The organism is Gracilibacillus sp. D59 (assembly GCF_052246695.1).
GTDB lineage: Bacteria > Bacillota > Bacilli > Bacillales > Amphibacillaceae > Gracilibacillus.
In genome coordinates this window covers 1-230,686 of sequence record NZ_JBQQCK010000007.1, presented here as the reverse complement: position 1 = coordinate 230,686, position 230,686 = coordinate 1, and the positions used below count along the sequence as shown (strand labels likewise).

The 230,686-nt window shown below is 36.8% G+C and carries 220 protein-coding genes, 3 pseudogenes and 3 riboswitches (1 of these 226 cut by a window edge); of the genes and pseudogenes, 56 read left to right on the top strand and 167 right to left on the bottom strand.

The features are described 5' to 3' along the window. The 7 genes from esaA to ACTWP4_RS13855 form a co-directional block, all read right to left on the bottom strand. A protein-coding gene (gene esaA / locus ACTWP4_RS13885) for a type VII secretion protein EsaA (RefSeq protein WP_443129367.1) crosses the window boundary here: on the bottom strand, positions 1-2,979 show its 5' portion. The gene continues 642 nt to the left of window position 1, outside the view; the window shows 2,979 of its 3,621 coding nt (coding positions 1-2,979); the start codon lies at positions 2,977-2,979; its stop codon lies off the left edge, out of view. Positions 2,980-3,218: 239 nt separating this feature from the next. Next, positions 3,219-3,515 carry a WXG100 family type VII secretion target gene (locus ACTWP4_RS13880; RefSeq protein WP_443129366.1) on the bottom strand — a complete coding sequence of 99 codons (297 nt, stop codon included), beginning with the start codon at positions 3,513-3,515 and terminating at the stop codon, positions 3,219-3,221. A 583-nt stretch (positions 3,516-4,098) separates the two neighbouring features. After that, positions 4,099-4,935 (bottom strand): aminoglycoside 6-adenylyltransferase, encoded by an 837-nt coding sequence (locus ACTWP4_RS13875; RefSeq protein ID WP_443129365.1) that lies wholly within the window; start codon positions 4,933-4,935, stop codon positions 4,099-4,101. Positions 4,936-5,014: 79 nt separating this feature from the next. Continuing rightward, a complete protein-coding gene (locus tag ACTWP4_RS13870) occupies positions 5,015-5,476 on the bottom strand; it encodes a GNAT family N-acetyltransferase (protein WP_443129364.1) in 462 nt (153 codons plus the stop codon). Further along, entirely contained in the window at positions 5,458-5,865 is a 408-nt protein-coding gene (locus ACTWP4_RS13865; RefSeq protein ID WP_443129363.1) for a hypothetical protein, read from the bottom strand. Before ACTWP4_RS13865 ends, ACTWP4_RS13870 begins: the two co-directional genes overlap by 19 nt. A gap of 57 nt (positions 5,866-5,922) precedes the next feature. Further along, positions 5,923-6,447: an NUDIX domain-containing protein gene (locus ACTWP4_RS13860; RefSeq protein ID WP_443129362.1), complete on the bottom strand. Its 525-nt coding sequence runs from the start codon at positions 6,445-6,447 to the stop codon at positions 5,923-5,925. 33 nt (positions 6,448-6,480) lie between these two features. Beyond that, on the bottom strand, positions 6,481-7,056 hold the full coding sequence (locus ACTWP4_RS13855) for a histidine phosphatase family protein (RefSeq protein WP_443129361.1): 576 nt from the start codon (positions 7,054-7,056) through the stop codon (positions 6,481-6,483). 221 nt (positions 7,057-7,277) lie between these two features. On the opposite strand from ACTWP4_RS13855, the gene ACTWP4_RS13850 reads away from it, so the two are divergent. Next, positions 7,278-8,429: an AI-2E family transporter gene (locus ACTWP4_RS13850; RefSeq protein WP_443129360.1), complete on the top strand. Its 1,152-nt coding sequence runs from the start codon at positions 7,278-7,280 to the stop codon at positions 8,427-8,429. A 49-nt stretch (positions 8,430-8,478) separates the two neighbouring features. On the opposite strand, the gene ACTWP4_RS13845 is transcribed toward ACTWP4_RS13850, so the two are convergent. The 9 genes from ACTWP4_RS13845 to ACTWP4_RS13805 all read right to left on the bottom strand — a co-directional run bounded on the left by ACTWP4_RS13845 (position 8,479) and on the right by ACTWP4_RS13805 (position 15,210). Then, positions 8,479-9,036: an isochorismatase family protein gene (locus ACTWP4_RS13845; protein WP_443129359.1), complete on the bottom strand. Its 558-nt coding sequence runs from the start codon at positions 9,034-9,036 to the stop codon at positions 8,479-8,481. A gap of 283 nt (positions 9,037-9,319) precedes the next feature. Beyond that, complete coding sequence (locus ACTWP4_RS13840) at positions 9,320-9,793, bottom strand: GNAT family N-acetyltransferase (RefSeq protein ID WP_443129358.1); 474 nt, start codon at positions 9,791-9,793, stop codon at positions 9,320-9,322. 101 nt (positions 9,794-9,894) lie between these two features. Further along, positions 9,895-10,404, bottom strand: a complete 510-nt coding sequence (locus ACTWP4_RS13835; RefSeq protein ID WP_443129357.1) for a hypothetical protein — start codon at positions 10,402-10,404, stop codon at positions 9,895-9,897. Between the two features lie 208 nt (positions 10,405-10,612). Beyond that, a complete protein-coding gene (locus tag ACTWP4_RS13830) occupies positions 10,613-11,554 on the bottom strand; it encodes a glycoside hydrolase family 43 protein (RefSeq protein ID WP_443129356.1) in 942 nt (313 codons plus the stop codon). 33 nt (positions 11,555-11,587) lie between these two features. After that, a complete protein-coding gene (locus ACTWP4_RS13825) occupies positions 11,588-12,061 on the bottom strand; it encodes a hypothetical protein (RefSeq protein ID WP_443129355.1) in 474 nt (157 codons plus the stop codon). 67 nt (positions 12,062-12,128) lie between these two features. Further along, entirely contained in the window at positions 12,129-12,725 is a 597-nt protein-coding gene (locus ACTWP4_RS13820; RefSeq protein ID WP_443129354.1) for an AAA family ATPase, read from the bottom strand. A gap of 49 nt (positions 12,726-12,774) precedes the next feature. Continuing rightward, on the bottom strand, positions 12,775-13,446 hold the full coding sequence (locus tag ACTWP4_RS13815) for an HAD family hydrolase (protein ID WP_443129353.1): 672 nt from the start codon (positions 13,444-13,446) through the stop codon (positions 12,775-12,777). 154 nt (positions 13,447-13,600) lie between these two features. After that, entirely contained in the window at positions 13,601-13,876 is a 276-nt protein-coding gene (locus ACTWP4_RS13810) for an HXXEE domain-containing protein (RefSeq protein WP_443129352.1), read from the bottom strand. 311 nt (positions 13,877-14,187) lie between these two features. After that, positions 14,188-15,210, bottom strand: coding sequence for a DUF2332 domain-containing protein (locus ACTWP4_RS13805; protein WP_443129351.1), 1,023 nt, complete (start codon positions 15,208-15,210; stop codon positions 14,188-14,190). A gap of 586 nt (positions 15,211-15,796) precedes the next feature. Here ACTWP4_RS13805 and ACTWP4_RS13800 point away from each other — a divergent pair. From ACTWP4_RS13800 to ACTWP4_RS13780, 5 genes and pseudogenes are all read left to right on the top strand, one after another. Then, positions 15,797-16,045 (top strand): SMI1/KNR4 family protein, encoded by a 249-nt coding sequence (locus tag ACTWP4_RS13800; RefSeq protein WP_443129407.1) that lies wholly within the window; start codon positions 15,797-15,799, stop codon positions 16,043-16,045. Further along, a complete protein-coding gene (locus ACTWP4_RS13795) occupies positions 16,046-16,552 on the top strand; it encodes a GNAT family N-acetyltransferase (protein ID WP_443129350.1) in 507 nt (168 codons plus the stop codon). An 854-nt stretch (positions 16,553-17,406) separates the two neighbouring features. Continuing rightward, a pseudogene (locus ACTWP4_RS13790) lies at positions 17,407-19,305 on the top strand (rhamnogalacturonan lyase); the annotation flags it as partial. Continuing rightward, positions 19,282-20,724 carry a cohesin domain-containing protein gene (locus ACTWP4_RS13785; RefSeq protein WP_443129406.1) on the top strand — a complete coding sequence of 481 codons (1,443 nt, stop codon included), beginning with the start codon at positions 19,282-19,284 and terminating at the stop codon, positions 20,722-20,724. The pseudogene ACTWP4_RS13790 and the gene ACTWP4_RS13785, both read left to right, overlap by 24 nt. A gap of 603 nt (positions 20,725-21,327) precedes the next feature. Beyond that, positions 21,328-21,630, top strand: a complete 303-nt coding sequence (locus tag ACTWP4_RS13780; protein WP_443129349.1) for a hypothetical protein — start codon at positions 21,328-21,330, stop codon at positions 21,628-21,630. A gap of 154 nt (positions 21,631-21,784) precedes the next feature. Here ACTWP4_RS13780 and ACTWP4_RS13775 read toward each other — a convergent pair whose 3' ends face one another. From ACTWP4_RS13775 to ACTWP4_RS13765, 3 genes are all read right to left on the bottom strand, one after another. Continuing rightward, the gene (locus tag ACTWP4_RS13775) at positions 21,785-22,219 is read right to left on the bottom strand and encodes a hypothetical protein (RefSeq protein WP_443129348.1); all 435 of its coding nucleotides are present in this window, start codon (positions 22,217-22,219) and stop codon (positions 21,785-21,787) included. A gap of 61 nt (positions 22,220-22,280) precedes the next feature. After that, positions 22,281-24,161, bottom strand: coding sequence for a ribosomal protection-like ABC-F family protein (abc-f, locus tag ACTWP4_RS13770; RefSeq protein ID WP_443129347.1), 1,881 nt, complete (start codon positions 24,159-24,161; stop codon positions 22,281-22,283). Positions 24,162-24,410: 249 nt separating this feature from the next. Then, positions 24,411-24,539, bottom strand: a complete 129-nt coding sequence (locus tag ACTWP4_RS13765) for an RAxF-45 family protein (protein WP_443129346.1) — start codon at positions 24,537-24,539, stop codon at positions 24,411-24,413. A gap of 168 nt (positions 24,540-24,707) precedes the next feature. On the opposite strand from ACTWP4_RS13765, the gene ACTWP4_RS13760 reads away from it, so the two are divergent. After that, positions 24,708-25,604 carry a PhzF family phenazine biosynthesis isomerase gene (locus tag ACTWP4_RS13760; RefSeq protein WP_443129345.1) on the top strand — a complete coding sequence of 299 codons (897 nt, stop codon included), beginning with the start codon at positions 24,708-24,710 and terminating at the stop codon, positions 25,602-25,604. 47 nt (positions 25,605-25,651) lie between these two features. On the opposite strand, the gene ACTWP4_RS13755 is transcribed toward ACTWP4_RS13760, so the two are convergent. Continuing rightward, on the bottom strand, positions 25,652-26,413 hold the full coding sequence (locus tag ACTWP4_RS13755; protein WP_443129344.1) for an MBL fold metallo-hydrolase: 762 nt from the start codon (positions 26,411-26,413) through the stop codon (positions 25,652-25,654). Between the two features lie 116 nt (positions 26,414-26,529). Here ACTWP4_RS13755 and ACTWP4_RS13750 point away from each other — a divergent pair, with 116 nt between their 5' ends. Beyond that, a complete protein-coding gene (locus ACTWP4_RS13750) occupies positions 26,530-26,940 on the top strand; it encodes an Lrp/AsnC family transcriptional regulator (RefSeq protein ID WP_443129343.1) in 411 nt (136 codons plus the stop codon). 134 nt (positions 26,941-27,074) lie between these two features. Here the strand turns inward: ACTWP4_RS13750 and ACTWP4_RS13745 are convergent, their stop codons facing one another. The 6 genes from ACTWP4_RS13745 to ACTWP4_RS13720 form a co-directional block, all read right to left on the bottom strand. Continuing rightward, complete coding sequence (locus ACTWP4_RS13745) at positions 27,075-27,791, bottom strand: nucleotidyltransferase domain-containing protein (RefSeq protein ID WP_443129342.1); 717 nt, start codon at positions 27,789-27,791, stop codon at positions 27,075-27,077. Between the two features lie 214 nt (positions 27,792-28,005). Continuing rightward, complete coding sequence (locus ACTWP4_RS13740; RefSeq protein WP_443129341.1) at positions 28,006-29,145, bottom strand: mannitol-1-phosphate 5-dehydrogenase; 1,140 nt, start codon at positions 29,143-29,145, stop codon at positions 28,006-28,008. Positions 29,146-29,150: 5 nt separating this feature from the next. Next, positions 29,151-31,223 carry a BglG family transcription antiterminator gene (locus ACTWP4_RS13735; protein WP_443129340.1) on the bottom strand — a complete coding sequence of 691 codons (2,073 nt, stop codon included), beginning with the start codon at positions 31,221-31,223 and terminating at the stop codon, positions 29,151-29,153. Between the two features lie 141 nt (positions 31,224-31,364). Beyond that, positions 31,365-33,275: a PTS mannitol transporter subunit IICBA gene (locus tag ACTWP4_RS13730; RefSeq protein WP_443129339.1), complete on the bottom strand. Its 1,911-nt coding sequence runs from the start codon at positions 33,273-33,275 to the stop codon at positions 31,365-31,367. A 557-nt stretch (positions 33,276-33,832) separates the two neighbouring features. After that, on the bottom strand, positions 33,833-34,801 hold the full coding sequence (locus ACTWP4_RS13725) for a DMT family transporter (protein WP_443129405.1): 969 nt from the start codon (positions 34,799-34,801) through the stop codon (positions 33,833-33,835). Between the two features lie 274 nt (positions 34,802-35,075). Next, positions 35,076-35,783 carry a DNA alkylation repair protein gene (locus tag ACTWP4_RS13720; protein WP_443129338.1) on the bottom strand — a complete coding sequence of 236 codons (708 nt, stop codon included), beginning with the start codon at positions 35,781-35,783 and terminating at the stop codon, positions 35,076-35,078. A 325-nt stretch (positions 35,784-36,108) separates the two neighbouring features. Between ACTWP4_RS13720 and ACTWP4_RS13715 the strand changes: the two genes are divergently transcribed. Further along, positions 36,109-36,558, top strand: coding sequence for a DUF1569 domain-containing protein (locus ACTWP4_RS13715; protein ID WP_443129337.1), 450 nt, complete (start codon positions 36,109-36,111; stop codon positions 36,556-36,558). A 168-nt stretch (positions 36,559-36,726) separates the two neighbouring features. On the opposite strand, the gene ACTWP4_RS13710 is transcribed toward ACTWP4_RS13715, so the two are convergent. Continuing rightward, positions 36,727-37,014, bottom strand: a complete 288-nt coding sequence (locus ACTWP4_RS13710) for a TIGR04104 family putative zinc finger protein (RefSeq protein WP_443129336.1) — start codon at positions 37,012-37,014, stop codon at positions 36,727-36,729. A 481-nt stretch (positions 37,015-37,495) separates the two neighbouring features. On the opposite strand from ACTWP4_RS13710, the gene ACTWP4_RS13705 reads away from it, so the two are divergent. Both ACTWP4_RS13705 and ACTWP4_RS13700 read left to right on the top strand, forming a co-directional pair. Beyond that, positions 37,496-37,738, top strand: coding sequence for a DNA alkylation repair protein (locus tag ACTWP4_RS13705; protein ID WP_443129335.1), 243 nt, complete (start codon positions 37,496-37,498; stop codon positions 37,736-37,738). 23 nt (positions 37,739-37,761) lie between these two features. Next, on the top strand, positions 37,762-37,914 hold the full coding sequence (locus tag ACTWP4_RS13700) for a small acid-soluble spore protein P (protein WP_443129334.1): 153 nt from the start codon (positions 37,762-37,764) through the stop codon (positions 37,912-37,914). 290 nt (positions 37,915-38,204) lie between these two features. Here the strand turns inward: ACTWP4_RS13700 and ACTWP4_RS13695 are convergent, their stop codons facing one another. Together ACTWP4_RS13695 and ACTWP4_RS13690 are read right to left on the bottom strand one after the other, a co-directional pair. Further along, positions 38,205-38,489, bottom strand: coding sequence for a hypothetical protein (locus ACTWP4_RS13695; RefSeq protein WP_443129333.1), 285 nt, complete (start codon positions 38,487-38,489; stop codon positions 38,205-38,207). 95 nt (positions 38,490-38,584) lie between these two features. Then, positions 38,585-39,052 (bottom strand): CBO0543 family protein, encoded by a 468-nt coding sequence (locus ACTWP4_RS13690; protein ID WP_443129332.1) that lies wholly within the window; start codon positions 39,050-39,052, stop codon positions 38,585-38,587. 209 nt (positions 39,053-39,261) lie between these two features. Here ACTWP4_RS13690 and ACTWP4_RS13685 point away from each other — a divergent pair, with 209 nt between their 5' ends. After that, complete coding sequence (locus ACTWP4_RS13685) at positions 39,262-39,420, top strand: hypothetical protein (protein WP_443129331.1); 159 nt, start codon at positions 39,262-39,264, stop codon at positions 39,418-39,420. 107 nt (positions 39,421-39,527) lie between these two features. On the opposite strand, the gene ACTWP4_RS13680 is transcribed toward ACTWP4_RS13685, so the two are convergent. Next, a complete protein-coding gene (locus tag ACTWP4_RS13680; protein WP_443129330.1) occupies positions 39,528-40,115 on the bottom strand; it encodes a hypothetical protein in 588 nt (195 codons plus the stop codon). 514 nt (positions 40,116-40,629) lie between these two features. On the opposite strand from ACTWP4_RS13680, the gene ACTWP4_RS13675 reads away from it, so the two are divergent. Together ACTWP4_RS13675 and ACTWP4_RS13670 are read left to right on the top strand one after the other, a co-directional pair. After that, positions 40,630-41,079, top strand: coding sequence for a helix-turn-helix transcriptional regulator (locus ACTWP4_RS13675; protein WP_443129329.1), 450 nt, complete (start codon positions 40,630-40,632; stop codon positions 41,077-41,079). After that, a complete protein-coding gene (locus ACTWP4_RS13670) occupies positions 41,060-41,500 on the top strand; it encodes a hypothetical protein (protein ID WP_443129328.1) in 441 nt (146 codons plus the stop codon). The genes ACTWP4_RS13675 and ACTWP4_RS13670 overlap by 20 nt, the downstream gene beginning before the upstream one ends. Positions 41,501-41,749: 249 nt before the next feature. Here the strand turns inward: ACTWP4_RS13670 and ACTWP4_RS13665 are convergent, their stop codons facing one another. The 8 genes from ACTWP4_RS13665 to ACTWP4_RS13630 all read right to left on the bottom strand — a co-directional run bounded on the left by ACTWP4_RS13665 (position 41,750) and on the right by ACTWP4_RS13630 (position 48,857). Next, positions 41,750-42,319 (bottom strand): histidine phosphatase family protein, encoded by a 570-nt coding sequence (locus tag ACTWP4_RS13665; RefSeq protein WP_443129327.1) that lies wholly within the window; start codon positions 42,317-42,319, stop codon positions 41,750-41,752. Positions 42,320-42,343: 24 nt separating this feature from the next. Next, complete coding sequence (locus tag ACTWP4_RS13660; RefSeq protein WP_443129326.1) at positions 42,344-43,393, bottom strand: serine hydrolase domain-containing protein; 1,050 nt, start codon at positions 43,391-43,393, stop codon at positions 42,344-42,346. Between the two features lie 246 nt (positions 43,394-43,639). Next, positions 43,640-44,347: a deoxynucleoside kinase gene (locus ACTWP4_RS13655; protein WP_443129325.1), complete on the bottom strand. Its 708-nt coding sequence runs from the start codon at positions 44,345-44,347 to the stop codon at positions 43,640-43,642. Positions 44,348-44,704: 357 nt separating this feature from the next. Beyond that, complete coding sequence (locus ACTWP4_RS13650; protein ID WP_443129324.1) at positions 44,705-46,147, bottom strand: DEAD/DEAH box helicase; 1,443 nt, start codon at positions 46,145-46,147, stop codon at positions 44,705-44,707. Between the two features lie 336 nt (positions 46,148-46,483). Beyond that, on the bottom strand, positions 46,484-46,684 hold the full coding sequence (locus ACTWP4_RS13645) for a cold-shock protein (RefSeq protein ID WP_443129323.1): 201 nt from the start codon (positions 46,682-46,684) through the stop codon (positions 46,484-46,486). A 263-nt stretch (positions 46,685-46,947) separates the two neighbouring features. Next, a complete protein-coding gene (locus tag ACTWP4_RS13640) occupies positions 46,948-47,805 on the bottom strand; it encodes an alpha/beta fold hydrolase (protein ID WP_443129322.1) in 858 nt (285 codons plus the stop codon). Between the two features lie 119 nt (positions 47,806-47,924). Then, on the bottom strand, positions 47,925-48,548 hold the full coding sequence (locus ACTWP4_RS13635) for a TetR/AcrR family transcriptional regulator (RefSeq protein ID WP_443129321.1): 624 nt from the start codon (positions 48,546-48,548) through the stop codon (positions 47,925-47,927). A gap of 126 nt (positions 48,549-48,674) precedes the next feature. Continuing rightward, positions 48,675-48,857: a BCCT family transporter gene (locus ACTWP4_RS13630; protein WP_443129404.1), complete on the bottom strand. Its 183-nt coding sequence runs from the start codon at positions 48,855-48,857 to the stop codon at positions 48,675-48,677. Between the two features lie 49 nt (positions 48,858-48,906). Between ACTWP4_RS13630 and ACTWP4_RS13625 the strand changes: the two genes are divergently transcribed. From ACTWP4_RS13625 to ACTWP4_RS13615, 3 genes are read left to right on the top strand one after another with little or no spacing between them, the layout of a single operon-like run. Beyond that, positions 48,907-49,695 carry a hypothetical protein gene (locus ACTWP4_RS13625; RefSeq protein ID WP_443129320.1) on the top strand — a complete coding sequence of 263 codons (789 nt, stop codon included), beginning with the start codon at positions 48,907-48,909 and terminating at the stop codon, positions 49,693-49,695. Positions 49,696-49,700: 5 nt separating this feature from the next. Beyond that, a complete protein-coding gene (locus tag ACTWP4_RS13620) occupies positions 49,701-50,177 on the top strand; it encodes a hypothetical protein (RefSeq protein WP_443129319.1) in 477 nt (158 codons plus the stop codon). A 2-nt stretch (positions 50,178-50,179) separates the two neighbouring features. Next, on the top strand, positions 50,180-50,635 hold the full coding sequence (locus tag ACTWP4_RS13615; protein WP_443129318.1) for a CBO0543 family protein: 456 nt from the start codon (positions 50,180-50,182) through the stop codon (positions 50,633-50,635). 495 nt (positions 50,636-51,130) lie between these two features. Here the strand turns inward: ACTWP4_RS13615 and ACTWP4_RS13610 are convergent, their stop codons facing one another. Then, positions 51,131-53,863: a GTP-binding protein gene (locus tag ACTWP4_RS13610; RefSeq protein ID WP_443129317.1), complete on the bottom strand. Its 2,733-nt coding sequence runs from the start codon at positions 53,861-53,863 to the stop codon at positions 51,131-51,133. Positions 53,864-54,393: 530 nt separating this feature from the next. On the opposite strand from ACTWP4_RS13610, the gene ACTWP4_RS13605 reads away from it, so the two are divergent. Further along, positions 54,394-55,287: a glycine betaine ABC transporter substrate-binding protein gene (locus ACTWP4_RS13605; RefSeq protein ID WP_443129316.1), complete on the top strand. Its 894-nt coding sequence runs from the start codon at positions 54,394-54,396 to the stop codon at positions 55,285-55,287. A gap of 339 nt (positions 55,288-55,626) precedes the next feature. Here the strand turns inward: ACTWP4_RS13605 and betA are convergent, their stop codons facing one another. Both betA and betB read right to left on the bottom strand, forming a co-directional pair. Next, positions 55,627-57,312 (bottom strand): choline dehydrogenase, encoded by a 1,686-nt coding sequence (gene betA, locus ACTWP4_RS13600; protein WP_443129315.1) that lies wholly within the window; start codon positions 57,310-57,312, stop codon positions 55,627-55,629. A gap of 141 nt (positions 57,313-57,453) precedes the next feature. Beyond that, the gene (gene betB, locus ACTWP4_RS13595; protein WP_443129314.1) at positions 57,454-58,920 is read right to left on the bottom strand and encodes a betaine-aldehyde dehydrogenase; all 1,467 of its coding nucleotides are present in this window, start codon (positions 58,918-58,920) and stop codon (positions 57,454-57,456) included. A gap of 233 nt (positions 58,921-59,153) precedes the next feature. On the opposite strand from betB, the gene cudC reads away from it, so the two are divergent. Together cudC and ACTWP4_RS13585 are read left to right on the top strand one after the other, a co-directional pair. Continuing rightward, entirely contained in the window at positions 59,154-59,744 is a 591-nt protein-coding gene (cudC, locus tag ACTWP4_RS13590) for a choline uptake/conversion transcriptional regulator CudC (protein WP_443129313.1), read from the top strand. A gap of 454 nt (positions 59,745-60,198) precedes the next feature. Continuing rightward, entirely contained in the window at positions 60,199-60,636 is a 438-nt protein-coding gene (locus ACTWP4_RS13585) for a VOC family protein (protein WP_443129312.1), read from the top strand. A 711-nt stretch (positions 60,637-61,347) separates the two neighbouring features. Here ACTWP4_RS13585 and ACTWP4_RS13580 read toward each other — a convergent pair. The 14 genes and pseudogenes from ACTWP4_RS13580 to ACTWP4_RS13515 all read right to left on the bottom strand — a co-directional run. Then, positions 61,348-62,424: an alanine/ornithine racemase family PLP-dependent enzyme gene (locus ACTWP4_RS13580; RefSeq protein WP_443129311.1), complete on the bottom strand. Its 1,077-nt coding sequence runs from the start codon at positions 62,422-62,424 to the stop codon at positions 61,348-61,350. After that, positions 62,421-63,509 carry a DUF1611 domain-containing protein gene (locus tag ACTWP4_RS13575; RefSeq protein WP_443129310.1) on the bottom strand — a complete coding sequence of 363 codons (1,089 nt, stop codon included), beginning with the start codon at positions 63,507-63,509 and terminating at the stop codon, positions 62,421-62,423. Before ACTWP4_RS13575 ends, ACTWP4_RS13580 begins: the two co-directional genes overlap by 4 nt. Before the next feature lie 525 nt (positions 63,510-64,034). Next, the gene (locus ACTWP4_RS13570; RefSeq protein WP_443129309.1) at positions 64,035-64,907 is read right to left on the bottom strand and encodes an AraC family transcriptional regulator; all 873 of its coding nucleotides are present in this window, start codon (positions 64,905-64,907) and stop codon (positions 64,035-64,037) included. 241 nt (positions 64,908-65,148) lie between these two features. Beyond that, positions 65,149-65,667: a DUF1456 family protein gene (locus ACTWP4_RS13565; protein ID WP_443129308.1), complete on the bottom strand. Its 519-nt coding sequence runs from the start codon at positions 65,665-65,667 to the stop codon at positions 65,149-65,151. Between the two features lie 90 nt (positions 65,668-65,757). Next, positions 65,758-67,134: a 23S rRNA (uracil(1939)-C(5))-methyltransferase RlmD gene (gene rlmD / locus ACTWP4_RS13560; protein ID WP_443129403.1), complete on the bottom strand. Its 1,377-nt coding sequence runs from the start codon at positions 67,132-67,134 to the stop codon at positions 65,758-65,760. A gap of 194 nt (positions 67,135-67,328) precedes the next feature. Beyond that, positions 67,329-68,267, bottom strand: a complete 939-nt coding sequence (locus tag ACTWP4_RS13555; RefSeq protein ID WP_443129307.1) for a diacylglycerol kinase — start codon at positions 68,265-68,267, stop codon at positions 67,329-67,331. Between the two features lie 197 nt (positions 68,268-68,464). Then, positions 68,465-69,898: an Asp-tRNA(Asn)/Glu-tRNA(Gln) amidotransferase subunit GatB gene (gene gatB / locus ACTWP4_RS13550; protein ID WP_443129306.1), complete on the bottom strand. Its 1,434-nt coding sequence runs from the start codon at positions 69,896-69,898 to the stop codon at positions 68,465-68,467. Continuing rightward, positions 69,898-71,367 (bottom strand): Asp-tRNA(Asn)/Glu-tRNA(Gln) amidotransferase subunit GatA, encoded by a 1,470-nt coding sequence (gatA, locus tag ACTWP4_RS13545; protein WP_443129305.1) that lies wholly within the window; start codon positions 71,365-71,367, stop codon positions 69,898-69,900. The genes gatB and gatA overlap by 1 nt, the downstream gene beginning before the upstream one ends. Positions 71,368-71,379: 12 nt before the next feature. Further along, on the bottom strand, positions 71,380-71,670 hold the full coding sequence (gatC, locus tag ACTWP4_RS13540) for an Asp-tRNA(Asn)/Glu-tRNA(Gln) amidotransferase subunit GatC (RefSeq protein ID WP_443129304.1): 291 nt from the start codon (positions 71,668-71,670) through the stop codon (positions 71,380-71,382). Positions 71,671-71,931: 261 nt separating this feature from the next. After that, on the bottom strand, positions 71,932-73,089 hold the full coding sequence (locus ACTWP4_RS13535; protein WP_443129303.1) for a CamS family sex pheromone protein: 1,158 nt from the start codon (positions 73,087-73,089) through the stop codon (positions 71,932-71,934). Then, positions 73,089-75,101 carry an NAD-dependent DNA ligase LigA gene (gene ligA / locus ACTWP4_RS13530; RefSeq protein ID WP_443129302.1) on the bottom strand — a complete coding sequence of 671 codons (2,013 nt, stop codon included), beginning with the start codon at positions 75,099-75,101 and terminating at the stop codon, positions 73,089-73,091. The genes ACTWP4_RS13535 and ligA overlap by 1 nt, the downstream gene beginning before the upstream one ends. Positions 75,102-75,120: 19 nt before the next feature. Then, a complete protein-coding gene (gene pcrA / locus ACTWP4_RS13525) occupies positions 75,121-77,367 on the bottom strand; it encodes a DNA helicase PcrA (protein WP_443129301.1) in 2,247 nt (748 codons plus the stop codon). Between the two features lie 15 nt (positions 77,368-77,382). Beyond that, on the bottom strand, positions 77,383-78,063 hold the full coding sequence (locus ACTWP4_RS13520; RefSeq protein ID WP_443129300.1) for a heptaprenylglyceryl phosphate synthase: 681 nt from the start codon (positions 78,061-78,063) through the stop codon (positions 77,383-77,385). A 160-nt stretch (positions 78,064-78,223) separates the two neighbouring features. Next, positions 78,224-78,971 (bottom strand): annotated as a pseudogene (locus tag ACTWP4_RS13515) (MFS transporter); the annotation flags it as partial. 296 nt (positions 78,972-79,267) lie between these two features. On the opposite strand from ACTWP4_RS13515, the gene ahpC reads away from it, so the two are divergent. Both ahpC and ahpF read left to right on the top strand, forming a co-directional pair. Further along, complete coding sequence (ahpC, locus tag ACTWP4_RS13510; RefSeq protein ID WP_443129299.1) at positions 79,268-79,831, top strand: alkyl hydroperoxide reductase subunit C; 564 nt, start codon at positions 79,268-79,270, stop codon at positions 79,829-79,831. A gap of 142 nt (positions 79,832-79,973) precedes the next feature. Further along, positions 79,974-81,500 carry an alkyl hydroperoxide reductase subunit F gene (gene ahpF, locus ACTWP4_RS13505; RefSeq protein ID WP_443129298.1) on the top strand — a complete coding sequence of 509 codons (1,527 nt, stop codon included), beginning with the start codon at positions 79,974-79,976 and terminating at the stop codon, positions 81,498-81,500. A gap of 142 nt (positions 81,501-81,642) precedes the next feature. Here the strand turns inward: ahpF and ACTWP4_RS13500 are convergent, their stop codons facing one another. The 7 genes from ACTWP4_RS13500 to modA form a co-directional block, all read right to left on the bottom strand. Beyond that, complete coding sequence (locus ACTWP4_RS13500) at positions 81,643-81,978, bottom strand: hypothetical protein (RefSeq protein WP_443129297.1); 336 nt, start codon at positions 81,976-81,978, stop codon at positions 81,643-81,645. 117 nt (positions 81,979-82,095) lie between these two features. Next, on the bottom strand, positions 82,096-83,082 hold the full coding sequence (locus ACTWP4_RS13495) for a Gfo/Idh/MocA family protein (RefSeq protein WP_443129296.1): 987 nt from the start codon (positions 83,080-83,082) through the stop codon (positions 82,096-82,098). A gap of 73 nt (positions 83,083-83,155) precedes the next feature. Further along, positions 83,156-83,452, bottom strand: coding sequence for a YerC/YecD family TrpR-related protein (locus tag ACTWP4_RS13490; protein WP_443129295.1), 297 nt, complete (start codon positions 83,450-83,452; stop codon positions 83,156-83,158). Between the two features lie 18 nt (positions 83,453-83,470). After that, positions 83,471-84,517: a DUF3048 domain-containing protein gene (locus tag ACTWP4_RS13485; RefSeq protein ID WP_443129294.1), complete on the bottom strand. Its 1,047-nt coding sequence runs from the start codon at positions 84,515-84,517 to the stop codon at positions 83,471-83,473. A 215-nt stretch (positions 84,518-84,732) separates the two neighbouring features. Further along, positions 84,733-86,475 (bottom strand): adenine deaminase C-terminal domain-containing protein, encoded by a 1,743-nt coding sequence (locus ACTWP4_RS13480; protein WP_443129293.1) that lies wholly within the window; start codon positions 86,473-86,475, stop codon positions 84,733-84,735. Between the two features lie 94 nt (positions 86,476-86,569). Next, positions 86,570-87,220, bottom strand: a complete 651-nt coding sequence (gene modB, locus ACTWP4_RS13475) for a molybdate ABC transporter permease subunit (protein ID WP_443129292.1) — start codon at positions 87,218-87,220, stop codon at positions 86,570-86,572. After that, entirely contained in the window at positions 87,195-87,956 is a 762-nt protein-coding gene (gene modA, locus ACTWP4_RS13470) for a molybdate ABC transporter substrate-binding protein (protein WP_443129291.1), read from the bottom strand. Before modA ends, modB begins: the two co-directional genes overlap by 26 nt. 83 nt (positions 87,957-88,039) lie before the next feature. Between modA and moaC the strand changes: the two genes are divergently transcribed. Beyond that, complete coding sequence (moaC, locus tag ACTWP4_RS13465) at positions 88,040-88,525, top strand: cyclic pyranopterin monophosphate synthase MoaC (RefSeq protein ID WP_443129290.1); 486 nt, start codon at positions 88,040-88,042, stop codon at positions 88,523-88,525. 222 nt (positions 88,526-88,747) lie between these two features. Here the strand turns inward: moaC and ACTWP4_RS13460 are convergent, their stop codons facing one another. From ACTWP4_RS13460 to ACTWP4_RS13365, 20 genes and pseudogenes are all read right to left on the bottom strand, one after another. After that, positions 88,748-89,257 (bottom strand): MogA/MoaB family molybdenum cofactor biosynthesis protein, encoded by a 510-nt coding sequence (locus ACTWP4_RS13460; protein WP_443129289.1) that lies wholly within the window; start codon positions 89,255-89,257, stop codon positions 88,748-88,750. A gap of 46 nt (positions 89,258-89,303) precedes the next feature. Next, positions 89,304-90,554: pseudogene (locus tag ACTWP4_RS13455) on the bottom strand (DUF2252 domain-containing protein). Positions 90,555-90,690: 136 nt separating this feature from the next. Next, complete coding sequence (locus ACTWP4_RS13450) at positions 90,691-91,551, bottom strand: hypothetical protein (RefSeq protein ID WP_443129288.1); 861 nt, start codon at positions 91,549-91,551, stop codon at positions 90,691-90,693. Beyond that, a complete protein-coding gene (locus ACTWP4_RS13445) occupies positions 91,544-92,464 on the bottom strand; it encodes a WD40/YVTN/BNR-like repeat-containing protein (protein WP_443129287.1) in 921 nt (306 codons plus the stop codon). Before ACTWP4_RS13445 ends, ACTWP4_RS13450 begins: the two co-directional genes overlap by 8 nt. A 187-nt stretch (positions 92,465-92,651) precedes the next feature. Beyond that, entirely contained in the window at positions 92,652-93,500 is an 849-nt protein-coding gene (locus ACTWP4_RS13440) for a VOC family protein (RefSeq protein WP_443129286.1), read from the bottom strand. A gap of 108 nt (positions 93,501-93,608) precedes the next feature. Next, positions 93,609-94,865 carry a phosphoribosylamine--glycine ligase gene (gene purD, locus ACTWP4_RS13435; protein ID WP_443129285.1) on the bottom strand — a complete coding sequence of 419 codons (1,257 nt, stop codon included), beginning with the start codon at positions 94,863-94,865 and terminating at the stop codon, positions 93,609-93,611. A 341-nt stretch (positions 94,866-95,206) separates the two neighbouring features. Next, a complete protein-coding gene (gene purH, locus ACTWP4_RS13430) occupies positions 95,207-96,742 on the bottom strand; it encodes a bifunctional phosphoribosylaminoimidazolecarboxamide formyltransferase/IMP cyclohydrolase (RefSeq protein ID WP_443129284.1) in 1,536 nt (511 codons plus the stop codon). Between the two features lie 2 nt (positions 96,743-96,744). Next, on the bottom strand, positions 96,745-97,317 hold the full coding sequence (gene purN / locus ACTWP4_RS13425) for a phosphoribosylglycinamide formyltransferase (RefSeq protein WP_443129283.1): 573 nt from the start codon (positions 97,315-97,317) through the stop codon (positions 96,745-96,747). Next, complete coding sequence (purM, locus tag ACTWP4_RS13420) at positions 97,310-98,338, bottom strand: phosphoribosylformylglycinamidine cyclo-ligase (protein WP_443129282.1); 1,029 nt, start codon at positions 98,336-98,338, stop codon at positions 97,310-97,312. Before purM ends, purN begins: the two co-directional genes overlap by 8 nt. A gap of 96 nt (positions 98,339-98,434) precedes the next feature. Further along, complete coding sequence (gene purF / locus ACTWP4_RS13415) at positions 98,435-99,847, bottom strand: amidophosphoribosyltransferase (protein WP_443129281.1); 1,413 nt, start codon at positions 99,845-99,847, stop codon at positions 98,435-98,437. Continuing rightward, a complete protein-coding gene (gene purL / locus ACTWP4_RS13410) occupies positions 99,823-102,051 on the bottom strand; it encodes a phosphoribosylformylglycinamidine synthase subunit PurL (protein WP_443129280.1) in 2,229 nt (742 codons plus the stop codon). The genes purF and purL overlap by 25 nt, the downstream gene beginning before the upstream one ends. After that, positions 102,035-102,718: a phosphoribosylformylglycinamidine synthase subunit PurQ gene (purQ, locus tag ACTWP4_RS13405; protein WP_443129279.1), complete on the bottom strand. Its 684-nt coding sequence runs from the start codon at positions 102,716-102,718 to the stop codon at positions 102,035-102,037. The genes purL and purQ overlap by 17 nt, the downstream gene beginning before the upstream one ends. After that, entirely contained in the window at positions 102,715-102,966 is a 252-nt protein-coding gene (purS, locus tag ACTWP4_RS13400; protein WP_018932346.1) for a phosphoribosylformylglycinamidine synthase subunit PurS, read from the bottom strand. Before purS ends, purQ begins: the two co-directional genes overlap by 4 nt. Beyond that, positions 102,963-103,676, bottom strand: coding sequence for a phosphoribosylaminoimidazolesuccinocarboxamide synthase (gene purC / locus ACTWP4_RS13395; protein ID WP_443129278.1), 714 nt, complete (start codon positions 103,674-103,676; stop codon positions 102,963-102,965). The genes purS and purC overlap by 4 nt, the downstream gene beginning before the upstream one ends. A gap of 13 nt (positions 103,677-103,689) precedes the next feature. Continuing rightward, a complete protein-coding gene (gene purB, locus ACTWP4_RS13390) occupies positions 103,690-104,985 on the bottom strand; it encodes an adenylosuccinate lyase (protein WP_443129277.1) in 1,296 nt (431 codons plus the stop codon). Positions 104,986-104,998: 13 nt separating this feature from the next. Then, positions 104,999-106,126: a 5-(carboxyamino)imidazole ribonucleotide synthase gene (gene purK, locus ACTWP4_RS13385; RefSeq protein WP_443129276.1), complete on the bottom strand. Its 1,128-nt coding sequence runs from the start codon at positions 106,124-106,126 to the stop codon at positions 104,999-105,001. Continuing rightward, on the bottom strand, positions 106,113-106,604 hold the full coding sequence (gene purE, locus ACTWP4_RS13380) for a 5-(carboxyamino)imidazole ribonucleotide mutase (protein ID WP_443129402.1): 492 nt from the start codon (positions 106,602-106,604) through the stop codon (positions 106,113-106,115). The genes purK and purE overlap by 14 nt, the downstream gene beginning before the upstream one ends. Before the next feature lie 160 nt (positions 106,605-106,764). Then, a riboswitch (purine riboswitch) is annotated at positions 106,765-106,863 on the bottom strand. Positions 106,864-107,061: 198 nt separating this feature from the next. Continuing rightward, entirely contained in the window at positions 107,062-107,754 is a 693-nt protein-coding gene (locus ACTWP4_RS13375) for a hypothetical protein (RefSeq protein WP_443129275.1), read from the bottom strand. Between the two features lie 123 nt (positions 107,755-107,877). Next, positions 107,878-108,042, bottom strand: coding sequence for an NETI motif-containing protein (locus ACTWP4_RS13370; RefSeq protein ID WP_443129274.1), 165 nt, complete (start codon positions 108,040-108,042; stop codon positions 107,878-107,880). Further along, the gene (locus ACTWP4_RS13365) at positions 108,032-108,643 is read right to left on the bottom strand and encodes a DUF2179 domain-containing protein (RefSeq protein WP_443129273.1); all 612 of its coding nucleotides are present in this window, start codon (positions 108,641-108,643) and stop codon (positions 108,032-108,034) included. The genes ACTWP4_RS13370 and ACTWP4_RS13365 overlap by 11 nt, the downstream gene beginning before the upstream one ends. 102 nt (positions 108,644-108,745) lie before the next feature. Here ACTWP4_RS13365 and ACTWP4_RS13360 point away from each other — a divergent pair, with 102 nt between their 5' ends. Further along, entirely contained in the window at positions 108,746-109,177 is a 432-nt protein-coding gene (locus ACTWP4_RS13360) for an Hsp20/alpha crystallin family protein (protein WP_443129272.1), read from the top strand. Between the two features lie 134 nt (positions 109,178-109,311). After that, complete coding sequence (locus tag ACTWP4_RS13355) at positions 109,312-109,551, top strand: hypothetical protein (RefSeq protein WP_443129271.1); 240 nt, start codon at positions 109,312-109,314, stop codon at positions 109,549-109,551. 25 nt (positions 109,552-109,576) lie between these two features. Here the strand turns inward: ACTWP4_RS13355 and ACTWP4_RS13350 are convergent, their stop codons facing one another. The 10 genes from ACTWP4_RS13350 to ACTWP4_RS13305 all read right to left on the bottom strand — a co-directional run bounded on the left by ACTWP4_RS13350 (position 109,577) and on the right by ACTWP4_RS13305 (position 120,098). Next, the gene (locus ACTWP4_RS13350; protein WP_443129270.1) at positions 109,577-110,200 is read right to left on the bottom strand and encodes a YesL family protein; all 624 of its coding nucleotides are present in this window, start codon (positions 110,198-110,200) and stop codon (positions 109,577-109,579) included. Positions 110,201-110,256: 56 nt separating this feature from the next. Beyond that, positions 110,257-111,120: a sugar phosphate isomerase/epimerase family protein gene (locus ACTWP4_RS13345; protein ID WP_443129269.1), complete on the bottom strand. Its 864-nt coding sequence runs from the start codon at positions 111,118-111,120 to the stop codon at positions 110,257-110,259. Continuing rightward, entirely contained in the window at positions 111,113-111,979 is an 867-nt protein-coding gene (locus ACTWP4_RS13340) for a sugar phosphate isomerase/epimerase family protein (protein WP_443129268.1), read from the bottom strand. The genes ACTWP4_RS13345 and ACTWP4_RS13340 overlap by 8 nt, the downstream gene beginning before the upstream one ends. After that, positions 111,976-113,061: a Gfo/Idh/MocA family protein gene (locus ACTWP4_RS13335; RefSeq protein WP_443129267.1), complete on the bottom strand. Its 1,086-nt coding sequence runs from the start codon at positions 113,059-113,061 to the stop codon at positions 111,976-111,978. Before ACTWP4_RS13335 ends, ACTWP4_RS13340 begins: the two co-directional genes overlap by 4 nt. Beyond that, the gene (locus tag ACTWP4_RS13330) at positions 113,054-113,533 is read right to left on the bottom strand and encodes a GNAT family N-acetyltransferase (protein ID WP_443129266.1); all 480 of its coding nucleotides are present in this window, start codon (positions 113,531-113,533) and stop codon (positions 113,054-113,056) included. Before ACTWP4_RS13330 ends, ACTWP4_RS13335 begins: the two co-directional genes overlap by 8 nt. Positions 113,534-113,602: 69 nt before the next feature. After that, complete coding sequence (locus tag ACTWP4_RS13325; protein WP_443129265.1) at positions 113,603-114,478, bottom strand: carbohydrate ABC transporter permease; 876 nt, start codon at positions 114,476-114,478, stop codon at positions 113,603-113,605. Continuing rightward, entirely contained in the window at positions 114,478-115,368 is an 891-nt protein-coding gene (locus ACTWP4_RS13320; RefSeq protein ID WP_443129264.1) for a carbohydrate ABC transporter permease, read from the bottom strand. The genes ACTWP4_RS13325 and ACTWP4_RS13320 overlap by 1 nt, the downstream gene beginning before the upstream one ends. A 24-nt stretch (positions 115,369-115,392) precedes the next feature. Further along, positions 115,393-116,715, bottom strand: coding sequence for an extracellular solute-binding protein (locus ACTWP4_RS13315; protein WP_443129263.1), 1,323 nt, complete (start codon positions 116,713-116,715; stop codon positions 115,393-115,395). Positions 116,716-116,838: 123 nt separating this feature from the next. Then, positions 116,839-118,356 carry a response regulator transcription factor gene (locus tag ACTWP4_RS13310; RefSeq protein ID WP_443129262.1) on the bottom strand — a complete coding sequence of 506 codons (1,518 nt, stop codon included), beginning with the start codon at positions 118,354-118,356 and terminating at the stop codon, positions 116,839-116,841. Positions 118,357-118,361: 5 nt separating this feature from the next. Continuing rightward, a complete protein-coding gene (locus ACTWP4_RS13305) occupies positions 118,362-120,098 on the bottom strand; it encodes a sensor histidine kinase (RefSeq protein WP_443129261.1) in 1,737 nt (578 codons plus the stop codon). Between the two features lie 560 nt (positions 120,099-120,658). Between ACTWP4_RS13305 and ACTWP4_RS13300 the strand changes: the two genes are divergently transcribed. From ACTWP4_RS13300 to ACTWP4_RS13280, 5 genes are read left to right on the top strand one after another with little or no spacing between them, the layout of a single operon-like run. Then, positions 120,659-121,771, top strand: a complete 1,113-nt coding sequence (locus ACTWP4_RS13300) for an amidohydrolase/deacetylase family metallohydrolase (protein ID WP_443129260.1) — start codon at positions 120,659-120,661, stop codon at positions 121,769-121,771. Continuing rightward, positions 121,737-122,858, top strand: a complete 1,122-nt coding sequence (locus tag ACTWP4_RS13295) for a DgaE family pyridoxal phosphate-dependent ammonia lyase (RefSeq protein WP_443129259.1) — start codon at positions 121,737-121,739, stop codon at positions 122,856-122,858. Before ACTWP4_RS13300 ends, ACTWP4_RS13295 begins: the two co-directional genes overlap by 35 nt. Then, positions 122,842-123,597 (top strand): 2-dehydro-3-deoxy-phosphogluconate aldolase, encoded by a 756-nt coding sequence (dagF, locus tag ACTWP4_RS13290; protein WP_443129258.1) that lies wholly within the window; start codon positions 122,842-122,844, stop codon positions 123,595-123,597. The genes ACTWP4_RS13295 and dagF overlap by 17 nt, the downstream gene beginning before the upstream one ends. Then, complete coding sequence (locus tag ACTWP4_RS13285; RefSeq protein WP_443129257.1) at positions 123,590-124,606, top strand: sugar kinase; 1,017 nt, start codon at positions 123,590-123,592, stop codon at positions 124,604-124,606. The genes dagF and ACTWP4_RS13285 overlap by 8 nt, the downstream gene beginning before the upstream one ends. Positions 124,607-124,616: 10 nt before the next feature. Further along, positions 124,617-125,330: a GntR family transcriptional regulator gene (locus tag ACTWP4_RS13280; RefSeq protein ID WP_443129256.1), complete on the top strand. Its 714-nt coding sequence runs from the start codon at positions 124,617-124,619 to the stop codon at positions 125,328-125,330. Positions 125,331-125,588: 258 nt separating this feature from the next. Here the strand turns inward: ACTWP4_RS13280 and ACTWP4_RS13275 are convergent, their stop codons facing one another. The 8 genes from ACTWP4_RS13275 to ACTWP4_RS13240 all read right to left on the bottom strand — a co-directional run bounded on the left by ACTWP4_RS13275 (position 125,589) and on the right by ACTWP4_RS13240 (position 134,542). Then, positions 125,589-126,722: a Gfo/Idh/MocA family protein gene (locus tag ACTWP4_RS13275; protein WP_443129401.1), complete on the bottom strand. Its 1,134-nt coding sequence runs from the start codon at positions 126,720-126,722 to the stop codon at positions 125,589-125,591. Between the two features lie 20 nt (positions 126,723-126,742). After that, complete coding sequence (locus ACTWP4_RS13270; RefSeq protein ID WP_443129255.1) at positions 126,743-127,711, bottom strand: sugar phosphate isomerase/epimerase family protein; 969 nt, start codon at positions 127,709-127,711, stop codon at positions 126,743-126,745. Between the two features lie 265 nt (positions 127,712-127,976). Then, the gene (locus ACTWP4_RS13265) at positions 127,977-129,095 is read right to left on the bottom strand and encodes a Gfo/Idh/MocA family protein (protein ID WP_443129254.1); all 1,119 of its coding nucleotides are present in this window, start codon (positions 129,093-129,095) and stop codon (positions 127,977-127,979) included. 14 nt (positions 129,096-129,109) lie between these two features. Continuing rightward, complete coding sequence (locus ACTWP4_RS13260) at positions 129,110-129,760, bottom strand: ThuA domain-containing protein (RefSeq protein ID WP_443129253.1); 651 nt, start codon at positions 129,758-129,760, stop codon at positions 129,110-129,112. Positions 129,761-129,773: 13 nt separating this feature from the next. Continuing rightward, the gene (locus ACTWP4_RS13255; RefSeq protein WP_443129252.1) at positions 129,774-131,357 is read right to left on the bottom strand and encodes a glycoside hydrolase family 43 protein; all 1,584 of its coding nucleotides are present in this window, start codon (positions 131,355-131,357) and stop codon (positions 129,774-129,776) included. A gap of 12 nt (positions 131,358-131,369) precedes the next feature. Next, positions 131,370-132,191, bottom strand: a complete 822-nt coding sequence (locus ACTWP4_RS13250; RefSeq protein WP_443129251.1) for a carbohydrate ABC transporter permease — start codon at positions 132,189-132,191, stop codon at positions 131,370-131,372. Further along, positions 132,191-133,123, bottom strand: a complete 933-nt coding sequence (locus ACTWP4_RS13245) for a carbohydrate ABC transporter permease (RefSeq protein WP_443129250.1) — start codon at positions 133,121-133,123, stop codon at positions 132,191-132,193. The genes ACTWP4_RS13250 and ACTWP4_RS13245 overlap by 1 nt, the downstream gene beginning before the upstream one ends. Before the next feature lie 72 nt (positions 133,124-133,195). Then, positions 133,196-134,542, bottom strand: coding sequence for an extracellular solute-binding protein (locus tag ACTWP4_RS13240; RefSeq protein ID WP_443129249.1), 1,347 nt, complete (start codon positions 134,540-134,542; stop codon positions 133,196-133,198). A gap of 345 nt (positions 134,543-134,887) precedes the next feature. Between ACTWP4_RS13240 and ACTWP4_RS13235 the strand changes: the two genes are divergently transcribed. After that, entirely contained in the window at positions 134,888-136,879 is a 1,992-nt protein-coding gene (locus tag ACTWP4_RS13235) for a YjhG/YagF family D-xylonate dehydratase (RefSeq protein WP_443129248.1), read from the top strand. Between the two features lie 109 nt (positions 136,880-136,988). Here the strand turns inward: ACTWP4_RS13235 and ACTWP4_RS13230 are convergent, their stop codons facing one another. The 24 genes from ACTWP4_RS13230 to ACTWP4_RS13115 form a co-directional block, all read right to left on the bottom strand. Then, complete coding sequence (locus ACTWP4_RS13230; RefSeq protein ID WP_443129247.1) at positions 136,989-137,606, bottom strand: hypothetical protein; 618 nt, start codon at positions 137,604-137,606, stop codon at positions 136,989-136,991. Positions 137,607-137,630: 24 nt separating this feature from the next. Then, positions 137,631-138,572: a UxaA family hydrolase gene (locus ACTWP4_RS13225; RefSeq protein WP_443129246.1), complete on the bottom strand. Its 942-nt coding sequence runs from the start codon at positions 138,570-138,572 to the stop codon at positions 137,631-137,633. A gap of 22 nt (positions 138,573-138,594) precedes the next feature. Beyond that, positions 138,595-139,746: a UxaA family hydrolase gene (locus ACTWP4_RS13220; RefSeq protein WP_443129245.1), complete on the bottom strand. Its 1,152-nt coding sequence runs from the start codon at positions 139,744-139,746 to the stop codon at positions 138,595-138,597. Beyond that, positions 139,736-140,047, bottom strand: a complete 312-nt coding sequence (locus ACTWP4_RS13215; protein WP_443129244.1) for a UxaA family hydrolase — start codon at positions 140,045-140,047, stop codon at positions 139,736-139,738. The genes ACTWP4_RS13220 and ACTWP4_RS13215 overlap by 11 nt, the downstream gene beginning before the upstream one ends. Positions 140,048-140,074: 27 nt before the next feature. Further along, complete coding sequence (locus ACTWP4_RS13210; RefSeq protein ID WP_443129243.1) at positions 140,075-141,241, bottom strand: iron-containing alcohol dehydrogenase; 1,167 nt, start codon at positions 141,239-141,241, stop codon at positions 140,075-140,077. Positions 141,242-141,343: 102 nt separating this feature from the next. Beyond that, positions 141,344-142,069, bottom strand: a complete 726-nt coding sequence (locus ACTWP4_RS13205; protein ID WP_443129242.1) for a FadR/GntR family transcriptional regulator — start codon at positions 142,067-142,069, stop codon at positions 141,344-141,346. Positions 142,070-142,237: 168 nt separating this feature from the next. Next, the gene (locus ACTWP4_RS13200; RefSeq protein ID WP_443129241.1) at positions 142,238-142,945 is read right to left on the bottom strand and encodes an RraA family protein; all 708 of its coding nucleotides are present in this window, start codon (positions 142,943-142,945) and stop codon (positions 142,238-142,240) included. A 48-nt stretch (positions 142,946-142,993) separates the two neighbouring features. After that, positions 142,994-143,434: a PPC domain-containing DNA-binding protein gene (locus ACTWP4_RS13195; RefSeq protein ID WP_443129240.1), complete on the bottom strand. Its 441-nt coding sequence runs from the start codon at positions 143,432-143,434 to the stop codon at positions 142,994-142,996. A gap of 32 nt (positions 143,435-143,466) precedes the next feature. Further along, complete coding sequence (locus ACTWP4_RS13190; RefSeq protein WP_443129239.1) at positions 143,467-144,210, bottom strand: SDR family NAD(P)-dependent oxidoreductase; 744 nt, start codon at positions 144,208-144,210, stop codon at positions 143,467-143,469. A gap of 40 nt (positions 144,211-144,250) precedes the next feature. Next, a complete protein-coding gene (locus ACTWP4_RS13185) occupies positions 144,251-145,147 on the bottom strand; it encodes a carbohydrate ABC transporter permease (protein WP_443129238.1) in 897 nt (298 codons plus the stop codon). A 13-nt stretch (positions 145,148-145,160) separates the two neighbouring features. After that, positions 145,161-146,048 (bottom strand): carbohydrate ABC transporter permease, encoded by an 888-nt coding sequence (locus tag ACTWP4_RS13180; RefSeq protein ID WP_443129237.1) that lies wholly within the window; start codon positions 146,046-146,048, stop codon positions 145,161-145,163. A 77-nt stretch (positions 146,049-146,125) separates the two neighbouring features. Next, complete coding sequence (locus ACTWP4_RS13175) at positions 146,126-147,487, bottom strand: ABC transporter substrate-binding protein (RefSeq protein ID WP_443129236.1); 1,362 nt, start codon at positions 147,485-147,487, stop codon at positions 146,126-146,128. A 221-nt stretch (positions 147,488-147,708) separates the two neighbouring features. Continuing rightward, complete coding sequence (locus ACTWP4_RS13170; RefSeq protein WP_443129235.1) at positions 147,709-148,890, bottom strand: NAD(P)-dependent malic enzyme; 1,182 nt, start codon at positions 148,888-148,890, stop codon at positions 147,709-147,711. A gap of 129 nt (positions 148,891-149,019) precedes the next feature. Further along, positions 149,020-150,474 (bottom strand): alpha-ketoglutaric semialdehyde dehydrogenase GucD, encoded by a 1,455-nt coding sequence (gucD, locus tag ACTWP4_RS13165; RefSeq protein ID WP_443129234.1) that lies wholly within the window; start codon positions 150,472-150,474, stop codon positions 149,020-149,022. Next, positions 150,467-151,369, bottom strand: a complete 903-nt coding sequence (locus ACTWP4_RS13160; protein ID WP_443129233.1) for a fumarylacetoacetate hydrolase family protein — start codon at positions 151,367-151,369, stop codon at positions 150,467-150,469. Before ACTWP4_RS13160 ends, gucD begins: the two co-directional genes overlap by 8 nt. A 105-nt stretch (positions 151,370-151,474) precedes the next feature. Beyond that, positions 151,475-152,239 carry an IclR family transcriptional regulator gene (locus tag ACTWP4_RS13155; RefSeq protein WP_443129232.1) on the bottom strand — a complete coding sequence of 255 codons (765 nt, stop codon included), beginning with the start codon at positions 152,237-152,239 and terminating at the stop codon, positions 151,475-151,477. Positions 152,240-152,557: 318 nt separating this feature from the next. Beyond that, positions 152,558-153,859: an NCS2 family permease gene (locus ACTWP4_RS13150; protein ID WP_443129231.1), complete on the bottom strand. Its 1,302-nt coding sequence runs from the start codon at positions 153,857-153,859 to the stop codon at positions 152,558-152,560. Between the two features lie 103 nt (positions 153,860-153,962). Beyond that, a riboswitch (purine riboswitch) is annotated at positions 153,963-154,065 on the bottom strand. Between the two features lie 71 nt (positions 154,066-154,136). After that, positions 154,137-154,697, bottom strand: a complete 561-nt coding sequence (locus ACTWP4_RS13145) for a DUF3267 domain-containing protein (protein WP_443129230.1) — start codon at positions 154,695-154,697, stop codon at positions 154,137-154,139. A 284-nt stretch (positions 154,698-154,981) separates the two neighbouring features. Further along, entirely contained in the window at positions 154,982-156,502 is a 1,521-nt protein-coding gene (gene guaA, locus ACTWP4_RS13140) for a glutamine-hydrolyzing GMP synthase (RefSeq protein ID WP_443129400.1), read from the bottom strand. Between the two features lie 180 nt (positions 156,503-156,682). Then, positions 156,683-156,784: riboswitch (purine riboswitch) on the bottom strand. Between the two features lie 168 nt (positions 156,785-156,952). Further along, positions 156,953-159,169 (bottom strand): transglutaminase domain-containing protein, encoded by a 2,217-nt coding sequence (locus tag ACTWP4_RS13135; RefSeq protein WP_443129229.1) that lies wholly within the window; start codon positions 159,167-159,169, stop codon positions 156,953-156,955. Then, positions 159,166-160,434: a DUF58 domain-containing protein gene (locus ACTWP4_RS13130; protein WP_443129228.1), complete on the bottom strand. Its 1,269-nt coding sequence runs from the start codon at positions 160,432-160,434 to the stop codon at positions 159,166-159,168. Before ACTWP4_RS13130 ends, ACTWP4_RS13135 begins: the two co-directional genes overlap by 4 nt. After that, positions 160,431-161,381: an AAA family ATPase gene (locus ACTWP4_RS13125; protein WP_443129227.1), complete on the bottom strand. Its 951-nt coding sequence runs from the start codon at positions 161,379-161,381 to the stop codon at positions 160,431-160,433. Before ACTWP4_RS13125 ends, ACTWP4_RS13130 begins: the two co-directional genes overlap by 4 nt. 763 nt (positions 161,382-162,144) lie before the next feature. Next, entirely contained in the window at positions 162,145-163,503 is a 1,359-nt protein-coding gene (locus tag ACTWP4_RS13120; protein ID WP_443129226.1) for a TrkH family potassium uptake protein, read from the bottom strand. Between the two features lie 54 nt (positions 163,504-163,557). Then, positions 163,558-164,928, bottom strand: coding sequence for a TrkH family potassium uptake protein (locus tag ACTWP4_RS13115; protein ID WP_443129225.1), 1,371 nt, complete (start codon positions 164,926-164,928; stop codon positions 163,558-163,560). Between the two features lie 256 nt (positions 164,929-165,184). Between ACTWP4_RS13115 and ACTWP4_RS13110 the strand changes: the two genes are divergently transcribed. Beyond that, positions 165,185-165,964, top strand: a complete 780-nt coding sequence (locus ACTWP4_RS13110; protein WP_443129224.1) for an ion transporter — start codon at positions 165,185-165,187, stop codon at positions 165,962-165,964. Positions 165,965-166,664: 700 nt separating this feature from the next. Here ACTWP4_RS13110 and ACTWP4_RS13105 read toward each other — a convergent pair. The 4 genes from ACTWP4_RS13105 to ACTWP4_RS13090 all read right to left on the bottom strand — a co-directional run bounded on the left by ACTWP4_RS13105 (position 166,665) and on the right by ACTWP4_RS13090 (position 169,611). Next, entirely contained in the window at positions 166,665-167,333 is a 669-nt protein-coding gene (locus tag ACTWP4_RS13105) for a uracil-DNA glycosylase (protein WP_443129399.1), read from the bottom strand. 11 nt (positions 167,334-167,344) lie between these two features. After that, positions 167,345-168,214 (bottom strand): ribokinase, encoded by an 870-nt coding sequence (gene rbsK / locus ACTWP4_RS13100; protein ID WP_443129223.1) that lies wholly within the window; start codon positions 168,212-168,214, stop codon positions 167,345-167,347. A 15-nt stretch (positions 168,215-168,229) separates the two neighbouring features. Beyond that, positions 168,230-169,162, bottom strand: a complete 933-nt coding sequence (locus ACTWP4_RS13095) for a nucleoside hydrolase (protein WP_443129222.1) — start codon at positions 169,160-169,162, stop codon at positions 168,230-168,232. A 119-nt stretch (positions 169,163-169,281) separates the two neighbouring features. Further along, the gene (locus ACTWP4_RS13090; protein ID WP_443129221.1) at positions 169,282-169,611 is read right to left on the bottom strand and encodes a winged helix-turn-helix transcriptional regulator; all 330 of its coding nucleotides are present in this window, start codon (positions 169,609-169,611) and stop codon (positions 169,282-169,284) included. A 137-nt stretch (positions 169,612-169,748) separates the two neighbouring features. Between ACTWP4_RS13090 and ACTWP4_RS13085 the strand changes: the two genes are divergently transcribed. Next, entirely contained in the window at positions 169,749-170,279 is a 531-nt protein-coding gene (locus ACTWP4_RS13085; RefSeq protein ID WP_443129220.1) for a YceI family protein, read from the top strand. A 90-nt stretch (positions 170,280-170,369) separates the two neighbouring features. Here the strand turns inward: ACTWP4_RS13085 and ACTWP4_RS13080 are convergent, their stop codons facing one another. Then, positions 170,370-171,326, bottom strand: coding sequence for a LacI family DNA-binding transcriptional regulator (locus ACTWP4_RS13080; RefSeq protein ID WP_443129219.1), 957 nt, complete (start codon positions 171,324-171,326; stop codon positions 170,370-170,372). A 79-nt stretch (positions 171,327-171,405) separates the two neighbouring features. Here ACTWP4_RS13080 and ACTWP4_RS13075 point away from each other — a divergent pair, with 79 nt between their 5' ends. Beyond that, a complete protein-coding gene (locus ACTWP4_RS13075) occupies positions 171,406-171,576 on the top strand; it encodes a hypothetical protein (RefSeq protein WP_443129218.1) in 171 nt (56 codons plus the stop codon). 8 nt (positions 171,577-171,584) lie between these two features. On the opposite strand, the gene ACTWP4_RS13070 is transcribed toward ACTWP4_RS13075, so the two are convergent. From ACTWP4_RS13070 to ACTWP4_RS13050, 5 genes are all read right to left on the bottom strand, one after another. After that, on the bottom strand, positions 171,585-172,346 hold the full coding sequence (locus ACTWP4_RS13070) for a DUF817 domain-containing protein (protein ID WP_443129217.1): 762 nt from the start codon (positions 172,344-172,346) through the stop codon (positions 171,585-171,587). 2 nt (positions 172,347-172,348) lie between these two features. Next, positions 172,349-172,708 carry a nuclear transport factor 2 family protein gene (locus ACTWP4_RS13065; RefSeq protein WP_443129216.1) on the bottom strand — a complete coding sequence of 120 codons (360 nt, stop codon included), beginning with the start codon at positions 172,706-172,708 and terminating at the stop codon, positions 172,349-172,351. Between the two features lie 73 nt (positions 172,709-172,781). Further along, on the bottom strand, positions 172,782-173,579 hold the full coding sequence (locus ACTWP4_RS13060) for an alpha/beta hydrolase (RefSeq protein WP_443129215.1): 798 nt from the start codon (positions 173,577-173,579) through the stop codon (positions 172,782-172,784). A 3-nt stretch (positions 173,580-173,582) separates the two neighbouring features. Continuing rightward, positions 173,583-174,350 (bottom strand): alpha/beta hydrolase, encoded by a 768-nt coding sequence (locus tag ACTWP4_RS13055; RefSeq protein WP_443129214.1) that lies wholly within the window; start codon positions 174,348-174,350, stop codon positions 173,583-173,585. A gap of 168 nt (positions 174,351-174,518) precedes the next feature. Further along, positions 174,519-175,124: a DUF421 domain-containing protein gene (locus ACTWP4_RS13050; RefSeq protein WP_443129213.1), complete on the bottom strand. Its 606-nt coding sequence runs from the start codon at positions 175,122-175,124 to the stop codon at positions 174,519-174,521. A gap of 213 nt (positions 175,125-175,337) precedes the next feature. On the opposite strand from ACTWP4_RS13050, the gene ACTWP4_RS13045 reads away from it, so the two are divergent. Beyond that, positions 175,338-176,894, top strand: coding sequence for a BCCT family transporter (locus tag ACTWP4_RS13045; protein ID WP_443129212.1), 1,557 nt, complete (start codon positions 175,338-175,340; stop codon positions 176,892-176,894). A 305-nt stretch (positions 176,895-177,199) separates the two neighbouring features. On the opposite strand, the gene ACTWP4_RS13040 is transcribed toward ACTWP4_RS13045, so the two are convergent. The 7 genes from ACTWP4_RS13040 to ACTWP4_RS13010 form a co-directional block, all read right to left on the bottom strand. Beyond that, a complete protein-coding gene (locus tag ACTWP4_RS13040) occupies positions 177,200-179,257 on the bottom strand; it encodes a CocE/NonD family hydrolase (RefSeq protein WP_443129211.1) in 2,058 nt (685 codons plus the stop codon). 29 nt (positions 179,258-179,286) lie between these two features. Continuing rightward, positions 179,287-179,934, bottom strand: a complete 648-nt coding sequence (locus tag ACTWP4_RS13035) for an ABC transporter permease (protein WP_443129210.1) — start codon at positions 179,932-179,934, stop codon at positions 179,287-179,289. A gap of 13 nt (positions 179,935-179,947) precedes the next feature. Beyond that, positions 179,948-180,859: an ABC transporter substrate-binding protein gene (locus tag ACTWP4_RS13030; protein ID WP_443129209.1), complete on the bottom strand. Its 912-nt coding sequence runs from the start codon at positions 180,857-180,859 to the stop codon at positions 179,948-179,950. Positions 180,860-180,873: 14 nt separating this feature from the next. After that, entirely contained in the window at positions 180,874-181,515 is a 642-nt protein-coding gene (locus tag ACTWP4_RS13025) for an ABC transporter permease (RefSeq protein ID WP_443129208.1), read from the bottom strand. Beyond that, on the bottom strand, positions 181,515-182,630 hold the full coding sequence (locus ACTWP4_RS13020) for a betaine/proline/choline family ABC transporter ATP-binding protein (RefSeq protein WP_443129207.1): 1,116 nt from the start codon (positions 182,628-182,630) through the stop codon (positions 181,515-181,517). The genes ACTWP4_RS13025 and ACTWP4_RS13020 overlap by 1 nt, the downstream gene beginning before the upstream one ends. A 75-nt stretch (positions 182,631-182,705) precedes the next feature. Beyond that, entirely contained in the window at positions 182,706-183,413 is a 708-nt protein-coding gene (locus tag ACTWP4_RS13015; RefSeq protein WP_443129206.1) for a TetR/AcrR family transcriptional regulator, read from the bottom strand. A gap of 183 nt (positions 183,414-183,596) precedes the next feature. Further along, positions 183,597-183,908 carry a VTC domain-containing protein gene (locus ACTWP4_RS13010; protein ID WP_443129205.1) on the bottom strand — a complete coding sequence of 104 codons (312 nt, stop codon included), beginning with the start codon at positions 183,906-183,908 and terminating at the stop codon, positions 183,597-183,599. A gap of 301 nt (positions 183,909-184,209) precedes the next feature. Here ACTWP4_RS13010 and ACTWP4_RS13005 point away from each other — a divergent pair, with 301 nt between their 5' ends. The 5 genes from ACTWP4_RS13005 to ACTWP4_RS12985 all read left to right on the top strand — a co-directional run bounded on the left by ACTWP4_RS13005 (position 184,210) and on the right by ACTWP4_RS12985 (position 188,304). Next, positions 184,210-184,473, top strand: coding sequence for a CD3324 family protein (locus ACTWP4_RS13005; protein WP_443129204.1), 264 nt, complete (start codon positions 184,210-184,212; stop codon positions 184,471-184,473). Positions 184,474-184,565: 92 nt separating this feature from the next. After that, positions 184,566-185,204 (top strand): FusB/FusC family EF-G-binding protein, encoded by a 639-nt coding sequence (locus tag ACTWP4_RS13000; protein WP_443129203.1) that lies wholly within the window; start codon positions 184,566-184,568, stop codon positions 185,202-185,204. A gap of 169 nt (positions 185,205-185,373) precedes the next feature. Then, positions 185,374-186,138 (top strand): ABC transporter ATP-binding protein, encoded by a 765-nt coding sequence (locus ACTWP4_RS12995; RefSeq protein WP_443129202.1) that lies wholly within the window; start codon positions 185,374-185,376, stop codon positions 186,136-186,138. A gap of 16 nt (positions 186,139-186,154) precedes the next feature. Beyond that, on the top strand, positions 186,155-188,011 hold the full coding sequence (locus ACTWP4_RS12990; protein WP_443129201.1) for an ABC transporter permease: 1,857 nt from the start codon (positions 186,155-186,157) through the stop codon (positions 188,009-188,011). A gap of 83 nt (positions 188,012-188,094) precedes the next feature. After that, complete coding sequence (locus ACTWP4_RS12985) at positions 188,095-188,304, top strand: DUF3951 domain-containing protein (RefSeq protein WP_443129200.1); 210 nt, start codon at positions 188,095-188,097, stop codon at positions 188,302-188,304. Here ACTWP4_RS12985 and ACTWP4_RS12980 read toward each other — a convergent pair. The 5 genes from ACTWP4_RS12980 to ACTWP4_RS12960 form a co-directional block, all read right to left on the bottom strand. Then, positions 188,301-188,480: a hypothetical protein gene (locus tag ACTWP4_RS12980; protein ID WP_443129199.1), complete on the bottom strand. Its 180-nt coding sequence runs from the start codon at positions 188,478-188,480 to the stop codon at positions 188,301-188,303. The genes ACTWP4_RS12985 and ACTWP4_RS12980 overlap by 4 nt on opposite strands. A 14-nt stretch (positions 188,481-188,494) precedes the next feature. Beyond that, complete coding sequence (locus ACTWP4_RS12975) at positions 188,495-188,878, bottom strand: hypothetical protein (RefSeq protein WP_443129198.1); 384 nt, start codon at positions 188,876-188,878, stop codon at positions 188,495-188,497. Between the two features lie 14 nt (positions 188,879-188,892). Next, entirely contained in the window at positions 188,893-189,099 is a 207-nt protein-coding gene (locus ACTWP4_RS12970) for a helix-turn-helix transcriptional regulator (protein WP_443129197.1), read from the bottom strand. A gap of 534 nt (positions 189,100-189,633) precedes the next feature. After that, a complete protein-coding gene (locus tag ACTWP4_RS12965; protein WP_443129196.1) occupies positions 189,634-190,317 on the bottom strand; it encodes a hypothetical protein in 684 nt (227 codons plus the stop codon). 55 nt (positions 190,318-190,372) lie between these two features. Beyond that, entirely contained in the window at positions 190,373-191,035 is a 663-nt protein-coding gene (locus ACTWP4_RS12960; RefSeq protein ID WP_443129195.1) for a reverse transcriptase-like protein, read from the bottom strand. 91 nt (positions 191,036-191,126) lie between these two features. Here ACTWP4_RS12960 and ACTWP4_RS12955 point away from each other — a divergent pair, with 91 nt between their 5' ends. The 3 genes from ACTWP4_RS12955 (at position 191,127) to ACTWP4_RS12945 (ending at position 193,783) form a co-directional block, all read left to right on the top strand. Further along, positions 191,127-191,744 carry a LysE family transporter gene (locus tag ACTWP4_RS12955; RefSeq protein ID WP_443129194.1) on the top strand — a complete coding sequence of 206 codons (618 nt, stop codon included), beginning with the start codon at positions 191,127-191,129 and terminating at the stop codon, positions 191,742-191,744. Between the two features lie 57 nt (positions 191,745-191,801). Continuing rightward, positions 191,802-193,133, top strand: coding sequence for an amino acid permease (locus tag ACTWP4_RS12950; RefSeq protein WP_443129193.1), 1,332 nt, complete (start codon positions 191,802-191,804; stop codon positions 193,131-193,133). Positions 193,134-193,270: 137 nt separating this feature from the next. Beyond that, the gene (locus ACTWP4_RS12945; RefSeq protein ID WP_443129192.1) at positions 193,271-193,783 is read left to right on the top strand and encodes a cupin domain-containing protein; all 513 of its coding nucleotides are present in this window, start codon (positions 193,271-193,273) and stop codon (positions 193,781-193,783) included. Between the two features lie 102 nt (positions 193,784-193,885). On the opposite strand, the gene ACTWP4_RS12940 is transcribed toward ACTWP4_RS12945, so the two are convergent. Then, positions 193,886-194,803 (bottom strand): SDR family oxidoreductase, encoded by a 918-nt coding sequence (locus ACTWP4_RS12940; protein WP_443129191.1) that lies wholly within the window; start codon positions 194,801-194,803, stop codon positions 193,886-193,888. Between the two features lie 134 nt (positions 194,804-194,937). Between ACTWP4_RS12940 and ACTWP4_RS12935 the strand changes: the two genes are divergently transcribed. The 5 genes from ACTWP4_RS12935 (at position 194,938) to ACTWP4_RS12915 (ending at position 200,052) form a co-directional block, all read left to right on the top strand. Continuing rightward, positions 194,938-195,108: a hypothetical protein gene (locus ACTWP4_RS12935; protein WP_443129190.1), complete on the top strand. Its 171-nt coding sequence runs from the start codon at positions 194,938-194,940 to the stop codon at positions 195,106-195,108. Between the two features lie 233 nt (positions 195,109-195,341). Then, positions 195,342-196,889, top strand: coding sequence for a spore germination protein (locus ACTWP4_RS12930; RefSeq protein ID WP_443129398.1), 1,548 nt, complete (start codon positions 195,342-195,344; stop codon positions 196,887-196,889). Continuing rightward, entirely contained in the window at positions 196,889-197,986 is a 1,098-nt protein-coding gene (locus ACTWP4_RS12925; protein WP_443129189.1) for a GerAB/ArcD/ProY family transporter, read from the top strand. Before ACTWP4_RS12930 ends, ACTWP4_RS12925 begins: the two co-directional genes overlap by 1 nt. A gap of 1 nt (position 197,987) precedes the next feature. After that, entirely contained in the window at positions 197,988-199,166 is a 1,179-nt protein-coding gene (locus ACTWP4_RS12920) for a Ger(x)C family spore germination protein (RefSeq protein WP_443129188.1), read from the top strand. Positions 199,167-199,590: 424 nt separating this feature from the next. After that, a complete protein-coding gene (locus tag ACTWP4_RS12915; RefSeq protein WP_443129187.1) occupies positions 199,591-200,052 on the top strand; it encodes a hypothetical protein in 462 nt (153 codons plus the stop codon). 120 nt (positions 200,053-200,172) lie between these two features. On the opposite strand, the gene ACTWP4_RS12910 is transcribed toward ACTWP4_RS12915, so the two are convergent. The 9 genes from ACTWP4_RS12910 to ACTWP4_RS12870 form a co-directional block, all read right to left on the bottom strand. After that, positions 200,173-201,198 carry a DUF3231 family protein gene (locus ACTWP4_RS12910; protein ID WP_443129186.1) on the bottom strand — a complete coding sequence of 342 codons (1,026 nt, stop codon included), beginning with the start codon at positions 201,196-201,198 and terminating at the stop codon, positions 200,173-200,175. Positions 201,199-201,315: 117 nt separating this feature from the next. Further along, complete coding sequence (locus ACTWP4_RS12905) at positions 201,316-202,176, bottom strand: DMT family transporter (protein ID WP_443129185.1); 861 nt, start codon at positions 202,174-202,176, stop codon at positions 201,316-201,318. 351 nt (positions 202,177-202,527) lie between these two features. Next, the gene (locus ACTWP4_RS12900) at positions 202,528-202,977 is read right to left on the bottom strand and encodes a hypothetical protein (RefSeq protein ID WP_443129184.1); all 450 of its coding nucleotides are present in this window, start codon (positions 202,975-202,977) and stop codon (positions 202,528-202,530) included. Between the two features lie 38 nt (positions 202,978-203,015). Further along, positions 203,016-204,689: a sodium:solute symporter family protein gene (locus ACTWP4_RS12895; RefSeq protein ID WP_443129183.1), complete on the bottom strand. Its 1,674-nt coding sequence runs from the start codon at positions 204,687-204,689 to the stop codon at positions 203,016-203,018. Positions 204,690-204,721: 32 nt separating this feature from the next. Further along, a complete protein-coding gene (locus tag ACTWP4_RS12890) occupies positions 204,722-204,997 on the bottom strand; it encodes a DUF4212 domain-containing protein (protein WP_443129182.1) in 276 nt (91 codons plus the stop codon). Positions 204,998-205,248: 251 nt separating this feature from the next. Further along, a complete protein-coding gene (locus ACTWP4_RS12885; RefSeq protein WP_443129181.1) occupies positions 205,249-205,983 on the bottom strand; it encodes a LytR/AlgR family response regulator transcription factor in 735 nt (244 codons plus the stop codon). After that, positions 205,980-207,734 carry a LytS/YhcK type 5TM receptor domain-containing protein gene (locus tag ACTWP4_RS12880; protein WP_443129180.1) on the bottom strand — a complete coding sequence of 585 codons (1,755 nt, stop codon included), beginning with the start codon at positions 207,732-207,734 and terminating at the stop codon, positions 205,980-205,982. The genes ACTWP4_RS12885 and ACTWP4_RS12880 overlap by 4 nt, the downstream gene beginning before the upstream one ends. Further along, complete coding sequence (locus ACTWP4_RS12875; protein WP_443129179.1) at positions 207,727-209,232, bottom strand: solute symporter family protein; 1,506 nt, start codon at positions 209,230-209,232, stop codon at positions 207,727-207,729. The genes ACTWP4_RS12880 and ACTWP4_RS12875 overlap by 8 nt, the downstream gene beginning before the upstream one ends. 11 nt (positions 209,233-209,243) lie before the next feature. After that, the gene (locus ACTWP4_RS12870) at positions 209,244-209,528 is read right to left on the bottom strand and encodes a hypothetical protein (RefSeq protein WP_443129178.1); all 285 of its coding nucleotides are present in this window, start codon (positions 209,526-209,528) and stop codon (positions 209,244-209,246) included. 259 nt (positions 209,529-209,787) lie between these two features. Here ACTWP4_RS12870 and ACTWP4_RS12865 point away from each other — a divergent pair, with 259 nt between their 5' ends. Continuing rightward, entirely contained in the window at positions 209,788-210,396 is a 609-nt protein-coding gene (locus ACTWP4_RS12865; RefSeq protein ID WP_443129177.1) for a biotin transporter BioY, read from the top strand. Position 210,397: 1 nt separating this feature from the next. Beyond that, positions 210,398-211,408 (top strand): biotin synthase BioB, encoded by a 1,011-nt coding sequence (bioB, locus tag ACTWP4_RS12860; protein ID WP_443129176.1) that lies wholly within the window; start codon positions 210,398-210,400, stop codon positions 211,406-211,408. A 125-nt stretch (positions 211,409-211,533) separates the two neighbouring features. Here bioB and ACTWP4_RS12855 read toward each other — a convergent pair whose 3' ends face one another. Beyond that, entirely contained in the window at positions 211,534-212,388 is an 855-nt protein-coding gene (locus tag ACTWP4_RS12855) for a MurR/RpiR family transcriptional regulator (RefSeq protein ID WP_443129175.1), read from the bottom strand. Positions 212,389-212,532: 144 nt separating this feature from the next. Between ACTWP4_RS12855 and gnd the strand changes: the two genes are divergently transcribed. After that, positions 212,533-213,429 carry a phosphogluconate dehydrogenase (NAD(+)-dependent, decarboxylating) gene (gene gnd, locus ACTWP4_RS12850; protein WP_443129397.1) on the top strand — a complete coding sequence of 299 codons (897 nt, stop codon included), beginning with the start codon at positions 212,533-212,535 and terminating at the stop codon, positions 213,427-213,429. A gap of 31 nt (positions 213,430-213,460) precedes the next feature. Next, positions 213,461-214,807 (top strand): GntP family permease, encoded by a 1,347-nt coding sequence (locus tag ACTWP4_RS12845; RefSeq protein ID WP_443129174.1) that lies wholly within the window; start codon positions 213,461-213,463, stop codon positions 214,805-214,807. A gap of 234 nt (positions 214,808-215,041) precedes the next feature. On the opposite strand, the gene ACTWP4_RS12840 is transcribed toward ACTWP4_RS12845, so the two are convergent. The 6 genes from ACTWP4_RS12840 to ACTWP4_RS12815 form a co-directional block, all read right to left on the bottom strand. After that, entirely contained in the window at positions 215,042-216,061 is a 1,020-nt protein-coding gene (locus ACTWP4_RS12840) for an NADP-dependent oxidoreductase (RefSeq protein WP_443129173.1), read from the bottom strand. 115 nt (positions 216,062-216,176) lie between these two features. Continuing rightward, positions 216,177-217,010: a hypothetical protein gene (locus ACTWP4_RS12835; protein ID WP_443129172.1), complete on the bottom strand. Its 834-nt coding sequence runs from the start codon at positions 217,008-217,010 to the stop codon at positions 216,177-216,179. Positions 217,011-217,153: 143 nt separating this feature from the next. Beyond that, the gene (locus tag ACTWP4_RS12830; protein ID WP_443129171.1) at positions 217,154-217,621 is read right to left on the bottom strand and encodes a hypothetical protein; all 468 of its coding nucleotides are present in this window, start codon (positions 217,619-217,621) and stop codon (positions 217,154-217,156) included. 13 nt (positions 217,622-217,634) lie between these two features. Next, positions 217,635-218,675 carry a DUF3231 family protein gene (locus ACTWP4_RS12825; RefSeq protein WP_443129170.1) on the bottom strand — a complete coding sequence of 347 codons (1,041 nt, stop codon included), beginning with the start codon at positions 218,673-218,675 and terminating at the stop codon, positions 217,635-217,637. A gap of 186 nt (positions 218,676-218,861) precedes the next feature. Continuing rightward, positions 218,862-219,641: a sugar phosphate isomerase/epimerase family protein gene (locus ACTWP4_RS12820; RefSeq protein ID WP_443129169.1), complete on the bottom strand. Its 780-nt coding sequence runs from the start codon at positions 219,639-219,641 to the stop codon at positions 218,862-218,864. A 204-nt stretch (positions 219,642-219,845) separates the two neighbouring features. After that, a complete protein-coding gene (locus ACTWP4_RS12815; protein WP_443129168.1) occupies positions 219,846-220,691 on the bottom strand; it encodes an AraC family transcriptional regulator in 846 nt (281 codons plus the stop codon). A 508-nt stretch (positions 220,692-221,199) separates the two neighbouring features. On the opposite strand from ACTWP4_RS12815, the gene ACTWP4_RS12810 reads away from it, so the two are divergent. The 4 genes from ACTWP4_RS12810 to ACTWP4_RS12795 all read left to right on the top strand — a co-directional run bounded on the left by ACTWP4_RS12810 (position 221,200) and on the right by ACTWP4_RS12795 (position 227,372). Then, positions 221,200-222,702 (top strand): right-handed parallel beta-helix repeat-containing protein, encoded by a 1,503-nt coding sequence (locus ACTWP4_RS12810; protein WP_443129167.1) that lies wholly within the window; start codon positions 221,200-221,202, stop codon positions 222,700-222,702. Between the two features lie 979 nt (positions 222,703-223,681). After that, a complete protein-coding gene (locus tag ACTWP4_RS12805; protein WP_443129166.1) occupies positions 223,682-225,178 on the top strand; it encodes a spore germination protein in 1,497 nt (498 codons plus the stop codon). Positions 225,179-225,207: 29 nt separating this feature from the next. Next, positions 225,208-226,275 carry a Ger(x)C family spore germination protein gene (locus ACTWP4_RS12800; protein ID WP_443129165.1) on the top strand — a complete coding sequence of 356 codons (1,068 nt, stop codon included), beginning with the start codon at positions 225,208-225,210 and terminating at the stop codon, positions 226,273-226,275. Beyond that, positions 226,275-227,372, top strand: coding sequence for a GerAB/ArcD/ProY family transporter (locus tag ACTWP4_RS12795; RefSeq protein WP_443129164.1), 1,098 nt, complete (start codon positions 226,275-226,277; stop codon positions 227,370-227,372). Before ACTWP4_RS12800 ends, ACTWP4_RS12795 begins: the two co-directional genes overlap by 1 nt. 124 nt (positions 227,373-227,496) lie before the next feature. On the opposite strand, the gene ACTWP4_RS12790 is transcribed toward ACTWP4_RS12795, so the two are convergent. From ACTWP4_RS12790 to ACTWP4_RS12775, 4 genes are all read right to left on the bottom strand, one after another. Beyond that, entirely contained in the window at positions 227,497-227,841 is a 345-nt protein-coding gene (locus tag ACTWP4_RS12790; protein ID WP_443129163.1) for a hypothetical protein, read from the bottom strand. 357 nt (positions 227,842-228,198) lie between these two features. Further along, complete coding sequence (gene groL, locus ACTWP4_RS12785) at positions 228,199-229,839, bottom strand: chaperonin GroEL (protein WP_443129162.1); 1,641 nt, start codon at positions 229,837-229,839, stop codon at positions 228,199-228,201. Positions 229,840-229,904: 65 nt separating this feature from the next. Continuing rightward, positions 229,905-230,189: a co-chaperone GroES gene (gene groES, locus ACTWP4_RS12780; RefSeq protein WP_443129161.1), complete on the bottom strand. Its 285-nt coding sequence runs from the start codon at positions 230,187-230,189 to the stop codon at positions 229,905-229,907. A 415-nt stretch (positions 230,190-230,604) separates the two neighbouring features. Next, entirely contained in the window at positions 230,605-230,685 is an 81-nt protein-coding gene (locus tag ACTWP4_RS12775) for an IS3 family transposase (RefSeq protein WP_443127340.1), read from the bottom strand. Between the last annotated feature and the right edge of the window lies 1 nt (position 230,686).

Genomic DNA, 230,686 nt, shown 5'->3' with positions numbered 1-230,686 from the left:
GTCATATAACTCCTCATTCTGTCTACCACCGATTTGACTGTTTGCCATAACGTCAGTGAAATTATCGACGAATTTCTTGTCACTCATTAATTTATCGGTCATATTTGCGGCAAGGTCTTCCGCCTCACTAATCAAATTTGTTCCACTTTGCTGAATGTTATTTGCTTGTTCATCAATGTTGTCAAATGTTTGATAAACTGTTTCTGCTTGCTCCAAGTTACTTGAAGCTTGATCTGCAAGAGATTGACTTTGACTAAGTAGCGGTTGGAATCCTTCACTAAGTGACATAACCATCGTCTGCTCTAGCTCATTAACATTTTGAATTTCTGACTGATTTTCGACCAAACTTAAACTTTGCTCACGCCATTTGGTAATATCCTCTAGCATCCGCTGTAAATTATCATTTAAAGTACGTGCAGCTTCCCGTGTATTGACTACCGTAGCCGCTAACTCATCTGCTTGATTGATCGTTTCTTGAATATAACTACGGTAATTTTCTATTTGTTTTTCATAATTAGCTAAAGGCTCTTTTATTTCTTCGGTTACATCGTCTATTACTTGATTTGCAATATGCTTGGTTAGTAATTCTGCAACATCTTTATTAAATAGTGCATATAAAGATTCATCAGACGCCATTTCTGTTAAGCTATCTTCTTCGTCATTTAAGGTAGCACAATCCTTAGAATCAACGTCATTACATGTCAAATTCAAACCGAAGTATGCTTCATAGGTTGACAATAATTTTTGATACGGTGCAATCGTATTTTCAACAGCATGGATTAAGCCTTCTGTAGAGTCAGCAATTACCGGTTCTTTGACCGTATGACGAATATAATGGTGATCTATTTCCACTATTTCGATTGGGTTTGGATCATCTTCATTATCATCAGGATTTTCTGTTGGGTCATCTGTACCACCTGTTGAATCTTCACTTTCATCTGGGATCTCTTCACCATTATCGGCTCCATCAGAGCTGCCACCGGTATTCTCATCTGTAGTATCTTGATTTTCGTCATTTGTTGTTGAATCGTTCGTACCATCTTGATTATTAGTCGTATCATCACTAGTGTTACCACTAGAATCAGAACCACTTGCTCCATCATTGGTTGGGTCTGTCGTCGTTTCATCTTGAGTACTGGTCGTATCATCACTACCGGTATCACTAGAGTCAGTCCCACTTCCTCCATCAGTGGTGGAATCTGGGTTCGATTCATCTTGATTGGTTGTATCATCTTCAGTTGTATTTGCTTGTTCCGTACCATTTTCCGCTTTTACGGCTGTATAACTAGCAACCATTGGTGTAGGATCGTCGCTTGCTTGAGGTGGATCATCTGGGTTCAATAATTCGGCATCTTCTTCGTCTATTTGGTATAACTCCCATTTCCATTGCTTAATTCCGAACACATCTATCGGTTTATCAAGATAATCATCTTTTAATTGAAGTGTTAAAGAAATCGTGAATTCACCATTTTGGTAGGTAGGTAATTCAATCTCTTTATTTTCCTGATAATCATAAAATGTGAGTTCTTCCTCTTTCGGAATTTGAACAGTCAATTGTTTAATGGCAAAGCCTTCAGGTATATCGGTTATCTTAAATTTCCTTAGTGGCTTTTTCGATTCTGGTAATATTACTGTATCTGTTAAGGTTACATCTTCATTTAATTCCTCTTTCAATGCTTGAATATGTTCGGGTAAAATCAACGCTCCATCATTTATAACGACATCGTTAAACTCATCCTTGTATTTCTTTGTCACCTTCATAACATTTTGTATTTCTCTAATCATTGTAGGAGCAAGATCTGTTTCGTCCAATGCCCCTTCATCTAGCGAAGGCAATTGAGAGATCTGGTCTTCAATCTTTTCTAACAATCTATCTTGTTGTGAAGCTAACAAAGTTGTTAATTGGTCTTCACCATCAAATGCTTCACCGATAATTGCTGCTAAACGTTTTTGAATGTTGCTATTTATCGTCTCTATATCAAAGCTTTCTTGTTCTTGCTCAATTTCCTGCAATGCTATGTTAAGGCGATTTTGCAATCCTTTAGTGTGAAAAGCAAGATTCTCTACTGGATTCTCTTCATTTTTATCATTTAATTGCAATTGAGTATTAATGTATTCATTTGCATCTTGAAGATTTTGAAGCTGATTGTTGACATCTCCTTCAACCAACCTCTTCTGAAAATTGTTTAATTGCTCAGTAAAATCATTATGTATAACACTGTTGGATTGTTGCGTTTCTTCTACGTCCTGAATGTTAGATTGATAGTCTTTATAGCTTTCCAATTGTTCAACTAAGTTTTCTTCATACGAATTCAATTTATTTTCAAAGCTAGTAAAAGAATCCTTCGACAATTCCGTATTATCTTTTATCCTAGAGAACTGATTGGTATAGCTTGCTAGTGGGTTATTAACTGAATTATTGTAGGTATATGTAAGTGCTTCGTATTCTTCTACAATATTTGCAACATTATCCTGTGCATCCTGTAAATTACCGATTACACTGGCAAAATAAACATCTATAATTCGACGGTTAAAATCATTTAAAATTTTACTAGCTGTTTCTTCTGCTTGTGCCCGAACTGCTTCACTATCCGAAGCATTGATTTTATAATTCAACAACACCTGCTCCGGAGATTCTGAGTCAATGGATAGTGCTTTTTGGGTAAAGTCTTTCGGAATTACAATCATCATGTCATATGTTTTTCGCTCTAACCCACTTTCTGCGACTCCTCTACTAACTACAAACCAATCATGGTTTCCATTCTGGTCTATGCTTTGCACAAAGGCATCACCGAAATCCAATTCCACATCATCAAAAGTTGCTCCATCATCTTCATTGACTAGAGCAATAGACATCCTATCTTCTTTAGGATCTACATTCTGAGAAGTATTACGATCCAATGATACATAAGACAGACCTAAAATTAATGTTAAAATAAGCAACAAAAAAATGGGAAGCTGTATAGTATTTTTCTTCATGTTTACATCTCCTACCTATTGTTTCGATTAAACTTCAATGATTGAGGTGCCCAGCTTTAATTAAAGGAGGTTTAAATGTTGGCACCGTAAATATATAAATAAATGGAATTATTGCATAGGGGATAAGCTTGAAATGGGCAGCATGAACATGAGCTACACAATAGCAATTATCGTGTAGCTCATGACATCATTCTTAAAGCAAAAGTTGGCTCGTCTTGTTCCCTGGACTAACACAATCCTTATCGTAGACCAAAATTTTGAGAAAGTGCTTCGTCTTGTTCTTGTACTGCCTGAGCTGTGCTTTTCAATTGTGTTTGTATCTCTAATAAAAGTTGTGAGAAGTTTTCAACTTTAGGTGCTAGCTCAAGAAATTGTTCGTCGAATCGTTCAAATGAACGACCTTCCCATTCTCCTCGTAATTGTTCTTGTAAATTTCTCAATTTACTCAACACTTCGTTAATTTGATCTGAACCTTGACCATATACTTCTGCTCTTGATTTTAGTTCCTCTGGGGTCATGCGAATTTGTCCTGCCATTTTTCTTCATCTCCCTTTTAAAAGATTTAGATAGGTGAAAGCTAGGTACTTTCTGTGTATTAGATTAGAAGATTTTAACATTCAAAGTCAACCATTAATACCATAATATTACAAAAACAGAGCAATGTACCTAATGCATGAATTAGATGGTAATATTTCGATAGATTTCGTTAAAAAAGTAGTATATTTGACAAAATAATACAAAATGTTTTCATTTTCGCTCCTTTTTATATTACAATTTATGGAATTTATTAATCTGATTGCTTTACAATATTTTGAATTAAGGATATTTTTACTAGATATTTAAACCTATTTTTTCCGCCGATACTCCATTTCAAAAAAGAATGAATCGAAGGGAAGTTGTTCATGAATAGATACATAGTGTTAGCGCAACCATTATTTCAATTTTGTGCTACGTTAATTTTCATTTAAATTTTACTAGATAAATAAGGGCTAATAGTTCGAAATTTTTCCCAGAGGTGATCAATATATAGGAGAATATCACCTCCATTTTTTATTCATGTTTAGTAATTCTACTCATTAACAAAAAAAATGCGATACTTAGAAAAGTATCGCACCATAATCATAATACCATTGATATTATTCTCTTACACCAGTCCTCCCTTTCGTCTAAACCAGTCTTTTTACAAAGTTGTTTGTTTAACCGAAAGAATTCTGGTGTTATACTAGCCATCGTTTTCATAACATCATTAGAATCACGGCTACAATCCCAGCTTTCTAACAATGATAATTGCCATTCTTTTAAATGACTTCTTTTTCCTTCTAATTTCGACCATATACCGTAAGGACCATCGACTCGTTGCCCCATTTCCATATACCAACCAGAAACGATAAGCCACCGAATCTTATCTAAATTTGCCAGAGCATAGTAGTTTTCACGTCGCATTACAGCACGATAAGTTTCATGATAAAAAGCAAATACCTTCCCCCGCCAAAATTCAACTTCGTCCATAGTAGGGCTATATTTGATTGCAGCTGATTGTTCCAGCACTTTTGTAACCATACCTTGAGGATCATAGAGCGCCTTAAGTCCGTTTAGCCAAACAGAAGGTTGCAATTCACTTGGTTCTTTATAGAATGTATCTATTTTTACAAAACATTCAAAGTGTGTCACTACTACAGGACTGTTTTTAACACCTTCAAAAAATAAGACATTCCCCCATTTTTTCGGGCGTTCAAATTTTCCACGAATAAATTCAGCCTTTGTCTCTGGAGTTACAATAATATGCAAATCGATATCAGAATAATTGTCATCATTTCCTTTTGCTAATGAACCACTTTGATATACGGCTAAAACATTGGAGTCGTTCGTTAGATCCTTTAATGCTTGTTCTAATAACTTGTCGCGATGCTTCGGTAAATGATAATCTCTTTCTTGAAATTTACTTACAAATCCCACACATTCATAAGCACTCCTTTTTATTTTTTTATAAGAATAGGTTTATATCAACCTAGATTTTGATCACCATCAGTAAATGCTAAATTTCGGGTATCAGTTGAGCATTACAAACTCTTTCATAAAATTCTATTGGTCCTGCTTGATCTATTACAATATATTCATAACCGATGGTCGCCATTTCAGTAAAACACCTATGTAGCAATTCCTTTCCTATAGAGTTTAATCGTTCTTCTTTGGAAGTTCCCATTGGACCAAATAAGCCTTTTTTGTTTCTAACTGTATCATAGCAAGCAAATCCTATTATTTTTTCATTTTTGACAGCAATAAATATAGGCAAAGTATCGTTTTGTATATTATCTATATGTTCCAACCACCTTTCTCCAAACTCTGATAGTATAAATTCCTTGAGTTGATAAAGGTCTGAATGTTTCACTCTTCGAATTTCGTTTTGATAGCTAACAGATACGTTGGAATGATAAGCAGTTAAATGAACAATTAAATCTCTAGGTGTACATGTTATATTTATAATTTCTTCCACCATTTCATGGTAAAAGCCAGTTTTAATTCTTTATCTATTTCAAATATACTTTGAAGCACATGCCCTTCATTGATCATTATCTGATTGTATTTTTCTCTCTTTTTGCTAGCAGCATAAAAAATATCACATGTTGCTTTAGCTAAATGCCATTCTTTATAACAAGTATGGGGCATATCTTGATTTAGATGTAATCGACTTTTGATTAGATTAATATAATCCGCCCCTAGCTTTTTATACAAATATAAGTGAAGTTCTCCACAAACCCCAGTTGCCTCTCGACAAATAGCAAAAAATATATCACTTGGAAATATAACACTTTGCTCACTAAGTTGTGAGGAAAGTTTGATTATTCTCTTCATTCTATTTGTAAAAACCAACTCATGGCATTTCATAACACATCTCCAATACCTGCTTTCTCATAGACTAGATCACTCCTTTTATGTTACCGCTTACTCAATGATTAGATTACACAATTCCCAATCCTCTAAAACAGACCAGGTAATCCCAGGTTCTCCTTTTAAAGATTTCATCGAACCAACATATACCTCATCCGATGCGCTCTTTTTTTGCCTATAGTGTTTAATAATTTCTTTTGTTGTAGCTGAAACATTTTGATTAATGATCTCTTCATAATCTATCCACGATAATGAACCTTCATCACTTTCCTTTATTTCAGATAGATGTAACACTTTTCCAAAATAAACGTATTGGATGCGAATTTCATTATTATTCTTCATTCTAAGTATAATGTACTGAAGTGTTATATTTTTTATATTATTTGTTCTTAATCCCGTTTCTTCTTCAATCTCTCTAACACACGCTCTAAATAGACTATCGATTTCGTCACCATTTAGATGTCCACCTATCGGAACCATCAGACCAGGAAGAAATTTACTATTTGAATTTTTTTGAAGAAATAAAATCTGATTACTGTCATTAAAAAGAAAAGCAACCGACATTTGACGAAGTTTCATAAATTACCTCCATAGATTGAGCATTTGCTAATATTATTCATTCCATAATCTCTTAACTTCTATCAAACTATTATTATCATCAAAAGTTAATTGATAAATATCAGGTTTGGTTGTACTTTTCCAAAAATCATACCTATAACGATCATCAAAGTAGTTCATCATAATCGTCATGATGTTTCCATGTGTTCCTATCACTATTTTCTTTCCATTGTATTCGCTTAACAATTGCTTAATAATTGGAATAGCACGCTTCTGAGCCTGAATGGTAGATTCCCCACCTTCTAAGCAGTATTCCTTACCTTCAAAAGAGTGCTCTATTGCTTTTAATAGTTCTTGTGTTGAAAGTCTATATTCCAGTCCCTTAATTGGTCTTTCTTTTAGTTCTTCATACTCTTCAATGGTTAATCCTTTATAAAGTGCAAGTCCCTGAACAGTTTGAATGGCCCTTCTATATGGACTTGAAACAATTACAGCAATATCCTTATCCTTTAATATTTCTGTTACTCTCTTAGCAGCTATTTCGCCTTCTTGAGATAACCCCCGAACTCTCTCTTCTCCCAGCTTAAACGGAGATTCTGCATGCCGTACCATATATATAACTGTAGCCAAACATATCCACCCCAATCATTCTTTAAACTGACCTTTTCTAAATAATACCATATTATTACTGTTTGGTTCATGTATGGTAAGTTTTAGATTTTGGCATTATGACAATAAGATGATAATATTTGGTATATAATTATTGCTATAACTAACTATTTAATACTATTATACAGTTAAGACTTGTAATACAAAAAATGTAAAATAGAGATAAAAGGAGATGCAGAATAATGGAATCATCAAACCGATTCTTAAAGTTTATCGGCGGTAAAAATTTATTTTATATATTAGCTTTCTTCATCTTAATTGGGATTACAATATTTATCTATACGAAGATCTCTTTCATTTTTCATCCATTTAAGGTTATCTTTTCAACATTAGCTCCTCCAATGATATTGGCCTTTATTGCTTACTATTTATTGAATCCTATCGTAGATATTTTAGAAAGATTACGTATACGGAGAATATGGGGCATCCTCTTACTAATTCTTGGTATTAGTGGAGCATTAACAGGCATTATTCTGTTAACAGCACCGGCTATTGAAGCACAGGTTAAAGAATTAGTACAGAACTTCCCTAACTACTTAAGTCAACTGGGGAACGAGATGACAACATGGATTCAAAATTCCTTCTTAGCACCATATTATGATGATGGTTATCAATGGCTAATGGATAGGCTGGGAGAAATTCCACAATTAATTGGAAGTTATATATCTACTGGCTTCCAAGGAATTCAAAATATTGCAAGTACCATTACGAGTACCGTTGTATCAATCATTACTTTTCCAATTATTCTATTTTTTCTATTAAAGGATGGAAAAAAATTCCAGAGATTTACCATTAAATTATTTCCGCCAAAGTTTCGTGACGATATCAATCAAATCTTAGCTAACATGGATACCCAAGTTGGTTCCTACATCCAGGGGCAAATCATCGTCGCAACCGTTATTGGAATCCTACTATTTATTGGTTATTTGATTATTGGGCTCGATTATGCATTTACGTTAGCTATTGTTGCAGCAATTACGAGCGTTGTTCCTTATTTAGGTCCGACCATCGCCATTATTCCAGCTGCAATCATTGCTATTGTCGATTCACCATTTATGTTATTAAAGTTAGTAATTGTATGGATTGCAGTACAATTTTTAGAAGGTAATTTCGTTTCTCCAAATATTATGGGAAGAACCATGCAGATTCATCCATTAACGATTATTCTCGTTTTACTTATTGCTGGGAATCTATTCGGTGTACTTGGGGTAATTCTTGGTATTCCAGGGTATGCCATTGTGAAGGTTTTGGGTGCTTATCTATTCTACAAATTTAAGAAACGATACAACAAATACTTTGGAGAAGATCGTGGAAATTATGAAATGGAAGAATGATAAAAGCATCTGTTAGTAAGCAGATGCTTTAAATCTTTACGTATAGCTGTTATCGGTAGCTATTATGAATGGGACTAAACAAATCTTCATTACTATTTCTAACTATGGAAAAATTGTCTACATTATAATGACCGTGAAGAGTTTCATTGTGGTGAAGAATGATTTGTTGAGCAGTTAAATTTTCAGAATCAGATGTAGAATGACCATCTCCAACTAGGGTTACATCAAAATTACTGATTGTTGCCGTTCTAACAGCTGTATCAATACAATGCTCCGTCTTACATCCCATTATGACAAGATGTTCTATGTTGAAATTATTTAAGTGTTCTCTTAAAGGGGTGCCATAAAACGAATTGGTAGCTTCCTTATCAAATACTACCGCAGTGGATGGTACCCTTATATCCTTATGTATCTGGAATCCTGTCCCTTCCCCATTGGAAACTTCTAAATCTCTCACAAAAACAATAGGAACATTCTCAGCTATTGCTTTTTGAATGACTGTGTTAATGTTATTGATGATTTTTTCTTTATCAACAACACCCTGTTCTTCAGGACTACCTTCCATTAAGTCTTGTTGAGCATCAATTATCAGTAGAGTTTGCTTCAATATTTCTCCTCCTTTATTTTATCAAGCTGAGGTAAACGGCCTATCAGGGGAAAAATAGAAATTAACACACCTTAAATTTTAATAAAAATAGGTTATTGTTGAATTTTCTTAATTTACTTTCTTATTATTTTTATCCCTTATTATGATTTCATATGGAATTTCTTTAAAGAGGTGTATGGCCACTTTTCTACAGTATTCCTTAAACTTATTGTAGTAAACTATCACGTTAGAACAATAAAAAATTGTTAATTCCCTATTCGCATTTGTTGTTGAACAAGCTTAATTAATTTTCTTTAATCATTGTCATGAACTCTGCATAATCAGTAATGAACTTGTCTTTCTTTACAAACCCTAGTTTTTCATATAAATGAATAGCTCTTTTATTAAATGTTGCGACTGATAATCTTAAAGGGATTTCCACATGGTTTTCTCTTATGTAGTTAATTATAAATATACAAAATTCATACCCATAACCTTTTCCCACATAATCAGGGTTCATACCAAGACCTAAATCTATATTCTTATCAGTATACACACCATATGTATGCCCAACTGGTATTTGAGCAGTTTCACCTATACATAATAAACCAAACAACTCACCATTATCAGCAATTATAGCTTTATAAGAACCATCGAGTCGTTCATTCATCTCTTCTTCACTAACATCAGTATTATAAAAATCATATGGTTTTTCATATCTCCAACTAAGTGACTTTCTAGCTGAGTTCTCATCCATATTTTTGATGGTTAAATTCATATTATCCCTCATTTCTTTAGTGTGTAAAATCAAGTTTTCTACACAGTCCTACCTTTACTGAAAAAAAAAAGAAACTTCCTGTTGCTCGTTACTTGAATATATTACTCGTTTTCGTCTCCAATTTTTCTTGTTATGTCATGGACCAATTCTCCATCTCTCCAATAATACCATCCTATATACTTAGTGGTATCGTTATCAATGGTATAACCAACTGCAATGTAGTTTTCTTTGTACTCCATTTTATCAATAAATTCTATTGAAAAAGCTTCCCTTCCAACTTGCTCCTCTACTACTTCATTAACGGCATTTTCCAATTTGTTTTCATTAAAGTTTAAAAATAACACCCATGTTGTAGCAACAAGACAGATTATCACTCCTATTTTTTCTGTTACATGTGTTTTGATATCCTTCTTCTTGTTATACCACAATATTTTTATTATTGACGTAACCAATACAATCGATAGCACAAACAAAGATACAACTACTAGGGAAACTTGAAAGATAATAGATATATATAAGACTATAAACCCAAAAAAAATCTGAAGAACAAGCTTCTCGACTTTATATTTCTTATTGTTAAATAGGAACTCAATAACATTTTCCTTTATCAAAATTCCACTCCTTTATTACATTAAACTTCTAGTAGGACAAGAAGTTACTATTCTTGTTGAATAATTGCCTCCTCTGAGTCTAACAAAATTATCCTAATTTGATTTCTTCCTTTTTGTCACCGTATTTAATAGCAATCGTTATATCTTCTCCCCAAAAGATAATTCCTAACAACATTAGCATTAATTACGCCCCTAGCTTTCATAACATCTAAACACTTGTTTTTCCATATGCTTGAATCAATGCATGGTACTCATCCATCGTTATTGGTAATACACCACCATGCTTGGAGTTTACAGGAATGTCCATATCCTGATCACTTTTGGTAAATTGAGCAGTTTTTAAATCCGATGTATAGTAAGGAATATATTTCTTTTCTACCAAATAATGATCCAGTAATAAGCACCACCTGTCTTCACCCTTTAATTTAAAACAGGCCGGCCCCTCAACACCTTTGATCTCACTTAAATTAGTCTCTAGAGGTGTGAACTCTCCTAATAATTTATCTGAAACTTCTACGGTTATGCTTTTAACTGTCTCATCCTTTGAGAATCGATAATATAGGCCTTCGTCTTCTATAATAGTGGTATCAATAACATGGTTTTCTCTTTCGATATATAGGTTAGGCTCAGTAAACACTTTAAAATCTTTGGTTTTCGAGTAGTATATTTTCTGTTTCTCAGCACCAAAGTTCTCTCTCGAAGCCCAGAATACCAGGAAATCCTCCGCTTCTTTATCATAAATAGCTTCAGGTGCCCACACGCAGCCTGCCGTTTCCGGACCAACCTTCACTAACCGCTGATTTGACCAATTAACCAAATCGTCAGACTCCCACACTGCAATATGCTGACTTCCTGATTTTTGTACTTCTTCCCAATCCTTGCGATAATGAATGGATAAATCCGTTCCTATTATGTAAAATTTATTTTCTTTTGGTGAACGGATCAGAAATGGATCTCTTACCCCTAATTCACCTAATTTCGATTTTAATAACGGTTGCTTTTCATTTAACGTTTCCCACTTTAAGCCATCCTTACTTACTGAAAAATAAACCTGTTCTAAATTCTCATTGCTCTCCTCTTCATGAATAAAATGCACAAATAAATAGGCATCATATGCTCCTTGATCTTCTTTCAGATTAGTTGTATACATTTATTTATCCCCTTTCGGAATTTAGCATTGATTTTAGTGGCTTTGTAAATGCTCCTTTAATATCTGAATCTTGCTTTGATCTTTATTATTATTTTTTGTTCTTCGATATCCATCCAGTACAGATCTATTATACACTTTCAGATACTCGCCAATCGAAAGTGTATAGTACATTGCCCCACTGCAATCGTGCTTTTTTAAATTTTTGTAATCTATATCTGCAAAGTTCTTTAAATCCTCGTAATAAGAAATTCCGATTTTAACATTATCTCTTTCAAACTCATGTTCATGTAAATCTATTAATTCATATCCTAAACCTTCTATAGTTTTCTTCAATAGATCCCATTTCTCGTTCAAAAAGACTAAAGGAATTAAAATATCAATGTCTTGAGGATCAAATTCTAATCCCGTCGCTTTTTCAAGCCCTAATGAACCATAACATACCGGAACAATATCTAATTCATTATTCATTGTTCGTGCAATCTCGATAAATTCATCAAATAAATCCATTAGTGTTCTCCTTTTCCTCCAAATATATGATGTGGTACTGAAACATTAGCATATGTGTGCTCTGCAACTAATTCATAAAACGAATATGTTTTATTTGTGTTTTAATTCTGTCCAACCTTTGTCTAAACTTATTTCTGTTGTCAGGGAGTAAATCAATGTTTGATGTAGATGCAATTGATTCTGCAACGCTTTCAATCAACATATTATCAGTATCTATTCGATGTTGAAATATATCATTTGATAAGCCTTGCATACATCTATCTATTTGCTGTTCAGCCCATGAATTTTTACTTTCACCCCTTTTTCGTAATCTCTTTTTCAATGTTTCCTTAGATGCCGATAGCACAAAATCATTTACTATGATTCCGTCTTCTCTTAGCTTGCCAACAAGCTCTTCAAAATACTGAGGATCCACTATGGTCATCGGAACGATAATAACTCCGTCATATTCACTATCTATGTATTTTAATATAGTATAGTTGGACTCTCGCCACATACTGTAATCTTGAAAATCTGCTTTCCGCGTTTCTTTAGGGATATTTTTATTAATGAAATATCCTACATTTTCTGGGTCATACACAAATGAATGTGGGATTCTTCTATGTAATTCATAGGAAGTCTGGGTTTTTCCAGAACCAAATGCTCCGTTAAGCCATATAATCATTTAAATCACCTATTTCTTTTTAGTATTATGAATGACATGAGTATTCTTTTTAAACACTTCTATTTTTGATTGTTATAAATTCCAAAACTTCATCTAACTTCTTATCTTTCATAGAGTTCAATCGTAATGCCACTCTTTCATCAAACAGAAGAGATTTAGTTGTCTTATTAGGTACAATGACACAAGGTATATCTGCACGGATAGAAGCTAAGGATCCATTTGGAGAGTCTTCAAATACAACAGCTTCTCTAGGATTTATTTCAAAATTGCTTAAAACTTTTTTATACAGGTCTGGCTCTGGTTTAACATTTTCAACATCATCAGAGGTACAAATAAAATCAAAATATGATATAATTCCTAGTTTATTTAAATAGTAGTTAATCCAACTTCGTGTTGAACTTGATGCAAGAGCTATTTTAATACCACGTTGTTTAGCTGTTCGTAAATAATCAACAACTCCTTCTCGAGGAGATTCACCTTCCAAGAATTCTTGATATAACTTCCGCCGTTCGGTTCTGAAATTATCTTTACTAATTGCAGGGAATTTCATTACTAACGGTTCATAAGGGTCAAACATTAGAGAACTACCTATAGCATTCAACCACTCATCAATTGGAAAATCTAACTTATACTTTCCATACAATTTCTGAAAAGCTTCAAGTTCAAATGTTTCAGTGTCAAAGACTAACCCATCAAAATCAAATATTATTACTTTAATCATTTATTTCCTCCAAATGAATGAATATTAATAACAAATCTATGATTAAATAACTGGTTTCAATCTTTTATAAAAATAAAGTATTAAATCGTCATCATTTGCACATGTAGCTTATTGTTCCAGTTGATGGCCTTTCCCTTTTGGTATCCATTTGTCTTCAAAATAAAAGCTTTACACTATAAAGTGCAACAAATGCAAGAAGGGCTTGTAAAACGAAACCAATCAATAGAAAGATGAGGAACCTTTTTATTGTTAATAACCCTTCTGTGATAAGAAATTTAGTTGTAAAAAAAGAATAAGGAAATATAATCAAGATAGATGTAAGTAATCCTGGAACATAGCTTGTAAAGAAAGTGAATTGTAGAATGTGACCAATCCCGTTCGCTAACAAAATTCCAGGTACTAAAACAGAAAGATATGTAGTTGGATTCATCCCGATGAATGTTTTGTTGTTAAAGGCTTTTAAGCAACCAATTGAACTTATAATTCATAATAAAATAAAATAAAAGCAAATGAAAATTCTATGTTAGAGTTTCCTGACAGAAACTTCTCTACGGTTATAATCTCTTCTATATCATGAATAAAATATAAGAAAGGAAAAAGGAAAATTAGTTTTTTGAATTTTGATAAATAAAATTTTTTTACTATTTTCATGATTCTCTTCCCCTGAACTGAAACTTATGTATTGGATAATTGTTTAAAATGGAGCTTTTTTAATAGGTTAAATTAATACATAAACCATTTTTATAACTCCCATGAAAACCATCGCCCATGACCTTCCGTCTTAGCAATTTTATTAGTATATTCTTTTCCGTCCATGTAATAATCAAGGTGGAGATCTCTATCTTGGATGTTATTATAAATGTGGAATATTTCTCTGTCTGTTCCAATAGATTTTACTTGTTCTAGCAATCTCTTTTTTACTTTTGAAGGCATTTGGTTAGCAACATGCGTATGAAATACACAAATAGAATGATCTTTCGAAATTTGCTTCGACAGGTCTGAAAGTAATTCAACTCCATCTCCCTCAATTAAAGTCAATTGATTCTTTCTAACATATTCCGCAGCATTATGAAATAAATCTCTTCGATTGTGATGATTAGGCCAAATAAGTGCTTGCAGCCAAAGATAATCTTCATCATTCGTTATATCTATTATATTAAGATCTATTCCAACCCTTGATGCAACTGGCGGAATATTTTCTTGTAAGAACTGAGGATTTTCTCCTTTTACCTCTGAAGTTATATAAACACTTGAATTTTTATCTCCATAAATCTCATTGGTTCCATAGGAATAACTATATTTGTCCCATAAAAGTTGTAAACCTGCACTTGTTCCGATTTCTATCAAAGCTAAAGGCTTCTGTACGATATTAGAAATATAACAAAAAGTCGGGTAGAGATATGAGCAACGCCTAACTTCATTGGTCTGTACTATTTTATTTTTTAATATTAGAATAATTTCATCCTTGAATTGACTACAAAAATCCTTAAAATAATCGAATGACTCTTCTACACTTCTTGGATTTTGAACTACACTTGGATAGAATTCTTTAAGTTTATGATCCGTACCTTTTAGCAACAAGTAATGAACAGCACCAAAAAGTAAATTAGGGACAGGCTGTCCTTTCCTTGTATGCATTGTTAATTCTAATAGATTCTTATCTTCAGCAAGTTTGAAAGATAAATATTCATACATTCGACTAGAACCTTTGCATTCTGTGATTGCGAAACATTTAAATTTTTCAGATAAAAGGTTAATATTCATAGTTTCCCCCATACTCTTTTTATGGTGTTATTGTTTCACAGAAGCTAGTATCTAATATCATTTTATTAATATTTTAACATATAATTCCATTATAGTTTGCGAAGCTTTAACGCAAGGACATTTATTCCGTTATATCTAATGAAAACAATGGTATTGGGATGTTCGTGGACATCTATTCCGTTATTTCGCAAAATAGAAGGTGATTTCTTATAAATTTCAAGAAATAACGAACTAGATGTCCTCTTACACCTTAAAAGTAGCTATTTTAATACAAATAACGAATCAAATGTCCGAAAGTAGTAGATCGCCTATCCATGTGAGATACATAGAGAAAAAAGGGTTTTTATAAATAGAAATTGAATATAAAGTATATTAATCTAAAATCCAGGAGGTAATGAGATGTGGAAAGAATTTCTCAATTCCATTTCAAAGGAACATTACTTTAAAGAACCAGCAACAAAATTTGAGATTTCTCAAATTCAAAAGAATTAAATGTTGAGTTACCAGAAGAATTAGCACCTTATTTAATGAAACAAATGGTGTGTTCGATACATGAAATTGTCCTTTAGTTTGGTCAACTTCCCGAATTATTAAGGACAATCTATTTTATCGAAATTTTGAAAAATATCGAGATATTTATATGAAATTTGATAATCTATTCTTTTTCTCAGATGCAGGTAATGGCGATGTATTTTGTTATGCCATACTTAAAAACGGGACCATTGAAAAAAACGATATTTTTGTTTGGAATCACGAGGATGATGGTCGAACCTTGGTTGCAGATTCATTAAAACATTTTATTGAAGGTTGGATAACTGGTAAGATTTATATTTAGTTGGATGAAAAAATAGTAAATCTATATGATGATAAGGAGGAAAGTACGATAAAAATCGAAAGAGTTACATCGCTCGAACAGTATAAGTTGGATTTACTCATAGACGATAGTTTATCGGAAGGATATAAATTTATAAAGAGATTAGTGGATGAATATACCGTAGGGAGTAACCAATTTGATAAAAAAGGTGAATCACTATATGTTGCAAAAGTAGATGACGAGGTTATTGGAATTGGGGGTCTAAATATTGACCCATATCTTAACCTTCCCGATGTAGGACGAGTAAGGCACCTTTATGTTTTGCGCAAGAATAGAGGTGCTGGTATAGGAAAGAAACTTCTAAACACAATAATTGATGAAGCAAGGGGGAATTTTCGAATAATAAGGTTATCATCTACTGATAATCCGGCTGCTGTTAATTTATATATAGAATGTGGTTTCTCAAAAGTAGAAGGAATTTATAAAGCTAGTCATATATTAGAAATATCAAAAGCTGATAATGAGTGATTGATGTTAAACAAACAGTGGATTCCTACAATAAAACAGGAAGGCCTTTTCTTAGTAAAAATGCGTATCTCGTTCCTTATCATAAAATTCATATAATGCTCTTATTTTTTTGTTTCCAGGGATGAATTCATCTAATCATGACTATTTAATTATTTTTTCAATATAAAGGTACAAACTTTTGTTTAGAGTTGAAAATAATGGAAATCAAAATTATAATAACTCATATGTTTAGTTCTATGGAGGTGAGATAAATCGTAGGATAAACGAAAACGAAATTGGAAAAGTAACAATGTAGGCATTTTGAATAAAAGAGAGTTTATTTGCATAATGCTTCTAATTAAATAGAAGCTGATAAGACAGAGGCTATATCAACTAGAAAAAGAAAGTAATAGACTAACAATAAACCTATGGTAATTTCCTAAACGATACTAACAACTAAATGAAAATACTTATTTTGATAATACTAGTTATACCATTTTATACTGTGCCTTTAAGGACTTTATTTTTTAAATCAAGAAGAATTTATCCTCTATTGTTTTTGAACAAGTAAGCATAAAATAAGCTTCTACATCAACAGACTTCACATTTATCTATTTATACTTCACATGATTAACAGGTTTAGACAAGAATGACCCCTCACAAAAAGACTAACAAATCTCAACACATTACTATAAAATTAAAATCTTATTATAGGGTTTTATGAATAATGACCTATTGTAATATTCTAGCAGTTTTTCCCCTGAAAGGAGGTGAAACATTGAATGTTGGTGTTCATACATATACGAGACACCTAGCTACATGTTGTAAAAAGAAAGCAATCATATTATTAATCTATATTTTAGGAGGATTAATTAATGTTAGAACCTTTAAAGAAACAATTGAAAAAGAATGCAGTTGTTTTTAGTGCAGCCATAATGGCAGTGTCAATTGCTAGCACAGCTAACCTTCCATCTGCAAGTGCTGCTGAAGAAGTGGTAACAACGCCATATCAACTGGAATATTTGGAGCGTGGTGTCGTTGCTGTTAAAACAGATAAAGGTATTTTTGTAAGTTGGCGTCTATTAGGAACAGACTCGAAAGATATTGCTTTTAACCTTTACAGGGATGGCAAAAAGGTCAATAAAGAGTTAATTAAATCAAGTACTAATTATTTGGATAAAGAAGGAACAGTCGATTCAACTTATAGTGTCAGAGCTGTCCTAGATGGTGAAGATGTAGACGAATCAACTGAAGTCAATGTATGGAGTAAACCGTATGAGTCTATACCGCTCCAAAAACCAGAGGGAGTTACCAGCCCAGACGGTGAAGCTTATACTTATCATGCAAATGATGCCAGTGTCGGTGACTTGGATGGTGACGGCGAACTAGAATTCGTGTTGAAATGGTTACCAAATAATTCTACCGGGCAAATCTACCACGCTTATGAATTCGACGGCACCTTAATGTGGCAGATTGAATTGGGTGAAAATGTCATGATTAATAACCATGCAAACAATCAGTTGATGGTCTATGATCTAGATGGAGACGGGGCTGCCGAGGTTGCATTAAAAACATCAGACGGCACAATAGACGGATTAGGTAACGTTATTGGTGATCCAAATGCAGAGCATCCGTTTAATTATGAAGGCGGATACATTATATCTGGTCCAGAATATATAACGATTTTTGATGGAAAAACAGGAGAGGCGCTTGATTCGACGACATTCCCTGATCGCGGCGATATATGTGACTGGGGAGACTGTTACGGTAATCGAGTCAATCGTTATCTTGCGGCTATTGCCTATCTGGATGGAGAACGTCCTAGCCTAATTGAATCCAGAGGTCTTTATGGAAAAACTGTCATTGTTGCATATAATTGGAGAGACGGCAAGCTAACGAAGCAGTGGTCATTTGATAGTGACGATCCTGGTAATGAAGAATATGCAGGTCAAGGCAACCATAACTTAAGTATTGCTGATGTTGATAGCGATGGTAAAGATGAAATTATCTATGGTGCCATGGCTATTGATGATGATGGGACAGGTCTACATTCAACTACGTGGGGACATGGAGATGCGATGCATGTGAGTGATTTTGATCCTAATCGACCAGGTATGGAAGTTTTTCAAGTTCATGAAAGTACAGCTTCACCATACGGTTTATCGTTCCGAGATGGTGAAACAGGCGATATCATCTGGGGTGTGCATACAGGAACAGATACTGGAAGAGGCGTAGCATCAGATGTTGATCCCCGCTATCCAGGTGCAGAGGCATGGGCTGTTGGTGGCCCATGGGACGATCGTAAAGGCGGACTCTATTCGGCCACAGGAGAAAAAATAAGTGATGACATTCCGACAGCAAACTTTGCTATCTGGTGGGATGGCGATTTATCTCGTGAGCTTCTAGACCATGACTGGACCAATTACGATATCGGAATCGGAACACCTAGAATCGACAAATGGGATTATGAAAACAATGAGCTTGTCAATCTTTTAAAGATAGAAGGAACATCTTCCAACAACGGTACGAAAGGAAACCCTACACTACAAGCTGATATCATCGGCGACTGGCGTGAAGAAATCATTGTTAGAGATATTGACAGTACTGAACTTCGTCTATATACGACAACGGATATAACTGAACATAGAATCTATACCTTAATGCATGACCCAGTTTATCGATTAGGAATAGCGTGGCAAAATGTAGGCTACAACCAACCACCGCACACCAGCTACTTCCTAGGGAGTGGTATGGAGGAAGCACCACAACCAAATGCTGACTTTATTGTTCCGTCCACTGTCGATGTGAATCCTGATACGTTGACTGGAAAAATAAAAGGGGATCTGACAATTAATGTTCAAGTTCCCGCTAATGCGGCTGAATTTTCGAATAGCTCAGTTAAACTTACCATAAATGGGCAAACCGTTAGTGCCGACGTGTCAACCGTTAACAAAGGTTATCAAGTGAAAATGGATCGTAGAGAATTTATTCGTGCACTTGATAGACAAACTGGGGACGTTGACGTAAAAGTGAGTATCACTTCAAAAACTGGTGAGATCTTTGTTGGAACGGATACGGTGAATGTTCAAATGTTAGAACCTGCTTTATCTGTAAAAGAGGCTGATTCTGTAAAAGTAGGTGATTCATTTAGTCTTACCTATGCAGTTAATGGTACGGGGGATAACGTCAGCTCTTTTGAAATAAACCTTAATTATGACTCGGAGCTTGTTGAATTTGTTTCAGTAGAACCTTTAGTTAAAAAGTTAAACATAACTCACACGTCTAAACAACCAGGTCAGGTCAGCCTTGTTGTAAAAGGAACACCAAATCACTTCTTTAATCAGTCAGACTTGTTTAATGTGAATATGAAAGCAAAAGAAACGGAAGCATCTTCAACGGACATTACTCTAACTGATATTTCATATTCAACTACCAGTAAGGAAGTTATTTCAGTGGCTGACGTTATTCAGTCTATTGATTTATATAATGATGTTGCAAAGATTACTGTGAGTGGAGAAGATGGAGGACAATCTATCGATACGAATCGTGGAACATTGCAGCTACTCTCACAGGTATTGCCTGTAAATGCAATGCAAACAGTGGAATGGTCTGTTACTGATTTAGATGGATCAGATACAGATATTGCTTCCATTAATTCTGATGGATTGTTATCAGGAAATACGGAAGGATTGAATGGAAAGGTAAAGGTTATTGCAGAGGCAATGGACGGATCCGGTACTGTAGGGGAATTGATTGTTGATATTTCCAACCAGTTAAAATTAGTGACAGGTACTCCTTTTGGCAAAAACCCACCATGGTCACCAGGCTCAGAATTTGATAAAGCATTGGATGGGGACATAGATACCTTTTATGACTTTAGTGAAGCAGCTGGTGGATATACAGGAATAGATGTTGGTGAAGGGAATGGTGTAGTTCTTACTCAAGTTAGATACTATCCACGAAAAGGTTTTACCCAAAGAATAACTGGAGGAAAAATTCAGGGATCCAATGTCTCGCCAACTGAAGGGTTTGTTGATTTATACACGATAACTTCGGAACCGGATTCTGGATGGAATGCAATTGCAATAACAAGTGAGGAATCATATCGTTATATACGATACTTAAGTCCAGATGGTGGTTATGGAAATATTGCTGAATTGGAATTCTACTCTGCGGAAAGCTTGATACAATAGCACCAGAATTTACATTAATTGGTTCTGGCTTCAGATCAACAGGCCCTAGCTCATTCTTTTTAAGTTATCAGTAAATGAAGAGATTGGGCAACTGTGACGGTAAACGGAACTGTAGTTTCAAAGTTGTCGGCTGGTGTCTATGACATTTTTTAGAAGCGATAAATATACGATTGTATTTAAAGCCTTTGATAAGATTGGAAATGAAATAATAGAGGAATTAAAATGGCTTCAATGTTTTAGATCTAACCAAAATAGAAGCCTGATTATTTCGAGATTGTTAATTGGCATGAGTTCGAAATGTATTTTCGGACTTATGCCTTTTTGATTGAAAGAATTGTTTACATATGAAGATAAAATAACATTGTTAGTAACAAATAGTCTATTTATTACTGTTTAGGAACACTTGGGGAATTTGTAAATGCGTTTGAGTGGATAGCGCTAAATCTGAATTAACTTTACGTTTAGAAAGAGTAGAATTAGCTTATTGGTTCGGAGTTCTTCCTTAAATAAAGGAATTGCAACCTTGATCAACTATATGGCAGAATACTTGAAGATGAAATGGAGAAATTATTAAGCAAAAAGCTTGTTTGGAGGAAATTTGAATTGAGAACTGATGCAATTATTTTTGTAACATCTTGCTTTGTAATCTTTGGAGTAATTACGTTATTCTCGCTTAAATATATTAAAAATAAAGATTTTGCTGTTAACAAAAGTGTTTTAATAATCCCAAGCATAACCTTTGCAGTAGCGATTGGCATTGTTATAAGTATTATGGCAAACGGTACATTTTTGGAGTCTTTAGTTGTTATTGGAGTATTAGCCGCTGTTTCTTTAGGACATTCATTATCACTAATTAGAATGAGAAAAGCATACCAATCTTTCCGTAAAAAAGATGATAGAAAATAGTTTGATTAGGTTCCTATAATGCAATTTCTTATTAAAGTAACAGGTAGTTTTAGTTGATCAATACAATATAAATGAAACAAAGGAAAACGCTTGGATACGGGGGTTCCAAACGTTTTGCGTGTTATCAATATTGACTTTCTCCAAGACTGTTTATTTAATGATACCTAAACCAAACAAACCATTCATCATCTTTACTTTTCGCTAAAAAGATTTGACCTTCTAAAGCACTGGCACTTATTCCTTCCCATTTAGGAAAATATAATCTTACTAACCAGGATTTATCCGCAATTTCTTTTCCACAAAAATTCTTAGCCATTCCATAATACGCTTCATCAATTTCTTTTCCGACAGTTTTTGGGAATGGCAGTGCAGTTCTGACCTCCCATTCAGAGTACAGTTCTCCATTCTCGCCTTTTTGGTAGATATCAGGAACAATCTCCTTTAATGCTTTCAGTAGATCATCCTTATCTTTAATTGTTGTATTCTCAAGTTTTTTTAAATTCGGACATTCTACATCTGGTTGTGCATAAATTTGGCTCGGCACCAGGATGAATATAAGTAGAGATATCAGTACACCTGTTTTTTTCATTAACTTCACCTCTGTACTAGTTTCCCGATATTTTCTTTTGATATTCGATCCTTTCTAGAACTTAATGATCCTCCAACTGATCACATAGTTCTTCCCATTTATGCTCCAAAGCCTTTTTTTCTTGATATAACTGTTGTAAAAGCTCCAGGTCTTCATATTCCAGCAGTTTTTTATCTATATCGATAATCCTTTCCTCCAATGACGCTACATCTTTTTCAAGATTTTTATTATTCCCATGCTTACCATTTAATGAAGGATCTTTTTGCACCGGAGTTTCCTTCTTTTTCTCCATACGTTCCGGAACTACCTTATCCCTTAATTCAGCCATTTTCTCTTTAGCCCAATTATAGTCTCCCTCAAAGCAATAGAGATTCTGTGCTTCAATCCAATAAATCTTGCCAAATAGCTTGTTAAGAAAATACCGATCATGGGAAACAGCTAATATGGTACCCTGAAAACCTTCAAGTGTTTCCTCCAACACTTCTCTAGAATCAATATCTAAATGGTTGGTAGGTTCATCGAGAATAAGCAAATTGATATCTTGGTACATCATTTGCGCTAACCTTAAACGCATCCTCTCTCCTCCACTGAGCTGGGCAACTTTTTTAAAAACATCATATCCGTAAAACATAAACCTTGCTAAAATATGTCTTGCTTCTCCTTCTGATACTTTCACTACATCTCTAAATGTCTCGATAACCGTTTCATCTGTCACGTTAAAGAAAATATGTTGAGATAAGTATCCGACTTTGATATTACTGCCTAATCGCGCCTCTCCTTTATCCGGATCAAGTTGTTGAAGGATTAATTTGATTAACGTTGTTTTCCCTGATCCATTTTCTCCAATAACTGCAACGCGTTCCTGATAGGTTACATGCATATTTACATGGTGAAATAACTGCTTTTCATTGAACCTTTTCGAAACATCTTTAAGCATAATGACATCATTGCCGCTTCGATCTGCTCCCTCCATTTTAAGACTCATTTTTTGGCGATTTAATGTTGGACGTTGTAATTTTTCCATCCTTTCTAACGCTCTTTCCATATTTCTAGCTCGTCTGTGCAGATCTGCATTCGGTGGATTTGCTCTATTTGCCCAATCTCTTAATCGTTTAATCGCTTCTTTCATCTTCTTTATTTTCTTTTGCTGCTCCTCATAAGCTTGAAATTCTCTTAGAAGTTTTGCTTCCTTTTCTTTAACAAATTCTGAAAAGTTAGTATGATATGCAGTTAATTCTCCATCTTCTAGATCAATAATCTTGTTCACCACCTCATCAAGGAAATAACGGTCGTGTGAAATGATCAGAACTGTTCCACTATACTCTTGCAAAAAGTTACCGAGCCATTCGACTGCCATTAAATCTAAATGATTAGTTGGTTCATCTAGCAACAATAAGTCGGGGCGTTGAAGCAACATTAAACCTAAGCCGACTTTTGTTTTTTCTCCCCCACTTAGTTGTAAGAAAGGTTGATCAATTAATGACGGAATATTTAAACCGTTTACGATTCCTTCTATCTGAGATTCTATTTCATATCCACCATTAATCGTGAACTGGTCTTGTAAGTTGCCATACTCAACGACTAGTTTTTCCAACTTTTCAGCGTTCGTCTCTGTACTCATTTCGTTCTCTAACTTTTTCATCCTTTCCTCAGTCTGAAGTAAAGAGGAAAAGGCCGATCTTAAAACATCCTTCACTGTTGTCTCATCATGATAATTTGGAATTTGTTCAAGGTAACCTATCTTAGCTCCTTTCTTCCAATGTATTTGTCCTGAATCAGTTTTTTCCTCACCAGCTAACAAACGAATTAAAGTAGTTTTTCCACTGCCGTTTGGACCAACTAAACCGACACGTTCTTTTTCTTTTATTTCAAAAGACATATCTTCAAAAATAGGATTGCCTCCGTACATCTTCGCAATTTTATTAACACTACATACAATCATTATTCTTTCCTCCTAAAATAGTATAAAAATATCGACCAAAAGGGCTTCCCACTTAGCAGAGCTTTGTTAGATTAACGAAAAAAAGCTATAGGAAGACATATCTTCCCATAGCTTCGTGTTGGACTAATCCTAGAACTGACAATCATTTTAAAGATTCCGTTCTATGTCATTAAAAAAGAAGAGCACGAAAAATGCTCTCCCGACAAACCGTCCTAATATATGTGGGGTAAGAGATGTTTTTTCACTGTTTTAGCTTGCTATCAAGTTGTTAAAAAAGGGCACACGTATCCCGTTAACAACTTCAATCGCAAATTTTGCACGGTTAAAATAAAGAAATTCAGTCCAGTAACCGTACACTAAAACAGCTTGATTCAACATCTTACCACCACCTCCGTTCATTAAAGATACTTATATTTTATTACTTGCAGGAACTTTTTTCAAGGGGAACTTCTTTATGAAAGTCAAATGACTTTTGCTAACGTAAGCAAACAATTTAAAGTATAATTAAATGTAAAGTCTCTATTGTGAACATTGGAGGGATATATAGTGAAGTCGATAAAGGTTTATCATTATGATGCGTTTAGTAAAAAGCCCAATAAAGGAAATCCGGCTGGAGTAGTATTTAATGGTGATCAATTGACAGATGCAGAAATGCAAGAAATAGCTTTTAAAGTTGGATTTAATGAAACTGCTTTTCCAGTTAAATCGGAAATAGCTGACTTAAAAATTCGTTTTTTCACTCCTGGTCATGAAATGAATTTATGTGGTCACGCCACAATGGCAACCGTCTATGCTTTAAAAGCCAACGGCCTACTAAAGGATAAATCAAATCTTACCATTGAAACAAAAGCAGGAATCCTACCTGTTACTATTACTTCTAGCGATGACGAAATATCTATCACCATGAAACAGGCTCCACCAAAGTTTAAAGAATTCAAAGGTTCTAAACAAGATTTAGCGAACTCAATAGGATTAAAAGAATCTGATCTTCATGATGATTTACCCATTTTATATGGAAGTACAGGTACTTGGACGTTATTAGTACCAATAAAGGAGTTAAACGGTTTAAAGAAAATGAAACCTAATAATAAAGAGTTCCCTTCCATATTAAAGGAAATGCCAAAAGCGTCTGTTCATCCATTTTGTATGGAAACTTATGATATTCATGCTGATATGTATGCACGGCACTTTTCTTCACCCTATTCAGGTACTGTCGAGGACGCAGTAACTGGAACTGCTTCTGGTGTAATGGGTGCTTATTACGCCAAATACATAGATAACAATTTTCAAGAACCGTTAAACCTGATCATTGAGCAAGGTCACGCAATCGAAAAAGATGGTCAGGTTTTAGTTCAGGTATCAACGAATAATAACTCATTTGATATTGAAATTACAGGGAATGCGGTTTATGTTAAAGATATTCACGTTTTGTTAGGAAATTAAAGGATGCGTCAAGAAAAAAAGCAGAAAGAGAATTTCTTCTTTCTGCTTTAAAATGAATATGATTCTCCGTCCTCTGGAACCAATACATTGGAGGATATACCTTTTTCATCAACAAAGTTTCTTAATTCTTCTCTAGATAATGTCCAATGATTGACAGCTTCCATATGACTAGCAATAATTTTAGCATTTGGAGCAGCTTGATTCACTTGATAAACATCTTCTTTCCCCATTACTAGAGAACCGCCTTCAAGGAATTGATTATCTCCTGCGTTTACGACAATGATTTCTGGTTGGTGTGTTTTGATTTCTTGCTGAACTCCATCATACCAAACCGTATCCCCTGCTATATATAATGTTTTCTCATGTACGTGTTTAAAGATCACACCACATACTAGACCGGCAAATTTTAATATTTCTCCTCTCCCGTGCTCCCCCTTTGTTTTCACTAACTGAATATCTTCAAAGACGGTATCTGCTTGTAAAACTTCCACATTGGTAAAACCAGTACTTCTAATATCTGTTGCATCTTCTTCATTTTGTGCAAACAATTTGATATCTTTTGGAAGTACCTCTTTGGCGGTATCATCCCAATGATCTAAATGTAAATGTGTAACAATAACTGCATCAATATCTTCAATAATGTGATCAACCGATGTTGGTAAGTCAACTAAAGGGTTCTTTTGATCTTGTCTTGCAGAGTCTGGTAAGGGTGGGTAAGTACCCTTATCAGCTAAAAATGGATCTACTAAAAATTTCTTTCCTGCATAATTCACTACTAGTGTTGCATTACGAATTTGTTGTATTTGCATGAGTAAAACTCCTTTGCTTTTATTTACATCTATTTTATATTATGATCGATACATAAATACATGGATATAATCAAGACTTTTTGCTATTTAACTTGATAAATGAAAGGATTTGAAAAATGTTAGATAGTACAGATATGCGTATCTTAGAAGAACTGTCCAATAACAGTCGTATAACCATGAAAGAATTGGGAGAGAAAAGCCATTTGACTGGACAAGCTGCTGCAGATAGAGTCGCTAAGCTAGAAGATAATGGTGTAGTCGAGGGCTATACAATAAAAGTTAATCAAGTCAAATTAGGATATTTTGTACATGCTTTTATTACTGTCATCACAGAAAGCATTAGTCACCAACCTTATCTTTCTTTTATAAAAACACAGGAGCAATACATGATCAATAACTATAAAATTAGCGGAGAAGGCTGTTACCTTCTAGAATGTAAATTTCCATCGCATGAAGTACTGGATAGATTTTTGGAAGATTTAAATAAGCATGCGAATTATAAATTATCTATTGTAATTAAAAAATAGTGGGTCCTATGCTTATTACATGGTATTTCAACAACCAAATAAGCCATAATAATAGATCTTTTATTCAAAATTATATTTTTTATGGCTTATTCAATAGTATTTCGAGAACCTGCAAATTCCGCAAAATTATGAAACTACTTCCCTAAGGAAAAGCCATCAAAAAAACGCCCACCATAAGGATTTAATACTTCATCAACAAGGATTATTATCTTGTCTATTTTATTAGTTTGATAAAAAGTATCAAACGCATCAATAAACCTTACCGTAAACCCTTTGTCATAATTCTTCAATGAACGAATAACCCATTTAGAATCACCAACCCACCTATTATTGGTTCTAAGCACAAATTCACCTAGTTGTTCAGCGAGAGTATTTACTATAAAAATAGATTCAGCTCGGTCATCACTTCCGATTAGATCATCTAAAGCATCAGTAATAAAATACCTTTTCGTATTCACTGTCTCTGTAGACCATTTGGCCGGACCTTTATCAAGTAATTCCTTTGCTTCATTTTTAATGGATGTTATTATTCCTTTATCTATAATAACTTCGCCTTCCATAACCATTCGAGGCATTGACGGTCTAGCCCTTTCGCAATCACTTGCGAAAAAATCTTTATATGAAGTTAAATTATGAACAAAGACTTCAATATTCCAGCCTAACTCAAAAAGAGATTCTCTATAAGATGATTGAATATTACGATCAAATATAACGATATCTAAATCTGACGTTTTGGTCGCTTCTCCTCTAACAACACTTCCAGCTAAAAGAGCGCCTTCACAATTTTCATAATGACGTTGTATAAATTTAGCTGCTGTGTCCACTGGAGATAACCTGTCATATCTACCCATACAAATCACCACTTTTTAAGATTATTTAACTGCTCATTGTTTAGATTTAGCATATATGAACGAATAGAAACTTTGCAATAGATTCGACAAAAAACATAAAGTGAGACTTCCACCAGTGGGGGTTTTACGGGCGATTAGCACCGTGAAAAAGGTCCAGTTACCCTCAGTAGACATTCGTCCATTGAAAGTACTGAACCGTATTGGTAACCTGTTTTTATTTCAATAACTCATATTGTTTGATAACTTCTTCTGTAATCTCACTATCTTCAGGAAGGTTACTTACTTCCTGCAAAACTTTCGCAATTCCTTTATCATCGATCATCGCTTGAAGTTTTACTGCTTCTTCATCCTCTTGGTGATCAAATAATAATGCAGCAGCTATAGCTTTAGCTAAGTTAGTAAATGCTAATCCTGCCTTTTGTGCTTCTGTTGCTGGGCGAACTAAGCGATCTTCTGGTCCAAGTTTACGAATTGGAGCGCGTCCTACTCTTGTTACACCATCATTTAAGTATGGATTTTTGAATCGTTCTATAATTTTTTGGATGTAGCTAAAGTGTTCTGCTTCGTTTAAGCCATATTGTTTAACTAAGTAATTGCCGGTCTCTTGTAATGTTGCTTCCACTTGTTCCGCTATTTTTTCATCCGCTAATGTTTGATCTATTGTTGATTTTCCATTTAAATAACCAAAATAAGCGATAACGGCATGTCCTGTATTAACCGTAAATAGCTTCCTCTCGATAAAAGGAGCAAGCTCAGCAACAATAGTCATTCCTTCAACTGTTGGAATATTTTCTTCTGTTTCAACAACCCATTCATAATATGGCTCCACTAATACATCAAGTGATTCATTATCTTCTTGGATTGGTACAATACGATCAACGGCAGAATTAAAGAACTGCACTCGTCCTGCTAATCTTTCTTTTGTATCTTCATCAAGATTGTCTAAAATGTGTTGCTTCAAAATATCTGTTGCGCCGATCTGATTTTCACAGGCAATAACATACAACTGCTCGTCTGTTTGGTACACTCGTTCAGAAATACCACGAGCAATAAGTGGGGCAATTCTCGGTAAAATGTTAGGACCGATAGCAGTCGTTACATACGTTGCGTTCGTAATGGTCTCGATAACCTCATTTTCCTGTGTCATATTGTTTAGTCCTGATACATTATTGATTGTAGTCGTTTCCTGTTTATCTGTCGCTAACTTCACTTGATAGCTCTTTTGTTCATTTATTTGATTGATGATATGATCAGCAATATCCACAAATGTTACATGATATCCTGACTCGGAAAATAAAGCACCGATAAATCCTCTACCAATATTTCCTGCTCCAAAATGAACTGTTTGTTTCATTACAATCATTCCTTTATCCATTTATTTTGAAGGTATTCTGAAAACAAATCCTCTAACTTACCTTTAATCATTGCTTCACTTGAAGACGAATAAATCATCATTGCATTGTTATTTTCAATCAGACTGGTGCTTATAAGACTTAGTATTTCCTGCTCTTTTAAACTAGGCTTTTCAGGGGATAACATTAAAAGTACATTTTTCAGTTTTATATCTTTATTATCCATCCCTTTAATGACACATGGCTGTTCTAAATGACATATTTGAAAAATAAGCTCATGAATGCTACTGTCCCGACAGTGATACAGCCCCATATTTGTTTCCGGAATGCCCAGTCCACCCATTTTTTCTCTGGCCTCTAACTTTTGTAAAACTCTTGATGCATCTGTGACTAATGTTCTTTGCTCAAGTTCTTCTATCATCTCTTTCAGTGCTTGTCTATAATCTGTATTAGACTTTCGATATACACGCAAATTATCTATGATAGCTTCGATGCTTGTTTGTACATCTTTCATTTCCTGTAAAATTTCTTGAAGATTTGAAGGTTCACGCCTCATCTCTTTGCCACTATCATATTCATGTTTAGCTGTTACTTCTTGAATATTACTCTGAAGATAGCTATGAATCATTTGAATGTCTTCATCACTTAATAAAGGAGACACTAAAATATAGTGAACATCATCAAAAGGAAGCCTGACGGTGGAAATAACAATATCAAACTCATCTAAATTCGACTTCTCTATATCTTTCATTGATTTAATTTCCACAGAATTAATCTCGGTGAATTCTTTCTGGATACGACTTGCCAGCATCTTGGAGGTTCCTATTCCTGTTGGACAAACGATGACAGCATGTATGGTAGTCTTCTCCTCATTCATTAGTAATGTTGATCCAAAATGAAGAACAATAAAGGCAATTTCGTCGTCCGGGAAGGTAATATCAGGAAATTCTTTCTCCAAACTATTCCGAACAGCCTTAAATAACACAGGATATTTCTTTTTAATTTGCCCTGTTAAAGGATTAAATAATCCCATTTGATGCCTTAACCGGAAGATGGAAGGTTCCATGTGTGCTAGCAACCCTTGAAATAACGAAAAATCCCTCGATAAATCAACATGTAATTGGCTTGAAACATTCTGAATAATATTCTTAATAATCTGCCCAAGCATGATACTGTCATAGTCTACCGTCTCAGAATCTTGTAATTTTGATCCTTTTAAAATAACTGCTAAATAATGAATATCTCTTTTAGTTAGTGGGATCGATAATTCAGCTTTTAATTCCTCACATAACTGGCTAATCTGTTGAAATTCTCTAGCAGATTCATCATTCACCATTTCTTCCTCTGCTTCCAACAGAAAGTTATTCTCTACCCGATGAACAGTGATAGCAATGTGAACGATAAGGCCCAAGTAATCATTGTCCGCTAATCGAGTTTGCCCACGATCAAACAAATGATGAACCAAATCATCAATTATTAAAAGATGACCCGGTGAAAAATAGCTGAGTACGGGGCCTTCTAATGTATTATTTTTCTGTAATATATATAAACTTTCTAATAGTTCTTCATGAAAATGAAACAAAAAATAAGTAGCTAATGATTTACGCATATTTGCTTCTTCACCAGCTATACCAATACCGACACCTCTTTTTCGTGTCAATTCTATCGAAAATTTCTCTAGCCAATCTGTTAGATCATCCAAATAAGACGCAAGCGTTGTAACACTTACTCCTAGTTCTTTTGCTAGCACCTGCGTTTTAAAAAATGATCCTTCGTGTAGTAATTTAATGAGTAATTGCAGTTTCTTCTCTTCTGGTGTTTCATCAGTGGGGTGTACATGGGATAACTGCTGCATCAGTTTAAATATCTGTTCATTTTTTCCATCAATCATTAAACCGTCATTAGTAGTGCGATTCAGTTGTAATTCAAAAGGCTTTAATATGTTTTCAACAGCCTTTAAATCACGTTGAATTGTTCTCACACTTACATTTAAATAACTGGCAAGTGAATGTGGCGTGTGCTTACCAGAGGTCTTCATTACTAAATCAATGATCGATTTTTCCCTTGAGGTAATAAACATTTTTACCCACTCATTTCTTTAAAATAATCACCGCAAGAATAAAACAGAATAGAAAGACGGTACACCACCATCTTTCTACTCTTTTGTAAAATAGCTCTAGCGACTAGTGAAGCCAACTGATGAATCAGAGGCTTCGCTAAATTACTTACTATTGATAATATCCAGTAATTCTTTTGCTGTTTTAGCTTGTACCATTTGTTCAATATTTTCTTCTTCTGCACAAATTACTGCGATACCTGAAAGAATTTCAAGGTGTGTGCCATCTTTGCCAGCAATACCAAAGATTAATTTCGCTTCTTGACCATCAAAATCAACGCCATTTGGAACTTGCAGAACCGTAAACCCTGAACGTAGTACAGCTTTTTTCGCTTCTTCCGTACCATGTGGAATAGCTACATTATTACCCATGTATGTTGACGTCATATTATCACGTTCAATCATCGCATCGATATAGCTTTCTTCCGCATAACCATTTTTAACAAGTACTTCCCCAGCAAAAATAATTGCTTCTTCCTTAGAAGAAAATTCTTGGTTAATGAAAATATTTTCTTCTAGCAACAAGTCGTCATTATCGTGGCCATGATCTGCCCCTGTTACATCTGCTTCTGTTTCTTCCACTACCTCAGATAATTCTTCTGAGACGCCATTTTGCAAACTGTCAATTAACTTATCGTATTCCGGACTTGATAAGAAATTATCGACGGAAATGTGGTAAGCATCAGGTAACTTACTTTTCGCACGCGGTGTTAATTCTTCTTGTGTAATAACAACCTGTGCATCATTTGGTAAGTTACTAATGGCTGTATTTGTAACAGAAACGTCTAAATCTGCTGCTTTCACTTTTTTGCGGAGTAATGATGCTCCCATTGCACTCGATCCCATGCCAGCGTCACATGCAAAAACAACTTTGTTCACGTCTTCAGGTAATGTTCCTGGATTGGATTGAAGTGCTCCAGCAACAGAGCTTTTCTTACCTTTCATTTCTTGCATTTTTTGTGTTGCTTCTTCAATATTTTCATCTTCTTGATTACTTGATTTTAACACAAGTCCAGAAATAACAAATGAAACAATCGTTGCTACTAGTACTGCGGCAAAGTTAGCGATATAAACACTTGCTTCCCCCGGTGTAACCGCAGCGATCGCAAATATACTACCTGGTGATGCAGGAGCCACTAGCCCTCCACCTAGTAGTACTAATGTGAAAATTCCACTCATACCACCTAGTATTACGGCAAAGAACAACATTGGACGCATTAATACATATGGGAAGTAAATTTCATGAATACCTCCTAAGAAATGAATGATTCCCGCCCCCGGAGCTGATTGCTTTGCTGATCCTTTTCCAAAAAGCATAAATGCTAATAATACACCAAGACCTGGTCCTGGGTTTGCTTCTAATAAGAAAAGAATAGACTGCCCTGTACTTCTTGCTTGTTCTAAACCAATTGGAGATAATATCCCATGATTGATCGCGTTATTTAAGAACAATATTTTTCCAGGTTCAATAAAGATACTTGTTAACGGTAATAAACCTGCTCCAATTAACCAATCTACACCTGCAACAAGTAGTTGGGTAAAACCGTTTACAGCCGGTCCGATAGCTAAGAATGATAAGATTGCAAGTAAACCACCTAAAATACCAGCTGAAAAGTTATTGACAAGCATTTCAAAACCAGATCTAATTTTCCCTTCAATTGCTTGGTCAAACTTTTTAATGATATAACCACCTAGTGGCCCCATAATCATTGCACCTAAAAACATCGGTGTCTCTGGTGCACCGACAATAACCCCCATTGTAGCAATCGCACCTACAACACCACCACGTTGGTCATGAAAAAGCTTACCACCTGTGTAACCGATTAATAATGGTAATAAGTAATAGACCATTGGATCAACTAATTTTGCAAGGTTTTCATTTGGAAAAAAACCATCTGCAATAAATAAAGCAGTAATAAGTCCCCATGCGATAAATGCACCTATATTCGGCAGCACCATAGAACTAAGGAAGTTACCAAACTGCTGGACTTTTACCTTTATATTTGACTGAGCCATTATTTATCTCCCTTTCAACATAGTTTTTATACCTCAATTTTAATCATATGCCACGATTATCCTAGCTTCAAGATACTTGAAAACTATCTTTGTCGCAGGCTTTATGACAAACCTATTTTTTCTCCATGGTATAGGATTTATGCACTGAGTTTAGGGACATAATGGGTTCTAAATTTTACTTAATAGAATTGTTCATCCTTATTGGTTTTGTCGATTATGTTAGTTTATTCAACAAATCTTTGGAAAGAAATTACTTTTCCGCACTACATAAAGATGAATGGAAGTTACGTCTAGGTTTATGGATATTTTGTGGATTCCTCTACTTCCTAAGAAAAGCGCAGTGCCCCTTTTAGAAACATAGCGAATTCAGAATCAACTGAGAAAAGGTATCACGGTGAGCTTGTGAGTCGATGATGACTAGATTATAGGACGGTTCGTGAAGTCGCCTATTATCTAGGCGTTCGGAGCTAGATCCGCGCAAATTTTCTTGTTTAATAAAAAATCGCCATATTATAATGGCGACTGGGTATATTTCATGAACTTGTTGTCACAAAGCATTAGGAATCAATCATTACTACTTTTTCTATATTTTCTTCTGGTTTTTGTTTTTTTAATCCATTAAATGTGGCTATAAATACTCCAGTAATCACCATTCCCATACCTAACAGTTGTTGCCATCCTATGCTCTCTCCATACAAGAGCACAGCAATCCAAGCTGCATTAATAGGGACAAGATTCATATAGATACTTGATTTACTAGCACCAATCTGTTGAATCCCCTTATTCCAAAGAAAAAAACCAATGACGGTCGCAAAAACAACCATGTAGACCATCTCTATCCATGACTGACCGGACATAGCTAGCACATCTTCCCACTCTCCATCAAAGAAAGATCCTATCGCAAGAAAGATAGAGCCAATCAAAGTGGTCACAGTCGTTGTAAATAATGGAGATACACCTTGCATCACAACTTTTCCAATTAATCCGTGGATCACCCAACTAAATAAAGCTGCAATAAACAATAAGTCACCATTGTTAAAGGAAAGGGAAATTAAAGTTTGAAAAGACCCTTGAATAATGACAAGAAATACTCCGGTTAATGACAAAAATAATCCCATTCCTAAGCGTTTATTCCATGTCTCGTGGAGAAATAATATAGCTCCTACTGTAACGAACACAGGAGTGGTTGACATAATTAAAGAGCCATTTACCGCACTTGTATATTTTAAAGCCACAAAGAAAAAAGCATTATAACTAAATATTCCGGTAATAGCCATAAGAAATAGTCCGAGCCAACGTTTTCTTAATACTTCCCAATTCCATTCTCCGCGAACTAAAATAATAGTAAGTAATATCAATCCAGCGGAACCAAATCGTAGGGTTGCTGCTATAAGCGGTGAAATTTCTGTAATAACATGTTGAGCTGTACCAAAAGCTCCTCCCCAAAAAAGCGGAACTAACAGTAACAGAAGATAAATTTTTTTACTACTTTTACCCACTTTTCTTACTTCCTTCCTAACTAACATCTTTGTATTATCATCTAGTTTTTGAAAAAGCATTTTGTTTTTCACAATTAGCGAAAGCTTCCCTAATGCACTTTTTTATTGTAACATGTTGTGCTAATTAGTACGTGTTGCAACCATAGATATGTAATGCGCTTAGATTAAAAAGTAGGCTATTCAACCTAAGTAACTCCGATACTGTAGAGGAAATGTTAAATAACAAAACGCTATTAGTCAGTAACTTTAACAAAAAGAGCGTCAATCCTCCTTGGATCAACACCCTTATACGAAACTAATTTTAACATCTTACATATTTACGTTTAAATCCTAGCCTTCCTTTATCCATTTCTTTTTGAATACTTTCGTAAGCATTTAGGAAACTGCTTTTTTTCTTTTCCCGTTTAACTTCTACTGTACCTACTTCCGCTGCGGTCTCAATCGCCTTTTCATTTAGTGGTAAATATGAAATCCCCACGGTGTATAGAAAATTATTCATAGCAGATTTCGTTCGTTCTGGCGAATCATGAATCCCATTTTTCACGATATCGAGCATATTAGAAATCTTGCATTCAGAAAATTCATTGTCAGGGCGATTTCCTAAAAGCCAACAGTAACAACTCCACCCTGCTGACATTCTCAACTCCTGATCACTTGCTATCCATTTATCGGCAACCTCTTGTGCAATATCTGACTCAGATAATGTTACTGCTACGACATAGTCGGATAGCATATAAAAATATGCTGCATCCATCCAACGATCAAAATCCGACTCAGTCATAGCTTTTGGGTCTGCAATAATACCGGCAAAGTACATTGCATCATAGTTCCCTGTATCATAAAGCTCTTCAGCTAAACGTTGATTTATTTTTATTTTCTTTGCGATTGGTTTCATAGCACCTGTAGCCACGCCAAAAAGCGGCTCGTGTGCACCATTGGATATGTACATTTTTTTCATTCGTTCCTTGCCTAACGCTTCAAGCTCCCGCATAACTGTTTCGAAATCCATAGTTTTGTACTTCCTTCCTTAATATGAATATCCACTTAATTGTAAGATTCTTATTCAAGTCTTCTATACTTTTCAATTTTACCATAATCTTATACTACTATTCTGGTTCGTAGTACAAGAAGCTATTGCTCTCTCTTCAACAATCTCATCCGTTTAAGAAGAAAGTATGAACGTTAACTATTTCCAGACATCATAACTAAGTCATACAAATTCTTAATAAACTCACCATTAGTCAAAGAAGGATAATATAACGTTGACGTTGAATTATATATTAAATAATCAAGGGCATTTATTGGTTAAAATCAAAAACTAAAGGAGTATTATAATGAATAATATTTTTGAGATAAAGTATACAGATGAAATTTTAAATCGTATCGAAAACTTAAACATAAATTCACAACCAAAATGGGGCAAAATGGATGTCGCTCAAATGCTAGCTCATTGCTCATCTTTCCAAGATATCGCAATGGGAAATTCTTTACCCCCAAGAGGTTGGTTAGGGTTAATAGTAGGTAGATTTGCAAAACCCATTTTTTATAATGACAAACCTTTAGCCCACAATATGTCTACTATTCCAACCATTTTAATTACATGTAAAAAAGATTTTGAAATAGAAAGAACAAAACTGAAACAAAAAATTATAACATTTCAAAAGGATGGGTCAGAGGCTTGTACAAGTCATCCACATCCATTTTTCGGAAAATTTACTCCCGAACAATGGGGGAAAGGAATCTACAAGCATCTTGACCACCATTTAAAACAATTTGGTGTTTAGGGCAGGAGTTTAACTATACCGTATTATCTTTAAGTAACCAGACCTTTAGGATAAGAAGGAGTTGCCACAATGATAACTCCTGTTATTCCGTTCAAGCTTTGTATTTTTTGTTTTTTTATTTTAGTTCAACAATCCTGCCATTTAATTCAATAATAAAGTAATAGTCATTCACAAAGATTCTTTATAAGTAACAACAAAAGGTGTCAACAATGAACCTAAAATTAATATACAAAGTCCTACTCCAAGTGTCGTAAAAATGTTGCTAATAGGTGTGAGAATATAACTGCATATCATCATTGGTAAGATGGTTAAAGAGACAACTGTAAATCTACCAATAATTGTTATATTATGAATGGTTTTACATTCGCTACATTTAATAGGCTTATAATTCAACCAGAACGTTTTATAAATTTTGTTCCATCTAAATTGTGCATTACAGTTTTTACATTTTTGCAAAATAAAGCACCACCCTCTTTTTAATTAACCTGCCCAGTTCAATATCTTGCAATTTAATTTTAACATAATATTCCAACAATTCATCGACAAATAGAAAAGACCACCAAAGTAATGATAGCCTTGTTCAACTCTTGCCACCGAATAGTTGAAGAACGGTCTCATTTCAGTTTTTCTAAAATTAAATAATCCTTAGTCTTAAATATAGAAATATTGTATTTATTAGCATAATCATTTAAATCATCATAAATTTTCTCTGGATAGAAATTAATAATTCGCAAATTTAACCCTTTAATTGTTTGTTTAACTACACATTTCCTTCCCCAACCAACACGTTTGAACTTCGATGGATCATAAAAACAAGCTTTATACCTTTTATCAAAAAGGTTAAAGCCTTCGTATAATTTAACAGGAATCAGAGAAAATAAAAGGTAAGTATCGTTCAAACTTTGTAAGTAACAAAGTAACCATGGAGGTGTTTTACTTGAATCAGCCTTACCGGTGCCCTAAATGTAAAACAAACCGTTCACGTTTTAATGTAATTGAGCAAGTTGCCAAACCAGTAAAATTAAACACAGATACTGGAGAAGTGATCAATAATTACGAGCAGGAACCATTAGAAGCTTTTCATGTCGCCTACAACGGCCCTACCAGGAGAATACAATGCGGTGTATGTGGCTTAATTGAAGATGAAAACACCTTTATTAAGTATGCTCAAACACCATAAATAAATCATGGAGGATGATAAATATGACCAAAAATCGTAAAGGACCGAAACAGCAGGAACAACCTAATTTACCCAAAAGCGTCCAACAGCCCTACGGTGAACCATTAGCAGGATCGCATAAAGTAAAAAATAAAAACCATTCTCGACAAAAACATGGTGCATCACATGACATGTGAGAGCTCTAATCAATACAAGGTACTGTAGGTGGGGGTTATTTACAATCTGGACCAATTACGAAATAACAAATAATTCATATCAATACAATTTTTAATCAAATTTTTCACAACTTATCTTGAAAAGTAGTGTTTAAAAGAAATCATCTAAAGTCCTTGTGTCAGAAGGGATTTAGATGATTTACCTTTATTATTCTACTATGATTAAATGGTATTCAACGCAAATTCAAGTCAGATTTTATTGGTCCGCAACTTTTAAAACTTCTATATGACCACCAAGTATTTAACTTATTTTATGAATACTCAATAATTGACACAATAGCTATAATGGAAAATAATATAACTCCTAACGAAATCCACCAATACTTTTTCGAATATGTTTCTTTTCTCAGTAATAGGTAATTGTATCCAAGAAAAATAATAGTGCTAATACATAAAGTTATAAGTGTCTCGACGGAGAAAAAGCGAAACGGATCTCCCCAACTAAAGAGCATCCAAAAATATAAATAAGAATAATAAGAAATAATTCCAATGAATATATTACCTATATAAAAAAATATTCTTCTCATGTTAGACATCAGTATCCCTCCTGAATTTTTGTTTCACCAAACTGCTTCGTAAAGAAATAGCCTTACCCTTTGTTGAAGTTATGCTGTCAGTTAGTTTAACCATCCTAAATAGGCCGTTTAACCAACCATTTAAAGAACTTATAATGTAAAACGAGAAAGTAAATTAGAAATGGGTAACACAAAGCTGAATACCAAATTTTCCACTCATTATATTTGATAAATCCAAATTTAAAAGAAATAAACTCAAAGGCAACAGCAAGCAAAGCAAAACATAAAATGTAAACTACTTTCCATTTTATCGACTTATCAAAAGGGAAAAAATTCAGTAATATGATACTTGTAGCAGAATATAAAATAACCTGCCCTATTAATGGAGGTAGTTGTATTCCTGACTTATCAAGTACATATAGTTTGTATTTTACCGCCAATACTGTATCAACAAGAAGACCAAATGTTGTTGCGAATAATGATGTTGCATAAATTTCATATAGTTTCATTTTTTTAGGAATTATATAAGCACATAATGCTAAAATCAAGCTTGCTATATACACAAAAATTGTTTGTGGTTCCAATTTAAAACCCCCCAAAAAAATCACTTATTCCTCGTTATTATGTAAGTATTGTATATAAACTATTCTGCGCTTTACTTCAATAAGAATAGGGCAATGTCCTTTTTGAACTCTTTTCCCTTTTACTTGAAGTAAATTCACTCACATACTCTGGGTATACCGTGCTTTCTTTTGTAAATAATAAGAATGGTAAACATTAAAGGAGGACTTATATGCAACAAGATAAAAAAGCTAAAGAGAATTCGGGTTCTATTATGGAACCGGAATATGCCAAAACTGATGCACGAAAAGTAAAACAAGAAATTCAAAAAGATGTCAGTAACGGGCAAGGAGCAATAACTTCCCGAGAGGCAGGAGCAATGCACGATTAAAAAAAACATTTATGTTTAAATATAGAAATCCTGTATCTTAGATTACCAAGTAATCATTGATACAGGATTTAATCATTTTGTTCACAATAACCTAAATAATTGGTTGTTTAATCAAAGGATATAATTTTTCCATCACGATTAATCCCTCGAAAACGAAAACTACCTACATCTCCATGTGGTAATTCACTGTAATGAACTGCAAATCCATCTCTTACATCCAATTCAATAAAAACAGTTGATTGCTCTTTAACAATATTTAATGGTGTGCTTTTTTTATCATCTTGTTCATTACTAATAATTACTTTCTCAATATCCTTATCCAATATCTCAGCAGCAAATATTACCTGATAAAATCCATCTTTGATTTCGGATCCAGACCAAGTAACTTTCATTTTTCCATCATTTGTTTGTCCGCTAATTGAACTTACATTGGTGGCTCGTTTAAAAATGCCTAAAGGTTTTTCAATTAACTTAACATAATTGACTTTACCTGTATCCCAAATAACTATTTTTTTATCTGCTATTTCTTGTTCGAAGACTACTTCACCCTCTTGGTTGGGTATTGTATAACGAATTGCAGAATGCTCAGTTATAGCATAACCCCCAAGCACTGAAGGACCAAAATATACCCCTATTAATAGTAATACACAAAATATTATTATATAGCGTTTCTTGAATTTTTTATTTGATTGCAATCTGCCTCCCCCTCTCTGTTGTAAAATCGCTAAAGTACTGTAGCTTGTTCAATTACTTACTTTATTAGATTCTGCTTAATAAATCCTTTGACAGTTAACCAAACTCATTTCATACCGCTCACAGGTAATGTAATGGAACCTTTTGCCGTAGAGAAAGGTTCTACTACACAAAACTTTTCTAATAAACTTGCTTTGAATACTAAATTGGCTAAAATCATTCAGAATAATGGGGACTATACGTGTTCTATAAAATAAATAACTATACATGCACGTATTTAAGGCTAACATAAAATTGGGACCTAACATAGCAGTCCAACGATGAAAGCTTGAAACATAAAACCTAGAACTTGGAGATTTTGGTCATCTACTAAACTGCCTTCTTCATAAGATATACTAAGATGCAATAAAACCCATTTAAACAAAATAATTAGAATACCTAAACTTATTCCATTCATTGAAATAATGAACCTATGGTATACTAATTACAAAAATATGGAATAAAAGAGGAGTTATTATGGACCATTACAAAGTAATAGAACATGCTTTGGTAAATATTGAAGATAATATTCAAGAACCTTTGTCATTAGAGTCTATCGCTAAGACCTTTAACATGTCCAAATACTATTTTCATAGACTTTTTTCTGCCATGATGGGTTGTTCATTAAACAATTACATACTGTCCAGAAGATTGAATGCTTCCCTACAGTTAATACAACATGAAAACCTCTCTCTAACAGATATTGCTTATCAGCTAAATTTCGGTACTCAATCTTCTTTTACCCGAGCCTTCAAACGTCAATATGGTGTAGCTCCAAGCTCTCTTAGAGGAAAAGATAAGAACATTCCTCAAGAACCAATCCCTCAAATAGTGAAAAGACCCATTAAAAATATCAATGGTGATATTGTCACCGATTTTACCTTAACCCGAATTTCAAACGATTCAGTTGAACGGTATTGCCTTTGAGGTTGATCTGGCAAATGATGATTACAAGTCGAAAATCCGCTCCCATTCAAAATTGCTATTAGATAACATCGATGAAGCGATAAATGGTTCCTGCTATGTCATCTATTCAGACTGTCAACCAAATTCAACCCGCTTCAAGGTTCTTTTCGGGATTTCACAAGATATACAGATTGATCATCCCTATTTTTTTACCGTTACAATACCACAACTCTTTTGTGCTAAGTTCAAATATTTTGGTGATTTACTTGATATAGGAGATGTCTTCAAAACCGATTATGCAAGATTTTTAAAAATCTCAAAACAGGAAACAGAGAGTTCAGATATCGAGCTCATTCAAGCATTTGATAACATTCACGATCTTGGTTCGACCTACCACATATATGCTCCTATCAAAAAACTAGCTATTGATTCAGATTTATAAAATCGCCTAACGGACTCTTTTCTTTTTCAAATATTCACTTTGCATATAGATAAAATAACGAAAAAGAATTTTTAATTAGACTTTCTAAATCTTGCTGTAAAAGTATGTATGATCACATGATTGTTCTTGCAACAAAAAAGGATCCTAAATTCGCAAAAGAAGAAAGGATGAGAATTTGTTAAGCAGTAGTTTTTTACCAAGTTATAACAGAACTTCACAAGGGCACCGGCTACTTTAATTTGAATATTTTTAAATCATTACTTTATACCACCCTGTATCTCCCAGGAATTGTTCACGAGTCACAGATTCACCTAAATATTGTCGGTAAGAAGTAATAGTTCCATCATGAGAAACAATAAAAACCTTATCTTTATTTAAGCTTTTACACCAATCTATAAACATTTTAGCTACATGAGTGAACTTATACTCAGAGATTGTATTTATACCTTTATTCCAGTAGTTTACTTCTATATTTGCCGTGGCAAGCTTTGGGAATTCCTTTTCAATACTCTCTTTCGATAATGTTTGGTCACAATCATAAGCCTTATCTGGAGATAATAAAGGAAACATACGAGGACCGACTAGTGGATTAACTATCTTTTGACAATACACATCATTTGTCCATATCAAAGTTGTTTGAATCGTGCGTCTAGTGGGACTTATGATGAATAAATCCTCATTTGAAACTGGAAAGGTTTCTTTAAGTTTTTCTGCTTGATATTCTCCAACTTCTGTAAGGGAAGGGTCTTTCATGTGTAAACTTTGTGGCGTGCTCAAAACATGTTGCCCCTGTGCGTGACGGAAAAAATAAATCTCCATTACACTCATCCTCCTAATATTTACTTATTCACTTAAATCTGACATAAGAGAATTATATATTTCCCCTATAATTCCTTTCATTTGATGAACTCCTAATTCTGCATTCGTCATAATTACCGCACCTTTCCCTAAATTCGGAAGTGCTACCATCATACATTGGAAACCAACTCCCCAACCGAGAGATGTAATTTCTAGTTCTTTTTCAGTGCCTTCAAGAAACACACCTAATCCAGTCCAACTTTTTCCACATTGTGGGGTTATCATTTCTCTTGCCAAACTTTCCGAAATGCCAACCTTGCTTTCTCCTTTTACTGCGTTCATTAGCTCAAGGACTGATTCAGCCAAATCCAATGAAGTTGACCATAGCCCAGAAGATGCTGGATAAGGATATATAGGATATTTCCCTTCTACTAATTCACCATTTCTATTATGACCACAAGCATAATTTTCTCTTTCCGTTTCCATCATTTTTATTTTAAAATAGCTATTTTCCATTCCGATCGGTACAAATATGTATTCATTCATAACTTGTTGAAACGGTTTTTTAGTAACATCTTCTATCAGTTGCTGAATAATACAAAAACCTGCATCCGAATAGTGAAATTTACTATCTGGCTGACATTTTACTTCAATTGGAACTTTACAATAAGGAGTATCCCCTTTCAATAATTCAATCATCGAAGGATACCCATTTTTCGAATTTAATTCAGCAAAACTGCCTTCAGGGTCTTTAATTCCAGAATGATGACTAAGCAAATTTCTCAATGTAACTTTTTTGCTTTTCGTATATTTATTATCTGGTACTATCCAGGATACTAACCTTTGATTTACATTGTCATCTAAATCAAGATATCCTTCCTCTACTAACTTCATAGCGAGCATTGCTGTTAAGAACTTACTAATGGAACACGCACTAAAAATGGAATTTTCGTTTACTTTTCTAGAACTTACTTCTTCTAATATACCGAAATTTTCTATTCCACTAATTTGTCCGTTCTCGAGTAATGAGATGCTTAAACCTGGTACATTATAATCTTTCATTCGCTTTTCAATGTTAATACTATTTATATTCATACTTCACCCACAATCAGTTATCTTAACTTAATTTTATCACGAATGTATGTTCTTGTGTGTGGATTTGGAAAAAATTATATATTTTTTTGTCCAGTTTAGTTAATTGCAACTAAAAAAACTGCGCAATAAGAGTTGCACACACTCCTACTGACACAGTTTCTTTTACACTTTCGTGGCATTTACTATCTTCTTCTTGAAAATTAGCTCTAGATATTTTTTTATTCACTCTTGATTTAATTCAGGCTTTCACTTTGAAGTTATCTGACTCATAGGTTTAGCGTCTCTGACATTTAGTGCTTGTAATTCTTTTTTGATTAGAGCTATTACATATTCACGATCTGATGGGTTATTCTCAAAATCTAGTTGATCAACATTAATTTTTAAAACAGGTGAAGCGTTGTATGCCTCAAAATATTCACGATACTCTTTGTTTAATCTTTCCCAATACGCATTTTCTGTATCTACTTCATAACTTCTTCCACGTTTATTAATTCGACGAACAGCTTCTTCCGTTGATATTTCAAGGTATATCATTAATGCTGGGGGCTGACAATGTTCAATCATATTTTTGAATAAGTCTAAATAAATGTTAAATTCTTCTTCAGACATTTCTCCGTTATCTTTTAACATTTTAGCAAAAATGACATCTCCATAAATAGAACGATCAAGTACTGCCTTGTTTAGCTTACTAGCATTTTTTATATGTTTGAAACGTTCATTCAAGAAGAATACTTGTAAGGGAAAACTGTATCGTTCTCGGTCATAATAAAATTTATCTAAAATCGGATTATTAACAACGGGTTCTTCAAATGGTGTATATCCTAACTCCCGTACAACCATATCCATTAATGTAGTCTTTCCAACACCTACTACACCATCTATCGTAATCATTTTCCATCCATCTCCTTCTGTCCTTTTTAACCTTTTTAAACAATCGATATAAAAGTCTTTCATACTATTTAGCTCTCCCTTAAATATTCTAGAACCCGCATTTTTATTTCCTTTAACGTTCAAGAACAACTGTCTATAATCAAAATAGAAACCTAATATCTTATGTACCTTTTATTGTACAATCCATTTAGAAAAAGAATTCCATGTTCAAATTTGTTCTTCCTTTTTATTGACATGCGTATAGTTCATACTCTGAAAAGCAACTTGTATATTATACCACACTCACTCACAACACAAAACACACTATATAGTTATTTTTTGACGTTTTAACACTACATATTGATCAATCATTTAAATAACAAATAAAACCGGCCAGAGTCAAAATAACCCTAGCCGGCATAACTACTCCGTTACATATTTCTATTTCATCGCTTTACTCACTTTCAACTTTTTACCTTTAACTTTTGTATGTTCCATTGCTTCTAAGACTAAAGAACCTTTACCATTCAAAATATCTACATAGGACCAATTATCTTTAATCGTAATAATCCCAATATCATCTGCTGTTACATTTGGGATATTTGAAATGGTACCAACAAGATCCACCGCCCGAATCTTCTTCTTTTTGCCTCCATTAAAATGTAGCTTCATAATATCTTGATTGATTCTCGCTGTTTTATTATTTTTTACTATGCGTTGTTCCGTCATTTTTTTATCGAAGGCTTCTTTTGCTCCCTTTACCTCCTCTTTCGAAGGTATTTCCCGTTTATGGAGCTCAAAACCGATATAATTTTCAATTGATCTCAAGTATCTTTCTTCAAAACTGTCTACAAATGTGATTGCTTTCCCTTTATTACCTGCACGACCTGTTCTTCCAGTTCGATGTACATAGCTTTCCTTTTCCATTGGAACATCAAAATTAATCACGAGAGATACATTATCGACATCAATGCCTCTTGCAGCTACATCTGTTGCTACTAGATAACGAAATTTCCCCAATTTAAAGCCTTCCATTACATCAAATCGCTTTTCTTGCTCTAAACCACCATGAATCTGTTCACAAGAGTAATGAGACTGTTCCAATTCGGTCCATACTTCGTTTACTTGATCTTGTGTATTGCAAAAAATGATACAGCTATCTGGGTTTTCAACCACAGTCACATCTTTAAGTAGTGCCATTTTTGAGCCTTTTTTTACTTCGAATAAACTGTGATCAATACTATCAGTAGAAACCTCTGTTGTGATTTCGACATTTATAGGGTTTTGCATATATTTATGGCAAAGCTTTTCAATTTCTTTTGGTAAGGTTGCAGAATACAACATCGTAACTCTGTTTGATGGTACCTTTTTGATGATAGCTTCTACTTCATCTATAAAGCCCATCCTAAGCATTTCATCTGCTTCATCAATAACAAGATACTTTATTTGCTCTAAGTCTATTGTCTCTTTTTCAATATGATCCATTAGTCGACCAGGTGTACCAACAACTACATGTGTTTTTTGTTTCAGTTCATCCTTTTGAATAGCAAATGGTTCTTTTCCATATACCGCCAATGCTTTAATTCGTTTAAATCTGCCGATATTGGTTATATCTTCACGGACTTGAGTCGCCAGCTCTCTTGTCGGGGTTAGCACTAATGCTTGCGCTTTATTTTCTTCCCAGACCAATTTTTCACAGATAGGAATGGCAAAAGCAGCAGTCTTCCCGCTTCCAGTTTGCGATTTTACGATTAGGTCTTGGTTTTCCAATACTCTTGGAATGACTTCACTTTGTACCTTTGTTGGCTCATTATACTTTAATACATCTAGTGCTTTTTTTAATTCATCACTTAATGGATAGTTTTCAAAATCTCTTTCCTTCATTTGTTACCCTCATTTATTTTAGATTTATTTATACTATTTGCGCAGTTACTCGATCATATACCACCGCGAATCTATCTTTAACTTTCGTTATACCCTGGCTAAACAGCTTGTCGTTTAGCCAAATGATAAAAGCTTTAATTTGTTGTACATAGGCAATCGAGGTAAGTTTTATTTTTACTATAAGAAACGTTTAGAAACGTAGCGACTTCCAGAATCAACTGAGATAAAGCGAAACTTATCCGGGTGTTAGCTTCTGTTATCCCCCCACTTAGCTTGCTTGGCTTTCTTTACTATAAAAAAAGAAAAAGGACTCTATATTTAGAGCCCTTTAGTAAATTATGCTTTATTAACGTTGGTAGCTTGAAGTCCGCGTTGACCTTCTTCAGTATCAAACGTAACTGCTTGACCTTCTTCTAGAGTTTTAAATCCTTCACCTTGAATAGCTGAGAAATGAACGAATAAATCCTCGCCACCTTCTACTTCGATAAAACCGAAACCTTTATCCGCATTGAACCATTTAACTGTACCTTGTTGCATATTAATTTCCTCCTGTGTGGATCATTTCCACCATTTGATACTATCATTGCTCAACTTAGATAAAAGGTAAAAAGTGCAATATTTACTCTTTCCTCTCAGACCGAGACCGAACAAAAATAATTCTTATTCAGTATAGCAGATAATGTTTGGAATAGCAACTAATATTTGGTTATAAATTTTATTTGGAGTTCACCGTACCATGTCGAGATAATAATATAGTAACCCTGTTAAGCCAAGAATATCAATTTAAAAGAAATTAAGTTTCAATTACTTCCTGAATTGTCTACAATATCGAGTAAATCCCATACTGCTCCGACCACCTCGCCTGGACAATCAGTATGGATCGTGGTATGTCCGGCATTTTTGAGTAGACGATGCTCCCCACGGGGAACTGAATTTGCTAAGTTTGAATATGTCATATTTTTAACTTTATTGAATGGATCAATAGTATCACGGAGAAATGATTTACTCGTGATCGGAGTTAAGAATGGGTCGATTCCCATCGCTGTAAACACAATTAAAGGGATATCCGGTATTTCTCCTCCTTTACGGAATTCGTTATAGAGTTCGCTGTTCAAGTTTTTCCTTTCCTTAATCGTTTTCAATAATGTCCTGAGATGATATTTAATTAGCGGTTCACGTATTGAATCTGGCCAACTTGCTAGCATCTGATCAAATAAACCTCGAAAGGTCTGTTTGTATGTTAGGAGTGTACGAAGGATAGGAAAAATCTGCTGAAGTAAGTAGCGTTTCTTTAACTTTGGTGTATTGGTGAGAAAGTCTTCGTGAGGCGGTTCTAGTAGAAGCATCCCTGCTACCTCATCCGGAAATCGTTGGGCGTAATGGTGTGCGTATATTCCACCTAACGAGTGGCCAACGAATAGATAGGGAGCTGGTATGCCAGCTGTATGCAAAAGACTTCGCAATTCATTAGTGACATTAAGGGCATTTCGAGGTAGTTTGACCTGATCGCTCCAGCCCGTTCCCGCTCGATCATAGATCACTGATGTTGTACGCTGACTAATTTTGTTATGAATATTTAGATAATCAAGCCCAACCATACCTGCTGCCGGTAAAAATACTACTGTTGGACTCCCGGTCCCAGAACAAGCGAGTAACAAGCGTCGTCCCTCCACGTTGTAGAAACTTCCAACCGGAGTTTCACTACCAAGGAACTTAGCAGTTTGACGAGTATTTGTATTATCTTTCATCGCTGTATCACCCCTCCCATAGTTAATTTCTATTTATAATAGATTTTCCTAAGTTCATTTAGATAACCATCAAGTTCTGCAAGTATATTGTCATAATCCAATTCAGTGACTTCTGAGTTCCTAATATCCTCTAATATTTGATTTGTAAAACCAATATTTGACCAAAAAATAAGCAGTTTGCACTTTTCAACGTCCAGCCCTTCTCTGAATTTAGATTCATCAACGACATCAAACATTGTCTCATGGCATAATGATTGTTTCCCGCCAATTCTTTTTTTCAACTCCTTATTAATTTCATCAGACTTAGTAATAGCATTAATTTTAATAAATTCGAAAATCCAAGGGTGCTTTTGCAATAACTCAATCTGGAGAAGATATGATTGCCGCAGTTTTTCAAAAATATCTTTTTCGTTAAAGTTCATTAAATTAAGATATTCTTTGTTAATCATGTCAGAGCAGTAATCATAAAGGAATAGAAAAAGATCCTTTTTACTATTTACATAGTGGAACATTAACCCTTTTGAAATTCCAGACTCCTTTGCAATAACATTTGTCGAGGCGTCATCAAATCCCTTCATAGCAAATTCCTTTAATGCTGCATTTAAAATAACATCCCTTCTTTTGGACTCTAGATTCAAAATTTTCGGAAGCATGATAACCACCTTTATATATTTTATATTTACCTTATAGGTCAACAACATTATATCGCTATTTACCTGATTGGTCAATGAGTTAATGGTAAGAAGACAAAAGATACCTCTTCTTTAACAAATGAATTGCTAAGGAAGGATGGAATAAGGGGTAACCAATTCTTGTCTTTTAGAGGAATACTCTGAAATTCTTGCGATGGAAATGCCAACAAACAGTCTCTTAGAAATCCACCATTCCAAAAAGAAGATCGTCCAACTGTCAATCCAAGCCTGATCTTTCTCGAAAGCACATCTTAACAATGTATATATCATGTAATTAATGTAAATCATTGTAAAGATAACTTTTTTAGGTGGATGAAAAATGCAGAACTACAATAATGACAATACAGCAAGACGATACACGGCTCACGTAAGTATATTTGGAACAACTCAAATTCATCTAAGAAATCCATATATTATTGCTTGGTGGAGTGCGGCATTCCCTGGAATCGGACATTTATTGCTCTCCAAATATTTAAGGGGTTACTTATTGTTTATATGGGAAGTTATAGTTAATGTCCAAACTAATCTTAACCTTGCAATGATTTATTCGTTTCAAGGGAATATTGACATGGCTAAAGAAGTATTAGATACACGATGGCTTCTTCTTTATATCCCTGTTTACCTTTTTGCCATTTGGGATAGCTATCGAACGACAGTAGACTTGAATAAAGTTTACATATTGGCAGATAGGGAAAACCACAGTTTCAATACGTTTGTTTTATCACCATTAGAAATAAACTACTTAGATAAGAGAAATCCTCTATTAGCATTTATATGGTCGTTATTTATGCCAGGTCTAGGACATCTTTATATCCATCGAACTTTAACGGCAGCTTTTATTGTCATCTGGGCTGTTATCTTTTTTTATCAATCTCATGCTCTTGAGGCAGTGACATTTTTGTTTTTAGGAGAAATCCAAAGTGCAACCACTATCTTGAATCCAGAATGGTTTATGTTTTTCCCGTCTCTATATGGTTTCGCTGCTTTTGATTCCTATTCAGCAACAGTTGAAAACAACAAGCTCTATGAGAAAGAACAAAGAACATATTTAAAAGACCATTATCAAGACGCTAACTTTCAGATTCTAAAAGGACAAAAAGTGGAGTGATTAAAATGCAACTATTTTCAACCTTTGAAAATAATGCCTTTCTGGAAATAGCCATTTCCACGCTAGAGAAAAAAGGGATTATTAAAGAAAATATATATGCTGTTCCACTTGATAATCGAGAAGAAGAACGTAAATTATTTGATACACTACATCGTTCAGACGGTACAACCCTAATTGATATTGGCTTAGCACTTGCAACAGCCTTCTCTGTAATTGGAGCTAGTATAGGTTTTGAACTAGCATTAGGTCCGGTATATTTGGGGTTAATTGGTGCATTCATAGGCTTTGTAACCGGAGTTATCATTCGCTTTTTTTATGAACTGGTTGTTAAAAAGAAAAAAAGGTTATTAAAAGGAAAACATTCAGAAGTTATTTTAATAATTGAGTGTAACGAAACACAAGCAGAATTAGTAGAAAATATACTTTGGAGCCACTTTGCTATTGGGGTAGCAAAAGTAACCTCCATACAGAAAGGAATATAAATATGTGGATACTCATATTTGTTGTTTTTCTCCTTTTTAACTTAATTGCATTTTTTGTTCCGAAAAGGCTAAGTAAAATAGAGATTTATGCCACATCTGTCTTTGGTTTTATATATGGACTGTTAACTGATATAATACTTAACCTGCATTATCATTTGTATGGTTATTTTCAAGAAGGATTTGATTGGCTTGGGTTGCTAGGAATATTATTGTACTTTCCTTCCATTAGTTTTTTATTCCTAAACTTTTATCCTTCTAATCAAAAGTTGGGCAATAAAGTCCTCTATATCTTGCTTTGGTCTGCATTTGCAATTGTGTTTGAATGGTTTTCTTTGCAGACAGAGTTTTTCTACTACGCTAGTTGGAAGCTTTGGTATTCAGCACTATTATATCCATTCATCTTTCTAACCCTTATCATTCATTGGAAATTTATTCGAAGGCTGAACTATTCAAAATAAGAAAAACTAAGCAAAGCCCGTCCCGTCCGTCTGCTTATCAAAAATTGAATTATAGATAAAGCAATTAAAAGTAATGAATTTGTTCATCCTTATTGGATTTGCCGATTATATGGGTTTATTCAACAAATCTTTGCTTACCCTTCTTGGATTTGTCGTTTATCTCGGTTTATTCAACAAATCTTCGCTCACCCTTCTTGGATTTGTCGTTTATCTCGGTTTATTCAACAAATCTTTGTTGAATCTACCTTTCACCTCCAATATTACGTGATGAGGCAAAGTGGCCTAGTTTCTGGACTTCGACGTTAGACAACCGTTCAATCTATACTTTCTGGTCTTATAACAAAGGACTGAAAATCCATGAATATATTCATGAACTCTCAATCCATTGTGATAAAAAACATTATTATACCTAAAAGTCTCTTTTGGCCAAACTCGAATCATCTGCACGACTGCATTCACGTATGTTCCCGGTTACCTGATAAGAAATTACTTCCTTTATGGGTTACTATTTTCATAGATTCGGTCACCATCAGTAGTCATCCATTCATATTGACGAAGCTTTATTTCAAACAAAGTAATTGGATCGCGGTATAATTCAGGTTTTTTACGCATATCGCTTAATACACCTTTATTATCTTCAATCACATCATATGTTTCTACTAAGATTTCATCTAACACTTTATATGGATCCGTAAAAAATATCTTAATATCCCGTTCCAACGATTTCTCAAATAACTCGAATTGTTGCATAAATTCATCAATAATTGTTTCAACTGTTTTACTGTAGTCTTTCCCTTCCATGTAGTGTTTATATTTATAATGAAGTGTTTCATTATTTTTGGCTAATGCACCGATAAGCTTCCCAGCGCTTTTCCATAAAAATTGCGACATGGTATGCTGACTCATGAAAGAGACCTTTGTCAACTGTATATTACCCCTTGTCATCCGCTCCATATCACGCTTCCAGTCATCCAACACCTTACTGTCGCACTCGAAATATATCTTTTCTTCACCATATAGATCATTAAAACTCTCGCACATTTCATCTAAGTACGCCTGCCTGTCATTCAACTCCCTTTGACTATTCTCAATCCATTCTTGGAGTTCTACAGATAAATCTGGTAAAACCGTTTCTTCAATATAATGATTGATTCGCTTATTTATTTCATCGTTGAGCTCAATATGAATTTTTCCAAAATCACTATCTTCATTAATCACTTCAGAACTTTTTCGAATCAATTCCGGTATCTTTACCGTCAAATCCTGTTTCCAGTCCTCTATAATGTTGCTATATGACTTTTTAATAACTTGAACCGTATTCTCTTCTATGTCACTTAACTGATTTTGAGCACCTTTAAGTTTTGTGACTATCTCTTCATTCCATTTAATGTTATCAACTAATGAATCTTCCACTTCTTCTCTTTTTACAAGCAATAACTTGATCGATTTCTTAATATAATAAAGAAGCTTAGACGTACGCTCCTCTGCTATGCTGCGTGCATCCAACAGTGACCTAGTAAAAGTAGAAAAATCATTTAATTGATTTTTTCTTTCTTCATAAGTGGAAAATGCGAAAACTTTTGCATTTGGGAAATAGGAATCAATCCTTGATACTATTTTCTCAGTCCGTTCCATCACTTCCTGACTATCAGTATTTCGGTCCATTTTGCATAATAGAAAATGAATAGGTAGATCTGGTGCCTGCTCCTTGATTCTCACAGCCATATCAAGTTCATTACCTGTCAGATTAGAATCTGCATTTAAAACAAATAGCAGGCTATCCGCTAAATACAGATAATGATTGCCATTATTCGTTAATGTACCTTGTGGAGCATCAATTAGGGTAAGCTTATTTTCATTTAAAAACGATACCGGCATCCTACAAGAAATAAGTGTCTGCTCATCTTTTGCTGCTTCTTTAAAATCTTGTCGTTCAGCTATGCTTCTTTCCGTTTCATTCGTAATGGCATGAATTTTCGCATTATCTGCATCTTTATAAAGGACAGTAGCATTTGCTGGATCTTTTGATAGCTCTTCATCAAGCAGCGTGTTCACAAATGAAGACTTTCCACTCGTCTCTGCCCCTGTAATCATTAGATGGTATTCATTTAAATCTTGTAACTCATCAACGATCCATTCAAAACGTTTATCCAATTGCAAGCTTTCACCAGCTGCCCATTTCATGATGGACTTGAAAAGTTTTAATGCATCTTCTATACCATCCTGATAACGATCAGACTGACCTAACAGATTTTCCGCTTCCCTAATTATAGAATCTTCCATATTAGATGAATAAATTTCGTTCCACGCTAGTACCGCAGACGAGGCTATTAAAGCATCTGAAGCAGTAGATAGTTTCATCCAATTGGTTAAATGACTCGGCATTAAATACGAAAATTCTTTTATTAAATACTTTCCATTCATTAATTCAAAGTATGTTACTCTATACTGATTAGAAAGCTTGCTCCATACGTAGGAACGTTCTGGTTCAATGCTAAGTAGTAGGTTGTTTAACTCTTCAAGCCATGGGAAATATAAATCAGTTTGTTTATAACTATTCCATAGAGCTGTTGCAAGACATTCAAAGCGATTCAGATCAATGTTATATAGAGTCATTAATACTTCACTAAAATATTTTGGTTTTATTTTAGCAGTATGACCTAGCTCTACATACTCTTCTAAAACTACAAACCATGATAATGATTCTGTTCGCATTGCCTCATTGACTGCAAGCTCAATAGCATTGTCCCAATCTTGTTGGTCTTCAAAGAAAACTCGTGCCACATCGGTTACATCAGGATAGTCTGGATTTATATTAACTGCATTCTTAATAGATTCGACTGCTTTTGTATGCTTGCCGAGCTGTATGTAAAGTGAAAATAGCTGTAGAAGAACTTCTGTTTTTAAAACCACAGAATCTGTCTCAACTGCATTATAGTAGTCTTCAGCAATGGCAAGTAAATTCATTTTAGTATGCGCATCTGCTATATTTTTCTGTGCCCAAGGCTTTAATTCATTAGAAACGTTTTCCCATTTAAAAATGGCCGCTTCAAAATCTTGATATAGAAAATAAACCTCTCCCTGAGCAAAGCGGATAGACGATAGATCAGGCATTTCATTTTGTTGTTCATCTATATATAATTCACCTAAAACCTTGATTGGATCCACATCTTTAATACCTTCGATAAATGTACGATAGTAGGACTTGTTAATTAATTGTTTTTCCATTGTGTCTTGTTCCCCCATATTGCCTTATTTAAAAACGAAATGTAGCAAAATATAAATCTCCATCCTACATTCTAACAAACATAAACCTGCACAATGTTTCATTTTTATATCATTTATAATACAATTTTGTATCTCCCCTCGTGTAAATATGATGTGAATCCGTATTAGTCCTTAACTGAAGAATATGACCGAATCTAACACTCCAACCACAAAATCAATATTTACTAGAATGGCTATGACGTCATATTTTTTGATACGGAATTGACTAAAATCATGTTGTACCTCTTGACATTCAATCTGAAAACGTTAAGATAAAACTATAAAGAACGTTTTAAAAAAATTTAATAAACTTTATATTATTACAAGGGGATGTTATGATTTAATTAATAGAAATAGCTCACTATATGAATATATGCCTTATCTCTTCTGAATAGGAGATGAGTTTTTATTTTGTGTTATTATTAAAATATTTCTAAACAAATTTTATATTTGAAATATTTTAAATATATATAGAAAGGAAGTTTTCAACAATGAACAAATGTAGAAAAGAACTTAGTATTATTTTAGTACTGTTAATGATTGCTGTACTGACAGCCTGTGGAGGTACCAAAGATGCGTCGAACAGTGAAGAAACAGAGTCAGAAATAAATGGTGAAGAAATAACAATTGGGCAAATTAATTGGGCTGAAAATATCGCCGTAACAAATATGTGGAAAGCAATTTTAGAAGATAAAGGTTATAATGTTAAGTTAAATGTATTGGACATGGGTGTGATGATGCAAGCTTTAGAGAGTGGTGATCTGGATGCTCATTTAGAAATATGGTTACCAGTTCAAGATGCTAATTATTTTAAAGAATATCAAGATACGGTTAATTTTTCAGAAGCTACTTGGTTTGATAATGCCAAAGTTGGACTTGCTGTTCCAACCTATTTAGAAGAAGTAAATAGTATAGAGGACTTAAATGAACATAAAGAACTGTTTGGTGGGGAAATCATTGGTTTTGACCCTGGCGCAGGTACAATGGATGTTACGAAAGAAGTAATTGAAGATTATAATCTTGAGTTTGAGCTGTTAACAAGCTCTGAAGCTACGATGTTAGTTCAGATTGGAGAAGCAGTAGAAAGTGAAGAACCAATCGTGGCACCTCTTTGGACGCCACACTGGATATTCTCCAAATATGATTTGAAATTCCTAAAAGATCCGCAAAACACTTACGGTGGAGTAGAAAAAATTCATCATGCTACTAGAGATGGATTTAGTGAGGATTATCCAAAAGTTAGCGAATGGTTTAAAAATTGGAAGATGAATGATGAACAAATCGGTAAACTAATCGACTATGTAGAAGATGCTGAAGAACCACTTGATGGGGCTAAGAAATGGATCGATGAGAATCAAGAATTGGTTAATAAATGGGTAAAATAAGACAAGGTAAATTAGAAGCTAACCTCTCATTTTGAGGTTAGCTTCTTTTTGCATTTATGTAGTCTTTTCGAGTTCTTATCACTCTATACTAAATGTGGTGGTGCTTATTGATCTGATGATGCTTACCAAAAAGAAAAAAGACACTCCTATTCCCTCTTTTTGTTACTTTATAGTCGCGAATGTAAAGATAAAGTGAGTAGGGTATTACGGATGGAATAGCACCGAGATAAAAAAAAAGCATTAAATTGCTTTTTTTTTGCAATTTAATGCTCTAACTATATTTCTAAAAGGGGGTAATACATTCAGAATGAGTCCTTCTCATCGAAAACGTTATTTGGTTTATCTAGTTACTGTCCCTGCGTCAGCCGGATCCACGCCATGACGATAATAGTCGGCATAAATAGGCTTAAGAGGATCTTTTCCAAGAATTAAGTCTGCAGCCTTTTCTGCTAGCATTAACACCGGTGCATGAATATTACCGTTGGTGACGTAAGGCATAGCAGATGCATCAGCTACTCGTAAATTGTCAAGTCCATGGACTTTCATCGTATTCGGATCTACGACAGCCATAGGGTCTGAGTCTGGCCCCATTTTTGCCGTGCACGACGGATGTAGTGCAGTCTCTGCATCATTTGCCACCCATTCCAAAATCTCATCATCAGTTTGAACAGAGCGACCTGGTGATATTTCTCCTGAATTGTAAGGTGCCATCGCTTGTTGTGACATAATTTCTCTTGAAACTCGAATTGCTTCCACCCACTCACGGCGATCCTGTTCGGTGGAAAGGTAGTTGTAGACCATACTTGGATGTTCTTTTGGATCTTTTGAACGAATCTTTAAAGATCCTCGAGCATCAGAGTACATAGGTCCAACGTGTACCTGGAATCCATGATCAGTGTCCGCTTTTTGTCCATCATATCTGACCGCTACCGGAAGGAAATGGAACATTAAATTTGGATAGTCAACATCATCGTTCGAACGGACAAAACCGCCACCTTCAAAATGGTTGGTAGCTGCTGGACCTTTACGACCAAGTAACCACTGTAAACCGATCCAAGGCATCCGCAATTTATTTAAGTTAGGCTGTTCGGATACCGGTTTTGGACATGCGTATTGGATATAAACTTCTAGGTGATCCTGAAGGTTTTCACCAACACCAGGAAGATCAACTTTCGGTTTAACTCCAACTGAGCGTAGATGTTTTGCATCACCCACACCTGATAGTTGTAGTAGTTGTGGCGTGTTAATTGCACCACCTGCAAGTATCACTTCACCTGCCTTGACATAATGCATCTTTCCATTGCGTTTATATGTGACACCTTCTGCTTTGTCACCGTTTATATCGATATTGGTCACGAAAGCACGTGTTCTTATAGTGAGATTCTTACGGTTCTTAAACGGATGTAAATAAGCACGTGAAGCGGACATTCGTCTACCTTTATAAACATGCTTGTCAAATGGACCGAATCCTTCTTGACGATAACCATTCACATCAGGTGTTCGAGAATACCCAGCCTCAACAGCTGCATCAAAAAAGGCTTGGAATAAAGGATTTTTTGCTGGTCCACGTTCCAGTTTGATAGGACCATTGTGGCCACGAAGTTCATCATCTGGATCTGCTGCTATAGCATTTTCCAAGCGTTTAAAATACGGAAGACAGTGTGCAAAATCCCATGTTTCCATACCTTGATCTTTTCCCCAACGTTCATAATCCTTTGGATTGCCGCGCTGGTAAATCATGCCGTTGATCGAACTTGAACCACCAAGCACCTTGCCACGAGCATGTTTAATTCGTCGACCACCCATATAAGGTTCAGGGTCAGATTCATATTTCCAGTCGTATAAACTTTTTCCAGCAGGGAACGGTAAAGCTGCTGGCATTTGAATTAATAGATCCCATGGATAGTCACTACGTCCTGCCTCTAATAGGAGAACACTGTGTTTTCCATCTTCACTAAGGCGGTTACCAAGTACAGAACCTGCACTACCACCACCGATGATTACATAGTCAAATGTTTCACTCATTTTATAACCTCCTTAAATTTCGAATGTAGAAATAAAAAATTCATCAAAAACGTCATTCAGTTATTGGAACAACATAATCGTTTGTAAAATAACCACTTCAAGCCTAGATATATCGAAGAAACTACTGATGATAGTTATTAGTTACTTAAACCAATTAAGAGGTTCTGGTTTTAGATTGCGATAAATATGTTTCGTTTCTGTGTATTCTTCTAATCCAGTTTTGCCTAACTCGCGTCCAATTCCAGACTGTTTATATCCACCCCATGGAGCCTGTGCAAAATATGGGTGAAAGTCGTTGATCCACACTGTACCCATCCGCAATTCAGATGCAACACGTTCCGCCTTATCAACATCAGTTGACCATACTGCACCGGCAAGACCATAGATCGTGTCATTAGCCAGACGCACTGCTCCTTCTTCATCTTTAAAACGTTCGATCGTTAAAACAGGACCGAATACTTCCTCTTGCACTATCCGCATATCAGAATGACAGTCAGTAAATATAGTAGGTAAATAAAAGAAGCCGTTTTGCAGCTCAGGATCTTCAGGACGAGAGCCACCAATCAATACGTTAGCACCTTCTTGTTTTCCGATTTCCACGTATTTTTCCACTTTTTCTCGATGCTCTGCTGAAATTAATGGACCAGATTGCGTTTCTTCATCAAATCCATTGCCTAATTTAATGCGCTTGGCTCTTTCAGCAAGTGCCTCGACAAAACGGTCGTGAATGGAATCTTCAATAAGTAACCTAGCCCCTGCTGAACAAACCTGACCAGCATGGAAGAAAACAGCATTCAATGCCTGATCAAGTGCCGTATCAAAATCAGCATCAGCAAAGACAATATTAGGATTTTTTCCCCCAAGTTCTAACGCAATTTTTTTCACATTTCCGCTTGCTGCTTGCATAATCTTTTTACCTGTCGCAATGCCTCCCGTGAAAGATATGAGATCGACATCATGACTCACAGCTAGTTCGTTACCAACCGTCGCACCTTTACCAAGAACAAGATTGACTACGCCGTTCGGAAAACCTACTTCTTCCATTAATTCCGTCACTTTAATAGTGGTTAACGGTGTGATTTCACTAGGTTTCATTACAATTGTATTTCCAGTCGCAAGTGCGGGAGCAATTTTCCAAGCTGCTTGTAAAAGTGGGTAATTCCAAGGTGTAATTTGACCACAAACTCCTACCGGTTCACGAACAACTTTACTTTGGCTATTCGGAATAGGTGGTTCAATCATTTCTCCACCATCTTTATCAGCTAAACCGGCAAAATAACGAAAAACCTCTGCAATATCGTCCATATCTGCACGGCTTTCAACGATTGTTTTTCCTGTATCAAGAGATTCTAGTTCTGCTAGTTCTTCCTTGTCTCTTTCAATTAATTCAGCGATCTGGAGTACTTTTTTACCTCGTTCACTCGCAGGTGTATGCTTCCATGCTCCATGATCAAAAGCTTCACGAGCTGAAGAGATAGCTAGTTTCGTATCTTCTGCGTCCCCTTCAGCGACTGTTGCAATAATTTCCTGATTGAACGGGTTGATGATACTTCTGCTATCTCCGGAGTGGGCCTCAATCCATTGCCCGTTGATGAACATTTTTTTCATAATAGTTCACTCCCTATATTAATTTTGTTAAATTTTTATTTAACGTTTTTAACAATTTAAATTTATACTATCACAGTAGCATTTTTTTGTAAACCAGCTTCTATTTTCGATTAAATAATTTTTGACATCCTCGTAAGATAAGGTATAGTTAAAATTAAAGTAGTTAAATATATATTTAACCATTTAAATTCTAATAATATGCCAAACATAATATGATGAAGAGAGGGATAACATTGGATGATAAAAAAGATAAAAAACAACAGAAAGCCGAAGAATTGCTTGAGGATGCAGAACGTGTAGTCATTAACTCCATTGCCGAAACAATGGATCTTTACGGCGTCACACCATCAATCGGAAGATTATACGCAACCATGTATTTCAAGCACAATCCATTGACTCTTGATGATATGAAAGATGATCTTGGAATGAGTAAGCCGAGCATGAGCACTGCGGTCCGAAAGTTACAAGATATCAATATTGTAAAGAAAGTCTGGAAAAAAGGCTCTCGTAGGGATTTATTTATCGCCGAGAAGAATTTCTTCCAATATTTTTCCCACTTCTTTGGGGATAGGTGGGAAAGGGAAGCGAAAATAAATCTCTTGTCCATCAATGATGCTATAGAGAAACTAGAACAAGTATTAAATGATGAGGAAATTAATGAAGAAATGAAACAACGAGCTGAGCAAGATTTACAGCAACTCGAGGAATATAAGAACTATTGCCACTGGTTGGAGCGACTTGCTCAATCCATTGAATCTGGTGAGATATTTAAATTCTTACCAATTGAAGATAATCCAGAAGATCACAATCACGATGAAGATTAACCAAATATGTTAGTGAAGAAATGGAAAACAGCCTCTCGCTATGCGGAAAGGCTGTTTTTTTATCATGCCACGGTAACAACCGCAATTATATAGATATAAGGGGGAATTACGAAAGGGACAAACTAAGCAAAGGGAAGTTTTTGTCACGGTAATTCCTTCTAAAGCAAACGGTAGCTTTTACTTTTAACAAGTTACTTAACTAGATTTATAATAACCTCGCTACGAATACTAACGTATACTTGCGAGATTAATTAGTAATAAAAGATTATTATTCTAAAAGATCCCGCAGCAAAAATATATAAAAGATAAAGCGAAGGTAACAGAACTATTATTTGTGGCTTGCTGCATTACTACGGTAAACAAAGCTTATACAAAAGCGGGGTAGACAAGCAATCGAGAAGAAATATTTAGAATACATATGTGATAAACTTTAGGAATATAGGAGGGATGAGATATGAAAATCCATAGAATAGATCATGTGGGTGTTATCGTAAAAGATCTTCCTGCCGCTAAGGTCTTTTTTCTTGACCTTGGACTTGAAATGCTAGGGGAAACAGAAGTCAAAGGAGAGTGGGTGGAACAAATAATCGGCCTTAATGACGTTAGAGAGACGGTAGTAATGTTTGGGATGCCAGACGGCCAGGCAACTTTGGAGCTGGTCAAATTCCATACGCCGTCAGATGAAAAAGGTATTCAGGAATCTTTTGCAAATACCTTGGGTATCCAGCATATTGCATTTGCTGTTGAAGATATTGAAGCCGTTGTTGGCAAGTTGAAAAAGAAAGGCGCAGAACTTTTCGGTGAGATACAAAACTACAAAAACATTTATAAATTATGCTACGTTCGTGGGCCAGAAGGGATTATTTTAGAGTTTGCGGAGAAAATCAAATAAATATTGAGGGAAACTTTTGTTAAGCAAAAGGGCGCAATTATGGAAGCTTCATCTAACGCCAAAGAACAAAAAGAATAGATCTGCGAATAAATCAGATCTATTCTTTTTATGTAAGTTGTTTTCTTTCTGTTTATCCATGGTTGTGAGACTATAACTATCGATAACTCTATCCCACATCCAACAATTATGTTATATCACGGTGCTAACCGTCTGTAAGCCCCCTTCAAGCTTCAAGTAACACAAGGATAAGTTTCGCTAATGATCAGCGGGGGTCAAAACCCCCGCTGATCATAGTCTCACTTTATCTGTCAACCTTCAAGCAATTTTTCTACCCAAACGTCGAAAACGTTCACTTGTGTAAGGATATTTATTCGATAAACGTTTACAACTTAATTGGGATGGGGGTGTTTATAATGTAAAAGACAAAGAAGGTACCATTTACACAGCTGCATACGATGAAGAATAAGGATACAACAAAAAAACGTTTAAAAGAGTCAAAGAAACGGAAAATCTATCGTTCCTCTCAATACTTTCAAAACGCCTGGATAAAAGATTATTTTTATGGAAATCGGTTTTTACCCTATGGTTATTGTAAAATGGTGAGAGTGTAGTTTAAATCTACACCTTTAAAACAATTTGTACACAACACTCCACATGGCTTTGATGGTGATCGCAGATAAAAAGATAGTATCAAGATCCTGTACTGATTGCCTAAATGGTATTGATGTATTTTTTAAATACATATGGGGATGTCATTATAGAAAGAAGTGCACCATAGTTAAGATTGAAAGTTACTTCATCTCCTACCAATAAGTTATTTTTTTTGGCATCGATGACAGTATGGTCACTGCTGGAACCAAGAATTTCAATATCCAACATTGGTATTAGTCCAGCCACCAGTACATCTTGGCTTCCTACTCCAAGAATAACTCTACTTATCTGTCCACGATCTTCAAATTGCTGAACGTCCCCAAAAGCATTCTGACCTATTTCTCCATAAGGTATAGATGGTTTTGTTTTCGATTCAATAATTTCTGTAACGAAAGTAAACGCGTCAGTATATAAATCTGGAATTGCCTTTCGGTTTAAAGTTTCACGTCCTAAATAAATTGATTCACCTAACCTTAAGTTGTTAACCTTCCCAACACTATCTGTTGTCATAAACCAATTATAATTGGCCGAGTTTCCACCTGATACATATGTAAGAGGAAGAGAAAATTTCCTTTCAACTTCGCTAGTCAGTTTAGATAAATCGTTCATTTTTTGGTCGTTTGGTTTGACTCCTCCAAAACACGCAAAGTTTACACTAATACCAACCATTTTAACCCCTTTAAACACCAAGACCTCTTGAATAAAATACTCAAGATTTTCGGGCATAATCCCTTCTCTTAAATCTCCCATTTCGATCATTAGAATAATTTTATGCACGATATTATTTCCTAAAGCAGCTTCAGATAATTTTTTAATAACAGAAAGTTCAGTGTTAATGCTAATATCTGCATTTTTTATAACTGAATCAATTTCACTTAAAGCTGGTATTCTTAATAAAACAAAATTTGCCTTAACTCCTGCATCACGCATTTTTTTTAAATTTACCAATTTGGAATCTGCGAGCATGTGAATACCCTGATCCAATAATGTTTTTGCTATTTCAGGAGCACCACATACTGTTTTTGTAACGCCCATTAGCTCGATGTTTTCAGAGCCGTATATTTCAACTAGCTTCGCTGCATTATGTGCAATTTTCGCAAGGTTAATTTCGATTCGCGGTAAAATAGACTGATTCAATTAAACAATACTTTTTTCTGTTTGCTAATCAATTTTGGGTAAGCATCAAAAATACTTTTGATCAGTTTGTCGCAACCTAATTTAAGAGCATCTGTCGTCGGAAGTTTAAGATCCTCTTCATATTCTGAAATGGTTGCCATCAGTTCTTCATTAGACATGTTTTCATGGTTGATAGTCACCGCAATTACTTCTGCCTTTGAGAAGTTTTCAATGAGATCGATTTCACTTTTTACCGTGGGCATTTCTATATAACTGAAATCACCTAAGTGTGGTCGTTTAGGTGCGTGTTGAATAATAACCGCTCCAGGTCTCGATCCTCTTATAATGCCACACGAACTTATATATGCAGGATGACTTAATGCCCCTTGGCCTTCAACAATAATAATATCAGGATTATCGTTTTCATAAGCTTTCATGATTTGGTTTTCAATTTCGCCTGTCATAAACTGAGAAGGAATGGCATCTATAGCAACACCGTATTTCGCGCCTTGTATTAGCCCTGTTTGTCCAGTAGCAATAAAAGCAACATTTAGACCCCTTTTAAGTAAGGCATCTTCGAGCAGCACCGACGTTGTTCGCTTACCTATTGCGCTATCCGTACCAAGTACGGCTACTACGGGTGTATCGATGTTTAATATCCGTCCAGAAAAAAGATGCATATCTTTTTTTGGTACAGGCTTTCTTACGTCAAGGATCGTAACATCACACTGTTTTGCTACCTTTATAAATTCCTCATCATCTGTGAAAAATTCATGAAGAGGGTTAACAATATTCATCCCTAGTTCCATCGCGCTAAAAAGAAGATTTCTCTCCTCTATTTTCAAAAATGCCTCAGACGGAGCTATTCCGTAAATGAATTGATCAGGGATAATCTGTAAGTTGTCAATTGCATGTATAAGACTTTTGAATATAGGAATTCCATTCTGTTCTCCCACAAGGCATTCGCCTGCATCCATTCCAACCTTTGTACTGTCGATTACTCCGACGATATCAAATTTCCTTGAGTTTCTAACCAGTCCATTAGCTGTCTTTCCATCCATTGTTCCAAAATTATTTTCACAGTATACTATTGCTGTTTCTTTCATAAGGCTTTTCCTCCTAAAATCTATTTTGACCCAGATCTCTGCGCAAAAGAGATTTTACATCTTTGTTCAAGGAAATAACACCTATCCCATATAGAAATAGCCTATAAGTTAAAAATGTAGTTTTTGTCAGAATATTAAAATATTCATGCGTCATATAAGTATAGCACAGTTAACGATAAGTATTTGTTTTATTTTTCAATGCATGGTGTTAAAAACCAAAAGGAATAGAAAAAGGAAGATTCGGCCTGGTTATATATTATGTTGATATAATGTTTGACTGGAGAGTAGAATGGGAAAACGGTAGTATTTTTTAGTTCTTTTTAATTAAAGAGGTAACGATCCAAATGTAATATGTCTAGACATTCTTTAATTCAATTCTTATTTTAGGCATCGCATTTTTTCGGGAGTATTATGACAACAATCTGGTACATAGATATTTTATTTTAAACAGGACTAATATTAAAAATTGAATTCTTAATATTAGCCCTCCAGGTTGCACCATATCACTTAATGATGTGTCTACTTCTAATTTTCACCTTTCTTCTTAACAGCGACCCAAATTTCACTATAAACATTATTTCTATCAGACAAATCTCCCGTAAACGAAATCCCAGGAGCTTCTACTAATTCATAATCTGAAGAAGGGAGCCACTCTGAAACTATTTTCCCCATAGTCTCTTGCATGATTTTGGGAAATGCACCTTCAGATGAAAATATTGCCCAAGTTAAATCAGGAACTTCAACTATATCAAACTCATCAAAATCTGACTCTTTTGTAGTTAAGAAACCAATCATATGATCGAGACTGCCTTTTTCCTCCATAAATCCATCATCGAAATTATAAGATACATTCACTACTTGATTTGGTTCGATGTTTGCATAGTTGTGCAGTTTTTTTCTTTGTTCCGGTGTGATACTCTTAGCTAACTTTATTATTTCTTGATTTTCTCCTTCAAATTGAATTGGAACCCTCTTTTTCACCCCAACAATTTTAAATGGCCCTTTTTTTTCGATTCTATACTCCATATTTATTCCTCCTTGAATCGTTAATTGAAAGGAGAGCTTTGGAAATGCTTTAAGCTTATTTTTCTTTTTGACCTCTGATGGACTATTTCCCGACCATTCTCGAAAAGCACGTGAAAATCCATCAACTGATTCATAACCATACTTGAATGCTGTTTCAGTTACACTCATTCCTTCATGCAACAAGTCAAAAGTTGCGTTAGATAGTTTTCTATTACGTATATATTCACCTAATGACATACCAGAAAGAAATGAAAACATTCTGCGAAAATGATAAACAGAGGTTCCTGTAATTCTCTCCAATTCGTTATCATCAATCTCGTCATATAATCGTGATTCAATATAATCTAACGCCTCGTTCATACTTTTTAGCACCACTTTTCCCTCCTACATGTATTAATTATAATAACGATCTTAAAATAATACCCGATAAAGAAGAAACGGTTATTGTCGGATATAGAATTGCATATAAAAATCTCGGGTTCTTATTAAAAAAACCCGAGAAATTATTGGAGTAGACACTGAAATCGGAAATGTTTATTGTAAGTGGGAAATTTACTATTTAATTTTACAGCCACGTTTTATCGCACTACTGATGAATTATTTCCCTATACCTTCATCCCCTATACCTAACAGTCAAACCCTTTAAGAAATTTCGTGCATATTTATCTCCACATTCTTTGAAATTCTTATGTCCTTTTTTCCTCAATAAGGCTCCTAATTCACTTTTGGTAATAGTGATGCCTACCTCTTCTAATATTTCCATAATATCCTCACTAGTTAAAGTTAGTGCTATTTTTAATTTTTTTAGAAGAATGTTATTTGCAGGTTCATTGGACAGTGGTGGTCTTTCAGGCTGTCCCGGTTTTGGCTCTTGTTTTCCTCTTTTAAAAATGATTAAGCCGTTTAAAAATAACTCTAAAGTCTTATTATTTACATTTATACTCTCTTCATCATCAGCTGGATCAAAATCATCTTCAGCATCATAATCGTAAACGTCTTTTGGTTTTGTGAGCATTTTTTGCACTTCTTCTATTGTCATTTCAATGCCACCAAGTTTAAAAATCTCTACCATATCTTTATCTTTAATATCTAATGCGTACCTTAGTCTAATTAATATATCGTTATTAGTCATCAATAAACCTCCTATGAAGGGGACAGAATGACCGACTGTTCCCTTTTTCACTAAAAAGTGCACCCTGTATAAAATTATATTTGTTTGTTTCTATTGTCTCTCCAACCAACAAACATTCTCAATGTGCGTCGTCTGAGGAAACATATCTACCGGCTGGACTTCTTTTGTCTCATAACCGCCATCCTCTAATATCCGCAAATCTCTTGCTAAAGTAGATGGATTACAAGATACGTAAACAATTCGTTTTGGATTCATCTCTAGCATCGCTTCCAGTAATGCTTCGTCACAACCTTTTCTTGGCGGATCTACTACAATTACATCTGGTTGCAGGCCTTGTGCTCGCCACCATGGCATTACCTTTTCTGCTTGTCCTACAAAAAATTCTACATTGTCAATATGATTTAGTTTTGCGTTTTCTTTGGCGTCACTTACTGCTTCTGGTACGATTTCCACACCGTATACCTTTTTCGCCTGTTGTGCCAGAAATAGCGAGATTGTCCCAATACCACAGTAGGCATCAATCACTGTTTCATTTCCTGAAAGATTTGCGTATTCTAATGCTTTTTCATATAACTTTTTCGTTTGAGGAGGGTTTACTTGATAAAATGATTTGGCAGAAATCGCAAACCGGATATCTCCAATCTGATCATAAATATATTCTTCTCCCCATATTACTTTCGTTTTCTTACCAAGAATCACGTTCGTGCGATCAGGGTTAATATTTTGAACGATCGATTTAACATGAGGATTCGTTTCGGTAATTTCTTGGATGAGTGTATCTAAACCGTGCACTTTTTCTTTTTTTGTAACTAATACGACCATCGTTTGCTTCGTTTCTTGACCAGATCTCACCATGATATGGCGTAATATACCACGGTGGCTTTTCTCATCATAATGAGGGATGCCTAATCGATTAGCCGTTTCACGAACTGCTTCTACCATGCGGTCATTGACTTCATCTGTAATGATGCAACGGGCCATATCATCAATGATTTCATGACTCTTTTTTCGATAAAAACCAGTAATTAATTCTCCATTTTTCGATCCTACTGGTATCTGAACTTTATTCCGATATCGCCAAGGATCTTCCATCCCGATTGTTGGATGAATCGGGACATCTTCAATGTGGCCGATCTTTCTTAAAGAGCTTTCGACTTGATTTCGTTTCATTTCGAGCTGCATCTCATAACTCATGTGCTGCAACTGACAACCTCCACATTTATAATACACATTACATGGTGGTTTGACACGATCTTCACTTTCCTCTGTCACTTCGATTAATCGACCAAATCCGAAATTCTTTTTGACCTTTATTACTTTCACTTCAGCAGTTTCACCAGGTAAACCATATGGAACAAAAAGTGGGTAGCCGTCTATCTTGCCGACTCCAGCACCTTCATGTGTAATATCTTCAAATGTTAATTCGATTGTTTGATTTTTCTTCACAGGCGGGGCTGTTTTTGTCATAATATCAACGTCCTTTTTCTCAGGTAAAATGCCTTCTTTCGTCAAGTCGACATTCTCTCTTATCATATGTTGTCCAAATTTTATCACAGCTAATGACAAATAGAAAATACTGTGTCTAATTTGATCATTTCCTGGGAAATAATCCTATTATTTTATCGAAAAATAAAGGTACATTCTCCGACAGAATGTACCTTTTATTCTAAGCGGGCACTCTCCGCTTCTTCGATTTTTGCTTGTTTTTCGATAAATTCCTCGGAAACAAAAAATTCGATATGCTGATAGAGGTTTTCAAATTCACCTGGTAACAGGCCACCGTATTCTCCATCTAAATTAAGCTGCATTTTTTCATCCGTATGGACTTTAATTCGATTTGCTCTCGTGTAAAAGATATGTTTATCTTCTAGGTGTGCACCTTTTGTCGCAAGGCTAGCAATACGGACAAATTCGGCAAGATTTATCTTACGCAGAATGACTAGATCAAAATAACCATCATCCATTCTAGCTTCAGGCGCAATTTTCTCAAACCCTCCTACAGAGTTCGTATTCGAGACGAGGAAAAGCATGATTTCATCGTCAAACCATTTACCATCGTACTCGATTTGAACCTTCGTTGGTTTCAATGATGGAAGCATTTCAATCCCTTTTAAATAATAGGCGAGCTGACCTAGCATCGTTTTTAATTTACTGGGGACTTCGTAAGTTAATTCTGTTAACTTTCCGCCACCTGCTATATTCATAAAATAATGATCATTTACTTTACCAATATCAAGCTTGCGAGTATAATGCTCAAGGATTACACTAACTGCTCTTTGGATTTCTCGAGGAATCCCTAATGCTCTTGCGAAGTCATTGGTTGTCCCAACTGGAATAATTGCTAATTGTGGTCGATATTCCTGCTCTGCCATACCATGTATGACTTCATTAATGGTGCCATCTCCACCTGCAGCAATTATCAAATCAAATTTGCGTTCTACCGCAATTTTTGCAGCATTTATCGCATCACCTTCAGATGTAGTCGCATGGGCAGATGTTTCATACCCTGCTTCTTCAAAGCGCCTTAAAACTTCTGGCAGCTCTTTTTTGAAAGCCTCACGACCTGACGTTGGATTATAGATAATGCGTGCACGTTTCATACTCATTCTCCTCTTAACGTAACTTCCTATCTTACATCATAATTGTTTTGCCTAATTTTGTAAATGGAAACTACCCTTATTATCTCACAAACCTTCAATTGATTCGTCGCGAGATAAGTATTTCCCTTCACTAGGTACAAGGATATACCTCGTGAAGAAAGGACTGTGCTTTGTATTGCACAGCCCTTCAAGCTTTTTTATCGCTTTTGCATTTCTTCTTTGATGATTTTGTTTACCATCGGTGGGTTAGCTTGTCCTTTTGTTGCTTTCATTGTTTGACCAACGAGGAAGCCAAGTGCCTTATCTTTACCATTTTTGAAATCGATAATCGATTGTTCGTTTTCGTCAAGGATTCCAGTAATGATCTCGCGAAGTTGACCTTCATCAGAGATTTGTACAAGTCCTTTTTCTTTGACGATTTTTTCTGGGTCTCCACCTTTTTCCACTAGTTCTGCAAAGACTTTTTTCGCCATCTTAGAGGAGATAGTGCCATCCTCAATAAGCTGAATCATTTTCGCCAGTGCTGCTGGTGTCATCTTCAAGTCTTGGATTTCAACTTGTTGTTTATTCATATAAGCTGAAACTTCACCCATTAGCCAGTTGGACGCTTGCTTAACATCTGCACCTGCTTCAATAGCCTCTTCAAAGAAGTCAGACATTTCTTTTGTACTTGTTAATACACCCGCGTCATATGCTGGCAGGTCTAACTCTTTGACATAACGCTCGCGGCGTGCATCTGGTAATTCCGGAATTTCGGCACGAATGCGTTCTTTCCATGCATCATCAATATACAGTGGAACTAGATCTGGTTCTGGGAAATAACGATAATCGTCAGAACCTTCTTTGACACGCATAAGAATTGTTTCTTTCTTTTGCTCATCGTAACGACGAGTTTCCTGAAGGATCTCACCACCGTTTAGTAATACTTCACGTTGGCGTTTTTCTTCGAATTCCAACCCTTTTTGAACAAAAGAGAAAGAGTTTAAGTTTTTCAATTCTGTTTTGGTACCAAATTCTTTTTGCCCTACTGGACGAATGGAAATATTGGCGTCACATCGAAGTGAACCTTCTTCCATCTTACAGTCTGATACACCAGTATATTGGATAATATTCTTTAGTTTTTCCAAGTAAGCATATGCTTCTTCTGGTGTACGAATATCCGGTTCTGATACGATTTCGACAAGTGGTGTACCTTGGCGGTTATAGTCCACTAAAGAATAGCCATCATCACCGTGTGTTAATTTCCCTGCATCTTCTTCTAAATGAAGTCGTGTGATTCCGATTTTTTTCTTCTCACCATTTACTTCGATTTCAATCCAGCCATTTTCCCCAATTGGTTGATCAAATTGTGAAATTTGGTAAGCTTTCGGGTTGTCTGGATAGAAATAATTTTTACGGTCAAATTTAGTATTTGTTGCAATATCACAGTTGATCGCCATTGATGCTTTCATCGCATAATTGACAGCTTCTTCATTTAATACAGGTAATACACCTGGATATCCTAAGTCGATCGGGTTTACGTTAGCGTTTGGCTCTGAACCAAAAGCATTAGGACTTGGACTGAAAATTTTCGACGCCGTTTTTAATTCAACGTGTACCTCTAAACCAATAACTGTTTCAAAATTTGTCATTATTGGTCACCTCCTAAATTAGGACGTTTCTTATGATGATCTGTTGCTTGCTCGTAAGCATATGCCGTACGATAGATCATTGATTCATCGAAGTGTCTACCAATGATTTGCAGTCCGATAGGTAAACCGTCACTTGAGAAACCACATGGTATTGATATACCCGGAAGTCCTGCAAGGTTTACTGGCGTTGTTAAGACATCATCAGTATACATTGTTAATGGATCATCAATTTTTTCACCGACTTTGTATGCTGGTGTTGGTGTTGTTGGACCAACTACTACATCATACTCATCGAAGATTTTTTCGAAGTCATTTTTAATAAGTGTACGTACTTTTTGTGCTTTTTTATAGTATGCATCGTAATAACCGGAGCTTAATGCAAATGTTCCTAACATGATACGACGTTTTACTTCATCACCAAAGCCTTCTGCACGAGACTCTTTGAACATATCAATCATGTCGACGTTTTTCTCTGTACGTTTACCATAACGAACGCCATCAAAGCGAGCTAAGTTGGCACTTGCTTCTGATGATGCTAGTAAGTAATAGGCTGCAACTGCATATTTAGAGTGTGGTAAAGAAACTTCTTCCCATGTTGCACCTAATTCTTCATACTGTTTTAAAGCAGCTAGAACTGCCTCTTTTACTTCCGGGTTAACCCCTTCTTGTAAGTATTCTTTCGGTACAGCAATACGTAAACCTTTCACATCTTCTTTGAATGCATCACTATAGTTTGGAATATCTACATTGGCAGAAGTAGAATCCATATTGTCATGGCCAACAATTGCCTGTAGTAAGTGTGCATTGTCTTCTACAGTTCTTGTAATTGGTCCAATTTGATCAAGTGAGGATGCAAACGCAACAAGTCCAAAACGAGATACAAGACCATATGTAGGTTTCATTCCAACTACACCACAGAATGCTGCTGGTTGACGGATCGAACCACCTGTGTCAGATCCTAGTGAGAATAATACTTCTCCTGCTGCTACAGCTGCCGCAGAACCACCACTGGAACCACCAGGAACATAGTCTGTATTCCATGGATTTCGGGTATTTTCATAGCTAGAGTTTTCTGTTGAAGAACCCATCGCGAACTCGTCCATGTTTAATTTTCCAATGTTGATCGTCTTTTCTTTGTTTAACTTTTGGATGACGGTTGCATCATATAAAGGATCGTTCAAGTTATCAAGGATTTGACTTGCACAAGTTGTCCGTAATCCCTTCGTTACGATATTATCTTTAATTCCGATTGGCATACCATATAAAATGGAGGCATCAGAACCTAGTTTTTCGTCTAATTCTTTTGCTTGTTTTTTTGCTTCTTCTTCGTTTAATGTCAAAAATGCTTTGACTTGATCATCCACTTCATTTATACGGTTATATGAAGTTTCGACAAGATCACTAACAGTAATTTCTTTATTATGTAGCTTTTCTTGTAATTCTTTTAATGTATAATCAAAAAGTGACAAAAGAAACCCTCCTTATTCAAGAATTGATGGTACACGGAATTGACCATCTTTTTGATCTGGCGCATTCTTCAATGCATCTTCTTTCCTAATCCATTCTTTTGGCTCATCTTTACGCATCACATTTTTCAAATCTAATACGTGGGTTGTTGGCTTGACGTCATCGGTATCCAACTCATTTAACAACTCTGCGTAATTAATGATATCTCCTAATTGTTGAGTGAATGTTTCTACTTCTTCATCTTTTAAAGCTAGACGTGCTAGATTTGCGACGTGCTTTACTTGTTCTTTTGAGATTTCTGCCATGTTAATTCACCTCCATATATATTGGAAACTAACTATTATATGTTGAAAAACTTGGCTTATCGCCGCTAAAGAATGCCTTGTGCGCTTTGGCTACATGTTCTTCCGGCGAAAACCTTAGTTTTACTTATACCTTGTACTAACAACATTTTACCTTCGTCGATTAATACTTGCTAAAATTATATATTTATCTAGCATGCAAATAAAATCCATAACGTTTATTTTACCATTAATCCTATCTTTGCAAAACTTTTTTGAACAGAATTATCGGTATATATGAACAAATCCTTCTTCTTGTCCTGCATCTCTTACAATTAAGGCCTCTTGTCTCTCACCCGATGTGATATTGATTTCTAATTGATAGTCATTAGGAAATCCTGATAAAACAAGTCCATAGACATATTGTGTAAAACCAATTAATTCTGCCTTCCCATAAAAAGATACCGGGATTTCTACTGTTAATTTACGCAACTCACCATTTTGAAAAAAGCCCTTTCCAATCACACTTACATAGTTCGGAAAATAAGAGGCTATATCTGTTTCGAAGTCGTCTAATGTACCCCATACATCAGGATAGGTATTCTCTCCATAATTAGATGGAAATAACACATTTTCTTCATTTACTTCTTGCCATTCCCCGACTGATGCACTGTCAGCAGCGATATTAGTCTTAGCGACAAAATTTCCTGGTACAAGTGAATTTTGCGATTCTTCACGGAAGATCGCTAACATAATAGGCACGTTCTTCAGACCTTCCATTTGACGAATTCTTTGTACGACCTTACCTGCTATCTTATTAGCTTCACTCATCATTTTACTTTCTGAAATGTCCTTATAGTAATAAGGACCACCTATTTCTGTCTGGAATCGGTAAACAGATTTCATTGCAATACCAATGGAAATTCCCGCTAATTCAACAGCATCTTCTTTTGATTTCGTTAGGTAGTTTTGTTCTAAAATATGGGAAAGGTATTTGGGATTGTTTTCTTCTGCTTCCTTGTCTGTTTCATTCTCACCTTTTTTCAATTCTGGATTAAGTCCTAATGGTTCTTTGTCTTTATCAAACCGTTCCAACCAGTTATATAATATATCTTCTGTTAAATATTGACCCTCCTGAAAATAGTATTTCTCAGGATCATATACTTCTTTTGAATGACGACGTAATCCTTCCTCTAATTCATCAATATCCAGGCGATTGGCCACTTGGTTGGTAATAACCCCTCTTGCCTTGCTTAAATTAGAGTCAATTAATACGCGATAATTTTCTTCGTCCAAATTATATTTCGGAATCACCGCTGTTTCTTGTAAAGTTTTATCTGTACTTTCATCGACAACTGTATCTTCCTGTTCACCACTAAAATCTGGTGCGCATCCGGCTAAAACTAATACGACAATGAAGAGGCTAATTACAGTCTTCTTCACTATGCTTCCTCCTCTAATACTTCCTGCAATTTTGACTCATCCCAAACTTCAACATCTAATTTGTTCGCTTTAGCTAATTTAGATCCAGCATCTTCCCCGGCAATCAGCAAGTCTGTCTTTTTACTTACACTACCTGTTACGTTACCACCAAGTGCTTCGATTTGCTGCTTTGCCTCTTGTCTGGTATAAATCGCTAATTTCCCTGTTAAGACAACTGTTTTGCCAGCAAATGGACTATCTTCTACAACTTCACTTACTTTCGGTCCATTGTAAGTGAGATTTAAGCCTAAATCTTTTAATTCAGAGATAAGCTGTTTCACTTTATCATCTTCAAAATAATGAACAATTGAATCTGCCATTTTATCGCCAATTTCATCAACCGCTACTAAGTCTTCAAAACTAGCTTGCTGTAGGCGGTCAATGGTTTCAAAGTGAGTTGCTAATGTTTTTGCTGCCTTCGAACCGACATAGCGAATACCAAGGCCAAATAGTACACGTTCCAGTGAGTTTTCCTTGGAATCTTCAATAGCTGTTAACAAGTTTTCTACCGATTTTTCGCCCATGCGTTCTAGTTTTAATAATTCTTCACGCTCTAATCGGTAAAGGTCAGCAATCGTGTGAATATATTCAGCTTGGAAAAGTTGTTCGATTACTTTTTCACCAAGTCCATCAATATTCATCGCCAGTCTTGATACAAAGTGAATCAGACCTTCTTTTAACTGAGCTGGGCAGTTTGGATTAATACAACGCAAAGCAACTTCCTCTTCTAAGCGGACAAGCTCGTCTCCACAAGATGGACATGTTTCTGGCATTGCGAAAGGCAGCTGCTCCTCTGTTCGCATATCTTCAACAACTCGAACCACTTCAGGAATGATATCACCCGCTTTCTTGATCACAACTGTATCGCCAATACGGATATCTTTTTCCTGGATTAAGTCTTCATTGTGAAGTGATGCTCGTTGTACAGTAGTACCAGCCACTTTAACCGGCTCAAGTATAGCTGTTGGTGTGATAACACCTGTTCTTCCAACACTTAACTCAATATCAGTTAGTTTCGTCACCGCTTCTTCTGCTGGGAATTTATAGGCGATCGCCCAGCGCGGACTTTTCGCAGTGAAGCCCAGCTGTTCCTGTGCTTCAAGATTATCAACCTTTATAACAATGCCATCGATATCATAGGAAAGAGTCGCTCTTTTTTCCACCCACTCTTCAACATATTGGATCACTTCGTCGATACCATTACATTTTCGCCACTCGGGATTGGTTTTGAAACCTAGTTCTTGCAGATAAGTTAGACGTTCACTATGGGTTTCTAAAGAACCAGATTCCCATTCACCTACCGCATATAAGAAAATATCTAAATGACGTTTTGCCGCGATTTTCGGATCAAGCTGACGTAAAGATCCTGCCGCTGCATTACGCGGGTTCGCAAATGGTTCTTCTCCGTTTTCTTCACGGGCTTCATTTAATGAGACAAATGCACTCTGTGGCATAAAGGCTTCACCACGAACTTCAATCGGGGAGCCGTCCTTAATTCTTAATGGAATACTTCTTATCGTTTTCAGGTTACTGGTAATATCCTCACCTGTCGTCCCGTCCCCACGTGTCGCCCCTTGCACGAAAAGACCATCCTGATAACGTAATGAAATAGCAAGACCATCGATTTTCAGTTCGCAAACATAAGTAACGTTGTCGGTTTCTAACCCTTCACGAACACGTCGATCGAAATCTTTTAACTCTTCTTCATTAAAAGCATTGCCTAAACTCAACATCGGTACACGATGAGTGACTTTCTCAAATTGATCTAATGGCTCTCCACCTACGCGTTGTGAAGGTGAGTCAGGTGTAATTAGACCAGGAAATTCAGCCTCAATTGCTTTCAGTTCCTTCATTTTTGCATCATATTCAGCATCCGGTACGCTCGGGTTATCTAACACATGGTATTGATAGTTATATTTCGTTAATTCTTCTCTTAACGTTGCTAATTTCTGACGTGCTTCTTGTTCTGTCATTTAGTGAGCACCTCCTTTTTTACACCTTTGTAATTGGGGCAAATTTTGCGAGTAGTCGTTTAATTCCTGTTGGAGCTGGGAAAGCAATGTCTAATTCCATCGCATCACCTGAACCATCTACTTTCACAACTGTTCCTTGCCCCCATTTTTTATGGTTTGCTTTGTCGCCTACATTCCAACCTTCTTTTTCTCCGCCAGTTGTTTGATTAACATGACGTATTGGTTTACGTTTTGGTTTTTCTGGCTGTTTTTCAAATGGTAAGTCCTGATCTTGAATGGCCATTCGCCCAAGCGGTGAGCCAAACATTGATTCCTGTAGTTCTTCTTTTCCTTCTAATAAGTCATCTGGAATTTCGTCAATAAAACGGCTTATTGGGTTCATGTTCGTTCGACCAAATAATGTCCGCATTTTCGCATGGGAGACGTGCAACATCTCTTCTGCTCTAGTAATCCCTACGTAGGCGAGGCGTCGCTCCTCTTGCATTTGATCCTCATCCATCAATGAACGGCTATGCGGAAAAACACTTTCTTCCATACCGATCAGAAAGACTACGGGAAATTCCAACCCTTTTGCCGCATGTAATGTCATCATCGTCACACTGTCATCTGCGGTTGGATCATCGTCCATACGGTCAATATCTGAGACCAATGCTAAATCAGTAAGGAAGTTTACTAATGTTTTATCTTCATTTGTCTCCTCAAAATGTTTCGTAACGGTTTTGAATTCTTCAATGTTTTCTAGACGTGTTTCTGCTTCAATACTTCGTTCATTATGGAGCATTTCTTCGTAGCCGGTTTTTGCAATGACTTCTTCGACCATATCAGTGGCAGAAAGGAATTCCTGTTGTTGCTCCCAATTTTTAATCATCTGGCCAAACTCCATTAAGGATTTAGCCGCTTTAGCACTGACACCGACAAAATCTATTTCCTGCACTGCTGTGTATAAAGAAATATCGTGTGCCGTAGCATAAGCTTGGAGCTTGTCTATCGTTGTTTTTCCGATACCACGTTTTGGTACATTTACGACACGGACAAAGCTGATATCATCATCTGGGTTGACGATTAAACGTAAATAAGCGAGTAAATCTTTAATTTCTTTACGATCGTAGAACTTGGTGCCCCCGACCATTTGATACGGAATATTTGCTTTCACAAAAGTTTCCTCAATAGCACGTGACTGCGCATTGGTACGGTAAAGAATTGCAATATCTTTGTGCTTATATTTATTTTCTTGGATTAATTGTTCGATCCGCTCGGCAACAAATAATCCTTCTTCGCGTTCGGTTGACGCTTGGAAATAGCGAATTTTATTTCCATCTTGATTGTCAGTCCACAAATTTTTCGGTTTTCTACCCATATTGTTTTCAATCACCTGGTTGGCAGCTTGAAGAATCGACTTTGTGGAACGATAATTTTGTTCCAACATGACAACACGTGCAGAAGGATAATCTTTTTCAAAAGAAAGAATATTAGTAATATCCGCTCCACGCCATGCATAGATCGATTGATCAGAGTCCCCAACAACACAGAGATTTTGAAAACGTGCTGCCAGTTGTTTAACTAATGAATACTGCGCATGGTTGGTATCCTGGTACTCATCGACATGAATGTATTGAAAACGGCGCTGATAGTATTCTAATACTTCCGGCACTCGTTTAAACAAGTGAATCGTCTGCATAATTAAATCATCAAAATCTAGTGCTTGATTTTTACGCAAACGACGCTGATATTCGTTATATACTTCGGAAACTTGCCGATCAAAAAAGTTGTTTACTGATTCCGCAAACTTTTCAGCAGTAATAAGTTCGTTTTTAGCACTACTGATCACACCGAGTATCGCTCTCGGCTCAAACTTCTTAGCATCAATATTTTTATCTTTTACGATATTTTTGATGACCGTAAGCTGATCACTACTGTCTATAATTGAAAAATTACGACTGTATCCGATCCTGTCGATATCTCTTCTCAGGATTCGTACACACATCGAGTGGAAGGTGGATACCCATATATCAGCTCCAGCCGGTCCAACAAGGCCTGCTATTCTTTCTTTCATTTCACGTGCCGCTTTATTAGTAAAGGTAATCGCTAATATGTTTCGCGGTGAAACTTCCTTTTCATCTAACAAATAAGCAATACGGTGGGTCAGTACGCGGGTCTTCCCACTTCCTGCCCCCGCCATAATTAGTAAGGCACCATCTGTATGTTGTACAGCTTCGCGCTGCTCTTTATTTAATCCTTTTAACAAGTCGTGCATCATCCGACTCATCGTAACACCGTCCTTTTACTTTGTTGCTTTTACCGTTTTTAACGCTTCCTTCGGGTTATCGTATAGTGCATTACCGACCACTATGATATCGGCATATTCACTTATCTCAGCGGCTTGTTCTTTCTTTTCAATACCACCGCCATAAATGAATTTTGTATGTTTGAGTTCTTGACTGATTGATTTCACAAGGCCCGGATCCCCGTATGTACCACTGTATTCTAAATAGAAAAAAGGTAAACGGAATAAATGCTCTGCCATTCTTGCATAGGCAATCGCTTCGTCTTGTGTTGGGAGCTTGCAATTAGCATGCTGAAAAACTTTTGACTGATCATTCATAATACAATACCCTTCGGCAAACATTTCGTCCCAATTAATAATGTCGCCATATTCAAGTACCGCTTGATGTTGGATATCCATCATCCATTTTTTATCTTGACTGTTTAACACCATTGGCACGAAATAATAATCATAACCTGGTGTGACTGATTCGATAGTAGATATTTCTAAAATAACAGGCACTGTGTGACGGCGGATTCTACTTAACAATTGCAATACACCATCTAATGTTACATCGTCTGTACCACCGACCATAATGGCATCTGTTCCTGATTCACATATTTTATCTATCAATTCTTCAGAGATCTCTTTTGCAGGATCTAACTTGAAGATATGTTTCCATTCGTCGATATTATACACAATCTAAGCCTCCAATGACGATTCTATATCCATTATTTCATTATAGCAAAAATATACACCTTTTTAGAATGATATCATGTTGAAATTATTTAATTTATGTTTATATATTTTTTTGACACAGATTGTTCACAGACTATTATTTGATTATCTATATTCGCATACCGCCTAATCCGCCCATCGTAGCGACAATTCTATTGACAATCCCTGGTTGGTTAGAGAAATATAATGGAACTAATTTAAAAATCGTACCATTTCCAATACCAGCAAACAGTGCTACTAACAAGCTGCCAATCGTGTAAAAAACATAGTTTATTATTTTTATAGACACCTAAAACCTGTTGTTTTAACGAAGTTTGTACTCTTGGTTCATCACGATCACCCATTAAGAAATTAAGTAACACAAACAATAATAAGAGGATAATTAATGTAAAAACTGCCATTCGCCAGCCAACCATACCAGCGATGATTGGTGCACCAAATGAAGTAATCGCACTCCCGATATTACCTACACCATAGATACCGTTCACGAAACCATGTTTTTCTTCTGAATAATATTTTGCTAAGGACGTAACCCCAACGGAGAAAATTGCTCCACCAATCCCTAGGAATAATCCGTATATGAATAAATCGGAAAATGTATTGGCGATTCCCAAATAGCCTACTGGGAGAAAAGGAGGAAACTTAAAACAAATAACCCCCGCGCCCCAAAACAATTGGCGTAAAAATCTAGTGGAACTCGTAAAATAGAACCTAAAATAACAGGAACTGCAGTGATAAAGAATATTTGCTCCGTCGTTAAACTTATATCCTGTTTAGTAAAACTCATTAAAGATGAAAGTAAAACCAAACATAAAGCCGACTACAAGGCTAAGATTTTGTAAAGGTAGTTGAAGCTTTTTTACATTCATCATGTCGGTACATCCTTTCCTACTTTGTTTTGTTATTGCAATCATACCGACTCATTTCAGAAACATGTGTGATCTTTTTCACATCTATATACAATAATGTTTCAATTGTGAATAAATAATGAATTTTACGTTCAAAATAATAGAATGAAGAGAATTATCGTTACGAATTTATGAACTATAATTATATCATTACACATATAAGGTCATTTATTTTATAATAATGGTTGGTGTGTAATGAATACTTTTTTCAAGTTAGTATTCAAAAAATAAAAAAACACATAAGGAGGACAATCATTATGTCATTAATCGGAAAAGAAGTACTACCATTTCAAGCATCTGCATTCCGTCAAGGGGAATTCGTAGATGTAACAGAAGAAACTTTCAAAGGAACATGGAGCATTGTTTGTTTCTATCCAGCAGATTTCACATTCGTGTGTCCTACAGAATTAGAAGATTTACAGAACCAATATGCAGAATTACAAAAATTAGGTGTAGAAGTATATTCTGTTTCTACAGATACTCACTTTACACATAAGGCATGGCATGAAAGCTCAGATGCCATCGGTAAAATCGAATATACTATGATCGGTGACCCTTCTCACGTCATTTCTCAAAACTTTGATGTACTACGTGAAGACGCAGGTCTAGCTGATCGCGGAACTTTCATTATTGATCCTGATGGTGTAATCCAAGCAGCAGAAATTAATGCTGAAGGTATTGGCCGTGACGCTAGTACACTAGTTAATAAAATTAAAGCTGCACAATATGTACGTAGCAATCCTGGTGAAGTATGCCCAGCTAAATGGGAAGAAGGCGGCGAAACACTTAGACCAAGTATTGATCTAGTAGGGAAAATATAAGGAAAGCTCAGGAGCGCCCTTTAGAAACATAGCGATTGGACTGATTCAAGAATCACCTTGTCGGGAAATCGTAGTTTCTGGGCGTTCGGAGCTAAATATTTCCATATATTCTTTCTAAGTAATATAAGAAAAGAGGGTCAAAATGCTTGATCAAGAAATAAAATCACAGCTTAATGAATATTTGAAACTGTTAGAAAAGGATATTGTCATTAAGGCAAGTACTGGTTCTGACGATGTTTCAAAAGAAGTAGACGAACTAGTAAATGAAATTGCAAGCATGTCGGATAAAATCACAGTAGAGAAAGGCTCTTTTGACCGTACTCCTAGCTTTAGCATTAATCGTGCTGGCGAGGACACTGGCGTTATTTTCGCAGGTGTCCCACTTGGTCATGAGTTTACTTCTCTTGTGTTGGCATTATTACAAGTAAGTGGACGTCCACCGAAAGTGGATGATTCTATTATTGAACAAATCAAAAAACTAGAAGGTCCACTACATTTCGAAACATATGTAAGCTTATCATGCCAAAAATGTCCTGATGTCGTTCAAGCACTCAACATTATGAGTGTCGTACATCCTGAAATCACCCATACAATGGTTGAAGGTTCTGCTTTTAAAGAGGAAGTAGATCGTAAAGACATCATGGCTGTTCCTTCTGTTTACTTGAATGGAGAACAATTTGTTGATGGTAGACAAACAATTGAAAGCATTCTAGAAGCATTAGGAAGCAGTGCTGACATTTCTGAGCTAAATGATAAAGAGCCTTATGATGTATTAGTAGTTGGTGGAGGCCCTGCTGGTTCTAGTGCTGCCATTTATGCTGCTCGTAAAGGAATCCGCACCGGTATCGTTGCTGAACGTTTTGGTGGACAAGTTCAAGATACACTTGGTATCGAAAACTTTATTACAACGAAATATACAGAAGGTCCGAAATTAGTTGCTAACATGGAAGAGCATGTTCGTGATTATAATGTAGACATTATGAACTCACTGCGTGCCAAATCTCTTGAGAAAAAAGAGCTTTTTGAATTGGAACTAGAAAATGGTGCAACACTTAAAAGTAAAACCATTGTACTTTCAACTGGTGCTCGCTGGCGTAATATCGGCGTTCCTGGTGAAGCAGAATTCAAAAATAAAGGTGTTGCATACTGTCCACACTGTGATGGTCCCATCTTTGAAGGAAAAGATGTAGCCGTAATTGGTGGTGGAAACTCTGGTGTCGAAGCAGCAATTGACTTAGCTGGTATTGTTAAACATGTTACCGTACTTGAATTTTTACCAGAGTTAAAGGCTGATCAGGTATTACAAGAACGTCTACACAGCCTACCAAATGTTACCGTACTTACAAATGCAAGAACTTCTGAAATCTACGGATCTGAAAAAGTAGAAGGTTTACGTTATGTAGACCGTGAGACAGAAGAAGAAAAAAGCATTGAGCTTGCTGGTGTCTTCATTCAAATTGGACTTGTTCCAAACACAGAATGGCTAAAAGATACATTAGAGTTAAATAAGTTCGGCGAGATTGTAGTAGATGAGCGTGGTACAACAAGTATCCCTGGTGTGTTTGCGGCAGGTGACTGTACAAACAGTGCGTATAAGCAAATCATTATTTCAATGGGATCTGGTGCTACTGCGGCATTGGGCGCATTTGATCATTTAATACGGAATTAATTTTAAAGAGGTTGTCACCTTTTGCTAGAGTGACAACCTCTTTAAGTTTTACATATACTTTTTTGTAATTAATAATTCATGAAACATTAATTTTCTCTCATAAAAAAGCATTATGAACTGTATAATTGAGATTCACTCGCTTTTATTCAGTGTGAATACCTTTAAAATGCTTATAATCGGGATTCACTCCCTTTTTTTCAGCGCGAATACCTGTAAAATACATATAATCGGGATTCACTCCCTTTTTTTCAGCGCGAATACCTGTAAAATACATATAATCGGGATTCACTCCCTTTTTTTCAGTGTGAATACCTGTAAAATACATATAATCGGGATTCACTCCCTTTTTTTCGGTGTGAATACCTTTAAAATACATATAATCGGGATTCACTCCCTTTTTTTCGGTGTGAATACCTTTAAAATGCTTATAATCAGGATTCACTCCCTTTTTTTCAGCGCGAATACCTTTTAAATGCATATAATCGAGTTTTACTCACTACTTCAGTAATTAGACATATTGCGTGTACATGTTAACTAAACCCTTATCCGATTAAATGAACGTTAACGAATAAGGGTTAGGTCTCATAGAAAAGTATTACTTTTTATCAGCTGGAAATACAACTCCTACTTCTTTTCTAGCCTGATCTAGGACTCTAATAGTTTCCAGGGAATTATTCCATGTATTTACTTTATTTTCGATTTCATTATTTTCAATCGATTCGATAAATGATTTTGCTTCATAATACATCGTGTTGTCTTCTTGCCCGGCGTCTAAAACCTCTTCAGAACCATCTTTGTACACAATTTTCACTTCAGTCATATCGGAAAATTTCCCGATAACAATAGAACCTTTTTCCCCTTGAATTTCTGAAGGGATAGAGGAGTTAGTGATTTTAGAAAACATGCAGACACCATTTAAGGAAGGGTAATCCACTGTCACCGTTCCTTCGCCGTCAACACCAGATTCTAGTATAAAGGCTGTTGCTTTCACACGATCTGGTCTGCCGAATAACGCGACCATCGGATAAATACAATAGACACCGATATCCATTAAAGACCCATTTGATAATTCTGGCTTAAATGCGTTTAACACCATTCCTTCTTTGTACTTATCATAGCGGGAGGAATATTGACAAAAGTTCGCAACATAACGGCGAACAGGTCCAATTTTATCCAAACTTTCTTGAATGAGCTTGAAATTGGGAACATGTGTCGTTTTCATAGCTTCCATAAGGGTAACGTTAGTTTGTTTTGCTGTGTCGATCATCGCTTGTACTTCCTGCTCATTGGATGCAAAAGGTTTTTCTACAATAACGTGTTTACCGCCTTTCATACAAGCGATTGCATGTTCACTGTGTAATGCGGTAGGCGAAGCAATATAAACGGCATCAATGCTATCACTACTAGCGAATTCATGTACATCTGTATATGTATGCTCGATATGATACTTACTCGCAAACTCTGTTGCTTTTTCTTCTGTTCTTGAATAAACAGCATTTAATTGAAAATCACCTAGTTTACTTGCTCCATCGATAAATCGATCGGTAATCCAATTCGTTCCTATAACTCCAAAGCGAATCATTATATTATACCTCCATGTTTTTGTCATTGAGCATCGAAAAAGAGTCCCTCTGTCGCAAGAGGCACTCCTTATTTTACTCTTTTTCCTTTAATCGATCCAACACGATACGGTAGCCATCAGTACCATATGCCAAGCATCTCTTGACCCGAGAGATCGTTGTCGTGGATGCGCTTGATTCTTCTACTATCGCTGTATATGTTCTGCCTTCATCAAGCATTTTGGCTACGTGTAAGCGTTGTGCCAGAGATTGAATTTCGTTCATTGTTGCAATATCATCAAAAAAGCGGTAGCATTCTTCCCGGTCTTCCAGCGATAAAATAGCATCAAATAACTGATCTAATTGTTTGCCACGCAATTTATCGATTTGCATGGTACACATCTCTCCTTTTTATTCCGTCTCGCTTGATAGTTCCACACCATCAATGCCAGGGCTTGTAGGAATCACATTGACCCATGTTTGTCCTGGAACAAACGGAACAGGCTCTCCATTCTTCGTTGGGATTATTCTACCATCAATTCGTTCCCATTGCACGTTTTGTACTTTACCTTGCTGTAGTAATAAAGCACTTCCACCAGATTCTAAGTCGATTTCGCGACGTCCTTGATCATCTATTACCTGATGAGCAGTTTCGAGAATTAATACATTATCCAATTCAATTGGCGTACTGTCTGCATATTCTACAGTTTGGACTCCATCACTATATCTCAGATACTTTTGTGATGCCTCATCATATTGGTATCTGACACTATAGTTGCCATAATTAAAGCGAATATCGGTAGCCGTTTCCCCTTCTATAGCTTGATCTTTTTCTAAAAAAGGCATTGGCTGGTATTCCGCTTCAAGCGCATACCCTTCTTCCTCTGCACGCTGATAGATTCCGTCAAATAATGTATACGAGTTATGTGGCGGATTGCGATCAGACGATCTTTCAAACAACACTTTATCATTATCGTAGTACATGCCATTTAATCCCTGTACAGCACCAGATTTAATCATATTTTCTATAAAATCTGCTGCACCATGATATACATATATAGCATTATAATCGTTTGCTAAATTAAAATAGTATGGTCTTGCACTTCTGACAGGACCTACACGTTCAGGAATATCACCATGAAAAAGTGCCATCAACCGAGTAATATTACCTTCCGCCAAAATTTCAAAAACTATATCTGCTTGAGAAAGCCCAGTTTGTGGTCTTGCTTTTGGATGATTGTTAACCATAATTGCCACCGCTCGGTCTGTCAATTCTTCTTCAGCTTCAAGACCAGTAAAAGGGGACACAAACTCTGGTTCCTTAGGCTCTGCTGGTTTCTCTTCTACGATTTCTTCTGGTTCTTCCTGCTCTTGCTTTTTTACTGCTTCTTCTTCATTATTAGAGCATGCTACTAATGAACATAATACAATAATAAGAAGTAAACTTAATTTCTTCATCAAAAAGGCCACCTTTTCATCTGTAAAATAATAGAAAGCGAGAGTGTTAGCGTCCGTGGGTTTTACGGACAGTTAGCACCTTGATAAAACGGAATATCGGCATGCCTATTCATCGCATGCCGATAGATCTAATTCTATTATAGAGGAAATTTGACGAATCGCCAACCTCTTTTCATATCGTTTGGAAAAGATGTCTAGCTAACTAGGAACCTTTCTTATCTCATAATCGCCGGGAAGAGGATATCCTTTTTCTTTACATCGATAATACCTAACGGTGTGATTCGGACAAAAGGTAAGTGCATCGATGATAAGAATAATAAACTGTATGGTGGGTCCTCATATTGATAGCCGTGATCGATGAGAAGCTCTTTTAATTTTTTGTCTTCTTTTATCAGTTTTGGCATTTCGCCTTTGTACATCATTCCAGCAATTTGTAGCGGTAATTCAAAAATCACTTTTCCTTGATGTACAAGGACAATACCTCCGCCAATTTCTTTCATCCTCGAAAACGCAAGCAACAAATCTGATTTACTCTTTCCAATTAATACAATATCACCTGTCAAGGAATAAGAACTAGCTAATCCTCCTAACGTTTCCGTGAATCCTTTAATAATCGTATTTACTCGCCACTCTCCATGACGATCGATTAACATTAAGAAAGATTCATCCGTTGAATTAGTAATTTCTTCTGTATTTGCGTCAATGGTAATCGGATATGGTTTCATGATGACATCATTGACCATTTTCAATCCGACCGGCATCGAGAATTGCAAGTCTTTTTCTGTTAACTGCCAGTCTAAATTGAGTGCTCCTAATCCATATTTATCCCAATCGATTTCGATATGTTGATCAACCAACTGTCCATCTTTCTTCAACCACTTTCCTTTGGCAATAACAGACTCAGGTGTTGCATTATTAGCTTCTGATAAAATATTAAGGTGTGCTACTCGACCTGGAGCAATACCACCGAGGCGTTCCTCTAAATGAAATTGCTCTGCTGCGTTATACGTACCCATCATATATGCTTCAATCTCGGGAACACCATTATCTATTGCAATTTGAATACATTGATTAATTAAACCATTCTCATAAAAAGCAGGTGTCGAACCATCTGTTGTCATCGTTAAGAAATCATAGGAATTGATACCAAGATCCTGCAGTTCTTTTAACAACTTTTTCAAATCAGGTCGTATCGAAGAATTACGCAACCCTACGCGATACCCCATAGATAAACGGTTATAAACCTCTTCACCTGATAATGCCTCATGATCTGAGCTGGCACCTAGCAGCTTTAGCTTTACCAATGTGTGTTCAGAAGCACCTGGGAAGTGCCCTTCAACTGGCTTGCGAAGTCTTTTCGCTTCCTGCATCCAGTAAAGAATGCGGTCATCATCACGCAACACTTGTGGCCATGCTGTTAATTCCCCACCTTGGACAACGGCTTCATGCTGCAACCATGCTTGAACTTCTTCGTCCCTAAAAATCTCCTGTTCTTCATTGATTTCTGACTGTGAATCGAATCTTGCCCACCAATACATTGATACAGGAATTCTCATGAAATCCTCCATTAATGTAAACGCTTTCTCTCTGTTAGTTAAATAAAGCCATGATAAGTTGTCATTCATCAATGTTGTTGTTCCTGTTTGCCCGGCATACATAGCTAGTTCATAAGAGTTATAAAGTTGAAATGGATGTGCATGTGGTTCAATATATCCTGGTACCACGAATTTACCTGTACAATCGACTACTTCGATGTCTGTCAATGAATCAGGTAATTTCGAGCCCACATATACAATCCGATCATGATAGATCCAGATATGTGCCTCCAACCATTTTCTTAGGAAAACATTTAAATAATAAGCGTTTTTCAAAATAAGTGTCGCTGACTCTTTACCATCGATCACTGCTACTTGCTTACGAATTTCTTTATTACGCCATCTATATAAATGATCATTCATCATAATCTCCTCAATCTCTTTATGATTTCCTCCTATTTTATCACGTATTGGCAGCGTTTGCATTGTGTGATTTTTACAAATTTATGACTATTTTTTAGGCAGATTTACGTATAAAAATTAGCATAACAAATGAAACGACAATGATAGACAAAACCCACGCCCATGCAAGTGTCATTCTGTTTGATTCAAAGGCTACATAAATTGCCATCGGTACGGTCTGGGTACGCCCCGGAATGTTCCCAGCAAACATTAATGTAGCTCCAAACTCCCCTAATGCACGGGCAAAGCTTAGTACGACTCCTGAAAGAATCGATTTTTGAATTAATGGGAAGGTGATATACCGAAAAACGTTCCACTCATTGGATCCATCTACTCTTGCTGCATCTTCAATATGACGATCCACAAATGTTAGTCCCGTTTTAACAGATTGATACATTAACGGAAAAGCAACCACTACCGCCGCAATAACAGCTGCCCATATGGTAAACATTAATGATTGATTAAACAGAAAATTTGTTAATTTACCCAATATTCCATTTTGACCAAATAACATAATTAAAATAAACCCAATGACAGTTGGGGGTAAAACAATTGGTAATAATAATATCGTTTCAATCAAAACTTTTCCTTTAAACTTCCTCCTTGCCATCAGCCATGCTGCTGAGATCCCCAGGAAAAAGACGATTATTAATGCTAAACTCGAAACAATTAATGATAATTTAATCGGTTGAAAAAATGCTTCCATCTATGTCACCATCAATTTCTTGAAATCCGTATTGTTTAAATATATCGAGCGCTTCTTCTGATTGCAAATATTGATAAAAAGTTTCTGCCGCTTGAGTTTTTTTGATCATACCAACTGGATATATGATATCATCGTACTCACCTATTGGCAGTGTTTCGTTTAGTTGAACTTTATCAGAAATCATCGCATCTGTACGATATACCATTCCAGCGTCTACATTGCCACTTTCCACATATTGTACGACTTGTCTTACATCTTTGGTGAAAACTAGTTTTTTTTCTATATCATTATAAATTCCTTGTGCTGTTAACGCTTGTTTTGCATAATTACCAGCAGGAACCGTTTCCGGCGTTCCTATCGCAATTTTATTAAAATGATCAATCGATGTGACTAGCTGATCATCTTTTGGTTGAACCCATACGAGCTCGTTTGTTAATAATGCTCTTGCTTGTCCGTCTTCGATTAATCCTGCTTGTAAAATACGGTCAAAATGATCTAAAGAAGCAGAGAAAAAGATATCTGCAGGTGCTCCTTGCATAATTTGCTGACTTAATGCTCCTGAACCACCGAGATTAATGGCAACTTTTATATGAGGGTGTTCCTTTTCAAATTGTTGCACAGCTTCATTTATTGCATCTGTTAAGGATGCTGCTGCAGAAATCGTTATTTCCTCTTCCTCTGGTTGGCATGCGGTTAATAAGCTGATCGCTAATAATATGTAAATAACCCTCTTCATGTTAATCTGTACCTTTCCTGTCATGATCCTTCTATTATAACACGTTTTTTTATAGTATAATGATTGAGAAGGTTGGTGATAAAATGGCTGAGTTTTCTCATATAAATGAACAAGGCAGAGCGAAAATGGTGGACATAACCGATAAACAAATAACGAACAGAACCGCCATTGCCTGCTCCAGCATTTCTGTTAACCAAGAAATCTATACAAAAATCGTTGATCAAACGATTGGCAAAGGGGATGTCCTTTCGGTTGCACAAGTCGCTGGCATTATGGCAGCAAAGCAAACATCTACAATTATTCCGATGTGTCATCCATTGTCATTAAGTGGGGTTAATATTCAGTTTGATTGGCAAAACGAAGAAGATAATTATGAGTTAGTGATAACAGTGGAAGCAAAAACAAAGGGAAGTACTGGCGTTGAGATGGAAGCCTTAACTGCTGCCTCTGTTACCGCACTAACAATTTATGATATGTGTAAAGCGGTTGATAAAGGGATGGTGATTGGCCAGACTTATTTAGTTGAAAAAACTGGCGGGAAAAGCGGGGTATATCGGAGAGAGGAGTAATCACTCAATAATTGGGTGATTTTTTTATCTTTATAAAGCTGTCAATAAGCACCTGCAAATTCTTTCCTATAACGGGCTAGTGAGGAAGACATTGGTTGAATTAAAAGATTGGCCCGTTTTTTGGACAATATTGGGATAAAAAGTTATTGAAGAAGATAACAACTAATATTAATGAGAACCGATAACGTTAAATTTATAACATTATCGGTTACCTTTGTTCAATTATAAGTCTTTGTTAATCTCCCTCATGACATGTCCTAACTCCGGAATAATCAACTTTTCCATAGCCAATTTTACGGCACCAGACGAACCTGGTGTTGCAAAAACTACTTTATCCTGAACCACACCTGCTATTGCTCGGGAAAGGATCGCTGCTGAACCGATATCCTCCAGGTAACTGAGCATACGGAAAATTTCTCCGAATCCAGGTATTTCTTTGTCCAACATACTCTTAACTGCTTCAATTGTCACATCTCGTTTAGCAATCCCTGTTCCACCATTAATTAAGATCGCATCAATATTAGCCTGTTGTAATCCTTTTTCTATAGCTTGCTGGATTTCAGCTTGCTCATCTTTTACAATATCATAGGCGTTCACTTGGTGATTGTTTTCTTCTAAATATTGTTGCATCAACCTACCACTTTTATCAGTCTCTTTCGTTCGTGTATCGCTGACGGTAATGATTTTACATCTTACGGTATCTGGTGCTTCCGCTTTGTGCGCTAGTGACATAATTAAGCTCCTTTTTTTACAAAACTCGCATGTACTGGTCTATCCTTTAACTTTTATAGAAATTCGTTTCTAGCCAATCAAGGAACAATTCATAATCTTGGTCAACTTGTCGTTTATAAAATCGCGACCATAACACCATTTCGTGAATAAACGCTTCTTTATCTCCTTCTATCGCTTGATAAATAACATCCTCACTATGATAGTCCAATAATTCTTTGTGAATATCCTGATCTGCTCGCGAATGAATTTTTGCTGCAATTTTGCCCATGATTTTGACTGATTGCTTGATCGGTTTAAATTCCGATAAATGTTTCGGTGATATATCCTTATCATACGCACTACGCTCTCTCACATAAAATTCACGATTCCCGATCGTAAATTGACCTAAATAACTATCTGCTTTATGGTGCATCGCTTTTTGAGTGGCTACTACACGTTCTCCTTGGTGATTATAATAGGCCCAAAATGTTCCATTATACGGCATAAAATAAGCTGGAATCGCTGGTCGTGCTTCTTTAACTTCTAAAATGATATCATCGTCTTTAACATCTTGAGTTCCTTCAATTAAGACATAATATCTTTTTAGTCCCGTGGATCCCACACCTGCTCCATTTTTTCTGACAATGTCCTTGATTTGATAATGATCGTTACCTTTAAATAAAGACGGCTCAATCGAATCTAAGTAGTAATGCCAGTTCTCTTTTATTTCTTTATATTCTTTCGATGAGACCTTCTCGAGTTTTTCTTTTTCAATGTTAAAGACGCGCTCGCCTTCACCATTTAAGGTGGTCTGTTTATGCAGTTCGTGTGTAGCTTGACGTTCTTCTAATTTTTTCAACACCTTCTTGATTGGGCCTTTCGTATTATCAACTGTGAAATGTAAGGCTTTCGGGTCCTCTTCTCGTTTGGCAAACTTCCTTATCTGCTTACGATATGATTTTAAAAAGGAGGTGACTAACTCATCTCGAGTTTCTTCATCAGTAATGCCTTGCTGTTCTGCTAGCAAACGGATGCTGACCACCATTCTTTATACATCATATAAATAAGATCCCAGATAACCCTCATCAAAATCATCGACATCAAATACTAGGTTCCCTTCTTCATCCTGGAAGCTGCTGAAATTATCAAAATGCATATCACCCATGATCCAGGTCGGCTTATGTTCTGGTGTATGGAAACTGAATGGTATTTTTGTTACATCATAATAGAAAAGATATGCACTGCCACGGTAAAAGCTGTAAGGATTCTGTTTCATCTTATGATATTTTTTACGTCTATCTTTTTTCGAAAGCTCCATGACATAACCATCAAGCTGTTCTAATATGGTATGTAGAGCATTTTTTCGTAATAATAGACTGGTTTCACGGACTTTTGTTTGAATGCTGTGTACCATCGAAATCCCCTCTCCATACTTTTTATTTTATCTTAGAATGTTAGAAAGCTGATGCTTCCACTTTGTATTGTAGCGAGACGGCTTTTGTATTCACTAGTGATGCTTCGTATAAGATAATCTCACCAGTAGGAGGTGCAGTTGTATTCTCATCAAAGAAGAAATCCTCCCCTAATGCAATCGTCCATTTCGCTTCATTATTGTACTCTAAAACGATAGCCAATGTTCCATATTGTTGGATCTGATCCCAAGCAAACAATTGGAGATAGTCTTTACGGTTAATTGTAATACCTTCCTGATTAACAGATATTGCTGTATTCTCTCCTTCCCATTGTCCATGCATTTGAGCTCCAACATAATAATAGGATAACCCGTCTTTACGATCTCCATATGTACCGACAAATTGATGAAGATTTTCCTGTTTGTCCATGTAAGTGAAAACAGCAATATCATCTGTTAACCACTTTACATCTCCTTCTGTATCAATAGGGGCTTTTAATGCTTCTTTTGGGCGACCTAATATCCGATAATAACTACGATAATACGTCGCCTCACCAGTATTCGTATTTTTCTTCAGGGAGAAAATTTGCTTAGTATCTGGTGAGATACTTATGATATTTTTAATATTTTGATTTGTTTGGTACAACAAATAACTGTTTACTACAATAGCCAAAAACGCTATAGTAACAAGGATAACATTTCCCATTTTTTTAAGCGAAAGAAGTGATAAGAGACTTATTCCTAAGCTAATTATCATGATAATATTAAATACATAAAATAAACGGTTATCAATATATTCCGCCTGATAGTGCGATTGAACGATTAGACTACCTATCTGCAATATAAAAAAACCAACAGCAATCAGAAAAAAGATAATCCCGATCCATTTAGCCCACTTATTCATTTTTCGGTTCTACCTCCTCAGAAAATTCCCATGTGTATCCATTATCAGTTGAAGTGAATTTTGCTCTAATCGATCCGTTTTTATAGTAGTCACCATTAGGGCTTTGATCCATAATTAAAGCTAAGTGATCCTCTTCTTTAAATGGCGCTCTAGCAATGACGAAGACTCTATCATATTTAGGTGGCATATGAAATACCGCCTGTTCCCACGTTTCGCCTTGATCATTTGTCACATATAAATCCGGCTCCTGTGGATTAATTGTACCGTACGACATGAAACCTGTCTTTTCATCTATAAATCCGCCATCAGCTATTAGTCTAGTTGTATCTGGCACATTAATAGATTGCCAACTTTCACCTTGATTCGTAGATATGTATATAAACGATCCTTCCGATGACATGGTTCTTCCTGCAGTTAAAATAACATACCAGAATGGATCATCAAGGAATTCTACTTTTCGGAATCTGATGGAAGGCAATTGATCATCTACAACCGTTTCATCCCATGTTTTCCCCTGATTCTCTGAATAAATCACTTTTATTGCTCCTTCAGAATAAAGAAAAGCAGCATTACTCTCAGTAAGAATAAAACTATTATCTATTAATTCTGTTTTATTCCCTTGGTATTCACCTGCAAAAAGCTTATCTTTTTCAACTGGAACCAAAGTCCATGAATTTCCATTATCATAGGTGATCTGCAGTTCATCATTTTCAAGGCTATAACCTAAACTATCCTTGATATTAATCGGAACTAACGTGGCTTTTTCGGCTGTAGTATTTTCTCTTACTTGTTGATTTTGTTCGACCACAGATGAGGGTAAAGGAATTGGCTCACGCATTTGATAATAAAACGTTATCAATATAATCGCCACACTAAGCATACAACTAAGAACTATTACTAATTTTCGCCCCATGAAATCCTCCTTATCTTCATTATACGATAATAGGAGCTGTTATTTATAATCTATTAGAAAATAAAGAAAAGGCTGGGTTTAAGATCCAGCCTTTTCCTTATCAAATTGAGATGCCTTACTTGAGATGATGGACACTTTTTTGATTTTTCCTCTGTTTTTGTCCTTAAAAACCGTGTAATTCTCTTTCCTAATAAGTAAGAATAACTTTATTACCAGAAGGATCTCTCGTTATAACTTGACCTTTTTCCTCTTTCACTGAAGCACCAATTGCCTCTAAATTCTGAATGGTATGATTAACAGCTTCTTTTGTTGGATAAGTGATCGTATAAGATTGTAAGCCTACGCTCTTTTCGGATGGCTTAGGAGCTCCGACTCCATTCCACGTGTTCAAGCCTATGTGATGATGGTATTTCCCCGTTGAAATAAATAATGCCTGATCACCGAATTGGCAGACTGTTTCAAACCCGAGTCCTTTTTCATAAAAGTGCTTGGTATTCTCCATTTCTGAAACATGAAGGTGAATATGCCCCATAACAGTCTCTTGTGGCAGTCCTTGCCATGCACCTTTTTTGCCTTCTTTTAAAAGGTCTTCAAAATCTAATGGATCTACAGCCATTGCTACTTGATCACCTTGCCACGTCCAGCCCTCGGGATCTCTATCACGATACACTTCAATGCCATTTCCATCCGGATCGGAAAAGTATAACGCTTCACTTACTAAATGGTCTGATGAGGCTAATGGTAAACCTACATTTATACTATGAAAGACAAAGTTCGCAAGGTCTTCTCTCGTTGGTAAAAGAATGGCGAAATGGTATAAACCTGTTGTACGCCCTTGTTTAGGTTCTACGTTTACTGGTTGTTCCAGTGTGAGAATACTTGTTTTACCGTCTGCGGTTAGTTCTGCTGTTGTGTTTGTTTTTTCTAATATAGTAAATCCAATCACTTTTTGATAAAAAGCAATTGATTGATCTAAATTCTGTACGTGTATCGTGACATTGCTGACAAACGTTATCGGTTTACGATGAAAATTCATAATTTAACTCCTTTTTAATTACTTTATGTAAGCAATTGTACTTTTGTAAGTATAAAACATCAAGAAAAAGCTACTAATCTGCCAAGAATAGTAGCTTTCATTTGTCTGTTATTCTTTTGAGAATCCAATATCTTTTCGATAGTAAAAGTCGTCGTTTTGATTAAATCGTTCCAAGTATTGATAGATTGCTTTTTGCGCTTGTTCCGGACTGTCCTGAATCGAACCTACTAAAAGAACACGACCACCTGTTGAATAGAATGAGCCATCTTCCGACTGGCCTGTTCCGGCATGAATTACATAAACCTGATCATCTGAAGCAAGATCTGGGAGGACTACATTTTTAGCATATGAACCAGGATAGCCTTTTGAAGCAACTACTGTCCCTATCGCATAGCCATTTTTCCATTTTAACTGTGGATCTTTTCCTGCAGTTACGTCTTCTATCACTTGAATAAGATCATTTTCAAGAAGAGGCAATACCACTTGTGTTTCAGGATCTCCAAATCGTGCATTAAATTCGATCACTTTTGGTCCTTCTTTTGTTTCGATTAAACCACCATAAAGTACCCCAGTATATGTGCGGCCTTCCTTTTTCATTCCTTTTGCAACAGGCTTGAGTATTTTTTCAACAGTAAATTCTACATGCTTTGGATCTAAATCTGGTACCGGAGAAAAAGCGCCCATACCACCAGTGTTCGGGCCTTCATCATTGTCATAGGCACGTTTATGATCACGAGCTGGAACCATTGGATACACATTTTCACCATCAACAAATGCAAAAAGGGAGAACTCTTTTCCTTCCAAATATTCTTCGATTACCACTCTGCTTCCAGCTTCACCAAATTTATTATCGATCAGCATATTGTCCACGGCGTCTAAAGCTTGTTGCTCTGTCATCGCAACTACGACTCCTTTACCAGCAGCAAGCCCATCTGCTTTAATGACAATTGGGGCTCTCTCTTGTTTTATGTATGTTTTTGCTTTTTCAACATCGCTAAATGTCTGGTATTTAGCAGTCGGAATATCATATTGTTTCATAAATGCTTTTGCAAAATCTTTACTTCCCTCAATTAGAGCAGCTTCTTTTTTAGGACCGAATACTTTCAGGTTTTTTTCCTGAAAAGCATCTACTACCCCTTTCGTTAATGGAACTTCAGGACCCACAATGGTCCAATCTATTTCTTCTTTTTGTGCAAAAGAAACTAATTCTTCAATCGCATCATCTTTAATTGGAACACAAGTTGCATCTTGAGCAATACCACCGTTTCCTGGTGCAGCAAAAATCTCTGTTACACGCTCACTTCTCTTTAATTTTTTTACGATGATATGCTCACGACCACCACCGCCGATTACTAATACTCTCATGGGAGGCCTCCTTTTTCTATCTATGGTTTAGGGAAGATTCTCATAGACACTTTTTTGGATTTGGGGTTATTTTGTCCGTGAGATTGCTTCTCGTGGACACTTTTTGCAAATTTCGCATTCTTTTGTCCGTGAGATTGCTTCTCGTGGACACTTTTTGTAGATTTTGCATTCTTTTGTCCGTGAGATTGCTTCTCGTGGACACTTTTTGTAGATTTTGCATTCTTTTGTCCGTGAGATTGCTTCTCGTGGACACTTTTTGCAGTTTTCGCATTCTTTTGTCCGTGAGATTGCTTCTATATTTGAGATAAAGGATTCCCAACTTGTTGAGAATCCTCTACTTCTTAGTGCTTGAAATGACGCATTTTCGTGAATACCATAGCAATACCATGTTTATTACATTCATTAATGGAATCTTGGTCTCGCTTGGAACCACCTGGTTGGATGATTGCTTTGATTCCTGCTTTTGCCGCGTTTTCTACTGTATCTGGCATTGGGAAGAATGCATCTGATGCCATGACTGCACCTTCTGCTTTTTCTCCTGCTTGTTCAAAGGCAATTCCTGCAGCACCAACACGGTTCATTTGTCCAGCACCAACACCAAGTGTCTGGTCCCCTTTTGCAACAACAATCGCATTTGATTTTACGTGTTTTACCACTTTCCATGCGAAAAGAAGCTCGTCGATTTCTTTGGCATCAGGTTTACGATCGGTCGCAACTTCTATATCTTCCGCCAACACTTTACCATTGTCACGATCTTGAACGAGTAGTCCACCAATCACGCTGACTACTTTTTTCGTATCATTCTCGTTTACTTGCATAGGTGTTTCGAGTAAGCGAATATTCTTTTTCACTGTTAGGATCTCGAGAGCTCTCTCAGAAAAGCTTGGTGCAATTACGATTTCCAAGAAAATTTCTTTTAACTGATTGGCGGTTGCTTCGTCCACTTCACGATTTAATGCAACAATTCCACCAAAAATGGATACTGGATCACCGGCATATGCCTTTTCGAAGGCACCAGAAATCGAGTCACCGATACCAACCCCACAAGGGTTCATATGCTTTACGGCTACTGCTGCTGGTTGTTCAGGGAATTCAAGCACAACCTCTAAAGCAGCGTTAGCATCCTGGATGTTGTTATACGATAATTCTTTACCATGTAACTGTTTTGCATTAGCAATTGATGCACCTTTGACATTTCCTTCTTTATAAAATGCTGCCTGTTGGTGCGGATTTTCACCGTAGCGAAGGGATTGTACTTTTTCGAATGTTTGAGTAAATGTTTCTGGATCCTCTTCACCTGTAATATCAACAAAATAGTTGGCAATCATTGCGTCATAGTTTGCCGTATGACGGAACACTTTTGCCGCTAGTTGTTTACGGAATTCAACTGTTCCACCATTATTGCCTAAGTTGTCTAAAACCGCATCATAATCAGATGGATCAACGACTACCGTGACATCACGGAAGTTTTTCGATGCAGATCGTAGCATCGTCGGACCGCCAATATCAATATTTTCAATGGCGTCTTCTTCTGTTACTCCTTCTTTTGCGATCGTTTCTTTAAATGGATAAAGATTGACAACAACAACATCAATCGGTGTAATGTCACGCTCTTCCAATTGCTTCACATGTGATTCTTCATCACGGCGAGCAAGTAGTCCTGCATGAATATATGGGTGTAACGTTTTGACACGACCATCCAAAATTTCATCAAAATTAGTGATTTCCGAAACACCTTTTGCAGGTAACCCGGCCTCTTTTAATGTTTTTAATGTACCACCTGTTGAGATTAATTCATAACCTAATTTGTCTAACCCTTCTGCAAAAGGAACTAAATTACTTTTGTCAGACACACTTAGTAAAGCACGCTTTTTCAACGTTATTCTCCTCTCGTGATCAGTTTTTGAATCGTAGCTGGATACAGTTGATGTTCTACTTGCTGAATCGCTTTTTGTAAATCGTCTCTAGTCATTCCATCTTTAATATCAACTGCTTGTTGTGCAATTATTTTTCCTGTGTCCATCCCGGAATCGACATAATGCACGGTAACCCCTGACACTTTCACACCTGCATCAAATGCTTGTCCGATTGCGTCCAGTCCAGGAAAGGCTGGTAAAAGCGAAGGATGGATATTGATTATCTTTCCTTCAAAAGGGGTTAATAACGTCTCGCCAACCAATCGCATATAACCAGCAAGAATGACCAAATCGATTTTTTCTGCTTGTAGTACTTCTACAATTTTCGCCTCAAACATCTGCTTATGTCGATATTGTTTGGGATCAAATACAAAAGCTGGCGTCCCATTTTGTTTTGCCTTTTCCACTACTTTTGCTTTTGACTTATCACAAACAAGTAACGATACTTCTGCATCAAGTGTACCATTTTTCGTCGCCTCGATAATAGCATCGTAATTACTACCGGTACCAGATGCAAATACTGCTAATTTAGTCATTGATGAATGTCACCCCAGTTTCTTCTGTAACCTCACCGATGACGTAGGCTTCTTCCCCGATATCTTCTAATAATTGAAGAGCCATATCTGCTTCATGTGCCTCAACTATAACAGCCATGCCGATCCCCATATTAAATACTCCGTACATATCTTCTTCTTTTAAGTTTTCTTGTTTTTGCAAGTAATCAAAAATGGCGGGTTTTTGCCATGACCCTTGTTGAATCTTCACACCAAGGTGATCGGGTAACGCACGTGGTAGGTTTTCATAAAATCCACCGCCTGTTACATGACTGATTCCTTTAATCGTAAGGTCTAACTTCAGTTGCTGAATCGCTTTGGTATAAATTCTCGTTGGCTCTAATAGTGCTTCACCTAATGTTCTCGATAGCTCAGGAATTTCGTCATGATAGCTTAAGCCTTTGTCTTCGATAATTTTTCGAACAAGTGAAAAACCGTTAGAATGAACACCTGATGAAGCAAGTCCGATCACTTTATCACCGGCTTCAATCTTTTCACCTGTGATAATTTGCTTTTTATCAGCAATACCTACTACAAATCCAGCAAGATCATATTCATCCTCATCATACATCCCTGGCATTTCCGCTGTTTCACCACCGATAAGTGCTGCATCGGATTGAACACAGCCATCTGTTATGCCTTTTACGATCTGTTCGATTTTTTCTGGTTGATTTTTCCCACACGCAATATAATCTAAGAAAAAGATTGGATCGGCACCTTGAGCAACAATATCATTGACACACATTGCTACTAAATCAATTCCAACTGTATCATGTTTATCCATGGTGAAAGCAAGTTTCAACTTTGTTCCGACTCCATCTGTTCCAGAGACTAATACTGGTTCTTCATAAGAGAATTTACTGATATCGAAAAGGCCTGCAAAAGCACCTACACCACCGATTACTTCAGGGCGATTGGTATTCGCGATATGTTTTTTCATTAAGTCGACTGCTTTATAGCCGGCGTTGACATCGACACCTGCATCTTTATAAATATCACTCATTCCTATGGACTCCTTTTTGGTGCGGAATTTTTTCGTCTAATTTATTTGACACTTTTTATTATTTATTGGACACTTTTCAACTTTTACTGGACACTTTTACTCTTTATATGCGGGAATTACCGTATCTGGATAAATTTCAGTCGGATAATTTCCTGTAAAACATGCTTGGCACACACCATGCTCCTGACGATCACGGTCCTCTACGATCGAAGCTTCCAATCCTTCTGTTGATAAAAAGGATAAGCTGTCTGCACCGATAATTTCGCGCATTTCTTCGATCGTATTATTCGCTGCGATTAACTCACCCTTTGTCGATGTATCAATTCCGTAGTAGCACGGATTTTGAATTGGCGGCGATGCGATTCGAACATGTACTTCTGTGGCTCCTGCTTCTTTTAATAATCGGACGATCCGACGACTTGTTGTGCCACGGACGATTGAATCATCGACCATCACAACGCGCTTACCGTCTACAATCCCACGAACTGCGGACAGCTTCATTTTTACACCTTGCTCGCGCAATTCCTGTGATGGTTGAATAAAAGTACGTCCGACATAGCGGTTTTTGATTAAGCCTAACTCATATGGAATACCAGTTGCTTCGGAAAAACCGATTGCTGCTGATATACTGGAATCCGGTACACCAGTGACAACATCCGCTTCAATTGGTGCTTCTTTTGCTAATTGTTTCCCCATTGTTTTACGACTTGCATGAACATTTTTCTCATTTAAATCACTGTCTGGGCGGGAAAAATAGACATATTCCATTGAGCAAAGGGTACGTTGCATGGGAGATGTAAATTGTTTTGTTCTAAATCCATCATCATCGATTACGATTAATTCACCAGGTTTTACTTCACGCTCGTAAGTCGCACCGATTAAATCAAAGGCACACGTTTCTGATGCAACAACATACGCATCACCTAAACGGCCAATAGATAGCGGGCGTAAACCGCGCGGATCCAATCCGATAAACAGTTGATCCTCTGTTAAAATCGAGAATGCATAGGCACCTTTGATCATACCTAAAGCAGAAGAGATCGCTTCTTCCATCGGAACATTACCACTGCGTTTTACAAGGTGGGCGATCACCTCTGTATCTGAAGTAGTCTGCAAAATACTTCCTTGTGCTTCCAGTTGATTCTTTAACGCATGGGCATTGACGAGGTTTCCGTTATGGGCCAATGCCATACTATTCGTTTGTGAGCGAAAAACAAGTGGCTGTACGTTTTCAAAGCCACCGCCACCTTGTGTAGCATAACGAACATGCCCGATTGCCGCATGTCCTTGCAGGCGGGAGACTTCTCCTTCTGAAAAAACGTCATTGATTAAGCCGACACCTTTATGGACATTTAATTTTTCACCATCTGTTGTGACAATACCGGCACCTTCTTGCCCACGATGCTGGAGAGCATGGAGGCCGTAATATGTCATTTCAGCTGCCTTCTCATGTCCCCAGATCGCGAATACACCACACTCTTCATTTAAGCCTTTGATTTCAGCAAGCACGGGATAGCTCCTTTCCACAGTTGTTGTAATGATAGTACACTTTCTGTGATTGCTTCTGTTTTTCCGCTTTGAACCACTAGTTTATTAGTATTTGTTACCGTTCCTAATAATGTTGCATCTTCTACTTTTGCTTCGAACGCTTCACGATCTTTCTCTGGAATCGATACGATAAAACGTGATTGTGTTTCACTAAACAATACCGTTGTTAAATCTCCTTCTACTTGGACGTCTGCACCAAGACCTTTTTCATTAAAAAGGCATTCTGCTAATGCAACACCAAGCCCTCCTTCTGCAATATCGTGAGCTGAGGAAACAAGACCAGCATGAATTGCTGCTAATAATTGATCTTGACGTTTTGCTTCCGTCTCTAAATCAATTGCCGGAGCTTTACCAAAGTATTTACCTTCCAATAGGTTTTGCAGCTCACTTCCACCAAACTCTGCTTCTGTCTCACCAACTACATAAATCAGGTCCCCTTCATTCTGGAAATGAGAAGGTGTAATATGATCAAGTGACTCATGTAATCCAACCATACCTACGACTGGTGTTGGGAAGATTGCCTGACCGTTTGATTCGTTGTAAAGAGAAACATTACCGCTGATAACCGGTGTGTTCAACTTTAAGCTGGCCGCACTCATTCCTTCTACACTTTTCTCCATTTGCCAGAAGTTTTCTGGTTTGTCCGGATTACCAAAGTTTAGTCCGTCGGTAAGTGCAAGTGGTTTCGCACCTGAGGCAACGATATTACGTGCTGCCTCTGCTACCGCAATTTTACCGCCTACCTCCGGATCTAAATGAATATAACGGGAATTACAGTCTGTTGTCATCGCAATTGCTTTATCATATCCACGCACACGGACAACTGCCGCATCTGAACCTGGAGAGAATACTGTGTTCGCCTGTACCATTGAATCATATTGATCATAGACATATTCTTTACTTGCGATCGTTGGTTGCTGTAATAACTTTTTCAATATCTCGGTATGATCTTTCACTTCTGGTTTATATGCTGGCATTCTTTGATATTCTTCGTAAAAGCTTGGTACTTTTGAGTCTTTATAGAAAATCGGTGCATCCTCTGCTAAATTATCAACAGGAATGTCTGCCACAACTTCTCCTTTATGCAATAAGCGGAACATTTTATCATCGGTAACTTGACCTACTGCTACTGCTTCCAGCCCGTATTTCTTGAAAATATCGACGATTTCCTGTTCTTCACCTTTTTTCACACATAACAGCATACGTTCTTGTGACTCTGACAGCATCATTTCGTACGCCGTCATGTTTTCTTCACGCTGCGGGATTAGATCTAGGTTCATTTCCATTCCCATGCCAGCTTTACTCGCCATCTCACTTGCAGATGAAGTAAGACCAGCTGCACCCATATCTTGAATGCCAACTAAGGCGTCAGAATGAATCACTTCCAAGCATGCTTCAATTAATAATTTCTCCATAAAAGGGTCCCCAACTTGGACGTTGGAACGTTTGCTTTCAGAGTCTTCAGATAAATCTTCCGAAGCGAATGTTGCACCATGGATTCCGTCACGACCTGTTTTCGAGCCAACATACATAATCGTGTTACCAAGTCCTGATGCGATACCTTTTTGAATATCTTTCGTATCTATTAAACCAACACACATTGCGTTAACAAGTGGGTTACCTTCATAACAGTCATCGAATTGTACTTCTCCTCCAACAGTTGGTACTCCTACACAGTTACCATAGCCGGCGATTCCGTGAACCACTTCATCAAAAAGATATTTAACCCGACCAGTGTTAAGATTACCGAAACGTAAAGAGTTTAATGATGCAATCGGACGAGCCCCCATCGAGAAAACGTCACGGATAATACCACCGACACCTGTTGCCGCACCTTGATACGGCTCAACTGCTGAAGGGTGGTTATGGCTTTCGACTTTAAATACGACACCTTGACCATCACCGATATCGACAACTCCGGCACCTTCACCAGGACCTTGCACGACTTGTGGTCCTTCCGTCGGAAATTTCTTTAATAATGGTTTAGAAGTTTTATAACTGCAGTGTTCCGACCACATTACCGAGAAAATACCGATTTCAGTAAAGTTAGGGCGACGACCCATAATGTTTTTAATCATGTCATACTCTTTATCTGTTAATCCCATTTCCTGATAGACTTTATCTTGTTCTACCAATTCAGGAGTAATCTCAGGCGCCTGCAACATAACGTTCCCTCCAGTTTTCTAACATTGATTGGAATAGTTTTAATCCGTCATCACTATTTAAAATCGATTCTACTGCACGTTCCGGGTGTGGCATCATACCTAGCACATTTCCTTGTTCATTGATGATTCCGGCAATATCACTAACAGAACCATTCGGATTATTTTGGTACGTAAAGACGATTTGGTTGTTTTCTTTTAATCTTGCAAGTGTCTCCTCGTCACAATAGTAGTTTCCATCATGATGCGCAATCGGAATCGATACTACTTCGTCTTTTTCATATTTCGAGGTAAAAAGGGTGTCATTGTTTGCCACGATTAAGTTTTCAAAATGACACATGAATTTCAGATTCTTATTGCGTAGCATTGCACCTGGTAATAAACCAGATTCTAGTAAAATTTGAAAACCATTGCAGACACCGAGAATTGGAACTCCTTTGTCTGCTTGTTCACGTAATTGCACAACAATATCTGATGTAGAAGCAATTGCGCCAGAACGAAGATAATCACCGTAAGAGAATCCACCAGGAATTAAAATCGCATCATAGCCTTCCAAGTTTGCTTCTTGATACCAAAGCATATCAGCTTCTTCGCCCAGTGCATCCTTGGCTGCATAGTACATATCGCGGTCACAGTTGGAGCCAGGGAAGACAATCACAGCAAATTTCACTGGACAACCCCCTCTTCTACTGTATATTTATAATTCTCGATAACTGGATTCGCGAGTAGTTTGTTACACATTTCTTCAATCTCTGCTTCGATATTTGCATCATCATTCACCGTTAATTCTAAATATTTTCCAACACGAACTTCTTTCACATTATCATAGCCTAATGTATTTAAAGATCCTTGTACTGCTTTACCTTGTGGGTCTAATACGCCCTCTTTTAATGTAATGTGTACTTTTACTAGTTTCATTGTTTTGCCTCCAGTCTCGATAATATATTGTCATATACAGTAACTAAGTCACCTAAGTCTTCGCGAAATACGTCCTTGTCCATCTTCTCTCCTGTTCCGATATCCCAAAGACGGCAAGTGTCAGGACTCACTTCGTCTGATAGCACAATTTCTCCGCTAGCATTGCGTCCAAATTCCAATTTGAAATCGACAAGCTGTAAATTAATTTCTTTGAAGAAAGCTTGCAATTGCCCGTTTACTTGAAGTGCCATTTTTTTTATTTTTGTCAGATCTGCTTCAGTTGCATCCGTTAATAATAACGCATGATCGTCATTGATTAACGGATCACCAAGCTCATCCTTTTTATAAAAAAGTTCCACTAGTGGCGGATCGAAAACCGTTTTCTCCTCGATTCCTGTACGACGAACGATGCTTCCTGCCGCAACATTACGAACGACAACCTCGAGCGGTATAATCGTTGTTTTTTCTACTAATTGTTCCGTTTCATTTAAAGCTTCTTTAAAGTGACTATTAATCCCTTTTTGATGGAGATATTCGAATACTTTAGCAGAAATTAAATTATTATAGCGTCCTTTCCCTTGAAATTCCGCTTTTTTCTCGCCGTTAAAGGCTGTTGCATCATTTTTATAAGACAGGACTAATAAATTCGGATTATCCGCTACCGTAAATACTTGCTTTGCTTTTCCTTCATATAACAGCTTGTCTTTCATTGGATTCCTCTCCTTATGCCAGGCCTATTTTTTTGAAAATCTGATCAACGTTTTTTAAATGGTACGTGTAATCAAAGCAATCATCTAATTGTTCTTTCGATAATGTACTATTGATACGCTCTTCTTGTTCGATCAGCTGACGGAATGGTGTTGCTGTCTCCCATGCCTTCATCGCATTCGGTTGTACAATGTCATATGCTTCTTCACGACTCATACCTTGATCAATCAAAGAAAGCAATACGCGTTGTGAGAAAATTACACCGTACGTGCGATCAATATTCCGTTTCATATTTTCCGGGAATACCGTTAAGTTTTTCACGATATTACCAAATCTGTTCAACATATAATTCAAGGCTATTGTTGCATCCGGTAAAATGACACGTTCTGCAGAAGAGTGAGAAATATCACGTTCATGCCATAAGGACACATTTTCATACGATGTCATCATATAACCACGGATAACACGGGCCATTCCTGTCATGTTCTCGGATCCGATTGGGTTACGTTTATGCGGCATTGCTGATGAACCTTTTTGACCTTTCGCAAAAAATTCTTCCACTTCTCTTGTTTCTGTTTTTTGCAATCCGCGGATCTCGGTTGCGAATTTTTCGATGGAGCTTGCAACTAATGCCAGTGCGGACATGTATTGCGCATGACGATCACGCTGTAATGTTTGGGTCGATACAGGTGCCGGTTGTAACCCTAATTGTTCACAAACATATTTTTCAACGAACGGATCGATATTGGCATAGGTACCAACTGCACCAGATAATTTCCCAGTTTCAATTACTTTTGCTGCCGCATCAAAGCGTTCAAGATTACGTTTCATTTCTTCGTACCATAGTGCCATTTTCAAGCCGAAAGTTGTCGGTTCAGCATGTACACCATGTGTACGTCCCATCATTACGGTATTTTTATGCTCGATTGCTTTCTCTTTTAAAATTTCAATAAAGTTTACAATATCACGACGGATAATTTGATTTGCTTGTTTTAACATATATGAAAGGGCGGTATCGACAACGTCTGTTGAAGTAAGACCGTAGTGTACCCATTTTTTCTCTTCACCTAATGTTTCCGAAACAGCGCGGGTGAATGCTACCACATCATGGCGAGTCTCTAGTTCGATTTCAGAAATACGTTCGATATTAAAAGATGCATTTTCTCTAATTTTTTTGACATCTTCTTTTGGGATGATCCCTAATTCACTCCATGCTTCACATGCTAATATTTCCACCTCAAGCCATGCATTAAAGCGATTCTCATCTGTCCAAATCTTGCCCATTTCTTCTCTTGTATAACGTTCGATCATAAAATGTTTCCTCCTAGTTTTCGATTATCTTTTTTTCCACTAGTTCATTATATATGATTAAAGGATTGTCCCCAATAAATGTTACATGCCCCATTTTACGCAATGGCTTGTTTTCTGCTTTTCCGTACATATGAATGTGTGCATTAGAGTTGTCATCTAATTGACTGAAAAAAGGATCTACATCTTTTCCAAGTAAATTAACCATTACTGCTCCACCATGAGATTGGATCTGGATCAATGGCAATCCACATATAGCCCGAATATGCTGTTCAAATTGTGATACATCACATGCTTCAATTGTATAATGTCCGGAGTTATGCGGTCTTGGCGCCAGTTCATTTATTAAGATATCTTCGCCACATACGAACATTTCAATTGCAAATGTTCCGACAACGCCAATTGTTTCCGCAATTGCTTTTGCAGCTTGACGGGCTTTCTGTGCGATTTGTTCGGAAACCCGTGCTGGTGCAATCGTAGCGTGTAAAATATGGTCTCGGTGAATGTTTTCTGCTACCGGGAAATAGGTGATATCTCCTGTTTGTGTTCTTGTGAATACAATCGATATTTCTTTATCAAAAGCTACCCATTTTTCCACGATTAACCGGTTGGTTTGTTCGAGCATCTCTATTGCGCTTTCGATATCCGCTTCACTAGTGAGCTTCACTTGCCCTTTGCCGTCATAACCACCACGGCATGTTTTGACCACGGACGGATAGCCGATTTTCTTAGCTGCTGCTTGTAATTCTTCGGTTGTGGTGACAATCGCAAAATCGGCAACAGGCTGGTTACTGTCGACCATTGCTTTTTTCTCTAGTTCACGGTCTTGTGTCACTTTAAGTGAGTTTGCACCTTGTGGTAGAATGCCAGCCTCTTCGAGAATTTGTGCTGCTGTTAAATCGACATTTTCAAATTCATATGTCACCACATCACTTTTCTTCGCTAGCTGTTTGACTGCTGCTAAATCGTCATATGCAGCGACAATTTGTTGATCTGCTACTTGTGCTGTAGGGCAATCCGGAGTTGGATCAAGAACGACAACACGATACCCCATATGTTTGGCTACCGTAGTCATCATTCGCCCTAGCTGTCCACCGCCAATGATCCCGATAGTAGAGCCGAATAATAGTTTATTGGTTTGCAAGATCCTCCCTCATTTCTGCTACTTTTTCTTTTAGTTGGTTTTGATGATTGGCTAATCGTGATGCTGTTTCTTGATCGCTTGTGCCTATAATTTGCGTTGCAAGAATGCCTGCATTTTTGGCCCCTGCTTTGCCAATTGCGACAGTGGCGACTGGTACACCGCCTGGCATTTGTACAATGGAATAAAGTGAATCGACACCGCTGAGTGTGCTTGTTTTAACTGGTACGCCGATGACAGGCAACGTAGTTTTCGATGCGACCATACCTGGTAGGTGGGCTGCACCACCTGCTCCAGCAATGATAACTTTCAGGCCTCTATCTCGTGCTGTTTCGGCATATTCAAACATGTCTTCCGGAGTTCTGTGTGCGGAGATGATTTCTTTCTCATAACTGATTCCGAGTTCTTCCAATGCCTCACACGTATGCTTCATCGTTTCCCAATCGGATATGCTTCCCATGATAACACCAACAAGCACCATAATTTCCCCACTTCCTTCTATATAATATCTGTTTGAATCAATCAACTTAAGGCAGTTACTAGTATAATAAGATACAAAAAAACCTATCCATTTCTCTATCAGGAGAGAAGATGAATAGGTGTGGTTTCCATAACTATCCTGATGATTTTTTCGGATAAAATCATCGGCCATCTTCCCTCATAGTCCATCATTTACGGTGACGGGTAGAAACTTTTGAGCCATATTCTCAAATTATATGAGGCAATTATTATGTTAGATTTATTTACTATATTTTTATGATAACAAGAGCACTCGAATCCTGTCAACAAAAAATCGAACATTAAAATAATAGTTTATATCAACGTTCGTCTTTTGACGAAATTACATTGTTAGTTTGTACCAATAAGTTATATAACGGAGCGTTTCACATAAAATACAAAAAAGCTTGCCGACCGTTTTAGTCATGCAAGCCTCTGTTTTATATTGTCCATTCATCATTTACCAACGCAACAAGTTTCCATTCTCCTTGTTTATTTTGCTCAAAAACCACATATAAACTGCTCCAATCCATTTCTTCCTGGCCTTCTTTATAAAATTCTACTATATGTGCTTTCGGAAAGAATTCTTTAATATTGTTCACCATGTTTCCACGATTTTTAGTTCTATCAAACGTTACCTCATCCGGATTAAGATAATCCGCCTGATAGACGTACTCTTTATGATATTCTACTGGGGTTAGCTTAATTGGATATCCACTTCCACTCTCTACACCCCATATATATTTTTCTGTGTCTTGTTTAAATGCCCCTACTTCACTTGGTTGAAATACGAGATCACTTTCACTCACATTAACATAAGGAGAGTATAAGAGCTCTTTTTCCTCATGCACAAAAGTTGCAAGTTTCTTAAAATTTTGGTCTGCTAATACCTCAAGGATTTGGTTTGCTTGCTCCTTTAATTTCGTTTCAACATCCTCATCTTCCTTTTCTCCTTGCTTATTAAAAAACACCGGAATATCCTTTTGCTTATGATCTACACTCAACGTCCTCGTTTCAGCGACACTTGCCCTTTCTGGATTTGAGCCAGCAGAATTAAGAATACTAGTGTAACTTAAAGCCATCAATATTACTAAAAGGAAAGCACCAACTATCCACCATTTTAAACGATTCATAAATCATCCTCCTATTAATAGTTAAATATCTTCCAAATTATTATTTACAAGAGGTTGATTATTATTATAAATAAGTTCAAAAAAGGGGAGAATCAGATGAACAGCAAACTAATTTAGTGACTCTTAATGTTCGTGTTTTACTAGTTTTGCATCAAATACTATTTTTCTGCCCTTAGGTACAGGCTCTCCATTTTCTTCAATAAAAACGGGTTCTTCCACGCGTCTTGTCGGCTGATACCCTTCCTGCTTTATTCTTTCTAAGCAATCATCAATGGTTTCATTCTCCATTACTTCGAACTTCTTCTTGACTGGCTTCTTGTTGTTGTTCTTCTTCTGCTTTTTGGACACTTTTGCGAATCCTCCCTCTCTTTACTTGTTTCACCCAGAACCCACCATGGATCTGTTTTGGTTCATAGGCGATAATAAAAGCTTTTGGATCAATCGATTTAATTGTTTCGTATAAATGAAGCTCATATTTTCTCGGTGACAGAATTTGCATCGATAACCTGTCTCCGTCCATGCCGTATGCATACCAACTCGTCACTCCGTAACCTTTATCTCTTAACTGTTTTGTGAATGAGATATCTGGATCTGAAGAAATCACATTGACTGTGATATATCCCAGTGCTAATTTCTCTTCTATCTTTGAACCGATGACTACTCCAAGGCCATAACCCAACCCGTAAGCCACTAGATTTTGAATCTCTCCTAAGTTATCTAACACGATGCCAAGACCTAGCGTATAGATCATTATTTCGAATATACTCATTGCTCCGGCAATATATCGTCTACCTTTTAGCATAAGAATTACTCTTAGTGTGGATAACGATACATAGACAATATTGATGATCATAATAATAACAATCATCATAAACGCGTTTTCAAGCATTTTAACACACCTCCGCTAATGCACAACGATTTGTCAAAGTCATATCTTATAATATAGCGAAACCATTTTATCACAGCAAAAAGAGAAAGGGGAGAGATAATTTTGGATCCATTTCAACATATGCATGATTGGAAAAATAACTTAGATCAATTTTTTGGCGGCAACTTCTGGGATGACTTTGAACATATGATTAAACCGCCAATTCCAGCCGTTAATATGTACGAATTGGACAATGAAATAATCGTTTATGTTAATTTGCCCGGAATTAAGGATCGTAAACAAGTAAAGGTGTTTGTTAATTATGATGTATTAGAATTAAAGGGGACACTTTTTCCAGTACAACAGTCGGGGAAATTGATTAAGCAGGAGATTTTACAAGGGGAATTTTCCAGACAAATTGATTTACCTTTCCCTGTAAGGGAAGATCGGATTACGGCTGGCTTGAAACAAGGACTGATGACGATTCATCTGCACCGCTTAGTAAATGACAAGAGAAAAAAGCATGCAGTAGACATCGAGGAATTTGAGGAATGAAAAGTACATCCTGTTTTTGTACATTTCAAAAACAGGAGAAACTGTAGCTATGAAAAAAAGGTTGATCAACAATACCTCATAAAACCTTATTTACGATAAATACGAAGAATCCTTTTTGAAAAAGATTGATCAAAATGGATTCTTCTTTAGCAGATTTAAGTTTGGTTTTTATAAAAAAGGTTGATCATTATCTACCCTATGTTGATTCACAATTGCTCCTGTTTGTTGAAGTTCATTCCAAAGCCTTATTGAACAAAAAGCTACCGTTAGCACAATATAATTTAGTTATCCTTCTTTCAATCCTAGATATCCCTTATCATCCAAAAGGCTGTACACCTACAGAATACAAATCGAAAGTAGATAGGGATAGCTAGTAGTTCTGGAGGTGCCTGGCACCAACTAGGATATTTTCGTATGTTGAACAATTGTCTGGTCGGTTCCTTTTATCCAGCTAATAGCTTTAGCGCTAACGCTGACTGCAAAGAAACAGGTGATACCGGGGATAATATAAAATGCTGCCCCTAGCATGATAACTAAAAGGATGTACCCTATATTTTTCCTAGGGTTTATGAAGGTTAGTAAAAAGGACCGCTTGATTTGTTCTATGACTTTAGCATCTGTCTGAAAATAATTCAAAAAATGGACCAAACACAATAATAGAAAGACCAGCATCGATGTAGCTGCCAGTCTTATTATTTGTTGAGATTCTGGCAAAAAGAAAATATTGATGCTCAGAAGGAGAATCATCACTAGCCAAATCGTTGCAGCTCGATTTATGACAAAAAATGATTCCAGATAAGCTCGTCGGAATGCATGAAAGGCTCTGGTTGTGGATGTATCTTGTTGTTTCACAACCACTAGTAGGGCGTATGTTGCTGGAAAGATGCCAAAAAAGAGAAACCCTATTAACGTAAACAATATCCATAGTACCTGAAGATAAACATACCAAAATATTTTTTGAAGTATGACAGCATATTGATTTAACATCGTTTCCACATCATCACCTACTAATTCCTTTTTCATATTCCATCTGTCATCCAATTCGACAAATTCCGAGCGGTGACAGGCACCTACCCTGGCTACCGTTGTTGCAGGTATTGGACGGCTTGTTTGATGTTTTCGTATGCGTTGGATCCGGCTTCGCGTTCGACAATTAGATGTCCTTTGTATCCGATATCTTGCAAGGCCTTAAAGTATTTATCAAAAGGTACATCCCCTTGACCAAGTGGAGTTTCTTTAAATCCTGTGCCGTTTTCTACCATGTCAGCAATGGCATCGTGGCTCATCGGTTTATAGCCAACTGCTCCATACACGTCACGTGGATCAACTGGCCCAAGTTTTCTACCATCCTTTACGTGTGTATGCACGATATAATTCTTTAATGTATAAACACCCTGAACCGGGTCATCACCTGTAACCATAACCATATTTGCTGGGTCGAAGTTAACGGATACCCCATTCGTAGATAACTGATCAAGAAAGCCTTTGAGACGAGAAGCCGGTTCAGGACCAGTCTCAATCGCGAAATGAGCGTCTAAGGAAGTTGCAAATTTACCCAGCTCCTCACACGCCTCAAACATGGCTTCGTAAATTGCATTTTGCTTTTCTGGAACGATGCCAATATGCGTAGTAACAATAGGTGTATCAAGCTCAACAGCTAGCTCCAATATTCGCTTGGACTTATCAACCTTTTCCGCATTCACTGTTCTATCCTGAAAGCCATGCCCTTCTAAATCACCGCATAAGGCGGAGATGGTTAAGTTATTAGCTTGCAATTCTTCCTTTAACCTTTTTTTCGTGTCAGAAGTAATGGTTGCCGGATCCATTTCTCCGGAAACGGCATAAAGCTGGACACTTTGCACCTTCAACTCACCTGCTAAACGCAAGCCCTCCCAAAGTCCTTTCTGAAATCCATCTGCAATGACACCGATTGGATTATGCATGAGAGGAGACCTCCTTTTTTATTCCTTGTACTACAAAAGCAAGCCCAGTAGCCGTCCCCTCGATACAATCTTCCATTCCTTCAAATTCAATAGATACCCAGCTATCATAGTTACTTTCAGCAATAATAGAAAGAATTTCGTCTATTGGTAAGTCTCCTTGACCAACAATTGAACCTCTTATCTTCTTACCACCAGCAGTCTCAATCCAACCCTTTTGCAAGGCCTCGTTTTTTTCACGGACATAAAAATCCTTGATATGAACCATCGAAGCATAAGGTAGGCATTTCTTTACGGCGATGGCAGTGTCTTCATCTGTACAAGCAAAATTCCCTACATCCAAGGTTAAGCGAAAGTTTGGATGATTAACACGATCCAGTAAAGCAATCACGCGATCACTTCCTTGTAAGTAAAAACCGTGATTCTCGATGGAAGTGACAATACCAAACGTATCAGCATATTCCGTAATTTCTCTACACGCATGCGCTATCTGGTCGAGTTCATTGATAAAGGTAGTAATTGTTCCATCCGCCCTACTTGCTGCATCATGGCGCATATGTTTTACACCTAAAGCATGTGCGATATCCACATGATGCTTGACTCGCTGCAATTCTTCTTGATACTTTTGCTGATCATCCACCGCGAAATTAGCACTAATTGCATAATTAGAGATTTCCAATCCGATCGCTTCCGCCTGTTCACGGATATCGGATGCCGTGTCTAAGGTAACCTCAAATCCATGCGGTACAATTTCAACGTGTGTGCCACCCATCTGCTTAATCCATTGCATCATACTTACCACTGTTAGTTCTTCCGAGCGTAATGCTTGTAGCAAGCTATAGGAGCTTACACCGATCATCATTTTACTGATTCCTCCATTCCCTGCCCTAACGTTATTTCTTGGTTCTTCTCAGCAGATTCATAGATTCCATTCAGAATTCGTATCATCTGTACACCATCATCCACGGAACTAATTGGTGCTTTTCCTGTCAAACAACAATCCACAAAGTGTGTAATTTCCCCTACGAAAGCCTGCTCAACATCTAGCTTAGGTGAGTCTGTTTGTGGGTAACTGGTGAGCATTGTATTATGCTGTTCTGTCACAAACTTTATCTCTGGTTCGATTTCCAAACCACCTTTTGTTCCATATAACTTTACACCCGTTTCATCCTTAGTAGCATGTAACGTATAGCTAACATCTACAAAAAGCGAGGCATCATTATCAAACCTTATTAACGCATTTGCTAAATCTTCTACATTATTTTTGTCTGGGTCATAATCCGCTGCTTTATAAGAAGACAGATACTTGATATTGGATCTATTTCCTAGTTTGTTATATTTATTCGCACTAATCGATACTGGCTTCGGTTTCCCCATAAGATACCAGCACAAGTCAATGACATGTACCCCGAGGTCAATCAATGGACCGCCACCGGATTTATCTTTATCCGCAAACCATCCTCCTGGATTACCAGCTCTACGTAGATAAGAAGCCTTTGCATAATACAAATCACCAAACATACCACCATCAACGAAATCTTTTACCATTTTTGCGTTTGGATCAAACCGTCTTACAACACCTACCTGTACAATTTTATGAACACGATTTGCTACCTCTTGGATTTTTTCCGCTTCCTCCACCGTGATAGAAAGCGGCTTTTCCACAAGTACATGCTTGCCAGCTTCAAGTGCTGCGATGGTAATTGTTGCATGGGTATAATTCCATGTACAGATACTTACCGCATCGAGGTCTGGAAGTTGCAGCATTTCATTATAGTCCTCAAACACGTGGGAGACATGATAAGTGGCTGCTACTTGCTCTGCACGACTTTTTTGCATATCACAAATCGCATAAATCTCTACGTTATCTAATTTCTGGTAGGCATCGAGGTGTTCATGGGAAATCGATCCTGTTCCTATAATTCCAACCTTTAACTTATCCATTGTCTTCCTCCTTTGTTTGTAACATTCCTTTGTATGCACCATCATCAGAGTCCGGAATTTCGATCGCGCCAACAGCTTTTTTATAAAAAGCAACTGGTCCTGCGCCACCTATAATTGCATAGGCATAGCCCTTACGCTGTAAGGCGTGTAAGCTTTCTAGTAACAGAGCACTGCCAATACCTTTTCCCCTAGCCTTCTCACTCACACCTGTAGGGCCAAAAAAGTTCAAATAAGTTACATCAAAACAGGCAAAACCAAGAATCTCGCCATCTTGAATAGCAATCAAACAGGATGCTGGCGTTTGGGTACAAGCAACCTCACATTCACTCGCCCAATGTTCTGAAAAATGCTCTCTTACCCATTGAATAACTAGATGTTTTTCAGGAGGTATTGGTCTCCGAATTATCCAGGTGTTCGATGAATCTGGTTCATATGGTGCTAGCTTATAAAGCGGTACAAGCATATCTCCCATCTAAGAGCCCTCCTTTCCTAAGTATCATATGAATCTACTATTTATTATACGCTTACATCCGCTGAACTTCTATCCTTTGACTGAACCTGCTACCATACCCTTCATAATCTGTTCTTGAAAAAAAACGTACATGATAATCGTTGGAACAACAGCAATCGCCATCGCTGCCATCGTTAATCCATAATCAGTACTGTACCCATCAGAGAAGATAGATAGACTAAGTGGCAAGGTTTTTAGTTTCGAATCGTTAATAAAGACTAAAGCAAATACGAACTCGTTCCAATAGCGCAGAAAGGCTAAAATAGCCACCGTTGCCATAGCTGGTACAGTGAGTGGAAGCATCATCTTAAAGAAGATTCCCCAATACCCTGTACCATCCATAACAGCTGCTTCTTCTATTTCCTTTGGTATCGTCGACATGTAGGCAGTAATTAGAAAAATGGAAATAGGTAGCTCAAAGGCTGTGTATGGCAATATCAAGGCCCAGTAAGTATTTAACATGCCGACTTGATCCATTAGTATAAATAAGGGGACAAGTGTACTATGAATCGGAATCAGCATCCCTAAAAGGAAGAAAACCATTAATAATCCTTTAAAACGAAAGGTAAACCGCGACAGTACATAAGCCGTAAGTGCGCCCAGAAGCACGGTTAAAATCGTTGCTGTCACCGTTACTAATGTAGAGTTAATCATCGCCCGTCCCATGTCTGCTAATTCCCAAGCTCGAGTAATATTGTCTAATGTCCACTCCATCGGAAGTGCATATGGATGCTGAAAAAATTCTTCATTTGTTTTAAACGCACTAATTATCAGCCAATACAATGGGTAGATCATTAATAGAGAAAATACACCAAGGAAAACCGTTTTAAGTAGCCGGTACACAACATTTTTACTTCGTAGTTTACTAGAAGGAAGTTGCTTTTCAAGCACTGTATTTTGTTCCATTAAATGCCCACTCCTTGCTCATCTTTTCGCTTCATTACAACTTGGCTAATAACAATTAAGATTAGACTAACCACGATAATCATCGTGGATATCGCCGAACCATAGCCGTACCGGTAAACCATAAAGGTATTGTTATACATATAAGTAGCTAATAACTCCGTTGACTGAGCTGGTCCACCACCAGTCATGACAAACACTTGATCAAAGGCCTTTAAACTACCTGAAATACATAAAACAATCGCAACCTTAATCGTCGTCCACATTAATGGCAAAGTTATATAAAAGAGTTTCTTAATCCCACTAGCTCCATCTATTTTTGCAGCATCATCTAGCTCGGATGGGATATTTTGTATCGCTGCTATGAAGATAATCAAATAGGGTCCAATGTAATTCCATATAATTGGAATAGATACAGCAAACATATTGACACTGGGATCAGATAACCATGCACGTGTCCAAGACTCCAAACCAATAGCCTCTAGTATTGAATTAACAATCCCGAATTGCGGATTATAAATGTATCCCCAAATCAACCCAACCACAACCGTAGAAATAACCATCGGTAAAAAGATTGCTGACCGTACAAATTTTTGAAATAACGTCGTTTTTCTCAGCATCAACGCTAGTATCAATGCCACGGGCACTTGACCAAATACCGAAGCAGCAACAATTATCATGTTATTTTTCAAAGCTCTCCAAAAGATTGGATCATTCACCACATCTATATAGTTCCTCCAGCCAATGAAGGTCGACTCCCCAATTCCAGACCAGTTAAAGAAACCATAATAACCAGACCAAAAAATGGGAATAATTACGATAAAAGTATAAAGCAAAAGGGCTGGAAGCAAGGTCACTACCAACAGGGCTTTTACTTTCAATACGTTTTGCATGCTATCCCTCCCTTTTGTTTTTCATTACTCTATTGATTGAGCTTGTGATTTCTGAAGTTTTTCCGCTACTGTTTCTGGGTCTCCACCTAACATAATTTCCTGTAATCCATTGTTAATCGCTTCTCCAGCTGCTGCTGACAAATATAAATCATAAACAGGTGCAAATTCGACTTCACGTACTAAATTAAATGCTTCATAAAATAGTGGACTTACCTTTTCTTTATCAATATCCACATCATACATAACCATGGAATTACTTTCAGCGATTCTTTTCTGTGCTTCTGCATTACTTAGTGCATAAATCAGCTCAAGTGCTGCATCTTTTTCTGTACCTTCTACCTTACTATTTAGCAAATATCCACCACCAGGTCCGCCTGTAATGGTGTTCGCGCGTCCTTCCCCTTCTTCGATACTTGGGACAACCGTTACACCAATATTCGCTAATGTGTCTTCAGAAGCAGAACTAGCCAAACTACTAATGGTCCATGATCCATTGATCATCATAGCTGCATTTCCTTGAGCAAAGTATTGCTCAGCTTGCGTATTATCAATACTATTCGCACCTTCTTGGAAAGCGTTCGCATCAACTAGTTGTTTAAAGTACCCAAGCGCTTCAATAAAGATTGGGTCAGTAAAAGAGGCACCGTCCTGTGCAACAGCATTCATGAACCATTCCGTACCAGTCACACGATCTGCAATAGCACCAAATGTTGTAGATTGCGCTACCCATGGAGCTTGATTCCCCATTGCTAATGGTGTAATGTCTTGTTCATTAAATACATCTATTACTTCCATCAATTCATCCCATGTTTTCGGTACTTCTAGATTATTTTCTTCAAATAATTGCTTATTGTAATAGAGATAAGATGTAGATGACATAGCAACTGGGGCTGAATATATTTCTCCATCATAATCGTAAACATCTAGCGCACCAGGTAAAAATGCTTCTTTCCATTCAGGATACTCCTCTAAGAGGGGAGTAATTGGTTGAACTAATTCACCTTCCTGAAATTCATCAGTAAAACTTCCTGGATATGTTAAGAATACGTCTGGTAATTCATCTGCAGCTGCTACTGTACTTATTCGTTGACGGTAGCCATCGACAGGTATCGCTTCTTCCTCCACCTTTATATCAGGGTGTTCCTCCTGAAACTGCGCAATCATATCTCGTACCTCTCTCGCTCGAAGGTCATCCCCAGCAAAGTTATGCCAAATAGATATACTTGTCTTTTCTGTGGAATCAGAATTACTTTCATTGCCGCTTGCTTCTTGCTCTCCACCGTCATTACCACATGCCGCTAATACAAATAATAAAAAAATTCCTACTAATGCTAACACCCGTTTCATCTAAATTACCTCCTCAGTTAATCTAATTAAATTATAATAAACGTCGTGAATTTTCATAAGGGGACAAATCACAGATTAAGGGTAGAAGGAGTCTGACTTTTCAGAAATAAGAAAAACTGATGCTTAATTCACATCAGTTTTCAAACGTCTCCGATATTGTGTTGGCGTTTCTCCCGTATGTTTTTTAAATTGTGAAGTGAAATATTTCCAATCAGCATAGCCTACTTGGTTAGAGACTTCCTTTACTTTTGCAGGTGTATGAATCAATAGCTCCTCTGCTTTTTTCATTCGTAATTGCGTGATCAACTCCACATAGGAGGTGCCGGTTTCTTTTCGAAGCATCTCACTTAAATAACTCGGATTAACATGGACATGATTGGCTACCTCCTGTAAGGATAGCTGCTTATTCAATCTATTTTCTATATAAAGAATTGCCATTTGTACATAGTTACTTTGTCGATCCACCAGGTCCCGATAGTCATCCATCACGTTTAGGAAAGATGGAATCAACCTATCCTGATAAAAAGGAAACCATTCGCCCGGAGGATGGAGTGATTTATAATTAATAGTACGTTTCCCAACGGAAGATGCCACCCTATTCACAAATCGAAGCATAGATATAAACAATGTTTGGACATACAATTGAATAGAACCTGGAGTTGCATGTGGATGGGAAAATAACCAAGTAACAAGTTCCTCTAATAAACGCGTTAACTCCTGATAGCCCCCTGTATTCATGCAATGAAATAACCTATCTTCATAATCCTTCATATTCTCCGTATGTGCGATGCCATCTCTTTCTAGAATCTCTTTTGCGCTAATAATTTTGTTATCCGGTAAAAGCCATTCGTATAAAAGTAATGATTTTGCCTTTTGATAGGATGCTGAAAGATTGCTTATTGACGAAACCACAGTACCTAATAACATAGGCTTTTCTAATGATGGGGTAATTTTTTTGGCGGCCATTTGTAATAAGTATTCATCTTCTAATCGGGAATCTCGGCGAACAATAATGGTTAATCTATCATTTATATTCAGCCATTTACCAAATATATATTTATTCCAAAGCTCCTCTTTCTTCTTAAGCTCTGTTAGCGGCAATGACCTATCACTCATAATAACTTGAAGGGCAGATTCTTGTAGTTCAGGAATTAGCTCAATTAACTGGTCCATATCTTCTTGCTGAAATTTGTCCGCAACTATTTTTTTTGTTAATGAAAGAATAAGTCGATCGTGTTCCCATTGCTTCCATTGTACATGTTCCTTTGTATCAGTAAGCCTATCTCTTGCCCTCATCACCGCATGTAAAATTGCATCTGGCTCACTTGCTTTTAGTAGATAATCACTGACACCCTGACGTAGTGCTTCCTGGGCATAGGAAAACTCATCATACCCTGTCAGCAAGATCACCTCAATGGGTAGTCTCTGACCTGAAACATACGCAGCTAAATCCAGCCCACTCTTCCCATTCATCCGTATATCCGTAATAATAATATCTGGACATGTATCACGAATTACTTCCATTGCTTCTTCAGCAGATACGGCTGGTTCTAACAGTTGAAAACCATGTTCACTCCAAGGTACTACTTGACAAAGACCTTCTCGAATAATAATTTCATCATCTACAATAAGAACTCTCACTCTTTTCACCTTCTCTCTAACGGTATAGTGAAGCTTACCATCGTTCCTTCATTCGGTTTACTAGAAATGCGGAGCCTAGCTGAGGTTCCATAATGTAACAGGAGTCGAAGATTTACATTACGTAATCCATAATGCCTTCCAACAACCTCTTCCCCTTTCGTATCGATTAAAAATTGATTATTCAGTTGTTCGACCATTTCCCTAGACATACCCACACCATTATCGGATATCGTGACATGCAGGTTAGGTGGTTCCCATTTTCCTGCCACGTTAATCTCACCTTGCTTTTCACTATTTGGCAAAAGTCCATGCAAAATACTATTTTCAATAAACGGCTGGAACACGAGCTTCAGCATATAAAGTTGCTTGACCTCCTCATGGATGGAGACCGTTAATTGAAAGGCTTTCGGATATCGAATCTTTTGGATGCTCACATAATTATCTAAGTGAGCAAACTCTTGCTCTAATGTACAGTACTCACTACCTTTATTTAAACTAAACCTGAGGAAACTGCTCAATGATGATACCATTTGTGAAATCCCTTTATCTTTTGATGTCAATGCCATCCAATGGATAGAAGCCAGTGTATTATATAAAAAGTGCGGATTTATCTGTGCTTGCAAAGCCTGCAAATCTACTTTTCTCTTATTGGATTCACTTTTCTTAATTTGCTCCATTAATAAACGAATTCGATTATTTAATTTGTTATAACTCTCAATAAGCTTGCCCACCTCATCCTCTGAATGGGCTGGCAGTGGTTTAATTCCCTTCTCCGGCTGAGAAGTCGCTAGTGCAGTAGATAATGTCGATAATGGGCCAATTACTTTTCTAACTAAAAATAGGACAAGTCCAAAGACTAACAAACTAGCTACTCCCACCGCTAGAAAAGTTAGTGCTAGAAAATAACTATTTTGCGCACTATATTGATGAAACGGTATGATCCCAACTAGCTTCCAGCCAACTTCAGACAAATCAGTCGATAGTACCGTACTTTCTTCCCCATTAATCGTCTGTGTTGTAATCCCCTTCTCCCCTCTTTTGTTCACTAAAGGATAAACGTTCTTCAGCAAGAAATAATCACTTAATTCACCGTGATTACCCGCCAACACAGAACTTTCACTCATTAATAAAACGGATACATCCCATTCAAACCCAATAGATTCTAGCTGTTCTTCTATGAATTGTTGATCTAAAATAATAGATAAGTGACCTATTATTTCATATTGATCCGTACTTCTGATTGGCCTAATTAGAGATATAACCTCTTGAGATTCAATAGAGGTCTGACTAAAGTATCGCGTGGATGCCCATTTATCATTACTGCTATAATCGGTGCTGCCATCACTGTCCTTTAATATTGGATAAGTAGAAATGTCCTCGTTGTCATTGAGAGGTTTAATAATAATGTTAGCTATATAAGGCTTGGACATCGTTAAGTTAGAAATAAAACCATAAATATCGCGCCGCTGTCCAACAGATGCCTCTCCTTCTTTTAAATAGCGTTGAATGGTTTGATTACCAATCAAAAAGATGGACATGTTGTTTACATCATTAATAATAAATTCGAGTGAGGTCTCTAGTTGCTTCAACGAGCTCTGACTAGAAATGGTTGCTCGCTCTTTTGAAAGATGCACCGCTGTAAAATAGGAGAATCCTCCGAGTAAGCAAATTGGCAGCAATACAGCAAGTAACATAAACACAGTCAACTGATTTTGCAAAGAACTACGAAACCAACGCTTCATATAAATCGCTCCGATTATAAGATTGAATTGTATGATTACTATTCTATGTCTTGTTATTATCGCATCTATCAAATTATATTCTTATCATGTTATGGAACTACCCTCTGTCTGTCAATCAACCTGTTAAGTTACTTACCACATTTGTAAAGGCTTTCATTTTTTATCGACGCTTTACTCTAACATTATGTTCTCTTTTGATAAAGGTGATTGCTTTGATATAAAAGCTATAAACTATGACGTAATTTCAGCGTGACTTCCTCTTATCCTTTTAAAAGATTAGCTAACCAACGCTGTTGAAAAAATACTCGCTTTCCATATAGAACGCTTTACTTTAAACTTTTCCTTTCCCATAGGACTTTGAAACGACATTTCTGATTTTACACCGCATGCAGAAAATTGGTCACTATCAACTGCAAATATCAAAAAAGCAACAAAAATTATAAAAACATTATAATGTTTCCTTTTCATTATGGTACAATAACATTATAACATCATAATGTTTACTATGCAGCTACTTTCTAGAATAGTAGACAAATAGAAAAAGCACAAGGGGGGATAAAATGGATAATCGTTTCGTATTACGTAACGTAAAACGGATCTCTGAAGAAGAAATCGATTTGGTGATTGAATACGGGAAAATTTATCAGATAACAACCGCCGGCCATGGACAAGGACAACAGATATATGATATGAGTGGCACCTATATTTCCAGTGGTTGGATTGACCTGCATGTCCATGCCTTTCCTGAATTTGAACCGTATGGAGATCAAATCGATGCGATTGGCGTAGCACAAGGAGTAACAACCATCGTAGATGCAGGGAGCTGCGGTGCGGATAGAATAGCAGATTTAATAACTACTAGTCTCTCTTACAAAACAAATCTATTCGCTTTCTTAAATATTTCTCAGATAGGGTTAAAGCGCGTTAATGAACTGTCTAATAAAGACTGGATAAATGAGAAGAAAGTGAAAGAGGCAGTCACTACCCATCGGGACAAAATTGTAGGACTTAAAGCAAGAATCAGTAAAAGTGTAGTTGGTGAAAATGGGATAGAACCGTTACAGGTTGCAAGACAATTTTCCAAAGAAACCAAGCTACCACTAATGGTTCATATCGGATCGGGTCCACCAGCAATCACAGACATTCTGCCACTATTACAAGAACACGACATCTTGACGCATTACCTGAACGGAAAAGCGAACAACCTTTTTGATGAACAAGGATATCCACTACCTGAAGTAATGGATGCTATAGAACGTGGTGTGCATTTCGATGTTGGCCATGGGTCTGCAAGCTTTTCGTTTCCAGTGGCTGAACTAGGGAAGAAACATGACATTCCCTTTCAAACCATTAGTACCGATATCTATAAAAACAACCGACTACACGGACCAGTCTATAGCTTAGCCAATGTGTTATCTAAGTTCCTCTACTTAGGTTATTCATTAGAGGAAATTATCGATGCCGTAACTGTTCAAGCTGCTAGATGGCTTAACAAACCAGAGCTAGGTCGAATGAAGGTTGGCGATACGGCAAACCTGACTTTATTTAATGTCGAAGATAAAGCCATTACACTAATCGATTCAGAAGGAAATGAGCGTCAAGCAAGTAAAAGTATTATGCCTAAAGGAGTGGTCGTAAATGGAGAATTCCTTACATGCGAAGTACGGACTTAAACGAGTCATTAATGCGAGTGGAAGAATGAGTATACTTGGCGTTTCTGCCCCAACTGACACGGTTATGGATGCCATGAAACAAGGCGGGCAAAATTATGTAGAGATTGCAGATCTAGTCAATAAAGCTGGTGATTATGTTGCAAAAACGCTTAGTTCTGAGGCAGCTGTCATCGTCAATTCAGCTTCAAGCGGGATTGCACTCTCTGTGGCGGCAATGGTCACGAAGGGGAACCAACGCAAAAGCTTACGCCTACACCAAGATACTATTCCTGAAAATGAGATTATCATGCTTAAAGGACATAATGTGCAATATGGTGCCCCAGTCGAAACGATGGTTTATTTAGGTGGTGGCAAACTTGTAGAAGTTGGCTTTGCAAACGAAGGACGTGCCGAGCATATCAGAGAAGCGATTACCGAAAAAACAGCCGCTATTCTTTATGTGAAATCACACCATGCCGTACAAAAAAATATGATTTCTGTCGAGGAAGCTTGGGAGATAGCTCAACAAAACCAGATTCCACTAATTGTCGATGCGGCAGCTGAGGGAGATCTTCAAAAATACGTAAATTATTCCGACCTCGCTATCTACAGCGGTTCCAAAGCAATCGAAGGACCTACATCAGGTATTGTCGGCGGAAAACGAACCTATATCGAATGGGTAAAGCAACAACTAAATGGAATCGGAAGAAGTATGAAAGTCGGAAAGGAAACAAGCTTCGGATTAATGCAAGCACTGGATGAGTATAGCAACAAGGAAGATACGAGTGAACAGGAAAAAGCAAGCTTGCAACATTTAATGGGATTAAACGAGCTCCAAGGGGTCCATGTATCGATTGTCCAAGACGAAGCAGGAAGAGCGATTTTCCGTGCAAGGGTACAAATAAATGCAGAAGAAGCCACCATAACAGCAGAAGCGATTACGACACAGCTTCGCGAAGGTGACATTGCTATCTACACCCGTGATTACGGAAGTAAGCAAGGCTATTTTGATATCGACCCACGTCCCTTGAAGCATGATGATATCTCTGTGATCACCTCTCAATTACATGCGTTATTAGGAGGTAACGAACATGCCAGCAATCACTGAACGTTTTTATAAAAATAGAGTTGGACTAAATGTGTTAGCTAACACGATCCAAAATGCCAAGGATGTATTCGAGGCCGCAGAAGGGTTTGTATTAGTCGGCGTACTCTCAAAGGATTATCCAACTGTCGAGAAAGCCGTTACAGCTATGAAAGCCTACGGGCAAGAAATAGATGATGCGGTTTCCATCGGGTTAGGAGCGGGTAACAATCGCCAAGCTGCCATTGTAGCCGAAATTGCCAAGCATTATCCTGGTAGTCATATCAACCAAGTCTTCCCTGCTGTTGGCGCCACTCGATCAAACTTAGAAAAAAAGGAGAGCTGGATTAACAGTCTAGTTTCACCATCTGGTAAGGTTGGCTATGTCAATATTTCTACAGGCCCTATCAGCAGTGAGACAACAGAACAAGCGATTGTTCCAATAAAATCAGCAATTGCACTTATCCGTGATATGGGAGGGAATGCGTTGAAGTACTTTCCAATGAAAGGATTGAGCAGTGAAGAGGAGTACCGAGCGGTAGCAAAAGCATGTGGCGAAGAACAATTTGCTTTAGAGCCTACCGGCGGCATTGACAAAGGTAATTTTGAACCCATTGTACAGATAGCCTTACAAGCGAACGTGCCGCAAGTGATCCCACATGTGTACTCTTCTATTATTGATAAAAATACTGGAGAAACAAATGTGGCTGATGTACGCGAACTTCTTTTGATAATCAAAAAGTTGGTAGATAACCATGGGTAACCAAATAGCGGCATTTGGTGAAATAATGATGCGCCTGCAAGTACCGGGCTATGAGCTTTTGTCTCAAGCAAGTAGCTTTAATTATTCCTTTTCCGGTACAGGGGTAAATGTTGCTGCTGCCTTATCTCATTTAGGTCACGATACATATCTCGTATCAACAATACCAGATAATCCAGTCGGTGATGCAGCTACCAGTTCCCTTCACAAACTGGGAATTACGTCTACATGGATAAATCGTTACGGAGCTTATATCGGTATGTACTTCTTAGAGAATGGATTCGGTGCCAGAGCTAGTCGCGTTACCTATTCGAATCGACTAGAAAGTAGCTTTAATAAGGCTCCTACTGATTTGTATGATTTTAACCGAATCTCTAAAGCAGTCGATGTCATTCACTTTTGTGGAATCACATTAGCAATGAACGACTCGATTCGTAGTCAGATGAAGAACTTTGCTAAAACGGCAAAAGAAAATGGGTGTCTTGTTGTCTTTGATTGTAACTACCGCCCTTCCCTATGGGGAGAAAGTGGATATGAAGCAGCAAGAGCACATTACAAGGAAATGCTCCACCTAGCAGATATTGTGTTCATGAATGAGAAAGACGCCCTACTTACATTAGGGATGGAAACTGAGGAGATAGATAGAGAAAAACAGCTAACCGATCTCCTACCAACTATAGCCAGCCACTTCCAGATAGCGATTATTGCTGGAACACACCGAACCATTCATACTGACCAGACCCACTCCTTACGAGGCTATCTATACAAAAATAATAGCTTCACCTTTTCCAAAGAGAGGAGCTTTTCTGTCCTAGATCGAATCGGCTCTGGTGATGCATATTCCTCTGGTATCATACATGGGGAGTTACATGGGTATCATAGCCAACAAATGGTAGACTTTGCTGTCAGTGCAGCAGCTCTTGCCCATACAATTATAGGGGATTCCCCCTTACTTTCTGAAAATGCTATCTTCCAAGCGATGGGAGAAGGCATTAGGGATGTCGAAAGGTAGTTGAATACATTTGAAAATATCACGTAAAAAAGGAACGTTATATACACAAATAAAAGACATATTAAAAGATAGAATCTTACACGGTATTTATGCAATCGATGCAAACATACCCGCAGAGCCACAGATAGAAGAGGAATTCGGCGTAAGTAAAATCACCGTCCGCAAAGCCATAGAAGAACTCGTTCAAGAAGGATTCCTCGAAAAAAGGAGTGGAAAAGGTACAAAGGTAATACGAAACACTTCCACCTCCAAGCTTTCCAAGGGGAAACTGTTTACCGAATATTTAGTAGAGACTGGACACCAACTTTATAAACAGCTTATTGAACACAAGGAAATAAGCAACGAAAAAGGCTCCAAACTCTATTCCTTATTTGGAGAGAAATGCATATGTATGAAGCGCCTTTATCATCTAGATGACAAACCATACATTTACTATACGCATTATTTAACAACAGCTATGGGAGACATCCTACAGGAAAACATCCAGGATCGATCCTTATATCAATTAATAGAACAACAAGGCATCCATCTGGAGAAATTCACCGATAACTTTGCTGTTACTATCGCTCCTACCGAAGTGGAAGAATTACTTAAATTAGATCCAAGCAAGCCTTTATTAAAGCGAATGCGTTATTCCTATGATGAGAATGGAAACCTGACTGAGTACAGTGAAGGCTACTACAACACAGATATTCAAGAATATGTGTTGACCTATAACAAATAACTCTCCAATCATAGAAATAGAAATAAGCCAAAAAGGTAGAACGACTGAAAAGCCGCTCTACCTTTTTTCTTATTCAATAAAACTCGGGTAGTCCTTGTCACCACCCGATAAGCACCAGTGCTTCCACTCCGTAACAAATAATCGATTACAAATTATTTAATTTGTTACATAACTTGCTATTTTATTAGGGTGTCAATAAAGTAGCACTGATTTCATTTACATTACGTGGTGGGTTATTATAAGACTACACTTTAAAGTTTACTTATCTATCAATACCCATGATTTGGTTTCTGCTGATTTTTCTACTGCCTCTAAGACGATTTGGTTTTTCACTCCATCGTCAAAGTTTGGAGCTGGTTGATAATCTTCCGCGATACCACGGAAAAATTCATCAATTAAATGGATAAACGTATGCTCATACCCAATAATATGCCCCGGTGGCCAATATGCTCCTGCATAAGGATGGACTTCCTCTGTACAATTGATCAACCGGAAGCCTTGCGTACCTTCTTCATCATCGGCAAAGTAGACTTCTAAATTGTTCATATTTTCCATATCCCAGCGGATTGAACCTCTTTCACCGTTAATCTCAAATTTATTTTTATTTCGATTTCCTCCAGCAAAACGGGTTGCTTCAAATGTACCTAATGCACCATTTTCAAAGCGGGCAATAAAGGCAACAGCATCATCAACGGTTACTTCACCCATTTCATTTGCATCCCCTTTGGCACTGAGACCGCCAGTCATTTCCCCAACTGGGCGTTGTTTGATAAATGTTTCCATTGTACCGGTTACTTCTGAAAATTCGCCAATTAAAAAGCGAGCAAGGTCAATACTGTGTGCACCGATATCACCTAAAGCACCAGATCCTGATACTTCTTTTTTCAGTCTCCATACAAGTGGGAAGTTCGGATCCATAATAAAATCTTGTAAATAGTTGGCTCGATAATGATAGACACGGCCTATTTTACCGTCTTCGATTAATTTTTTGGCATATTGAACAGCTGGTGCAAAGCGATAATTATGGCAAATCATATGTTTTACACCATTTTCTTTAACTGCTTGAAACATTTCCTTTGCTTCCTCTACAGTTAATGCCAATGGTTTCTCGGTAATAATGTGTTTTCCTGCCTTTGCTGCAGCAATCGCAATCTCTGCATGAGTATGGTTCGGAGTTACGATATCAATTACATCAATATCGTCTCTTTCTATTACCTTTTGCCAATCCGTTTCATAGCTTTCCCAGCCCATTTTCTCCTGAGCTTCTTTAACTGCTTCTTCATTTCGACCAGTAATTACCTTTAATTCCGGTACGAGCGGATTATCAAAATAAAATGGTAAATCACGATAGGCATGGCTATGCGCTTTTCCCATAAATTGATAACCAATCATACCAATTCTGACTTTTTGGTTTACGCCCACCACATTTCACCAACCTTTTCTTTAATTAAAGCATTTTTCAGTACTGCAACGGCTTTCTGGAACCCTTCTTCAACAGACATCAAACTGTCTTCATGTTCAATACTTACCGCCCCTTGATAACCGATCAGCTGTAAGGCACTAATAATTCTTTTCCATTCTTCTTCACCATGGCCATAGCCTACAGTACGGAAAATCCAGGAACGATTTAATTCATCACTATATGGTTTCGTATCCAAAACACCATTCGCTGCTGTGTTTTGTGGATCGATCGCTGTATCTTTTGCATGGAAATGGAACAAGGCATCATGCTCTCCAAGCTCTTTAATACTTACGACAGGGTCCATTTGCTGCCAGTATAAATGACTTGGATCAAAATTGACACCAATGTTTTTACCACATGCATCCCGAAGCTTCAAAGCGGTTTCATTATTAAATACGACGAATCCCGGATGTGGTTCGATCGCGATGCGGACATTATGTTTTGCCACAAAGTCATTTTGTTCTTTCCAGTATGGAATGACTTTTTCTTGCCATTGCCATTCTAAGACCTCCGGATGATCATCCGGCCAAGCAGCTGTCACCCAAACCGGATTCTTGGAATACTCTGACTCTCCTGGACAACCAGAGAATGTGACAACTGTATCAACACCGATTTTCTCCGCTAATAACACCGTGTCTTCAAACTGCTTGTGGTGCTGATTGGAAATATTCTTATTTGGATGTAATGGATTACCATGGCAGCTAAGCGCACTAATTTCGATATTTCTTTCGGTAAAAGCTTGTTGAAAGGCCTGTAATTTTGCTTCATCTGCTAAAAGCTCCTCTGGGTTACAGTGCGTATTTCCCGGATAACCACCTGCACCAATTTCGACAGCTTCTAATCCCGCATCTTTCACTTGATCAAGCGCTTCTTCTAATGACTTATCACCAAACAAAACAGCAAATACACCTAACTTCATTCCATTCACCTCATTAAATTAATTTTTTTATCGGACATAAGCCCGTTCTTACTCCATTCTTATTCGCAAAAATACTTTTATCGGGATTCACCACCCAAAAAACAGTGCGAATACCTTATAAATTCATTTTATCGGGATTCACCACCCAAAAGACTGTGCGAATGCCTTATAAATTCTTTTTATCGGGATTCACCACCCAAAAGACTGTGCGAATACCTTAAAAATACATTGAATCAAGGTTCGATCAGTCAAAAGAATCAAATTCTCACTTTACTTGTACGTCTTTCTCTTTTGGTTGGAAAAATGCTTCATCGATGCCTATTGGTAATGGTTCGGGCTGCTGACAGCTGCTTGCTAACACATAATGTTTACTATCTCGTGATGCTTCATGGACTCCATGCATAATGTCCAATACATGGAAGGCCAGCTCTCCATCTGTTCTTGCTGTTCGTTTTTGCTCGATGGCATCAATCATTTCAGCGACACCTAAACCACGGCTATTGTCACTAAATCCATGTGTCAGTGGTATTTCCGACCATTCTTGATGCCCTTTTCTTCTTACATATACTGGACCTCCAAATGTATTCGGGTCTGGCACGGAAATTGTTCCCTCTGTTCCGTAGATTTCAATTTTCGGCAATTGGTGATGCCACGTATCAAAACTCGTAATAATAGAAGCAACTGCACCCGATTCAAAATCAAGCACACCATTAATTTGTGTCGGAACTTCTACTTGAATTTTTTTACCGTAATTCGGTTCACTTGTGATCATTCTTTCCTTATATGTCATTTGAGCCGATCCAGTAATACGGGATACTGGTCCCATTAGATTAATAAGCGCCGTTAAATAGTATGGCCCCATATCAAACATCGGACCTCCACCTTCTTGATAATAAAAGGTAGCGTCTGGATGCCAACTTTCATGTCCCGGAATCATCATGAATGCTGTAGCAGAAATAGGCTGGCCGATCCAGCCGTCATCGATTAATTTACGTGAGGTCTGGATACCACCACCTAAAAAAGTATCCGGTGCATTACCAATATATAACCCTTTTTCTTTTGCCACTTCCAACATCCGTTTACCGTCTTCACGACTAACCGCTAATGGCTTTTCACCATAAACATGCTTACCATTCTCTAATGCCTGAATTGCAATTTCCGCATGCACAGCCGGAATCGTTAAATTAATTACTAGCTCGATTTCCGGGTCAGCTAACAACTCTTCTGTTGTGTATGCCTTAGCAATGCTAAATTCCTGTGCACGCTCTTCTGCCCGTTCCCTAACGATATCCGCTACTGCATCTATCTCATAATTGCCAAACCTTGATGCATTTTGTAAATAGATCCGACTAATATTGCCACAGCCTATAATTCCAACTTTCATGTTGATTTCCCCCTTTACCTGCTTGCCCAGGTCATTCCTTTTCTCATTAATTTCATCACTTGTGGCATCCGAACTATTTCTGCTACATGTCCTAAACCACAATAGTACACTTTTCCTTCTCCCCATTTCTTCGTCCAGACAACAGGCATATCCACTTCTCCATTTGTTTGATATGGCCCCTCTGCTACCGGAAAACGTGTTGTCACATGGACGTTCACAGCTGGATCAACATGCATATAATACTGTTCAGATACTACCGTAAAATCCTCCATACCTTCTGTTAACGGGTGATCCGGATCTACAATATGTACTTGATAAGAAACACCATCATTACCCGGATGTGCTACCCATTGACCGCCGACCATAAATTGATAATCGACCTCCCAACGGAAAGAGTCTCCCATTCCACCATGTAAGCCGGCTAGCCCTGTACCTTGGGCTACCGCGTCTAGTAATGGCTGCAGTTGTTCTTTTTCAATTGTTCCTTGTGTCCAGTTTGGAACGATCAAATCATATTGTGTTAAATCATCTTCTTGTAATGTCGTTAATGTATCAGTTATTTTAACGGCGAATCCTTCTTCTTCAAGAATTCCGCCTAAAATACCTGCTACTTCTTCTGGCTCATGCCCTTGCCAACCACCTTGAAAAATCAGTGCTCTCTTCATGACTATCCCTCCATTATTGATTGTTATCTATTATTTGATAGTGAAAATAATCGAAATCAGCATGTTTATGCTGACCACTTAAATCCTGTGCTGCCATCCCAACGAAGGTTCCCGTAAAGCGGATATATTCAGCGTCATCATCCGAAAGATGCCCTATATCTATTTGTTCGCCAATTGCTTGCCATTTCCCTTCTTCTGTTGCGTAAAAGAATTGTAAAAGGTGATGATTAATCACAGCTTTCAAGTATATTTCCTTATCTTCCGGTATGGCTACATCTTGCTCTAATAACTCATCATATTTGCCGTATTTTGTTTCAATAATACCTAAACATTTACCATGCTCCTCATGGTCAGTTACACGTAAATAGACATGATCATTGGTGTCATAATAAATCATTAAGCCAGCCATTTGTTGAAAGTGCTCTGGATTGAAGTCTATTTTTGTCTCGAATTCCACATCGAAATGTTCTAATCTTCTCATCAACATACTTTGTCGATGGAACGAACTTACTGATTCTTCTCCATATAAACGTAAATAACCCGGTCTATCAGTTAAGGAAAACCAATCCCCATCAAAAGTTCGTCTGAGTGAATTCCAATATTTTAATAGATTGGTTTGATTAAAATCATCATAGTCTGGCAGTTTCTCCGCATTAAATTCTGGCAAATCCGGAGCTTCAACTGTCATACTTGGGTTAGGTCCATCTACTACTCTGATCCAACCATCATCTGTCCAATAACATTTCTGAATAGCCGTTTCTCTTCCCAAAATACATTTGTCATCGATAACAGGGCGTCCACATAAATGGGCAATATACCATTCACCATTTTGCGTCTCGACAAAACAACCATGACCCGCTTTTTGCAGTTGATCTTCTTTCGATTTGTCAGAAGTAAGAATCGGATTGGTAGGATCGACTTCATACGGACCATCAATCGATTTTGATCGTGCTACCGTTGCTGCATGGGTATACCAGGTCCCACCTTCAGCTGTTAATAAATAATAGTAGCCGTTTCTTTTATATAAATGTGGTGCCTCTGTTAATCCTAGTTCTGTTCCTTTGAAAATATTCTTAATTGGACCAACTAATTTTTGCTCTGTAGGCGAATATTCCTGTAAGGCAATTCCTGCGAATGAATTGGTTCCTTTACGATGGTCCCATATCATATTGACGAGCCATTTCCTGCCATCCTCATCATGAAAAAGGGAAGGATCAAAACCACTGCTGTTGAGATAAACAGGCTCTGACCATGGCCCCTCGATATTTTCAGCTGTCACTAAATAGTTATGGGTATCTTTAAAGGCACCCTGTCTGCTTTTTACATCGGTGTAGATCAGATAAAAAACACCCTCCGAATAGGATAAGCATGGTGCCCAAACCCCTCCAGAGTTCACGTTACCCAACATATTTAATTGGGATGATCTTGTTAACGGATAACCTGACAGTTCCCAATTCACTAGATCTTTAGAATGATAGATTTGCACACCAGGAAACCACTCAAAAGTGGAAACCGCCATATAATAATCATTTTCCACTCTTACAATAGATGGATCAGGATGATAGCCTGGTAATACCGGATTTGTTATCGTTTTCATTCCTTTACCTCCTTAACCTTTCACAGAACCTGCTGCAAGTCCTGTTACTATTTTTTCTTGTGCTATAAAGTATACCAATAAAAGGGGCAGACTTCCAAGTGTAAGGGCTGCCATTATCCCAGGAATATTAACCGAAAATTCACCGTAAAATTCTCGCAAACCAATTGGTAGCGTAGCATTTTGACTGGAATTCGTTAATACTAAAGCAAAGATAAATTCATTCCAAATATGAATAAAATTGTAAATAGCAACTGTTGCTACAGCTGGTGTCAGCAAAGGAAAAATGATATTCCAGAACAGTCTTAAATGACTACAACCATCGATTTTAGCGGATTCTTCCAATTCTTTAGGTATATCTCGCATAAACTGCGTGAATATGACAACAGATATCGGCAGTGCGAATGCGATATAAGGACCAATCAAACCAAATAAAGAATCATACAATCCAATTTTGTTTGTTAAGATAAAAATGGGAACAAGTGTAGTATGAATCGGTATCATCATCCCAACCATAAACAAAATAAAAATGGGTCTGTTCAATCGGAATTTTAACCTTGCTAATGGATAACTAGCCATCGCAGAAATAATAATTACAATGACTACCGAAACAACAGCTACAATTAAACTGTTCAGAAAATAGCCAAAAAACTCAAGTTCTACTAAAAGTCTGTAATTGTCCAACGAAAAACTTTCCGGAATAGACCATGGTGAGGTCATGAATTCCATTTGACCTTTAAATGACGTTAGAAGCATGATCAAAAATGGAAGACCGGTAACAATTAGAATGGCAATCGCTAACAGATACAACGGAATACCTTTTATCACTCTTATCATTATTCATTCCCCCTTCTGGATCTGTCACCTAATAAAATGAAGACCGTGACAATAAAGGCGATGATAAACATCGAAAAGGAAATACTACTGCCATAACCCATATTAAAGTTGGTAAACGTTTGTTTATACATATACGTGGCCATTAACTCCGTAGAATTGTTCGGTCCACCACCAGTCATGACATATATCAGATCAAAATATTTTAATGATCCTATCACAGATAAAATTGCAGACGTAATAATAATTGGCATTAATAATGGTAACGTAATGTTTTTAAACCTTTGCCATCCGCTTGCTCCATCAATATCAGCCGCTTCATATAATTCTTCCGGTATGCCAACAATGGTTGCTCTGAAAAGGATCATATAAAACGGTGCAAACTGCCAACAAACGGTTGCAATAACTGCCCAAATAGCGGTGCTTTCTTTGCCAATCCATGCAGTTTGCAAGGATTCTAAACCAATTGCTCCCAATATGGCATTTAATAGACCGTAATTACCTTCATAAATAAAGATAAAGAGAATACCGATCGCTACTGTTGACATTAGAAACGGCATAAAATAAACCGATCTAAATAATCGCATTCCTTTAATTGGACTAAAGAGTAATAGCGCCATAATTAAACCAACTGGCAGCTGTGTTAATAGTGACGCAATTACTAGCAGAAAATTATTCTGAATCGATGTCCAAAACACACCATCCTGAAATAAGCGGACATAATTTTCTAACCCTAGGAAATCCATATTGGCATCAATACCCGTCCAGTTAAACATACTGTAATAGAATGTCATAAAGATTGAATAGATGACGTAGACACCATAAATAATAAATGCCGGAGCAATAAATCCGATGATTGCCCATGTATCTTTATTTCTCCTTTTTTTACGAACACTACGAACCGTATCTAAACTTATTTCTTGTGACCTATTCATACCAATCACCACCTGGTTAATAATTAGAGAACTACATCAAAGATACTCCTTAATGTAGTCCTCAAACGACTATTATTCTTCTAATACTTTTTTAGCAGATGCTTCTACTTCAGCCATCGCTTCTTCTGGAGTTGTCGACAATCCAAATAAAGCTTGGGTTGTATCTAAGTGTACCTGTGCTAATTCTGGAGGCAATGTTTGGTCATAGTATGTTTGCATCGCTTCCGAGCTTTCTAATACTTTACTCATCTCCTGAATATATGGATCTTCATATTCCACGCCATTTACAGCAGAGATAGATCCAGCATTGTTAGCCATTGCTGTTGCCGTTTCCAAGCTAGCTAGTTCGTTCACTAACTTAGTGGCTAGTTCCGGATGTTTTGATTGCTTAGCAACCGAAAATACTGGAGATACACCACCAACTACATGGTTTTTCGCACCTTTTCCCCCTTCAACAGATGGGAATAAGAAGAAACCTAATTTATCTTCAAACTCTGGCATCTCATCACGTACGTTGTTTACTAGCCATCCACCCATTGTCATCATGGCTGCACTTTCTGTATAAAGCATTTGACGTGATTGACCAGTATCATAGTTCATCCCGTTAACACCTTCTGGAAATGCACCCATTTCTACTAATTCCTGAATTTTACGCCCCGCTTCGACATAAGCTTCGTCATCAAACTTACGTCCTGAACGTTCAAACGCCTCATTAAATAACTCTGGTCCACCAATTCGCTCCGCTAAATACATTAAGTAGAAAGAACCAGTCCATTTCGTTTGGTTAGCAAGCGCAAATGGTGTTACACCATTATCTGTTAATGTCTGGACTATATTTAATAAATCCTCATAGGTTTCTGGTTCTTCTAAGCCGTATTGTTCAAACAAGTCTTTATTATAGAAAACCGGTACTACGTCCATACTTACTGGCGCACCATAGATTTTCTCATTAAAAGTAGAAACAGACAATGCAGCTTCATTGTAAAGACCTGCATCGATAGAATCGGTAATATCCACTACTTGATCAGAATCTACGAATTGCTTTAGCCAACCGCCACCCCATGAGTGGAATACATCTGGCGGGTTACCTCCACCCATGGCAACACTCAATTGAGATTTATATGGATCATTTTCTTGTTGTGAAACTTCAACTGTAACATTTGGATTGTTTTCCTCAAAACGTTGTACTGCTGCCTCAACAGCTTCTCCAGAAGGACCTGTTTCAATATGCCATAATGTTAATGTAACCTGTTCACCATCACTTTCTCCTTCCGTTTCAGCTTCTTCACCGCTATCCCCTGTTTCTGTAGCTGTATCTCCTGTTGTATCCTCCGAACCTGTAGAATCAGATGGTCCACAGGCAGCAAAAATCAGTAGGAATGCTACTAACATTAACCAAAGTGCTTTTTTGTTGAACATAAATACAACCCCTTTTTATATTTGTCAACGCTTACATAAAACAACTAAAACTATTACAACACTCCCTCCTTTACTGTAAAATTTTTATCATACTAAGTTTATCCTATGAATAAACTTAGTTATCCGTATGCTATAATAATAAAACGATGTTTATCATTATAAAACTCGCTAATTAATTGTTATTATAACTAGCTGATAATAGAAAGTCAATAATAAATGTAAACGCTTTAAAAAGGTAAAGTTCTATAATATAAAACTATATTTTATATTATTGACACTATATCTGATAACTTCTATACTTAAACTATATAGATGTAAACGCTTTAAAAGGAGAGGTGTTTTTTTATGGTTAGAATGGATAGTTTGATGCACAATCCCGAAGAAATTTATGATATTAAAACTGTTGCTAGGGGACCTATCGGAAAATTACCCTTAACGGATAAGATGCTTCGAAAATCTCCAAGTGGAAATTTATTTGGACTATCACAAAATGTTGGAATGGGCTGGAGTCCAAACATGTTAGATGGTAAACAAGTATTATTGTTAAGTACACAAGGTGGTTTAAAGGATAAGGATGGTAACCCACTGGCATTAGGCTACCACACAGGACATTGGGAAGTAGATATCCTAATGAAAGAAGCAGCTAATGAAGTTAGTCAGCATGCCGGTATACCTTTTGCCGCATATGTCAGTGATCCTTGTGATGGGAGATCTCAAGGTACGACTGGCATGTTCGATTCTTTTCCTTATCGTAACGATGCCGCAATGGTATATCGTCGCTTAATACGTTCATTACCAACTCGAGATGCAGTACTCGGTATAGCTACATGTGATAAAGGGTTACCAGCCATGATCATCGCCTTAGTATCAATGCATGATTTGCCTACTGTTGTTATACCTGGTGGTGTAACATTACCTCCTCTTTATGGAGAAGATGCAGGAAAAGTTCAAACGATCGGAGCTAGATATTCAAATGACGAATTATCATTAGAAGAAGCTGCAGAATTAGGATGCATGGCATGTGCCACTCCTGGTGGCGGATGTCAATTCCTCGGTACAGCAGCTACCGCACAAGTAGTTGCCGAAGCGTTAGGTATGACAGTTCCTCATGCTGCACTAGCTCCATCCGGACAAAAAGTATGGAAAGAAATGGCTCGTCAATCCTCAAGAGCAATTATTGCGATGGAGGAAGAGGAACTTACCACAAAAGATATCGTAACAGATGATGCGATTCATAATGCAATGGTAGTACATGCTGCATTCGGTGGATCTACTAATCTATTATTACACATACCGGCTATTGCGCATGCAGCAAAATGCAAGATCCCTTCTATTGAAGATTGGCACAGAATCAATAAAGAGACACCACGCCTTGTAAGCGTATTACCAAATGGTCCAACTCCGCATCCAACCATTCGTGCTTTTCTGGCAGGTGGAGTTCCTGAAGTAATGTTACACCTTCGCGATTTAGGTTTATTACGTGAGAACGTAATGACTGTTACTGGTCACACACTGCAAGAAAACTTGGATTGGTGGGAACAATCTGAACGTCGTCAAAAAATGAAAGAAAAATTATACGAAGCTGATCAAATTGATGCTGACGAAGTGATTATGTCTAAAGAAAAGGCAGAACAACGTGGATTAACTTCTACCGTTACTTTTCCGACCGGCAACATCGCACCAGAGGGAGCAGTTATTAAATCTACCTCTATTGATCCGTCAAGATTAGACGAAAATCAAGTTTACTACCATAAAAGTGAGGCAAAAGTTTTTACCAGTGAGGCAAGCGCCATTGAAGCGATCAAAACGAAACAAGTTAAAAAAGGTGATATCATGGTTCTTACCGGTTGCGGACCTTTAGGTACAGGAATGGAAGAAACATACCAGGTTACCTCTGCCTTAAAACACTTATCTTATGGTAAATATGTAACCTTAATTACCGACGCTCGTTTTTCAGGGGTATCCACAGGTGCATGTATTGGTCATGTTGGGCCAGAAGGTTTAGCAGATGGACCGATCGGCAAACTTCAAGATGGAGATATTATAGAAGTTAGAATCGATGCTAAAAATCTAGAAGGTTCGATTAACTTTGTTGGTCAGTCAGATCAAGAGCTTACTCCGGAAGAAGGTGCTCGTATTCTTGCATCCAGACAAATCAATACCGCTATCAAACCGTCTGATCATTTACCGGATGATACACGTCTTTGGGCAGCTTTACAAAAGGTAAGCGGTGGTACTTGGAAAGGTAGTGTATATGATGTTGACCGAATAATTGAAGTACTAGAGGCTGGGGAGAAGACGTTGGAAGGAAATAAAGAGGCTGTCACCAAAAGTTAAGCTTTTGGGACACCCTCTCTCTTTAATTTTCTTGATAAATATCCTTATATCATAATATCTGTCAGTAGTCTGGCAGATATTTCTCTCTCCTCATAGTACTACCTATCCTTTAAGCATTAATTTTTACCTGTTCCCTACAATCACAATTAACATCTTCACAAAAAGAAAATCTCAATAAATGAGGTTTTACTTTGATATGCTTTTCTTTAAAATAACCCCGTTCTTCATACGTACTCTCTACATATTGTTTAAAGTGATCATCTTCCACTTCCTTAACATGGTTGAAAAATTTTGGAGAAGCAAAAGCATCACTAAATAAATCACCAATAAAAAGCATTTCTGCATGATAACAATAGTATAGCGCTTTTGCCATTTCATAGTTCGAACAGTAATAAGAATTAGTAGGAGGTGGTGCACCGATAATTAATAACTGGACATCCCCTCCTTCTTTATAAAACCTTAAAACCGTTTGATATGCTGATTCTTTTTTTACACCATATGGTTCCAGCTCCCATTTGCTACTTATTTCATCCCTATACCACTTATCTTGATGCATGAGTAGATCAGAAACATTGTGGTTGGGCTTTAATCCAAGCTGTAAACCTAATTCTCCATTTCCAGCAAATACCTCCACTACATGATCCAAGGGGATTTTTCTGATCGATAGATATTTTTGCAATCCATGAATAAAGGAAGTTGTTACATTGATATACGAAGTACTTTCCACAATAATTCTCCTTTAATCCTGTTATTAGAAACTAGGTAATATTCGGTGAATGGCAAAGTCATTTAAACCTAACAGTTCTGATTTAGTTCCTTCACCATTAATGGTATCTACTATTATTTCTAAAATTTGATCTGTTAGCATAGTAGTGTTACCTTTGTCTAATTGTTCACTTACATCCAAATCAATATGGTCAGCAAAAATTTGTGCAATATCTTTATTCACACAACATTTGATTACTGGCGAAATAGAAGAACTAGCAGGATCACCATCTTCGGTAAAGTGCAGCAATAATTGAGCACCACTTGCTACCATTCCTGTCATAAGTGCTATTTTCCCCAATTTGCTAGGTGTGTAATGAGTACCTTTCTTTTGGATAGGCACACCATAATCTAGCAAATACGGATCATCAAAAAAAGATTTGTAGTCTTCTTGTATGATTACTACCTCTACTAAATTGGAAATTTGTGAAATTGCATGCAATATTAATTTCTTCTTATCACTTTCAACGTTATCATCTACAATAACTCCAATGCTTATTTCTTCTAATGAAGCATCGTCTTTTACTATAGCTATTTCGTTCATTATTGTATTTGCCTCTTTGATCCCCTGTTCAATCGTATTACTCGTACCACCAATTTGTTGAATAACGAGGTGTTCAACTGCTTTGTCTGATTTAGTTATTTCATTTGCTAAACTTTTAGGGCTTACTCCTTCACACCCTAAGCCAACGATTAAGACTCCACCTACATTAGGGTTTTTTCCGAATCCTTGTAATGTTCTTTTCGTTTGTATTAAATCATCTCCTACCTGTGCGCAACCAGCTTGATTCGCAATCGAAACGGCATCAGGTATTGCATTTGCAATTTGAGCACAAGTACTTGATGAGCATAATACAGAAGGTAAAATCAATAATCTATTCCGTATCCCAATCTGTCCATTTGCACGTCTAAACCCTTGAATATGCATGTCTACTTACCTCCTTCCTCTTCTATTGAATGACCCTGTTAATAGCAAATTCCTGAAAACCAAACTTTTCTGCCTTCGTCAACTCTCCGTTAGCAACTTTCACGATATAATGAAATAATTCATGACCTACCTCACTTATTGTCTTCTCACCTGTGATAATTCTCCCTGCATTAATATCTATATTATCTCTCATAATTTCAGCCATTTTCGGATTACCACATACTTTGATAACGGGAGCAATCGGAGAACCAACTGGTGTCCCTCTACCAGTCGTAAATATTATTATTTGAGCTCCACCAGCTATCATTCCTGTTATTGATTCGATATCATATCCTGGTGAATTCATTAAATAATGTCCTTTTTCTTTAAACTTTTCGCCATATTGGAGCACACCTTGGATTGGTGCAGTACCTGATTTATATATGGCTCCTAGCGATTTTTCTTCTATTGTTGATAATCCACCTTGAATATTTCCTGGGCTTGGCTGTGCTCCTCTAAAGTCCATCCCAGACTTTTTCAAATTCTCTTCATACATGCGAACGGTTTCAATAATTTGTTTACCTATATCTTCATTAATAGCATTTTTAGCTAGGACATGCTCAGCACCAATTAATTCAGGAGTCTCTGATAAAAAAGTTGTTCCACCATGCTCTACCAATAAATCCGAAGCCAATCCAGCAGCAGGATTGGCAGCAAGTCCTGAAGTAGTATCTGATCCACCACATTCTATTCCAATTGCTAATTCATCTATGCTAATATCCGTTCTTTGCACCACTGCTAATTCTTTGTTCATTTCTTCGCATAACTTTATCCCTCTATCTACCGTTGCTTGTATTCCACCAGACTTCATCATTTCTATTAGAGCGACAGGTTTCCCAGTATCTTCTACTTGTTTCATCACTCTTTCAGCTGATAACGTTTCATTACCAAATCCTACGATTAATGTGGCGCCGACATTAGGGTGTGTAGCAAATCCCACCAATGTTCTTTCTACTTGTTCAATATCTTGCTCAGATAATTGATTCTCCACTTGATTATCAAAGGTGACTGCCTCTGGCAACTTATTAGCAATAGCACGCGCTGTTGAAGTAGCTGACAATGACACTGGAAAGATTAACAAATGATTTCTAATGCCTGCATGATTGTCATTTCTTAAATATCCATTAAATTTCATTGTCTGTTAGCTCACCCTTCCCACGGATACTATCTATATTATGAATGTGGACATGCTCACCTTTTCGAATATTAGTAATTGCTATCCCTATAGGCTCACCATATTTTTTGATCTCTCGATTTTTCTCCACATTACAGAGTGCCAGTTTATGTCCGAATTGGATATTATCTTTTACCTTTATAACTTGATCGATATTTTTATAGTGAATTTTTGCTAAATCACCAACAGAAAGATCTTTCACCGCTGTAGCCACATTGTCCTCATCACTCATAATTAAAGCATTGTAATTTGATTTAGTCATAAGTTCTCCCCTTTTCTTTGGGTAAATCTATATACTAAGTCTTCCTTGATATGCGTTAATGATAATGCTTTCAACATCTGATGAACGCGTTAATCTGGGATTGATTAGTACATTCCCACTTCTCATCGAATCTTCAACAAGTTTTGGTAAATAGTCTAAATCAACTCCAATTTCTTTGATATTAGTTGGAATGTTTAATGACTCATTTAATGATACAACAGATTTAATCGCCATTTTCCCTGCTTCATAAGAAGGTAATTCATGAATGTTTTCTCCCATTGCTTCAGCGATATCTGCCATTTTTTCGGGACAAGCAGGTAAATTAAATTCCATAACAAAAGGTAATAAAGTTGCATTCGCAATACCATGTGGTATATCGAAAACACCTCCAAAAGTATGTGAAATAGCGTGAACATTGCCTAATCTTGACTGAGAAAAAGCAGCACCTGCTAATAACGAAGCAACAAGCATATTCTCTCTACTAACTATATCGCTACCAACGAAAAATGTTTTCTCAATGTTATTACTTATCATCTTTATTGCTTGTAGAGCTAATGCCTGGCTAATTGGATTTGCTGTCTTTGATGTGTATGATTCGATAGCATGTGTTAACGCATCCATTCCAGTTGCTGCAGTAATTTCCTGAGGTAAATCAACAATTAAGTTTGCGTCTAGGATTGCTCTATTAGGAAACAGAAATGGGCTAATAATCGCTGCTTTAAATTTACTATCTGAGTCTGTGACGATGGTTGAAGCAGTTACTTCACTTCCAGTTCCTGCAGTTGTTGGTATTACAGTCAAATCCATTCCTCGTTTTTTTAGAATTCCGACACCTTCATAGTCAAGAATATTTCCTGGATTGTTTGTCATAATTGCTACACCTTTTGCAGTGTCAATACTACTTCCCCCTCCGACTGCCAAAACTTGTTTTGCACCTGAGGCTTTTAATTTTTCCACGCCAGACATTATACTTTCTGCTGTAGGATTAGGTATCACTTCATCATATATTTCATAGGATATTGAATACTTCTCAAGTGATTCTAAAATCCTATTTAAAACACCAGCTTTAACAATTCCTTTATCAGTAATAACAAAAACAGTGTTGCTATTCATTTTATGATACATGTCACCTACTGATTCCGATAACCCTAATCCTACTTCAATTGTTGTAGGGATAAAATATTTAAAATCCATCCTTCCTTTCCCTCCTTTGGTAAATCGGTTGACCAATAAATTTAAAATAAAACTCAGTATTTTTCTATGCCAAGTTTTACTTTCAACATTTCACCATTGTCATTACGCATCCATTTCCTTCTTTTCTTTTATGATCTTGAGTATTCTATCGGTTGCATCTTCTACATGTGATTCCATTGCTTTTACAGATTCATTTGAATCTTTATGTGATAGAGCTTGATATATATTATAGTGGTCATTATAGGAAAACTGTGTTTCTCCTGCATCTTCAATAACAAGCTTTATCCATGTTCGCAACAATGATTGAATACTTGATAAAATCCCTATAAAAACCGTATTCTTAGACATTTGGGCTATTTTCATATGAAAATTGATATCTAATTCAACAAAGTCATCAATTGTTGATACTTTTAACTTATCTAAAATGACCTTTAGCTCTTCTAACTCGTTATCCGTGCATCGTTCTGCAGCCAATCTTGCTATAGGTACTTCTATTTCCTTTCTAACTTCAATAATATCTTGTACCCTATTTTCTCCTAACAGTAATCCCCATTCAATGGATTCCAATAATAATCCAGAATCAGCTCTTTTTAGATATGTACCATCTCCTTGCTTAACTTCTAGAATTCCTAACACAGTTAAAACTTTTATTGCTTCTCTTATCGCAGATCTACCGACTCCTAGTGCATCTTGAAGTTGTCTTTCTGCTGGTAAACGATCTCCAGGTTGAATACTTCCAGAAAATATATAATCTAATAATCTCCTAGTTAACTCAACTACTAAAGGCTTTTTTTGTATAGGCTTAAATTCAAATTGGCTTTTTTCCATCATGTATTCCTTCCTTCTTTGGCTTTATTAAACCATCTTAGGTTCTAGAGGTATTATATGTTTTAAATTCATGAGAAGTCAATGGTTCGCCAGTGTTAAGCTAACTAGAGTGGTGATGTAATGGATAAAAGAGCCACTTGAAAAGCGGCTCTTTTATCCATTTAAAAATTAAATTCTGGATAGTGTCTCATCTGGTTCATAACCTAATGCTTCATAATGATCTTTGCGTTTTTGTTGGTCTGATTCTAGGATAGCTTTTGCGAATTTCAATACTTCCTCTGCTTTGTCTTTCGGAATCACTAGCACACCATCATCATCAGCTACCACATAATCACCTGGTTCCACTGTTACCCCTGCACAATTAACAGGAATATTTACTCCGTCACCTTTCATTCTCCCCGAAACATGGTGAAATGTACGCTTAGTAGAAAAAGCATTTACATTTTGCAAATTACACTCATAAGAGTCTCTACAACCACCATCCACAACTGCACCTGCCATTCCTTTTATATGGAAATTCATCATATTTTCTGAACCTAAGACACCACCAGGGTAACCACCCATATCAATTACAAGAACATGATCTGTGACATCTTGTGCATTTAAGTCTTTCATAAATGAATATGCATCTGAACAAAAACGCTTATTTTGTTCAACATATTCTTCAACTGTTTCACATGGTGTAAATGATTCATCTGATGGAACTAACTTTACAGTCCATGCATAACCCACAAACGAAATACCTGGACGAATTGGTCTCATCTCTGTAGACATTGACCCTTTGTTAACTAACCCTAACGCATCCATACCATCTGATAAATCTGCTGCTCTACATTTTTTAATTTCCGCTAAAATTTCTTCTCTTGATCTTCCCATTAATAATTCCTCCCATAAATCTTTTTTTATTTTAAATTTTTTTGCTAACTATTTTTCAGATAAAAACGCTACACCATGTTCATTTTGTACACGATGTATATTTAACCCTTCTATTTCTGCTAAAATAATTTCAGCTAAAAATAATACTTCTGTTCCTTCTTCTAAGTGCCCTACATAATTACCTTCCTTATCCTGAGCTACTATGTGTAAATGTGGTTCACCATCAATAACGTTTCCAGATAATGATCCTAACTCTACAGGGCCATTACCTTGAATGGTTAGAATTTTATCTTCAGATGTTGGTCCCATACTAGTTGGTAGATGATAAACTAATTTTCTCATTGATCCGACCGCACCAAAAACTACTGCATTCTGTATACCTTCTTCTTTCAGTTGGTCCCTAATACTTTCTAGCAGTTTGTCACCTTTCGTCAAGCTAATTACGATTGCTCTGCCAAAACCTTTACCAAAGAAAACACTTTTTGACATGTTCAATACCTCCTACTAAATATTTAAATATATTAATAAATGGTAAAACCACCATCAACAACAATTGTTTGACCTGTTACGAAGTCCCCACCGGCAACTATTCCATAAACCATATCTGCAACGTCTTCAGGCAGTGCTATCCTTCCCAATAAAGTACCGTTGCTATGTTTATCTATGTGTGACTCCTGTCCATTCACCCATCTTGTTAAAACAATTCCAGGCGCTATTGAATTTACTCTAACTTCAGGAGCTAGAACTCGTGCTAATGATTTTGTCACACTAATACCTGCCGCTTTTGAGGCTGCGTATGCCATTGAACTTCCTGTACCATTAAACCCTGCAATTGACGTAATATTTACAATACATCCTTTGTTTTTTTTTAATTCTTCTTGGCAGGCTCTACTGGTGTAAAACATACCTTTTACATTGACATTGAACGCATTATCCCAATACTCATCTTTCATCCCTTCAAGATCTTCCAATACTACAAAATTAGTGGCACCCGCATTATTCACTAATATATCAATACTTCCAAACTTATTTAAAACTTGGTTACACATTTTTTTAACTTGTTCATTTTCTGATACATTAGCTTGGACAAGTAATCCACCTACACCTAGTGAAGATACTTCTTCTAAAGTCTGCTCAGCTTCTTTAATAGATTTCGTATAATTAATAGCGATATTAGCACCTTTTTTTGCAAGTTTTATAGCAATCGCTCTTCCAATACCAGTTGCTGCACCTGTAACCAGTACGGTTTTACCTTGTAGCTCCATACCACTACACCCCCTCGTTTTTCAAGTCAAATTCTGTTACTTATTTAATTCCAGTTGTTGAAATACCTTCAATAAGCAGTTTTTGGAATGCAATAAAAAAAATAAATATAGGAATTAATGATAATATTGACATTGCAAACATATCACCCCACATGGACTCCCCCATAGTATCCAGAAATCCTCTTAAAGCTAATGTTACAGTCCACTTCTCAGGGTTACTTAAATAAATAAATTGTGAGAAGAAATCATTCCATGTCCATATGAAAGTGAAAATGGCTGTAGTTACAAGAGCAGGTGTCATTAAAGGAAAAATAATTCTAGTAAAAATTTGTACCTGTCCACATCCATCAACTCTGGCTGCATTATCCAGCTCCCTTGGAATACCTCTGATAAACTGAACCATTAGAAATATAAAAAATGCATCCGTAGCAAGGAATTTTGGTACCACCAATGGAAGATATGTGTTTACCCAGTCTAAATTATTGAATAATATATATTGAGGTATCAATAGAACGTGAATTGGTAACATCATCGTAGCGAGCATTACAGCGAACAAGAATTTTTTCAAAGTAAAGTCAAGCCTTGAAAATGCATACGCAGCCATAGAGCAGGCTATGATGTTTCCTAAAATACTTAAACCTACAACTATAAATGAATTAAAATAAAAAGTAGTAAACGTAAATCCTGAAATCCCTTCCCATCCCTGCAAATAATTGTTAACAGTAATTTCAGAAGGCCATAGACCTACCTCTGTAAAAATCTTATCATTCGTCTTGAATGAACTACTTAACATCCAAAGCACTGGATAGAGCATAATGATAGCTCCTATAAAAAGAAATATGAACTTTGTACTTTCAAAGAATCTCTTTCTTGTAGCCGTTTTATTATTTTGTTTTGATGACGTCATCGTTGTCGTATGGTCTGCCATGTTCGACATAATAAACACCTCCTTAATCCTGATAGTGAACCCATTTTCTCGCTGTCAAAAATAGCAATCCTGTAAACGTTGCAATTATTAATAATAAGAACCAAGCCATAGCAGATGCATAACCCATTTGAAATTCTGTAAATGCTTTTATATACAGATATAGTGTATAGAACAACGTTGAATCTAATGTTCCACCTGTTCCTCCACCAATAATGTACGCTGGGGTAAACGCTTGGAATGCACCAATTATTTGCATTACTAAATTAAAAAAGATAATAGGTGTGATTAACGGTAAAGTGATTTTAAATAACATATAAGCAGGGCCAGCACCATCTATAGCTGCTGCCTCATATAAATCAGACGGGATTTGCTTTAAACCAGCCAGGAATATAACCATTGGAGAACCGAATTGCCATACAAGTAATATCACTAATGTATATAATGATGTCGATGGGTCTGCAATCCAACTTTGAGGTTCGACACCAAAAATCCCGATAAAATCATTAAAAATACCATCCATCCCAAATAATTGTCTCCATAACACTGCTATCGCAACACTTGGTCCTAATATTGATGGAACATAGTAAATCGCCCGAAAGAAGGATAGCCCCTTTACTCCTCTATTTAATAAAGTGGCCAAAGAAAAGGCTACTAAGAGTTGTAAAGGTACACCTAGAAAAACGTAAATAAAAGTTACTTTCAATGATTGGAAAAACCTACCATCACCATTGAGCATTGTTTCGAAATTTTGTAGACCAATCCAGTTTGGTGCTTGTAACATATTGTAGTTCGTAAATGATAAATAAAGTGATGCAACCATAGGTATGAAGGCTAATACGGTTACTCCTATAAACCATGGAGAAAGAAATAACAATGCAATCTTATTTTTCTGCCAAAATTTATAAAGCATATATTGATTTCACCTCCTTAAAGTATGTATATAATGTGAACAGACAATCAGATCGACTATCTGTTCACTCAAAATCATTACTGACTTAAGATAGAATCTGCTTCTTCAAAGAACGCATCTACAGCCTCATCAATAGTCATTTGTTCAAAAGCAATTTGTTCTGAGTAACTTTGGAACAACTCCGTAATCTTTACCGCACCTTCCGGACGTATTGTTGTTGGTGGAATATCCTTCGTAACAAGATTCATATGTTCGATAGCTTTTTGATCCATTGGATGTAAGGAATCTTGTAAATTATCTCGAACAGGCTTAGTACCTGGAAGTCCATTTTCAGCACTGTAAATTTCAGTTGCCTCTAAATCATTTACGAAATAATTTAATAATTTTGCAGCTTCTTCTTTTACTTCAGAATTTTTACTCATAACTTGGGCTGGCACCTGTAGCTGTTCTCCTCCACGGAACTCTCCATCTTCCATTACTGGGTAACGAGTAATAGTTAGTTCAGCGTCTCCTAATAAATCTGCAAACATTTTTGCTTGATTTGTCGGACGGTCTTGGAATAATTGTTTACCTTGAGCAAAAAGTGTACTTTCTTCCGGAACACCAGCTTGTTCAGCACTGACGTTACCAGGAGGAATAGCCCCCATTTCTCTCATTTCTGACCAATATTCCCAATAGCCTGCCAAGTCTTCTTTAGTAAAGCCTAATGCCGATCCGTCTGGTTCTAAGAATGATCCACCTTTTTGTCGTACCCACATTTCAATACCATGTTCTGTATTTAATGTGGGATCTGATGTTACATATTCTCCATCCGCTAAGGCCTCAACTGCTGTAGCAGCATAATCTTTAAATTCTTGATAGGTTATTTCTTGTGATGGAACTTCTAACCCTAGTTCCTCAATCTTAGATTTATTAGTGATTAAAGCTTGAATGGTAACCCCTTTTGCAAGCGCTAACAAATCACCGTTATAAGTTCCTGCCTCAATTACTGATTGATCCCATCCATCCAAACTTATTAAACCTTCATCCACATAAGAATCTAGAGGTTCAATTACATCTTTAGTAAAATATTCATTACCATATAGTAATAAGTGTAGACCGAATAAGTCTGGTGCATTTCCACCGGCTACTTGAGTTGATAACTTAGGCCAATAATCTCCAAATGTAGATGGTTCTCGGATAATTGTTACATGGGGGTTTTGTTCTTCGTAAAGATCTAAAATTTCATTATACTTTTTATCACGTTCTGTATTACCCCACCAAGCAAATCTAATTTCTACTTCTTCTTTAGAGGAATCTCCATTACTTTCTGACTCATTATTCGTTTCATTTCCATTAGACTCTTTATCAGTTCCTGCAGTATCATCATCACTGCTACAGGCTACTACATAAGCACAAGTGACCAACAAAATTATTAAAAATAATAATTTCTTTTTCAATTTGACCTCTCCTTTATTAAATTTATTTGATGGGTCTAATCAAGGATGTATTTTTCACCTCCCACCCGATAAATTAAACGCTTACATCAAACCTTTAAATAAAAAGGTTGACTTGTTGATTGGTATAGTCATTAATTGGTCAACCTTTTTTTATAAATTTAACCATGGATAATATCCATTGTCAATAGAATATTGAATATTTTAGTTTTTTCATTTCTTATTTATAAGTTTATTTCTGCACTTTGTTTTTCTAATGTCTTCTTTGAAACAGCCTCTGTAACTACTTCAACTACTCTTTTATTAAATGGATTGGGAATTACATAATCTTCTGTTAATTCATGTTTTTTTATTAAATTCGCTATAGCTTTTGCTGCCGCTATTTTCATTACTTCTGTAATTTCTGAGGCACGTATACTTAAGGCTCCTCTAAAAATCCCAGGGAATGCCAATACATTATTTACCTGATTAGGATAATCACTTCGACCAGTACAAATCACTCTAGCTCCTGCTTCTTTTGCTAATTCTGGTAAGATCTCTGGATCCGGATTCGCTAAAGCAAAAATAATTGGATCACTTGCCATTGACTGAATCATTTCTTTAGTTAATATATCCTTAACTGATACACCAATAAATACATCAGAATCTACTAATACATCTTCCAAGCTTCCTTTTTCTTTTGTGATATTTGTAGTTTCAGCCATTTGTTCTTTTATTTTATTCATTCCTTCGCTTCTACCCTTATAAATGGCTCCTTTAGAATCACAAAGAATAATGTTAGTTACTCCGAAATGCTGCAATAATTTAGTGACAGCTATACCAGCTGCGCCTGCTCCATTTACAATCACCTTTATATCCTCAAAGTTTTTATTCACCAGCCTTAATGAATTAATTAAACCAGCCATGGTAACTATAGCTGTCCCATGCTGATCATCATGAAAAACCGGAATATCAAGTTCATTCTTCAACCTTTCTTCTATTTCGAAACACCTTGGAGCAGCAATATCTTCTAGATTAATACCCCCAAAATTAGGTTCAATCATTTTAACTGTTTGAATTATATCTTCCACATTTTGAGAATTAACGCAAATCGGAAAAGCATCTACACCTGCAAACTCTTTAAATAAAACGGACTTTCCTTCCATTACTGGTAATCCAGCATGGGCCCCAATGTTTCCCAATCCTAATACAGCGCTCCCATCACTAACAACTGCAATAGTATTTCCCTTCATAGTATAATCATAAATGCTCTTTGAATCTTTATAAATCTCTCGACAGGGCTCTGCAACACCAGGTGAATAAGCTAAACTAAGATCCTCCGTATTCCTTACAGGAACTTTAGAATAAGTTCCTAATTTTCCTTTGTGCTTTACATGCATAGATAGTGCTTCATCTCGTCTGTTCATTTTATAAACTATCCTCCTAAAATATTTTTAGTAATATATATAAATCTCCTCTTGTTTATAATCTTTATAAGACTAAAGTAAAAAACAAGAGGAGATAGTTTTAAACGAATTACTAAAATAAATATTTCTTTAACCTTTAAGAAACACTGTCTTCATAGTAGTAAAAAATTCTTTCGCTGCCTGTCCTTGCTCTCTTGAGTAGGAACTAGATGCTTTCATACCACCGAATGGTGCTTGCAATTCAACACCAGCTGTTTCGGAATTAATTCGTACTAAACCTGCTTCAATATCATCGATAAACGATAGAATATGATCAATATTTTTAGTGAAGATTGAAGCACTCAGTCCGAAATCAACATCATTTGCCAATTCAATCGCTTCTTCAACTGTATCGACCTTCATTAGCGCCAGGACTGGTCCGAATATTTCTTCCTGGGCAATTGTCATGTCTGTTGTGACATCATCAAAAATCGTTGGCTCAATATAATAACCATCTTTGAGATTACCTTCCGTTAGTACATTTCCGCCTAATGCTAAAGATGCTCCTTCTTCTTTCCCTTTGGCTATATAATGTTTAACCGTATTATATTGCCCTTCACTTGCACAAGGCCCCATCCACGTAGCAGCATCCATACCATCGCCAACAGTAATTTCTTGTGCTTTTTCGATCAATCGTTGTTTGAATTGGTCATAGATACTGGATTGTACAATGACACGACTGCTGCAGGTACATTTTTGTCCGGTAGATTTCAATCCACCACTTAATGTTGCATCAACTGCAGCTTCGATATCTGCATCTTCTGCTATGATGATCGGGTTTTTTCCACCCATTTCTAATTGATATTTACCTCCGCGTGCTGCGACGATTTTCCCGATATTTTTCCCTACATTATTAGAGCCAGTAAAGGTAACAGCATTGACATCGCTATTCTCAGCCAAGCCTTGGCCGATAACAGAGCCGCTTCCTGATACAAAATTAACAACCCCTGCTGGAAAACCAGCCTTTTCAAAGCATTCCATTACCTTAGCTGCGGTAACCGCTCCTTCTGTTGCTGGCTTTAATACTACGGTATTACCATAAATTAAGGCAGGTGCCATTTTCCAAATTGGTATCGCTACAGGGAAATTCCACGGTGTAATTACTCCAACAACTCCAATTGGAACTCGTTTACTGAACATTAGTGCACTGGCATCTGTTGATGGTATTACATCACCATCAGATCGCATTCCTTCGCCTGCATAATATTTAAGTATTTGAATCCCGCGAGTGGTTTCCCCTTTTGCTTCGGGCAAAGATTTCCCCATTTCTTTCGTCATTGTTGTTGCAATCTCTTCCAAGTTCTCTTCTAACAAAGCTGCCGCTTGATACAGATAATTACCTCTTTCTGCTCCAGCTAATTTTCTCCAAGCTTTTTGTGCACTCTTTGCGTGAGACACAGCCTCGTCTAAATCGCCTCTTGCTGACTTTTGTACACTGCCAACTACTTCAGTTTTGTTCGCAGGATTGTAGCTTTCCAATACTTCACCTGTTGCAGATGCTTTCCATTCCCCGCCAATATAATTTAAGAATACATTTCTACTCATTTATTAACTCTCCTTTAAAAATATTGCTAGCTAATTTAACTGGGTTTCTTAAAACACCAATCGATTCAATTTCTATTTCGATAACATCTCCTTCTTCTAAAGTGAAGCTGTCATCTGGAATGATACATGTTCCTGTAAGTAAGGTTGTGCCATCTACAATATCATTATCTTTAATCAAGTAAGAAACTAATTCATTATAGCTTCTTTTCAACATGGATGTATTCGCGTTTCCTTTTGAGATCAATATACCTTTACGATAAATGCGACACTCAATTTCCAAATTATAAGGATCATCTATTGTATCCGCTAACAAAATTGCCGGACCAATGGAACAAGAGTGCTTCCACATTTTTGCCTGCGGTAAATAAAGTGGGTTCTCTCCCTCTATATCACGACTACTCATATCATTTCCTATTGTGTAACCTAAAATTTCACCATCAGCTTTGACCACTAATGCTAATTCTGGCTCAGGTATTTGCCAATTAGAATCTGCCCTAATTCCGACAGGTGTATCAGGACCTATTAATCTTCTTGCAGTAGATTTCAAGAATATTTCAGGCCTTTCTGCATCGTATACTTTATCATAAAAAGAATTAGTTTGAACTTTAGCTTCTCTATTTCTTGCTTCTTTACTTTTTAAATAGGTTACTCCTGCCGCCCATACTTCATCCGACACAATAGGTGCTAATAGCTCTAATTCTGATAATTCCTGCGGGATCGATTGCTTATTCATTATTTCCTCTTCAATTATTTGACTGCAACTCTTATTATGCTTTTCCGCTTCCGTAATTAAATCTTGAAAGGAATCTACTTTTAACTCAAAGATATTATTGCCATTAGTAACTACAGCTAACTGCTCTACATTCGATTCTTTCTTAAATCTAATAATCCTCATTTTTCTTCCTCCCATTTAATGTAATAAAAGGTACTGTCTTCCCTCCTTTTTGTTTTATAATATAAAACTAAGTTCTTTAATATAGTTAATAAAAAATTTATCTTTTTACAGATAAATTTTTTTATTACCCAACGTTTTCGAAATTTCAGAACAAGTTCGTTTCAAGGTACTTACGATTTCTTGTTCTAATTCTTTAGTAACCGTTTGTTTCGTAGTTGAAATACTAATAGCGGCAATCACTTTATTGGTATGATCAAATATCGGAACCGCAATGCAGAAAATACCAGGTTCATTTTCTTCATTATCAACGGAATAACCTTGGGCTCTGACTTTTGTTAATTCTTCTATATATACTTGTTTGTTTGTAATGGTATGATCTGTTTGTGCAAAAAAATGATAGTCTTTTAACAATTCATCTATTTCTTCTTGTTGTCTAAAAGCTATTAATGATTTACCCACGGCACTACTATGGATTGGAACTCTTTTTCCTATCCTAGAATACACAATAGCCGATGCACCCTCGACTTTATCAATATAGACACCATACATACCTTCTAGTATAACTAAGTGTGTCGTTTGTCCAGTTTTGACAGACAAATCAATCAGATGTTTTCTGGCAATCTCTCTTATGTCCATGCTATTTAACATAAATTGGCCACGTTCCAGCAGTTTTAAGCCTAAACTATATTTACCACTATCCGAATCCTGTTTAATATAATGGTGTTCTTTTAATGTTTTAAGCAACGAATGAGTTGTACTTTTGTTCAAATCTAATTTTCTGCTAATTTCAGTAATTTTCATTTCACTGTTTTGCTCATTAAATAGATCAAGGATTTTTAATGCTCTATCTACTGACTGGATGATCGGCATGTTTATGTAACCTCTTTCATTTCTTTACTTTGCTAAAATTATATCATATTAGTTTTATATAATCAAAAGTATTTTTAAATAGTTGAACTTACTTACATTCAAATAGTTGTACGCTTATTCTAAATATATTATGTATAAGCTATTGTCCCTTATCTTCTCAAATTATTTCAAGGTATATCTTAAGGTTAAAGCGTTTATGGTAATGATGATAGCGGAAAATTTGATAGTAATACTAGATTTCTGTTCCGCCCCCCACTGTTGCCCTAGAATATTTCAGCATTTTAAAAGGCTTTGGCAATGCCAAAGCCTTTGGATATTTTAGTTTAAAAATGCAAGATACAGTACAAAGATAACGAAAAGACACCACATGACTGGATTTACTTCTTTTGCTTTACCTTTTGCTACCATTGTGATTGGGTAGAAGATAAAGCCTACTGCGATACCTGTTGCAATACTATATGCTAGCGGCATAGTGACAACTGTTAAAAACGCAGGTACCGCTACATCAAATTCATCCCATGGAATGTCTTTCAAGGATGATGCCATTAGTACCCCTACAATAATTAATGCCGGTGCTGTCACCGCCGAAGTAACTACTCCTAATAACGGCGAAAAGAATAATGCTAAAATAAACAAAATAGCTGTTACTACTGATGCAAAGCCTGAACGTCCACCTGCACCAACACCTGTTGCAGATTCTACATAAGAAGTTGTCGTTGAAGTACCTAATGTAGCCCCTACTACAGTAGCTGCTGAATCTGAAAATAAAGCTTTTCCTGCTCTTGGTAATTTATTATCTTTTAATAAACCAGCTTTAGATGCAACTGCTACTAACGTACCTGCTGTATCAAAAAAGTCTACAAATAAAAACGTTAAAATAACTACTAGCATTTCTAAGGTAAATACTTCGCCTATGTGAGCAAATGCTGCACCAAATGTCGGAGCCATACTAGGAACTGGCGCTACAATTCCATCAGGAGTTGGCACTTGGCTAAAGATCATCCCCACAATTGCTGTAATAATCATGCCATAAAACACGCCGCCTTTTAATCCCAAAGCAAGTAAAATGACAGTAATAATAACACCAAAAACAGCTAATAATGTCGGACCTGTTGTTAGGTCCCCTAATGCAACCATTGTTGATGGGTCTGCAATAATAATTCCAGAGTTTTGAAACCCAATAAATGCAATAAACAAACCAATACCTGCTCCTACCGCCATCTTCAAAACAGGTGGAATGGCGTTAATTACTTTTTCACGAATACCTGTAAGCGTCAAAAGAATAAAGATAACACCCGATACAAATACACCTGCTAAAGCTGTTTCCCACGGAATTCCATGTCCTAACACAACTGTATAGGTGAAAAATGCATTTAATCCCATCCCTGGTGCGAGTGCAATGGGATATTTTGCAAAAACACCCATAATCAATGTACCAATCGCTGCTGCTAGAGCTGTCGCAACAAATACAGCATCTTTATCCATACCTGTTCCCTCTGCAGCTAACATGTCCGGGTTAACAAATAGAATATAGGCCATAGCTAAGAAGGTTGTAATACCTGCTACTGTTTCGGTACGGTAATTTGTCCCCAACTGATCAAATTCAAAATACTTTCTCACTTTACCTTTCCTCCCTTTAGTTCAACGACCGAAAATAAAAAACACCCTTAGAAATTCCAAGAGTGTTTTTACAATTCGGAGTAGTCTACATGATAAATAAATCTATATCCTACATCCTCCTCGTAGTCAGAGCAATTTACGGCGCTCTGGTAGAAACTCTTGGGCCTTATTCCCAACATTATACGACGAATGATTATAATCTAAATTATGTTTCTTTCATATACTACTATATTACTAGGCTGTTTTCATTTAGTCAAGACTAAATCCGAATATTTTTTTATCTTTCCATTGTATCGTTCGCCTTTAACTCCTCATAAATTTTTATCCCTTCCGCTGTATCTTCTATCAATATTGGACGATTTTTATTTCGTAATAACAGATAACAATAATAAAAGTCTCCAACACAACCAGATGTATGTATCGCAAATAGCAAGTAGATCCCCACACGATTTATCGGAAATATCAACGACAAGCAGATTAAAAAGGTAATGACAACAAAAGGCGTGATCGCAATCATGGTGAATTGTTTTTTCGTATATCTCGTTCCCGGATTAGCCGCATAGAGCATACCGCTTTTAAATCCATATTGCACTTTGGCTCCAGGAACAAATACTTTAAAAAAGATGCCATGAATCCATTCATGCAAGCAAAAGGTAACCACTAAGATGATTAAAAAAATAAAAAGGCCTAAGAAGGTAATGGAAAGAGAGCCTTGTGATGACATGAATATTCCTCCGATTATTATCAAACAGAACAGAACAATAGACCAAACGTTTAACCAAATAAGTAATTTACGATTTACCGCGATATTTATTTCGTCGATCAACTTTAAATTCATTCGCTATCACACCTTTGTTTTTCTTTCATTTTAACATAAAGTGAGACTATGATTAGTGGGGGTTTTGACCCCCACTGATCATTAGCGAAACTTATCAGGGTGTTAGCGTCTGTTATTCCCAAGCTTTATCCTTGTGTTACTTGAAGCTTGGAAGTGGGGGTATTACAGACGGTTAGCACCGTGATAAATTGGAAGTAAAACTCAGGCTTATTGCAAGTATACTAGTAAATAAAAAAGCATACACCTGTGAGTGAAACAAGTGTATACTTTTCTGACTTAGCTATTTATTCCCACTCAATTGTTGCTGGTGGCTTACTCGTTACATCGTACAGTACTCGATTGATATGATCTACCTCATTTACTAATCGGGTAGATATTTTCTCCAAAACATCCCATGGGATACGTGCCCAGTCAGATGTCATACCATCAATAGAAGTTACTGCACGGATACCAATCGCGTAATCATACGTACGCGCGTCACCCATAACACCGACACTGCGGATGTCTGGTAATACCGTGAAGTACTGCCAGATATCACGATCTAATCCAGCATTTTTAATTTCCTCACGTAAGATGGCATCTGATTCACGAACAATCTCTACTTTTTCTGGAGTGATTTCACCAAGTACGCGGATACCAAGTCCAGGTCCCGGGAATGGTTGACGCCATACAATCTCATCTGGCATTCCAAGCTCTGTACCTAATGCACGTACTTCGTCTTTAAACAACGTATCTAATGGTTCAATCAATTGAAATTCCATATCTTCCGGTAACCCGCCAACATTGTGGTGAGATTTAATGGTTTGTGCTGTTTCCGTACCACTCTCCACAATGTCTGTATAAAGCGTTCCTTGTGCTAAGAAATCCATTTTTTCCAGTTTTGCAGCTTCATCATCAAATACATAAATAAATTCGTTTCCGATGATTTTCCGCTTCTGTTCTGGATCGGAAACACCTTTTAACTTGGACAAGAATCGTTCCTGTGCGTCAACTCTAATAATATTCATTTTAAACTGATCACGGAACGTCTTCATGACGGTATCTCCTTCATTTTTCCGTAACAGTCCATGATCAACGAAGATACAAGTTAACTGATCACCAATTGCTTTATGAATTAGTGCTGCAACGACGGAAGAATCAACACCACCGCTTAAGGCACATAACACATTACGATTACCCACTTGCTCTCTGATTTTATCAACTTCCATATCGATGAAGTTTGCCATTGTCCAATCGCCTGTACAGTCACATGCCTGGAAGACAAAAGATTTTAAGACATCATTTCCATACTCCGTATTACGTACTTCGGGGTGAAATTGTACACCATATAATTGCTTGTCCTTATTACTCATCGCAGCAACTGGTGTAGACGAGCTTGTTGCTTCAATATCAAAATCTTTTGGTGGTTCGATAATTTTGTCACTATGGCTCATCCAGACCACTTGTTCTACCGGAGTTCCTTCAAAAAGTAATGCTCCTTCTTTGACATGGATGTCTGCTTTTCCATATTCACGCTGGTTGGCACGTTCCACAATACCATCGAAGTGATGGGTCATTAACTGCATCCCATAGCAAATACCTAAAACTGGAATACCTAAATCAAAAATACGCTCATCACAACGGAAACTATTTTCTCCATATACGCTGTGAGGACCACCAGATAAAATAATCCCTTTTGGATTCATTTCTTTTATTTCATCAATTGTTAAGCGATGCGAATGAAGTTCACTATATACGCCGAATTCACGGATACGACGTGTAATCAATTGATTGTATTGACTACCAAAATCTAACACTAAAATCATTTCATTGTTTACTTCCAAGTTGTCCACTCCTTCAGTTTGATTCCAATCTATACATAAAAGTGATGCTATCATCACAAAGATGGTAACTTTTTTCAACTCCGTTTTACACTGGGGACAGTATTTTTCAAGCTGAAAATAAAAATCTGCCTTTCTTGATACAAACAGAAAGGCAGAAATCTAAGGCAAGACTCCCGCCTTCATAGTCCGAACATTTACGGTGTTTCGGTAGAAACGTTTGAGCCTTATTCTCAAACATATATGAAGGTGTCGTGATGATGCAAGGAAGACTGCATCAATTACTTTGAGAATTATCAGGGTGTTAGTGTCCGTTATCCCCCACTTACCTTCTTGATTTACTCTAACCTTGTAGTGGGTGTTTTACGGACGATTAGCACCATAATAAATACTCCCTTTAATTTTTATCTATTCTATCAATCGATACGAGACTGGTCAAGCAAATATTTGATCAATCATTCGCTGGAATAAGCTTTGTAAACGCTTGTTATCCTTTGGTGATGACGTTTGGTTTCGATACAAGTATTCTTCATATGCTAGCGTGATATCATACATTTCTGAGGTGCCTAACCGTTGGTCAACTTCTACTGCATATTGTCGAAGTGTTTGACCTTTTCTACGATGTAGTCCTCTTTTTTCTAAGATCTCCAGTAAATATATATAAGCAGCTTCTATTTCTAATCTTTCTGTTAATCGATGCCATCTCTTTAACATATACCAATCTCTTAATTCATACCTTTTAAGATAAGCAACACTTGCCAGAAGCACAATTACAAGAAGTACAGCACCTATCCAGTAATAAATCGAGCCATTCCCATCATCTTCATTACTTGCACCACCAACTTCACTTTCATCTTCTTCTGGATTTAGTGCTTCATTTCCCTGTTGTTGTTCACTTGTTTCTTCCGAACTTTCTTCTTCCGGTTCCTGATCATCTGTCATATAATCCTCAGTGTTAACATCTCCGCTAGTTTCCAGATAAAAGTCAGTTGGATTGGTAAATCCACTTGTTGGTTCAAAAGGTACCCAGCCACTTTCCGGGAAATACACCTCAACCCATGAGTGTGCATTATTATTTGTCACTTCATATAAGGAATAACCTTCTGGAAGATTAGGCTGATCTACTGCTTCCACTCCACCGGTGAATCCTTTCACCCATCGCGCAGGGATATCTAAGGAACGAAGCATAACTACCATAGAAGTAGAAAAATTATCACAATAACCTATTTTTGTCTCGAACAAAAACTGATCAACGTAATCCTCGCCTTCTTCAGGTACAGACACATCTTCAATTTGATACACATACCCATTCGATGAGAAAAAGCCTTCTATCGCCTGTGCCTTATCGTATCGATTGTCTTTCCCTTTCGTTACCTCTGCTGCTAACTCGCGAACACGATCAGGTAAACTATCTGGTAATTGCAAATACCGTTCTTTAATATCTGCAGGATCATCATTTGAATTACTCCTTAATTTATTAATTGAAAAAGACGGAGCCTCATATTCAATGGTATAAGATAGGTTTTGGTTCTGTTCTGCTGATTCAGCCTCTATCAGACCTGAGTTACTATCCGTAAAAAACGATTCCTGTGCAGATGACGTAATATGATTAGCACCATACGGATACACTACTTTCGGCAATTGATTTTGATTCACCGGTCGTACTGTAGCGCTGTATGAAGCCGTTTCTGTCTGTTGCGGCAGAAAGGTACTCCACTCTATTTCACCATTGTTTAATGGTTGGAAGTCTAACTCTTTTGAACGCTCCCAACCTTTTCCTGTATACAAATCCTTCGATTCAATCCGCCAATAAATATCGTCATGGGCAATTGCCTCAAATACAGGAGAATCATCCTGTACAAAGGAGCCTCCTAGTTGTGAATCATCTTCCCCATAACCGACTTTTTGTACAGAAGCACCACTAAAACCGACATGCCCCGCTGTACTCTGAATAAACGGAACAGGATCAGGCCATTGCGGGTTCAATTTTGGTGAGTAAATTCCTAGTACAGTGGCGAACATTACAATGACAATAATCGGAGTCATCCAGCTCCACACATGTTTCTTATTATCCTTTGTTTCAACATTATCCATCAGTTTTACATATCTACTGAGACCAAGTACCAAAAACGACACAATAAACGTTCTGACCATCGCTAATTGTGCATCGTAAATCGTATACGTATCTAATACCGCTAAATAGATAAAGGTTAATACAACAAACAAAAAGAATTTATTAGCTACCATAAACCAATAATGTAATAAATAGCTCATAAGCCATAACAAGAACAAGAATAATAGACTTCTAAAAAAGGCAGTCATTAAGGCCCAGTCGTTTTCCCATACCACTTCAAGATTAAATCTCAACTCTAACCCCAGGGTTTGCATCCATTCCTGGGATAACAAAGTAGCATCAATAAATAAATAATCCATTATAAACAGTAGTGAGAAAAACTTGATCAAGAACTTCGCCCACAAGTTTCTCGTAAAAAAAGAAGTAACAAAACAAATAGCAGCATAAACAACAAACAAATACAAACTACCTGTATCCGTTATTTGTTCTAACGGACGTAACCATTCCCAGAACAATATAAAACCTGCTAATAATAGAATAAAGGAAGATACAGATTCTAAAGATATACTTTTTTTCATCGGGATGCCTGCACCTCCCATTGATCTTGCATTAACTGTTTTTCAGATACTGTTTGAACACTAATATTTTTCAATCGTAGTGATCGGATATATTGCTCTTCTTTGGTATTCAAGTGTTCTTCTGGAATGACATAACAGACTACTAAGGTATAATCTTGATTCTTCCAATTCGATAGTCTCTCTACTAATAACTCATCTAAGTGATGAATAACAAACAAAATGACACTCCCTCTTGATAGCTCCTTCATCGGTGTTGCCATTCTTTCTGCTAAAGATACTTGTTCTTGTTCTACGGTGGAAAGGTAGTTTTGTACTGCTGGAAATTGGAACTGTAATTGTTGATTAGAGAAAAATCTCTCTGATTTTCCAAATGTATAAAAGGAGATGTTTTGATCTTTCTTACGAAGCGATTGCAAAATAGATGCTGTCCATTCCACAACTGCTTCGAAAACTATTCGCTGTGATCGTTGTATTCCACCCACATCTAAAATAACGACTATACTGGAGTCCTTTTCCTGTTCAAACTCTTTAGTCATCACTGTGTTTTTTCGTGCGGTGGTTTTCCAATCAATCCATGAAAAGCGATCTCCAGGAATATATTCACGAACACCTGATACAACATTTGTCAGTTTTTCATCATGGATATGCGAGGAAGTGGAACCCTCTTCTAGACTTATAGATTGATGCTTCCACTTCAATTCTTGAATGGCAGGATGAACAAAAAACTCTTTTGTGGAGTCAAAGCGATGTTCACACTCAACAAAACCGAACGGATCACCTACTCTTAGATTAATATCGGACAAATGATGTTTTCCTCTTGGCAAATGTTCTATTCGATATTGAATAGTGAAGTCTTTCTTAAAACCTGGATATATCACTTTTTTTATATGACGTTTTCTGTTATACGATTGCTGATCGGAAAGGTACTGAAATTTTTTCTTTCCAATATCTTGATACTGAAGTGATTCTGGAAATTCTTCTTCCATAACTAAATAGAAAATAGGAAAGGGTAACTTTCGTTTAATCGTAATGGTTACCTCAATATTGCCACCTGTTTCCAAATACCTGTCTGACAACTTTCTATCTATCTTCCAATTACTAATTGGATAGAATGGGATGAATAGCAAATAGAGAATAATAGGCAGCATACTATAAAATAGGAACCAGCTGACAAAACCGCCTTGAAACATCGCAAATACAAACAGTATCCCAAGTAAAAGAAGTAGTTGTAGTTCCTTTACGACTTTTCGAATGATTGGTTTCATCCATGCAATTCCTTTCGCACAGGCACATCGATTTCTTCTAAAATTTGTGTTATAAGAGAAGATTGGGTAACCCCTTCATACCTTGCTTCCGGTCGTAATATTAGCCGGTGTGATAAGATATACGGTGCTAAATAAACGATGTCATCCGGAATTACATAATCACGTTTTTGAATATAGGCATATGCTTTAGCTGCTTTCATCAATGCGATCGAACCACGCGGACTTACCCCTAATTGAACATAAGGGCTTTTTCTCGTTTCTGATACCAACTGAACAATATAACGCTTTACCGTGTTATCTACATAAAGACTTTCGACTTCTTTTTGCATCTTTAGTAATTGTTCTTTATTTATAACTGCTTCTATCTCATCGATCGGATGCTCACGATCTGTTCGATTTAACATTTCTAATTCATCCACTTCATTTGGATATCCCATACTTAATTTCATTAGAAAGCGGTCAAGTTGTGCCTCTGGTAATGGATACGTTCCTTCATAGTCGACAGGGTTTTGGGTTGCCATTACAAAAAAGGGTTTATGCAGTGGTTTCGTCATACCATCTACAGTTACATTCATCTCTTCCATTGCTTCCAACAAAGCGGATTGGGTTTTTGGTGAGGTTCTATTAATCTCATCGGCTAATACGATATCACCAAAAATAGGGCCACTACGGAATTCAAATACCATTTCTTTCGGATTATATATCGAAACACCAGTTACATCCGAAGGTAATAAATCAGGTGTGAACTGGATCCGTTTGAAATCACAATTTAATGATTTTGAAAGTGCACGTACCATCATGGTTTTACCTACACCTGGTACGTCTTCCAGTAATACATGCCCGTCAGCTAACAGGGCAACAAGACTAAGTGTTACTTCGCGTTCCTTTCCAATCATGACTTTTTCAATGTTTTCTAAAATTTTCGCAACTTCGTTTCCATAATCCATCTTTCCGCCTCCATTCTGCTCACTACTTCTATCCGAAACTATTACTACCTATAACTATACTATATGTAAGCCCCCTTTTCCTACTGATTAATCTAGGTGAATAAAGAAAATCTTGGATTTCTCCAGTGTGGATTGATTTATTGTTCGTGATGTCGAATTAGATGAAAACTGCGAACTTATGAATAGTTGAAATTGATTCCTTCCATCCTAGTTTTTGATGAGTGCTGGCACACGCTACGGCAAGATACTTCGCTTTCCACGGGCACGGCCTCAGCCAGGGAACTACTTGAATAAACTTCTTTGCTCCCTTGCACTGAGGAAGCCTACAACGAAGCGTTACTAGAAGACGCAGGTGCATCACGGGGTCTTCGGACACGTGCTGTTTCCGTAGGAGTCTGTGTATCTTGCCTCCGCTTAGCATAGTGTTCTAGTTTTTGAAAAAAGTAAAACACAAGAAGTGGTTTCCGAGTATTTCCACTTTAAAAAGATAGAATAATGTTATTAGTGGAGGCAGAATACGGAGACTCCTGTGGGAACAGCACGCGCTGAAGATCCACTTGGTAATGCGGTCTTCTTTACCAAGTTAGCTGAAGCCGTGCCCACGGAAAGCACAGTATTCTGCCGGAGCGGTGCCATAACACTCCCTTCAAGAAAGAATGGAAGAAGGCAAATCTTTAAAAAGTAAAACTTTGCAGTTTATGTTTTTTGTACACGATTCTATACTTTTTGTCCAAGAAAAATAACCCCTGGCTACGCCTTGGGGTTATCCGATAATCACTCGTTCAGTTGGGTAGTGGAAACGGTCTTTTGTATCGTCACCACGTATGATAAACAGGAATGTAAAGACACCGATACGACCGATAAACATAAGACACATAATTATACATTTACCAAAAGTCGACAATTCCGACGTAATTCCCATTGATAAGCCGGTAGTACCAAATGCAGATGCTACTTCAAAAATAACCTCCATTAGACTAAAAGGTTCTGTTATGTTTAAAACAATAATAGAACCTCCACAAAGCATTAACGCAGTCGTGATGACGATAAAAGATCGCAAAGTATCTTCTTGGTGAATCTCACGTCCGAACACTTTCACACTAGAATTACCTTTTGCATAATTCCAAATCGTCAAAAGCATGATGGCAAAAGTCGTCGTACGAATCCCACCGCCAACACTACTTGGAGAAGCCCCAATAAACATTAGTGCACTCATTAAGAATAGTGTTGCCGTCGAAAACTCGGAAACATCCATTGTCGCCAAACCACCACTTCGACTGGTAACCGACTGAAATAAGCTATAGAAGAAAGTTTCATGCCATGTTTTATCCGCAAAAAAGGCGTCTTTCTCTAGTAAGAAGATAAGCAGAGCACCAATTACAACCAACCAAAAAAATGTTACCGTCGTGATTTTGGTAAACAAAGAGAATTTATGGCGATCATTGATAACCTGTGTTCTTCCCTTTATGACTGCTTGAACTTCTACTAATACCGGGAATCCAATCGCACCTAAAATAATCAGAATAGTATTAATAAATTGAACAAAATAGTCATCAGCAAACGGGATTAATGAAGCACCGGTAATATCCAAGCCACCATTGGTAGTCGCACTGACAGCTCCAAACAAGCCGTGTAAAGCAGCCTCTCCAACACTGTCATAATAATTAAGAAAATGAATCGATAAAATAGCAGCGCCAACTAGCTCAATCAACAAGATAAGTTTAAAGATTTCTAGCATTAATTTCACAAGACCGGATAATGTTTTACTATTTTGTTCGACCATAATCATTTTCCGACTGCGAATTCCAATTTTTTTACCAAGTATCACCCAGATGAAGGTACCCATCGCCATGATCCCTATTCCACCAAGATGGAGAATAACGGCAATAGCTATTTGACCTGCTGGATTAAATACATCTGCAATGGTAACAACTGTTAACCCTGTTACGCTAATAGAGGTAACCGCAGTGAACATAGCGTCAATAAACGATAATTCAACCCCTGGTCGATGAAAAATTGGCAAACTGACAATAAAAGTCCCAATAATTACTGCTATTAAATAATAGATCACAATATGATGAATGGCTGTCCATTGTTTTATCAAATGCTTCATTTTATTCATACTAATATATTGCCCCTTAGTGTATTTCAAACTAGAGGATAGTTTACCATAGATTTAGCCAATTATCATCTTTTCTTTCGGGTAATGATAGCGGTCATGAACATCATCTCCACGAATTAAGAACAGGAATGAGAAAATCCCAATACGTCCGATAAACATCAACAAAATGATAACTATTTTTCCGATTGCTGAAAAATCAGAGGTGATTCCCATTGACAAACCTGTCGTACCAAAAGCGGAAAACACTTCAAAAACTATCGCCATATTCGATAACGGCTCTAACCAAATCAAAAACACAATCGCACTTCCACATAACATGATAGCTGTAATCGCAACGATAAAGGACCTTGTCACATCTTCCGGATCGACCTCGCGTCTAAATACTTTTATCGTATCATGCCCTTTTGCATAATGAAAAATAGCGAGCATCATAATGGCAAACGTTGTGGTACGAATCCCACCACCGACACTACTAGGTGATGCCCCAATAAACATAAGTGCACACAAAAGTAATAACGTAGGTGTCGTGAATTCTGCAACATCCATCGTTGCCAAACCACCATTACGTGTTGTTACAGACTGAAAGAGACTGTAGAATATTGACTCATGCCAGGCCTTGTCCTGTAGGAAATGGTTATGTTCAAATACAAAGATACCTATTGCTCCTATCACAATTAATATGAAAAATGTAGTTGTTGTGACCTTAGCAAATAAAGAGAATTGATACTTCCACTCTAAATTGCGATACCTTCCCCAAAGCAAGTCCTGGATTTCTAATAAAACCGGAAATCCAATCGCTCCTAGAACTAAAAGAAGGATAGTAATAAATTGAACAAAATAATCATGTGCAAAAGGCACAAGCGATACGCCTGTAATATCAAAGCCTGCATTTGTCGTCGCACTGACAGATGCGAATACTCCTTGTATTAATGCTTCCTGCCATGTATCAAAGTACTTTAGAAAATGTATGGATAAAACGACAGCACCAAACAATTCAATGACAAGTATCGTTCTTAAAATTTTTAGCATTAATTGGACTAATCCTGCTAACGTATTGCGGTTTTGATCAATCCGAATCAACTGTCTTGTTCGTATCCCGATTTTTTTACCAAGTAAAATGTAGACAAACGTTCCTAGCGTCATAATCCCAATACCACCAAACTGCAATACAAATGCTAGAACGAAGTAACCGATATTGTTAAACGTATCAGCTGTAGATACAACGGTTAGTCCTGTTACACTAATGGCACTAACTGCTGTAAAAATACTATCTAACCATGATACTTCGACACCTTCGCGATGGAAGTACGGGATACTCAGTAATAAGGTAGATATTAATGCAGCCGAACAATAAAATAATACAATAAGATGAATACCTGATAAATTACTTAATTTATGAAAGAAAATACTTAACCTATTACGCACAGTGTTCACTTCTTTCTATTTTCTAGTGCTACAACTGACATTATAGCAAAAAATAGAAATGGTATCCTAATTAATTTTTAAAATGCACTATATGATCACGATGAAACCTTCCGTTCGATGGTGATGAGATAAAGGGTGTTATGCTTCATTTCGTTTCATTTTATATCGTCCTTTTATATTGTGTTTATCTTACTTTCAATTTAAACTTATTTTAAAAGCACAAATATGATTTGATACATAGAAAAGGAGAAATCGGATGGATTCATTAAAAAAATTTGTTATGGATGCTCGCTTTAACCGTTTTATTACAGGATTAATTATATTCAATGCAATATTAATTGGTCTTGAAACGTTCCCCGATATATATGAAGGTTATCATAGTTACTTTATCGTTATTGATATAATCATTCTTACCATTTTCACATTAGAAGTCCTTCTTAAAATTATCGTACTGAAAAAACATTTTTTCTCCAATCCATGGAACATATTTGATTTTGTTATTGTCCTAGGTAGTCTGATTTTATACAGTACCCCGTTCGTTAGTGTGTTGCGTATTTTCCGTGTCTTAAGAGTCTTCCGTACTATTACCGTTATCCCTACATTACGACGAATTGTTTCTGCGTTATTTATGGCTATTCCTTCCATAAGTAGTGTATTATTGATTATGTTGATCATATTCTATGTATATGCCATTCTAGGAACATCTTTTTATGGTGATATTGCACCAGAATATTTCGGTGATATCTTTTTAAGCTTTGTTACATTGTTTCAGATTTTCACTTTAGAATCGTGGGCTAGCGGGATTTTTCGTCCGATTTTCGCAGAGGAATCATGGTCATGGCTGTACTTCCTATCGTTTATTGTGATCGCTACGTTTATCATGATTAATTTAATAGTGGGGGAAATCGTCAATAATGCGCAAAAAATTACAGAAGATATTGAAGAAGATACCGATGAAATTAAAGAAGATACAAGTGAAATAAAAGAATTGCGAAAAGAAATACGAGAAATTAAGGAAATGTTGCAGAATAAATAATCATCAAATCATTTGCCTGGTTACACCGATTGGTTTGTTTATCTTCTTTTGATGTTTAAACTTAAAAGCGCCTGGGATAAATCCATTTTTATCCACTTCAAAGACGAATAATGTATTGAATTAAAATGAACATAAGAATTAATATGCGTAGTAACAGATAAAGTGTAACTATTATCAAAGTGGTAATTTTGACATGTATAAAATGCTTAAAAACCGCTCCGGCTGCCCACTTCGCTTTCCGAGGGGCGTGTCTTCAGCTAACTTTTGTAAAGAAATTCACTTTACAAAAGTGGATCTTCAGATCACGCTGATCCCCCAGGAGTCGAAGTGGGCGCCTGCGCTAAAAGGGTTCTACAATGAGGATAATTAGTAGAATTTCAATTCTTATTTCTCGATTTATATATACTAGTCTTTTCGAAAGTTCAAAAAGCTAACGGTCATAAACGTTGTAGAACTTTTTTTAGCGGAGGCGCCCGCTTTCACTCCTGTGGGAATGTTTTCTCTGAAGATCCACTTTTCCGAGCGGTCTTTGCTTGGAAAAGTTAGCTGAAGATAAAACCCCACGGAAAGGGAAGCGCGCAGCCGGAGCGGATGTTTAGCAGTTCCAACCATTTCAAAATTGGCACCTGAGATACTGCGCATTTTTTATCAAATCACTTTTGTCCCAGTCTCTTTATCCTCTAAAAAAGATATTGTACTTTCACTCAATCTTCCAATCTATTGTTTGTTGTCCATTTTGTTCGAGAATTTGATTGGTTTTGGAAAATGGTTTGCTTCCGAAGAATCCTCTATGTGCTGATAATGGACTTGGATGAGGGGATTTGAGCACATAATGTTTAGATAAATCTATCAGGGCCTGCTTCTTCTGTGCTGCTGCTCCCCAGAGAATATATACGACAGGTGTTTCCTTTTGATTCAACATCGTGATGACTTGATCGGTAAATTGCTCCCATCCCATACCACGATGAGAATGTGCTTGTCCCTGCCTTACCGTTAATACATTGTTAAGCAATAATACTCCTTGTTCTGCCCATTTCACGAGATAACCGTGATCAGGAATTGGACAACCAATATCTGCGTGTAATTCCTTATAGATATTTTTTAGTGAAGGTGGAATATCAACCTCCGGCTTAACCGAAAAACTCAAACCATGCGCTTGATTCGGACCATGATAAGGATCTTGGCCAAGAATCACCACTTTTACTTGATGAAAAGGCGTGTAATGTAACGCATTATAAATATCGTACATATTCGGATAAATCGTAAAGTTCTGATACTCCCTTTTTAGAAATTCACGTAATTGTAAATAATAGTCTTTTTGGAACTCTGTTTCTAAACGTTCTGCCCAATCATTTTTTAATATATTCATCGTCATAACATTCAACCTTTTTGTAAAAATTGTTCTACTTGTTCTCTAGTAGGCATTCCACCCTGTGCACCTAACTTGCTGACAGATAAAGCTGCTGCTGCATTCGCAAAAGTGACAGCTTTCGTTAAGGGATATCCTTCTGCTAATGCCACTGCCAATGCTCCATTAAATGTATCGCCTGCACCTGTTGTATCCACAACATCTACATTATAACCACCAACTTCTTGCTCTTTGCCCGCTTCGACAAAAGATACACCTTGTTTGCCTTTCGTCGTAATTAATTTCGCATTGTACTGATTACCGAATAGTTGTTGCCGCTCAGTTTCATTCGGTGTAATATATGTAGCTTTTTCCCATATCGCCTTATCCAATTCCATAGCTGGTGCAGGATTCACGATAACGGGAATATCATGTTTCTCACATAATTCGAGACTGTATTCAATCGTTTCTTTTGGAATTTCAAATTGAAGCAAGACATAATCACTTTCCAAAATGGCCGCTTTTGTCTGTTCCAAATAATCTTTTGTCACTTTTTCATTTGCTCCAGCGATAATAATGATTCGATTATCCTGTTCTGATAAAATAATATTGGCCAAACCGGATGGTGTGTCAGCTACACGATCTATGTTTTCTACTTGAATGTTTTGCTTACGTAAATTATCAATTAACTCATCACCAAATTGATCATCACCGACACGACCTATCATCGTAACATCTGCTCCAAGGCGAGCTGCCGCTACTGCCTGGTTCGCACCTTTTCCTCCAGGAACCGATTGGAACTTCATTCCCTTTACTGTTTCCCCTTGGACAGGCACCACATCTGTTTCCGTGACCAAATCCATATTAATACTGCCAACCACTGTTATTTTAGGTTGAATCATTGCTCAGGTCTCCTCTCATTCAGAGTATGTTTCTATAGCTTTTTTGAATAAACTCCAAAATCTTTCCTGGTCAAGTCCTATAGCAAAATGTGTATTCGGTTCCCTACCAGTTACACCCAATCGATCGACAACAGTCATCCCGTATGTGTGCTCCCCTTTTGTCTCAATAGCAACATGAACATGTTCAAATTCAAATATGGATGGATCAAGGAGATGTGCAACCGTACATGCATCATGAATCGGCCCACCAGGAAAATCAAAATGGTCTTTATACGCTTGCATAAAAAAGACTAACAACTCTGCTACAAATTCACTTACAGGATTGCCGATTTCTCTTAACTGTCCTACTGTTTCCTTTGTAGCCAATACCTGATGTGTCACGTCCAGACCAAACATCCGAATCGGAAGGCCACTCTCAAACACAACTTTTGCTGCCTCTGCATCAACATAAATATTAAATTCTGCTGCAGGTGTCCAATTACCAAAGGTACCGCCACCCATTAAGACAATTTCTTTTATCTTATTCTTGATAGAAGGATCTTTTACTAGAGCCATCGCAATATTGGTTAACGGACCTGTGGGTACCAGTGTAATAGGCTCTTTAGATTTATGTAATTGCTCAATGATAAAATCCACCGCATGCTGACTGTCTGCTTCTCTTTTTGGTGTTTTAGGCAGATTGGGTCCGTCTAAACCCGTTTCACCATGGATTTCTTCTGCTATTTCCGATTCTTTTACCAATGGTCTTGTTGCTCCTTGTGCTACCGGAACATCGTCTAGACCAATAATATCACAAACCTTCAATGCGTTTAAGGTATTCTTTTCTACTTCTACATTTCCCGAAACGGTTGTAATGCCGACAATATCTAATGGACTAACCTTGGATGCTGCCAGTATAATGGCAATTGCATCATCATGCCCCGGGTCACAATCCAGAATCACTCTCATATTTATCACTCCTTATTCTCTTATTGTACATCCTAAATTTCATCTTCGTCGAATTATTGCACAAAAAAACTGCGAAGCATCTACTCCACAGTTTGACTTCCATTTATTTCGGGTAAGAGTTATACGAATGATTGTTTTTCTTTCTCTATCCAGCCATCTGCCCATTTTTGAATGCTTTCTAATACCGGTTCTAAAGCCTTGCCTTTTTCAGTTAGAGCATATTCGATTCTGACCGGTGTTTCATCATAAACATGGCGTTTCACAATGCCTTGTTTTTCTAAGTCTTTTAACCGTTCGGATAAAACACGTCCACTAATTCCAATGTTTGCTTCAATGGTAGAAAAACGCTGTGCCCCTTCTAATAGTTGAAAAATGATTAACCCCGTCCAGCGTTTATTCAATATATTTAATGCCGACTCAAACTTCGGACAAATAGTTTTATCTGCCATAGTTTTCACCTCTTTAATTATAGTATAGCAAATTTTTTTACAGAAATAAAATAAATAAATTACTTGACGTAATTAAATAATGTTTGTATACTTAGTTACATAAAGTAAGTTAATAATTTTAGGGAGGAATGTACAAAATGACTAACGTAACTTTAGACAAAGTACACAGTGCATTAAACTTTGAAGTAAAACATATGATGGTTTCTAAAGCAAAAGGGGAATTCCAAAACTTTGATATTGATTTCAATGGTGATTTCGACGATATTGAAAATGCTAGTGTAAAAGTAACGATTGATGTAGCATCTATTGAAACAAATAACGAGGACCGTAATGGACACTTAAAATCAGAGGATTTCTTCAATGTTGAACAATATCCAAACATAACGTTTGTAAGTAAAAACATTACAAAAGTAAGTGATTCCGAATTTAATGTAGCTGGTGATCTAACGATCAAAGGTGTAACAAATGAAGAAACATTTACAGTAGAATACAACGGGAAAGCAAAGGATCCTATGCAAGGCAATACAATTGCAGGTGCAGACGTTACAGGAAAAGTAAACCGTGAAGATTATGGTTTATCTTGGAACGCACCACTTGAAACTGGTGGCGTATTAATTGGTAAAGAAGTTAAATTCTCTGGCGGATTCGAATTTGTCGTAGAAGAATAAAATCATTTAAAAAGCAGCAAATCCAACGTATAAGTACGTTGGATTTTTTTGTGTAAATATGTTTTGTGCCTCAATCGCCGCTTCCCCTCACTACACTGTTTTTCTTTCAATTAGTGTAACGGAAAGTTTCTCATGAGGTTCATCTGCCATTCCTAATACATGCAGAAATAATCTTTCTCCCATTGTCACAATCGGAATTTCAAAAGTGGTGATCCCCATCATTTTCGCTATCGGCTGATTGTCAAAACCAATTAGTGCAATATCATCTGGTATACCTATTTGAGCATTTTGACAGGCAGTGAAAATTCCGGCAGCGACGACATCACTGGTTACCAATAAGGCATCTGGCTTATGTTTGGATCGTGTTATTTGATCGACAATCTTTTGGCCATCTTCGAAATAATAATTTTCCGTAAAAACAAACTTCTTTTGTGGATGATGTCTGAGAAAATCTTGATAGGCTCGTTGTCGAAAATAGCTATTGGAACCCGATTCACGGCCAATACAATACCCTAATTTCCGATACCCCTTTTGGTAAAGATAGGCTAAAGCATCAATAAAGCTTTGATAATGGTCAACATATACTGACTCTACCTTTTGATTACCTTCTGCATTTTCACAAACAACGATAGTTCCGTATTGCTGATATTGTTCAATCTCTGTCAGATCCATGATATGTGAACATATAATAAGTCCATCTATTTGTTTATGTTTTAGCATGTCTAACGCTTCTTGTTCGCGAGATTCTTCATAATTGGTTTGAATTAAAACAAAGTGGTAGTGATTTTCAACCGCTTGCTTCGCTATTCCTTCGATCATTAAACCGAAAAAAGGATGTTTAGCAAAAGGTACCACCACACCAATTAAATGGGCTTTTCCCTGACTTAAGCTTACTGCCGTTCGATTAACTTGATAATCTACTGCTTCCATTACCTTTAATACGGCATGTCTTTTTTCCTCACTGACATATGGGTGTTTATTAATTACTCGGGATACAGTCGTTACAGATACCCCGGCCATTTTCGCAATATCACGAATATTTGCCATGCATCTCACCTTTTTTTAAAAAAGTTCTTGATCTGAAACGCGTTTCATCATCTAAGCTACTCAGTAAGGAGGTTAGATGATGGATATTTTATTTGGTATTTTTGTTTGGTTGTTCATGTGCAGTAGTATTCTTATTTTAGCATCATTTGCAAGTCGTATAGAAGGAGAAGAGGTAGAGTCTGAATTGGACGGATATATTGGTTATATTGAACAAGTGTACAGCCGGAATGTGCTGGATCAGGAAAAATGAAGGAGCGCTTAAGAATCAGTGCTCCTTTCCTTAATATGCTTCAGCATTGCTACTATTAAAAAACTTACAATAACCAGTAATAACCATGAGCTGATTTTTCCTAAATGTACCACTTGCCATGAAGCAGTCTGACCAGGATACTGCCACGCCCCAAAAAAGGTAGCAATGTTCTCTGCAATCCAAATAAAAAAGCCGATTAATACAAAAGCAAGAACAAGTGGCATCTTATATGTACGGTGATTCACACGGTAATAAACAATCGTTTGCAAGAATAATAGAATTGTAGCAACCTTTAATACCCAGCGAAAATCATAGATATAGTGATGGGTAAAAAAGTTAAAATAGATGGCAGCACTTAGTATCGCAACTGTCCATGTCGGGGGCCATTTTTCCAGTTGGACATTTAGTCGGCGCCATGCCTGACACAAATAGCTTGCAACACTGGCATACATAAAACCGCTATAAAGTGGTACACCAAATATTTTGGTAAGGGCATCTTCCGGGTAGCTCCATGAGCCCATATGTACTTTATAAATTTCAAGTGCAAGACCGATTAAGTGAAAAACACAAATTACTTTCAACTCATCCCATGTTTCCAGTTTGGTGACAAGCATAAGCACTTGTGTTATAAGACAAATGATCAGGATGAGATCATAGCGGTGAATAAAAGAAACATCTATTATTTGTGTAACCGCTAATGTCGAAAAAATAACAACAGCAAAAATACAGGATTTTGCCTGTTCGATACCAAACGTCCATAACTGTCGCATGATTAGATCTCCAATACGTAACTAATAATCTCTTTTATTTTTCCATCTTTATGCTTATTTAACTTGTAAATATCACAAAAACTGTAGTGGCGCTGTTCACCACTTTTATCTGTGGAATGAATAATACCGTTCACGACTCCTTCTTTACCATGCGTAATCAAATGCTCGATTTCGAGTTCGAATTGATTACCATTATCCATTCCTTGTAGTGCCTGTTCTAAGTTTTCTATTCCTTTTATCGTATCATTTCCTACCATACGCCATGTGATATCGTCTGTTACACTTTCTAGTATTTTTTCACTGTTACTTTTTACAAAAGCTTCATTAAACTCACGGAAAAATTGTTGATTTTTTGTTTCCATTTATTGCACGCTCCTTTTAAAAATTAGTATACCATAGTCTTTTTTGGCTGACTGAATATTTAATTCTCTAAGTCTATAAACCGATATAATTTGTGTTATCTTGTTTGAGATTAAGGTTTTTAAGAAATCTTCTAATCACCATATCCCAAAAATCCCATGTATGACCATAACCTTCTTCTACATGATAGGTATAGTCATAGGTATTATCTAGTCCATTAAAGAAATCACGTATTATTTCATTTAAGTCTAACCAAGGATCTAAGCTACCACATGCATGATAGATTTTAGGTAAAGCTTGGCCGGTGCTGATAGCTTGAGTTGCTAAATATTTAAGATCATGATCTGTGTTTTCGATGTCACCGTCTCCAAATACTTCAATTCGTCCTTTAGCTTTCTTTGAACCATCATTGACAAAAGGTACATCTGCTTTATCTCCAGCTGAAAAGGCACCAATAGCAACATAAAGATCTGGTCTTGCCAAACCAACTCTTAAACACCCATATCCTCCATTAGAAAAGCCCGAAATGTAATGATCTTCTCGTTTGGAAGAAAGAATAGGAAATAAATGTCGCAAAATAGATGGTAACTCATCTGTCATATAAGTAAAGAATTTCCCTCCATGCTCCATGTCTGTAAAGCAGGAGTTGAAGCCTCCAGGAATAATTACTGCAATACCATATTCAACCGCATAACGTTCAATATTACTCATACGAAGCCATGCAGATTCATCACCTGAACCACCGTGAAGTAGCCATAAAACCTTCATCTTTTTATTTCTTTTATATGGTTGCTTTTCTTGTGGCAAAATCACGTTTAGTGCCATTTCCATATTTAAGACTTCAGAGTATATGTATGTTTCGATTAAAGCCATTCATTAATCCCCCTTAGCTATACCAGTCTTCATTTGAGATAACCATGTAATGAACTTTTCTAAAGCGTTATCCGTGTATTCCCAGTCATCATTTCGCTTTTGGATTTTTTCAAACATTAGTGGTATACCATTACTAGTCAAGTATTGGGTGAAGGATTCATTTTCTCCTAAAAAGGCATCTTCTAAATGACAGGATAAGTAAAATGCTGGACAGGAGGACTGATCAGTTAACGCTGTGGTTGCATAAAGATCATGCCTACTCCCCTTCAACTCATCTAATGGACCAAAAATGTCTACAGCATTTCCCGTCTCCACCCGATTAGCTATACCTGATATATCTATTGGACTTGAAAATGAACCTACTCTACTAAATTTATGTGATGTGAATAGGCCCACTTTAAGTGCACCATAACCTCCCATACCACTTCCTGCAATATATCGATCTTCCATTGCTTGAGATAACGGAAACATTCTTTCACAAATAGCAGGTAACTCCTCTGTAATAAATGTAAAATATTGTTTACCATAGAACTTATCTACATAGTAAGATTGATGTCCGGCTGGCATAACGACCGCTAGTGAAAGGTCTTCTGCATGCCTTTCTACGTTTGTTTTACGCAACCATGAAGTATGACCTTCACCCATATCATGTAAGAGATAAAGCGTTGAGTATTTCCTAGTATTGTCATCTGATGATTGCGGTAATAAAACTTCCATTTGGACGGGCATACCAAGTATTTCAGAATGGTAATGTACATGGAGCCAAACCAATTCGATCACTCCTTCCTACATTATTGTAAAGGTTTCCTGGATTTATCCTGAATTTTATTGTATCAACAAAAAATATACTGTGAAATAAGAGTTGTATGCTCCTCCCATTGTGCAGTCTATATTATACTCCTATTTTTAGATTACCAGACCGTTTCTTGCAATTTTTATTTAAGCACCATACCCATTATAATTATTGACAATTAATCCCTCCGATTCGGACCATTCCGCGTAATAAATATTAGCAATGCTTTCATAGCCATTTTCCTTTAGTAAACCCTTTAACCATTTTTCGCCTTTTTCAAGAGTATCCAGTGTTGTATACTGAATTTCCCCTTCATCTATTACTAAGTAAGAAAGTGTCTCCTTCTCTGGTTCTATCTTCATCATTTTTGGGGTGACAGGCGAGAATTCTTCTTTTTCCATCACACTTAAATCACCGCTCGGCTCTAATATTGCATATTTTACGTCTTTGATTGAAAAAATCCCTTGAAGCCGTAACATAGATCGTAACTGTTCTGATTCTAATTTGCTTTTCTTTAAATTCTTTATATTTAAGACGCCATCTTCAATAATAATTGTAGCTTTTCCTTTTACAATAGGACGAAGCCATTCTAAATTACGAACGAGTAGCTCAAGAATATAAATGAGAAGGGACCACATAGCCAATGAGTATAGTACTTCCCAAATAGTAACTGTATCATCGTAGACTGCATTCTCCATTAATCCACCCAACACGAGCAAATAGACAAAATCCACTGGAGTTATTTGAGACAATTCCTTTTTTCCCATTATCCGCAGGACAATAATTAATGCAAAAAATCCAACCAATCTTTACAGTTATCGCCGAATCCATCTTTCATATCCCTTCTTAGCTTTTTCTTTTTATCTACCCGGTTCAAATGTTCAGAAACATCCCTTCTTGTTTAGTATTTTATATACGTGGTATTTCTCTATTGGACCCAGAAAAACATAAACTACAGGAGAGTGATGATTTTGAAACAGTCAAGTAGTCGAGGTAGGCGATTGATAGATTACCGGATTTTTCTTCCTTCATTACTTATTATCATCGCCATCAGTATTCCATTTTCTATCTATGAATCTGAATCATTAAATCTGCTGAATACCATATTTGATAAAATTGTAGATGTTTTCAGTTGGGGATACATCTGGTATGCACTTATTTTAGTAGCAGCCGGATTGTATTTTTCATTTTCTAAATATGGAAAAGTTGTGCTTGGCAATCCAAATGAAAAGCCGAGGTTTACTATGTTTGAATATGCATCGATCTTGATTGCGATGGGTGTTGGCTCCACCATTATGAGAACAGGGATGGTACAGTGGACACAAGTGGCATTGGACCCTCCTTTTGGTGCGAGACCTGAATCACAGGAAGCACTTTTATGGGGAAATGCTTATAGTATGTTCTTATGGAGCTTTCAAGTATTTGCAATCTTTGTAATGGCAGCTCCAGCGATGGCATATATCATTCATGTTAAGAAAAGACCGTTGATGCGTATTTCAGAAGCATGTCGCTGTATTTTCGGAGATAAATTCACTGACGGTATCGGTGGAAAAGTATTAGATATACTATTCTTAGTCAGCATCTTATCTGGTGCTGCTGTTACGTTAGGATTAGGTACACCTATCATTACGTATAATGTTTCTGCACTGCTGAATATAGAGGTTACCTTTGGACTTACAATGATCATTACGATTATTTGGGTTTTCCTCTTCTCCGTAAGTGCCTATCTCGGTATAGAAAAAGGGATTAAGCGGTTGAGTACATTTAATATGTATGTTGCTGGAGGGCTTGCTATCTTTATTTTAGTAGCTGGTCCTGGTATATTTATTTTGGATTACTTTACTGACACGGTTGGACACTTGCTTCAACATTATCTGCAATTGTCCTTTTATACAGATTCCCTTGCTATGGAGACGACTACACATGTACAAAGCCATATGATATTTTGGTTTGCTTACAGTGCGACATGGGCGATGCTTCACAGTATTTTCGCAGCGAAAATATCAAAAGGTCGTACTGTGAAGGAAATGATTCTTACCTATTTACTGGCACCAACGATGCTTTCCTGGATCGCGACCGGTGTCTTAGGTGGGTTTGGTGTGGAGCGATATCTTACAGGTAAAGTACCTGTGCTCGATATTGTAGAAGGAAACGATCCAATGAATGCAATACCTGAAATTCTTCTCTCTTTACCATGGGCGAGCATTGCCATTATTGCATTTGTATTTGTATCGATGATTTTCCTGACCACTACACTGGACTCCACGACATACACCATTGCGGCATATACGAGCAAACGGGATATGAGTAAACAGGAGCCATCGAGAAAACTAAGAATTATTGTAGCGGCTATTATCACAACACTTGCGCTTATACTTATGCAAATTGGTGGTCTTGCGCCACTAGAAGTAATTTCAGGATTAATGGGAATCCCGATTATAGCGATACAATTTTTGACCATATATGCAGCTAAAAAAATGATGGATGAGGATAAAGCTTGGGTTTATAATGTGAGAGAATAATGTTCAAAACTATCGGGAGATATATGGATCCCGATGGTTTTTGCTGCCACTTTATCTTCCTATTCCAAATCATATTAGCTCTTAATTGGCGATCTATTTACTAATTCCACCTCCTCAAGATGGTACATTATGGAAAATACGCCATAAAGATCTAACACTTTACAATGAAACTTTTGGGAAACAATTCAATTTGCCTATATAATAAAAGGTCCATAATTATATTCCACTAGATATTCATGAGATGGACAAAAAATAAAACAACGCTTGGAACCATTACATTCCAAGCGTTGTCTTTAGCTATCTTTTTATTGAAAATCCCTCTTTATCGTCTTCTTCCATTCTTTCTGAAAAATTTCTTCTCCTTTTTCAAATGCAATTATACGATTAAATAGATAGAAATTCTCTTCATCACTAGTCATTTCACTAAATGTATCAAGTTTCGTTTGCCAGTCATCACGGCCCACAACTAACTCCCATTCACATGTTACAGTTGCCGAGAGCGGATCATTTTCCTTGATTGTGAACGTATTTTTGTTGATGCTTCCATGTTCCACACCATTTGTTAGCAGTTTACGCTCTCCTTCATCAGAGAAATCTTCTAGCTTCCAAATGCCATTAATAAGATCATGTCTTACTTCACGTGTACGTTTCTCTTTACGGAGAATCTCTTTTTCTATTACTTCTGCTGTCTCTGGTACTTGGAAGTGTGCACCTGCAACTTCATCCTCTGGCTGTGGTGTACGAGAGGGTAATGCTAGATACGTGTTTTCGTTCTGATAGATAGTTAGGTTCACCGGTTTAGGTGAAGGCCATGCTTGCGGCCAGTATGTTGGTGATAACACTAACTCAATCGAATGACCAGCAGGAATTTGTTGACCAAGTACATTCAAATCAACAGACAGCTGATATTTTCTTCCAGGCTCTAAGCTCCGAGGATGTTCATGGGATTCAAGATGATTCAGATTCAACATCCCCCATGTAATCATGGTCGATTCACCTGTGGGTGCTTTGTCATTTACTTTTGCAACGATAAAGGCATTTTCCTGATCTACTGAAAATTGGGCATGGAATTTCGGTTGACCTAACAGATAAATTGCTTCCTCTAATGGATCTGAAGTAAATACGACTGCTTTACCATTTTCCAATCGCTGGTCTCCAGGTAAATCACCTGGTTGACCAAATGGGCAAAATACACCATTATAAAATCCATGTTCTTGTACACTCGGAATCACGACTTGATCACCCTTTTCCTCAGGATTTGTTGAAATTGTTTGTCCTTTCATATACCATTTTTTCATTTGAACATTACTTGAAGGCCATGTGTTGTCACTTACCCATTTTCCAGGTCGTTTCTCATAGGTTACTTGTGGCAATTCGCTGTCTTGTATCCAAGAAGTAAGCTTAGGCTCGTCCCTTATGCCAGTGTCGATTCCTTTTAACCATTGATCCCACCAGCGTAAGCATTCCTGCAAGAAACCAATATTTGGCTCAGGTGTCGCCACTTCTGGATATTCATGTGCCCAAGGGCCTACTAAACCTTTACTTTCATTTGGTAAATGTTCTAGCAAACGAAATACGGCATTTGTATAGCCATCTTGCCAGCCACTTACTGCAAAAACAGGGATAACTACTTTTGAAAAGTCTTCACATATAGAACCATGTTTCCAATAGTCATCACGACGCTGGTGACTTAACCATTCTTCGACAAATGGTGGTGTGTTTTCTAAACGATCAAGCCAGTTTTCTCTCCAGCTATCTCCCACTACAGCAGGATCTTGTGGTCTTGCATTATACACAAACATAGTAGATGCCCACCAAAGCATATCGGATGCAAGTATATTCCCACCTTTATAATGGACATCATCAGCGAAACGATCATCCGTGGAACATAAGGTAATGATTGTTTTTAAAGCAGGATGCTGTCGGGCTGCAACTTGCAAACTATTAAATCCTCCCCAAGATTTACCGATCATTCCGACTGCACCTGTTGACCAGTCTTGTGCACTGATCCAATCTAGTATTTCTATAGCATCATCTTGTTCTTGCTTTAAATACTCATCTAACAAAATACCATCCGAATTACCTGATCCACGAATATCCACACGAATACTTGCATAGCCATGACCAGCAAAATAAGGATGTCTGACAGAATCACGAATTGCCGTAAAATCGTTTTGGCGGTATGGAATGTATTCTAATATGGCTGGGACTGGATTCTCTGTTGCATCCTCTGGTAACCAAATCGTTGCAGCAATTTTGGTACCATCAGACATAGGAATCCAAACATTCTCCATCTTTTTCACCTGATGCGGAAAGTCTTGTTTTACTCGGCGCTCATTTGAATCTTTTATGTTAAAAACCAATGTTGTCCACCTTTCTTTTTCTCAAACTATTACGCTAATGCCATTCGTTTCTTGGCCTTTTTCTCTAGAAGACCTAATGCTAAATCAGCCACAATCGCCAAAAGTGTCGCAGGGATAGCACCTGCATAGATTTTCACTTCCGATTGCAAACTGATTCCTGAAATAATTTCTTTTCCTAATCCTTCAGCTCCAATATATGGACCAATACATGCAACAGCTATTGCTATAACTGATGCGACACGTAATCCTGCCAAAACAAATGGAATCGACAACGGAAATTGCACTTTTGCAAGTAACTGAAAAGGGGTCATCCCTGATCCTTTACCTGCTTCCATAATGCTGTCGTCTACTTCACGAATACCTACATAAGTATTACGTACGATTGGCATTAAAGAGTATAAGAACAGTCCAATTACCATTGTTTGAAAGCCTAATCCGAAATAAAGCATAAGAATAGCTAACATCGCTAGACTCGGAATTAGTTGCAGAATGTTGGTCAATGAAATAATAAAAGGTGCTAAACGTTCAAATCGCGCCGCAATTATCCCCAATGGAATACCTATGACTAGTGCTAGTGTTATGCCATAGATAACCATCAATATATGTTCAATTGTTAATTCTAAAAGTAAATCGCTGTTATCTAGCATGTATTGACCGAGTTCTTGGAGAAAGCTCATGTCATCACCTATCCTATTCAAGCATTCCTTTTTCTTTTAAAAACTCGCGGGCTACATCTTCTGTGCTTTTCTCTTCCATATCTACTAAGCGGATTAATTCTGTCATTTCTTCAGTGCTAATAGTTCCAACGATAGAATCGAAAATTTCTCCTACTTCTGGATATTCATCTAATACTGCATTACGCGCCACTAATGATGCATCATATGGCGGAAAGAAATTCTGATCATCTTCCAAAATGGTTAAGTTATATTCAATAATTTGTGGATCTACCGTATAAGCGGTAACAGCATCTACATCATCACTTGCAATTGCTGCATACATCAAGGCAACATCCATCCCTCTTGCATCCGCAAATTCATAACCATATGCTTCTTTATAACCTTCATAACCATCATTGTCACGTTCAATCCAAGAGTTATCCGTACCAATTGTTACCTGACCAGCAATCTGACCTAAGTCAGACATGGTTGTAATTCCATGCTCATCTGCCAAAGATTGTTTAATTGCAATGCTATATTGGTTACTGAATCCAATGGAGTCATACCATTTCATATCATATTTTTCACCAAATAAGTTCTGCGCTTGTTCTAATGTCTTTTGAGGATCTGTTGAATATTCCAACTGGTCTTCATCAAAATGATTGTTATAAACTTCCCCTGAGTATAACGTGGCAAAATCAAAATCTTCTTGGTCAATTGCACTCATAACCTGTGGACTTGCAGGAATATCTTCCGTAATGTTTACTTCATGATCTGTTTGGTCTTCAATTAGAAGTTTAACGATTTGTCCCATAATTTTCGGATCTGTATTTTTCTGTGCTCCATATTCAAACACTTCTCCACCATCAGCAGAGCTGCTGTCTCCACATGCTGTTACAATCATTAATAATGCTGTTAACATACTTGCTACCATTACTTTTCTCATGTTGTTTCTCTCCTTTAAGCTTTTGCATAATTCTTCTCAAATTTATGAAATAATAAATCTAATAATAACGCTATCACAATGGCTAAAATGGTACCGGTAAAAATCATATGTTTATCGTTATAACCAATACCTGCCAATATTAAGTCACCTAAACCACCTGCTCCAATCAATGCTGCAAGGGTTGTCCAACTGATAATATATACTGTGGTTACCCTAATACCTGACATCACATAAGGCATCGCTGCAGGGAGTTCTACTTTAAATAAGCGTCCGAAAGTACTGAAGCCCATCCCTTTTGCAGCTTCGACAATACTTGGATCAATCGATTGGATACCGGTATATGTGTTTCGAAGCAGTGGTAATAAAGCATATAAGAACAATGCCACTACCGCTGGTTTAAACCCTATTCCTAATAACGGAATCATAATGGCTAATAGTGCTACAGTCGGAATCGTTTGGAAAATGTTCGCGATGTTAAAGATAAGTCCTTTCACTTGTTCATTCTTGATTTTTGTCATATAGATAGCTAACGGTATGGTAATGACAATTGATAGAAACATGACAACAAATGAAATAACAAGATGCTCCCATGCATAGGTCAAAATAGAATCATATTTATCCTGCCAGAATTCCATATAATCTGTTAGTAATTCCACTATTGCCCACCACGCTTAAGCTGATAGAATTGCTGTAATACTTCTACCAATTTTTCTCTTTTCAGAATACCGACTACTTGATCGTCATTTGTCACAACTGGTATCAACGCTCGCTGCTCTGTTTGCTCATCGCTGATTAATTGCTCTGTTCTAGCTGTTTCTAGTATTGCTTTTGGATTTGTCCATATATCTTTTATGTTTTGCTCTTTTTGTTTTAGGGCAGAAAAGAGATTTACCATTCCGATATATTTACCGTCTTGATCTACTACTGGAATATCGTTCAATTGATTATCAATCATTGTTTGTATAGCCTCATCCAACGATGTCATGATGTTTACTGTCTCAAAAGTCTCCGTCATTAAATCCTTTACTGGTGGTAATGCACTACCAAGCCGCTCCTCACCAATAAATTCCTTCACAAAGTCATTTGCCGGGTTAGCTAAAATTTCTTGTGGTGAACCCTGTTGCACGACATGGCCACTTTTCATAATAATGATTTGATCAGCTATCTTAATTGCTTCATCCATATCATGTGTTACAAAGACGATTGTTTTATTAATTTCTTGTTGCAATCGAACTAATTCTTCTTGTAACTGTTCACGACTGATTGGATCCAATGCACTAAATGGCTCATCCATCAAAATGGTAGACGGCTCTGCAGCTAAGGCACGAATAACGCCAATACGCTGTTGTTGCCCACCACTTAATTCGGCTGGATAACGGTCACGATATACTTCAGGATCTAAATTGACCATACGCAATAATTCATCTACTTTTTGTTTAATTTTTTGCTTATCCCACTTTAATAGTTTAGGTACGGTTGCCACATTGTCGTAGATAGTCATATGTGGGAATAGACCAATATTCTGAATGACATAACCCATTTGTCGTCGCAATTCAATCCGGTTGATTTGCTGGATATCTTTCTCATCTATTAAAATTTGGCCTTCCGTATAATCTGTTAAACGATTTAACAGTTTCATAGTCGTTGTTTTACCACAACCACTTGGGCCAATGAGGACATTTATTTTTCCTTCTTCAAAGGTCAGGTTAATGTCTTGTAATGCTTGAAAACCATCACCATAGACTTTATGAATTCCTTTCAGCTGTATCACATACGCTCTCCTTTCCAACTCTATCATGATCAAATTCATTTGATGAACATGTTCATCATTTTAAACAAAAAATAATCATGTATCTATTTTCGAATAAGATACAGTGATTTGATCACGTTTTTCTGGTTTTATAACCTTCATGACACTTTCATATACATAATATAGTGTCATTTGCATCGCTTCTTCTTGCGTGTAATTTCGGCGTTTATTTATGATCGTGTTCATCATCCCTTTCCAAATTAATAAGGTCATATCCGAAATCATTTCAATGTCATCTTCTTCGATAAACTTCTCTTCTACTGCTGGTTGAATGAATAAGGCACTGCGCTTTGCAAAGCTATGTTCCATAATAATATCTTTCACTTCATCAGGGAGTCCTATTAAGTCATTTTGATAGATTTTATAATAATGCTCTAATAACTCCTCAGGGATAGAACCTAAATTATCCATAAAAATGACAGAATAAATTTTCGGTTGGGCAAATGAATGCTTACAGAAGCATTCCCAACTATATAGCCATTGTTCAACCGTATTATTTCCTTTTTCTAAATAGATCGGAAGCTCCTCTAAATAATCTGACATGAAACGCATTGCAGCAAAAAATTTCAAATGCGATAAATCCTTGAAATAATTGTATGCTGTGGAGCTTGTAAAGCCTGCTTTATCTGCAATTTTTCGAATTGTAAAATGATCAATGCCGTCTTCTTCAATTACTTCTGTTGCAGCATCTAGGAAATAGCGCCACATCCGGGCACGCTGAATCTCTTTCCTACTTTCCCCCATCGCTTCACTTCCTTTTATTACCATTTTTGATGAACAAGTTCTTTTCATGAACGTGTTCATATTATCATAACATTCATATATTGTAAAACCCCACTAACCTATTTATTAGCAGGGTTCTGTTCTGAAAGCGGTAATTCTACTCGAAAAGTAGTTCCAGAATGATTACTATTAACAAACGTGAGATCACCATTCTTGCCTTGTTATTGGACATTTTGATTTAAAAGTAAGGTTATTTCTCTTGCTTTTTCTTTCTAGATTAACGACATGATCACCCTTTCCATATATCCTCACGCGATACTTATCTCGGTTCAAGTAACCTTCTTTTTTTTGTAACACTTTATTGTCAAAATTATCAAAATAAGTAGAGCGAATCATATATTTCCCATCTGCTCCTACATGAGGATCTATTCTCATAAAATGAGCCAGTTTCTTTCGTAACACCTGATATTCTGCAAGTGATATTGCATGCTTTAATTCCTGTCTTCCCAGTGACATCTGACTTCCTCCTTTCTGGTACATTTGTTATCTTACAGCGGAAATATGTCAGTAAGATGTCAAGTAAATTTTTCGTTAGGATTTTTTCATAAGGCGTATATTTTCATCCACATGATGTTAGTGTAAAATGTAAATAAGTGGAGGTGTTGTAGATGGCAATTCAGAATACATTGCCTGAATTTAAGCTGACCCATGCAAAGCCTGGCAAATAAGGCGATACTTTGTATGGGTGATTGGAATATCGCCTTTCTTGCGCAAGCTTTGCCCTTATAGATAGCATAAAATAAGGAGCTGGCTACAAATGAAAGAGACAAAGGCGCAAGCGTTGTTACCGGAAGAATTAATACTTGCTCTACAGGAGTATATAGAAGGCGAAACGATTTATATCCCTAAACGGAAAGAACGGAGAAAATGGGGAGTCCAGACAGGTAACAGAGAATATTATCATAGAAGAAATCAGCAGATCAGACACGCTTTCAAAAAAGGGACAACGATTCACCAATTAGCAACAGACTATTATTTATCAATGGAAACCATTAAAAAGATAGTATATAAACGCAATTAAGCGAAGGATATGGCAAGAATTGTTCCAAACTATTCTTGCCATATTTTTTTATAGTATATTTGTTACACTAAAATGGAAAGGAGAGCTTTTATATGGATAACTTTATCTACCCTCATCAATTTCATTATATAAAACTGCATGCAAAAACGATGGTGAGTGCCCGATCCAATTCAACAGATACAAACGTGATTCAAGCTGTTAAAGAAATGGCTATTGAGCGAATAAAGCAGCTATTACCAAACTTAACAAAAGAACAAGAAGACACTTTAATGAAAATTGATCAGGTAAAAGACAAAGAAGAAATGGAACAATTTCTACAGCAATTAAAACAACATGTGATCCCATTTCCGACTATCAGTGATAAGCAGATACAAAAGGCATTTCCGAAAGTAAAGAAACTGCAAACACCTGACTTCGAGCAGATGGATAGAAAAGAAACTGTTTATTTAAGATGGTTTGATAAAGGCTCAGCAAAAACGTATATGCTGCTACTAAAAGACAACAAACTTACCGGAATTCAAGGTTATTTAGAGAATTCACAGCATAAAGGAATATGCACCATCTGCAATGGACTTGGGGAAGTAGCCTTATTTACATCAGAGAAAAAAGGACAAATGCGAGGGACGTATTCTAAGAAAGGAAACTATATATGTAAAGATCCTGTTACGTGCAATCAAAACATAACAGATATTCAACCACTTCATACTTTTGTAGAACATCTTAAAGCATGAATCTGAAGGCAGATTCATGCTTTTTATAATTGCTCTATTTCCTTCTAAACCACTTCATTCTTCCCTTAAACCTTACAAAAATGTAAGACAAATGAAAGAAAGATCAATAGGTAATTTCCATACTTCCTTTTACACTAGATATAGCAAAACAAAAATGGAGGTATGAACTATGACTAAACCTGTCGTAAACGTCGCAAACGTACAAAAAGTATTTGGTGAAAAATCAGAGAATCAATATAAAGCCCTCGATAATGTATCCTTTACCATTGGGGAAGGAGAATTTGTAGGGATTATGGGGCCATCAGGTGCAGGAAAGACAACCTTACTAAATGTCGTTTCCACTTTAGATAAAGCAACATCTGGGAAAATAGAAATAGCCGGTCAGGATATTACTGACATGAAACAGAATGAATTAGCTGATTTCCGTTCCGAGCAATTAGGATTTATCTTTCAAGATTTCAATCTGCTGGAAAACTTAACGGTATATGAAAATATCGCGTTGCCGCTCTCCTTACAAGGGGTCAGCTCCAAAAAAATTAAACCACTAGTAACACAAGTGGCGGAAAAACTCGGCATTAAATCCATTCTACTAAAATATCCGGTGACAATATCCGGTGGTCAAAAACAGCGTGCCGCAGCTGCTAGAGCATTGGTCCATGAACCAGCAATCATTCTGGCAGATGAGCCAACAGGTGCGCTCGATTCAAAAAATGCACACAGTTTGATGAAAACAATGGAACATTTAAATCAATATCACGATGTGTCGATTATGCTCGTAACACATGATCCATTAAGTGCTAGTTATTGTGAACGAATTGTATTTATACAGGACGGTACCCTTTACAAGGAAATCAAAAAAAGCGGTGACCAACAACAATTCCACCAACAAATTCTCAACGTGCTTGCCGAATTGACAAGCATACAATCATCATAAAGAAAGGAGTGAGATCATGTTAGCAAAATTACTATCTGGTAGTATGAAAAAGATGTGGAAGGATTATCTGGTATTATTATTTGGTTTAACAATATCGATTGCGATTTTCTATATGTTTGAAACATTAGCACAGAACAAAGCCTTTCTGGAAGCAAACGCTCTAATTAGCTCCATCGTGTTTGTCTTTCATGTTGGGACCTTTATTTTAGGGCTTGTCACCATCTTTTATATCTTCTATGCAACATCTTTTATTTTGTCCCTTCGTCAAAAGGAACTCGGAATGTATATGACCCTAGGAGCAAAAAAAGGTAAGGTTACTCAAATGATGTTTCTGGAAACATTGGCGATCGGCATTGTCTCTTTAATTATTGGTCTCGTATTTGGGATTGGTCTGTCAGAAGGAATTGCACGACTTTTAATGGCAAGACTCGATTTCTCAGGCGCAGGATTCCACGCCCTTTATTCGTCTTCACTTGTGACAACAGTTATTTTCTATTTTGTTTTATTTCTATTAACTGCTATTGTCAATGCAATGAGAGTTTCACGTAAGTCAGTACTGGAACTGTTACATGCCGACCAAAAAGCAGATACTAAAATAATCAAAGGGTGGAAAACCTTTTTAGGAACATTATTCGCTATCGTTTTAATTACTGTCGGCTACGTTGCCATGATCAATATGGGTGACCTCGCTCATATGGGTGTCATCATTGCTGCAGCAACCGTCACACCAGGAACATATTTTTTCTTTATGGCGATGTTACCTTTTCTTATTAAAAGAATTAAAGGGATTCGATCCATTAATGAAAGAGGACTTAACGCCTTTACCTATGCACAGCTTGATTTCCGTGTTAGTCAATTAACCAAAGTACTCGGAACAGTTGCGATGTTAATTGCATTAGGATTAGGAGCAATGACAGCAGGTTTATCGTTTTATCATAATATTGAAATTCAATCCTCAATGAATCACGGCTATGATATCAAGGTACACCAGCCGACAGAGGATGAATTAGCAGAAATGGAGAATTGGGAGTTCGAGGAACGAAACCTTTATTCCTATCGGGTTACAGATGATGGCGTTTATTTTTCCAAACAGGATTTACAAGAGAATCCACCAATTATCAAGGAATTTACCGGTAATCTGGAGGAGTTGACCAAAGAAGTACGTTTAACAAACAATTTAACAGCTCCTATTTATTCCTCTAAGGAAACGGATAACGCTGAAAGTATCCCTAAAAAATGGCAAACAGCATTACAAACCGAATTAATGGCAAATATATTTATGTTCGGTGATCGTACGTTATATATTCTCGATCAGGAAAAGTTTGAAGAAATCAATGCATCAACACAAACTGTTTTATTAGGAAGGGTCGACAATTTCACTGAATATACGGATACTCTGGCAAAAATCGATGAGCGACACCACAAATTAGCAATAGATTATACAGGTGAAGACCCTGCAATGACTGGAAGTAAACACGAAGATTACACCATGCTAAAAGGCTTTGCCAATGGTACGATTTTTATGGGATTGTTTCTTGGTGTTGCTTTCTTAATGATGATGGCAAGTGTATTAATGTTCAAATTACTTTCCAGTGCGACAGCAGATATTGACCGCTATCAAATGCTTAGAAAAATAGGAGTACGTCAAGCAAAACTTAAAAAATCGATCTACAAAGAATTATTTCTTGTTTTTCTCTTTCCTGGTTTAATTGGACTTGTCCACGTGCTTATCGGGATGGAAATGTTCTCGTTTATTTTGATTGAACCATATACAAAAATATGGATTCCGATCAGCCTATTTTTCGTTATTTATGGACTATACTACTTGTTAACCGTCAAAATGTATCAACGTATTGTATTGCCAAAAGCATAAAGTGTCATGATGAATATTTGTAAGGCTGCTTACATTAATGTAACATGATAACCATAATCTTCCTGATAGGAAAGGTGGTTGTCATGTTTTTTTCCTATGTAAGCATTGGAATCTACTTTATTATTATGGTATTAATTTTAATTGTCGCTTTTAAAGTATTGATTAAAAAAGAACGTCCAAGCAATTATTACACCCCGTTTGACAATATTACCGGACAAGTGAATAAAGCTTTTCATGAGGAAAAACAAGAACAAGTACAACAGGAAAAAGAAAGTGATGATATACGAGATTAGTTTGCGGAAAGCACAGTTATAATAATTGTGACTACTAATATAACGACAAACACAGAAATAATTCCGTAAAACCCCTTCTTCGTCAGTTCATTCCTATCATTTCGTCCTTTTTTTGATATAACATAGGTGGCAACACCGCCTAACAAAACTAGAATGATCCAATACCAACTATTCATCTCTCTCCTCCTTACTAGTATCTTTTAGATAACACAACCATTGAGATGAAGACCGTCATAATAGTTAATGCTGCTAATATGGCTACTGCTTGATAAGCTGTTATGAACAGGAAGTTAAATTGTAAAAGGGTAAGCATAATAATCATGTAGCCAAGGATAATAAAATAACTATAAAACATACTGCGTTCTTTAATTCTTTTTGTACGTTCATCATTTTGAATAAATTGTGGTGCTAAGTAGGCATTACAAAAACACATTATTGTAATAGCGATTAACATAATATCATGCCCTGCCGGAAACACACCTGTACTTATAGTTGCTCCATTAAATAAGGCACTCATTAGTAGAAACATAGTTCCAAAAATAACAAATAACTTTCGATCATATTGTTTTTTCACGCTGATCACCCTTTCTATTCCATATCTTCCTCGTCTAGTATAAATACTTCTTCTACGGTCCGATTAAATAATCGTGCAATTTGCATAGCCAGTGGAAGTGAAGGATTATATTTTCCCTTTTCAATTGAAATAATGGTCTGACGTGACACCTTCAATTTCATTGCCATTTTTTCTTGTGAAATACTTTGGACTTTTCTTAATTCTTTGATTCGATTTTTCACACATAAACCACCCTTCCATATGGCTAGTTTAATGTAAAGGATCCTTTACTGTCAAGTTACCTTTACATATAATCCGTAAGAAAACCCGCACGTCACTACTTATCCTAATTCAAATGTTTATTATACTTCCTTTGTAATTATTGATAGATAAAGCTATGGAATATACTAATAGATTTGTTCATCCTTATTGGTTTTGTTGATTATCTTAATTTATTCAACAAATCTTTGCTTTTCCTTCTTGGATTTGTCGATTATCCTGTTTTATTCTACAAATCTTTGCTTCTCCTTCTTGGATTTGTCGATTATCCTGTTTTATTCTACAAATCTTTGCTTCTCCTTTTTGGATTTGTCGATTATCCTATTTTATTCAACAAATCTTTGCTCTTCCTTCTTGGTTTTGTCGATTATCCTGTTTTATTCTACAAATCCTTGCTACGAAAGAATGAATGGAAGTTAAATCGCGAGGATTTTGCCAATTCCTTTACTTTCAAACAAAAACACCGAATGCTGATTAGACATCCGGTGTCTTTAAACTTATGAGAACCATCCCTTTATGGCATCGACAATCTTTTGAAAAAAGTTACGCTCTTCCTCTTGTTCTTCTGGAGCTGATTCATTAGTCATTTCCTTGCTACCGGCCATTTCGGCTTCCATTGCTGTCGTTTCTAATGTTGTTGCCTGCTTTCCTTTTACGACATCAACTAATTTTTCTCCATATTTATCATGGAGAAACTGAACGTTTTCCTCGTTCAATGGGTCAATTCCAACTACAACTTTACCGGTAGTGATGTCTACACTCGTATGATAAATAATAAAGTTATCATATTCGAATCCATCCTCATCAATCTCTTTCTGCTTCTCTATTAATTGTTCTTCCGTATAATCCACTTCTTTTATCTTGATATCATCCGGTTGTTCTGCAAATCCTTCCAATGCTTGGCGATGCTCATCTGTAACAGACTCCGTAAACATCAAGACAACAACACCTGTCTGTTTCTCTTCGCGGTCAATATACAGGCCAGCAAAACTGTCACTCAAATGCTTCTCGATATATTGCTGTGCATTTTTAATGGTTTCGGTATGATTCATGCCTTCTTCCAATTCAATCATCGATCCCTCTAATTCTTCTGCATTTGCTTCAGCGAAAACAGTTGTCGGTATAACAAAAACACCACTTGCCACTACTCCACATAATATTAATTTTAGACAACTTTTCATAGTCATCCCTCCCTATTCTAGCTTTAGTCTATTAGTCGTCCACCATTATGATTGGTTACACTTTTTTCAGTTCTTTGTGGCTATTTATTTCAACATTTTCCAAAGCCTTGGCAGCTAACTGATCGGCTTCTCGATTATCTTTCCTTGAGATAGCCTGATATAACGGATCGATTCCTATTGTTTCAAGCTTCTCTTCTATTTGATCGGCCCAATGATTTAATGTTTCTTCCATACATGGCCATTCCCCTAATAGTTGATTAATTACCACTTTAGAATCACCTTTGAATTCCACCGGCTGATGGTGAACATTTAAATCTTCTAAAGTCTTGATACTTTCAAATAAGGCTGCATATTCTGCTTCGTTATTAGAGGTCAATTCCTGCACTAACACATTTTTTCTTATGCGATAAGGTTTATGATTTTGTGTGTAATATACTGCACAGCCTAACCCCGCTCTGTTTGTTTTCAAATCAAAACCTGCGTCAAAATAAACCGTAATATGATTGGGTTCTGTCAATACCTCTTCCGTGTATGCAATCAGTTCTTTTTTATCCCAGCGATTTCCTCGGTGATCGACAAAGACAATAGACTCCATACGATTCCATTTCTCAAAGTCAGCAGCGATTTCCAGGGCCATTTCAGCATCGATTTCATCGGAAAAAAATGTCGATCGAATTCCTTTGGGTGATAGATAAGCGATTTCCATTGTGACATACATCAATTACATCTCCTTTTGCTCATATCTCTATTTTCGATAAATAGAATAGTAATGGTACAAGCTTTGTTATTTAGTTAAGGGAGTGAAGCTGTTGACAATTTTTCTTAGTTATATGTTTCTTGGCTTATCTTTAGCCGCACCACTTGGTCCGATAAATGCGGCACAAATCAATCAAGGGATTAAAAATGGATTTCTGCATTCATGGATGATTGGTTTAGGTTCCATTATAGCAGAGTTATTTTTTATCCTTGCTGTCTATTTTGGGGTTGTCCACTTTTTGGAAACTCCTTTTATGAAGACATTTTTATGGTCATTCGGTGCATTTGTTCTCTTATACACAGGTATAGAAAGTATGGTTTCGACGCAATCTGTTGAATTAAGGGAAGAACGTGATTCGTTACGCAAAACCTTTACCTCCGGATTTCTAATTTCCATTAGCAATCCGCTATCGATTTTGTTCTGGCTAGGCATTTACGGCTCAGTCCTGGCTAACACGATTGATAAATATGATACGCTTCACTTATTCTGGTACAGTACAGCAATCATTATCGGTGTAATGATCTGGGATATCTCCATGGCGCTTGTTTCCAGTGGTTCGCGTCACTTACTTTCAGATAAAACATTGAAAATGATCTCTGTCATTACAGGTCTTTCCTTAATTGGTTTTGCTATTTATTTTGGTTATCAAGCCATTACACTTATATTTTAGATCACCTTATCCCATACTAAACATGGTTCAGTTCAAAAAGGATAAGGAGAATGTCGCGTGAGTGAATCATCATCTGCATCAGAAAAGAAAATCGCCTGGTGGCAATTAGCTCTGACTGGGGTCGGATGTACAATTGGGACAGGCTATTTTCTCGGTTCGAGTATTGGCATCCAACTCACCGGTCCTTCGATCGTGCTTTCTTTTTTGATTGCAGCTATTGGCACCTATATCGTATTTAATTTGTTAGCAAAAATGTCAGCAGCTGACCCACAAGAAGGTTCTTTTTGCTATTATGCTGAAAAAGCATTTGGCAAATGGGCCGGGTTTAGCTGTGGCTGGAATTATTGGTGCTCGAGTATCTTAATCATGGGTAGTCAATTAATCGCTTTGGCAATCTTAACAAAAGTTTGGTTTCCCAATTTGCCACTTTGGGTATTTGCAGCTGTTTATGCGGTACTTTCTGTTCTAGTCATCTTACTTGGCACAAGAGGTTTTGACCGAATTGAAGATTTTTTAGCAGTTATCAAAACCGCAGCAATCATTATGTTCATTATCATTGCATTCATTGCAATAGCTGGTGGGATATCAGGTGGATCAGACGCAGAACCCGGCATTCCTACTAATTTGGGTGATACATTTAGCGGTGGATACAAAGGATTCTGGGCATCTTTAATATATGCTTTCTATGCTTTTGGCGGTATTGAAGTCATTGGATTAATGGCAATCCGCTTGAAGAAAAAAGAAGATGCTCCAAAGACAGGGAAAGTAATGTTAGGCTTACTCGCTATTATCTATATTATCTCCCTATGCTTAGCGGTTATCATGGCACCCGTTGAGAAATTTGATCCGAATGAAAGCCCATTTGTAACAGCTCTATCTGATTATTCGCTAGCTTTTTTTCCACATGTCTTTAACGCTGCGATCATTGTTGCAGGTTTCTCCACGATGACCGCTGCATTATTTGGGGTTGTTACCTTGTTAGTTACACTAGCAAAAGATGGAGACGCACCGAAAATTTTTTCGAAAAAAATCAAAAAGTTTAAGGAATTACCTTTACCTTCTTTATTAATTGCAACGGTTGGTTTGGCTGTTTCGGTCATTACAGCACTATTATTACCGGAAAAGATATATGAATATATTACAACTGCCGCAGGGATATTACTGCTATTCAATTGGGCATTTATCATCCTTTCTTCATGGCGAGTTTTAAAAGGAGTAAACTTGTTAATCAAAATGACCGCATGTTTCGGGTTACTGTTTATTACGGCAGCTGTATCGGGGACATTGATGGATAAAAGTGTCCGTCCTGGATTTTGGATTAGTTTGTTGCTCGTATTAATCATTAGTATTATTACGCTGTTCATGCAAAGACATTGGAACGACAAGTAATCGTTCCAATGTCGCACATTAAATTGATAAAAATCACTTCCTCTCTACTTCTTCAGTTTACCGCTTCATACATGTGAAAATTACTTCACCAAAATCTAGGCTTTCGCATAGTGTATACAGAAAGGCGGGAAAATAGAATGGCAAATCAACAAGCACCCTTATCATTTAAGTATGATGTGAACAAAAGTCCTTTTTTCGTCGCTAATAGCCAAAACTTTATTAATATCGTAGGTCAGAATCAGTTGAATAGTTTAGAAAACATGTCTCTTCTCGATATATTTCTAAGTAATCAGCATATAGTAGAACCTCATTATCATCAAAATGCGGCAGAGTTAGTCTATTGTATAAGTGGTGCAGCTGTCGTTTCGATACTTAATCCTAATACGAAGCACTTGCATCATTATCCTGTTACCCCAGGTCAAGTTGTGAATGTTCCCCAAGGTTGGTGGCATTATGAAATTGCTACCGCAGACCAGACCCACTTGTTAGCAATATTCGATGCAGCGAACCCTGAAGTCATTCTTGGGTCGGATATTTTACGATTGACACCACGAGAAATCATGGCATACACCTATGGAATGAACCAACAGATGTGGCAACAAGTAATATCACCGATTCAATCTTCCACATATATTGGCCCGAATGTTTAACTGGACAGACCTTCTCAATCATACAAAAAGCCACCCTTTGTTTGCTAAGGATGGCTTATTTTATATTACAGATCTAATAATTGATAATAGCCTTATATCCTATTAACCAAACACTTGCCCTCCATTCACATGAAGTGTTTGTCCAGTAACAAAGCGAGAATCATCAGAGGCAAGATAGACAAATGTTGGCGCAATTTCAAACGGTTGACCTTGGCGATCCATTGGATTGTCTGTTATCGCAACTTGATCAGCAGAAAAACTTGAAGGAATTAATGGAGTCCAAAATCTCCCGGGTGCAATCGCATTTACTCTAATCCCTTTTTTGACTAGGTTACTGGCAAGAGCACGTGTGAATCCGAGATTCGCCCCTTTTGTCGCCGTGTAATCGATTAATTGTTCGTTACCGTCAAAAGTAACCACAGAAGAAGTATTAATAATCGAACTTCCAGCTTTTAAGTATTTTAAAGCAGCTCGGGTTGTATAAAAATGGGAATAGATATTCACTTTAAATGTATCATCAAATTGTTCGTCCGTAATATCCTCTAAATTTAATTGTTGGAATTGAATCCCAACATGATTGCATAAAACATCAAGTTGACCAAACATTTCTATTGTCTTTTCTACAATATCAATGCATTGCTGTTTATCTCGTAAATCTCCTGGTAACAACAAACAGCTTTTACCTAACTCTTCAATTCTATTTTTAGTTCGATTGGCATCATCATGTTCATCTAAATAAGCAATAGCTACATTTGCTCCTTCTTTGGCAAAAGCGATCGCAGCTGCTGCGCCCATTCCACTGTCGCCGCCTGTTATAAGTACTACTTTATCTTGTAACTTTCCACTTCCCTTATAGTTAGGATTCTCAATAAGCGGTTTTGGTACCATTAAATCTTCTACTCCGGGTTGGCGATATTGACGTTGTTCAGGTACCGTCAAGGCAACCTCTTCATAACAAGTTATTTTACCGTAATTAGGATACATTGGATAGTTTTTTTGGTGCGACTCTTTGTCAGACATTTTAAGGCCTCCTCCTAAAGTTCTGTATGAGCTACTCTATGCTTGATAGGCGAATGTCGTGTTTGTCTTACTAGAAAAATGAACTAGCCCGCTAAAAGAAAGAAGAGCATAGTCTAATGTTAGGAGGTGAAAAAATGCAATACTATTATCATCCAGAAGTAAAGTATTTATTGATGTCAGAATCGCACAAAAAGAAAAAGCTTATTTATGACGACAACTCGTCATCATGGAATGTCCCGACAATTGGTTTAAGGCCACCCTATTACACTAACCCCAAATATATCCCTTATTATCCAACTATTTGATAGATAGCAAAAGCCATTCCTCCCAATAAAAAGGATGGCTTTTTTAATTAGCGTCCTTTATGTGAAGGTCTTCCTATCGAATATAAAAATGGGGGTTTACGGACAATTAGCACCATGATAAAACTTCATCAGAGATGAGAACGATTTCCGACCAAAGTGTAAGTTCCTATTGTATAGAAACAGCGAAAATTGGGAACAAAAAGGAGAGAACGGAAATAGTTGGGGTGGTTAAAATACGCATAAACTCATTTTTTAATCGGAATAAAAAAAAGGAGACGAAGAAAGAAGATACTAATATCACTAAATTAGTTCAAAACCTAGAAGAGAATCTGGAAAATATTAAAACATTATTAGATGCACCATCTGATTTAGTGATTCGAAAATTCACCATTAGAGGATCAGAGCACCGGTGTGCCACGGTTTTTATAGATGGATTAGTGAATGATACATATGTGCGAAATAATATAATAGAAAATATTCAATTGGAAACAGCAAGAAAACAAATACCTGATAATAAACAACAGCTTTTTGATGAATTAAATCAGGAAATTCTTTCAACTACCTCACTTACAATAGGATATACATTAGATGATGTGTCAAACGAGATTTTATATGGGAGTACGGTCCTTTATTTAGATGGTATGGACAAAGTGTTCATTATTAAGACACAAGGCTGGGATAAACGTAATATACAAGAACCTGTTACGGAATCATTAATTCGTGGTCCAAGAGATGGTTTCGTCGAAGATTTACGTACAAACATGGTTTTAATGCGCCGTTACATACATGATCAAAACTTACGCTTCAAAACGTATCAAATTGGTAGACGATCAAAGAAAAATCTAGTTGTAGCGTATATAGCTGATGTCATTCATCCAGATATCTTAAAGGAAATTAACAGGCGACTCGAATCCATCGACACAGATGATGCTCCGGAATCAGGCTATATCGAACAATGGATTGAGGATAACTACCTGTCTCCATTTCCACAAATTATGAATACGGAGAGACCTGATAAAGCCTCTGCTGCTCTTTTGCAGGGGAAGGTTGCCATTCTACTTGATGGTAGCCCATTCGTTTTAATTGCTCCTACAACATTAGCAAGTGCCATGCAATCACCCGAGGATTATTATGAGCGGTGGACTATAGGAACCTTGTTAAGAATCTTACGTTATTTTGGTGCATTTATCGCTATATTTCTACCATCATTATATATTGCATTAGTCTCCTTTCATCCTGGAATGATTCCAACCGAGCTAGCATTCTCTATTGCAGCATCAAGAGAAGGAGTTCCTTTTACACCTCTAGTAGAAGCATTTCTTATGGCTGTCACCATGGAGTTATTGCGAGAAGCAGGAGCACGATTACCTAAAACAATTGGGCAAACCATTGGAATAGTAGGTGGGTTAGTTATAGGAGATGCTGCAGTACAAGCAGGTATTGTAAGTCCTATCATGGTCATTATCATTGCCCTTAATGCCATTGCATCTTTCTCTTTACCTTCATATAGCCTTGCAATTGCTTTTAGAATTATCCTGTTTGGATTTATCTTTTTAGCTGGAATATTTGGGCTCTATGGGATAATTATCGGTTACATCATGGTAAACATTCATATCGTTAATCTGAAAAGTATCGGGGTTCCTTATTCAACTCCATTTGCACCTACCTTCTTTAAGGATTGGGAAGATCTTATTTTTCGCAAACCCACTCCACTGTTAACGAAGCGCCCTCAACATTTGCAAACGAATGATAAACAGTCAACAGATAAGGAGAATAGGTAATGAAAAGATTTGAATACGCTGATGAGAAAATTTCTGATAGACAAATTTTGATCGCAGTACCTTCACTTGTAATTGGTATAGGAATCCTTTCTCTACCACAGAGTCTTGCCTCTGTAACAATGGCATCTGATGGCTGGGTATCCCTATTGATCGGAGGGGTGATTGCACTTATCATCACATGGTCTGTTGCTAAACTTTCAGCAAGCTTTCCAAATCAGTCTTTTATATCCTATTCATCAGCCATTGTTACTAGACCTGTAGCAATTGTTTTAACTTTTCTATTTGCGACCTTATCAGCAGGTATAACGGCATTGCAGATTCGCCAATTAGCTGACATTGCCAAACATTATATATTAAAAGAAACACCGGTTGAAATCATTTCATTTACGTTTCTATTGTTAATCATTTATGCTGTATCAGGCTCAAGGGTAGGCTTATTTCGGTTAAATACAATGTTCTTACCGTTTATATTTTTTGTTGCAGTACTCGTTATTGTCTTTAATATTAAATGGTATAATCTAGGCTTGTTATCGCCAGCTTTTGAGACTAGTTTTAGCGGATATATGGAAGGGATTAAAAATAGTGTTTTGTCTTATGCAGGATTTATTATTCTGTGGTTTTATATCACACTTGTAAAGGAACCAAAAAACACTCCAAAATCAGCTGTGTTGGGAATGTGCATACCGATCGTATTGTATTTATCTCTTTACATTACTTGTATCTTAGTGTTCGGAAATGCTGTTACTTCCAATCTACGGTACCCCACAGTTGAGCTCGCTAAACTGGTGGAAATTCCAGGTGGTATTTTGGAACGATTTGAATCATTATTTTTCATTATTTGGATAATGGCAATTTTCAACACAACCTCCATGGTTCTCGATATTGCCGTTCTTGCACTTAATTCCATTTTTGAAAATATAGGTAAGATTAAACTTATTTTTATAATTGCTCCCATAGTATATGTAACTAGTATGATGCCACAAGATTTAGTACAGGTTTCTAGCTTTGCATCATTTATCGGCTATAGTTCGGTTTTATACACTGTATTTGTTGCGATTTTATTATTTACCATCGCTAAAATAAGGAGGGTGAAGTAACTTGAAACGCCTTCTTACACTTATCTCCTGCACTACTGTAATGTTTCTTACAGGCTGTTGGGACCAAATACCAATTGATGAGAGAAGCTTTGTTATTGGAAGCGCACTTGATATGGCTGATCAAAAAGCAGAAAGTACATATGATATAACACTAACAAGTCAGCTTGTAATACCAGGTAACTTATCAAATCCTCAAAAAGGTGGAGGAGGAGATAAACCTGCATTTAAAAATCTATCTGTTACAGGTCAGAGTGCGTTTCAAATTTCCAGGGAGATGTTAGGTCTTACAAACCGGATCCCTAACTATGAACATTTAAAGATTTTAATCATTTCAAGTGAAATTGCAAGTGAACCAAATTTATTTTCTAGTGTAGTCGATGGTTTTATTCGTGATCATGAAATGCGTAGAGGAATTAAGGTGATGATATCGGAAGGTGACGCAAAAGAAATGCTTGGAATCAAAACAGAAACAGAGCAACTTCCTTCCCGATTCATCAACAGTATCATGAAGAATAGTGCAAAATCCTTAGAGTTAATCGAACCAGTTAGGATAGGTAAGTTGCATCGATATTTTTTGAATGAAGACAGTTATGTTCTTCCGCTTTTATCATTATCAGAGAATAATATTAGTTATGATAGTGTAGCCGTATTTGACGGGAAGTCAGATCAGCAAGTTGGAACACTTTCTGATGATGATATAAAAGGTTTCAGATTGATTAAAGGAAATATTAAAAATGGAATGTTACTTTTTCATATAGATGGGCACCTTATGATATATGAGATAAATAATGCAGAGAGTTCCATAAAGATAAATGCTAAAAATAAGGAAAATATAAAAATATCGATATCGATTGATACAGAAGGATCTATTGCTGAAATGTTTGGAAGTAAGTCACTTTTAGATAAAGCATATATAAAAAAAATCGAAAAGCAGATAAATGAGAAAATGGAGCAAATCGTTACCAATACAGTGGAGATAGCTCAGCAGGAGTTTGAAGTTGATTTTTTCGGTTTCAGTAACCTTTTAAGACAAAGGCACTATGATGACTGGAAGAAGATTGAGAATGATTGGGATCATGGAGATAAATTATTTTCAAAAAGCACAGTAGATGTATCAGCTAAAGCTATTGTAAGAACTATTGGTACCTCAGATAAGGCAAAAGACAAAAAGATGGAGTGATCAAGGTATGTGGGAAATTATAATGGGGAAATTACCTGAAAAATTAATTTTAATTTGTACCGTGTTATCTTTTCTCGTTCCCTTTGTTATTTATAAAATAAATCAAAAACTACACAAAACCGGAGATCCTCCATGGAAGAAAAAAAGCTAGGAAATCATAACAGGGATTTTTAATACGAGACTAAATATTCTCAACATGAGCTTACATAAACTGGTTGATGAAATTGTTCATATTTCCCTCAATTATTGGAATATTATCCTTGAAGATCAATTTAAGAAGGTGTAAAAATGAAGCGTAATACCACATTAATATCCCTTAACAGGAAACTCTCTTCCATTTTCTCGATAGTTCAGTACCACTTCCATTCTAAGGGATTAACTATGTCTATTTCAGATAATACTACTAAAAGTGAGGTACAAGAATGTGAAGCCATCTGAGGCTTTATTATGGAGCATCGCATTACCTGGATTTGGTCAAGTACTAAATGGAAGAATAGTGAAGGGGATTATCTTAATTGGATTAGAGTTTTTAATTAATGTACAGTCGAATTTAAACGAAATACTTCTATTTAGTTTTTATGGACAAATTGAAATGGCTATTGAGAAAGCTGACTTTCAATGGCTCTTATTTTACCCATGTTTATATTTTTTTGCTATGTGGGATGCTTATCGAGATGCTGGTGGTGGTGAGAAGCCCTATTCTTTCTTACCTTTTGTATTTTCCGCCTATTTTGTAACAGTGGGAACGATCTATTCCTCGAGTATTACTTTGTTCCAGGTGTTATTAGGGCCTATTTGGCTGCCCATATTAAGTGTAATACCAGGAATACTCATAGGCCTTCTTTTACAAGGACTTATAAGAAAAGTGCAAAGTGCCCGCTTATAGTGTAGCGAACATGGCAATCCCTGGTTTCTAAATGTTATCTACACCCCTTAATTTTATACAATTTAAAAAGTAGTTCATTTTGAAAGAATTCCTCTTCAAAAACTGAACTACTTTTAATTATTAGAATTGGCTCTTTTCTTTATTTCTCGCTAACTTCTCCCGATCGTTCGTTCCTGGTGGTTGTTCTAACCAATTGTTCTCGATCATAATATCTACTCCGCTTTTGGCTAACTTGGATACTTCTAACGACAGACGCTCATAATTAACCATCAAATCACTTCGTTGACTGGCAGCAGCAGCAGTAGAATAATTGCCTACCCCAGCTGTTATGATAAGCGACATATGAAACATCATTAACTTGTCAGAAAATGTTTGCGTAGTTGAGTCACTTATTCCAAAATCAGAAACCTTTGGAGTCTCGATTTCATCTTGCAATAGGGTTTCAGAGAAAATTTTCATATGTTTCTTTGATACTTCTTTTGCCCGAAGCATATAATCTTGTACTTCTTTCGTTGGTGAAGTTTGAGCAAATGATAAACATAACTTTACACCAATTTCGTTTGTCCTAAGATTCATATGCAAATGTGAAATCTCAATGGCATTTAATGGTCGTTTTTGATTCAAAGGATTTAAGCCACTTAAATATTTCTTACTATTGATATAATTCGTTTCTTTTGGAACTTCAATATATGGATGCCTTGCATTTACTCCTTTTGATTGAGCAATTTCGCTTGATTGATTAAAAAGCTTTATCGACTCATTAAGAGCATTTGAAAAATATTCTCGTATATCTTCCCGATCACTCATAGAGACTAATCCACCATAGGATATCATACCTACTTTCGCCATATGATTTACATAGTTTAAGCAAAATAAATCCGTAAAAAGCCATGGAGCATCCATGTTAACATCTCGTTCAGTAAAACCATTAGGTTTCACATAATTATCTTGTTCAAAAATAGTAATTAATTGTTCAAGATGGCTTGAAGAAAGATCATATGCATACTGTACAACTGGTTTTATATCGGGATCCTCAATATGTTTCAGCATAAAGCTTAACACGCACTTTGCCATACTGTCATTCATATACCCCGTCCATAATGAAGCAATCTCACCGGATGTAAGATGTATCTTTATATCACTCATATATAACCTCCACATAACGATAATTACGTTTATTATGTACAAGAATAAGCATAGTATTACATATAATCGATACAAGTGCTCTTTTAGTAGCAAAAATCTTCATAGTTTATTAATAAACTATGAAGATTTTCGAAATGATAAAAAAACTAATGATGTAAATATTAATATTAGACCTGGCAATATTTGAGTAGTGATATTTTCCTTTACAATAACCATTCCAAGAACAGTTGCAGTAAGTGGTTCTGCAAGTGATAGTGTCACAGCCGTTGCTGCAGAAGTTCTTATCAAACCACGAGAAAAGATTAAATAAGCAATTGCTGTTGCTAAAATTCCCAAATGTAATGCTACTGTTATACCGTTCGTTTGTAGTAACCAAGTGAAATCATATAATAATAAAATCGGGGATAAAAGAATAGCAGCTAAAGTAAAAACCACTGCAACAACTACCTCCGAGTGATGTTGTTCCAATAATTTTTTACTAAACAAGGTATAAGTTGCAAAGGATAAACCTGCTCCAACAGCCATTAAGATACCTAATGGAGATATCGCCACTGCTTGATCATTAGAGACTAGCAATGAGCAACCTGTTATCGCCAAAATAGTCGCTAACCACCACCGTCGATCAGGAATAATTCGATAGAATAACCATTCCATAATTCCTGCTAATATCGGAGCACTCCCAATTGCTACTACTGTACCTACTGCTACACCTGTCCATAATACCGCAGAGAAAAACAGTGGCTGATAAGCTGCCATTGCCAACGCAGCCAAAAATGTGATCCACTTCGGCCAGTTTCTGATATAAAACTTCCCTTGTATGACTACTAATACTAATAAAGCTATGCCACCGATAGCTAAGCGAATCGCTCCTATTGCAACGGGATGTGCAGAAGATGGTGCAAAGCTTTGTGCGGTACCTGTTGTTCCCCAAAGTACAGCTGCAATCAATATAAGTATAATAGCATTCCGGTGACTCATATAACCTTCACCTGTCCTCACATCTCTTGATTTCAAAGTGAACCGTTCAACAATATGCTGGCAATTTCTATTATATACCAAATCCAAATCTATTTTAACAATTCTAGGAAAAAGCATGGGTAACATCGGATAAACAGATTCTATCCGACGATTAGCTGAATATTTCAGGGCGTTTCGTCGATTAGACTAACTCTATTCGACGTTCTGCTGAATATTTCGAAGCACTTCGTCGATTAGAATGGCTCTATTCGACGAAGTGCTATTAAATACCTGGTGCAAGATCGATAATATGCACAAAAAATGGGCTACCCATAAGTCAATTTCTATAACTTATGGGAAAGCCCATTTCCCTTATGTCGACCCCTCTATTCTTTTATTAGGAGCTATAACCGCTTTAACAAACCTTCCCGATCCAAGCCATGCTGCAAAAGCAAAGATTAAATAAATAGCCTGTGTTGCATGTGCTCCCTGAAGAATGACTTGTAAACCCATTCCGAATCCGAGTGAAGGGATAGCGATCAGGAATGTCCGAAAAATCCGTTCAAAACCTTTTTCAAGTGGTAGTGGCCAAATCCGGGAGAAAAATACACCTAAAGCAACTCCCATTCCTGATACAACAAAAAGTTGCACAAGAACAATCGGCGTAGGAAATGGCCATTCCATCAGATAATATCCAGTCAAATAAAAGATCTCAAGAAACAGGGTGATCCCTATTACCTTTTGAAAAGTTTTCATATTCATCCAGGGATGAAAGAGATACAAGATCACTAATAAACCAGCTAAGACTAGTGTCCAATTCATCTGTTTCCTCCTTTCTACCGATTGATCTTCATAACAGTTTACTCATCAAGCTCTGGCGCACGTACATTTTCAATTAATTCTTGGATCTCTTTTGGTGGTTCCGGAGTCATTCGTGAAACAATAAAACTAATGATAAAGTTTAGCAACATCCCAATTACTCCGACACCTTGCGCATTAATACCAAAGAAGCTATCTAAAATTGGTTCGTCGGTTCCAATAATAGACTGCGAGAGTATCGCTCCGATCATGATCAAAGTAAAACTCAAACCAGTAATAATACCTGCGACCGCTCCTTCTTTATTCATCCGCTTGTCAAAGATACCTAAAAGAATTACCGGAAACAAACTTGCCGCACCTAAACCAAAGGCAAGCGCTACAACTTCTCCAGCAAATCCCGGGGGATTAATACCGACATAAGCTGCAATGGCCAGTGCAATCAGTAATGTAAATCGACCAACTCGCAATCTTTGTGATTCAGAAGCATCTTTATTAAAAATCCGATAATAAATATCATGTGAAACAGCACTTGTCATTGTAATTAATAGCCCTGATGCAGTGGATAAGGCTGCGGCCAGTCCCCCGGCAGCAACTAATGCAATAATAAAAGGAGCTAGGTTTGCTACTTCTGGAGTAGATAACACGATAATATCTCCATCAATGACAACTTCATTATCTTCTCCACCAGTAAAATTCACCACTCCATCACCATTTGCATCATCTAATTGCAAGAGACCGGTGGTTTCCCATTTATTTACCCACTCTATACTTTGAACTTCTTCGATTGGTTTATCTGCTATCGTATCAATTAAATTATATTTAGCAAACGCACCAACTGCAGGTGCCGTTAAATAAAGAAGTCCAATAAAGATGATTGCCCAAACCGCTGACCAACGTGCTGCACGTACACTTTTAACCGTATAGAAACGAACGATAACGTGGGGAAGTCCAGCAGTCCCCGCCATTAAAGCTAATGTAACCATAAAAACATTTAACATAGACAAATCTGTAAACGGGGCCATATATTCCGTCATACCTAGATCTACTTGAATCTGGCCTAGACGATCGACAATATCGCTACTAGTTAAGGCAAGCTGTGGAATAGGATTGCCTGTTAACTGAAAAGAAATGGCAAACGCAGGAATTAAAAAAGCGATAATAATAACAAAATATTGAGTAGCCTGTGTCCAGGTTACACCTTTCATTCCACCTAATAATGCAAAAAATCCGACAATCGCCATTCCGATTAATACTCCAATGACAATATCAACCTGCAGATAACGGCTGAAGACAATACCTACACCACGCATTTGCCCGGAAATATACGTAAGTGAGATAAAAATCGTTGCGACTGCCGCTACCGCTCGAGCACCATTTGAATAAAAACGGTCGCCAATAAAGTCAGGAACCGTAAACTTTCCAAATTTACGTAAATAAGGTGCCAACAATAATGCTAATAGTACATATCCCCCGGTCCAACCCATTAAATAAATCGTTCCGTCATAACCTAAAAATGCTACTAAACCTGCCATCGAAATAAAAGATGCGGCAGACATCCAGTCGGCGGCAATGGCTGCACCATTCGCAACAGTTGGAACTCCCTGTCCAGCAACATAAAAGTTCGAAGTATCACGAACCCGTGACCACCAACCAATCCCCGTGTAAACAGCAAACGTAATAAGTACTAAAATAATCGTAATGACTTCTACACTCATGGAAACCCCTCCTTATAACTTCTTAACTATTTCTAATCCCCATCCTTGATCATTTCTTTATATTGTTTATCGAGTTTATCCATACGAAGTGCGTACGTCAGTATTAAAACGATGAATATCAGTATTGCGCCCTGATGCCCAAACCAAAACGATAAAGTTACATTAAAAAATTTGATATTGGAGAGTGGTTCAGCAAATAGAACTCCCGCGCCAAGGCCAGCTAGAAACCAAACAACAAGTAAACTTATGATCAACTTGATATTTTTCTTCCAATACCATCTCTGTTTTTCATTAAGTGTTTGATTCATGGACTTTTCCCATCCTTTCCCGCTTTTTATTAATGTTAGAGTAAATAGAAAACGCTTACAAAATCATCCTACTATCTCGATAAGCGTATCTTATTTTTATGACTTCAAATCCCATCCTTTTTGAATCCATAAAAAAATACTAAATACTCTAACATTTGTATTTAGTATATTACATATAATTAATTCAATTTCGAGATTTCCTTAAAATGTAGGTGTTTCTGTTTAAAATGTTGAATTCGTTGTCCGAATAGTTATGTTAAACCTTGTAGGACATCGAAAAATTCTTTTGCTACCGTTCGACTCATCGGCACTTGCGATTTATTTTTGTCTTTAATGACAATATTATAGGCGCCATTAAACCATGGGATTATCTCCTCAATCGCATCAAGATTTACTAGATAACTTCGATGTGGTCGGTAAAAAGGAAAGGCGCGTAATTTTTCTTCCAGTTCTTTTAGATTCATTCTAGTTTCAATGACTTCATTCGTTAACATGTGTACTAGCAGTTGCCTATCTTCTCGCACTACATAGCCGATCTGTAACGGGTCAATAACTACCATTTTTTTATCAATTGAAATGATAAGCTTATCTATTTTTGGTCGCTTATTTTGCTTTTTCATAAGTTCTTCTCGTACTTGTTTCATTGCGATGTCAAAACGGGCTTTGTCAAATGGTTTCAATAAGTAGTCTGTCGCTTGAAGGTCAAAAGCTTGAACAGCATAGGTATCATAGGCTGTAGTAAATACAATTACCGGCTCATATCCTTCTTCATTACGTAATGTCTCCGCCGCTTCTAAGCCGGTAAGACCAGGCATATGAATATCTAGAAAAAGAACATCTGGTTTATACTCATGGTATAATTGGATTAATTGTTCTCCACTCTCTGCGCTTGGGCACAACGTTACATCTTCTTCCTGTTCAAGCAGGTATGTCAATTCTTCACGTCCCAGACGTTCATCTTCAGCAATCATAACATGAAACTTCATTTTTGCCACCCCTCTGTATTGACTTGTATTTTAAAAGTAACAGAACTTCCTTTTTCGGGAAGATTTCGAAAGTGTAGCCTACTTTCTTCTCCCATAATTCCCTTTAACCGTTCATTAATATTATATAAGGCAGTACCATTACCATTCTTCTGATCAATCGGTTCTGTGCCAACTAAAGCTAACATATCATTTGAAAAACCTTTACCGTTGTCCCTTACTTCTATGAATACCCAATCTTTTTTTCTAGTTATAATTAATTCTATTCTACCTTTCATCTGTTTATCCTTTAATCCATGCTGGATGCAATTTTCAACAAGAGGTTGCAGTGTTGCAGGAGGTATCAGTACTTCCTCCAGATCCTGATCAATTAATTTATTTACGACTAACTGATCCATAAACCGTGCAGTAACAATTTCTACATAGGCATTGACATGTGCCAGCTCATCTTTCAAGGGGATTAGTGTTTTGCTGGCAATGGTTAGATTAGACCGCATATAGTGACTGAGCTGTATTAGTATATGACGTGCTTTTTCCTGATTAACTCTCATCAGGGAATGGAGCAGATTAAAAGTGTTGAATAGAAAATGTGGATTAATCTGTGCCTGTAGATTTCTTATTTCCGCTTCCTTGAGGAGTTCTTTCATCCTTTCTGCCTCAAACCCGCTAATCTGATTAGAAATAATGGTTCCAAGACCTTTAGCAAGTTCTATTTCAACAGCCCGAATCTGCTGGGAATGGCGAAAATATAAATTAATTAGACCAATTATCTCACCAGAACGGTAAATTGGTACCATAATGGCAGTTTTCAGTGGACAGGCTTCAAAACGACATTGAATCCCCTCTTTGTCATAAGCAACCTGGATATCTCCTGTATCAAGTGCTTTTTGCGATAATCTCATTTTAAGTGGCTCCCCTAAACGATGATGATCATCACCGAGACCGACATGGCTGAGAACCTTCTCTTTATCCGTAATGGCAATAGCAGCAACATCGAGTTCCTCATATAGAAGTTTCGCCATTTTGTCTGCATTTCCGATTAGCGAAGCATCCTGAAGAATAGGGAGTGCTTTTTCAGCAATGGATAATGCACGGTTTGTTTCAATCGCTGCTTCTCTTTCCGTTTCATTAAGTGCAGCTCGGATTACCATCGTAAAAATCGCAAGGGCTACTGCGTTTGTAATAACTAGTGGTATACCAATTGTGTTGACTAGTTCTACCCCTTTTTCTTGATCGGATATAAAAATCAAAAGCATCCCCATATGTAAAACTGGTGGAAACATACCGATAAACAACGCTTTCCCTGGTGCAATGACCCGCTCATCTGAAAAAAACTGTCCTGTCCACCCTGTAACTAAACCTGCCAGAGGGTTAATCACACTATTAGCAACCCAAGCCTCACCACCGATAAATGCAAGATAAATACCTGTTATAATCCCTGTACCAAGCCCGACGTACGGTCCGCCGAGTAATCCGGCAATCATGACCACTACCATACTGAAGCCGATCAGCACTTCATTTGGTGCTACATCCGTAAATCTTGATTCAAGTGCTAATGTATCCATTCGGATTAAAACACCGGTGTGTGTCCCTAATATCCCAATAAAACCGAAAACAAGCGCAAGGTAAATAACGGTGTCGATTGCTATATCCCGGTCCAGTAATGAACGGAAACCTGGAATCTGTGTTAACATAAAGGCTGCTAGCAGAAGCAAACCGATCCGCTCAAACAAAACAATGGTGAGGTCAATCATGTGAAATAGCCTCCTGTTTTTCGCTGTAAAGTTTTAACAACAATTCATCATAATTTTGCTCATCCTTCTTCCTTATTAATGAACCGATCACACCCCCGGCAAAGCCAACTGGAATGGATAGAATACCAGGATTGGAAAGTGGAAAAATTCCAATTCCCTCTGGACCTGATACAACTAGAATAAGAGATATCAAAAAACCACTAAAGAGCGTTGCATAGGCTCCACTTCTGTTAAATTGTTTCCAATAAATAGTGAGGATAAGTAAAGGAAATAGGGTGGAAGCGGCAATTGCGAAGGTAATCGATACAAGAAAAGCTACATTACTTTCTTCCATTCCTATTGATAAAAGAATCGATAATACCCCGATCACAACAGCTACGATTCTAGCGACCTGGAGCTGCTTTTTTTCTACGACCTTTTTCTTCTTCCAGAGATGATAATAGATATCGTGTGCAAATGAAGAGGTGGCGGCAAAAATCAAACCGGTCACAACAGCAATAATAGTAGCAAAGGCGACCGCCATTACAAAGGCAATCAGAAAGTCTCCACCTACCACCTCTGCCAGTAATAAGGCTGCCAAATTCCCACTCGAATCAGCCTGTATTAATGTTTCACTCCCGACTAGCGCAATGGCTCCCACTCCCAAAATGAGTGTCATCATATAAAACAAACCGATGATCCACGAGGCTGACATGGCGGAAACCCATGCCTGTTTGACATTTTTCACTGTTAAAAATCGAATTAGTATATGTGGAAGACCGGATGTTCCGAGCATTAAAGCTAAAGTGAGCGAGACTTTCTCCACCGGATTAGTGAACAAGTTTCCAGGATAAAAAAACGATTTTCCATGTGGACTCTGCTGAGCCGCTCCATTGACTAGTCCAATGAAATCCCAATTCATCCAGGACAACAGAATAAATACAACCATCAGTGTTCCACCCATCAGCAGTACAGTTTTTATAATTTGTACCCAAGATGTCGCTAGCATTCCACCAAACGCTACATAGACCGTCATTAAAACACCGATAATACATACTGCTACACGAAAATCTACTCCAAGTAAGAGACGGATCAATAAACCGGAAGCTACCAGCTGCGGAATCATATACAAGACCGAAATACATATACCACTGATAGCTACGACAGCTCTCATCCTGTTTCCCGGAAAGCGTGCTGTGACTACATCTGCCACCGAAAAGGTACCAAGGCGATGAACCGGTTCTACGATCAGTAGTAATAATATGATATACGAAATAAGAAAACCTGTAGCATACAAAAATCCGTCATAACCATAGAGTGCTATTAATCCAGTAATGCCAAGGAATGAAGCAGCACTGATGAAATCACCAGCAATCGCCATACCATTTTGCATTCCTGACAGACTCCCCGCCGCTACATAAAATTGATGGGCTGTTTTGCTCCTTTCTGCTGCCCAATGGGTGATGACCAGCGTACCAATCACGATAACTACGAAAAAAATAAAATAGGTGAAATTCATTGTCCATCTCCCTAATACGTCTGTTTCTCTTTTGCTTCTTTAGTAGGTTCAAATTTTCTCATAAAAATGTAATGCCATAATCCTATTCCCCACGTCAGGATAAATAAAATGAAAAGATAAACCCATACAAATGTAAGAAAATACGATGTGTCTTCTGAAATAAATATCGTTAATACAAATGGGACTAATATATAAAAAAGAATAATGCTAGCAGCAACAGCGACGAGAATACGATGTTTTTTTCTTATATTAGCCACTTCTTCGAAAGCGTTTTCATTTTTCTGACTGTTTGTCACCCTAAACCTCCTCGAGCAGGAATAAATTCATTGCCTTTCTAGTATGCAATTATAAGATAGCATGTATAATTATGTCAATTTTGTTAAAGAAAGACCTTAGTTCGACTGTTCTGGAAAGCAATTCGGACTTTCCCGACCTCACTGTTATTTTGTTCATTAGATTTCACATCATATAAAACACCATACGTTAACCATTAAATAAAAACGGTTGACAATAAGATGTTTTTCATTTACTCTATTTTTGGAAAGGAGGAAAATAATGCAAAATAACAAACGTTTCACAGCACTTGACCTTACAATTGGCAGTATATTTGTTGCCCTAATGGCAGTAGGAGCAAACATTACATCGATTGCACCTTTCATGGTTATAGGGGGTGTGCCAATTACCTTACAAACTGCTTTTGCTATACTAGCGGGACTCATTCTGGGAAGTCGCTTGAGTGTCATTTCTATGTCGGTGTACATGTTATTGGGTCTAGCTGGTGCACCTATTTTCGCCCAATTCAAAGGTGGGGTTTCAACTCTTTTATCACCAACTTTCGGTTTCATTGTTTCCTTTATATTAATAGCATATGTCGCTGGTAAACTTGTAGAGAAGAAACGAAGCTTCCCTATCTATATCACTGCATCATTAATAGCGATGACTATCAATTATCTCTTTGGTGCTAATTGGATGTATGCAGCTTATCTTCTTTGGTTTGATGCACCTGAAGGATTCTCTTACAAACTAATCTGGTATTGGTTGGCTGTTCCATTACCTAAGGATATCTTGCTAGCTATAGGGGCAGGGATATTTGCTCATCGCCTTGAAAAAAGTTTCATTTCAAAAAGTATAATTCGAAACCAGCAAAATATAAAGGTAGGATAACATGATGAATTGGGAATTATTAGCAAATAAATCACTCCAAGGAGACGAAATAACGGATCAGGAGGCACTTGCCGTTTTAGAATGTCCAAACGATGAAATATTAGATCTATTACATAGTGCCTATCAAGTTCGCAAAAAGTACTATGGGAACAAAGTAAAGCTCAACATGATTATCAACACTAAATCAGGTCTATGTCCTGAGAATTGTGGCTATTGTGCACAATCAAGAGATTCGACCGCCCCCATTGAAAAATATCGAATGATGGATAGAGCGACGATTATCCAAGGTGCTAAAAGAGCGCATGCACTAAAATCAGGTACATATTGTATTGTAGCTAGTGGTCGAGGACCCTCTAAACGGGAGCTTGATACGGTAACTTCAGCTGTTGAAGAGATCAAACAAAATTACGACATTAAAGTTTGTGCATGCTTAGGACTGTTAGAACCAGAGCAAGCCAACCAGTTAAAAGAGGCTGGTGTTGATCGCTACAACCATAATATTAATACTTCAGAAAATCATCATGATAATATTACAACAAGTCATAGCTACGATGACCGTGTAGCAACAGTAAACGCAGCCAAAGCAGCTGGAATCTCTCCTTGTTCGGGTGTTATTGTTGGCATGAAGGAGAAAAAAGAAGATGTTATTGAAATGGCGCGAGCATTGAAGAGGCTGAATGCTGATTCAATCCCTGTCAATTTCCTGCATGCGATTGACGGGACATTACTAGAGGGAACAAATGAATTGACCCCAACGTATTGTTTAAAGGTTCTTTGTTTATTTCGTTTTATCAATCCAACAAAAGAAATTCGTATATCTGGTGGAAGAGAAGTTAACTTGAGAAGCCTTCAACCATTAGGGCTTTATCCAGCTAATTCTATTTTTATAGGTGATTACCTAACAACTGAAGGACAAGCTGGTTTAAAAGACCACAAAATGATAGAGGATCTAGGGTTTGAAATTGATTATGTCACCACGGAAGAAGAAGATTCTATAGGATTAGTTTTTTAAATATAGCTCTGAAGATTAAACACCTAGAGGGGCTCTAGGTGTTATTTTCGTTATCACAAGCGTTAAAAAACGTAAAGTACTGGTTTTCAGCAACTTACAAGTTGGATGGACGAGATCTTCATTCTCTATATTCTTTTCACGGTAATAGCTTCACGCATCTTTTTGAGTGCTTCTTGCCCCTCTTCTCCCCTGTTCATCAATACGTTCACATATAATAAATCAATTAATGTAAGCTGGGCAATGCGGGAAGAAAATGCTTCTGTTCTAAAATCGGTTTCTCCAGAGCTTGTATATAGTGGAATATGTACCGCTTCACTTAATGTTGATTTCGCAAAATTGGTAATCGCGATCGTATTTACTTGATTCTTTTTCAACACGTTTAAAATATGTAAAATATCCTTCGATGACCCTGAATGAGAAATGAGCACTGCACAATCCTTCTCATCAAGCTGTGAAGCTGCCATCAATTGAAAATGGGTATCTACTACAGCTTGAACCGGTAATCCAGTTCGAATAAACTTATGGTAAGCGTCTAACGCTACTGTATTGGAGCCTCCACTACCAAAAAAGTGAATTTGACGAGCAGACAATAATATATTTACTGCTTTTTGTAATTGTTCTTCATCTATAATCTTTAATGTTTCTTCCAAGGTTTGAATATTGGTACGAAACACTTTTGTGGCCACGGTATCAATCGCATCATTGCTATCCACTTCTTCATGAATATGATGAATAGAGGACACTACTTCAGAAGCTAATGCAATTTTCATTGCTTGATAACCTTTATAACCTATCCGCTTACAAAAACGAAAAACGGTTGAATCTGCAACATCTAAATCCTCCGCAAGCTGATTAATCGAAGAATGAATGATTTGATTCGGATTTTCTAGGATGTAATCAGCAATCTTTCTTTCTGTCACACTAAACCTCGGATAGTTTCTTCGTACTTTTTCTAAACATGTTTGATCTCTTTTTCTCATTAGCATTCTCCTGAAACAACGTTTAGTTTTATTATACAAGATTAGTGTACGAAAAAAATATTTTTTTGTAAACGGTTGAAAAAAGAATTTTTTTTCGTATAATGTATGAAGAACGAAAATTTTTTCGAAAGAGGATTGGTAATGATGCAAATAGGCATGATAGGTTTAGGGAAAATGGGATACCAATTATCGCTAAATCTAATAAATAAAAATTATACAGTTGTTGCCCATGACACAAATGAAGAAGCCTTACAACGCATTGCTTCAGATGGTAGTGAGGCCGCTCAAACGATAAAAGAATTAGTTAATCGCTTATCAGCACCTCGCACAGTTTGGATGATGGTACCGGCAGGAGATGCTACAGAAACAGTTTTTCGATCTTTATTAGATCAGCTTGAAAGCGGTGACCGTATTATAGATGGTGGCAATGCTCATTATAAGGATTCCATCAAGCGAGGAGAAGCTTGTAATGTGAAAGGCATCCACTTCTTTGATTGTGGTACAAGCGGTGGTGTGGATGGTGCACGAAGTGGTGCTTGTACAATGATCGGCGGAGATCAGCAGGAATTTAAAAAGATAGAAACACTTTTTCAAGACCTTACGGTTGAGAATGGATATTTATATACTGGCCCAGTTGGAAGCGGTCACTTTCTTAAAATGGTCCATAACGGGATAGAATACGGTATGATGCAAGCTATTGCAGAAGGTTTTGATATTCTAGATAAAAGCCCTTTTGCTTACGATTATGAAAAGGTTGCCAAAGTGTGGAACAACGGCTCTGTTATTCGCTCATGGTTAATGGAATTAACAGAAAATGCTTTTGGAAAAGATCCAAACCTCGAGCAAATGAAAGGCATTATGCACTCATCAGGAGAAGGAAAGTGGACAGTTGAGACAGCACTTGACTATGAGATGGCTGCCCCTGTGATTACGATGGCTTTAATGATGCGCTACCGATCACAAGAAGATGACACATTTACAGGAAAAGTAGTGGCAGCCCTCCGCAATGAATTCGGTGGTCATGCTGTAACTAAAGTCTAAAAAAATTTTTTCAACAAAGGATGGAAACAACATGTCAGATCAAATGTTAATACTTATTGCTTTAGCAGGAATTTTTCTATTATTATTTTTAGTTATTCGAACAAAATTACACGCATTCGTCGCCTTACTAGTAGTCAGCTTAATTGTTGGAATATTGGCAGGAATGCCTCTTGGTGACGTAATCGACACAATGGAACAAGGTATGGGAGGAACATTAGGCTTTGTCGCTGTCGTTGTTGGTCTAGGTGCGATGTTTGGCCAAATGCTTGAAGTATCTGGTGGTGCTGATCGTTTAGCACGTACCATGATCAATAAGCTTGGAGAAGATAAAGCGCAATGGTCATTAGGTATTACAGGATTTCTTGTAGCGATTCCGGTCTTTTTTGATGTTGGATTTATCATTCTTGTACCAATTGTATACGGTTTAGCAAAGAAAACAGGGAAATCATTATTGTATTATGGTATTCCTTTACTTGCTGGTTTAGCTGTTACACACAGTTTTATTCCTCCGACTCCCGGACCAATAGCGGTTGCTGATTTAGTAGGAGCAGACTTAGGATGGGTTATTTTGTTTGGTGCACTTGCTGGTATACCTTCGATGATTATTGCTGGTCCACTATTCGCTCGTTATATTTCAAAACGGCTACATGTTGTCGTACCAGAATACATGAATATGGAAGAAGTAGAATATGATGATCGTGAATTGCCTAGCTTTTCATTAATTGCTTCCATTATTTTAACACCGTTAGTATTAATTTTATGTAATACATTTTCGGACTTCTTTTTAGAGGAAGGAAATATAGCTCGTGACATATTCACTTTCTTAGGACACCCTTTTGTTGCATTAACGATTGCAACGATCTTAACCTTTGTTTTCTTAGGAACTAAACGCGGTCTTTCTCGTCAAGAAGTACAAGATATTGCAACGAAAGGATTGGAACCTGCAGGAATTATTATATTAGTAACTGGTGCAGGTGGTGTATTTAAAGAAGTCTTAATTCAATCTGGTGTAGGTGATGTGATTGGTAACATGATGGCTGGCTCCAACCTACCACCTATTTTACTTGCATTTTTGATTGCGGCTGCCGTACGTGTTGCACAAGGTTCTGCAACTGTGTCCATGGTAACTGCAGCAGGACTTGTCGCTCCTTTAATTGAAATCTTAAATCTTGAAGGCCCCGTTTTAGGGTTAATTGTTATCGCAGTTGCATCAGGTGCTACAGTGTTATCACATGTCAATGATTCTGGTTTCTGGCTAGTTGGTCGCTACTTTGGTTTAGATGTAAAGGATACATTGAAATCATGGACAGTTATGGAAACATTAATAGGTCTTGTCGGTTTATCCGTCGCACTTATTTTAGGAATCTTTATTTCATAAAGTGAGACTACATCAGTGGGGGTTTTTGACCCCCACTGATGGGTTAGCGAAACTTATCAGAGTGTTAGCGTCCGTTATCCCCCACATAGCTTCTTTGATTTACCCGAACCTTTAAGTGTGGTTTTACGGACGATTAGCACCGTGATAAATTTATAAATGGGCACTGCCATTTTAGAAGGCAGTGCCCATTTCTCACTTTACATGGTGAATTATAAACTAGTATAAAGCAGGCTTTTATTGCGATAGTTCGGCTACTTTTACTAATAGTTTGCCAATATTATTTCCTTTAAATAGATCAAGAAATGCATCTGGTATATTTTCAAAGCCTTCTTTGATCGTTTCTTGATATTTTAATTTGTCTTCTTGTAACCACTCTGCAAGTGCTCTTGCCCCTTCAGGGAAGCGGTCTGCGAAATCACCTATTGTGAATCCTTGCATTAAGGCACTTTTCTTAATAAGTGTTGTTTGTACTCGCGGTCCAATATCTTCACCTTCCAAGTTATAACTTGATATGGCGCCACAAATTGGCATACGTGCGAATTTGTTTAAATGCGTATGCACTGCGTCAGATATCTCCCCACCGACATTATCAAAGTAAACATCTACACCGTTTGGACAAGCTTTCGCTAAATCATTCTCAAGATTTGAAGTTGTCTTATAATTAATTGCCTCATCAAAATGTAATTCTTCTTTTAAATATTGAATTTTCTCATCTGAACCTGCAATTCCTACAACATGTGCTCCTTTAATTTTGGCAATTTGGCCTACAACTGATCCTACTGCTCCTGCAGCACCCGAGATAACAACCGTTTCCCCTTCTTTCGGTTTTCCAATCTCAAGTAGTCCAAAGTATGCTGTTAAGCCAGTCATGCCTAAGATACCTAAGTGAGTGGTTATAGGTGCTATATCCTTATCAATCTTTCTAATTTCACTTTCTTTTGCAGTATAATATGTCTGCCAGCCGTATCCACCCATTACTACATCACCGGGTTGGAATTGATCTGACTTGGATTCAACGACCTCTCCAATTGCCCCACCTTCAATAACTGCATTCAACTCAAAAGGTGCTACATATGAAGGAGCATCAATCATTCGCCCACGCATATAGGGATCCACGGATACGTAAAATGTTCGAATCAAAACTTCGCCATTTTCCGGTTGCTTACTTTCTGTTTCTACCAATTTAAATGTATTTATATCAGGTTTACCAGTTGGTCGTTCTGCTAAAATAATTTGTTCTTTTTTATTATTCATCTCTATCTCTCCCATTCAACTTTCTATGTTTAGCTAAAGTAACAAAAATTAGGGATGAAAGAAAGTTAAATGCTTCAGGCAAACATTTCAAGTGACTACCTCTGCTTATTAAGTATCACCTTGCAATTTTAGAAATAAAAGAATAGGCATACTGGGCCCACCAGAGTAAAAAAGTTGCCAGCATGAGATAAACCATTGTATATATCCAAAATGGTATTTCAACTACGAGTACACCAAAATAATACAATGGCAAATCAATCCCGTAAACCAAAATAGGAGCAAGTAACCGCCAGCGAAGCTTTCGAAAGAGTATAACCGCTACAGCAAATAGTAGACCTTTTATCAAGCCCATGATCGCTGATATAAAAATGCCATCACGATAAACATTTTCAAAAAAACCAAATTGATAAAGGCGAATTGAAGCAACAGACATTATGTACATTATGGTAGCCGCACCACACCATCCTTGCATCCACAACGATAGAAAACGTGACCATTTAGTACCTAACTGAAGAGCTCGCATCCAGAATTTAGCTAATGAAAAGAAAAACAATGTGCCAATAAACGTGTATTCCTTCCTCCACCAGTTTGCATGATAAATATCTAACCACTCAAATAACCATTCTACACCTACCAATGTTACTGCAAATAGTATGAACCAACGTAACCTAAGCTGGTACACCGCAGCTACTACACCTAAGGTTGGAATGACAAATAAATTGGAGACAATTGCCCCTAATACGTTATCGTAGTATTGAACGGAAAGCACTTCAGGACTATAAAAGTAGCTGTTTCCGATAATCATGACAAAAAGTTCTGCTATATATACGATCCCAGAAAAACATAGAAATAATACAGTTAAACCAAATTGACGTTTATGAACCATTATTATAGTCAGAATTGTTATGCTTACAATAGTAAGGATCAAATAAGGGACATAGTTAGGCATTTGTCAGACTCCCTTTTTTTATTATGATATCCAACAGCTCCTCTATAGTATACGCAAAACCATTTTGCTAAATTGATAAAGTACCTATTATTACAAGAACTAAAGTAGGTTAACATGAAAGTGACACATAATTTGTTTCTGTATCATTTAGGTTTAGTTATTGTTAAAATAACCTTGTGAATTATAAACCCTACCACTAAACCAGGAACTAAAAAGGCCATAGGTAAAAAAACGGAGCCAATTAACAAGCCAAAAAGTCTTAACTTCGCTGAATAAATTAAACCAACCGTTAGGGAAAAAGCCCCGAATACAAAAGGAATGTAAGAAATTGAAGTTGTTTCACCTTCTGCATCACGGTAGGCATCCCACATTGCAAACATATATAAACAAGGATAAAACATAAGCCATTGATAGTTAGTTATCTCAATGGCTCTATTTATTTCTCCTGTAAAGGAATAGATAATCGCCAAATTAAAATTACTTTGAATATTTACCAGAAACTCTAGAAAAAGAAATACAATCCCTTTTATCATCTTTCCGTTTAGAAACTGACCGAATCCAGGTAATGCTATGCTCCACAATAAAGCCTCATGTTTTTTTGGCCTTCTCATAGCATTTGACCTGTCATTCCTCTGACTTACTTCCAGATGAATTTTTTGAAAGCTTGTTTCGGTCCGCAGCTGTCGGAAGCTCCTCTAGCCAACCATTCCCAATCGTAAGATTCAGTCCTTCATTTGCAAACTTTGCTATATCTGCTGTGAGAATAGCAAACTCACCATGTAAATCATGACGCATAATTTTAGAAACAGCTTCACCATAGTTCAAAATACCAATCCCATTTGCAAGGCTTGTATGATACATCATTAACTTATCAGAAAAAGGTGGCGTTGTAGAATCCGTAAGGTGGGCATCCATTGAAGATGGAACTGGCAAATCATCACTAATAAGAAAATTCCCTAATTGTTTAATTTGCCTATCTGCTACCTGTGCCCCTTGCTTAAAATATTTGCGCAATTTATCAGAGGATGCAACTTGGCTAAATCCTAGCATTAATGCTTTACCAAGTATGTTAGTATTGATATTCACTTGTAAATGCTTTATTTCTAGCGCTAATAAGGGACGCTTTTTTCCTGCTATCAATGAAATAAATGATTCTTTTTCAACAAAATCCACTTTTTTAGGATAAGGGACAATAGGAGCTGAAATACTAACCCCTTTAGAAAGCAATAAATGATATCCTTTTTCAAATGTAATCACCGTATCATCTAAACACATTTTAAAATAATCCATAATATCTTGCCTATGTGAACTCCAAAGTGCACTCCCATAAGTCATCAGAGCTGCTCTAGACATTTCTACCACATAAAAAACCATAAAAATATCACTAAAAAGTCTGGGGGCATCTTTTCTAACATCTTGTTCTCCAAACCCAACAGGAACTGGAATATTTTCTTTTGTAAAAATCTCTTTCATCATGTTTAGGTGCTTTCTCGAGGTGTCTAAAGCAAATTCAAGATACTCCTTAACTTCATCATCTTTAACCACTTGAAGATGATGTTCAAAGACACAAGCAAATAAAGAATCCCCCAAATAATTTGAAAATAGATCGCCTAATTCCGATGAAATTAACTTTTGGTTTTGCTGATGTTCTTTATTTTGTTCCATTATTTCTTTTTCTTCATAAGATGATGTATCTTTTTCCATCAGTAATATCCTCCTAAACAATTCTCTAGAAGGTAGTATTTGTGTATATTAAAAAAATTATTAAACTTAATAATAAGAAAGATATATGTAATTTCCATTAAAAAGGTGAACCATCAATTGGTTCACCTTTTGTTATTCATAAATTTCTTAATTTTTACTATTATTATCATTAACTTGCTTCGACAGGTTCTTTAAATTAGTTAAACTAGTCTGTAAGCATTCTAGTGGAGGACGTTCACAAACATCCTGTTCCACCGCATACCATTCGATACCGTTTGCTTCTCCCCATTGTAGGATTGGGATAAAGTCAATCACCCCTTCTCCAACTTCAGCAAATGTCTCACGTTCATCATTTGTCATATCTTTCAAGTGAATAATTGGCATACGATTTGCGTATGGGTATATAAAGTCAACAGGGTCATGCCCGCTCTTTTTCACCCAATAGACATCTATTTCAGCCAAAATTTTATTTCCATTAAGGGGGTTAAGTATATAACTTAATGCATCCTGCCCATCAATCTCTTGATCAAACTCGAATGCATGGTTATGATAACTAATCCGATAATCTGGTGCTTGCTTGGCAACTCGATTTAAAGTTTCTTTAACTTCACGATAGCCAGATTCATTTCGTAATTCATCCGATAGAAACGGACAGATAATATCTTTAGTCCCATATAAATCCACTTCTTTTAATACATTATCCAGATCGTGTTGCAAACGTTTCAGAGGAGTGTGCATCCCTACAGCTTTTAACTTATTTTCTTCCAATGCAAGTGCTACCTCTTTAGGATCATAACCTTCTGGCAATGCTGAGATTTGTACACCTGCCCAGCCCATCTCTTTCAACTTTTTAAATACCGGACGAATTCCCTCTTTTTTTAATTCCTCACGCACTGTATATAACTGTGCGGCAAATTTTTGTTCCATTTAAATCATCTCCTTTTTCAATCAACACAAAGAAAACAGTGAAATCACCTATAGGTAATCGCTTTTAGTAGTTACATTATATTAGGATTTTGGATAAAAATCATTGCATGACGTTACTTAGATTATTAGGAAAATTATCTGAGTGTGCATTTTAGTAGAGTAGAATGCTATGATACCTCTCAAAGTCAATTGAATAATCTTTTATTATTTATTATTTAACCGAATATGACGATAGTGATTTGCAGTTACTCCGACTTTTTCACGAAAAAAACGACTAAAATGTGAAACGCTTTCAAATCCGCACTCATATGCGATATCTTTCAAAGGTTTATGAGGTTCCATTTCTAATAAATATTTCACTTGTGTCAGACGGCATCCCATCACATATTCCATTACAGTATAACCTGTCATTTCTTTAAACACATGAGAAACATAAGACTTACTTAAGTTAAGTGCTTTTGCTATTCCATTTAAAGATAACTTATTCATGTAGTTAACTTGAATATATTCAGCGATTTTTTCTGAATGTTCAAACTTATCACTTTTCCGATCTGATAGTGTAATAGAATTAAACTGACCGAGATGATAAACACTAATTAATACTTGAATTAGCAATACTTTCAGTTCTGATTCATGGATAGCATCGTTCTGTTTTGCTGCTCGTTCCATCTTCACAAGCCGTTGGATTACTCCCTCTAAGTATTTTGATTCATCGTTTTCCTTCGTACGAATTAAGCAATGATGCAGTTTTTTAAAAATATCTAATAAATACATACTGTCAATTTCTAAAAGAACACCTTTAATCCATTGAGGAGAAAAATGAATGACACTTCGAATATACTCTTTATTTGGATTTACATTAGGCTTATGAAGTGTCATTCCATCCATAAGCAATAAATCACCTGGTTCCAAATCAAAAATCTGGTTATGTATTAAATATCGACAAGATCCTGAATGAAAAAAGTAAATTTCATAATGTTCTGGATGTGAATGGTAATCAAACTCACCACTTCCACTTGTACGATATCCTATTCGCAAAGGTTTATTCAAATGCCCCATTCCTTTCTGATGGATGTAAATATACCCAAAAATCCTTTTTACATATGTATCCTCACTAAATTTTACAATATTCCGGATAATAATACACGTTTTAGTAGTATCCTTAACTCTTCATATCTGTAGGGAACGACCTTAGAACTATTACTTAATAAAAAATGGTTTTTCAAAGACCCTCAGATAATTTTGGAAGAAAACTAAATATTCTCAGGTCATGAATTAACGGAATCTTTGAATTATAATAAACTTAATGTAACCGCTAACATTTTGCTGGATTTGCATATTTCCTTTTGTGGTGTGCGTACATCGAATCCATCAGGACAATGGTTACAGATCTGAGTTGACCTAGAATATATGATTTTTAGCTATGCTTTAAAGGAGGTGACTTTATCCGTAACCTGTTGTAGCCTATCCCTTTGTTCAAGGAGATACGGAATCTATGAAACGTTTAAAGCAAAAGCAGGTCAGCTAGGGTCAATCAAATGAAGAGGAGGAGAAATATATGATGAAAAAAATAGGAAGTTTGTTTGTGATTGGTTTTATGTTTGCAATATTACTTATGACCGGTACAGTTTATGCAGATGACGTTAATACAAGCTATTACATTTCTCCAACGGGTAGTGACAGCAATCCAGGAACGAAAAACGAACCATTTAAAAGCATAATGAAAGCACAATCAGCGGCGTCCTCTGGGGATACAGTATATATTCGTGGAGGAATTTATGATGAATTTGAAATACCGGAAACAGATAATCAACACGAAGAAGTTTATCATTATGTGCATGATATTCATAAGAGCGGGATTACCTATAAGGCTTATCCTGGAGACGAAAGGCCTGTTTTTGATTTCAGTAATGTGCCAACTGATCAACGAGTAGCAGCTTTTTATGTAGGCAAAGAAGTTACCGACGTCAATTTCGAAGGATTTAATGTAACAGGTATTAAAGTTGGTGATCAAAAACAATCCGAAGCTTTTAGATTACATGGACAAGCAAACTTTTGGAATATGATTGTACATGATAATGAAGCAAGTGGTTTTTATTATGCTGGTGACCCTGCGTCAGGTATTGTTTATAATTCCGATGCTTATAACAACATTGGACCAACTGATAGATCAGCTGGTAATATAGATGGTTTTGGTGCTCATGGAGAAGAAGTAGTATTCATTAACAACCGTGCATGGAATAATAGTGATGATGGATTTGATAGTATCAGTTCAGAAGGATCGGTAATTCATCATAAAAACTGGTCTTTTAATCATAGGGGTAACCAGGATGGCAGAGGCGATAAAAATGGTTTTAAAGTCGGTGGATATAGTTATAGAACAACCGGAATTCCGGATCCTGTTCCAGTTCATACCGTTCAATACAATTTAGCTGCGAATAACGGTGGTAATAACTTTTATGCTAATCATCAGCCAGGGCAATCAGCTTACTGGATTAATAACACTGCTTATAATCCTGGATATGGTGCTAACTTCAATATGCTAGAGCGTGTTAGTCCAACGAGTAAAGAAGACATCCCTGGTTACCGGGAAGTTTTACACCATAACATTGCTTATGAGGGTCCACTAACATCAAATAATAATACTCCGCCAGAAAATGAAACGAATAACTCTTGGACCATAGATGGTGGTCTTGAAATCACATCTGAAGATTTTAATAGTCTTGACATTACCCAATTAACTGCACCTAGAAAACCAGACGGTAGCTTACCTGATGTTACATTTATGCAACCTGTAAATACCAGTCCTCTTTATGAACACGATTTAGGCTATCTTGCTTACCAAAAAGACCCGGTTTCTGCCTTACAAAGACTAGTGACAGTATTTACCCAATACGGAATGATAGATAATCATGGAATCGCAAATAGTCTCCAAGAGAAGTTAGATAAACATAATCTAACTCCTTTTATTAAACAAGTAGAGGATCAATCTGGAGATCATATAGATAAGGGTATAGCACGTGTTCTTGTGCTAGAAGCGCAAGCGTTAATGAATGAGTAAGGAAATATGCTGAGAAGCACCACAGCCAATGTGGGGCTTCTCATTTTTTAATCCTGGACATTTTTATGAATGGAGTTACACCAGGAAGTTCTAACTATTAAAAAAAAGAGCGCATACCTGGTTAAGGAATAGCGCCTTATTTAACAGGTGATGGGGCTTCTTCCCTTTCAATAGAAAACCAACCATTTACTCTGTCCAAGACAACTTGCTTTTCCGTAACCATTGATAAACAGCTCGGTGAATACCTATTTGATAGATTTGAATTACAACTGGTAAGGGAGTCAAACAAAGGGTTTCTCGTAAATGGGACAGAGCGTTACTAAAAAAAAAAGAGTTTCCCACAAGTCCTAGAACTTATGGAAAACCTCTGATTTTTCACCCTTGTTTATTACAGTTTCCCTGCCTAAACGCACACAGGATGGTTTTGATTTCTTTTTGTTCTCGAGCCATCAAGTGTATAATTATCTAAATGGAAATCTTCACAAATAACGGACAATAAAATTCACATTTTAAAGATGTTGTATAATTACCGCCTAATAAAACTTATCCCCCACCTTCAGCAATATTTCCTTTGATTTACCATTATTCTTACTACTCCTCAATGAATATTTGCCTTGGTTACGCCTAGTTGTTTAGATATGTCATCATAGCTGAACCCTACATACCCTTTTTGTTGTACTTTTATTGCTAAACCTATGATTTGATCTTTTCTGTTTTTACATATCCAAATATTAACTAACAAATAGGTAAGTGTTAATGTAAAAGTCCTCATGCGAGACTGATTTTACAAAATGCCCATTCGCCAAACGATTGTATTTTATTGAATATGTGACGTTTTTCACTCTGTTTTTAATCCCTTTTTCTTGTGTCCAAATCAGCATGAGTATTCATCGAACACAAATACATAAAAACATCAGAAATTGCCTAAACTAGCCAAGAATAATACTTGATTGTTTTCATATGAGGAGGTGATGGTTCCTTGCGGAATTTCATAAAACAAAAAAACAATTCGATACATGATTTGTTTAAAAAGGTTTCTAAATCTGATGATTTTTACCAATTTTCCACTAAAAGCGTCAATGAGTCACCCATATATTTTTCCTATTATAAGAGCCTTATTGATGAAAAAAAAATTCATCATCATCTCCTTCCATATATTCAATCTGCAGAGGAGGTATTTACAGAACTTACGGATGTAATGAATGCCATACCTATAGAAGATCGAGAAATCACTTCCGATGCTAAAGTATTCATAAACAAACTTACGAAAGGCTACATATTCATTCATTTAACGAAAACTCCTGAGAAAGGTATTTTGGTTAATCTTTCGAATGGAACGAAGGGTAATAGAGATTTTAATAATGCTGAAAATGAATATAGTGTCATTGGACCAAATGTGGGGTTTGTCGAAGATCTTGATACAAACATCAGCCTATTAAGAAGGAATATTTCATCCGATGATCTTGTTTTCAAAGAAATTACTAAAGGGTCTCTTTCAAACACTCGGGTTATGATTGGATATATTGATGGAATTGCAAATCCAAAGCACATTCAAACCATGAAACAACGTCTTGAGGATTTAGATATGGATGTTATATTCGATAGTTCAGTTCTAGATCAGATTATTTCTGATAACGCAACTACACCTTTTCCGCTATTCATGTCTACAGAACGTTTGGATCGTACAACCTATATGCTTTTACTTGGACAAGTAATCGTTATTAGTGACGGTTCAGCTTATATTTTCGCAGGACCTACTAGTATATTTAACTTTTTTATATCACCAGAGGATTATTACTCACCGTGGTCAGTAGGGTCTTTCTTTCGATTAATACGATTTATAGGTGTCCTTTTTTCAATTTTGGCATCACCTATATATGTCGCAGTATTAACACACCATTATGCAATCATTCCGGAAGATCTGTTAACTCCGTTAATCATGTCAAGGGCAAATGTCCCGTTTCCTCCTTTACTGGAAGCTTTATTTTTAGAAATTACAATAGATCTCTTGAGAGAAGCAGGAGCCAGACTTCCGACAAAAGTAGGCCAAACTCTGGGAATTGTTGGAGGTATTGTAATTGGGCAAGCTGCTGTTCAAGCTGCACTTACAAGTAACATTTTATTAATCATCGTAGCTCTTTCGGCACTTGCTTCTTTTACTACTCCTATTTTCAAGATGTCTAATACCATTCGGATATTAAGATTCCCACTTCTTTTCTTAGCTGCAATTTGGGGAGGTTTTGGGGTAACCCTGGGTCTTACCTTTATCCTGTGCCATCTAATCAGGTTAAAATCTCTTGGCACACCCTATTTGGCACCTCTATACCCATTCAGGTACAGAGATTTAAACGATAGTTTTATTCGGTCTTCTTTAAGCGTCACGACTAAACGGTTTACTTTCTTTAGACCTCTAAAGTTGCATAGGTACAATGTCAAAAAGCATAAAGACATCGAGGATGACTATAATAACGAATAACTTATTTCTTTTTCAAGAGGTTGTGGGCCATGATGAAATTTTTAAAAATCGTATGTGTCCTGTTGTTAATAGTAGGATGCTCTAGGAATAAAATAGTCGAGGATTTAAAAATAATAGAATCATTAGGCTATGATCTTGAAGATGATAAAATAAAAGGGAGCGCCTCTTTCCATGTTTATCATGATGTACCAGCAGGGGCACAAGTAAAGCTTCTTACAGCAGAATCCGAAACTGTAAATGGAATATTTACGACGTTTACGCAACAAGTAGAACAACCCGTTGCAATTGGAAAAACAAGAACAATATTAATGGGAGAACCTTTTGCAAAAGAAGGCATTAAAGATTTGATTGGTACGCTTGTCAGAGATCCAATCATAGAAAGCAATGCAAAAATGGCAATATCAAAGCAGGATGCTGCTGAAGTCCTTAATCTTACTATAAGAAAACCACCATTTTATCTCTCTAAGGTAATTGAACAAAATATAACATACGGGAATACGCCGAAGACGAACATTCATACAGTATTAAATCAATACTATGGTGCTGGGCAAGATGTTTACTTGCCGGTCTTAACCATTTATGAATCTGAGAAGATAATGGTTGATGGTTTAGGAATTTTTAAGGGTGACAAATTGATGATGCTCCTTCAGGATAGGGAAGCGTTCCTCTTTAAGATCATTAAAGACAAAAATATTAGTGGTACTTATGAATTCATCAGCGAACAGAAAGAGAAAATCTTTCTAAAAATTATGTATGGAAAACGAAAAGTCTCCATTAAAAATACTCATCAAAAGCCACAGGTGAAAATTAAACTTGAATTGTTTGCAGATATTAAAGATTACCCAAGGTCTCTTGATCTTTCTAAAAAGAAAGATCAAGATAAATTATCTAAAAAGATCGAAAAAGAATTAAGCACAAAAATTGAAAAATTATTGGAAGAGTTTAAAGAGGAACAAGTAGATCCTGTGGGATTTGGAGATTTAGTTAGAAGTGAAAAACGGGATTGGACGCAAGATAGCTTTAATGATCAATACCCAAATTTAGAATTTGAAATTGAAACGAAGATAAACTTTCTCTCGACGGGAGTGAATGGATAGTGGAGCAAAATAATAAAGAAAACTATTTAGTTTCTACTTTTTTTGTTTTCTTTTTGATTCATTCCTCTCAAACAGGAATTGGTCTTCTGAACTTTCAGAATACGATTATTGAAAATGCTGGACATGATTCATGGATCTCAATTATTATCACTGGTCTAAGCCTTCATATTATATTATGGATGATACTAAAAATGGTTAGTAACCCTACCAAAGACTTGTTAAAAATCCACCAAATTTCGTTTGGTGAAAAAATCGGGAATTTTTTATCGGTTATTGTAATTGGATACTTTTTACTTTTGGCTCTTACCGTTTTTCGTACTTATATAGAAGCTTTACAGGTATGGGTATTCCCAATGATCAAAACTTGGGAGCTTAGCCTAGGGTTAGCATGTCTAATCATTTATATCATTACCGGAGGATTCCGAACATTGACGGGAATAAGCTTCCTAGGAGTGGTTCTACCTTCTATTCTTCTGTTAACGTTATATTTTCCTTTACAATATGCTAATTTTAGAAACCTAATGCCGGTTTTTAACCATTCAATTCTGGAAATAGCTCAATCCTCTAAAGCATCTTCCCTTATATTTATTGGGTTTGAGTCCTTGTTAATTTACTTCCCGTTTATTAAGCGCCCTTCTAAATCTGTAAAATGGGCACATGGAGCATTAGCATTTACAACTTTCGTATATCTATTAGCTACATTAATAACCTTCGTTTATTTTAGCCAAGGTCAACTTAAGCATACATTATGGCCGACATTAGCCATGATTAAGAGTGTTGAAATTCCTTTTATCATGCGAATTGAATTTATTTTTATCTTTACTTGGCTTTTGGTTATACTTCCAACCGTCTGTATTCCAATCTGGTGTTGTACGAGGATCTTAAAGAAAATAACGAAAATAAAACCAAGGAAATCATTATATACGATTATGCTATTCATTTTCTTTTGTAGCATCTTGATTGATGACCGTTTGAAAGTAGATGCACTAAGGAATTTCGCCTCAGAGATAGGTTTCTATTTCATATATAGCTACATACCACTTTTATTTATCATTTTTTCCATACGTAAAAGCAAATTCAAAAGCTCTGAGTATTAAGTTCAATGAAAACCTAGAAAATATCTGCTTTGAAGAATCTGGTGTTTAAGTAATTTAAAAGTTTTTCTATGTTTACTTTTCGACTGTCTGGTAAAAAACTGAACACTGCCTAAAGGTAGATAGATCAAATATAATATCTGGTTACCTGGGGAGTTTTGTATATGGCCAAACAATAATATTCTGTTGAATTCAAGCTTAAGTTTAGTTTCAATTTTAATCCATGGCCTGACCTATGTATTAATTTACAGTCTATCTTTTCAAAGTAAGAGGTCCATACCTTCCCCTCTCCCTTAAAGAAAGCAAAAGCATCACCTTTTTCAAGAACATTCAATTCGTAGTGAAACAGTTTATAAGTGCTATTTTTATCATTCATTATCTCTTTGAATTGTTCTTCAAAAGACTTTTGATCCGTACATCCTATTAAAAATATAAAAATCGTAAAAACTAAATAAAATTTTAATCTTCTCATATACATCCCCTGTTCATTCAATCCCCAACTAGTACCAGTTATTTCAAAAAATCACCATAAGCTCAACTTTTAATTTAGCCATCAGCTTACTCTAATATCTCGAAACCAAGTCTTCAATTATCCTGCCCTATACTTGAAAACTCAGTTTTGAGATAATCGTCCTGTCACTTATAACTACTATTCCAAAAAGTTATTGGGGGAGATGGCAAATGAATGACTGCTACCCATTAAAAGAAAAGCCTCTCAAGAGTTTATATACTCTTGAGAGGCTTGTAAAATTAGTGAACGATTTTTAAAACCAGTCAAAATCCAGTCAAGTTGTTTTAAAATCCTATGTTGAAAGGGTTTTGGGCGCTATCACATCATGCCGCCCATACCTGGCATTCCGCCACCCATTCCACTCATATCAGGGGCACCGCCACCATCTTCTTCAGGAAGGTCAGCTACAACAGCTTCAGTAGTTAAGAACATAGCCGCTACAGATGCTGCGTTTTGAAGTGCAGAACGCGTAACTTTTGTTGGGTCTACGATACCAGCATCGATCATGTTTACCCATTCGCCAGTTGCTGCGTTGAAACCAATACCTACTTTTTCACCTTTTAGGCGTTCTACAATAATTGATCCTTCAAGTCCTGCGTTTGCAGCGATTTGACGAACTGGCTCTTCAAGTGCACGTAGAACGATGTTAACACCAGTTGCTTCGTCACCTTCTAGGTTAAGCTCAGCCACTTGTTTGTAAACGTTAAGTAGTGCAGTACCACCACCAGAAACGATACCTTCTTGAACTGCTGCACGAGTTGAGTTCAATGCATCCTCAATACGTAGCTTACGTTCTTTTAGTTCTGTTTCTGTTGCAGCACCAACTTTAACTACTGCTACACCACCAGCAAGTTTTGCAAGGCGCTCTTGTAATTTTTCTTTGTCAAATTCAGAAGTAGTTTCTTCCACTTGTGCACGGATTTGTGTAACACGAGAAGAGATTTGTTCAGGGTCACCAGAACCTTCAACAATTGTAGTATTTTCTTTTGTAACCACAACTTTAGAAGCGCGACCTAATTGCTCAATAGTTGTATTTTTCAGTTCTAAACCAAGATCTTCTGTAACTACTTCAGCACCAGTTAATACAGCAATATCTTCAAGCATTGCTTTACGACGATCACCAAATCCTGGTGCTTTAACTGTTACTGCATTAAATGTACCGCGAAGTTTGTTTAATACTAATGTAGCAAGTGCTTCACCTTCAACATCTTCAGCGATTAAAAGAAGCGGTTTACCTTGTTGTACTACTTGCTCTAATACTGGTAATACTTCTTGAATATTGTTGATTTTTTTATCAGTAATTAAAATGTACGGATCTTCAAGCACTGCTTCCATTTTATCTTGGTCAGTAACCATGTATGGAGAAGCATATCCACGATCAAACTGCATACCTTCTACAACTTCTAATTCTGTGTTGAATCCTTTAGATTCTTCGATTGTGATAACACCGTCGTTACCAACACGTTCCATTGCTTCTGCGATTAATTGTCCTACCTCGTTATCACCAGAAGATATAGATGCAACTTGTGCAATAGATTCTTTACTTTCAATAGGCTTAGAGACTTTTCGAAGCTCTTCAGTTGCAATCTCAACAGCATTTTCAATTCCTCGACGTACACCTACTGGGTTAGCACCAGATGCAACGTTTTTTAGACCTTCTTGAATCATTGCTTGTGCTAATACTGTTGCAGTTGTTGTACCATCACCAGCTACATCATTTGTTTGAGATGCAACCTCTGATACTAGCTGTGCACCCATGTTTTCAAATTTATCTTCTAATTCAATTTCTTTTGCAATAGTTACACCATCATTAGTGATAAGTGGTGAACCGTATTTTTTATCTAATACAACGTTACGACCTTTTGGCCCTAATGTTACTTTTACTGCATTTGCAAGTGTATCAACCCCGCGAAGCATTGCGCGACGTGCGTCTTCACTAAATTTTAACTCTTTAGCCATAGTAAAAAACCTCCTTAAATTTTGAAAAAAGTTATGTTATTTATCGATAATGCTCTTCGTTAAACTTAGCCTACAATCGCTAAAATATCACTTTCACGAAGAATTAAGTATTCTTTACCTTCAAATTTTACTTCTGTACCAGCAAATTTAGAGAAAATAATAGTGTTACCTTCTTCAACTTCTAGCGCTACTTTCTCACCATTGTCTGTTACACGACCAGAACCAACAGCTACAACCTTACCTTCTTGTGGTTTTTCCTTCGCAGAATCTGGAAGAACAATTCCACTCGCTGTTTTTTCCTCTTGTTCTACAAGCTCAATAACGACACGATCACCTAATGGTTTAAGCATCTTTTCTGTTACCTCCTTGATTTCTCATTCATTATTTTGTTGATTATTAGCACTCGTTCAAGAAGAGTGCTAACACAATTATTATAATAATGAAATCTATTTTTTTTTGCAAGTATTTTAATGCTGTTTTTTTAAAAAATTCATGGCAAAATACTCACATACTTCTATGTGTAGACGAAGTATTTCAATTTTATTCTAAATTTATGTTAAAATACGTACTACTTTTATTTTGTTTCAAGAATAAAATTATTCATTTAAATATTGATATAACAGTGTTTAGGTCACTTTTATAAATATGTTGGCAATGCAAAATCATGCAATAAAACGAATGTATTTGGGGCAAATGTATAGAAAAAACACAAACGGTAAATGAACTGCCCCCTGTCAAGTAGACAGTGGAAATAATAAAAAGGATTTATGCGGCCTTATTCCTACACTCCATAGGACTGAGGCCGTTTAATCTTTTCTGGTATCGCTCCACATTATAGAAATGGATG

Bases quoted from the DNA above. Each gene is read 5' to 3' on its own strand.
- ACTWP4_RS12960 (WP_443129195.1), bottom strand. From the start codon at position 191,035: ATGTATGTCACAATGGAAATCGCTTATCTATCACCCAAAGGAATTCGA.
- bioB (WP_443129176.1), top strand. From the start codon at position 210,398: ATGATGAATTGGGAATTATTAGCAAATAAATCACTCCAAGGAGACGAA.
- ACTWP4_RS13200 (WP_443129241.1), bottom strand. From the start codon at position 142,945: ATGGGAAGATCAAGAGAAGAAATTTTAGCGGAAATTAAAAAATGTAGA.
- ACTWP4_RS13215 (WP_443129244.1), bottom strand. From the start codon at position 140,047: ATGACTAAATCAAATTACAATGCTTTAATTATGAGTGATGAGGACAAT.
- ACTWP4_RS13480 (WP_443129293.1), bottom strand. From the start codon at position 86,475: ATGAATGATCATTTATATAGATGGCGTAATAAAGAAATTCGTAAGCAA.
- ACTWP4_RS12910 (WP_443129186.1), bottom strand. From the start codon at position 201,198: ATGAGTGATATAAAGATACATCTTACATCCGGTGAGATTGCTTCATTA.
- ACTWP4_RS12945 (WP_443129192.1), top strand. From the start codon at position 193,271: ATGGCAAATCAACAAGCACCCTTATCATTTAAGTATGATGTGAACAAA.
- ACTWP4_RS13135 (WP_443129229.1), bottom strand. From the start codon at position 159,169: ATGAAAAAAAGTATATCTTTAGAATCTGTATCTTCCTTTATTCTATTA.
- ligA (WP_443129302.1), bottom strand. From the start codon at position 75,101: ATGACAGAACAAGAAGCACGTCAGAAATTAGCAACGTTAAGAGAAGAA.
- ACTWP4_RS13460 (WP_443129289.1), bottom strand. From the start codon at position 89,257: ATGTCACTAGCGCACAAAGCGGAAGCACCAGATACCGTAAGATGTAAA.
- ACTWP4_RS13335 (WP_443129267.1), bottom strand. From the start codon at position 113,061: ATGGATAAGTTAAAGGTTGGAATTATAGGAACAGGATCGATTTCCCAT.
- ACTWP4_RS13030 (WP_443129209.1), bottom strand. From the start codon at position 180,859: ATGAGAAAAGTAATGGTAGCAAGTATGTTAACAGCATTATTAATGATT.
- ACTWP4_RS13075 (WP_443129218.1), top strand. From the start codon at position 171,406: ATGGATATTTTATTTGGTATTTTTGTTTGGTTGTTCATGTGCAGTAGT.
- ACTWP4_RS13735 (WP_443129340.1), bottom strand. From the start codon at position 31,223: ATGTTTATTACCTCAAGGGAAAAATCGATCATTGATTTAGTAATGAAG.
- ACTWP4_RS13755 (WP_443129344.1), bottom strand. From the start codon at position 26,413: ATGCAAATACAACAAATTCGTAATGCAACACTAGTAGTGAATTATGCA.
- gatC (WP_443129304.1), bottom strand. From the start codon at position 71,670: ATGGCAGAAATCTCAAAAGAACAAGTAAAGCACGTCGCAAATCTAGCA.
- ACTWP4_RS13035 (WP_443129210.1), bottom strand. From the start codon at position 179,934: ATGAGCTTTCTCCAAGAACTCGGTCAATACATGCTAGATAACAGCGAT.
- ACTWP4_RS12855 (WP_443129175.1), bottom strand. From the start codon at position 212,388: ATGAGAAAAAGAGATCAAACATGTTTAGAAAAAGTACGAAGAAACTAT.
- ACTWP4_RS13105 (WP_443129399.1), bottom strand. From the start codon at position 167,333: ATGAATATATTAAAAAATGATTGGGCAGAACGTTTAGAAACAGAGTTC.
- ACTWP4_RS13190 (WP_443129239.1), bottom strand. From the start codon at position 144,210: ATGGAGCTACAAGGTAAAACCGTACTGGTTACAGGTGCAGCAACTGGT.
- ahpC (WP_443129299.1), top strand. From the start codon at position 79,268: ATGTCATTAATCGGAAAAGAAGTACTACCATTTCAAGCATCTGCATTC.
- ACTWP4_RS13700 (WP_443129334.1), top strand. From the start codon at position 37,762: ATGACCAAAAATCGTAAAGGACCGAAACAGCAGGAACAACCTAATTTA.
- ACTWP4_RS13070 (WP_443129217.1), bottom strand. From the start codon at position 172,346: ATGCGACAGTTATGGACGTTTGGTATCGAACAGGCAAAATCCTGTATT.
- ACTWP4_RS13245 (WP_443129250.1), bottom strand. From the start codon at position 133,123: ATGAATAGGTCACAAGAAATAAGTTTAGATACGGTTCGTAGTGTTCGT.
- ACTWP4_RS13785 (WP_443129406.1), top strand. From the start codon at position 19,282: ATGGAGGAAGCACCACAACCAAATGCTGACTTTATTGTTCCGTCCACT.
- ACTWP4_RS12980 (WP_443129199.1), bottom strand. From the start codon at position 188,480: ATGAATAGTTGGTATTGGATCATTCTAGTTTTGTTAGGCGGTGTTGCC.
- dagF (WP_443129258.1), top strand. From the start codon at position 122,842: ATGCCAGCAATCACTGAACGTTTTTATAAAAATAGAGTTGGACTAAAT.
- ACTWP4_RS12940 (WP_443129191.1), bottom strand. From the start codon at position 194,803: ATGTCTGACAAAGAGTCGCACCAAAAAAACTATCCAATGTATCCTAAT.
- ACTWP4_RS13720 (WP_443129338.1), bottom strand. From the start codon at position 35,783: ATGGATTTCGAAACAGTTATGCGGGAGCTTGAAGCGTTAGGCAAGGAA.
- ACTWP4_RS13065 (WP_443129216.1), bottom strand. From the start codon at position 172,708: ATGGAAACAAAAAATCAACAATTTTTCCGTGAGTTTAATGAAGCTTTT.
- ACTWP4_RS13355 (WP_443129271.1), top strand. From the start codon at position 109,312: ATGGATTCTTCTTTAGCAGATTTAAGTTTGGTTTTTATAAAAAAGGTT.
- ACTWP4_RS12840 (WP_443129173.1), bottom strand. From the start codon at position 216,061: ATGAATAATAAAAAAGAACAAATTATTTTAGCAGAACGACCAACTGGT.
- ACTWP4_RS12810 (WP_443129167.1), top strand. From the start codon at position 221,200: ATGATGAAAAAAATAGGAAGTTTGTTTGTGATTGGTTTTATGTTTGCA.
- ACTWP4_RS13765 (WP_443129346.1), bottom strand. From the start codon at position 24,539: ATGTTGAATCAAGCTGTTTTAGTGTACGGTTACTGGACTGAATTTCTT.
- ACTWP4_RS13820 (WP_443129354.1), bottom strand. From the start codon at position 12,725: ATGATTATATGGCTTAACGGAGCATTTGGTTCTGGAAAAACCCAGACT.
- ACTWP4_RS13685 (WP_443129331.1), top strand. From the start codon at position 39,262: ATGCAACAAGATAAAAAAGCTAAAGAGAATTCGGGTTCTATTATGGAA.
- gatB (WP_443129306.1), bottom strand. From the start codon at position 69,898: ATGACAAATTTTGAAACAGTTATTGGTTTAGAGGTACACGTTGAATTA.
- purD (WP_443129285.1), bottom strand. From the start codon at position 94,865: ATGAGAGTATTAGTAATCGGCGGTGGTGGTCGTGAGCATATCATCGTA.
- ACTWP4_RS13440 (WP_443129286.1), bottom strand. From the start codon at position 93,500: ATGAATTTTCATCGTAAACCGATAACGTTTGTCAGCAATGTCACGATA.
- ACTWP4_RS13155 (WP_443129232.1), bottom strand. From the start codon at position 152,239: ATGCCGATCATCCAGTCAGTAGATAGAGCATTAAAAATCCTTGATCTA.
- ACTWP4_RS13000 (WP_443129203.1), top strand. From the start codon at position 184,566: ATGGATAACTTTATCTACCCTCATCAATTTCATTATATAAAACTGCAT.
- ACTWP4_RS12990 (WP_443129201.1), top strand. From the start codon at position 186,155: ATGTTAGCAAAATTACTATCTGGTAGTATGAAAAAGATGTGGAAGGAT.
- betB (WP_443129314.1), bottom strand. From the start codon at position 58,920: ATGAAAAAAATGTTCATCAACGGGCAATGGATTGAGGCCCACTCCGGA.
- purB (WP_443129277.1), bottom strand. From the start codon at position 104,985: ATGATCGAACGTTATACAAGAGAAGAAATGGGCAAGATTTGGACAGAT.
- ACTWP4_RS13715 (WP_443129337.1), top strand. From the start codon at position 36,109: ATGAATAATATTTTTGAGATAAAGTATACAGATGAAATTTTAAATCGT.
- ACTWP4_RS13255 (WP_443129252.1), bottom strand. From the start codon at position 131,357: ATGAAAACGATAACAAATCCGGTATTACCAGGCTATCATCCTGATCCA.
- ACTWP4_RS13130 (WP_443129228.1), bottom strand. From the start codon at position 160,434: ATGAAACCAATCATTCGAAAAGTCGTAAAGGAACTACAACTACTTCTT.
- ACTWP4_RS13610 (WP_443129317.1), bottom strand. From the start codon at position 53,863: ATGGAAAAACAATTAATTAACAAGTCCTACTATCGTACATTTATCGAA.
- modB (WP_443129292.1), bottom strand. From the start codon at position 87,220: ATGGAAGCATTTTTTCAACCGATTAAATTATCATTAATTGTTTCGAGT.
- ACTWP4_RS13585 (WP_443129312.1), top strand. From the start codon at position 60,199: ATGAAAATCCATAGAATAGATCATGTGGGTGTTATCGTAAAAGATCTT.
- moaC (WP_443129290.1), top strand. From the start codon at position 88,040: ATGGCTGAGTTTTCTCATATAAATGAACAAGGCAGAGCGAAAATGGTG.
- ACTWP4_RS13295 (WP_443129259.1), top strand. From the start codon at position 121,737: ATGGAGAATTCCTTACATGCGAAGTACGGACTTAAACGAGTCATTAAT.
- groES (WP_443129161.1), bottom strand. From the start codon at position 230,189: ATGCTTAAACCATTAGGTGATCGTGTCGTTATTGAGCTTGTAGAACAA.
- ACTWP4_RS13090 (WP_443129221.1), bottom strand. From the start codon at position 169,611: ATGGCAGATAAAACTATTTGTCCGAAGTTTGAGTCGGCATTAAATATA.
- purL (WP_443129280.1), bottom strand. From the start codon at position 102,051: ATGTTGCAGGCGCCTGAGATTACTCCTGAATTGGTAGAACAAGATAAA.
- ACTWP4_RS13810 (WP_443129352.1), bottom strand. From the start codon at position 13,876: ATGAATCCAACTACATATCTTTCTGTTTTAGTACCTGGAATTTTGTTA.
- ACTWP4_RS13850 (WP_443129360.1), top strand. From the start codon at position 7,278: ATGGAATCATCAAACCGATTCTTAAAGTTTATCGGCGGTAAAAATTTA.
- ACTWP4_RS12965 (WP_443129196.1), bottom strand. From the start codon at position 190,317: ATGAAAAGTTGTCTAAAATTAATATTATGTGGAGTAGTGGCAAGTGGT.
- ACTWP4_RS13275 (WP_443129401.1), bottom strand. From the start codon at position 126,722: ATGATTGGTTATCAATTTATGGGAAAAGCGCATAGCCATGCCTATCGT.
- ACTWP4_RS12885 (WP_443129181.1), bottom strand. From the start codon at position 205,983: ATGAAGTTTCATGTTATGATTGCTGAAGATGAACGTCTGGGACGTGAA.
- gucD (WP_443129234.1), bottom strand. From the start codon at position 150,474: ATGAGTAGAAATGTATTCTTAAATTATATTGGCGGGGAATGGAAAGCA.
- ACTWP4_RS13195 (WP_443129240.1), bottom strand. From the start codon at position 143,434: ATGTCAAAAAGTGTTTTCTTTGGTAAAGGTTTTGGCAGAGCAATCGTA.
- ACTWP4_RS13340 (WP_443129268.1), bottom strand. From the start codon at position 111,979: ATGATGATCGGTGTAAGCTCCTATAGCTTGCTACAAGCATTACGCTCG.
- ACTWP4_RS13205 (WP_443129242.1), bottom strand. From the start codon at position 142,069: ATGGAAAAAAGCCAATTTGAATTTAAGCCTATACAAAAAAAGCCTTTA.
- purM (WP_443129282.1), bottom strand. From the start codon at position 98,338: ATGAGTGATATTTATAAAGATGCAGGTGTCGATGTCAACGCCGGCTAT.
- rbsK (WP_443129223.1), bottom strand. From the start codon at position 168,214: ATGATTCAACCTAAAATAACAGTGGTTGGCAGTATTAATATGGATTTG.
- ACTWP4_RS13675 (WP_443129329.1), top strand. From the start codon at position 40,630: ATGGACCATTACAAAGTAATAGAACATGCTTTGGTAAATATTGAAGAT.
- ACTWP4_RS13325 (WP_443129265.1), bottom strand. From the start codon at position 114,478: ATGGAACAAAATACAGTGCTTGAAAAGCAACTTCCTTCTAGTAAACTA.
- purC (WP_443129278.1), bottom strand. From the start codon at position 103,676: ATGAAAGACAAGCTGTTATATGAAGGAAAAGCAAAGCAAGTATTTACG.
- ACTWP4_RS13305 (WP_443129261.1), bottom strand. From the start codon at position 120,098: ATGAAGCGTTGGTTTCGTAGTTCTTTGCAAAATCAGTTGACTGTGTTT.
- ACTWP4_RS13500 (WP_443129297.1), bottom strand. From the start codon at position 81,978: ATGCATTTAAAAGGTATTCGCGCTGAAAAAAAGGGAGTGAATCCTGAT.
- purN (WP_443129283.1), bottom strand. From the start codon at position 97,317: ATGACTAAATTAGCAGTATTTGCATCTGGTACCGGTAGTAATTACGAT.
- ACTWP4_RS12865 (WP_443129177.1), top strand. From the start codon at position 209,788: ATGCAAAATAACAAACGTTTCACAGCACTTGACCTTACAATTGGCAGT.
- ACTWP4_RS13270 (WP_443129255.1), bottom strand. From the start codon at position 127,711: ATGAAGTTAGGTGTATTTGCTGTTTTGTTTGGTGATAAGTCATTAGAA.
- ACTWP4_RS13485 (WP_443129294.1), bottom strand. From the start codon at position 84,517: ATGAAGAAATTAAGTTTACTTCTTATTATTGTATTATGTTCATTAGTA.
- ACTWP4_RS13490 (WP_443129295.1), bottom strand. From the start codon at position 83,452: ATGCAAATCGATAAATTGCGTGGCAAACAATTAGATCAGTTATTTGAT.
- ACTWP4_RS13085 (WP_443129220.1), top strand. From the start codon at position 169,749: ATGACTAACGTAACTTTAGACAAAGTACACAGTGCATTAAACTTTGAA.
- rlmD (WP_443129403.1), bottom strand. From the start codon at position 67,134: ATGACAAAAACAGCCCCGCCTGTGAAGAAAAATCAAACAATCGAATTA.
- ACTWP4_RS12845 (WP_443129174.1), top strand. From the start codon at position 213,461: ATGTCAGATCAAATGTTAATACTTATTGCTTTAGCAGGAATTTTTCTA.
- ACTWP4_RS13840 (WP_443129358.1), bottom strand. From the start codon at position 9,793: ATGAATTTAACCATCAAAAATATGGATGAGAACTCAGCTAGAAAGTCA.
- ACTWP4_RS13695 (WP_443129333.1), bottom strand. From the start codon at position 38,489: ATGTCTAACATGAGAAGAATATTTTTTTATATAGGTAATATATTCATT.
- ACTWP4_RS13450 (WP_443129288.1), bottom strand. From the start codon at position 91,551: ATGAATAAGTGGGCTAAATGGATCGGGATTATCTTTTTTCTGATTGCT.
- ACTWP4_RS12890 (WP_443129182.1), bottom strand. From the start codon at position 204,997: ATGAATCAAACACTTAATGAAAAACAGAGATGGTATTGGAAGAAAAAT.
- ACTWP4_RS13555 (WP_443129307.1), bottom strand. From the start codon at position 68,267: ATGAAACGTGCACGCATTATCTATAATCCAACGTCAGGTCGTGAGGCT.
- ACTWP4_RS13350 (WP_443129270.1), bottom strand. From the start codon at position 110,200: ATGAAAAAGGAATTAGTAGGTGATGATGTGGAAACGATGTTAAATCAA.
- ACTWP4_RS12820 (WP_443129169.1), bottom strand. From the start codon at position 219,641: ATGGAACAAAAATTTGCCGCACAGTTATATACAGTGCGTGAGGAATTA.
- ACTWP4_RS13565 (WP_443129308.1), bottom strand. From the start codon at position 65,667: ATGACTAATAACGATATATTAATTAGACTAAGGTACGCATTAGATATT.
- ACTWP4_RS12985 (WP_443129200.1), top strand. From the start codon at position 188,095: ATGTTTTTTTCCTATGTAAGCATTGGAATCTACTTTATTATTATGGTA.
- ACTWP4_RS13120 (WP_443129226.1), bottom strand. From the start codon at position 163,503: ATGAATAAAATGAAGCATTTGATAAAACAATGGACAGCCATTCATCAT.
- ACTWP4_RS13180 (WP_443129237.1), bottom strand. From the start codon at position 146,048: ATGCTTTATAAATTTTGGCAGAAAAATAAGATTGCATTGTTATTTCTT.
- ACTWP4_RS13730 (WP_443129339.1), bottom strand. From the start codon at position 33,275: ATGGCTCAGTCAAATATAAAGGTAAAAGTCCAGCAGTTTGGTAACTTC.
- ACTWP4_RS13660 (WP_443129326.1), bottom strand. From the start codon at position 43,393: ATGAATATAAATAGTATTAACATTGAAAAGCGAATGAAAGATTATAAT.
- ACTWP4_RS12790 (WP_443129163.1), bottom strand. From the start codon at position 227,841: ATGAGAAGATTAAAATTTTATTTAGTTTTTACGATTTTTATATTTTTA.
- ACTWP4_RS13045 (WP_443129212.1), top strand. From the start codon at position 175,338: ATGATTTTGAAACAGTCAAGTAGTCGAGGTAGGCGATTGATAGATTAC.
- ACTWP4_RS13220 (WP_443129245.1), bottom strand. From the start codon at position 139,746: ATGAAATTTAATGGATATTTAAGAAATGACAATCATGCAGGCATTAGA.
- ACTWP4_RS13225 (WP_443129246.1), bottom strand. From the start codon at position 138,572: ATGCATATTCAAGGGTTTAGACGTGCAAATGGACAGATTGGGATACGG.
- ACTWP4_RS13260 (WP_443129253.1), bottom strand. From the start codon at position 129,760: ATGAAGAGAGCACTGATTTTTCAAGGTGGTTGGCAAGGGCATGAGCCA.
- ACTWP4_RS13445 (WP_443129287.1), bottom strand. From the start codon at position 92,464: ATGGGGCGAAAATTAGTAATAGTTCTTAGTTGTATGCTTAGTGTGGCG.
- ACTWP4_RS13865 (WP_443129363.1), bottom strand. From the start codon at position 5,865: ATGAAATGCCATGAGTTGGTTTTTACAAATAGAATGAAGAGAATAATC.
- ACTWP4_RS13005 (WP_443129204.1), top strand. From the start codon at position 184,210: ATGAAAGAGACAAAGGCGCAAGCGTTGTTACCGGAAGAATTAATACTT.
- ACTWP4_RS12935 (WP_443129190.1), top strand. From the start codon at position 194,938: ATGCAATACTATTATCATCCAGAAGTAAAGTATTTATTGATGTCAGAA.
- ACTWP4_RS13880 (WP_443129366.1), bottom strand. From the start codon at position 3,515: ATGGCAGGACAAATTCGCATGACCCCAGAGGAACTAAAATCAAGAGCA.
- ACTWP4_RS13860 (WP_443129362.1), bottom strand. From the start codon at position 6,447: ATGAAACTTCGTCAAATGTCGGTTGCTTTTCTTTTTAATGACAGTAAT.
- ACTWP4_RS13375 (WP_443129275.1), bottom strand. From the start codon at position 107,754: ATGAATCGTTTAAAATGGTGGATAGTTGGTGCTTTCCTTTTAGTAATA.
- ACTWP4_RS12995 (WP_443129202.1), top strand. From the start codon at position 185,374: ATGACTAAACCTGTCGTAAACGTCGCAAACGTACAAAAAGTATTTGGT.
- pcrA (WP_443129301.1), bottom strand. From the start codon at position 77,367: ATGAGTCGGATGATGCACGACTTGTTAAAAGGATTAAATAAAGAGCAG.
- ACTWP4_RS13740 (WP_443129341.1), bottom strand. From the start codon at position 29,145: ATGAAACAAACAGTTCATTTTGGAGCAGGAAATATTGGTAGAGGATTT.
- ACTWP4_RS13125 (WP_443129227.1), bottom strand. From the start codon at position 161,381: ATGGATTATGGAAACGAAGTTGCGAAAATTTTAGAAAACATTGAAAAA.
- ACTWP4_RS13805 (WP_443129351.1), bottom strand. From the start codon at position 15,210: ATGAATATTAACCTTTTATCTGAAAAATTTAAATGTTTCGCAATCACA.
- ACTWP4_RS13630 (WP_443129404.1), bottom strand. From the start codon at position 48,857: ATGATATATACATTGTTAAGATGTGCTTTCGAGAAAGATCAGGCTTGG.
- ACTWP4_RS13645 (WP_443129323.1), bottom strand. From the start codon at position 46,684: ATGCAACAAGGTACAGTTAAATGGTTCAATGCGGATAAAGGTTTCGGT.
- ACTWP4_RS13825 (WP_443129355.1), bottom strand. From the start codon at position 12,061: ATGGATTTATTTGATGAATTTATCGAGATTGCACGAACAATGAATAAT.
- ACTWP4_RS13650 (WP_443129324.1), bottom strand. From the start codon at position 46,147: ATGAAGGAAAGAGATTTTGAAAACTATCCATTAAGTGATGAATTAAAA.
- ACTWP4_RS13495 (WP_443129296.1), bottom strand. From the start codon at position 83,082: ATGATTCGCTTTGGAGTTATAGGAACGAATTGGATTACCGATCGATTT.
- ACTWP4_RS13095 (WP_443129222.1), bottom strand. From the start codon at position 169,162: ATGAGAGTGATTCTGGATTGTGACCCGGGGCATGATGATGCAATTGCC.
- ACTWP4_RS13265 (WP_443129254.1), bottom strand. From the start codon at position 129,095: ATGAAAGTTGGAATTATAGGCTGTGGCAATATTAGTCGGATCTATTTA.
- ACTWP4_RS13210 (WP_443129243.1), bottom strand. From the start codon at position 141,241: ATGGATTTTAAATATTTTATCCCTACAACAATTGAAGTAGGATTAGGG.
- ACTWP4_RS13775 (WP_443129348.1), bottom strand. From the start codon at position 22,219: ATGAAAAAAACAGGTGTACTGATATCTCTACTTATATTCATCCTGGTG.
- purS (WP_018932346.1), bottom strand. From the start codon at position 102,966: ATGAAACTAGTAAAAGTACACATTACATTAAAAGAGGGCGTATTAGAC.
- ACTWP4_RS13235 (WP_443129248.1), top strand. From the start codon at position 134,888: ATGGTTAGAATGGATAGTTTGATGCACAATCCCGAAGAAATTTATGAT.
- ACTWP4_RS12825 (WP_443129170.1), bottom strand. From the start codon at position 218,675: ATGGAACAAAATAAAGAACATCAGCAAAACCAAAAGTTAATTTCATCG.
- ACTWP4_RS13870 (WP_443129364.1), bottom strand. From the start codon at position 5,476: ATGGTGGAAGAAATTATAAATATAACATGTACACCTAGAGATTTAATT.
- purE (WP_443129402.1), bottom strand. From the start codon at position 106,604: ATGGTGCTTGTTGGTGTTATCATGGGAAGCATATCCGATTGGGAAACG.
- ACTWP4_RS13145 (WP_443129230.1), bottom strand. From the start codon at position 154,697: ATGAATTTAAAGTTGATCGACGAAATAAATATCGCGGTAAATCGTAAA.
- ACTWP4_RS13185 (WP_443129238.1), bottom strand. From the start codon at position 145,147: ATGTCGAACATGGCAGACCATACGACAACGATGACGTCATCAAAACAA.
- ACTWP4_RS13615 (WP_443129318.1), top strand. From the start codon at position 50,180: ATGTGGATACTCATATTTGTTGTTTTTCTCCTTTTTAACTTAATTGCA.
- ACTWP4_RS13365 (WP_443129273.1), bottom strand. From the start codon at position 108,643: ATGCTTGAAAACGCGTTTATGATGATTGTTATTATTATGATCATCAAT.
- ACTWP4_RS13330 (WP_443129266.1), bottom strand. From the start codon at position 113,533: ATGGGAGATATGCTTGTACCGCTTTATAAGCTAGCACCATATGAACCA.
- ACTWP4_RS13320 (WP_443129264.1), bottom strand. From the start codon at position 115,368: ATGCAAAACGTATTGAAAGTAAAAGCCCTGTTGGTAGTGACCTTGCTT.
- gnd (WP_443129397.1), top strand. From the start codon at position 212,533: ATGCAAATAGGCATGATAGGTTTAGGGAAAATGGGATACCAATTATCG.
- ACTWP4_RS13285 (WP_443129257.1), top strand. From the start codon at position 123,590: ATGGGTAACCAAATAGCGGCATTTGGTGAAATAATGATGCGCCTGCAA.
- ACTWP4_RS13060 (WP_443129215.1), bottom strand. From the start codon at position 173,579: ATGGCTTTAATCGAAACATACATATACTCTGAAGTCTTAAATATGGAA.
- ACTWP4_RS13725 (WP_443129405.1), bottom strand. From the start codon at position 34,801: ATGTTAGTTAGGAAGGAAGTAAGAAAAGTGGGTAAAAGTAGTAAAAAA.
- abc-f (WP_443129347.1), bottom strand. From the start codon at position 24,161: ATGATTGTATGTAGTGTTAATAAAATTGCGAAGATGTACGGAGGCAAT.
- ACTWP4_RS13750 (WP_443129343.1), top strand. From the start codon at position 26,530: ATGTTAGATAGTACAGATATGCGTATCTTAGAAGAACTGTCCAATAAC.
- groL (WP_443129162.1), bottom strand. From the start codon at position 229,839: ATGGCTAAAGAGTTAAAATTTAGTGAAGACGCACGTCGCGCAATGCTT.
- ACTWP4_RS12905 (WP_443129185.1), bottom strand. From the start codon at position 202,176: ATGAGTCACCGGAATGCTATTATACTTATATTGATTGCAGCTGTACTT.
- ACTWP4_RS13625 (WP_443129320.1), top strand. From the start codon at position 48,907: ATGCAGAACTACAATAATGACAATACAGCAAGACGATACACGGCTCAC.
- ACTWP4_RS12880 (WP_443129180.1), bottom strand. From the start codon at position 207,734: ATGATTGACCTCACCATTGTTTTGTTTGAGCGGATCGGTTTGCTTCTG.
- ACTWP4_RS13080 (WP_443129219.1), bottom strand. From the start codon at position 171,326: ATGGCAAATATTCGTGATATTGCGAAAATGGCCGGGGTATCTGTAACG.
- modA (WP_443129291.1), bottom strand. From the start codon at position 87,956: ATGAAGAGGGTTATTTACATATTATTAGCGATCAGCTTATTAACCGCA.
- ACTWP4_RS13240 (WP_443129249.1), bottom strand. From the start codon at position 134,542: ATGTTCAACAAAAAAGCACTTTGGTTAATGTTAGTAGCATTCCTACTG.
- ACTWP4_RS12925 (WP_443129189.1), top strand. From the start codon at position 196,889: ATGAAAAGATTTGAATACGCTGATGAGAAAATTTCTGATAGACAAATT.
- ACTWP4_RS12800 (WP_443129165.1), top strand. From the start codon at position 225,208: ATGATGAAATTTTTAAAAATCGTATGTGTCCTGTTGTTAATAGTAGGA.
- ACTWP4_RS13300 (WP_443129260.1), top strand. From the start codon at position 120,659: ATGGATAATCGTTTCGTATTACGTAACGTAAAACGGATCTCTGAAGAA.
- ACTWP4_RS13815 (WP_443129353.1), bottom strand. From the start codon at position 13,446: ATGATTAAAGTAATAATATTTGATTTTGATGGGTTAGTCTTTGACACT.
- ACTWP4_RS13620 (WP_443129319.1), top strand. From the start codon at position 49,701: ATGCAACTATTTTCAACCTTTGAAAATAATGCCTTTCTGGAAATAGCC.
- ACTWP4_RS13635 (WP_443129321.1), bottom strand. From the start codon at position 48,548: ATGCTTCCGAAAATTTTGAATCTAGAGTCCAAAAGAAGGGATGTTATT.
- ACTWP4_RS13575 (WP_443129310.1), bottom strand. From the start codon at position 63,509: ATGAAAGAAACAGCAATAGTATACTGTGAAAATAATTTTGGAACAATG.
- ACTWP4_RS13665 (WP_443129327.1), bottom strand. From the start codon at position 42,319: ATGGAGATTTATTTTTTCCGTCACGCACAGGGGCAACATGTTTTGAGC.
- ACTWP4_RS13830 (WP_443129356.1), bottom strand. From the start codon at position 11,554: ATGTATACAACTAATCTGAAAGAAGATCAAGGAGCATATGATGCCTAT.
- ACTWP4_RS13315 (WP_443129263.1), bottom strand. From the start codon at position 116,715: ATGAAACGGGTGTTAGCATTAGTAGGAATTTTTTTATTATTTGTATTA.
- ACTWP4_RS12900 (WP_443129184.1), bottom strand. From the start codon at position 202,977: ATGAATTGGACACTAGTCTTAGCTGGTTTATTAGTGATCTTGTATCTC.
- ACTWP4_RS12875 (WP_443129179.1), bottom strand. From the start codon at position 209,232: ATGAATTTCACCTATTTTATTTTTTTCGTAGTTATCGTGATTGGTACG.
- ACTWP4_RS13655 (WP_443129325.1), bottom strand. From the start codon at position 44,347: ATGAAAGACTTTTATATCGATTGTTTAAAAAGGTTAAAAAGGACAGAA.
- ACTWP4_RS13370 (WP_443129274.1), bottom strand. From the start codon at position 108,042: ATGGAGAATGAAACCATTGATGATTGCTTAGAAAGAATAAAGCAGGAA.
- ACTWP4_RS13015 (WP_443129206.1), bottom strand. From the start codon at position 183,413: ATGGGGGAAAGTAGGAAAGAGATTCAGCGTGCCCGGATGTGGCGCTAT.
- ahpF (WP_443129298.1), top strand. From the start codon at position 79,974: ATGCTTGATCAAGAAATAAAATCACAGCTTAATGAATATTTGAAACTG.
- ACTWP4_RS12835 (WP_443129172.1), bottom strand. From the start codon at position 217,010: ATGCCTAACTATGTCCCTTATTTGATCCTTACTATTGTAAGCATAACA.
- ACTWP4_RS13010 (WP_443129205.1), bottom strand. From the start codon at position 183,908: ATGTCACTGGGAAGACAGGAATTAAAGCATGCAATATCACTTGCAGAA.
- ACTWP4_RS13110 (WP_443129224.1), top strand. From the start codon at position 165,185: ATGGATTCATTAAAAAAATTTGTTATGGATGCTCGCTTTAACCGTTTT.
- ACTWP4_RS13345 (WP_443129269.1), bottom strand. From the start codon at position 111,120: ATGCATAATCCAATCGGTGTCATTGCAGATGGATTTCAGAAAGGACTT.
- ACTWP4_RS13745 (WP_443129342.1), bottom strand. From the start codon at position 27,791: ATGGGTAGATATGACAGGTTATCTCCAGTGGACACAGCAGCTAAATTT.
- ACTWP4_RS13170 (WP_443129235.1), bottom strand. From the start codon at position 148,890: ATGAACAGACGAGATGAAGCACTATCTATGCATGTAAAGCACAAAGGA.
- ACTWP4_RS13250 (WP_443129251.1), bottom strand. From the start codon at position 132,191: ATGATAAGAGTGATAAAAGGTATTCCGTTGTATCTGTTAGCGATTGCC.
- ACTWP4_RS12895 (WP_443129183.1), bottom strand. From the start codon at position 204,689: ATGAGTGTAGAAGTCATTACGATTATTTTAGTACTTATTACGTTTGCT.
- ACTWP4_RS13605 (WP_443129316.1), top strand. From the start codon at position 54,394: ATGAACAAATGTAGAAAAGAACTTAGTATTATTTTAGTACTGTTAATG.
- ACTWP4_RS12830 (WP_443129171.1), bottom strand. From the start codon at position 217,621: ATGAGAAGGCCAAAAAAACATGAGGCTTTATTGTGGAGCATAGCATTA.
- guaA (WP_443129400.1), bottom strand. From the start codon at position 156,502: ATGATTTTAGTGTTAGATTTTGGTAGTCAATACAATCAATTGATTACA.
- ACTWP4_RS13160 (WP_443129233.1), bottom strand. From the start codon at position 151,369: ATGAGGATTATTAGATTTAAGAAAGAATCGAATGTAGAGCAGTTAGCT.
- betA (WP_443129315.1), bottom strand. From the start codon at position 57,312: ATGAGTGAAACATTTGACTATGTAATCATCGGTGGTGGTAGTGCAGGT.